The organism is Streptomyces sp. 2-1, assembly GCF_048564895.1.
Classification (GTDB): domain Bacteria; phylum Actinomycetota; class Actinomycetes; order Streptomycetales; family Streptomycetaceae; genus Streptomyces; species Streptomyces phaeochromogenes.
The window spans coordinates 4,974,496-5,205,181 of record NZ_CP183383.1; the positions used below are offsets into that span (position 1 = coordinate 4,974,496).

A 230,686-nucleotide genomic window follows, 5' to 3' on the forward strand; every position below is an offset into this window, starting at 1 on the left:
ACCGGAATGGCCTGCTCGACCTTCGACCGCAGCCGGGAAAGGTCCCCGGGCAGGTCATTGGCCGTCAGGGACGTCCTGACCGCCGACATCCCGCACCCGATGTCGACCCCGACCGCCGCAGGACACACGGCCCCCTGCATGGCGATCACGGAACCGACCGTCGCACCCTTGCCGAAGTGGACGTCCGGCATGACGGCGAGGCCCTTGATCCAGGGGAGCGTCGAGACGTTGCGGAGTTGCTGCATCGCGACGTCCTCGACCGACGCCGGGTCCGCCCACATGCGGATCGGAACCTTCGCGCCCGGCACTTCCACGTACGACATCTCATCCTCATTCCCCCGAAAAACAAACAGAAGTCACAAATCGCAAAACCGGCACCAAGGTCAACGTTTGGGACAACGGACCGGCGTCCACGGCAGTGCGTGCGATACACATTGTCTCCAGGGGCCGCCCCCGCGCGGCAACTGAATAACCAACGCATAACCACAGGACACCCCGGTCGCGCGCCCAGCGCGGCGACCCGTCGAGAGGAGCCCCACCGTGCAGCGGAAGGCGTACGTACCCGGCGTCGCCGCGCTCCTCGCGGTGCTGCTGGCCGGCTGCACCGGTGGATCGGGCAACGACGACGGCACGACCGACCCGAAGCCGGGCGAGTCGGCCACGACGGCGACCGCGGCCCAGCCCGGCAAGTACCGCACGCTCCCCGAGCCGTGCGCCGCGGTGTCGCACGGCACGCTGGACTCGCTGCTGCCCGGCATCAAGCAGGTCACGGACGAGGAGCAGCGCGAGAAGGCGTACGAGGGCACGGCGACGCAGACGTACGACACGGACCGCAAGGTCGGCTGCCGTTGGAAGGCGCAGTCGACCGGGGCGACGGATCACCTGCTGGTGGACTTCGAGCGCGTGGTCTCGTACGACAACGCGGTCAGCGACGACGACCGCGCGACGGACATCTATTTGAAGAGCGAGACGGCGGCGGACCTTCCGGAGCCGGTCGCCTCGTCGGAGTCGTCGGAGTCCTCGGAGTCGCCTGATTCATCCGAGTCGCCCGAATCGTCCTCGGGAGGAAGCGGATCCCCCTCGGACGACTCCGGTTCAGGCTCCGGTTCCGGTGCGAGCTCCAGCGCATCGGAGTCCGGCAGCGGCGACGAGAGCAGCTCCGCCACGCCCTCCGACGACTCCACCCCCACCGCCCTCCAGCCCCGCACGCTCGACGACCTGGGCGACGAGGCGTTCCTGGACGACGCGCTGAGCAGCTCCCGGCAGCGCACGGTGACTGTGGTGTTCCGCACGTCCAACGTGGTCGTGACGATCCAGTACGACGAGCAGCCGGCGACCACGACCGACGTCCCGAGCAGCAAGGACATGCAGGACAGAGCGCGGAAACTGGCTAGTCAGCTCGCCGGGACGTTCAACGACTAGGGGCTCCCGGGAGGGGTTTCGGGCTGGACGGAACCCGAGTCACCCGTGTCCCGTTCGGCGTACCGTTGCCCCTCGGACCCGACCGAGTGCGGCCGGCCGAAGGACGCGGCCGTTCGCACGCACACCCGAGCGTCTACGAGTGAAGGAACCATGCACCGACCCGCACAGCGCCAGCGTCAGCGACTCACCCGCATCCTTGTCGGCGCGGCCGCCGTCCCGATGATGCTCGTCGCCTCCGGCTGCTCCTCGGACTCCGGCGACGGCTCCGGCGACGACGCGAAGAAGGACTCCGGCGCCTCGGCGTCGTCGTCCGCGACGGAGGCCGGTTCGGTGGTGAAGGAGGCCGCGTACGCGAAGCTTCCCGAGCCCTGCAAGGTGTTCTCGTCGAAGACGCTGAAGGAAATGGTCCCGAAGGGCACCAAGTCCAGCAAGGAGGGCAATTCGGGCGACACGGCGACGCGCGGCAGCTGCTCCTGGAACAGCCTGGACAACAACGGCGTGGACGGTTCGCAGTTCCGCTGGCTGAACGTGTCACTGCTGCGTTTCGAGTCGGACGCGACCCGCGGTACGGGCGAGAAGCTGGCCTCTGAGTACTTCACCAAGCACGCCGAGGACGCGCGTTCGGTCGAGGGTGCGAAGGACACCAAGTCGCAGCCGCTGACCGGGATGGGCAACGAGGCGACGCTGGTGACGTACGACCTGAAGAAGAAGGAAGGCACCTTCAAGCAGCAGACGGTCGTGACGCGGGTCGAGAACGTCGTCGTGACGGTCGACTACAACGGCGCGGGTCTGGCGGGCGACAAGGCCCCGAAGGTGGCCGACCTGACGAAGGCGGCGGAGAAGGCCGCCAAGGAGGCCGTGGAGGCGGTCCGGACGGCGAACGGGGTCGGCGGCGGCTCCTCGGCCGGTGGCGGCACGGCGCCGAGCAAGAGCCCCAGCCCGAGCAAGAGCGCGAGCAAGAGCGCCGGCCAGGGTTCGGATCTCGGCAAGGACTCGGGCACGAGCACGAGCAAGAGCCCGAGCAAGTCGGCCACGAAGAAGGACTGACGGCGGACTGACGGCGGTTCCGGAAATCCGGCCGCCGCCCAACTCGCGGCCGGACCAGGACATTTGCACCGGCCCGGCCTCCGTGGGGGCCGGGCCGGTGCCGGACTGCGCACCCGGACCCCGTACACATGTGCCACTCTGTTGCGCGCAACAGGTCGTCATGGGAGGGGAGTACGGGTGTCCGCGCCTATGCAGCTCACGAAGACGCACCGGATTCTCATCGGGGTGGTCGTCTTCGGAGCCGTCGTCATCGCCGGGATCGGCTTCGCCGGTTCGTACGCGGCGGTGCGCGAACTCGCCCTCCAGAAGGGCTTCGGGAAGTTCAGCTACGTCTTCCCGATCGGTATCGACGCGGGAATATGTGTCCTGCTCGCGCTCGATCTGCTCCTGACCTGGATCAGGATCCCGTTCCCGCTGCTGCGCCAGACGGCGTGGCTGCTGACGGCGGCGACGATCGCGTTCAACGGCGCGGCCGCCTGGCCGGACCCGCTGGGTGTCGGGATGCACGGTGTGATCCCGATCCTGTTCGTGGTCTCTGTGGAGGCGGCGCGGCACGCGATCGGCCGGATCGCGGACATCACGGCCGACAAGCACATGGAGGGCGTGCGCCTCACCCGCTGGCTGCTGTCCCCGCTGCCCACGTTCCTGCTGTGGCGCCGGATGAAGCTGTGGGAGCTGCGCTCCTACGAGCAGGTCATCAAGCTGGAGCAGGAGCGGCTCGTCTACCAGGCCCGGCTGCGTTCGCGCTTCGGCCGTTCCTGGCGCCGCAAGGCGCCGGTCGAGTCCCTGATGCCGCTGCGGCTGGCGCGTTACGGCGTGCCCCTGGCGGAGACGGCCCCCTCGGGTCTGGCCGCGGCGGGCATCGAGCCCGCGCTGCTGCCTCCGGCGCCGCAGCCCGCCCTGGAGCCCGTCAACGCGGCTCCGGGCCTTCCCGCCTCCGAGACCGCGCCCGCCGTGCAGAACGACGCGGCCCAAGCCCGGACGCAGCGTCCCGCTCCGGTGGGCGACGAGCCCCCCGAGCAGCCGGAGTACGACGAGCCGCAGAATCAGTGGCTGCACGCCCGGGACCCCCAGGCCATCGCGTACCAGGGCGGCTACGACCCGACGTACGACCCGGACGCCGCGTACACCGAGTGGTACGGGGACCAGCAGCAGGCCGAACAGTTCGAGGACCGGCAGCAGTTCGAGAACCGGCGGCAGTTCGAGGAGCAGCAGCGGTTCCAGGACCCGCGGCAGTTCGAGGAGCAGCAGCGGTTCGAGGACCCGCGGCAGTTCGAGCAGGAGGCGTTCCCGCAGCAGTTCGAGGAGCCGCCGGCTCCCGCCCCGGAGCCCTCTCCGGAGGACACCGGTACCTTCCCGATCCCGGCGGGACCGGGCCGTACCCGTGAGATGGGGGCGGGCGGCGGCACGGAGCCGACCGAGGAGGACTACTACCTGGTCTTCAAGAAGTCGATAGACGGCAGCTACCCGACCTCGGGCCAGTTCAGGGGTGACGTGGAGGCGACGTACGGCACGATGCTCCCGCAGCGCGAGGCCGACCGTATGGTCAACCGCTTCACCAACCGCCACACGGCGGAGCTGCAGGAAGACCACATCGCGTAGAACCCGGTGCGGATACGTGGAGGGGGCGCCCGGAGATCTCCGGGCGCCCCCTCCACGTACAGACACATACGACCGTGCGGCGGCCCGACGGCCGCCGGGCCTCCTACTCCCCGAGCAGCTTCCTCACCCGCTCCTGGCCCACCGCGAGGAGGAGGGTGGGCAGGCGCGGGCCGGTGTCGCGGCCGACCAGCAGGTGGTAGAGCAGGGCGAAGAAGGTGCGCTGGGCGACCTTGATCTCCGCCGGGAGTTCCTTGGGCGTGGCGTCGGCGGAGAAGCCGGCCTGGACCTTCGGGACTCCGTACACAAGGTGTGTGAGTCCGTCGAGCGACCAGTGCGAGTCGAGGCCGTCGAGGAGGAGCCGCAGTGAGGCGCGGCCCTGGTCGTCGAGGGACTTGATGAGCTCGGTGTCGGCTTCCTTGCGGACGACGGTGCGCTGGTCGGCGGGGACCTGGGTGTTGATCCAGGCCTCGGCCCGATCGAGCCGCGGCCGGACCTCGTCGAGGGACGAGAGCGGGTCGGCGGGGTCGAGTTCGCTGAGGATGCGCAGGGTCTGGTCCTCGGCGCCGGCGGTGATGTCGGCGACGGAGGCGAGCGTGCGGTACGGCATCGGGCGGGGCGTCTTCGGGAGCTCGCCGACGGCGGTGCCGACAGCGCGCGAGTGCGCGGCGACGTCCGCCGGAAGCGCGGAGCCGTCGGCGACCTTGCCCTCCAGCTTGTCCCACTCGTCGTAGAGCCGCTGGATCTCCTGGTCGAAGGCGATCTTGAAGGACTGGTTGGGGCGGCGGCGGGCGTAGAGCCAGCGGAGGATCTGCGGCTCCATGATCTTCAGCGCGTCACCGGGGGTGGGCACGCCTCCCTTGGAGGAGGACATCTTCGCCATGCCGGAGATGCCCACGAAGGCGTACATCGGCCCGATGGGCTGCTTGCCGCCGAAGATGCTCCCGACGATCTGTCCACCGACCTGGAAGCTGGACCCGGGCGAGGAGTGGTCGACGCCGGAGGGCTCGAAGACGACGCCCTCGTACGCCCAGCGCATCGGCCAGTCGACCTTCCAGACCAGCTTGCCGCGGTTGAACTCGCTGAGCCGCACGGTCTCCGAGAAGTCGCACGCGGTGCAGGTGTACGTCAGCTCGGTGGTGTCGTCGTCGTAGGCCGTGACGGTGGTGAGGTCCTTGCCGCAGTCGCCGCAGTAGGGCTTGTACGGGAAGTACCCGGCGGAGCCGGTGCCGTCGTCGTCCGCGGCCGCGCCCGAACCCTCGGCGGCTTCGAGCTCGGCCTCGTCGAGGGGCTTCTGCGACTGCTTCTTGGCGGGGGCCTTCTTCGTCCGGTACTGATCAAGAATCGCGTCGATGTCCCCCCGGTGCTTCATCGCGTGCAGGATCTGCTCGCGATACGTGCCGGAGGTGTACTGCTCGGTCTGGCTGATGCCGTCGAACTCGACGCCCAGCTCGCCGAGTGCCTCGACCATGGCGGCCTTGAAGTGCTCGGCCCAGCTCGGGTACGGGGAGCCCTTGGGGGCGGGGACGGCGGTGAGCGGCCTGCCGATGTGCTCACCCCAGGAGTCGTCGACACCGGCAACACCGTTCGGCACCTTCCGGTACCGGTCGTAGTCGTCCCAGGAGATGAGGTGCCTGACCTCGTGGCCCCGGCGGCGGATCTCGTCGGCGACGAGGTGCGGGGTCATGACCTCCCGGAGGTTCCCGAGGTGGATGGGACCGGACGGGGACAGTCCGGACGCGACGACGACCGGTTTGCCCGGGGCCCGACGCTCCGACTCCTCGATGACCTCATCCGCGTAACGGGAGACCCAGTCGGTGGTCTCGGTGCTCTGAGCCACGATCGGCACGTCCTTCTTTCCTCAGGAGGTGTCTTTGGCCGGCGGTACGGTTCGCACGGCTGACCGTCCCATTCTCCCAGCTAGGCCCGCATCCACGAAAACGGCTTTTCATCGCCCCCGCCGCCCCTTCCCGTCCCGTCCTCGGGGGCCAGCCCCCGAACCCCCGCTCCTCAAACGCCGGAGGGGCTGAATACATTGCGGCCCGGGCTTGAAGACTCCGCCTGCCGAGCTCGAAGACTCCGCGGGCCGAGCTCGAAGACTCCGCGGGCCGGGCTTGAAGACTTCGCGGGCCGGGCTGAACTTCTATGGCCCGGCCCAGGCGCATCTCAGCCCGTCCGGCGTTTGAGGACGAGGCCGTTCAGGCCGATTGCCCACCCACCCCGGTCAACCCACCCACCCACGCCAGCCCCCATCCCCCCAGCCTCTCCGGCGTTTGAGGAGCGGGGGTTCGGGGGCGGAGCCCCTGAGTCAGGGATGGGAATGGGTAGGGGCGGCGGGGGCGGAAACTCGCTTTACCCCCATGGGATACTGGACGGATCCACCCGTACCCACGAGGAGAACGGCTCCCACCCCATGGCCTCGGTCACGTCCCTCACCGCCCACGTCCACCAGCGCCTGGCGGACGCGCTCACGGCAGCCCTGCCGGAGACCGCGCCCGCGGACCCGCTGCTGCGACGCAGCGACAGGGCGGACTTCCAGGCCAACGGAATCCTCGCCCTGGCGAAGAAGGCGAAGGCCAACCCCAGGGACCTGGCGACCCAGGTGGTCGACCGGATCGCCAAGGGTGACGTGATCAAGGACATCGAGGTCTCGGGCCCCGGCTTCCTGAACATCACGATCACGGACCGGGCGATCACGGAGACCCTCGCGGCCCGCGCCACGGACCCGGCGGACCGCCTCGGCGTCCCGTTCCTGGAGAACCCGGGCACGACGGTCATCGACTACGCCCAGCCGAACGTGGCGAAGGAGATGCACGTAGGCCACCTCCGCTCCGCGGTGATCGGCGACGCGGTCGTCCAGATCCTGGAGTTCGTCGGCGAGACCGTCGTCAGGCGGCACCACATCGGCGACTGGGGCACCCAGTTCGGCATGCTCATCCAGTACCTGGACGAGCACCCGCACGAGCTGGACCACGCGGCCGCCGAGGACGGCGCCGTGACGGGCGAGGAGGCGATGTCGAACCTCAACCGCCTCTACAAGGCCGCCCGCACGCACTTCGACTCCGACGAGGAGTTCAAGACGCGGGCCCGGCGCAGGGTGGTCGACCTCCAGGCGGGCGATCCGCACACCCTGGCCACCTGGCAGCGGTTCGTGGACGAGTCGAAGATCTACTTCTTCTCGGTCTTCGAGAAGCTGGACATGGAGATCCAGGACGCGGACATCGTCGGCGAGTCGGGCTACAACGACATGCTGGACGAGACGTGCCGCCTCCTCGAAGAGGCCGGCGTGGCGGTGTGGTCCGAGGGCGCGCTCTGCGTGTTCTTCGAGGACGTCAAGGGCCCGGACGGCAACCCGGTCCCGCTGATCGTGAAGAAGTCGGACGGCGGCTACGGCTACGCGGCGACGGACCTCTCGGCGATCAGGGACCGCGTCTTCAACCTGAAGGCGGACAACCTGATCTACGTGGTCGACGCCCGGCAGTCCCTGCACTTCAAGATGGTCTTCGAGACGGCGCGCAGGGCGGGCTGGCTGAACGGCGACGCGAAGGCGGAGCAGCTGGCGTTCGGCACGGTGCTCGGCAAGGACGGCAAGCCGTTCAAGACCCGTGAGGGCGAGACGATCCGGCTGGTCGACCTGCTCGACGAGGCGATCGACCGTGCCACGGCGGTGGTCCGCGAGAAGGCCGTGAAGATCGGCCTGACCGAGGACGAGATCGTCGAGAACGGCCGGTACGTCGGGATCGGCGCCGTGAAGTACGCGGACCTGTCCACGTCGGCCGTCCGGGACTACAAGTTCGACCTGGACCAGATGGTGTCGCTGAACGGCGACACGAGCGTGTACCTCCAGTACGCGTACGCCCGTATCCAGTCGATCCTCCGCAAGGCCGGGGACGCGCGTCCGCTGGCCCACCCGGAGCTCGAACTGGCCCCGGCGGAGCGTGCGCTGGGGCTGCACCTGGACCAGTTCGGCGAGCTGCTCCTGGACGTGGCGTCGGGGTACGAGCCGCACAAGCTGGCCTCGTACCTGTACCAGCTGGCGTCGCACCTGACGACGTTCTACGACCAGTGCCAGGTGCTGAGCGACGCGAACCCGAAGGAGGTCGTCGAGAACAGGCTGTTCCTCGTCGACCTGACGGCCCGCACGCTCCACCAGGGCATGGCCCTGCTCGGCATCAGGACGCCCGACCGCCTCTGACGAGGACGAGGACGAGGGCGACCTCCGAGCGCCACCGCAACCGCCACCGCCACCGCCGGCATCCGCCGCCCGAGACCCGGGCGCGGCCCCTCACCACGGGCCGCGCCCGGGTCTCGGCACATACGACAACCGGCCCGGCCGCTTCCCCCGTTCGGGTGAAGGAAGTTGAAGGCGCACACAACAGCCGGACTCACGCGATAGAGGTGACCCGTGCGGCGACGGAGGCCCGCATATGCCAGTGGCCCCTCCCCGCCCTGACCTGGCAATCCGTACGAGTGAAGGCCAAAGGTTGAGGTGCTCCGGCGCACCCCGGAGTATGCGATGCTGCGGGGCGCAAACCCCCCAACTCCGGGGAATCCAGAGCCCTGTTGGACCGCACTGGGAGCCCAATGAGCACTGCACTGCCCTTCTCCGTCACCCCGGCCGTCTGGATGGTGTTGACCCGTGCTGCCACTCGTTGAGACCGGCGAGGAGCTCGACGACATGGTCCGCGACGAGGCCCTGTTGCGGCCCGCCGTCATGGACCTGTGCGAGCGCCTCGGGGTGACCGTGAAGCCGCTGATCCGCTTCATCGAGGGTTCGCTTCCGGTGTACTCCGTCGGTGCCGCGCACGTCGTCAAGCTGTTCCCCGCCTTCGAGGAGATCGACGCCAGGCGCGAGGAGCGGGTACTGAGCCATGTGTACGGCAGACTGCCGGTTCCGACACCGCAGGTGTACTCGGCGGGGGCGTACAAGAACGGCTGGTCGTTCGTCCTGATGTCCCGGCTGCCCGGCGAGAGCCTCGCCGACGCGTGGCCGCGGATTCCGGCCGCGGAGCAGGACCGTATCGTCACGGAGGCCGGCGAGACCCTCGCGGCGCTGCACGCGCTGAACCCGGCGCCGCTCGCGAGCTCCGTCGGCCCCTCCGACTGGGGCCTGTTCGTCGACTCACAGCGGGCGAACGCGGTGGACCAGCAGCGCGAGGTCGGCCTGTCGAACGCCTGGCTGGAGCAGATCCCGTGGTTCCTGAGCTCGGTGCCGCTCGCCCCTCCGGCACGGCGCGTACTGCTGCACACGGAGTTCATGCGCCAGCATCTGACCGTGGACCCGGACGGCTGGCGCCTGACGGGCCTGTTCGACTTCGAGCCGGCGATGATCGGCGATCCGGCGTACGACTTCGTGAGCGTCGGGCTGTTCATCTCCTGCGGGGACCCTCGGCTGCTGAAGCGGTTCTACGAGGCCTACGGGTGCCCGCCGATCGACCCGCACACGCTCATGGCGTACACGCTGCTGCACGTCTACAGCAACCTCCCCGGCTATATGAGCATGCTGCCCAAGCCGCCGGAGCCGACGCTGGACGCGCTCGCGGAAACCTGGTTCGGCACCGGCTGACGGCCCCCGGCGGCGTTGTCAGTGCCGGGCCCTAAAGTCACCTGCATGGCGACTCTTCCGAACCAGCTGCCGACGCTGGCGGCCGACCCGACCGGCCGCTCGCTCGGTCTCGACCTCCCGCCCGGGACGCTGCTCGACACGACGGTCGAAGGCCCCTGGGACGAACCGCTGCTGTGGCGGGCGGACGCCCCGGCGTCGCCGGGCGACTGGCTGCGCCTGGCGTCCGCGCGGCGCACGGCGGGCCTGCATCCGGTGCTGCTCGGCGCGGACGCGGACAGCGAACCCCACCCGGACAAGTGGGAGTTGGACCCCGACCTCGCGTCGTATCCGGGCGACCACGACGCGGAGGAGGTCCTCGCGGACCTCTGGGAGGACTACGCGGCCGAGGCGGAGGACGCCGACTGGCCGGGCCTCGCCGCGGCGGGCCCGCCGGACGCCGACCCGGACGAGCGGGCGGCCGAGGTCGCCGACTCCCTGACCGGCGGCGGGAGTTGGCTGGAGCGGGCGCACATCGCCCTCGTACCGGCCCGCCGCAGCGCGGACATCCCGGCGGCCGTCGGCTGGTGCGGCCCGGTCAACCACATGGAGGACGTGGCGCCGCTGTGCGCGGTCCTGCGCTCCTGGGAGGACCGCTTCGGGATACGGATCGTGGCGATGACCTACGACCAGCTGGTGGTCTCGGTCGCCGCCCCGCCCCGGACCCGGGCCGAGGCGGAGGCGGTCGCCGCCGAGCACTACGCGTTCTGCCCGGACAACATCGAGCAGAGCGACCACAGCTCCCTGCGGGCGTACGCCGAGCACGAGGTGCTCGACGCACGCTCCTGGACGTTCTGCTGGGACTGAGCGGGACCGCGGGCGGCCCGTAACTCGGAGCGGGCCTCCGGGCTCAGGGCTTGCGGCCGGTGACCGCGTACACGTTGATGTCCGCGTCCGTCACGTCGTTGATGTCGCGGTACCTGACCTTCTCGATGTCGTCGAGGCCCTCGAAGTAGCCGGGCTCGGGCTGCTCGGGGACGGGCGCCGCGTTGTCGGGCCGCCAGTGGTGGGCGGGGACCACGCCGGGCTCGTCGACCTCCAGGCCGTTCTCGGTGAGGAACCGCTCGACCTCCACCTTCGAGCGCAGCACGAACGTGAACCCGCGCTCGGTGTACGTCCGCTGGACCGCGCGGATGTTCTCGGGGTTGAGGTCCTCGGTGAGATGGCTGAGGACGAGCCGGCTGCCCGAGGGCAGGGCGTCGATCAGCTCGCGCACGATCGGGTAGGCCTTGTCGTCCTCGACGAAGTGCAGGATCGCCACGAGCGCGAGGGCGACCGGCCGGTCGAAGTCGAGGGTCTTCGCGGCCGCTTCGAGGATCTGGGCGGGGTTCTCCAGGTCGGCGTCGATGTAGTCGGTCCGGCCCTCGGGCCCGCTGGTGAGCAGGGCACGCGCATGGGCGAGGACGACCGGGTCGTTGTCGACGTACACGACCCGGGAGCCGGGGGCGAGGCGCTGGGCGATCTGGTGGACGTTCTCCTGCGTCGGCAACCCCGTGCCGATGTCCAGGTACTGCCGGATGCCCTCTTCGCCCGTCAGCGTGTTCACGGCCCGGCGCAGGAAGTCGCGGTTGTGCCGGACGTCCAGGTAGCCGCGCGGGTTGGCCGTGAGCGCGGCGGCGGCAGCGGCCCGGTCGACCTCGTAGTTGTCCTTGCCCCCGAGGAAGACGTCATAGACACGTGCCGGGTGTGCCCTGGTGGTGTCGATCCTCCTTCTCAGCTCCGCGGGGTCCTGGCTGAGAGCATCACCGGGCATAGGGCCTCTCCCTGGAGAGTCGCGTCATCGAGCGAGCAACAACCTAACTCTCGGGGTGACTTGATGGTGCCCCGACCGGCAGATCAGCTGTGCGAACCACATCCGCCGGTACTGCCGACCGCACGGCCGGCAACGGAGAGACACTCAGCCCGGAATATCGGGCTCGTACTCGTTCCGCCCCCATTCGGAGTCACCGAGCGGGTAGTTGTACGCGGGCCGCCCCACGTTCCCGCTGGTCCGGAAGGGCTGCCCCTTGTTGTCGACGCGCACGGTGCCCTGCTTGGTCCCGCTGGACCAGTCGAGCTCCAGGTACCAGCTCACGTTGTGCGCCCGGGCGTCCGCGAAGATGTAGAAGACCTCGGGGTCGGACTCGCTCACCTTGTACGGGAAGTCGCGCTGCCCGGCCTTGGGCGAGGTCGCGGGCCGTCCCGCGTCCAGATTCACGGCGAACGACGTGGTCTCCACCCCGCCACCGCACCCGACGCCCATCTCGAAGTCGTTCCAGGCGAGCGGCGCGCTCTTCTCCACCACCCGTACCTGCAGCGACTCCAGGACGACGGTGGCCTTCCCGGTGCCCTGCACGGTCAGCGCGAGCATCTGCTGCCCGGCCGCGACCCCGCCGAGCGCGCTGACCCACCCGCGCGCGTCCGACTCACTCGGCGGCGGAGGCACCTGCTCGGGCTTCCGGTCGACGAGGTAGTGCTGACTGCACGGACTCTCCCACTTGTACGGATTGACGGCGACGGTGGGCGCGGAGGCACTCTCCTCGACCCCGGAGTCCTGCGCGGCCCCGGCCCCCGCCCCGGCGCTCCGGGAGGCGGAGGAGGACGCCGTCGGAGTACCACTGCGCGAAGCGGACGGCGAGGGAGACTTCCCCCTCGCGTCACCGGACGCACTGGCCCCGGGACTGTCGTCGACGGTCTCGGCGGCGGCCCCCAGTGCCTGCTTCCTGCCCTCACCGTCGTCGCCCTTGCCCGGCACGAGATTCACCACGAGGGCGGCCGACACGACCGCGGCGGCCACGGCAGCCCCGGCGAGCAGGACGGTACGCCGCCGACGCGTGGCGGTCGCGCCCGGCGCCCCTTCAAGCTCTGCCCCGGGCCCTGAGCCAAGGACATCGCCCCCGACACCCGCATCCCCAGCCGACTCCGAGCCAGCAGCCGACTCCGAACCAACGGCCGAGTCCGAACCAACGGGCGAGCCCGAAGCGGACGCAACGGACTCAGCGGACGCAGCAGTCGCAGCGGACGCAGCCAAATCCGAACCGGCAGCCGAAACGGACCCGCCAGCTCCCTCTCCCGCCCTCTGCCCCCGCCGCGCATCGGCGAGAACCCACCGCCGATGCAGCTCCACCAGTTCCTCGGGAGAGGCCTTGCAGGCGCGGGCGAACCGCTCCACGGGCGCGTAGTCCGTCGGCACGGCATCCCCGTTGACGTACCGGTGAAGCGTGGACGTACTCGTGTGAAGCCGCTTCCCGAGCACCCCGTAACTGAGCCCGGACCGCTCCTTCAACTGTCCCAAGAGCTCCGAGAACTCGTCCCCCGCCACCGTTCCTCCCTCTCCCACGTCCCGGATCCACGTTCCAGGGGAAGGTCGTTCCCCCAGGTCAGAGCCATTACGGGCGTTCCAGCGTCCCGGAAACCCCGGCAGGTGTGGCGGCCGGGACAGGACGCCGCACAAGCTTGGGCCATCCAAGCACGCCGCTCCCGTCACTCGGTCGAGCGGCCTGCGCCAAGGCCCGTACCGCATCAGGGGGATCAATCATGTCCGCTCGCACCACCCGCACCCGTGTTCTCGCCGCCGCAGCGCTCGCCGTCGCCACGCTGACACTGACGGCCTGCAACAACGGAGAGGGCGTACGCGACGAGGGCGCATCGGCGGGCACCACGTCCCAGCCGTCGTCCACGCCGACGTCCGAGTCGCAGAAGAACAAGGAGACGACCACGGGCGCGGGACAGGCGGCGTCCTCGTCGGACTCGAACTCCAAGCCCAAGGACGGCAAGGGCGCGCAGAACTCGTCGGGCTCGACGGGCTCATCGGACTCGGCGGGCTCATCGGGCTCGCAGGACTCCGGCCCCACCCGCACTTCCTGCACCACCGCCAACACCCGCATGGCGGCCACGGTGGTCTCGCGCCCCCTGAACCACGTTCTCCTCACCGTCACCAACACCGGCTCGAAGAACTGCAACGTGATCGGCTACCCGGCCGTCCGCTTCGGCGAGGCGCAGTCGGTCCCGCCGGTCTTCGAGGACTCCAAGCCGCAGGCGGTGCTCACGCTGGCCCCGGGCGAGTCGGGCTACGCGGGCGTGCTCCTCTCGGCGGCGGACGGCAGCGGCTCCAACGGCTACACGGCGAAGTCGCTCGAGGTCTACCTGAACAAGGACGCGGGAGCCGCGGCCAAGCCGTCGCTGCCCGCCAAGGGCGTGTACGTGGACGACTCGATCTCCGTCACGTACTGGCAGCAGACGATGGCGGACGCCCTCACCTGGTAAGCAGGCGGGCTCAGCGCAGCTTCTGCGCCACCTCGGTCGCCCAGTACGTGAGGATGTTCTGGGCGCCGGCCCGCTTGATCCCGGTGAGCGTCTCGAGGATCGCCTGATCCCGGTCGATCCACCCCTTCTCGGCGGCGGCTTCGACCATCGAGTACTCACCGGAGATCTGGTAGGCCACGACAGGCACATGCACCGCATCCGCGACCCGAGCGACGATGTCGAGGTAGGGCCCGGCCGGCTTCACCATCACCATGTCGGCCCCCTCCTCCAGGTCGAGGGCCAGCTCCCGCAGGGACTCACGCGCATTGGCGGGATCCTGCTGATAGGTCTTCCGGTCGCCCCTCAGCGACGAGCCGACGGCTTCCCGGAAGGGCCCGAAGAAGGCGGAGGAGTACTTGACGGTGTAGGCCAGGATCGCCACGTCCTCGCGCCCGATCTGGTCAAGAGCATCACGCACGACGCCGATCTGGCCGTCCATCATCCCGCTGGGGCCCACCACATGGGCCCCGGCATCGGCCTGCACCTGAGCCATCTCGGCGTACCGCTCCAGGGTCGCGTCATTGTCAACGCGCCCCTGACCATCCAACACCCCGCAATGCCCATGGTCAGTGGTCTCATCGAGACACAGATCGGACATGACCAACAGCTCGTCGCCGACCTCGGCCCGCACATCCCGAAGGGCGACCTGCAGAATCCCGTCAGGATCGGTCCCAGCCGTCCCCACGGCGTCCTTCTTGGACTCCTCCGGAACACCGAACAGCATGATCCCGGAGACCCCCGCCGCCACGGCCTCGGCGGCGGCCTTCTTCAGACTGTCCCGGGTGTGCTGCACGACGCCGGGCATCGCCGCGATGGGCACGGGTTCGGCCACTCCCTCCCGTACGAACGCGGGAAGGATGAAATCGGCGGGATGCAGCCGGGTCTCGGCGACCATGCGCCGCATCACGGGGGTGGTCCGCAGCCGCCGAGGCCGACTGCCCGGAAAGGATCCGTACGTAGTCATGGACCAACGCTACGCCCGCCCCACGCCTCCCTTTGCCGACGCCCAGTCGGCGCCACCGCCCCCTCCGCCCCCGCCCCACATGCGCCTGTGACGCCGCGGGCGCAAGCTGGTGGAAGGACCCCGACGGCCTCTCTGGGCAGGAGGACGCGATGACAACCGCGCACACCCCCAACCTGTTCGCCCTCTCGGAGATCCGAGGCCCGGTCCTGAGACCCGACGACGAGGCGTACATGACAGAGGTCACAGGCTTCAACCTGTCGCCACGCCACACGCCGGACATCGTGATCGGTGCAACGGGAACGGACGACATCGTCGCGGCACTCCGCTGGGCGACGGCGACAGGCACCCCCGTCTCGGTCCAGGCGACGGGCCACGGAGCGAACTTCCCGATCGTCGACGGCCTGCTGATCAACACCAGCCGCATGACCGACGTACGGATAGACCCGGCCGAACGCACCGCCACGGTCTCCGCGGGAGCGAAATGGCGAGACGTCCTGGAGGCGGCCGCGCCCCACGGCCTGGCCGCGCTGAATGGCTCCTCGACCGACGTGGGCGTGATCGGATACACGCTGGGCGGCGGCCTGCCGGTCCTGGGCCGGACCTACGGTTACGCGTCCGACCTGGTCCGCTCCTTCCAGGTGGTGACCCCGGACGGAGTCCTGCACGAAACGGACGCGACCCACGAGCCCGACCTGTTCCGGGCCCTGCGCGGCGGCAAGGGCAACGTCGGCGTCGTGACGTCCCTCGTCACCGAGCTGATCCCACTCACCCGCATCCTCGGCGGCGCGATCTACTACGCGGGCACGGACGCGGAGGCCGTCCTCAACGCCTACGCGAGCTGGACACCCACACTCCCCGAGGAGATGTGCACGGCATTCAGCCTGCTCCGCCTCCCCCCGCTCCCCCAGATCCCGGAACCCCTGCGCGGCGGCTTCTGGTCCCGGATAGCGGTTGCCTGGACAGGCGACCCGACAGAGGGCGAACGCCTCCTGACCCCCATCCGCGAGGCGGCCCCCGCAGTGATCGACACGATCGCCCCCATGGACTACACAGCCGTGGACCAGATCTACGCGGAACCCGAGGACCCTCTGCCCGCAAGAGAATCGTGCGCCCTGCTCAACGACCTCACCCCCGAGGCCATCGATACGTTCCTCAACGAGGTAGGCCCGACAGCCAGGGACTGCCCCCTACTCCTGGTCGAACTGCGCCACATGGGCGGCGCACTGTCCCGCCCGGCCCCCGTACAGGACACGGTCTGCGCCCGCGACGCCACGTACTTCCTGGAATCGGTGGCAATCCTCCCCGACCCAGAAACCGCAAAAGCAGTAGAACAAGCCACAAAAGCCCTACAACAGGCCATGACCCCCTACGGCACAGGCCTCACCATGGTCAACATCCACGGCACCCCCGGCACAGCAGCAGACAGAGCCAGAGCCTGGACCCCAGAGGCCTACGAACACCTCCAAAAAACCAAGGCCACCCACGACCCGTCCAACCTGCTCCGCTACGGCCACACAGTGCCCCCGGCGGCATAACCAAACCGACACCACCCCGCAGGCCGCACCCGCAGGCCGCACCCGACGACGCAAAGGAGCGGGCCGTGCCGGTACGTCGAAAGTCCGCCGCATAGAGCTCCTCCAAAAAACGGAACCCTAAAAACCCACAGCCGTACACCCGGCACGCGGCGGACTCGACGTACCGGCACGGCCCGCGGCCCCAAGAACGAACCGCGGACCAAAAACCAACCAAACGCGCCGCTCCAAACGAGCCGCTACGTGGTACGCCGACGCCGAGACCCAGGCCGCCGCTCACTGGGCCGAGTAACAGGATCCCCGGCCTCAAGAGCCGCAGCCCGCCGCCGCAACCCGAAGTCAGCCAACGCCTCGGCCAACCGATGCACGGACGGCTCCGGAGCCATGACATCGACCCGCAGCCCATGCTCCTCGGCGGTCTTGGCCGTGGCAGGCCCGATACAGGCAATGACGGTCACGTTGTGAGGCTTCCCGGCGATACCGACCAGATTCCGCACGGTCGAGGACGACGTGAAAAGAACAGCGTCGAACCCCCCACCCTTGATGGCCTCCCGAGTCTCCGCAGGCGGAGGCGAAGCACGCACGGTCCGATAGGCCGTAACGTCATCAACCTCCCACCCCAACTCAATGAGCCCAGCCACCAACGTCTCCGTGGCAATATCGGCCCGAGGCAGAAACACCCGATCGATCGGATCAAAAACGGGATCGTAAGGGGGCCAGTCCTCCAAAAGCCCAGCAGCCGACTGCTCCCCACTCGGCACCAGATCAGGCTTCACACCAAAGGCAACCAACGCCTTGGCGGTCTGCTCCCCCACAGCAGCAACCTTGATCCCCGCAAAAGCACGCGCATCGAGCCCGTACTCCTCGAACTTCTCCCGCACGGCCTTGACCGCGTTCACCGAAGTGAAGGCGATCCACTCGTACCGCCCGGTCACGAGCCCCTTCACGGCCCGCTCCATCTGCTGAGGCGTCCGCGGCGGCTCGACGGCGATCGTCGGCACCTCGTGCGGCACGGCCCCGTACGACCGCAGCTGGTCGGAGAGCGAAGCCGCCTGCTCCTTGGTACGCGGCACGAGCACCTTCCAGCCGAACAGCGGCTTGGACTCGAACCACGACAACTGGTCACGCTGGGCGGCGGCGGAACGCTCACCGACCACGGCTATCACCGGCCGCCCGCCATCGGGCGAGGGCAGCACCTTGGCCTGCTTGAGCGTCTGCGCGATGGTCCCGAGCGTCGCGGCCCAGGTCCGCTGACGCGTAGTGGTCCCAGCAACAGTCACAGTCATGGGCGTATCGGGCTTACGCCCGGAGGCGACAAGCTCCCCCGCAGCGGCACCGACAGAATCAAGGGTCGCCGAGACGACAACGGTCCCGTCGGACGCCCCGACCTCCGTCCAGCAACGCCCGGACGCGGTACGGGCGTCCACGAACCGCACGTCCGCCCCCTGCGCGTCCCGCAACGGCACACCCGCGTAAGCAGGCACACCGACGGCGGCGGCGACACCGGGAACGACCTCGAAGGGCACACCCGCGGCAGCGCAGGCGAGCATCTCCTCGGCGGCATAGGCATCAAGTCCGGGGTCGCCGGAGACGGCACGGACGACCCGCCTGCCACCCCTCGCGGCCTCCATGACAATATTGGCCGCGTCCTTCGACGCGGGGACGCCAGAGGTGGTTGACGCGCCGTCAACTACCGTTAGCTGAGGCGTGTCCGGGCTCGGGCCCGAATCGGTGTCGAGCACGGTGACGTTTCGTCTGGCGTGCGTGCGGACGACGTCGATCACTTCGGGTTCGGCGACCAGGACATCCGCGTTCGCCAGCGCCTCGACGGCGCGCAGAGTCAGCAGTCCCGGATCCCCGGGTCCGGCACCGAGAAAGGTGACGTGCCCGTGTTCGAGGCCGGCGGGAAGGGTGGTGGGGCTCAATGTGCTCGCTCCCCCATCAGACCGGCCGCGCCCTTGGCAAGCATCTCGGCGGCGAGTTCACGGCCGAGCGCCATTGCTTGGTCATGTGTCTCGGGCACGGGACCGGTGGTGGACAACTGCACCAGCGTCGAGCCGTCGGTCGTGCCGACGACGCCGCGCAGGCGCATTTCCTTGACAATCTGCCCGTCGGCCAGAAGGTCGGCGAGCGCACCCACAGGTGCACTGCAGCCGGCCTCCAGGGCGGCGAGCAGGGACCGCTCGGCGGTCACGGCGGCCCGGGTGAACGGGTCGTCGAGCTCGCCGAGCGCAGCGACGAGGTCCGCGTTGTCCGCGGCACACTCGATCGCGAGGGCCCCCTGTCCGGGGGCGGGCAAAATTGTGTCGACGGGCAGGAAGTCGGTGACTTCCTCAATCCGTCCGATCCGCTTCATTCCAGCCGCAGCGAGCACCACACCATCCAGCTCGCCACTGCGCACGTACCCGATCCGAGTGTCGACGTTCCCACGGATCGGCACGGTCTCTATCGAGATCCCATGCTCCCGCGCGTACGCGTTCAGCTGGGCCATGCGACGCGGCGAGCCGGTTCCGAGCCGTGCCCCGTCGGGGAGCTGCGCGAAGGTGCGCCCGTCGCGGGCGATCAGTACATCGCGCGGGTCCTCGCGCACCGGCACCGCGGCCAGCACGAGATCGTCGGGCTGCTCGGTCGGCAGGTCCTTGAGGGAGTGGACGGCGAAGTCGACCTCACCGCTCAGGAGCGCGTCGCGCAGGGCGGTCACGAAGACCCCCGTACCGCCGATCTGCGCGAGGTGCTCGCGGGACGTGTCCCCGTAGGTCGTGATCTCCACAAGCTCGACGGATCGCCCTGTCACCTGGCTCACGGCATCCGCCACCTGCCGGGACTGGGCCATGGCGAGTTTGCTCCGCCTGGTCCCCAGTCTCAGTGCTTGCCCATTCATGCTCGCCCTCGGTTCTCGGCGCTCTCGAAATTGTTGCTGTCAAAGTTCTCGCGGCCGAAGTCCAGACCGCCAAGAGCGGCGCTGTTGTGATCCCGGCTGTCGTCATCGGCCCGGGAGACGGCGGCGACCGTCTCGGCATCCAGGTCGAACAGGGTCCGCAGCGCGTCCGCGTACCCGGCACCGCCGGGCTCGGCGGCCAGTTGCTTGACCCGTACGGTCGGCGCGTGCAGGAGCTTGTCCACGACGCGTCGCACGGTCTGGGTGATCTCGCCGCGCTGCTTGTCGTCGAGGCCGGGCAGCCGGCCGTCGAGCCGGGCGATCTCGCTCGCCACGACATCGGCGGCCATGGCGCGCAGCGCCACGACGGTGGGCGTGATGTGCGCGGCCCGCTGAGCGGCGTCGAAGGCGGCGACCTCGTCGGAGACAATTCGTCGCACCTGGTCGACGTCGGCGGCCATGGGGGCGTCCGCGGAGGCCTCGGCGAGGGACTCGATGTCCACCAGCCGCACCCCGAGCAGCCGGTGCACGGCCGCGTCGATGTCGCGGGGCATGGCGAGGTCGAGCAGGGAGAGTACGGGGAGGGGCCGGGGCACCTCGGCGACGGGCTCGGGCCGACGCCGCTCGGGCACCCGCCCGAGGGTGGCCGCGGCGGCGGCGAGGGCGGCGACGGCGTCGGTGTCGATCTCGGGCGTACGACGACCCTCGCGACGGTCGACGGTCCCGTTGTCCACCCAGGCGGCGTGCTGTTCCAGGGTGGCCGCGTCCATACCGGCCACGGCAGCCTCCCCCATGACGGAGAAGCCGCTGGCCCCCTGCACAGCGGACCCCTGCACCGCGGAACCTTGCGCGGCGGAACCCTGCACGGCGGACAGATCGAGCGGACAGCCGTCCTCGCTACCGACGCTGGTGGGCGGAAGCCCAGACCGTACGGAGTCGGAGTCGGAGTCGGAGCCGGAGTCGGCGGCACGCTCCACGGCGGGCGCACCCGTGCGCCCCTCGACGGCCTCGGCCACGAGGTCCGCAGTCAGTACGAGCCCGGTCGCGCCGGTGCAGGACACGACGACATCGGCACGTGTCAGCTCGTCCGGCACCGACTCCATCGGTACCGCGCGGGCCAGCACGTCCACGTCGTCCGGTTCCGCCGGGCGCTGTCCGTACTGCTCGGCGAGCAGGGCCGCGAGGCGCTCCGCCCGGTCGAACGTCCGGTTGGCGACGACCAGCTCGGCCACCCCGGCCCGCGCGAGCGTCGCCGCGGCGAGCGAGGACATGGAGCCCGCGCCGATCACGAGGGCCCGCTTGCCCTTGAGCCAGGCGTCGGCCGGGGCGCCGGACGACAGCTGCTCCAGGCCGAAGGTCACCAGGGACTGCCCGGCCCGGTCGATGCCGGTCTCGGAGTGGGCGCGCTTGCCGACCCGCAGCGCCTGCTGGAAGAGGTCGTTCAGCAGCCGCCCGGCCGTGTGCAGTTCCTGCGCGGTGGCGAGGGCGTCCTTGATCTGGCCGAGGATCTGCCCCTCGCCGACGACCATGGAGTCGAGCCCGCAGGCCACCGAGAAGAAGTGGTGGACGGCCCGGTCCTCGTAGTGCACGTACAGATAAGGGGTGAGCTCTTCGAGACCGACACCGCTGTGCTGCGCGAGCAGCGTGGAGAGCTCGGCGACGCCCGCGTGGAACTTGTCCACGTCGGCGTAGAGCTCGATCCGGTTGCAGGTGGCGAGCACCGCGGCCTCGGCGGCCGGCTCGGCGGCGACCGTGTCCTGGAGCAGCTTGATCTGGGCGTCCGCGGACAGCGCGGCCCGTTCCAGGACGCTGACCGGAGCGCTGCGGTGGCTCAGTCCGACGACAAGAAGACTCATGCCGGCATCACGGCGGGGACATCCCCGTCGGGCCCTTTCCCGGCCTCCTTGGCCGCGGCGGCCGCCTCGGCCTCCGCCTCCATGGCGGCCCCGGCCTGCGCCTCGGCCTCCTCGCCGGCCTTGCGCTGCTCGTGGAAGGCGAGGATCTGCAGCTCGATGGAGAGATCGACCTTGCGTACGTCGACACCGTCGGGGACGGTCAGCACGGTCGGCGCGAAGTTCAGGATGGAGGTCACACCGGCGGCCACGAGCCGGTCGCAGACCTGCTGGGCGGCACCGGCGGGGGTGGCGATGACACCGATCGACACACCGTTGTCGTCGATGATCTTTTCCAGCTCGTCGGTGTGCTGCACGGGGATCCCGGCGACGGGCTTGCCCGCCATCTCGGGATCGGCGTCGATCAGCGCCGCGACACGGAACCCGCGCGAGGCGAACCCGCCGTAGTTGGCCAGGGCCGCGCCGAGGTTACCGATACCGACGATCACGACCGGCCAGTCCTGGGTGAGACCGAGCTCGCGGGAGATCTGGTAGACGAGGTACTCGACGTCGTAGCCCACACCGCGCGTCCCGTACGACCCGAGGTACGAGAAGTCCTTGCGCAGCTTGGCGGAGTTGACCCCCGCCGCGGCCGCGAGCTCCTCGGAGGAGACCGTGGGTACCGAGCGCTCCGACAGAGCGGTGAGGGCTCGGAGGTACAGCGGAAGCCTGGCGACGGTGGCCTCGGGAATCCCTCGGCTGCGGGTCGCCGGTCGGTGAGTTCGGCCAGTTGCCACGGTGCTCCTGCGGGTAGCGCGGGGCTGCAGGCGGTCGCACGTACCTAGACCGCCCCGTCGAATGCAGGCTATGTCTTTGTGAACGCGTGCACAAAGATGGTGTCCGATTTGCCCGGCCAACGTGACCGGGGTCACGCACCCCCGGCGCACCCGTACGGAACCGGCGCACAGGCACCTTCGTTCCTCACATGTTGGGGGCAAAACCGCACACTCTCCTCTACGATCCCCGCCCCCGAGTCCGAACCGCCCTCGATCCTAAGTGACTTTCCGGCCCACTTGGACGCCTCGGTCAGGCCACGGTTCCATTACTCCGCCCCATTGGCTACGCCTTGAGCGCCCTTCGCAGCCGCTCCTCGTCGACCCGCCAGAACGTGTGCTGGGCCCCGTCCACCAGCACCACCGGGATCTGTTCCCAGTACTCGCGGTGCAGTTCCGCGTCCTGGGTGATGTCCTTCTTCTCCCAGCGGACACCGAGATCACCACAGACCTTCTCCACGACTTCCTGTGCGTCTTCGCACAAATGACAGTCGGGCTTCCCGATCAGCGTGACCAGCCGCTCCCTCGACACGCTCTTCTCCGCACGACGCTCACCACGCCGAAAAATGGGGCTCATACGAACCATTCTCCCGCCGCGCGGGCTCGCCCGGCCCTCCACCCGAAGCACGACCACCCCGCGAAGCGCCCCAGAACGATCCCGAAGAGATGAGTTCTTTAACGGCACGGTCGCGGAGAGTTCACAGCCTCCAAACCTCCCGACTCCGGAACCACCGAACAAACTGGCTATGCTCACGCCATGGCCGCTCTCGGATGGCTCACCCCTCGTAGGCGCTCCGCCACCGCGCGGAGCGTGCTGGCAGGCGAGGCCTCGGCTGAGGCAGCGCGCAAGTCCTCCCAGGAACTGGAGGAGCTCGCGCACGAAGCCGCGCCCGAAGGCACCGAACCGGAGTTCCCGGTCATCGGTGACGACAAGGCCGCCGCGTTCTTCGACCTCGACAACACCGTGATGCAGGGCGCCGCGATCTTCCACTTCGGCCGCGGCCTCTACAAGCGGAAGTTCTTCGAGACCCGCGACCTCTACCGGTTCGCCTGGCAGCAGGCCTGGTTCCGGCTGGCCGGCGTCGAGGACCCCGAGCACATGCAGGACGCCCGCGACTCGGCGCTCTCCATCGTGAAGGGCCACCGCGTCTCCGAGCTGATGTCGATCGGCGAGGAGATCTACGACGAGTACATGGCCGAGCGCATCTGGCCCGGCACCCGCGCCCTCGCCGAGGCCCACCTGGACGCGGGCCAGAAGGTGTGGCTGGTCACGGCGGCACCCGTCGAGATCGCCACGGTGATCGCCCGCCGCCTGGGCCTGACCGGCGCGCTCGGCACGGTCGCCGAGTCGGTCGACGGCGTCTACACCGGCAAGCTCGTCGGCGAACCGCTGCACGGCCCGGCGAAGGCGGAGGCGGTACGTGCCCTGGCCGCGGCGGAGGGCCTGGACCTCGGCCGCTGCGCCGCGTACAGCGACTCCCACAACGACATCCCGATGCTCTCGCTGGTCGGGCATCCGTACGCGATCAACCCGGACGCCAAGCTCCGCAAGCACGCCCGCAAGCTCGACTGGCGGCTGCGCGACTACCGCACGGGCCGCAAGGCGGCGAAGGTGGGCATTCCCGCGGCGGCCGGCGTAGGCGCGGTCGCGGGCGGCACGGCAGCGGCGATCGCCCTGCACCGCCGCCGTCGCTGACGACGACACCGACGGCGACGCTGACCCAGCGTCGCCGGCACCCCTCGAACACCCGCTGACCAGCGGCCCCCCGCACGGACATGCGGGCAATCGTGCTGTCCTACCCGCGCAGAGCCCCCGCCAGTCCCGTCAACGGCACCCGGCCACAACACGCCCCGGACTCAGACGGAACACGGAATCATTCGATCAACAACCGGTCACTCTCCGGCACTTGATGAGGCGTCGTTCGGTAACAGAAGCGACGTAATCGATGATTTGAGCAACTGGGTGTAGCACTGCCTGTACGAAGCGTTATTCTCCTCAGACGCATGACGGGCCCCGCTCTTCGCTACGACGGGTGAACGGTCCGGTACTGCACGTGATGGAAGCTCTGCCTCTGGGAGTCCCGTGTACCCACACGTCGGGGTTGACGCCTCGGGCCTGGCTACGCTGCGCGCAACGGTCATCGACCGCCTGCGCGGCTTCGTCCCCACCGCGTACGCCGTCCCCGCCCTCGCTGTCTCCGTCGCGCCCGTCGGCCCGTGCTACGCACTGGCCGACGGCAGCGCGGCGGTCGGCAGACGAGGTCGTTCGAGCGCGTCGGCCACCACCGCACGCCGCCCGGCCGCAGACAGTGACAGCGCCCGGATGATGGACCTCGTGGAGCGCGCACAGGCCGGTGAGGCCGAGGCCTTCGGCCGGCTCTACGACCAGTACAGCGACACTGTGTACCGCTATATCTATTACCGCGTCGGCGGGAAGGCGACCGCGGAAGACCTCACAAGCGAGACGTTCCTGCGCGCCCTGCGCCGCATCGGCACGTTCACCTGGCAGGGCCGTGACTTCGGCGCCTGGCTCGTCACCATCGCCCGCAACCTCGTCGCGGACCACTTCAAGTCGAGCCGCTTCCGGCTCGAAGTGACCACCGGCGAGATGCTCGACGCCAACGAGGTCGAGCGCTCCCCCGAGGACTCCGTCCTGGAGTCCCTCTCTAACGCGGCGCTGCTGGATGCCGTCCGCCGCCTCAACCCGCAGCAGCAGGAGTGCGTGACCCTGCGCTTCCTCCAGGGCCTCTCGGTCGCCGAGACCGCCCGCGTGATGGGCAAGAACGAGGGCGCGATCAAGACCCTCCAGTACCGGGCGGTGCGCACACTGGCCCGGCTCCTCCCGGAAGACGCCCGCTGAGACCCCGTACACGGCGGGCCCTGCCCCGCCCCTTCTTCGTACGACTCCGTATGGCTCCATACGCTCAGCGATGCCCAACTCACCGTCCGTGAAAGTCCGTTGACTTCGCGGTCCGATCATCCGTCGTCCGTAACCCAAGTGCCGAGCCGCTCGTTGTGCGGGATACAGGCTCCCTGTGGTCACACCCTGGCCGACTTCGATCACTCGATCGAGTGGTCGTGGTCGGGGTGTGCAACCCTCAGGACCCCCTGGGGAGTCGACCGTGATGACGAGAGGAGGTGCCGCCAGTGATCGCGAACGTATCGGCGCACCGGCGGGCGAACGCCTTCGCCCAGGCCCTGGAAGAGCAGCCCGACCGGGGCACGGCGGCCGAGCAGTCCGAAGGACCCGCTCCGGCCGTCGTGGACCGGCCCGAGCAGGGCCGGATGCTGTCCCTGACGACCGGCCTCGGCGAACTGCCCAAACCGGAGCTGGACCCCGAGGTCAAGGTCGTCCAGCGGGCCCAGCTGGTGGCCGCGATGGAGGCCATGCTCCAGGAGGGCACGGCCGCGGGAGGCAGGGCGGCGGACCCTTCGGTGCCCGAGCAGCGGTCCCACCGGGGCCGGGGCGCGCACCGGGCGACCGGGCTGGGGAAGTTGCGACCGCGTTCCCGGCTGTCGAAGGGGCTCGCCGCGGGCGGGCTCACCGTCGGTGTGGCCGCCGGAGCCTTCAGCGGTGTCGCCGCTGCCAGTTCCGACGCCCTGCCCGGTGACTCGCTCTACGGGCTCAAGCGCGGCATGGAGGACCTCAAGCTGGGCATGGCCGACGGCGAGGGCGACCGCGGCCGGCTCTACCTCGACCAGGCCTCCACCCGGCTGAGCGAGGCGCGCCGCCTGATGGAGCGCGGCCGCTCGGGGCCCCTCGACCACGAGTCCCTGGGCGAGATCCGGCGTGCGCTGTCCGGCATGCAGCACGACGCCTCCGAGGGCCACCGCCTGCTGCACGAGGCCTATGAGCGGGACCCGGAGTCCCTGGGCCCCATCCAGGCCCTCTCCGCCTTCTCCCAGTCGCACCGCGAGGCCTGGGGCGCCCTGCGCGACCGGCTGCCCGTGCAGCTCGGCGACGTCAGCCGCCAGGTCAGCTCGGTCTTCGACGCCATAGACGAAGAGGTCGAGCCGCTGCGCTCGCTGCTCCCGCAGCCGCCCTCCCCGGAGGGCACCGGCCGCCACCGCGGCGCGAGCTCGGACGCCACCGACTCGTCCCGTACGGACCGTCCGGCCGCCCCCAGCTCCACCGGCGGCGACTCGTCGGACGGCACCGGCTCCAGCAGCGGCAACCCCAAGCCGTCCACCTCCAAGACCCAGGACGACGGCCTGCTCGGCGGCAACACGGGCGGCCTCCTGGACCCGCCCGAGGACGAGACCAGCGCCTCCCCGTCCGGCAAGGACACTCCACCGGCAGAGCCGGACGTGACCCTGCCGCCCCTCCTCCCGGGCCTGCTCCCGGGCCTGGGAATCGACAGCGAGGACGCGAACTAGCTTCTACGGATACGTCGGTGGGGGCGCCCCTTGTGAAAAGGGGCGCCCCCACCGACGTATCCAGAAGCCCTGGACGTATCCAGGACCCTCAGAAGAACACTGACCGCCGCTGCACCAGAAGCTTGTAGAGGGTGTGCTGGATCTGTTCCCTCACCTGGTCCGTGAGGTTGAACATCAGCATCGGGTCCTCTGCCGCCTCCGGCGGGTAGCCGTCGGTCAGGATCGGCTCGCCGAACTGGATCGTCCACTTCGTGGGGAGCGGAACGCCGCCGAGCGGGCCCAGCCACGGGAAGGTGGGCGTGATCGGGAAGTACGGGAAGCCGAGGAGACGGGCCAGCGTCTTGGAATTGCCGATCATCGGGTAGATCTCCTCCGCGCCCACGATGGAGCACGGAATGATCGGAGTGCCCTGACGCAGGGCCGTCGAGACGAAGCCGCCGCGGCCGAAGCGCTGGAGCTTGTAGCGCTCGCTGAACGGCTTGCCGATGCCCTTGAAGCCCTCCGGCATCACGCCCACCAGTTCGCCGCGCTCCAGGAGCCGTTCGGCGTCCTCCGCGCAGGCGAGCGTGTGACCGGCCTTGCGGGCCAGCTCGTTGACCACCGGCAGCATGAAGACCAGGTCGGCCGCGAGAAGCCGCAGATGACGGCCGTCGGGGTGGTTGTCGTGGACGGCGACCTGCATCATCAGGCCGTCCAGCGGCAGCGTCCCGGAGTGGTTGGCGACGATCAGCGCCCCGCCCTCCGACGGGATGTTCTCGATGCCCTTCACCTCGACGCGGAAGTACTTCTCGTAGAGGGGCCGCAGCATCGACATCAGGACCTGGTCGGTGAGCTCCTGGTCGTAACCGAAGTCGTCGACCTCGTACTCACCCGTCAGTCGCCGCCGCAGGAAGGCCAGACCGCCGGCGATGCGCCGGTCCCAGCCATTCTCCTGCGGCTTCTCCACAGCAGCCGGTTCCTCACGCGTCACGGGAACATCATCCTGCGGAATCGTTCGTGCGGGCAGGGGCTGGACCTCACGAACCACCACGGGCTCGCCCTTGCGCCTGTTCCCCGCGCCCCGGCGCCGCGGAGGCCGCTGTACGGCACTCCCGCGGGACCGGTCGTCGTCGAACGGAATGACCTTGGCGTCCGCCATCGTTGATGCGCTCCTCAGTTGGCGCTCTGCGTCGGGAGGTGGCCACCGCCGAGTACAGGCAGTGCCGCGATCCGGTCGACGGCCCCCGCAAGGGCCTCGGGGGGCAGGAGTCCGGGCCCTCGGCTGCGTGCGAAGTCCGCGAAGGTCTCCGCGGTCGTGTACCTGGGACCGTAGCCGAGCGTCTCGCGCATCTGCCGGGTCGCCACGACCCGGCCGTGCGTGAGCAGCCGCAGCTGCTCGGGCGAGAAGTCCGTCATGCCCAGCGTACGCAGCGCCGAGCCCACCCAGCTCACCGCGGGCATCAGCACGGGAACCGTGGGCCTGCCCAGCCGCCGCGCGCACTGCGAGAGCAGCAGGACACCGTCGCCGGCGATGTTGAACGTGCCGCTGTTGAGCGTGCCGCGCCGCGGCTCGTGCGAGGCGATCCGCAGCACCTCGATCACGTCGTCCTCGTGCACGAACTGCAGCCGCGGGTCGTAGCCGAGCACGGTCGGCAGCACGGGCAGCGAGAAGTACGCGGCGAGCGGCGAGTCCGCGCTCGGCCCGAGGATGTTCGCGAACCGCAGCACACACACGGCGACGTCGGGCCGGCGCCGGGCGAACCCGCGCACATAGCCCTCGACCTCGACCGTGTCCTTCGCGAAGCCGCCGCTGGGCAGCGACTTGGGCGGGGTGGTCTCGGTGAAGACGGCCGGATCGCGCGGCGCGGACCCGTACACGTTGGTACTGGACTTCACGACGAGCCGCTTGACCGTCGGCGACTTCTGACAGGCACCCAGCAGCTGCATGGTGCCGATGACGTTGGTCTCCTTGACCGTGGTCCGGCTGCCACCGCCCAGCGGGGTCGCCGTCACGTCCAGGTGCACCACCGTGTCCACGGAGTGCTCCGCGAGCACCCTGGCGATGGCGGGCTGCCTTATGTCGGCCCGTACGAAGTCGGCGCCGCCCAGGTGGTGCTCCGGCGGGACCGCGTCCACGGCGACCACCCTGTCCACCTCGGGGTCACGCTGGATCCGTCGTACGAACCGGCCCCCCAGCTGGCGGGCCACTCCGGTCACGAGCACGACCTTCCCCAAGATCAGCGCCTTCCTTCCAGCCGTCGACGACATGCTGCTCGTACTGTGCCGTTCGTACTCTGCCGTGTTCCCCGTGACGGCCACGTTAGCGGGTCGGTGTTGCGCTGTGATGACCGCCCGATGCACGAAGTGACGGCATCCCCGGACGTACGATCAGACCAAGCCATTCGCCGCACAGTCGTAGGCCCGGACGTACGCACGGCGTTCGTCGGGCCGGACACCGCGGCAGGGGATCGGGGGGCAACAATCGGGGGGGGGAACAGAGGATACGACTGTGGCCCCCCACCAGCCGGTGGGGGGCCACAGAGCGCACTGTCACAGCGTCGTCGCCCACCGTCTGCCCTGCTTGTGGCGGGTGACCGCTGTCCGTCGCGACTTACTTCTTGTTGCGACGCTGAACGCGAGTGCGCTTGAGCAGCTTGCGGTGCTTCTTCTTGGCCATCCGCTTGCGCCGCTTCTTGATAACAGAGCCCACGACTACCCTCGCTCACTTCTCTTTACTCGTTGCTGGGCTGCATGGGCCCACACGACTTATGAGGGGCCAGCCTACCCGCCTGAGCGCCGAGGTCGTAATCGAGGAGTTCCGGGTGAGACCCCGGGGACGCGATGGAGCCGTCCCGGGACCTCTCCGGACCGCCGTCAGGCTGTCTCCACCCCCACGTAGGACTCGCGAAGGTACTCGTGAACCGCTTGCTCCGGGACGCGGAATGACCTCCCGACCCGGATCGCGGGCAGATGACCGCTGTGCACCAAGCGGTACACGGTCATCTTCGACACTCGCATCACCGAGGCGACTTCCGCCACGGTAAGGAACTGAACCTCGTTCAGAGGCCTCTCGCCAGCAGCCATGACACACCTGAACCTTCCGCACTCGACGGTCACCGGCTTCCCCTTCCGGTGACACTTCGTCGTTGCGTGCTCACTCCCCAGAGTAGGGGCGTGTGATGCGAGTGGGGAAGAGGAGGGGCCATCGGCGGCCTACTGTGACAGACACGCTCGATTGAGTACATAGCGAGTAAGCGGTCGGTAGTAATCAGACCGCACAGCGTCATCAAGTGGAACGACGACGGACACCCGCCCCTCTGCCTCTCCGACGAACAGCGCGGGATCGTCGGTGTCACCCAGGCCGATGGCCTCGAACCCCAGCTGACCTGCTCCGCAGACCCATCCGTGGTCTCCCACCACGAGTTCCGGGAGGGGCCCGCCGGCCTCCGCCGCGGCGGCCAGCGCGGTACGAACCGGGAGGGGAGAGTGCGTGTGCGCGCCGGTCTCGCGACCGGGGTCGCACGCCCCGGGTTCGCGCACCAGCGCGACTCCTCGTACGTAGTCAAGGTTGTACGTGCGTAGACCGAACCGGGTCGTTATGTCGACACAGTAACCATGCGCGGGAGTGAGGACGGTACACCCCGCCGCCGACAGAGCGTCCGCGAGCGCGGCGTAGAAACCGATCAGTCGGTGCGGGTGTCCGGTGCCGAGCAGCACCGGGGAACGGTTCCGCGCGGCTTCCGCAAGCCGGGCGGCGAAGGCGTCAAGAGCCGCCAGTGTCCGCTCAGGATCGATCACATCAGGACCAGAGACGTGCCGCGGATCGGGCGACACTCCACACTTGTCCGCCATCAAAGCGATCAAATCCGGTTGTTCCCATGTCCATTCGGGGTCAAGCCCGATCGTCACCCGCGGATCCCGCGCGGCGAACAACCGATAGCTCCTGAGACTCGCCTCCCGCGAGGTGGCCACCGTCCCCGCCAGCCGCGCCGCCAGCAAGTGCGCCCGCAAAGCTCCACTACTCAACACACCCCGATGCTGACGCACCCACCCACCCTCGACCCCCAAAACCCCTGAAACACCGCACAGTTGGCGTAACGGGGACCAGGGCGGCGGGCGAGGCTGATTTTCAGCCCGTCCGGCGTTTGAGGACAAGGCCGTTCAGGCCGATCTCCCACCCACCCCCATCAGCCCCGCCCACCCACCCAGCCCGTCCGGCGTTTGAGGACGAGCGCGTTCAGCGCGATACGGGGGTTCGGGGGCGGAGCCCCTGAGTGCGGGATGGGAATGGGTAAGGGCGGCGGGGGCGAGAAAAGGCTCGGCACCCCGGCGGAGCCCTACGCCAGCAACCCCCGCAACGGAAACACGGCCCGCCGCGCAGCAAGCACAGCCTGGTCAAGACGGTCGGCGGGGTCGTACCCCGACTCCCACCCCTTCCACTCCACAGGCCACCGCCCATCAGTCATCCGCGCAGGCGCCAACTGCCGCGTACGAGCGAAGACCTCCTGCCGCCACCCCTCAGGAACCACCGTCTCCGGCGCGATCTCCCGCCCCGCAGCGACAGCGACAAGATGCGTCCACGACCGAGGCACGACATCCACCACGGCGTACCCGCCCCCACCAAGAGCGACCCACCGCCCCTCGGCGTACTCGTGCGCCAGCTCATGACAGGCCACCTGCACAGCCCGCTGCGCGTCCAACGACACGGCAAGATGAGCGAGCGGATCCTCGAAGTGCGTATCGGCCCCGTGCTGAGTGACCAGCACCTGCGGCCGAAAGTCCGCGACCAACTCCGGCACGACGGAGTGAAAGGCCCGCAACCACCCCGCGTCCCCGGTCCCGGCCGGCAACGCCACGTTCACGGCAGACCCCTCCGCGGACGCGGCCCCGGTCTCCTCCGGCCACCCCGTCTGCGGAAACAGCGTCCGAGGATGCTCGTGCAACGACACGGTCAGCACCCGCGGATCCTCCCAGAACGCGGCCTGCACCCCGTCCCCGTGATGCACGTCCACATCCACGTACACGACCCGCTCGGCCCCGAGCTCCAGCAGCCGGGCGATGGCCAGCGAGGCGTCGTTGTAGATGCAGAACCCCGACGCGCCCCCGGGCATCGCATGGTGCAGCCCACCCGCGAAGTTCACCGCGTGCAGCGCCTCACCCCGCCACACGGCCTCGGCGGCCCCCACCGACTGCCCGGCGATCAGCGCGGACACCTCGTGCATCCCGGCGAAGGCGGGATCGTCCATGGTCCCCAGCCCGTACGCCCCGTCCGCACTCCTCGGATCCACGGAAGCGGCCTTGACCGCCTCGATGTAGTCCTCCCGGTGCACAAGCCGCAGAGTCGAGTCCCCGGCCGGCTTGGCCGAGACGACCTCCACCTCCCGGTCGAGCCCGAAGGCATCGACCAGTCGCCGGGTCAGCGCCAACCGGACCGGATCCATCGGATGATCCGGGCCGAAGTCATAGCCCGTTACTGCCTCGTCCCACATCAGCTGTGCGCGGCCGCTCATGCCCGTCACCGTATCGGGAAGGTTCAGAAGCGAACGACTTGGCGTACACCAACGTCACCAGCACCAACACCATCGGCACGAGCATGGCCCCCCGATAACTCCACGCATCGCCCAGAGCTCCCACCAAGGGCGAACCGATCAAGAACCCCACATAGTTGAAGATATTCAGTCGGGCGACAGCCGCATCCGCAGCTCCGGGGAAGAGCCGCCCGGCCGCCGCGAAGGTCTGCGGCACGATCACGCACAACCCGAACCCCAGCAGCGTGAAGCCGAGCATCCCGACCCAGGCCCCCGGCGCCCCGGCCACCACCGCGAACCCCACAGCCGCGACCACCGCTCCGGCCCGCACCACCATCACGGCCCCGAACCGCCGCACCCCGAAGTCCCCGACGGCCCGCCCGATCAGCGTGGTGACCATATAGACGTTGTACGGAACGGTCGCGAGCTGCTCCGAACTGCCGAGCACATCCTGCAGATACTTGGCGCTCCAGTTGGAGACGGTCGAATCCCCGATGTACGCGACGGCCATCACCAGACACAGAGGCAGCAGCAACTTGAACCCGACGCCACCACTACCGCTACCGCTGCTGCTTCCGTCCTCGCCCTGCGCCTTCACCTCGGCCTCGGGCCCGCTCCCGTCGACGTACCACCGGCTCCCCACGAACGCCGCGGGCAACAGCACCACGACCACCGGCAGATACGACACGAACAACGCCAGATCCCAGTGCGCCCCCACCCACGCGAGCGACGCCCCGACGATCCCGCCCAGACTGAACGCCGCGTGGAACCCGAGCATGATGCTGCGCCCGTACCTGTGCTGAAGGCTCACCCCGAGCATGTTCATGGAGGCGTCGAGCGATCCGACGGCCAGTCCGAAGGCGGCGAGCGACAGCGCGATCGCCCACAGCCCGTCGCCGGCCCCCACCCCGAGCAGCGCCAGCAGCACCACCGGCTGCGACCAACGCAGTACGTGGCTGGGCGGCACCCTCTTCACCAGCTGCTCGGTGCAGACGCTGCCGACCCCGGCCAGGATCGGCACGGCCGCGAGGAACGCGGGCAGCAGCGCGTCGGATATCCCGTACCGGTCCTGGATCGCGGGTATTCGCGTCACGAGCAGCGCGAAGGCGACGCCCTGGGCGAAGAAACTGAATGCCAAAGAAGCCCGGCCACGCCGCAGCACATCTGTCATGGCGGCTCAGCGTAGGGCTCAGGCTTACCCGTGGGTAGACGGTTCAAAGATGAATTTTGTTCAACTCTGGCGCTGGTCTGGCGTTGGAAGATCAACTTGAGACCAACTCGGCGGCCGTACGGACGCCAAAGTCAGCCCTGAAGCAGGCCGATCAGCTCGCCCATGTCCCCGAAGAGCCGGTCCGCCCCCGCCAACCGCTCGGCCGGCGTCATCGCCGTGAACCCGTACACATCCATCCCGGCCGCGACGGCCGCCCGCACCCCGAGCGGACTGTCCTCGACGACAAGGCACTTCTCCGGCGGCACCCCCATGCGCTCGGCCGCGTGAAGGAACAGGTCCGGCGCCGGCTTCCCCCGCCCCACATCCTGCGAACTGAAGATCCGCCCGTCGTCGAACCACCGGTCAAGACCGGTCTTCCGATGCCCGACCCGGATCCGCTCATGACTCCCCGACGACGCCACACAGTACGGAACCCCGTCCGCGGCCAGCTTCTCCAGGACCTCCACGGCCCCCGCCACCGGCTCCAACTCCCACTCGAAGGCAGCGAACACCCGCGCATGAAAGACATCGTCGAAGTCGGCGGGCAGCCGCTCCCCGGTCCGCTCCTCGACGATGTCGTGTACGCGGTGCATAGCGGCGCCCATGTAGTCGCGCAGGGACTCCTCGTACGAGGTGGGGTGCCCCAGCTCGGTGAGATAGGCGGCCAGCAGCGTGTTGGAGATCGGCTCACTGTCCACAAGGACGCCGTCGTTGTCGAAGATCACCAGTTCGTAGCGCATAACAAAGACCCTAAACGCAAGAAAGCCCCCGCACCGAAGTGCGGGGGCTTTCCCATAATATTTGTTCGGCGGTGTCCTACTCTCCCACAGGGTCCCCCCTGCAGTACCATCGGCGCTGTGAGGCTTAGCTTCCGGGTTCGGAATGTAACCGGGCGTTTCCCTCACGCTATGACCACCGAAACACTATGAAACTGTGAATACCGCACCACACCCCGTGGCCACACGGGTGTGGGGTTGTTCGTGGTTTCAGAACCAACACAGTGGACGCGAGCAACTGAGGACAAGCCCTCGGCCTATTAGTACCAGTCAGCTTCACCCCTTACGAGGCTTCCACATCCGGCCTATCAACCCAGTCGTCTACTGGGAGCCTTAACCAATCTAGTTGGTGGGAATACTCATCTCGAAGCAGGCTTCCCGCTTAGATGCTTTCAGCGGTTATCCCTCCCGAACGTAGCCAACCAGCCATGCCCTTGGCAGGACAACTGGCACACCAGAGGTTCGTCCGTCCCGGTCCTCTCGTACTAGGGACAGCCCTTCTCAATATTCCTACGCGCACAGCGGATAGGGACCGAACTGTCTCACGACGTTCTAAACCCAGCTCGCGTACCGCTTTAATGGGCGAACAGCCCAACCCTTGGGACCGACTCCAGCCCCAGGATGCGACGAGCCGACATCGAGGTGCCAAACCATCCCGTCGATATGGACTCTTGGGGAAGATCAGCCTGTTATCCCCGGGGTACCTTTTATCCGTTGAGCGACGGCGCTTCCACAAGCCACCGCCGGATCACTAGTCCCGACTTTCGTCCCTGCTCGACCCGTCGGTCTCACAGTCAAGCTCCCTTGTGCACTTACACTCAACACCTGATTGCCAACCAGGCTGAGGGAACCTTTGGGCGCCTCCGTTACTCTTTAGGAGGCAACCGCCCCAGTTAAACTACCCATCAGACACTGTCCCTGATCCGGATCACGGACCCAGGTTAGACATCCAGCACGACCAGACTGGTATTTCAACGACGACTCCACAGACACTGGCGTGCCCGCTTCAAAGTCTCCCAGCTATCCTACACAAGCCGAACCGAACACCAATATCAAACTGTAGTAAAGGTCCCGGGGTCTTTCCGTCCTGCTGCGCGAAACGAGCATCTTTACTCGTAGTGCAATTTCACCGGGCCTATGGTTGAGACAGTCGAGAAGTCGTTACGCCATTCGTGCAGGTCGGAACTTACCCGACAAGGAATTTCGCTACCTTAGGATGGTTATAGTTACCACCGCCGTTTACTGGCGCTTAAGTTCTCAGCTTCGCACACCCGAAAGTGCACTAACCGGTCCCCTTAACGTTCCAGCACCGGGCAGGCGTCAGTCCGTATACATCGCCTTACGGCTTCGCACGGACCTGTGTTTTTAGTAAACAGTCGCTTCTCGCTGGTCTCTGCGGCCACCCCCAGCTCAAGCAGCAAGTGCTATCACCGGTGATGGCCCCCCTTCTCCCGAAGTTACGGGGGCATTTTGCCGAGTTCCTTAACCATAGTTCACCCGAACGCCTCGGTATTCTCTACCTGACCACCTGAGTCGGTTTAGGGTACGGGCCGCCATGAAACTCGCTAGAGGCTTTTCTCGACAGCATAGGATCATCCACTTCACCACAATCGGCTCGGCATCAGGTCTCAGCCTTAATGTGCGACGGATTTACCTATCACACGGCCTACACCCTTACCCCGGGACAACCACCGCCCGGGCTGGACTACCTTCCTGCGTCACCCCATCACTCACCTACTACAGGTCTGGTCCGTCGGCTCCACCACTCCCCTTTGCCCGAAGGCTCCAGGGCGGCTTCACGGACTTAGCATCGCCTGGTTCAATGTTTGACGCTTCACAGCGGGTACCGGAATATCAACCGGTTATCCATCGACTACGCCTGTCGGCCTCGCCTTAGGTCCCGACTTACCCTGGGCAGATCAGCTTGACCCAGGAACCCTTAGTCAATCGGCGCACACGTTTCTCACGTGTGTATCGCTACTCATGCCTGCATTCTCACTCGTGAACCGTCCACCACTAGCTTCCGCTGCGGCTTCACCCGGCACACGACGCTCCCCTACCCATCCGTACTCCCGTTGGGGATATGTGTACGAATGACACGACTTCGGCGGTACGCTTGAGCCCCGCTACATTGTCGGCGCGGAATCACTAGACCAGTGAGCTATTACGCACTCTTTCAAGGGTGGCTGCTTCTAAGCCAACCTCCTGGTTGTCTCTGCGACTCCACATCCTTTCCCACTTAGCGTACGCTTAGGGGCCTTAGTCGATGCTCTGGGCTGTTTCCCTCTCGACCATGGAGCTTATCCCCCACAGTCTCACTGCCGTGCTCTCACTTACCGGCATTCGGAGTTTGGCTAAGGTCAGTAACCCGGTAGGGCCCATCGCCTATCCAGTGCTCTACCTCCGGCAAGAAACACACGACGCTGCACCTAAATGCATTTCGGGGAGAACCAGCTATCACGGAGTTTGATTGGCCTTTCACCCCTAACCACAGGTCATCCCCCAGGTTTTCAACCCTGGTGGGTTCGGTCCTCCACGACCTCTTACAGCCGCTTCAACCTGCCCATGGCTAGATCACTCCGCTTCGGGTCTTGAGCGCGCTACTAAATCGCCCTATTCGGACTCGCTTTCGCTACGGCTTCCCCACACGGGTTAACCTCGCAACACACCGCAAACTCGCAGGCTCATTCTTCAAAAGGCACGCAGTCACGACGCAAGGAACAAGTTCCTTGCGCGACGCTCCCACGGCTTGTAGGCACACGGTTTCAGGTACTATTTCACTCCGCTCCCGCGGTACTTTTCACCATTCCCTCACGGTACTATCCGCTATCGGTCACCAGGGAATATTTAGGCTTAGCGGGTGGTCCCGCCAGATTCACACGGGATTTCTCGGGCCCCGTGCTACTTGGGTGTCTCTCAAACGAGCCGTTGATGTTTCGACTACGGGGGTCTTACCCTCTACGCCGGACCTTTCGCATGTCCTTCGCCTACACCAACGGTTTCTGACTCGTCTCACAGCCGGCAGACTGTGAAAGAGAGATCCCACAACCCCGTACACGCAACCCCTGCCGGGTCTCACACGTATACGGTTTGGCCTCATCCGGTTTCGCTCGCCACTACTCCCGGAATCACGGTTGTTTTCTCTTCCTGCGGGTACTGAGATGTTTCACTTCCCCGCGTTCCCTCCACACACCCTATGTGTTCAGATGTGGGTGACAGCCCATGACGACTGCCGGGTTTCCCCATTCGGAAACCCCCGGATCAAAGCCTGGTTGACGGCTCCCCGGGGACTATCGTGGCCTCCCACGTCCTTCATCGGTTCCTGGTACCAAGGCATCCACCGTGCGCCCTTAAAAACTTGGCCACAGATGCTCGCGTCCACTGTGCAGTTCTCAAACAACGACCAACCACCCATCACCCCGAACCAGTAGTCCGAGTGCACTGGGGCCGGCACTGAAGATCCAGACACAAGGTCCGTACCCTCAGACACCCAACAGCGTGCCCGGCACCCTCGCCACTCATGATCAGCTTTCCACGCCCCAAAGGGACAGTACTTGCAGCCCGAGATGACTGAGAGTGCCGAATAATCAACGTTCCACCCATGAGCAACCAGCACCGGACATTCGCCGATGTACTGGCCTCTGACCAAGTCCCCGAAGGTTCTTGGTAAGAAGTGCTCCTTAGAAAGGAGGTGATCCAGCCGCACCTTCCGGTACGGCTACCTTGTTACGACTTCGTCCCAATCGCCAGTCCCACCTTCGACAGCTCCCTCCCCACAAGGGGGTTGGGCCACCGGCTTCGGGTGTTACCGACTTTCGTGACGTGACGGGCGGTGTGTACAAGGCCCGGGAACGTATTCACCGCAGCAATGCTGATCTGCGATTACTAGCAACTCCGACTTCATGGGGTCGAGTTGCAGACCCCAATCCGAACTGAGACAGGCTTTTTGAGATTCGCTCCGCCTTGCGACATCGCAGCTCATTGTACCTGCCATTGTAGCACGTGTGCAGCCCAAGGCATAAGGGGCATGATGACTTGACGTCGTCCCCACCTTCCTCCGAGTTGACCCCGGCAGTCTCCTGTGAGTCCCCATCACCCCGAAGGGCATGCTGGCAACACAGAACAAGGGTTGCGCTCGTTGCGGGACTTAACCCAACATCTCACGACACGAGCTGACGACAGCCATGCACCACCTGTCACCCGACCACAAGGGGGGCACCATCTCTGATGCTTTCCGGGCGATGTCAAGCCTTGGTAAGGTTCTTCGCGTTGCGTCGAATTAAGCCACATGCTCCGCTGCTTGTGCGGGCCCCCGTCAATTCCTTTGAGTTTTAGCCTTGCGGCCGTACTCCCCAGGCGGGGAACTTAATGCGTTAGCTGCGGCACCGACGACGTGGAATGTCGCCAACACCTAGTTCCCACCGTTTACGGCGTGGACTACCAGGGTATCTAATCCTGTTCGCTCCCCACGCTTTCGCTCCTCAGCGTCAGTAATGGCCCAGAGATCCGCCTTCGCCACCGGTGTTCCTCCTGATATCTGCGCATTTCACCGCTACACCAGGAATTCCGATCTCCCCTACCACACTCTAGTCTGCCCGTATCGAATGCAGACCCGGGGTTAAGCCCCGGGCTTTCACATCCGACGTGACAGACCGCCTACGAGCTCTTTACGCCCAATAATTCCGGACAACGCTTGCGCCCTACGTATTACCGCGGCTGCTGGCACGTAGTTAGCCGGCGCTTCTTCTGCAGGTACCGTCACTTTCGCTTCTTCCCTGCTGAAAGAGGTTTACAACCCGAAGGCCGTCATCCCTCACGCGGCGTCGCTGCATCAGGCTTTCGCCCATTGTGCAATATTCCCCACTGCTGCCTCCCGTAGGAGTCTGGGCCGTGTCTCAGTCCCAGTGTGGCCGGTCGCCCTCTCAGGCCGGCTACCCGTCGTCGCCTTGGTGAGCTTCTACCTCACCAACAAGCTGATAGGCCGCGGGCTCATCCTTCACCGCCGGAGCTTTCAACCCCCACCCATGCGGGCAGGAGTGTTATCCGGTATTAGACCCCGTTTCCAGGGCTTGTCCCAGAGTGAAGGGCAGATTGCCCACGTGTTACTCACCCGTTCGCCACTAATCCACCCCGAAGGGCTTCATCGTTCGACTTGCATGTGTTAAGCACGCCGCCAGCGTTCGTCCTGAGCCAGGATCAAACTCTCCGTGAATGTCTGCCGGTAATCCGGCGTAACACCACGAGAGCGGAACAACCAGGCGGAATAAGCCCGATCATTCACAGCGTCCTCGCTGATGCGCCTGCCGGAACAATGCCCGGCAGGACTTTTTCAAAGGAACCTCGTCCCAGCCGTGATGGCCGGAGACGGGGTATCAACATATCTGGCGTTGATTTTTGGCACGCTGTTGAGTTCTCAAGGAACGGACGCTTCCTTTGTACTCACCCTCTCGGGCTTTCCTCCGGGCTTCCCTTCGGTCTTGCGTTTCCGACTCTATCAGACCGTTTTCCGATCCGATTTCCTCGGTGCTTTCCAGGTTTTCGCTTTCGCGTTTCCCTTTCCGGCGGTTCCGACTCTATCAGATCCTTTCGGGCCTGATTCCCGGTCAGAGCGGGTTGTCTTCGCGGCTGTTGGGCCGTTCCGACGAGTGAGACTTTAGCGGAATCCTGGCCCCCGAGCTAATCGGGGTCGCGCTCTTTCGAACGCTGATTCCTCATTTCGCAAACGCGCATGAAAACGGTCCGACGACGGATCGTCGATCGCTGTGTGCTTGTTGCGGAATGGCTGTCCGGGGACCAACCGAAGTCGGCGCTCACGTCGGACAACTCGGAGAACACTACGTAGGGGCCCAGGGCGTGTCAACTTGACGCCTGGAGCCGCTCTGGAGGCGTACCCTCGGGGCCATGACTACGCACGCGTGCACCCAGCTGTGGTGGGCCGCCTGACGGCGGCCGTACATACGCGTGTACTCAACGGCCGCCGCCTCGGCGGCCGTTCTTGTTTCTCCCTCCTGGAGCGCCGGCCGGCGGTGGTGGCGGCCTCGACCAGGAGGTAGCGGAATGAAGCGGGTCTTCAGCGGGGTCAAGCCGACCGGGCATCTGACGTTGGGGAACTACCTGGGGGCGATGCGGCGGTGGAGTGCGGTCGATCAGCACGAGGCCGACGCGCTGTTCTGCATCGTCGACCTGCACGCGCTGACCGTGGACCACGATCCAGGCCGGGTGCGCAGGCTCAGTAGGCAGGCGGCCACGCTGCTGCTGGCCGCGGGGCTCGATCCGAAGCTGTGCACCGTCTTCGCCCAGAGCCATGTGGATGAGCACGCGCGGCTGTCGTACCTGCTGGAGTGTGTGGCCACGGACGGCGAGATGCGGCGGATGATCCAGTACAAGGAGAAGGCCGCGGTCGAGCGGGCCCGGGGCGGGAGTGTGCGGCTGTCGCTGCTGACGTATCCCGTGCTGATGGCGGCGGACATCCTGGCGTACGGGACCGACGAGGTGCCGGTGGGCGACGACCAGGCGCAGCACGTGGAGCTGGCGCGGGATCTGGCGGTGCGGTTCAACCAGCGGTACGGGCACACGTTCGTGGTGCCGCGGGCCACGCTTCCGAAGGTGGCGACTCGGGTCATGAACCTGCAGGAGCCGACGTCGAAGATGGGGAAGTCCGACGACGTGGGGCCCGGGATCGTCTATCTGCTCGATGAGCCCGAGGTGATCCGGAAGAAGGTCATGCGGGCCGTGACCGACAGCGGGCGGGATGTGGCGTACGACCGGGAGGCCCGGCCTGGGGTCTCGAATCTGCTGGAGATCCTCGCGGCGTGCGGAAGTGGGAACCCGGAAGCCCTGGCCGGTGTATATGAGTCGTACGGATCTTTGAAGAAGGACACCGCCGAGGCCGTGGTGGAGCTCCTCAGGCCCGTACAGCAGAGGCACAAGGAGTTGTGCGCGGATCCTGCGTACGTGGAAGGGGTGTTGCGGGAGGGTGCGGCGAAGGCCAGGGAGATGGCGAGGCCGAGGGTGGACGCGGCGTACCGGGCGATCGGGCTGCTGCCGGCGATGTAGATGAGGAGCGGTGGGGCCGGAGGTGGGCCCGGCCCCGGGGCTCCTAGCTGTTGCCGGAGGCCAGTTCGCGACTGCGGTCGCGGGCCGCTTCGAGGGCGGCGATGAGGGCTGCTCGTACGCCGTGGTTCTCGAGTTCGCGGATGGCGTTGATCGTGGTGCCCGCGGGGGACGTGACGTTCTCGCGGAGCTTCACGGGGTGCTCGCCACTGTCGCGGAGCATCACGGCGGCGCCGATCGCGGACTGGACGATGAGGTCGTGGGCCTTGTCGCGGGGCAGGCCGAGCAGGATGCCGGCGTCGGTCATGGCCTCGACCAGGTAGAAGAAGTACGCCGGGCCCGAGCCGGAGAGGGCGGTGCAGGCGTCCTGCTGGGACTCGGGGACGCGGAGGGTCTTGCCGACCGCGCCGAAGATCTCCTCGGCGTGGGCGAGGTGCTCGGCGGTGGCGTGGCTGCCTGCGGAGATGACGGACATGGCCTCGTCGACGAGGGCGGGGGTGTTCGTCATGACACGGACGACGGGGGTGCCCTGGGTGAGGCGCTCCTCGAAGAAGGAGGTGGGGATGCCCGCGGCGCCGCTGATGACCAGGCGGTCGGTGGGAACGTGCGGGGCGAGTTCGTCGAGGAGGGTGCCCATGTCCTGGGGCTTGACCGTGAGGATCAGGGTGTCGGCGCTCTTGGCCGCCTCGGCGTTGGTGACCGGGGTGACGCCGTGGCGCTCCTGGAGTTCCTTGGCGCGTTCGGGGCGGCGGGCCGTGACCAGGAGGTCGGCGGGGTCCCAGCCGGCTCGGATCATTCCGCTGAGCAGGGCCTCGCCGATCTTGCCGGTGCCGAGCACTGCGACTTTCTGGGTCATGTTCGGTTGCCCTCCGGGGGTGCGTCGTCCGAGGCCCATCCTCGCACCGGGGGCGTGGGGGTGGGCCGCGTTGTCCGGTGGGCGGGACGCGGCCGTCCCGGGGGCGGGGTGGTGCTCGGTGTCATGCGGTGCGGCGGCGGAGGGTTGCCGCGCCGAGGCTCAGGACGAGGAGGGCGCAGGCCGCGACGATCAGGGCGTCGCGGATGAAGTTGGTGGTGACGTCGGTGTGCTTGAGGACTTCGTTCATGCCGTCGACGGCATAGGACATGGGGAGGACGTTGGAGATGCCTTCGAGTACGGGGTGCATGTCGGGGCGTGGGGTGAACAGGCCGCAGAGGAGGAGCTGGGGGAAGATCACGGCCGGCATGAACTGGACGGCCTGGAACTCCGAGGACGCGAAGGCCGAGACGAAGAGGCCGAGGGCCGTGCCGAGCAGGGCGTCGAGAAGAGCCACCAGAAGGAGGAGCCAGGTCGAGCCCGTGACGTCGAGACCGAGGGCCCAGACGGCGAGACCGGTGGCGAGGGCGGACTGGATGACGGCGAGCGCGCCGAAGGCGAGGGCGTAGCCGACGATCAGGTCGGCCTTGCCGAGGGGCATGGCGAGGAGGCGTTCCAGGGTGCCGGAGGTGCGTTCGCGGAGGGTGGCGATGGAGGTCACCAGGAACATCGTGATGAGGGGGAAGATGCCGAGCAGTGAGGCGCCGATGGAGTCGAAGGTGCGCGGGCTGCCGTCGAAGACGTAGCGGAGCAGCAGGAGCATCACGCACGGGATGAGGATCATCAGCGCGATCGAGCGCGGGTCGTGGCGGAGTTGGCGCAGGACCCTGGCCGCGGTGGCGGTGGTGCGGGAGTAGCTGATCGCGCTCTGCCTCGGGAGTGTGGTCGTGCCCGTACGGGTCGTCGTGGTCCGGGTCGGGGTCGGGGTGCTCATCGGACGGACTCCTTGCTGCGCTGGTTGCCGGCCGCGATCGCCTCGTCGACCAGGTGGAGGAAGGCGGCCTCGACGGTGTCGGTGCCGGTCTGGGTGCGCAGGGCGTCCGGGGTGTCGTCGGCGAGGATCTCGCCCTCGCGCATCAGGAGGAGGCGGTGGCAGCGCTCGGCCTCGTCCATGACGTGGGAGGAGACGAGGAGGGTGGCGCCCCGGTCGGCGGCGATGGTGTGGAAGAGCTGCCACAGGTCGCGGCGGAGTACGGGGTCGAGGCCGACCGTGGGTTCGTCCAGGACGAGGAGTTCGGGGGTGCCGAGGAGGGCGACTGCGAGGGAGACGCGGCTGCGCTGGCCGCCGGAGAGGTTGCCCGCGAGGGCGTCGGTGTGGGAGGTGAGGTCCACGTCGGCGATGGCGTGGGTGACGTTCTCGTGGCGGCGCTCTGCGGCGGCGCGGCCGGGGTCAAGGATCGCGGCGAAGTAGTCCAGGTTCTGGCGGACGGTCAGGTCGTCGTAGACGGAGGGGGCTTGGGTGACGTAACCGATGCGGGAGCGGAGTGCGGCGTGGCCCGCGGGGAGGCCGAGGACGTCCAGGGTCCCGGTGACCTTGGCCTGGGTACCGACGATCGACCTCATCAGGGTGGACTTGCCGCATCCCGAGGGGCCCAGCAGGCCGGTGATCTGGCCGCGGGAGACCTCGAAGTCGAGTCCGCGGAGGACCTGGCGGGTGCCTCGGACAACGGTGAGCTCGGCGGCGTGGACCGCTGGGGCCGTGGGGTGGATTTGCGGGGTCGTGGGTGGACCGGGCGAGTAATTCATCATGTGATGAATAATGCTCCTGCAGGGTGGAGGCGTCAAGCCTGGGCGGGGGCGTGGCTGGGCGGGGCATGGCGGGCTGAGGCGCGGGGTGGAGGCTCGTGCGGTGCGTGGGGCGCTGGGGGCCTGATGGCCTGGCGCCGGGAGCTCGGTGGCGGGCACCCGGTGGTGGGTGGTGGGCGCCCGCGGGTGAGTCGCGGGCGTTCGGTGCTGGGTGTCGGGCGTTCAGTGGTGGGTCGTGGGTGTTCGGTGGGGGGTGGTGGGGTCAGGGGCGGAGTGCGACCAGGAGGTCTACGTCGTACGTCTCCTCGACGATGCCGTCCGGGAACACCTCCAGGAGGTGCTCGCGCTCCTCGGCCAGGAAGGAGGCCGTGCCCTCCTCGCCGAGGACGAGGAAGATCGAGTGGCTGCCGATGTTGGCGAGGTGCGTGTCGAGGGGGACGCTGCGGGTCCAGCGGACCTGGTGATGTGTGATGTCCGGGACGGTGATCGCGCCGGCGAAGGCCCGCTCGGCGCGGGCGGAGGTGCCGCCCTTCTTGCCGACGGCGTCGCCGCCGAAGTACCGCGCGACGCGTTGCTCCTGAGCCGCGATCCACGGGATGTCCAGGGCGTCCATGTTCCACCAGAGGGCGAGGGCGCCGCCCGGGCGCAGGACGCGCATCGCCTCCGGGGCGGCGCGGGCCGGTTCCGTCCAGTGCCAGGCCTGGGCGTAGGTCACGTAGTCGGCGGAGGCGTCGGTGAAGGGGAGGGCGTTGCCGTCGCCTCGTACGAGGGGGATGTCCGGGAGGGTGCGGCGGAACTGGCGTGCCATGCCGGCGCCGGGTTCGACCGCTACGACGTTCGCTCCGCGGGCGTGCAGGAGGGTGGTTGCGATGCCTGTGCCTGCGCCTACGTCGATGGCTCGGGCGCCTGCCAGGGGGTGGCCTGCGGCGTGCTCCATCGTGTCGAAGAGGGCGGGTGGGTAGGAGGGGCGGTTTGCGGCGTACTGGGCTGCGGCGGCGTTGAAGGAGTGGGCTCGGGTGTGGTGGTGGGCGCGGGAGGAGGCGGTCATGCCGCCATGGTGGCCTTGGGTGGGGGTGGGGGACAGTGGGCCTCGGTAAGAGGTTGGGGTGAGGGTGGGGAGGTTTTCGCCCCCGCCGCCCCTACCCGATCCCGTCCCTTACTCAGGGGCTCCGCCCCCGAACCCCCGTATCGCGCTGAACGCGCTCGTCCTCAAACGCCGGACGGGCTGAGTGGGGCGGGGCTGACGGGGTGGGTGGGGAAATCGGCCTGGCGGCCTCGTCCTCAAACGCCGGACGGGCTGAAAATCAGCCCCTCCTGCGCTTGCGGGACGGGTTTCCCGTGCGGCGGGCGGCTCGGCGGGTGTGTTCGGTGCGTGCCGTTTCGTACTCCTGGCGGTGGAGTTTTTCGCCGGGGGCCTCGGTGAGGGAGCGGAAGAAGTAGGCCAGGAGGGCGCCTACGAAACCGATGGCCAGGAGGCCGCGGAGGGATGCCTGGGTGTCGGGGTCGGGGCGCTCGGTGAAGGCCTCCCAGGTGCGGCGGAAGGCGATCGCGCTGCAGATCGCGAACATCACGACGACGAGGAGGGTGACGAAGCTGCCCACGGCCGCGATCGCCAGGCCCTCGTAGGCGAAGCGGAGGATCAGGCAGCTCGCCACGGCAGCCGCCAGCGAGCCGGCGGCCACGGCCGCGCGGCGGCCGGCGTAGCCGCCGTCGTGGTCCACCCAGGTCGTTCCGAAGAAGCGGATCGGTTCGGGGCGCGGGCCTGTGGGGGTGCCGGTTTCGTCGCTCACGGGTCGATTATCGCCCTGGGCGGGGGACTGCCGAAGTGTCGAGGCGCTGCTGAGTGCGTCGGAGCGCCGACGGGTGGGTGGTGCAGGTGAGTGAAGGGGCGGCTCGGCTTGCCGGCTCGTGGCCTGCGAGCCGGGCCGCCCCGACGCGGTCAGCTGCAGCGCGGTGCCACGTAGCCGTCGCTGCCCGTCTTCACGAAGGCGTCGGAGACGTACTCCCCGACCTTGATGTTGTCCCAGATGTTCGTCGTGCCGTAGGGACCGCTGATCGACTCGCCCGGGCGCTGGCAGAAGATCGGCACCTTGGAGCCCACCGCCAGGGTGCGGACCAGGCGGTACTGGGTGCCGGGGCCGCTGCGGACGTTCACGGTGTAGCCGGGTGCGATCGAGTAGAGCTTCTGGGCCGCGGTGACAGTCGCCTCCGCCCTCGCGCCCGAACTCTCCTCCGCGCTCTCCATCTCTTCAACAGCCATATGGGCCTCCCCCGTTGGATGCGTTCGGACGCACCTGTCTTGATCGTCGCGAACGCGTTGGCTTGAAACACTTTCTTTTCTTTGTGCACGCGGAGGCTAGCAAGCCGCGTGGGTCTCGTACGAACCATCGACTAGGCTCCGTGCGTCGCGCGTGCGTACGTAATTCACGGGGGTGGACCATGCCGCCACGACGCAGCGCCGGATCCGGTGCCGAAGCGGAACTTCCCGAATACGCCGGGCAGTACCGCCTTGAGTCACGCCTCGGCTCGGGCGGTATGGGTGTCGTCCATCTGGCGCGATCGACCTCGGGGCTACGGCTCGCGGTGAAGGTCGTCCATGCCGAGTTCGCCAAGGACCCCGAGTTCAGGGGACGGTTCCGGCAGGAGGTCGCGGCCGCGCGGCGGGTCAGCGGTGCCTTCACCGCACCGGTCGTGGACGCCGACCCCGAGGCCGAGCGGCCCTGGATGGCCACCCTGTTCATACCGGGGCTGACCCTGGCCGAGCACGTGAAGCGGAACGGCTCGTTGTCGTCCGCGCAGCTGCGTCAGGTCATGGCCGGCCTCGCCGAGGGTCTGCGCGACATCCACCGTGCCGGTGTCGTGCACCGCGATCTCAAGCCGAGCAACGTCCTGCTCGCCGAGGACGGTCCCAAGGTCATCGACTTCGGCATCTCCCGGCCATCGGACAGTGAACTGCGCACGGAGACCGGCAAGCTGATCGGTACCCCGCCGTTCATGGCCCCCGAGCAGTTCCGCCGCCCGCGCGAGGTGGGCCCGGCCGCCGACATCTTCGCCCTCGGGTCGGTCCTGGTGCACGCGGCCACCGGGCGCGGGCCCTTCGACTCCGACAGCCCCTACATCGTCGCGTATCAAGTGGTGCACGACGAGCCGGACTTGACGGGTGTCCCCGATGATCTGGCCCAGCTCGTCGGCCGCTGCCTCGCCAAGGAGCCGGACGAACGGCCCACGCCCGACGAGCTCATGGCGGAACTGCGGCTCGTCTCCTCTCTCTACGACACCCAGGCGTTCATCCCCGCGCAGCGCACATCGGAGCCGGGGGCCGAGACCGAAGCCCGGGCCGAAGCCGAAGCCGTCTCCGGGCACAAGCCCGCTCCCCCGCCCGGGGACGATCCGACTCACGTGCGCGGCAAGGGACGTACAGCAGCCGGGGCTTCCGGGCCGGACCCGGACTCAGCCCCAGACCCAGACCCAGATCCGTCAGTCGGTTCCAGTGACCTCTCGTCGCGCAACCGTCGTCGCCACCGTGTCCGTCTTTCCGTCGCCGCCGGTGTCGTATCCGTACTGGCGGTGTGGGGTGCGCTTCTCTTCGGGGTGCAGAGCGTCGACGGTGACTCCGGCAGTAGTCCGGACTCGGGCACCGAACGCCGTGCCGCCGCCGACACGTTCCGCCCGTGGGTCACGAAGGTGGGCACCGGGAAGAGCGGCATGTCCCAGTGCACCTACGGAGCCGGGGCTCTGCGATGCGCTGCTCCCGGTGTGCTCGCCGCCTCCGTCGACCCGCTGAACGGCAAGGTGCGGTGGACGCGGAAGACCGGAGCCGCCGGAGCCGACGGCGTGGTCGCGCCCGTCCTGTCGGGTGGACTGGTGCACGCCGTCACCCCGGACCAGAAGCAGCTCGTCGCGCTCGACCCCGACACGGGCAGGACCCGCTGGACGCTGGGCATCGCGGAGGACGAGGGCAGTGTGCAGCAGAGCGCGGGCGATACGGTTCTGCTGAGTTCACCCGACGGCATGGTCACCGGTGTCGACGGCAGGACCGGGGACCGGCTGTGGCGCCATCGCGTGGCCGGCCGGGCCCAGCCCTCCTTCGCGTACTTCGGCGGTGAGGTCGCGTACGCGACGACACTGGGCGCCGACAGCACGAGCACTCAGGTGATCGCGGTGGATCTGCGGACCGGGGACGTGCGGTGGCGCCACAGCCTCGACGGACTGCTCGTCCCCGTCGGGGCCGCGAAGGGCACCCTCTGGCTGACCGGGGAGAACTCGTACCAGGAGACCGTGAGCGTCGTCGGCTACACGCACGACTCGGGCCGCGTACGGCGGATCCCTCTCGGGCTTCCGCTCCCGTCCGCCACGGCCGCCCTGCACGATGGAACGGCCTATTTCCTGGCCACGGGTGGGGCGCTGGTGGCGGTGGACCTCGAAGCGGGCAAGCAGCGGTGGCGGCTGGAGACGTCGGTCAGCAGGGGGTCGGTGCCGACCGTCGACGACCGGCATGTGTACGTCGCCTCCCCCGACGGTCGGCTGCTCGCGGCCGACGCGCGTACCGGAAAGCTGCTGGGCCAGACCCGTCCACGGCTCAGCGGCGACAGGACCCAGGGGGTCGTCTCTGAATTGCCCGTGCCTCTGGTCGTGGGCAACCGGGTCTACGGAAGCGCGCCCGACGGAAGCGTCTTCGCGGTGGACGCCCGCAAGCCCGCCGGCTGGTAGTTCCCGGAAACGGCGAACCCGCCCGGTGGTGAGGACCGGGCGGGTTCACGTGGTGGGGGTGGGGCGGGGTCAGCCGAGTTTGGAGACGTCTCGGACTGCGCCCTTGTCGGCGCTGGTCGCCATCGCCGCGTACGCGCGGAGGGCGGCGGAGACCTTTCGCTCGCGGGCGGCCGGGGCGTAGACGCCGTTCAGGGCCTCGCGGCGGGTGGCCAGCTCCTCGTCGGAGACCAGGAGCTCGATGCCGCGGTTCGGGATGTCGATGCGGATGCGGTCGCCGTCCTTGACGAGGGCGATCGTGCCGCCGGAGGCCGCCTCCGGGGAGGCGTGGCCGATGGACAGGCCGGACGTGCCGCCGGAGAAACGTCCGTCGGTGATCAGGGCGCAGGTCTTGCCGAGGCCGCGGCCCTTCAGGAAGGACGTCGGGTAGAGCATCTCCTGCATGCCGGGGCCGCCCTTGGGGCCCTCGTAGCGGATGACGACGACGTCGCCGTGCGTGATCTCCTTCTTGAGGATCTTGTCGACGGCCTCCTCCTGCGACTCGCAGACGACCGCCGGGCCCTCGAAGGTCCAGATCGACTCGTCCACGCCCGCCGTCTTCACGACACAGCCGTCGACGGCGAGGTTGCCCTTCAGGACCGCCAGGCCGCCGTCCTTGGAGTACGCGTGCTCCGCCGAGCGGATGCAGCCGCCCTCCGCGTCCTCGTCGAGGGCCTCCCAGCGCTCGGACTGGGAGAAGGCCTCGGCGGAACGGACACAGCCGGGTGCCGCGTGCCACAGCTCCAGCGCCTCGGGGGACGGGGAGCCGGCGCGGACGTCCCAGGTCTTCAGCCAGTCGGAGAGGGACGGGCTGTGGACCGAGTGCACGTCCTCGTTCAGGTGACCGCCGCGGTGCAGTTCGCCGAGCAGAGCGGGGATACCTCCGGCCCGATGCACGTCCTCCATGTAGTACGTCCGGTCCTTGGCCACGTTCGGGGCGACCTTGGCGAGGCAGGGCACGCGGCGCGAGACGGCGTTGATCTCGTCCAGGCCGAAGGGGACCTCGGCCTCCTGGGCCGCGGCCAGCAGGTGCAGGATCGTGTTGGTCGAGCCGCCCATGGCGATGTCGAGCGCCATGGCGTTCTCGAAGGCCGCGATCGTGGCGATGTTGCGCGGCAGGACCGTCTCGTCGTCCTGCTCGTAGTAGCGGCGGGTGATGTCCATCACCGTGCGCCCCGCGTCCTGGTACAGCGCCTTGCGGGCGGTGTGCGTGGCGAGGACCGAGCCGTTGCCGGGGAGGGAGAGGCCGATGGCCTCCGTCAGGCAGTTCATGGAGTTGGCCGTGAACATGCCGGAACAGGAGCCGCAGGTCGGACAGGCGTTCTCCTCGATACGGAGGATGTCCTCGTCCGAGATCTTGTCGTTCACGGCGTCGGAGATCGCGTCGACCAGGTCGAGCGTACGGACCGTGCCGTCGACCAGGGTCGCGCGGCCGGACTCCATGGGGCCGCCGGAGACGAAGACCGTCGGGATGTTCAGGCGCAGGGCCGCCATCAGCATGCCGGGCGTGATCTTGTCGCAGTTCGAGATGCAGATCAGGGCGTCGGCGCAGTGGGCCTCCACCATGTACTCGACGCTGTCCGCGATCAGGTCGCGGGAGGGCAGGCTGTAGAGCATGCCTCCGTGGCCCATCGCGATGCCGTCGTCGACCGCGATCGTGTTGAACTCGCGCGGGATGCCGCCCGCGGCCGTGATGGCCTCGCTCACGATCCGGCCGACCGGCTGGAGGTGGGTGTGGCCGGGCACGAACTCGGTGAAACTGTTGGCGACCGCGATGATCGGCTTGCGGCCGATGTCCGCGCCCGGTACACCGGAGGCGCGCATAAGGGCGCGTGCGCCCGCCATGTTGCGGCCGTGGGTGACTGTGCGGGACCTCAGCTCGGGCATCGCAGCTCGCTCCTTCGGGAGAGTAATGACTCACGTCGAGCGTACGCCCGTCATCCAGGGGTTGGACACGGCGTCCGGAATGCGGGATGGCTGTCTCGGTGGTCGGCTGCGGGGCGGGGCCTTTATGTGGCCGGTCCCGCCCACGCGCCGGAGCCGTACGTGTCACGGTCCCGCCCCTTGAAAGGCTCAGGGGTTCGTCAGGTGGGCCTGAATCACCGGGGCCACCCTTGCGATGATCTGTTCCGGGTTCGCCGAGGCCAGGGGTTCGACCTTGATCACGTACCGCAGCATCGCGATGCCCACGAGCTGAGCGGCGGCCAGCTCGGCGCGCAGTTCGGCGTCCGGCGTGTCCAGCTGGGCGGCGACGCGGCGAAGCAGCTGGGCCGAGATGAGGCGACGGAAGACCGAGGCCGCGACCTCGTTGTTCACGGCTGAGCGGATGATCGCGAGCAGCGCCTTGCGGGTCGCCGGGTTCTCCCAGACCCCGAAGAAGAAGCGGGCCAGTCGCTCGCCGACGCCGTCCAGGGGGCCTTCCGCGATCGAGCCCGGGGCGCTCAGGAGGGGCCCGAAGGCGACCTCGATGGACGCCTCGAAGACCTGCTCCTTGGTGCCGAAGTAGTGGTGCACGAGGGCCGAGTCCACGCCCGCGGCCTTGGCGATGCCGCGTACGGACGTCTTCTCGTAGCCCCGCTCGGAGAACTCCTCGCGGGCCGCCGCGAGGATGCGGTCGCGGGCGGCGGGGGCGTCCGCGGAGTCCGCGTGGGAGGGGCGTCCGCGGCGGCGCGGGGCGGCGCTGGTCACGTGCGCGGGACCCGTACGGCCGAGGCCAGGTGGAGCCGGGTGAAGGCGAGGGCCTCCGCGAGGTCGGCCTCACGTTCGGCGCTGGACATGGCGCGGCGGGTGTTGACCTCGATGACGACGTGACCGTCGAAGCCGGACAGGGCGAGGCGTTCCAGCAGCTCGGCGCAGGGCTGTGTGCCGCGGCCGGGGACGAGGTGCTCGTCCTTGTTGGAGCCGTTGCCGTCGGCGAGGTGGACGTGGCCGAGGCGGTCGCTCATGCGGTCGATCATCTGGAGCGCGTCCGTGCGGGCGGTCGCCGTGTGGCTGAGATCGATCGTGAAGTGGCGGTAGTCGTCCTTCGTGACGTCCCAGTCGGGGGCGTAGGCGAGCATCTCGCGGTCGCGGTAGCGCCAGGGGTACATGTTTTCGACGGCGAACCGGACGTCCGTCTCGTTCGCCATGCGCCAGATTCCGGTGACGAAGTCGCGTGCGTACTGGCGCTGCCAGCGGAACGGGGGGTGTACGACGACCGTGCTCGCGCCGAGTTTCTCGGCTGCCGACTGGGCGCGCTGGAGTTTGGTCCACGGGTCGGTGGACCAGACGCGCTGGGTGATGAGCAGGCAGGGGGCGTGGATCGCGAGGATCGGGACCTGGTGGTAGTCGCTCAGGCGGCGGAGGGCCTCGATGTCCTGGCTGACGGGGTCGGTCCAGACCATGACCTCTACGCCGTCGTAGCCGAGGCGTGCGGCGATCTCGAAGGCCGTTGCCGTCGACTCCGGGTATACGGAGGCCGTGGACAGGGCGACCTTCGCATCCGGGATGCGCACGACTGGTTCTGCCACGGGGACAGGTTACGGGGTGGCTCTGGTGGTTGTGTTCGGGTGGGGGGCTTTGGCCGGGGGGTGACGGGTCGGGGTTGGGGATTCGGTCGTGGGTGAGTTGGGTGGGTGGGTGCGGGTTGGGTGTGGCTTGGTGCGCAGTTCCCCGCGCCCCTGGGTGGGTGGGGGTGAGGGTGTGTTTCGCGTGGCCGTCGGATTGGGTTGCCCGCGCAGTTCCTCGCGCCCCTAAAAGATTGCGCCGTTCCCCGCGCCCCTGGGTGGGTGGGGGTGAAGGTGTGTGTCGCGTGACGGTCGGATCCGGTTGCCCGCGCAGTTCCTCGCGCCCCTAAAAGATTGCGCCGTTCCCCGCGCCCCTAAAGGCCCCTCATGGGCGTGGGGTGGGGGGTTCTGGGGTCGCCATCTGGTCCAGGGTTCGGAGGATTACGCCCTCTCTCAGGGCCCAGGGGCAGATTTCGAGGGTTTCTACGCCGAAGAGGTCCATGGCGCCGGCGGCGACGATGGCGCCGGCAAGGAGTTGGTTGGCGCGGCCTTCGGAGACGCCGGGGAGTTCGGCGCGTTCGGCGGTGGTCATGGCGGCGAGGCGGGGGACCCAGTCCTCCAGGGAGCGGCGCTTGAGTTCGCGCTGGACGTACAGGCCGTCGGCCGAGCGGGCGGCCCCCGCGATACGGGCCAGCTGCCGGAAGGTCTTGGAGGTCGCGACCACGTGGTCGGGCGCGCCGAAGCGGCTGAATTCCCCGACCGTACGGGCGATCTGGGCCCGCACATGGCGGCGCAGGGCCCTGATGTCCCCCGGGTCCGCGGGATCGTTCGGCAGCCAGCCCGCGGTCAGCCGGCCCGCGCCCAGCGGCAGCGAGGCCGCCGCGTCCGGCTCCTCGTCGATGCCGTACGCGATCTCCAGGGAGCCGCCGCCGATGTCGAGGACGAGCAGCTTCCCCGCCGACCAGCCGAACCAGCGGCGGGCCGCCAGGAACGTGAGCCGCGCCTCCTCGGCCCCGGTGAGGACCTGGAGCTCGACGCCGGTCTCGGCACGCACCCGGGCCAGTACGTCGTCGGCGTTGCTGGCCTCGCGCACCGCGGAGGTCGCGAACGGCAGCAGGTCCTCCACGCCCTTGTCCTCGGCGGCCTCCAGCGCCTCCTGGACAACGGCGATCAGTTTGTCGACTCCTACAGAATCGATCGCGCCGCTCTCGTCGAGGAGTTGGGCGAGCCGCAGCTCCGCCTTGTGCGAATGCGCGGGCAGCGGGCGCGCGCCGGGGTGTGCATCCACCACCAGCAGATGCACCGTGTTCGAACCCACGTCGAGGACACCGAGTCTCATGTACGGAACGCTACTGCGCGCGGAACGCCCAGCAGTCCCCGGATGGCTTCCCGGCCACTTACCCTGGACCTGTGCCAAAGACGAAAAAGGCAAAGGCCGACAAGTCGGCAGTGTCCGCCAAGTCCGCCAAGGGTTCGCCCAAGTCCAAGAAGTCCCCGGCCGTCCCGGAGCAGGGTGACGAGAAGGGGCTCGACTTCGCGCGTGCGTGGGTGGAGTTCCCGGATCCGGCCGACGACGAGCAGCTCTTCCGCTGCGATCTGACATGGCTGACCTCTCGCTGGAACTGCATCTTCGGAAGCGGCTGCCAGGGCATCCAGGCGGGCCGCGCGGACGACGGGTGCTGCACGCTGGGCGCCCACTTCTCGGACGAGGACGACGAGAAGCGCGTCGCCGGACATGTGGCGAGACTCACGCCGGAGATGTGGCAGAACCACGAGGTGGGGACGGAGACGGGCTGGGTCTCGAAGGACGAGGACGGCGACCGGCAGACCCGGCCGTACCAGGGCTCGTGCATCTTCCAGAACCGGCCGGGCTTCGCGGGCGGCGCGGGCTGCTCGCTGCACATCCTGGCCGTCAAGGAGGGCCGCGAGCCCCTGGAGACCAAGCCGGACGTCTGCTGGCAGCTCCCGGTCCGGCGTACGTACGAGTGGATCGACCGGCCCGACGACACCCGGGTGCTCCAGGTCTCGATCGGCGAGTACGACCGCCGCGGGTGGGGTCCAGGCGGCCACGACCTGCACTGGTGGTGCACCTCGGCGACCTCCGCGCACGGCGCGGGCGACCCGGTCTACGTCTCCTACCGGCCCGAACTGATCGAACTGATGGGCAAGGCCGGCTACGACCGCCTGGTGGAGCTCTGCGAGGAGCGCCTGGCGTCCCAGCTGCCGTTGGTGGCTCCGCATCCGGCGGACCCGGCCCGCAGCACCCCGTAACAAGCGCGGGGCTGCGACATCGTGCGGCTCCGCCGCGCTTCCGCGACCGGCCCACGACGACCGGCGGACGCCGACCCACCGCCGACGACCCCGCCCGCGGAAGCGTTCACCCCTCCGACGGGCTCGGGTCGCCACTGTCACTGGGACTGCCGCTGTCACTGGGCGGCGGCGTAGAACCTCCGGAGGACTCCGGCGGGGGTTCCGGCTCCGGGTCCGACGGAGCCGTGTCGGTGGGCGTGGGCTCGGGATCGGGGCTGGACGGGGACGGATCGCTCGGTGTGGGCTCCGGGTCGGGGCCCGGGCCGGTCGGACCGGGATGGGTCGGTGTCGGCGTGGGCGGGTCCGGGCGGGGTCCTGGATGCGTCGGGCTCGGGCCCGCCGTCCCGTAGCCGTCGATCGTGACCACGGCGCCCGCTGGCGCGACCGACACGCTGGCGCTCCAGGGGCCGATCGGCTCGCGCAGATGGTCGACGTACACCTTGATCGTCAACGACTCGCCCGGCTCCAGCGTTCCGGACGACTGGCTGAGGTAGAGCCAGGACGCCCCGGTGTGCGCGGACCAGCGGACCGGTGAACTCCCGGTCGCCGTGAGGGTGATCAGTGTCGTGTCGCCGCTGGAACCGGCCTCTACGGAGAGGCCGGTTTTCTGTTGTCCCGAGGCCACGCCGATGACTTCCACGGAGACGTCGGGCGAGTCGCGGCCCGGCGTGAAGCGGGGATCGGGCCTGGTGCTGGCGTTGCCGGCGTTCTCGTAGCCGGGTGACTCGCCGCCGAGCCCGTCGGAGTCCTGCGCCTCGTTCGCGGTGACCGGGCGGCCGTCCGCTCCCTCGCCGGTGAGGGGTGCGCCACGGTAGGCCGCCCACAGGGCGAGCACCGGGGCCGCCACGACCGTGGCGACGACGGTGGTGGTGACGGCACGCGCGCGGAGGCGGTCACGGCGGGCCGCGCGGTCCTTGGGGTCCATCGGGAACCCGCGCCGGTCGAAGCGCGGACCGCCGCCCCGCGCGCGTGGGACGTGCGTCATCGCCCGGTGGAGGGCCGCGCGCGGGGCTTCGAGTACGGGCAGCGCGGCGGGTGTGACGCTGGTGCCGGGCCAGGAGCCGGGGACCGCGCGCTCGGCCGTACGGCGACAGCGCGGGCAGTCGTCGACGTGCCGGACCAGTTCGCGGCGCAGGGCCGTGCTGAGGACGAGGTGGTTGTCGCCGGTGAGCCGGGTGACTCCCGGACAGGTGCCGGTCTCGACGACGGCGAGGGCCGCGCGCGTGCGCTCGACCTCGCAGGCGGCCGTCGCGAGGAGTTCGCGGGCGGCGGCCAGGTCCATGCCGAGGACGGCGGCGACCTCGTGCGCGGCGAGCTGGTGCCGTACGGCCAGTTCGAGCGCCTCACGCTGTTCGGGCGTCGTACCGGCGGCCTCCGGCCAGGCCAGCAGCGCAAGTTCACGACGGCGACGGTCCTCCTCGGCGGCGGAGAGGAGGTCGGCGGTCGGGTCCGCGGTTCGTTCGGAGGCGGGGTCGGCCGCCCGGTCGGCCGTCTGGCCGCCGGGACGGTCCGCGACCGCGGCGGCGGCGCGGTGGACTCCGGCGTACGCGCCTTGGGGACGGCCCTCGGCGTACGCGCCCTGGGAGCGGCCGGAGGCGTGCGCGCCCTCGGATCGTCCCAGCGCATGGGCGCCATGACGTTTCTGCTTGGCCTCGGCGAGCTTGCGCAGGCAGGACCAGCGGGCGAGGGCGTACAGCCAGGCCCTGCGGTCGTCGGGCGCCTCCGGGCCGCGTTGGCCGCGGCGCTCGGCGAGCGCGAGTACGTCGCCGAGGGCGGCGGTCGCCGTGTCGTGGTCGCACAGCACGGACAGGCAGTAGGTGAACAGACCGTCCAGGTACGGCTCGTAGCGCGGAGGCGGGCACTGTGCCAGCGTGCGCGCCGCCGCCCGGTCGCGCGCCTCGCGGTGCGCCCGGTGTGCGCTGGTGGTGCGGGTCGAGGTCTCGGGACTGCGGCTCATCACCCGTGCGACCGTAGGGGCCGCGCGGTGGCCCCTTCTTGCTGCTTGCGCACATTTAATCCGTACGGGTGAAACGATCCCTCATAAGGGGACAGGAACCCTGAATTCCATGGCGTGTTCCTGACGAGTCGTGGCCGGTTTGTGAAGGGTGCCCGGTTATCGGCATCGGGCGCGGAACGGACCGGGACCGCGCTGTCAGTGGGGGCGGTTACGGTTCGTGTCATGGCTGCCCGTACGAAGACCGCGAAGGACCGGCCGTCCTACCGCTGCACCGAGTGCGGCTGGCAGGCGGCCAAGTGGCTCGGCCGCTGCCCCGAGTGCCAGGCGTGGGGGACGATCGACGAGTACGGCACGCCCGCGGTACGGACGACGGCCCCCGGCCGGGTCACCACGTCCGCGCTGCCCATCGGCGAGGTCGACGGCCGGCAGGCGACCGCCCGCTCGACCGGCGTGCCCGAGCTGGACCGGGTGCTCGGCGGCGGTCTCGTACCGGGCGCGGTCGTGCTCGTGGCGGGCGAACCGGGCGTCGGCAAGTCCACGCTGCTGCTGGACGTGGCGGCGAAGGCGGCCAGTGACGAGCACCGCACGCTCTACATCACGGGTGAGGAGTCGGCGAGCCAGGTCCGGCTGCGCGCCGACCGCATCAAGGCGATCGACGACCACCTGTATCTGGCGGCGGAGACCGATCTGGCCGCGGTCCTCGGCCACTTGGACGCGGTGAAGCCGTCCCTGCTCATCGTCGACTCCGTGCAGACGGTGGCCTCTCCGGAGATCGACGGCGCCCCCGGAGGCATGTCCCAGGTCCGTGAGGTGGCCGGCGCCCTGATCCGCGCCTCCAAGGAGCGCGGCATGGCCACGCTGCTGGTGGGCCATGTCACCAAGGACGGCGCCATCGCGGGACCGCGCCTCCTGGAGCACCTCGTGGACGTCGTCCTCAGCTTCGAGGGCGACCGGCACGCGCGCCTTCGGCTCGTACGGGGCGTCAAGAACCGTTACGGGACGACGGACGAGGTCGGCTGCTTCGAACTGCACGACGAGGGCATCACGGGCCTGACCGACCCGAGCGGTCTGTTCCTGACCCGCCGTGCCGAGCCGGTGCCCGGCACCTGTCTGACCGTCACCCTGGAAGGCCGCCGCCCCCTCGTGGCCGAGGTCCAGGCGCTCACCGTGGACACCCAGATCCCCACGCCGAGGCGTACGACCTCCGGTCTGGAGACCTCCCGGGTCCAGATGATGCTCGCCGTTCTGGAGCAGCGCGGCCGGATCAGTGCCATCGGGAAGCGGGACATCTACACCGCGACGGTCGGCGGTGTGAAGCTCACCGAGCCCGCCGCGGACCTCGCGATCGCGCTCGCGCTGGCCAGCGCCGCGAGCGACACCCCGCTGCCCAAGAACCTCGTCGCGATCGGGGAAGTGGGCCTCGCAGGCGAGGTCAGACGGGTCACGGGCGTCCAGCGCAGACTCGCCGAAGCCCATCGTCTGGGCTTCACCCACGCCCTCGTTCCGGGCGATCCGGGCAAGATCCCTGCGGGCATGAAGGTCCTGGAAGTCGCCGACATGGGAGACGCGCTGAGGGTCCTCCCGAGGTCGCGTCGGCGAGAGGCCCCACGGGACGAGGAAGAGCGCCGGTAGACTTTGCCCAGGTCTCGCCCGTCCGTACGAACTCAGGGCGCCCCCAGACACCTGCGACCGGAGGAGTGCAGTGGCAGCCAACGACCGGGCAGCAGTTCCCGGCAAGTCCGCCGGGAGTTCCGGTGCCGATGGCCTGATGCGCACCTCACTCAGCGCCGTGGCACCCGGCACAGGGCTCCGTGACGGCCTGGAGCGCATTCTCCGCGGCAACACCGGCGGGCTCATCGTGCTCGGCTGGGACAAGACCGTCGAGGCGATGTGCAGCGGCGGTTTCGTGCTGGACGTCGAGTTCACGGCGACCCGGCTGCGCGAGCTGTGCAAGCTCGACGGCGGCATCATCGTCGACAAGGACATCACCAAGATCCTGCGGGCCGGTGTGCAGCTGGTGCCCGACCCCACCATCCCCACGGAGGAGACGGGCACCCGTCACCGCACGGCGGACCGGGTGAGCAAGCAGGTCGGCTTCCCCGTCGTCTCCGTCTCCCAGTCCATGCGGCTGATCGCGCTCTACGTGGACGGGCAGCGGCGGGTCCTGGAGGACTCGGCCGCGATCCTCTCCCGCGCGAACCAGGCGCTGGCCACGCTGGAGCGGTACAAGCTCCGCCTCGACGAGGTCGCCGGCACGTTGTCCGCCCTCGAGATCGAGGACCTCGTCACCGTCCGGGACGTCTCGGCCGTCGCCCAGCGGCTGGAGATGGTGCGCCGGATCGCGACCGAGATCGCCGAGTACGTGGTCGAGTTGGGCACGGACGGGCGGCTGCTCGCGCTTCAACTGGACGAGTTGATCGCCGGGGTCGAGCCCGAGCGGGAGCTTGTCGTGCGGGACTACGTGCCCGAGCCGACCGCCAAGCGGTCGCGGACCGTCGACGAGGCGTTGTTCGAGCTCGACGCGCTCACCCATGCGGAGCTTCTCGAACTGCCTACGGTGGCTCGGGCGTTGGGGTACACGGGGTCGCCCGAGGCGCTCGACTCCGCGGTTTCGCCCCGCGGGTTCCGGTTGTTGGCCAAGGTGCCGCGACTGCCGGGGGCCATTATCGACCGGCTTGTTGAGCACTTCGGTGGGTTGCAGAAGCTGCTCGCTGCGAGTGTGGATGATCTGCAGACCGTGGATGGGGTGGGGGAGGCTCGGGCTCGTAGTGTGCGGGAGGGGCTTTCTCGGTTGGCTGAGTCTTCGATTCTTGAGCGGTACGTGTAGCCGCCGGCGGTTTGGCGGGGGGTGCGGGTTGGTGGGGCTGGTCGCGCAGTTCCTCGCGCCCCTGGGTGGGTGGGGTGAGGGTGTGTGTTGTGTGGCCGTCGGATTCGGTTGCCCGCGCAGTTCCTCGCGCCCCTAAAAGATTGCGCCGTTCCCCGCGCCCCTGAGGGCTGCGGCGGTCCCCGTGGGCCCAAAGGCTGCGGCGGTTCTCGTGGCGCTAAAAGATTGCGCCGTTCCCCGCGCCCCTAGAGACTGCGCCGGTCCCCCCGTGGCCCCAGAAAGACTGTGCCGGCCGTCCCCCTTGCCCCCGTGGAGCGCGTCTCTGCTGAGGCCGTTGCCCTCCGCTAGTCCTTCTTCAGGACGAAGGATGTCTGGGTTTTTGTGAAGGATGGGGCCTTGGCTTCTACCAAGTAGGTGCCGGGGGTTGCTGTGATGGCGGGTGGGGTGGCGCATTCGGGGGCGCTGGACTTGCGGTTCCACTGGATGGTGTGGGTTACGCGGTCGTTGGCGGGGATGCGGAAGAGGATGGAGGCGGCGCCTGTCGGGCAGTCGGCCGAGGACCAGATCTCGTCGTCGCTGTCCGCCTGGGTGATGGTCAGGACCGCGCTCTTGGGGCCCAGATCGAGCTTGCAGTCGCTGGACGAGGAGTTCTTGGCGATCAGTTCGAAGGTGGGCTTCTCGCCGGGCGCGTACGCGTTGTTGACGCTCCGCAGGGTCAACTTCACGGCACCGGCGGTGCAGTTGGGCAGGCTGGAGCCGGCCGGGAGCGTGTCGCCGGAGCCTCCGCCGCCCGCGCCGTCGTCCACTCCGCCACCGCCCGAGGTGGATCCGCCGGATCCTCCGGACCCCCCGGAGGTGGAACCGTCCGAGTCCCCGGAGCCCGCCGAGCCGCCGGAGCCGGTGTCGCTTCCGTCGTCCGACTCGTCGCGCCCGCCCGGGGCTTGGCTGATCGCGGGGTCGGAGCCGGAGGGGCCCGGGGTGATCGAGGCGGTGGGGTTCTTGTCGTTGGACCCGTCGGCGTCGTTCTTGCCGCCGCCCCCGCCGTCAGAGGTCACCACCCACGTGACCAGCAGCGCCAACACCGCGACCACGGACACGAGAACGGCCCTCCGTCGCCAGTAGATGGAGGAGGGAAGCGGCCCGACCGGATTGCGCATAGATCCCACGGCGCAAACTGTACGAGAGATCCGGGACTTCACTGTCCCCACCCGCCGCCCAGACCATCATCTTTTACAGATCATCGCCCCGGAGACGCCCTGTAAGGGGCGCGGGGAACTGCGCAGTCCTTTAGGGGCGCGGGGAACGGCGCGCTCAGCCACGGATCACCCGCACGCACATCACATCCCCAGCCCTCACCCACCCAGGGGCGCGGGGAACTGCGCGCTCAGCCCCCACCCACCCGCACCCAAAACCCAACGCGCACCCCCAGCCAAACCGTCGGAGACGCCCCCGCATGGGAGGATCGGGGTGCCATGACTGCGCCCACGAAACCCACATCCCACGCCCAGGCCGACGCGCAAGAGACCGTCGGCGACGACCTGCACGCCCCTGTCATCGACTGGTTCGAGGACAACGCGCGCGACCTGCCATGGCGGCGGGCCGACGCGGGACCGTGGGGAGTGATGGTCAGCGAGTTCATGCTGCAGCAGACGCCGGTGAGCCGGGTGCTGCCGGTGTACGAGCAGTGGCTCGCCCGCTGGCCGCGCCCCGCCGACCTCGCCGAGGACGCGCCGGGCGAGGCCGTCCGCGCCTGGGGCCGCCTCGGCTATCCGCGCCGCGCGCTGCGACTGCACGGCGCCGCGGTCGCCATAACGGAGCGCCACGGCGGCGACGTACCCACGGAGCACGCCCAGTTGCTCGCGCTGCCCGGCATCGGTGAGTACACGGCGGCCGCGGTGGCCTCCTTCGCGTACGGGCAGCGGCACGCCGTGCTCGACACGAACGTGCGGCGCGTGTTCGCGCGGGCCGTCACCGGTGTCCAGTACCCGCCGAACGCCACGACCGCCGCCGAACGCAAGCTGGCCCGCGCCCTGTTGCCCGACGACGAGCGCACGGCCTCGCTCTGGGCCGCCGCGTCCATGGAGCTCGGCGCGCTCGTCTGCACGGCGAAGAACGAGAGTTGTGTGCGGTGCCCGATCGCGGCCCAGTGCGCGTGGCGGCTCGGCGGCAAGCCCGCGCACGAGGGGCCGCCGCGGCGCGGACAGACGTACGCGGGTACGGACCGGCAGGTGCGCGGCCGGCTGCTCGCCGTGCTGCGCGAGGCGGTCGCGCCGGTTCCGCAGTCGGTCCTGGACCGGGTGTGGGACGAGCCGGTCCAACGCGCCCGGTCCTTGGACGGGCTGGTAGCCGACGGACTCGTCGAGCCCCTCGCGGGCGGTCTGTACCGGCTCCCACTGAGCTGACTCACAGGTTCCACCGGGGTCAGTGACAGTTCGTCTTGACAACTCCCGGTGGGCAAAACGCCCCATACCCGCCCCAGTCGTCACCTCGCTTTACCCATCCCCTACTTCCGTTACACAACCGACGGACAGCCGAGCGCTTCCCGCAGGCTCGTTCGGACAGCCCCGTGACAACCGCTCCGTAACTTCATTGCCGTACCGCGGACCAGCGGTACGGCAGGCAACGGACAACCGGCAGCACACAGGCCGGAACACGGGGACGGAGGCGGTTGGAATGGCGCATGGCGAGGTGCTCGAGTTCGAAGAGTACGTACGCACCCGGCAGGACGCGCTGCTGCGCAGCGCACGCCGCCTGGTCCCCGACCCTGTCGACGCCCAGGACCTCCTGCAGACCGCGCTGGTCCGCACGTACGGCCGCTGGGACGGCATCGCCGACAAGCGTCTCGCCGACGCCTATCTGCGCCGCGTCATGATCAACACGCGTACGGAGTGGTGGCGGGCCCGCAAGCTGGAGGAGGTCCCCACCGAGCAGCTGCCGGACGCGAGCGTGGACGACTCCACCGAGCAGCACGCCGACCGCGCGCTCCTGATGGACATCATGAAGGTGCTCGCTCCGAAACAACGCAGTGTCGTCGTGCTGCGACACTGGGAGCAGATGTCCACGGAGGAGACCGCCGCCGCCCTCGGCATGTCGGCCGGCACGGTCAAGAGCACACTGCACCGGGCGCTCGCCCGGCTCCGCGAGGAGCTGGAGCGCCGGGCGTCCGACGAACACGACGGATTCGGCGCGGGTGTGCCGGAGCGTGAGGAGCGGGAGCGTTGCGCGGCGTAGGCACTACGGTTCCACGGCCCGGCGGGCCCTTGAAGGCGGTGATCGCGGCGGTGGCCGTGCTCGCCGCCCTCGGCCTTTTGGTGTCCGCCTGCGGCACGGGCGGCACCGGCGCCCGCGACGAGGGCCCCGCCTCGGACTCCGTGTCCGCGGGCGCCGTGGAAGCCGGCACCCCCTCCGCCTCGCCGACCAGGGCACGCGCGGACGCGATCAGGCTCGTCCGGGCCGACCCGGGTGTCAGCGCGGCGGTCAAGCGCGACCTGAAGCCCTGCTTCGGCGACGAGTACCCGGTCGACGTGTCGTACGGAAAACTCACCGGCGGGACCGCCGACGACGTCCTGGTCAACGTGATGACCTGCGGTGACGCGGTCGGCGTCGGCTCGTACGTGTATCGCGAGGACGGTGACGCGTACAAGAATGTCTTCCGGGCCGAGGAGCCTCCGGTCTACGCGGAGATCGACCGGGGTGATCTGGTGGTCACCCAGCAGGTGTACGGGAAGGGCGATTCGCTGGAGTATCCGTCCGGCGAGGAGGTCATCACGTACCGCTGGACGGCGAACCGCTTCGCGGAGCGGGCCCGGACGACGAACGACTACAGCAAAGTGGTGGGCGGCGAGACGCCGGTCCCGACCGAGAACTAGACCGGCCACCTCCGCGGCCGACCCGACCGACCGAGAAACTGAGAGCACCGGATGGCAGAGCAGACCCACGTCCTGTTCGTCGAGGACGACGACGTCATCCGCGAGGCCACCCAACTCGCGCTGGAGCGCGACGGCTTCGTGGTCACCGCGATGCCCGACGGCCTGTCGGGTCTGGAGGCGTTCCGCGCCGACCGGCCCGACATCGCGCTCCTCGACGTGATGGTGCCGGGGCTCGACGGGGTGTCGCTGTGCCGTCGGATCCGGGACGAGTCGACCGTGCCCGTGATCATGCTCTCCGCCCGCGCCGACTCGATCGACGTCGTCCTGGGCCTTGAGGCGGGCGCCGACGACTATGTGACGAAGCCCTTCGACGGGGCCGTCCTGGTCGCCCGGATCCGTGCCGTGCTGCGGCGCTTCGGGCACGCGAGCGGGCCGCAATCGGCCGCCGAGTCCGAGGGCGGTTCGTCCGTCCCCGCCGGTGGCGTGCTGTCCTTCGGCGACGGTGACGGCGTGCTGGAGATCGACACCGTGGGCATGGAGGTGCGCAGGGGCGGTACGCCGGTGGCGCTGACGCCCACCGAGATGCGGCTGCTCCTGGAGTTCTCGTCGGCGCCGGGTACGGTCCTGTCGCGCGACAAGCTGCTGGAGCGGGTGTGGGACTACGGCTGGGGCGGCGACACCCGCGTCGTCGACGTCCATGTGCAGCGGCTGCGTACGAAGGTCGGCCAGGACCGGATCGAGACGGTCCGCGGCTTCGGCTACAAGCTCAAGGGATGAGGATCCCGGTGCTGCCCAGAGGGCTGCGGATCGGGCTGCGCTGGAAGCTGAGTGCGGCGATCGCGCTGGTCAGCGCACTGGTGGCGCTGGTGCTCAGCATCGTCGTGCACAACGCCGCCTGGGTCACCATGCTGGACAACGCCCGCGATGTGCAGGACGAGCGGCTGCAGATCGCGGCACGGTACTACGACACCTCCAGCGGGGCGGCCCGGCTGGGCACCAGGGTGGACGATCCGGACCTGCCTCAGGAGCTGCTGCGCAAGGTCAAGGCCGGGCGGCGGGCCACCTTCGTGCAGGACAACGACGACGGGGTGCCCGACATCTGGGCGGCCATGCCGATGCGGGACGGCCGGACCCTGTCGCTGCACACCCGTTTCACGGACCGCAGCGCCAATGTCATGGCGGACCTCGACCAGGCCCTGCTCATCGGCTCGATCGCGGTCATCTTCGGCGGCTGCGCCCTCGGCGTGCTGGTCGGCGGCCAGCTCTCGGGGCGCCTGCGCAAGGCGGCGAGCGCCGCGAACCTGGTCGCGCAGCGGCAGAGCGATGTGCGGGTGCGGGACGCCATCGGCGGTGTCGTACGGGACGAGACCGACGACCTCGCGCACGCGGTGGACGCCATGGCGGACGCGCTGAAGCAGCGGTACGAGGCCGAGCGGCGGGTCACCGCGGACATCGCGCACGAGTTGCGCACGCCGGTGACCGGGCTGCTCACCGCGGCCGAACTGCTGCCGCCTGGGCGGCCGTCCGAGCTGGTCAGGGACCGGGCCCAGGCGATGCGCACGCTCGTCGAGGACGTGCTGGAGGTGGCTCGGCTCGACGGGGCGTCCGAGCGGGCCGAGTTGCAGGACATCAACCTCGGTGAGTTCATCAGCCGGCGGGTCGCCTCCACTCATCCGGACATCGAAGTGCGGGTGGTGCACGAGTCGTTGGTCACCACGGATCCGCGTCGTCTGGAGCGGGTTGTGGGCAACCTCATCGCCAATGCCGGCAAGCACGGCAAGCCGCCCATCGAGATCTCCGTCGAGGGGCGGGTCATCCGGGTCCGCGACCACGGGCCCGGCTTCCCTGCCGATCTCCTCGCGGAGGGCCCGAGCCGCTTCCGCACGGGCAGCAGCGACCGGGCGGGGCACGGCCACGGGCTCGGCCTCACCATCGCGGCGGGCCAGGCGCGGGTCCTCGGTGCGCGGTTGACCTTCCGCAACGTGGGGCTCGGCGTCGGCTCGGGGCCGGTCGAGGGGGCGGTCGCCGTGCTGTGGCTGCCGGAACATGCGCCGACGAATACGGGGAGTTTTCCTATGCTTCCTTAGCGGTCTGCGGGGGTGTGGGGGCCCGGGGGGTAGGTGCGGGTGGGTGTTGGGTGCGGGTAAGTGGGGGTTGAGCGCGCAGTTCCCCGCGCCCCTTGGTGGGTCTGGGTGGGCGTGGGCTGTTGGGGCGGGTGAGTTTCGGCTGAGTGCGCGGTTCCTCGCGCCCCTGGGTGAGTTGGGGTGGGCGTGGGGTGTTGGGGCGGGTGAGTTTCCGCTGAGTGCGCGGTTCCTCGCGCCCCCGGGTGAGTTGGGGTTCAGGTTGGGCGTTGGCTGCGGGTCGCACTGGGCCGAGTGCGCGGTTCCTCGCGCCCCTAAAGGCAAAGGCCGGGCTGTGCTGTCAGGGGCGCGGGGAACTGCGCGAACGCCCTCACCGGCCCACGCCGAACCCACGACACCAGCCACCCACCCCACCCAGGGGCGCGGGGAACTGCGCAAACGCCCCCACCGCCCCGCAGCCACCACTCAACGCAAGCCCCGCAACAACAGACGGCCCGCAGCCGTAATCGCTGCGGGCCGTCCGGGTTCGGGCCGTCTCAGACCGTCTCGGTCGGCTTCGGTGTCGGGCCGCCCCTCAGTGGGACCTCCTTGACGAACACGGCCGCGACGAGGGCGACGACCGCGACCACGGCTCCGAGGAGGAACGCCGAGTGCGTACCGGCGGACACCGCGTGCTGGTACGCCTCCCTCGCGGCGACCGGCAGCTTCGCGAGGCTGGCCGCGTCCAGTTGGGCGGACTGTTCGGTGACCTTGGAGCCCAGGGCCCCGGCCCGCTCGGCCATCACGTCCTGGACGCGGTTGTTGAAGAGCGCGCCCATGATGGCGACCCCGAAGGACGACCCGAGCGTACGGAACAGGGTGGTCGTGGAGGACGCGACGCCCATGTCCTTCATCTCGACGCTGTTCTGCGAGACCAGCATGGTGATCTGCATCAGGCAGCCCATCCCGGCACCGACCACGGCCATGTAGACCCCGGACGTCAGTCGCGACGTATCCGTGTCCATGAGCGACAGCAGGTACAGCCCGACCGCCATCAGCGCACTGCCCACGATCGGGAAGGCCTTGTAGTGCCCGGTGCTGGTGGTGACCCGCCCGGCGACCATCGAGGTGACGAGCATCGCGCCGAGCATCGGCAGCAGCAGCAACCCGGAGTTGGTCGCGGACGCGCCCTGCACGGACTGCTGGTAGAGCGGCAGGAACAGCACCGCGCCGAACATCACGAACCCGGCGATGAAGCCGATGACGGACATCAGCGAGAAGTTGCCGCTCCGGAAGATGTGCAGCGGCACGACCGGCGCGGCGGCCTTGGTCTGCCAGAACAGGAACCCGACGAGCGCCGCGACCCCGATCCCGATCAGCTCCATGATCATGGCGGAGCCCCAGGCGTACTCGGACCCTCCCCAGGTGGTGACCAGCACGATCGAGGTGATGCCCACGGTGAGCAGCCCGGCCCCGAGGTAGTCGATCCGCGCCTGGGCCCGCTTCCTGGGCAGATGCAGTACGGCACTGATGGCTATCAGCGCGACGACACCGAGCGGCAGGTTGATGTAGAAGGACCAGCGCCAGCCCCAGTGGTCGGTGATGGTGCCGCCGACCAGCGGTCCGCCGATCATGGCGAGGGCCATCACGCCGGCCATCATGCCCTGGTACTTGCCGCGTTCCCGCGGCGGAATCAGGTCCCCGATGATCGCCATGACGCCGACCATCAGACCACCGGCACCGAGTCCCTGGATCGCCCGGAACCCGATGAGCTGCCCCATGTCCTGGGCCATTCCGCTCAGCGCCGACCCGATCAGGAAGAGCACGATCGAGGTCATGAAGACGCCCTTGCGCCCGTACATGTCGCCGAGCTTGCCCCAGATCGGGGTGGAGGCGGCGGTCGCGAGCGTGTAGGCCGTGACGACCCACGACAGGTGTTCGAGCCCGCCCAGTTCTCCCACGATGGTCGGCATGGCAGTGCCGACGATCATGTTGTCGAGCATCGCGAGGAGCATCGCGATCATCAGCGCGAGCAGGACGACCCGTACGCTCCTGGGCTGCTTGCCCTCGACCTCGGCCGTCCCCTGTTCCGCTGCTGGTTCCGCCCCCGCTTCCGCTACTGCCTCGGCTGCGTCAGCCGCCTTGGTGTCCGCCACTGTCCCCACTCCCCTGGGTACCGCACTGCTGCTTGCTTGCACTTACCTGCACTTACTTGCCGACCGGCAAGTTGACTACACTGGGGAAAAGTAGACCCGTAACTAGCCGGGCGTCAAGTAAGTTTTTCTTTACCTTACGGCGAGCACCTACGACACGTAGGGACGACAAGGACGAGGAGCAGCCACGATGGACGGCAGCAGGCAGCGGCGGCGCGGAGACACCCGTCAGCGCATCCAGGACGTGGCCATCGAACTCTTCGCCGAGCAGGGTTACGAGAAGACGTCACTGCGGGAGATCGCCGAACGACTGGACGTCACGAAGGCGGCGCTCTACTACCACTTCAAGACCAAGGAAGACATCCTCATCAGCCTCTTCCAGGACCTGACGAGGCCGATGGACGAGCTGATCGAGTGGGGCAAGGGGCAGCCGCACACCCTCGACACCAAGCGGGAGCTGCTGCGCCGCTACAGCGAGGCGCTCACCAACGCCGCCCCCCTCTTCCGCTTCATGCAGGAGAACCAGGCGACGATCCGTGAGCTGAGCATCGGCGAGTCCTTCAAGGACCGGATGCTCGGGATGCTGGACATCATCAGGGAGCCGGACGCCGCGCTGACGGACCAGGTCCGGTGTGTGAGCGCGCTCTTCACGATGCACGCCGGGATGTTCGCCCTCAAGGACATGGAAGGCGACCCCGAGGACAAGCGGAAGGCCGTCCTGGAGGTCGCCATCGATCTGGTCACGCGGGCGCACGCGGGCGCCACCGAGTCACTCTGAGCCCTGGGCCCCGAGGCCTCTTAGAGGGTCACGCCCTTCGAGCGCAGGAAGGCGACCGGGTCGACCGCCGAGCCGTAACCGGCCTTCGTGCGGATCTCGAAGTGCAGGTGCGGCCCGCTGGAGTTGCCGGTGTTGCCGGACAGGGCGATGCGCTGACCGGTCTTCACTATCTGGCCGGGCTTCACGTCCACGCGGGACAGGTGCGCGTACTGCGAGTACGTACCGTTGCTGTGCTTGATCACGACGGCGTTGCCGTACGCGGGTCCGTCACCGGCGCCGTTGCCGCCGGCCTTGACCACGGTGCCGCCGTGCGCGGCGACGACCTGCGTGCCGGAGGCGACGGCGAAGTCCTGGCCGGAGTGGGTGGACGACCAGAGGTTGCCGGCCTGGGCGAACTTCGCGGAGAGCTTGTACTTCTTGACGGGGTCGACCCAGGAGGCGGCCTTCTTGGCCGCGACGGGCTTGGCGGCGGCCTTCTTGGCGGCCGTCTTGCTCTTGGCCTTCGTCTGGGCGGCGGCCTTGGCCTGCGCGGCGGCCTGCTGCTGCACCGAGACGGCGGCGGAACCCGGCAGCGCGACGGCGCTCGCCTTGGTGTCGGCGGCGACCGCGACCCCGGCTCCGAGCGCGGCCGAGGCGCCCAGGCCGAGAGCCATGGCGGCGGCCCGGACGCGGAGCTTGGGCGTGCCGGGAAGGTGGGACGTGATGCGCTGCGACATGGGGACTACCTCCAGGGGGACGGACATCAACACACCCGGCGCGCTGTCGGCGCACCGGGCGAGGCATCCCTTGGTAACCCGCACCCCCGCCATCCCACAAAGGCCCCATCTACGACCTCAAGTCGTACTTGACACCGAAACTTCCGACTCCTTGACAAGAGAAAGGTCTGGGACGAAATCCTCCGCGTTTTATACGAGAAGTCGCGTTTACGCCCACTTCAGAGCCGTCCACTCCGGCCCGGGAGCCTTGGGGCCGGGCCCGCACCGCACGGCCTCCGACCCCGTCACCACCCCAGGGCCAAAGGTCCTTTTTGCCCGTTTCCACTCCACCACTACTCGCCCTAGTACCGGACAAATCGCCTGTGCGTCATGTCACCGGAGGGCATGATCCAGGGGCCTGCGAATGTGGCGGGGGCTACACAAGGGCCCAGGTGGTTCGCCTACGCTCGGTGCATGGTCGACGCCGGAGTGCTCGGGGCCCGTATCGCGTCCAGCGCGGTCGCACCGCTCGTGAAGAAGCTCTTCGTGAAGGACCAGCCGGGGGCCGGGCTGGTGAGCAGCCCGGTACGGATATCGGCGCTGGTGTCGTTCGGCCGGGAGAAGCGGAGCGTCACGCCCAAGGACGTCGAGAAGGTCGCGGCGGAGCTGGTCCGCAGGGCCCTGAAGACCGCCGGACCGGGGGAACAGCCGGTGACGGCCGAGGAGGCCACCGCGGTCGCCCACGCCCTCGGCCATTCACTCGCCTCGCTCGGGACCCTCACGATCGAGGACTACGAGGCCGTCGACCTCGGACCCGAGGAGTTCGCGCGCACACTCCGCTCCCACGCGGCCGTCATCTCGTACGGACTCAGCGGCGACGGCGAACTCTTCTACGAGCAGCTGCTGCACACGGCCGCGCTGCACATCCTGAACTTCTTCACCCAGCGCTCCACCTACATCGCCCGGCAGCAGACCGCGCAGAGCCGGCAGCTGGCCCGGCTGGTGCGGGCCGTGGACGTCCTGCTGGGGCGCCTGCCCTCGCAGTCGGCCGAGGACGCGGGGTTCGAGGCGCGGTACGCGGAGCACATCACCGGGCGGTACGGAACGCTGACGATCTACGGCCTGGACACCGGGACGAGCGAGTGGTCGCTCGACACCGCGTACCTCAGCCTGGAGGCGACCCGGGAGCGCGACGGGCAGGACGGTGGCCTCCAGATCCCCGCCGAGCAGGTCCTGGCGCAGCACGACCAGGTGCTCCTGCGCGGGGTCGCGGGCTCCGGGAAGACGACCCTCGTCCAGTGGCTCGCGGTGACGACGGCGAGCCGTACGTACGACCACGGCCTGACGCACCTCATCGGACGGGTGCCGTTCGTCCTGCCGATGCGCAGGATCGTGCGCCCGGGGACGGATTTCCCCATCCCGGGGGACTTCCTGAAGGCCGTCGGCTGCCCGGTCGCCGGGGAGCAGCCGGCCGGCTGGGCGGAGCGGGTGCTCCGGGCCGGGCGGGGTGTGCTGCTGGTCGACGGGATAGACGAGATCGCCGGTGACCGCCGCGACGCGGCCCGGCGCTGGCTGCGCGAACTGACCCGGACCTTCCCGGGAAACCTGTGGCTCGTCACCTCCCGCCCGTCCGCCGTCCCCGAACGTTGGCTGGAGGCGGCGGACTTCCACGAACTCACGCTCTCGCCGATGGCACGCGACGACGTCGCCACGTTCGTACGACGCTGGCATCGCGCCGCCGGAGCGGACGAGGCCGAGGGGATGTCACTGCTCCAGGCCGTGCGCACCACGTCCGAGCTGAACCGGCTGGCCACCAACCCGCTGATGTGCGGCATGCTCTGTGCACTCCACCGCGACCGGCGCGGCTTCCTCCCCCAGGACAGGAAGTCCCTGTACGAGGCCGCCCTCACCATGCTCCTCGAACGTCGGGACCGGGAACGGGAGTTGGACCACCCCGACGGACTGCGCATCCCGTACGCGACACAGGTCCAGCTGCTCCAGAAGCTGGCGTGGTGGCTGATCCGCAACAGCCGCGCGGAGATGGACCGTTCGGACGCGCTGCACATCATCGGGCAGGCGGTCCCCGCGGTGAACCTCGACGGGACCGCCGAGGACGTCTACCGGTCCCTGTTACTGCGGTCGGGGCTGCTGCGGGAGCCGGCGGAGGGGCGGGTGGACTTCCTCCACCGGACCTTCCAGGACTATCTGGGGTCCCGACTGGCTGTGCAGGAGCTGGACTTCGACCTTCTCGTGAACAACGCGGAGAAGGACGACTGGGAGGACGTCATCCTTCTCGCCGTCGCGCACGCCCGGCCGAAGGAGGCCGAGCAGATGCTGCGGCGGCTGGTGGGGCAGGACACCTCGCGCGGGAAGCTGCTGGCCGCGGCGGGGTTGCGGTACGTGGCGGAGGTGGAGCCTGCGGTGAGGCAGCTGGTGGAGGAGGGCGTGGGGTCGCTGGTGCCTCCGCGCGGGGTCTCGGAGGCCGAGCAACTGACACGCGCCGGTGGCGATCTGGTGCTGGCCCTTCTGCCGGGTCCGGAGAGACTCGACAACAAGACCGCATACCTGGTGGCATGGTCGGCCGCCCAACTGGGCAGTGACGCCGCGCTGCACTTCCTGACCGGCTTCCGGGCCCACCGGGACTCACAGGTCCAGCACGTCCTGGCCAACTCCTGGCACCACTTCGACCAGGAGCTCTACGCGCGCGAGATCCTCGCGCACATGGTCCGGCAGAGCACAGTGACCGTCCGCAGCACCAAGGACCTCCGCCTGCTCCGCTCCATCGGCGGCTGGGCACACATCAAGGTCGCCGGCGCCTACCGGGTCGAGGAGCTCACGGAACTCATCGTGCCCGAACAACTGACCGTTCTCCTGGTGGAGGCACCCCATCCGGTCGAAGGGCTGGCCTGGCTCTCGGCCTTCCCCAACCTGGAGGACGTGCACGTGGGCACAGAGGTGAGCGAGACCGTGGCGCAGCAGGTGCCCGCCCGGACCACACTCATCACCCCCTGATCCAGCCCGAACGGTGACCGTTCAGTGACACGCGGCGACAGAACGGTGACAAAAGAGGCCACAACCAACCCCCGGGTCGCCTGGTCTCACCTGGTGTGGGGCGGACGGCAGTTGACCAGCTGGACGCATCGCCCGACACGGATTCGCAGACTCACGGATTCACCAAACTGGGGGAACAGAAATGAAGCTCGTCCGTCACGCCGCCACCGTCGCCGTCGTCGTCACCGGCGGGGCACTCGCCCTCGCGGCGCCCGCCTCCGCGTCGGCATCCGCGTCCGCGCCCACGGCGGCCAGGTCGGCGGCCGTCGCGGCCCCGTCGGAGGCCCCGGTCGCGAAGTACAACGGCGCCTGCGGTGCCGGTCACAAGGTGATCGACTCCGCCAACATGGAGAACCTCGGCACCACCTTCCTCACCTACAACAAGACGACCGGCGAGAACTGCGTGGTCACCGTCCGCACCAAGCCCGGGGCGCCGGTGAAGATGTTCGCCCGGCTCAGCTCGAAGACGGGCGGAACCGCCACCGACAGCGGCCAGTTCACGACGTACGCGGGGCCCGTCTACATCGAGGCCCCCGGCGAGTGCGTCACGTGGGAGGGCGGCATCACCACCTACTCCACGAAGGGCACCGGCCACTGCGGCTGATCCACGACCGGGCATCCGGCCGACGAGCCCCGGCCGGGCATCACCCGACAAGGAGCCGCACGCTTCGGTGTGCGGCTCCTTCGTCGTGCCCCACCGGGAAACGCGTCCTGGTCGGCAAACTCCCTAACCGCACAGCGGCAGCGCACCGAAGACGTGCTCGCGCCAGAGCTGACGCGACGCCTCCTCCGGGTACGGGGCCACCGAGGGCTTCGCGTCGAAGAGCCGCGCCGACCGCCGCTCGACGTCGTACGCGGGCCACCCCGGGTCCTCCCCCGCCGCGAACCCCGTCCAGGAGGCCCGGACCAGCCGCGACAACTCCTCGGCCTCGGCGGGCGGTTCCTCCCCGAGGAGCAGCGCAGGCAGCCCCTCGCCGAGGTTGCCGAAGACCAGCGGTACGTCGAGCCCGTGGCAGGCGCCCAGCATTCCGCCCATGCCCGGCGCCTCCCAGACCAGCTCGTAGACGTGCGCGCGACCGCCGCCCGCGATCTGCGCCTCGGCCAGTTGGAGCGAGGGCATGCGGAACAGCCAGTCGGAATGGACGAGTTCGAAGAGCTCCTCGGCGCTCGCGGCCGGGAACGCGGCCCGGTAGGCGTCACCGCCCGACGCCCCGCCGGCGGCACCGCCCGGCCCGAACGTCCTTAGTGCGACGGCGGCCTGATCCTCCGTCACTTCTCCCGTCAGCCCGCGGAGCAGCATCATCAGCCGGAACTCGTCACGGGTATGGCCGACCACGAGCTCGACGTCCCGTCCCGCGCCGGAGGCGAGCGCCTCCCAGGGGGCGGCGGGCAGCACCTCGCCGTCGACGACGGGCGCGACCGGGATCAGCGCATGGGCCGTCGGTCCCCACCGATCCGCGAACGCCCCGCCCTTCGCGCCGACCGCGTCCGCCACCGCGGGCAGCCGTCGCGGCGCCACCGCCCCCATCTCCTCCACCGTCGGACGCACGCCCAGCTCCGCGGCGAACTCCTGGGCGATATCGGCGGCCAGCTCGGGCGAGAAGAACGTACCGGGCACGCTCTGCGCGACCGCCCGGCCGAAGAGCCCTGCCGCGCGTGGCATCGTGAGCAGCGCGGCCACCGAACCCGCGCCCGCCGACTGGCCGACGACCGTGACGCGGCCCGGATCGCCGCCGAAGGCGCGGATGTTGTCCCGCACCCACTCCAGAGCGGCGACCTGGTCGAGCAGGCCCCGGTTGGCGGGCGCTCCCTCGATGTGCGCGAACCCCTCGATGCCGACCCGGTAGTTGAGCGTCACCACGACGACGGCACCCTCCCGGGCCAGCCGGCCGCCGTCGTACTCGGGCAGGCCCGACATCCCGATGACGTACGCGCCGCCGTGCATCCACACGATGACCGGCAGCCCCGCGCCGGGGCCGGGGTCGGGCGTCCAGACGTTGAGGGTCAGCCAGTCCCCCTCGTCCACCGCGTCGCCGGACACCAGCGCGTCCATGCCGAACGCGGCGGACTGCGGAGGCGGCGTCCCGTACTCGACCGTCTTCCGTACGCCGTCCCAGCTCCGCACGGGCACCGGCGCCCCGAACCGCAGTGCGCCGACGGGCGGTTCGGCGAACGGGACCCCCTTGAACACCGCCGATCCCGACGCCTCTCCGGCCCCCCGCACCACACCCGCTGTCGTACGGACCTCGGGTTCGTCGACGCCCATCACGGCTCCCTCTGCAGACAGTTCGGTCATCGCGGATCATCCCGTCGAACCGGACGCCGGGGCCACCGGTTTTCGGGTGTCTCAAGATCCACGGACAGGGCGCACCCCGGCGACTAGGCTGAGTGGACCGACCACCATGCCCTCGGGGGAGCGCAATGGAACCAGCGACCGTCGGAGTCCGGCTGGCATCCAGCGTGGCCACACCGCTGATCAGGAAGCTCTTCACGCCGGAGGGGCCGGGCGCGGGACTGGTCGACAGGCCCGTACGCATCTCGTCCCGCGTCTCCTTCAAGGGCGAGCAGCGCACACTCGGCGAGAAGGACGTCACCCGGCTCGCCTCCGAGCTGGTCAGGCGGGCCCTGAAGGACGCCGACGAACGCCCCATCGCCCCCGACGAGGCACAACCCGTCGTCCACGCCCTCGCCGACACCCTCCGCGCCCTCGGCGACATCACCATGACCGACGCCCAGGCGGTGGCGCTCGGCCACGCGGGCCTCGCGCTCCATCTCCGCCACGCCGCCGGGAGCCCCGACCGGGACCTCGAATTCGACGCGACCCTCTTCTACGAGCGGCTGCTCGACACGGCCTGTCTGCACATCCTGCACTTCTTCACCCAGCGCTCGACGTTCGTCGCCCGAACCCTCGTCGAGCAGACCCGCCGCCAGTCCGAACTCATCGCCAAGGTCGACGAGTTGATCGCCCGCACCCCACGACCGGGCGACGGGGACGGGGCGTTCGAGCGGCGGTATCTCGCGTACGCGGCGACCAAGCACAGCCAACTCACCATCTACGGCATCGACCTGGCCAACACCCCGGACCGCTGGCCCCTGGACGCCGCCTACCTCACCCTTCAGGCCCTGCGCCCCGCCACGAGCGACGAGGACGGCCGGTACATCGCCTCACCCGGCACCCCGCTCCCCGCCGACGAGGCGCTGGCCGAACAGGATCTGGTGCTGCTGCGGGGCGTGGCCGGCTCGGGCAAGACGACGCTGGTGCAGTGGCTCGCCGTGACGGCGGCGCGGGGCGAGCGAGGGGACCGCATCCCGTTCGTACTGCCGCTGCGGACGCTCGTACGCCGTCCCGAAGGACTGCCGGCGCCCGCCGGTTTCCTCGCCGCCGTCCGCGTCCCGTTCCACGACGCCGCCCCGGACGCCTGGCCGGACCGGGTGCTCACAGCGGGCCGCGGTCTGCTGCTCGTCGACGGCATCGACGAGATCCCGGAGTCCGACCGCGAGCGCACCCGCCGCTGGCTGCGCGACCTGATCGACGCCTACCCGGGCAACCAGTGGCTGGTCACCTCCCGCCCCTCGGCCGTACGCGAGGACTGGCTCGCCGCGGACGGCTTCACCGAGCTGGCGCTCTCGCCGATGAGCCGCGAGGACGTCACCGCGTTCGTCGAGCGCTGGCACAGGGCGGCCCGGATCGGCGCCCCGGACACGGAACGCCTCACCGCGTACGAGACATCGCTCCTCGACGCCGTCCGCACCAAGCCCGATCTCGGCCGCCTCGCCACCAACCCCCTGATGTGCGGCCTCATCTGCGCCCTGCACCGCGACCGGCGCGGCTATCTCCCGCACGGACGGCAGGAGTTGTACGACGCCGCCCTCTCCATGCTCCTCTCGCGGCGCGACCAGGAGCGGGACATGCTCCCGCACGACGACATCCGGCTCACGGAACTCCCGCAGATCCAGCTGCTCCAGCGCCTGGCCTACTGGCTGATCCGCAACAACCAGGCGGAGATGGACCGCGAGCGGGCCGAGCGGCTCATCGCCGACGCGCTGCCGTCCCTGCCCGCCGCCGCGAGCCAGGGCGACGCGACCGCCATCCACCGCCATCTCCTCGTACGCAGCGGACTGCTGCGCGAGCCCACCCTGGGAACCGTGGAGTTCGTGCACCGCACCTTCCAGGACTACCTGGGCGCGAAGGCGGCTGTGGAGGACGGCGACTTCGGGCTGCTCGTCCGCAACGCCGCCGACCACCAGTGGTCCGACGTGATCCGGATGGCCGTCGCCCACGCCCGCCCGCGCGAACGGGCCGGTTTCCTCCGCGACCTGCTCGCCGCCGCCTCCGCCGAACGCACCGACCCCGCCGCGAGCACCCGTATCCGCCTCCTCGCCCTGGCCGGCCTGGAACACGCCACGGAGCTCGACCCGAAGGTCCGGGCGGACGTGGAGGAGCAGGCGGCGACGCTCATTCCGCCGCGCACGGTGGAGGAGGCCAAGGAACTGGCCTCGGTCGGCCCGCTCGTCCTGGAGTTGCTGCCTGGTCCTGAGGGCCTGTCCGACGCGGAGGCGAGGGCTGTTGTCGTCACCGCGTCCCTCGTCGGCACCGACGAGTCCGTTCCGGTCCTGGCCCGCTTCCGCGGCCACCCCGCCATGTCGGTCCGCACTCAGCTCACCTGGACCTGGCACCGCTTCGACACCGAGCGGTACGCGGCCGAGGTCATCGCCCACCTGCCCCAGGAAGACCTCTACTTCGCCGCCCACTCGGCGGCCCATCTGCGCGCACTGCACTCACTCGGCGGACGCCCACAGCTCCAGCTCGTCGGGGACATCGAGGCCGCGGCGCTGCGGGACCACCTCCCGCCCGACACGACCCGCCTGCTCGTCATGCGGAACAACCACTCACTGCGCGATCTGGACTGTCTTTCGCCGCTCCACCGGCTCTGGCATCTGGACCTCAGCGACGGTCCGCACGTCGAAGACCTCACGCCCTTGGCCGCGCTGCCGTTGAAATGGCTGTCCCTGGACCAGATGAAGGGTCTTGAAAAGCCGCACGCCCTGGCGCCGCTCTCGGCCTCGGTAACCCTGCACGAACTCGACACCGGTGTACCGCTTCAGGCCGATTCCCTCGATGCCGCACTCCCTCGGGGCCTAGCACTGACGTATCTGCGATTCACCAGGAATGCCCTCCGATTCACCGGGCTGCGCGGCTTGCGCCATATGCGCTCGGTGAAGACGCTGAGTCTGGCGAACCTCCTCGAACCGCTCACCCCCGAGGACTACGAAGAGGTCGCCCTCCTCCCCGAACTCCGGGAATTGCGCCTCAACTGGACCGCCGTTCCCTGGACCGCGGGCCCTGTCCTGCCGGGCATCGAGCGACTCCACTTCAACAAATTCACCGGAAACGAAGACCTGTCGGCGGTACCGGCTCTGTTTCCCGGGTTGAGGTCGGTGACATTCGCACTCGACCCGGACGCGACCGAGGTACCCGCAGAGGTCCTCGAACTCTTCCCCGGCACGCACGCCGTCATGAAGACGCACACGGTTCTCTAGGTCCGAGGTCTGTTCCAACCCCACCCAGGCACCCTACAGTTACCGACCAGTAATCCCTTCGCTTCCCTGTGGCCTCACACGCACATGAGCATGCACCACGACCCATGTCCGCAGCGCTCCGACGCGAGAGGAACCCCCCACCCCATGACAGGAAGAAGCTGGCAGCGCCTCATAGGCCTGACCGCCGCCGCCACCGCCGTCACCGCGGCCCTGGCGATCCCTGCCACCGCCGCGACCCCGGCCGCCGCCCCCGCCGCGGCCACCACCGTCGCGACCGCCGCCTCTGCCGCCGCCGCGGCGGACGTGGACTACGACACCTGGCAGAAGGACTGCCGGGCCGTCATGGCCGACGCGCTGCCCTACCTGAAGGAACGGATCGCCGACGCATCCTCCGGCGAGAAGCAGGCCATCGTCTTCGACATCGACAACACCACGCTGGAGACCGACTTCGGTTTCAGCTACCCGTCGCCGGCCAACGCGCCCGTCCTGGACGTCGCCAAGTACGCCCAGGACCACGGCGTCGCCCTGTTCTTCGTGACGGCCCGCCCGGACATCATCAAGTCGGTGACGGAGTACAACCTCAAGCACGTCGGCTACAAGGTCTCGGGCCTGTACGTACGCAACTTCATCGACCTGTTCAGGGACGTGGCCGAGTACAAGACGGCCCAGCGCACGGCCATCGAGGCCAAGGGCTACACGATCATCGCGAACATCGGCAACAGCGCCACCGACCTGTCGGGCGGGCACGCCGAGAAGACGTACAAGCTGCCGGACTACGACGGCCAGCTTTCGTAACCACGGCCGGGCGCGACGACACCGCCGGGCACGACGAAGGGGCCGGTGCCTTGTCGGCACCGGCCCCTTCGGGCGTTCTCAGACGGAACCCCGGGGGGTCACGCCTCCTTGCTCAGGTTGGGACCGGCGCCGCCGGCCGCCTGCTCGATCGGCGGGACGTCCGGCAGCGCGGACTTCTCCTCGCCGCGGAAGGTGAAGGTCTTGGCCTCACCCTCGCCCTCCGTGTCGACGACCACGATGTGGCCGGGACGCAGCTCGCCGAAGAGGATCTTCTCCGACAGGGTGTCCTCGATCTCGCGCTGGATCGTGCGGCGCAGCGGTCGCGCACCCAGCACCTGGTCGTACCCCTTGGTGGACAGCAGCTCCTTGGCGGACTGGGAGAGCTCGATGCCCATGTCCCGGTCCTTGAGGCGCTCGTCGACCTTGCCGATCATCAGGTCGACGATCTGGAGGATGTCGTCCTGCGTGAGCTGCGGGAAGACGACCACGTCGTCGACGCGGTTGAGGAACTCGGGCCGGAAGTGCTGCTTGAGCTCGTCCGAGACCTTGTTCTTCATGCGCTCGTAGTTGGTCTTCTTGTCGCCCGAGGCCGCGAAGCCCAGGTTGAAGCCCTTGGAGATGTCCCGGGTGCCGAGGTTGGTCGTCATGATGATGACCGTGTTCTTGAAGTCCACGACCCGGCCCTGGGAGTCGGTCAGGCGACCGTCCTCCAGGATCTGCAGCAGCGAGTTGAAGATGTCCGGGTGGGCCTTCTCGACCTCGTCGAAGAGGACCACGGAGAACGGCTTGCGGCGGACCTTCTCGGTCAGCTGGCCGCCCTCTTCGTAGCCCACGTAACCGGGAGGCGAGCCGAAGAGCCGCGAGACCGTGTGCTTCTCGCTGAACTCCGACATGTCGAGGGAGATCAGCGCGTCCTCGTCACCGAAGAGGAACTCCGCGAGCGCCTTGGACAGCTCGGTCTTACCGACGCCGGACGGACCGGCGAAGATGAACGAACCACCCGGACGCTTCGGGTCCTTCAGACCGGCGCGCGTACGACGGATCGCCTTCGACAGCGCCTTGACGGCGTCGACCTGGCCGATGACCCGCTTGTGGAGCTCGTCCTCCATGCGCAGCAGGCGCGAGGACTCCTCCTCGGTCAGCTTGAAGACCGGGATGCCGGTGGCGGTCGCGAGGACCTCGGCGATCAGCTCGCCGTCGACCTCGGCCACAACGTCCATGTCGCCGGCCTTCCACTCCTTCTCCCGCTTGGCCTTCGCGGCGAGGAGCTGCTTCTCCTTGTCGCGCAGAGAGGCGGCCTTCTCGAAGTCCTGCGAGTCGATCGCGGACTCCTTGTCGCGGCGGACGCCGGCGATCTTCTCGTCGAACTCGCGGAGGTCCGGCGGCGCGGTCATCCGGCGGATGCGCATCCTGGAGCCGGCCTCGTCGATCAGGTCGATCGCCTTGTCCGGCAGGAAGCGGTCCGAGATGTACCGGTCGGCGAGCGTCGCCGCCTGCACCAGGGCCTCGTCCGTGATGGACACGCGGTGGTGCGCCTCGTAGCGGTCGCGCAGACCCTTGAGGATCTCGATGGTGTGCGGCAGCGACGGCTCCGCGACCTGGATGGGCTGGAAGCGGCGCTCGAGCGCGGCGTCCTTCTCCAGGTGCTTGCGGTACTCGTCGAGCGTGGTGGCTCCGATGGTCTGGAGCTCGCCGCGCGCCAGCATGGGCTTCAGGATCGAAGCCGCGTCGATGGCGCCTTCCGCGGCACCCGCACCCACGAGCGTGTGCAGCTCGTCGATGAACAGGATGATGTCGCCGCGGGTGCGGATCTCCTTGAGGACCTTCTTCAGGCGCTCCTCGAAGTCACCGCGGTAGCGGGAGCCGGCGACCAGGGCGCCGAGGTCCAGGGTGTAGAGGTGCTTGTCCTTGAGGGTCTCGGGCACCTCGCCCTTGACGATGGCCTGCGCGAGACCTTCGACGACGGCGGTCTTGCCGACGCCGGGCTCACCGATCAGGACCGGGTTGTTCTTCGTACGACGGGACAGCACCTGCATGACCCGCTCGATCTCCTTCTCGCGCCCGATGACCGGGTCGAGCTTGGACTCACGAGCGGCCTGGGTGAGGTTCCGGCCGAACTGGTCGAGGACCAGGGACGTCGAGGGGGTGCCCTCGGCAGGACCGCCACTGGCGCCGGCGGTCTCCTTGCCCTGGTAACCGGAGAGCAGCTGGATGACCTGCTGCCGCACCCGGTTGAGATCTGCGCCCAGCTTGACCAGGACCTGGGCGGCGACGCCCTCGCCCTCGCGGATCAGGCCGAGCAGGATGTGCTCCGTGCCGATGTAGTTGTGGCCCAGCTGAAGGGCCTCGCGGAGCGACAGCTCCAGGACCTTCTTGGCACGGGGGGTGAAGGGGATGTGCCCGGACGGGGCCTGCTGGCCCTGCCCGATGATCTCCTCCACCTGCTGGCGGACCGCCTCGAGCGAAATCCCGAGGCTCTCCAGGGCCTTAGCGGCGACACCCTCACCCTCGTGGATCAGGCCCAGGAGGATGTGCTCGGTGCCGATGTAGTTGTGGTTGAGCATCCGGGCTTCTTCCTGAGCCAGGACGACAACCCGCCGCGCGCGGTCGGTGAACCTCTCGAACATCGTTAATCGCTCCTCAGAGCGGTCAGGCAGTAAGGGGACGCTCCCCTCCCTGTCCTTCCGCAGCTTAGTCCCGCAAGCGGGGACCGCTCATTCCAACTGCCGACACCGTCCTTGGCCTCCTGACCCCGAACGCCGACATCTGCTCCAACCTGATGGTGCGAGACGATGTTCCCGCAGGCCAGGCAGATACCCCCACCATCTGTACGCCGATGGCGAACGTGAGATGCCCGAGCCTTGCGTGTCGCCCCTCCCACTAGGGATGTCTTACCCGTACGCACTGACACTCCATGCCGAACGCACCGGTTCCCTCCGCTATGGGCGAACATCCTTGCGTCGCGGGCCGCTTCGGAGCGCCCACTTTTCGGACACTCTGCGCACGCGCGAAGCCACCCAGCGTAACTCGAACGTCGCTGTGACGGTTGGCCTTGCATGGTCCCCACGGTCCCTTCTCCCCGCCGGCCCCTCGACACGAGCCACCCGAGCCACTCGGGTCACCCGAGCCACGCGAGTCGCGCGGTCCGGCATTGGTACGAGAACGAACTGGGCTGGCCGACCGTGCCCGGCACTCCCGTGGACCTGCCGACGGGGCTGCGTTTCGACGTACTGGACGCACCGGTGGAGGCGGGGTACGCGGCGCTGCGGCATCTGGTGCCGGGCTCTCCGGTGGCCGTGCGGGCGGACCGGATGCGGTTTCTGGTGGCGGCGGGAAGCGCGGACGAACTGCCCGGGCTGCTCGACTGGCTGGAGTGGGGCGCTCTCGCGCTGGACCTCAGGGCGATCGGCGAGGGCGGGCGCATCGAGGCGCCACTGCCGCCCGGCACTCCGGCGACCGGCATTTCGGCACCCGGCACTCCGCGCCCCGCAGGGCCCCCCGTACACATCCCCGCGCATACGTCGCGCGCACCGCACACATCTGTGGAAACCGCTGTGGATACCACCCTGGACAGCTCGCAGGGGGCCGCCGTCTGGCTGCGACCCCCTGAGCCTGGCTGCGAGGTGGAGCCGTCGCTGCCGACACTGTCGGCGCTCGGTGGGGGCGTTGGGGGCGCCCCCGATCTCGTACGACTCGTGGACACGATGGCGACTGAATGCCATCGCATCCGGCTGCGCCGTTCCTGTGCTCAGCCTTTGGCCATGTCGTAGGCCTCTGCTCAGCCGTTGGCCTTCTCGTAAGCCTCACGAATGGACGCCGGAACGCGACCGCGGTCATTGACCTCGTAGCCGTTCTCCTTCGCCCACGCGCGGATCTGCGCGGTGTCCTGGCTGCCACCGGAAGCGGCGCGCGCCTTTCCACGGCTCCCCGAGGCGCGGCCTCCGGTACGACGACCGCCCTTGACGTACGGCTCGAGAAGTCCACGGAGCTTGTCCGCATTGGCAGTCGTGAGATCGATCTCGTACGTCTTGCCGTCCAACGCGAACGTCACGGTCTCGTCCGCCTCGCCGCCGTCGAGGTCGTCGACAAGAAGGACCTGAACCTTCTGTGCCACCGGATTTCCTTTCATCGATATCTTCAGGGACGGGGTCCGCGGCGTCCGCCGCTGTTTCACGTCCCTGTTATATGCACTACTGCAGTACGTCGGAAAGCAAACCGCTTTTGCTGGAAAAACACAAACCCCTGGCAGAGACCGACGGACCCGGGAAGACCGGAAACGTACGCGTTTCGGACATAGGGCCCGCGGGCAAGGGGCTGCGGGCTAGTGGCAGGGGTATGCCACGGGTATTACGGGGTGGCGATCACAGATGCAGAAGCATCCGGCTGTTGCCCAAGGTGTTCGGTTTCACTCGTTCGAGACCGAGGAACTCGGCCACGCCCTCGTCATAGGAACGCAACAGCTCGGCGTAGACATCGGTGTCTACAGGTGTCTCACCGATCTCCACGAAGCCGTGCTTCGCGAAGAAGTCGACTTCGAAGGTCAGGCAGAATACGCGGCGAACACCGAGCCAGCGGGCGGTCTCCAGCAACTTCCCCAGCAACTGATGTCCGACGCCGGCGCCCTTCATCGAGCCGTCCACGGCGAGAGTGCGGACTTCCGCGAGGTCTTCCCACATGACGTGCAGAGCGCCGCAGCCCACGACCTCAGTGGTTGAACCGGTGTCGCGTTCCGCGACCCAGAACTCCTGGATGTCCTCGTAAAGCGTCACCGTCGCTTTGTCGAGCAGGATGCCGCCACGGACGTAGGCGTCGAGGAGACGGCGAACCGCCGGGACATCGCTGGTCCTGGCCCGGCGGACGATGAGGGCTTTAGTGGCGGCTTCGGGCTGCTCTGCTGGCATGAGCGGACGTTATCGCCCGGTCTCGCCCCCAGCGGCGGCGGGGTTCTCGCCGACGGGGTTCTCGACTGCCGGGTTCTCTGCAGCAGGCATCTCGACCGCCGTGTTCTCGGCTGCCGGGTTCTCGACCGCCGCGTTCTCCGCCGTTGCGTTCTCCGCCGTTGCGTTCTCCGCCGTCGGGTTCTGTGGCGCGGGGGTTTCCTCCGGGCCTTGGACCATACGCACGGCATCGCGCAGTGCTTCGCGCTGTTCCGGGGACATCATGCCGAAGAAGGCGACGAGAGCGGCGGCCGGGTTGTCACTCTGGGTCCAGGCTTCGTTCATGAGTGCCGCGGAGTAGGCGGCCCGGGTGGAGACCGCCTCATATCGATAGGCCCGGCCTTCCGCCTCACGACGTACCCAGCCCTTCTGATGGAGATTGTCCAAAACGGTCATCACCGTCGTGTACGCGATGGACCGCTCCTGCTGAAGGTCTTCCAGGACTTCCCGAACGGTCACCGGGCGGTTCCACTTCCACACCCGCGTCATGACCGCGTCTTCGAGTTCTCCCAATGGGCGAGGCACAGCTCAGAACAATAGGGGGAGATGTCGCCAATCACGTGGTGGACGTGGCTTTGGATGACAAACAGCAACAAAAAGGGCGTACGACTCGAAAAGCTGATGAGTCGTACGCCACGGGGTGGACGTCGTTCGGTGCCCGGTGAAGCTCGGTCGGTGAGGCTCAGGCGCCGGTGTCGCGGGAGGCCTGGCGGGTGCTCTCCGCGCGGGCGAGGGCCGCGTCGACGACCGCGTCCTCCTTGGCCTTGTTGGCGCCGCCCTGGGTCTTCACGATCGTCACGATCAGACCGGTGAAGAACACGGCCATCACTACCGGGGGCACGAGCGCGGAGACGTAGTCCATGCCGTCCAGAGTAGCCAGGGGCCGCGGGGCGGGTGAGGGGTGGGGGTGGCGCGGGCCGCCCCCACGGTGCGACTAGACCGCGGCCAGCTGCTGCGGTGCGTTCGCGGGCGGGGCGGCCGGTTTGCGCCTCGGGGGGAAGACCTCGCCGGGGGTGGGGATGGGGCGGTCGCGGCGCGGGGACTGCGGCCTGGGCCGGGGGGCGGCCGGCTTCTCGGCGGGCTTCTCCGCGGGCTTCCTGCCGGGTTCCTCCGTGGCGGCGGCGAGGCCGCCCGGGAGAGCCGTCAGACGGGTGCGCGCACGGCTGCGGGAGGCCGGGACCGCACGGAGGGCGAGACGCAGGCGTACGTCCTGCTCCGCGAGGTCGTGGCAACGGTCGAGCAGGGTCGCCGCGACGGGGTTGCCGCGCAGGGCGCGCAGCGCGGCGAGGTCGTCCGGGACCGGGCGGTAGCCGACCACGAGGGCCTCCTCAAGGAGCGTCAGATAGCCGGCCGCCGTGCCGGGGAGCGCGGCGCGGTAGCGGGCGAGGTCGGCCAGCAGGAAGGCGCGCAGCCGGGCGCCCTCGCGGGCCGCCTCGTCGACTGCCTCCGCCAGGCGGAGGCAGTCCTGCACGTCCTCGGCCGAGGCGGGGCGGGGGTGGAGGGCGAGAGCGAGCGCACGTCGGAGCACTCGCAGCTCCTCCGCACCGAACGCCATGCCGCCGCGGGATCCATAGGGCGTGGGCATGCTCGCGACGATACGCGCTAATCAGACAAAATCCGTAGATCGGGTGCCGTGTGGCGTGGCTTCGCCACGCTGACTTGTCTGAGTGGCTCCGCCGGTCCGGTTGTTGTCCGCGGGTGAGTGGGGGCTTGTCGCGCCCACGGTGGGGGTCCCCCCGCTCGAGCGAAGCCGAGAGTGGGGGAGGAGCCGCACATCGCCACGGCCCCGCGCCCCTTTGGGGCGCCTAGGTGCGGGAGACGTTTCTTTCGTAGACCAGGCGGAGGCCGATCAGCGTCAGCCAGGGTTCGTGTTCGTCGATGACCGAGGACTCTCCCAGGACCATGGGGGCGAGGCCGCCCGTCGCGATCACGGTGACGTCCTCGGGGTCATCGGCGAGTTCGCGGGCCATGCGGTTGACGACGCCGTCGACCTGGCCGGCGAAGCCGTAGATGATGCCCGACTGCATGGCCTCGACGGTGTTCTTGCCGATGACCGTGCGCGGGCGGGCGATCTCGATCTTGCGGAGCTGGGCGCCACGGACACCGAGTGCCTCGACGGAGATCTCGATGCCGGGGGCGATGACACCGCCGGCGTACTCCCCGCGCGCGGAGACCGCGTCGAACGTCGTCGCCGTGCCGAAGTCGACGACGATGGCCGGTCCGCCGTAGAGCTCGACGGCCGCGACCGCGTTGATGATGCGGTCGGCGCCGACCTCCTTGGGGTTGTCCATCAGGATCGGGACGCCCGTCTTGATGCCCGGCTCGACGAGGACGGCGGGTACGTCGCCGTAGTAGCGGCGGGTCACCTCTCGCAGCTCGTGCAGGACCGAGGGGACGGTCGAGCAGATCGCGATGCCGTCGATGCCGTCGCCCAGCTCGTCGCCGAGGAGCGGGTGCATGCCCATCAGGCCCTGGAGGAGTACGGCCAGCTCGTCCGCGGTGCGGCGGGCGTCCGTGGAGATGCGCCAGTGCTCGACGATGTCCTCGCCGTCGAAGAGGCCGAGGACGGTGTGCGTGTTGCCTACGTCGATCGTGAGCAGCATACCTACTCAGCCTCGCTCGTCGTGGACGCGTCGAAGGCCTCGGACGTCTCGGCTGTCTCGGTGTCTTCTCGCAGGTCGAGGCCGATGTCCAGGATGGGCGAGGAGTGCGTGAGTGCGCCCACCGCGAGGAAGTCGACGCCCGTCTTCGCGTACGTCGGGGCGGTGTCCAGGGTGAGGCGGCCCGAGGCCTCCAGGAGCGCACGGCCGCCGACGACGGCCACGGCCTCCTCGCACTCGCCGGGCGTGAAGTTGTCCAGGAGGATCAGGTCGGCGCCCGCGTCCACGACCTCGCGGAGCTGGTCCAGGGTGTCGACCTCGACCTCGATCGGCACGTCCGGGAAGGTCTCCCGTACGGCCTTGAATGCCTGGGAGACGCCGCCCGCGGCGACCACGTGGTTGTCCTTGACGAGGGCCGCGTCCGAGAGGGACATGCGGTGGTTGACGCCGCCGCCCATGCGGACGGCGAACTTCTCCAGGGACCGCAGTCCCGGTGTCGTCTTGCGGGTGTCGCGCACGCGCGTGCCGGTGCCCTCCAGAACGTCCGCCCACGCGCGCGTGGCCGTCGCGATGCCGGACAGACGGCACAGGAGGTTCAGGGCGCTGCGCTCGGCCGTCAGCAGGTCGCGGGTGCGGGTCGTGACGCTCAGGAGCTTCTGGCCGGCCTCGACGCGGTCGCCGTCGTCGACGTGCCGCTCGACCTCGAACTCGTCCGTGCAGACCACGGAGACGACCGCCTCGGCGACCCTGAGGCCCGCGACGACACCGGCCTCGCGGGCGGTGAAGTCGGCGGTGGAGACGGCCTCTTCGGGGATGGTCGCGACGGTGGTCACGTCCACGCCGTGGTCGAGGTCCTCCTCGATGGCCAGATGGGCGATGTCCTCGATCTCTACGGGGTCGAGCCCGGCGTCGGCGAGGAGCTGCGCGAGGGCGGGGTCGAGCCCGCACTCGGCGTACTCCAGGGGATCGACGTCGTACTCCCCTGCGGCGCCGCAGCCGCAGCCGTCGCCGCAGCCACCGCCGGTGAGGAGGGGAAGGTCGGGGGTGCTCACTTCTGTCACTGCTCCTGGGGACGGGACTGCTGTGTCGGGGGGAAGTCTGGGGTGTCGGTGGTGTGTACGGCGAGTGTCCGGTCGGGATTCAGCCGCACGACGATGTGGCGCCGCCAGTTCGTGTCGTCCCGTTCACCTTTGTCCTCGCGCCAGTGGCAGCCGCGGGTCTCCTCGCGGAGCCGGGCGGCGGAGACGAGGACGCGGGCCACGCACAGGAGGTTGGTGGCCTCCCAGGTGTCGACACCGGGCTCGGCCGTCTTGCCGTTCTCGTCGAGGGCGTCGCGGGCGTCGGTGTGCAGTTGCTGGATGCGCTCGGCCGCGGTCTCCAGGGAGGCGGCCGAGCGCAGGACGCCGGCGCCGTCGGTCATGATCCGCTGGATCGCGAAGCGTGCCTCGGGGGCGAGCAGCGGATGGGCGGGCTTCTCCGTCCTCTCCGGCCTCTCCTGGTGGGCGACCGGGGCGGGCACGCGCGCGTGGAGGCTGTTCTCCTCGTGGCCGCCCACGATGTCGGCGGCGATGCGCTCGGCGTAGACCAGGCCCTCCAGGAGGGAGTTGGAGGCGAGCCGGTTGGCGCCGTGGACGCCGGTGCAGGCGACCTCGCCACACGCGTACAGCCCGGGGACGGTCGTACGGCCCCGGGAGTCCGTGCGGACGCCTCCGGAGGCGTAGTGGGCGGCCGGGGCGACGGGGATGGGCTCGTGGACCGGGTCGATGCCGTGGGCGCGGCAGGCGGCGAGGATCGTCGGGAAGCGGTGCTCCCACATGTGGGCGCCGAAGTGCCGGGCGTCCAGGTACATGTGCTCGGCGTCCTGCTCCTGCATGCGCCGCATGATGCCCTTGGCGACGATGTCGCGGGGGGCTAGCTCGGCCAGTTCGTGCTGGCCCAGCATGAAGCGCACGCCGCCCGCGTCGACCAGGTGGGCGCCCTCGCCGCGGACCGCCTCGGAGACCAGCGGCTGCTGGCCCTCGGCGTCCGCGCCGAGGAACAGCACGGTCGGGTGGAACTGCACGAATTCGAGGTCGCTGACCTCGGCGCCGGCGCGCAGCGCGAGCGCCACGCCGTCGCCGGTGGAGACGGAGGGGTTGGTGGTCGCCGAGAAGACCTGGCCCATGCCGCCGGTCGCGAGGACCACGGCGGGCGCGTGGACGGCTCCGACGCCGTCGTGCTGACCCTCTCCCATGACGTGCAGGGTCACGCCCGCGGTGCGTCCCTCGGTGTCCGTGAGGAGGTCCAGGACGAGCGCGTTCTCGACGGTACGCAGGCCACGCGCGCGTACCGCCTCGACGAGGGCGCGGGAGATCTCGGCGCCGGTGGCGTCGCCGCCCGCGTGGGCGATGCGGCGGCGGTGGTGGCCGCCCTCGCGGGTCAGCTCCAGGCCGCCCTCTTCGGACTCGTCGAAGTGGGCGCCGGTCTCGATGAGCCGGCGTACGGCGTCGGGGCCCTCGGTGACGAGGATGCGCACGGCGTCCTCGTCGCACAGGCCCGCGCCCGCCACCAGCGTGTCGTCGAGGTGCTGCTCGGGGGTGTCGCCCTCGCCCAGGGCCGCGGCTATGCCGCCCTGGGCCCAGCGGGTGGAGCCGTCGTCGAGGCGGGCCTTGGTGACGACGACGGTGCGCAGGCCGGCGGCGTCGCAGCGCAGGGCCGCGGTGAGTCCGGCGACTCCGGAGCCGACGACCACGACGTCGGCGGTGAGGGACCAGCCGGGTGCGGGCGCGTGCAGACGTATGCCTGTGCTGGTGCCTGTGCTGGTCACGAGGCGGCTCCGAAGGTCAGAGGAATGTTGTCGATCAGCCGGGTCGTCCCGACCCGGGCGGCGACGGCGAGGACCGCCTCGCCGGTGTGGTCGTCCGGGATCTCGGTGAAGTCGGACGGATCGACCAGTGCGAGGTAGTCGAGCGCGAGCGGCGGGTTGAGGCGGGCCGCGTCGTCGAGGACGAGTCGGGCGGCGGCGCGGACCGCGGCGGGGCCGCCGGGGGCCGCCTTGGCTACGGCGTGCGTGTCGGCCGCGGCGCGGGACTCGCCGATGGCGCTGAGGGCCTCGGCACGCGCGTGCGTGGCGGGCACTTCACGGGCACGCGCGCGCAGCGCCTCCTGGGCGGCGTGCCGGTCGCTGCCCGCGAACAGGGCCTGGGAGAGGGCGAGCGCGGTACGGCGCTCGGTGGCCGACAGATAGCGGTTGCGGCTGGACAGGGCCAGGCCGTCCGCCTCGCGCACCGTCGGGACGCCGACGATCTCCATGCCGAAGTTCAGGTCGCGCACCATGCGGCGGATCAGGGCGAGCTGCTGGGCGTCCTTCTGCCCGAACAGCGCCACGTCGGGGCGGGTGAGGTGCAGCAGCTTGGCGACGACGGTGAGCATGCCGTCGAAGTGCCCGGGTCGCGTCGAGCCCTCCAGGCGCCCGCCCATGGGGCCGGCGCTGATGCGGACCTGGGGTTCGCCGCCGGGGTAGACCTCGTCCACGGAGGGGGCGAACACGACGTCCGCGCCCGCCAGTCCGGCGATCTTGACGTCCGCGTCCAGGGTGCGCGGGTAGCGGTCCAGGTCCTCGCCCGCGCCGAACTGGAGGGGGTTCACGAAGACGGTGACGACGACCTCGCCGTCGCCCGCGATCGCACGGGCGGTGCGGACCAGCGTCGCGTGACCCTCGTGCAGGGCGCCCATGGTCATCACGACGGCACGGCGGCCGGTGCGCACGCGCGCGTGGAGCTCGTCGGCGGTGCGCAGCACGGTGGCGGTCATCGGGTGGCTCCGTTCTCGGCACCTGCGCGCGTCATCGGGCGTCTCCTTCGGGCCCGCCGGGTCCGTTCGCTCCGTCGGGTCCGGTCGGTCCGCCCGGCCCGGCGGTCCCGGACGTCCCGTTGGCGAGTACTCCGAGGAGGTCCTCGGCGAGCTCCGGCTTGAGGAGGCCGTGGGCCAGGGCCCGGTCGGCGGTCGCGCGGGCCATCGCCAGATAGCCGGCGACGGTCTGGGGCGCGTGCTTGCGCAACTCGGCGACGTGCGCGGCGACCGTGCCCGCGTCACCGCGCGCCACCGGTCCCGTGAGGGCCGCGTCGCCCGACCTCAGCGCGTTGTCCAGGGCGGCGCCCAGCAGCGGGCCCAGCATCCGGTCCGGGGCCTCGACGCCCGCCGCGCGCAGCAGCTCCATGGACTCGGCGACCAGCGTCACCAGGTGGTTGGCGCCGAGCGCGAGGGCCGCGTGGTAGAGCGGCCGGGAGGCCTCGGCGATCCACTCGGGCTCGCCGCCCATCTCGATGACCAGGGCCTCGGCAGCCAGGCGCAGCTCCTCGGGCGCGGTGACCCCGAAGGAGCACCCGGCGAGGCGCTGCACGTCCACGGGGGTGCCGGTGAACGTCATCGCGGGGTGCAGCGCGAGCGGCAGCGCACCGGCGCGCAGCATGGGGTCCAGGACCCTGGTGCCGTACCGCCCGGAAGTGTGCACGATGAGCTGTCCCGGCCGTACGGCACCGGTCTCGGCGAGGCCCTCCGCCAGTCCCGGCAGGGCGTCGTCCGGGACGGTCAGGAGCACCAGGTCGGACCGCCCCAGGACCTGCTCGGGGGTCACCAGCGGCACATCGGGCAGCAGCTGTGCCGCGCGTCGCCGGGAGGCGTCGGAGACCCCGGAGGCGGCCACCGGGCGGTGTCCGGCGAGCTGAAGCGACGCGGCCAGGGCGGGGCCCACGCGACCGGTGCCGACCACACCGACGGTGAGCCGCGCGGGGCGGTCCTTGGGGTCTGGCTGGGGGAATGTACTCACTCGACGGCGGCCTTCCGTTCCAGTCCGCTCCGGGTACCGGACGATTTCTCGTCATGTTAACGCGATTGGTCCGAGGGCCGTTTTTTTGTCCACAGGCTGTGGGGAATTCATATGACCGGTCGCCGTGCTGTCCTGCATGATCCGGGCATGGGCGATACGGCGGAGCAAGCGGTGGAACAGGCGGCGGACCAGGCGACTGAGCGAGCGGCGGATCGGGCAGCTGAGCGGGCGGCGGACGGTTCGGCGGAGCCGGCCGCGGAAGAGGCGGAAGAGACGGCCGAGCAGCGGCGCGAGCGGCGCAGGGTCGCCTGGCGAGGGGCGCGGCGGGTGCTGTGGCGGCCCGGTTTCCGCGCCACGGTCGGCGAGCTGCTGGCCCGGCTGACGGACGCGGCGCCGGACGTGTACGACCTGGACAAGCCGGTGGACATGTACGGCGACGGGATCGTCGAGACCCTGGAGGAGCGGGTCGCGGCTCTGCTCGGCAAGGAGGCCGCCGCCTTCTTCCCCTCGGGCACCATGGCCCAGCAGGTCGCACTGCGCTGCTGGGCGGGCCGTACGGGCAATACGACGGTGGCGATGCATCCCCTCTCCCACCCGGAGGTCCACGAACGGCATTCCCTCAGCACGGTCAGCGAACTGCGGACCGTCCATCCGACACGCGAGCCGCGCATGCCCTCCGCCGAGGAGGTGCGCGACCTGGACGAGCCCTTCGGGACGCTCTTCCTCGAACTGCCCCTCCGGGAGGCCGGTTTCGTCCTGCCCTCCTGGGAGGAACTGGTCGCCGTCACGGACGCGGCACGCGAACGCGACGCCGTGGTGCACCTCGACGGGGCCCGCCTGTGGGAGTGCACCACCCGCCTCGGCCACTCCCTGGACGAGATCGCGGACCTCGCGGACAGCGTCTACGTGTCCTTCTACAAGTCGCTCGACGGATTCGGCGGCGCCGCCCTCGCGGGCCCGAAGACGCTCGTCGACGAGGCGAAGGCCTGGCGCCACCGCTACGGAGGGCAGATCCTCCAGCAGTTCCCCACCGCCCTGTCCGCGCTGATCGGCCTGGAGAAGGAGCTGCCCCGGCTCCCGGAGTACGTGGCCCACGCGCGCGTGGTCGCCGCGGCGCTGCGCGAGGGGTTCGCCGGGGCCGGGGTGCCGTGGGCCCGGGTCCACCCCGAGGAACCGCACACCCATCAGTTCCAGGTCTGGCTGCCGTACGACGCCGACGTACTCACCGACGCGGGGACGCTGCAGGCCGAGGAGACGAAGACCGGCCTGTTCCCGCAGGTCTGGGAGCGGGGTGGACCCGGTCTGGCGTTCACCGAGGTCACGGTCGCCGCGCCGGGGCTGGAGTGGACCGCTGAGGACGTCCGCGCGGCGGTCGCCGACTTCGTGGGGCGGCTGCCGCGCTGAGGGACCGGACCGGTGCCTGAAAGGCCGGCGCCTCAGTGCCCGAGCAGCCGCGCCAGCGCCGCCCGTATCCGGCCCCGACCCCGGCCCCGGGCCGGGCGGCCGGTCAGGGCCGCGCGGAACCGGCGGTGGTCGGCCAGTTCGCGCATGGCCTGCCAGTCGTGGGTGCCGGGGGCCGGCGGGGTCGGGTCGCCGTGCTGCCGGGCGCGGTAGGTGTCCAGGAGGTACTGCTGGGTGATGCTCATGGCGGATCGCCTCTTCGGGACTGGGTACGGACGTGGACTCCGTGGGCCCCGCGGTTGCCCCGGTCAGTGACCCCAGCTTGCGCGCGCCCTGCCGGGGCGTCGCGTCGATTGACCGGCGTCGTCAATCGACGGCCGCGTTGTCGGTGGCGGGGTGCACCATGAGGTCATGAGCGTGACCATCGACATTTCCGGGCTCCGCAGGGAGCGGGTGGCCGTCGTGCCCTCGCCCCTCGCCGAGCTCTGCATGGCGCTGCACGCGCTGGCCGAGCCGGGCCACCATCCCGGGCTGCAGGGCTGGGCGACCGGAGTGACCGCGCGCCTCGACCCGCATCTGGCGGACCGGATGTGCGAGGCCGACTTCCTGTGGCGGACGACGTTCTCGGACCTGTTCCTGCCGTATGCGGGGGTGGGCGGCGGCACCGCGCTCCCCGGCGCCACCCTGGCCGAGGACCTGGACCTGCTCGACAAACTGACGGACGACCAGTTCGTGGACGCGGCCCTCGAATTCACCTGCGCGCTGCCGTACGACGCGCAGGGCGCGGGCGCGCTCACCAATGCCGGGGCCCGTCGGCGCGCGCTGGAGCTGGCCGCCGCGCGCGGACCCCGTCCGGCGGAGTTCACCGCTCGGCTGCTGGAGGACCCGCCCAGGATCCGCGCCTGGCTGCGCCAGTTCCTGGAGGACTGCGACGAGGCCTTCTTCGCCGAGACCTGGTCCCGGCTGCGCCACCAGCTCGCCGCGGACGCCCGCCACAAGACGGACCTGCTCAGACGCAAGGGCCTGACCGAGGCGCTGGCCTCGGTGTCGCCCGCGGTGACGCTGGACGAGGCGGCCGGCCGCGTCACCGTCGACAAGCTGGGCAACGGCCACACCACGGTCCGGGACAGCAGTCTGCTGCTGGTGCCGACGAGCCTCGGCTGGCCCCACCTCATGGTGCTGCACCGGTACGGCTGGCAGCCGGTGCTGCACTACCCGGTCGGCTCCCCCGAGCCGGCGGCCCCGCCCTCCGTCGAGCAGCTCACCCTGCGGATGACGGCCCTGTCCCACCCGGTGCGGATGCGCCTGTGCCGCAGTCTGGCCCGCAGCGCCTTCACCACGAGCGAGCTGGCCCAGACGCACGGCATGACGGCGCCCGAGATATCCCGACACCTGAGCGTCCTGAAGAGGGCGGGCCTGCTCACCACCCGCCGCCGCGGACGGTACGTCCTGCACCAGCTGGACGTCACGATGGTGGCCCGCCTGGGCAGCGACTTCCTGGAGGGCATCCTGCGCTGAACCGCCTTTTCCATTGGCGGCCCAGTTGGCGGCTCAGTTGGCGGCTCAGCTGGCGGCTCAGTCGAAGCGGATGTGCCTGGCGCTCGTCCAGGACCGCCGCAGCCAACCCCTCATCGCCCCGTCCTTGTTCGGCGTGAGGGTCAGGCCCGCGAGGACGGCGATGCGGTCCGCCGTCCTGGCGACCGTCGTGTGGTCGGTCCACAGGTGCTCAGCGAACTCCGGTTCGCGCAGCCGCTCCAGGCAGTGGTCGAGCTGCTCGACGGCCCAACTCTCCCTGCGCAACGGGGCGTCCTTGCCGACGACGTACCGAAGGAGATGGCCGAACCCGCGCTCGCGCAGCCGCTTCAGGACGGTCTCGCGCTCGGCGAGGAGCGTGAAGTGGCGTACGTCGTGGCCCTTTTCGCGCAGCAGACCCACGGTCTCGTCGAAGTAGCCGAGGTCGGTGACCGTCATGGGCGCGATGACGACTCCGTCGTGCTTGGTGAGGGCGAGGTCGAGCACCTCGACCACGCCCTGCCTCCAGGACGCCAAGTCCTGGAAGTTGCCGCGCAGTTCGGGCGGCAGCATGCGGCGCAGACCGAAGCCGGCGTGCTCGGGATCGCAGACGACACTGCCGGGCAGCCGCCGCCGGATCTCGTACGCCGTCTGTGTCTTGCCGCCCCCGAAAGGGCCGTTGATCCACAGAAGCATGCGCAGACCCTAGTGGCCGCCGATCACGCCCCGGTCACGCGCGCCCCAGCCCGGCCCGGACGGTGGTCAGCCCTGTCCCCCGCTCCCGCCCCCGGCCCGCACCAGACCGGTCTCGTACGCGAGGACAACGACCTGGACGCGGTCGCGCAGGCCCAGCTTCGTGAGGATGCGGCCCACATGGGTCTTGACCGTCGCCTCGGAGAGGACGAGCCGGGCCGCGATCTCGCCGTTCGACAGGCCCTGCGCGACCAGGATCATCACCTCGCGCTCGCGCCCGGTGAGCCGCTCCAGCTCCTTGTGCTGGGGCTCCTTGCCGGCGTTCGGCAGCATCGGCGCGAACCGGTCGAGCAGACGCCGGGTGGTGGAGGGCGCGACCACCGCGTCCCCGCTGTGCACGGAGCGGATCGCGGCGAGGAGTTCGCCCGGCGGCACGTCCTTGAGCATGAAGCCGGAGGCGCCGGCCTTGAGCCCGGAGAAGGCGTACTCGTCGAGGTCGAAGGTGGTCAGGATCAGCACCTTCGGCGGATTCTCGTCCTGACAGATGCGGCGGGTGGTCTCCACGCCGTCCAGCTTCGGCATACGTACGTCCATGAGCACCACGTCGACCTCGGTCGCGCGCAGCACCTGGAGGGCCTCGACGCCGTCGCCCGCCTCCGCCACGACCTCCATGTCCGGCTGGGCGGCGAGCACCATCCGGAACCCGGTGCGCAGCAGCACCTGGTCGTCGACGAGCATCACGCGGATCGGCATGGGAAGGTCCTCCGGTCGGTTCGTGGAGCTGAAGCGTGCACGTGTCAGTGGGCCGGCTTGAGGGGAAGCAGGGCGCTGATGCGAAAACCGCCGCCGGGCCGCGGTCCGGCGTCCAGGGTGCCGCCGACCATACCGACGCGCTCGCGCATCCCGATCAGGCCGTGGCCCCGGCCGTCGGCGCCGCCCTCCTCGTACAGCTCGTGCGGGGCGCCCTTGCCGTCGTCCTCGACGAGCAGGCCGAGGCCGTCGTCGAAGTAGACCAGGCGCACGCTCGCCCCCGTGTTCGGCCCCCCGTGCTTACGGGTGTTGGTGAGGGCCTCCTGCACGATGCGGTACGCCGTGAGCTCGACGCCGCTGGGCAGGGGGCGCGGGGTCCCCTCGATCTTGAAGTCGACGGGGAGGCCGGAGCTGCGGCACTGCTCCACGAGGTCGTCGAGCTGCTCCACGTCCGGCTGCGGCACGTACTCGCCGGACTCCTGGTGTTCGCCGGTGCGCAGTACGCCGAGGAGGCGGCGCATCTCGGCGAGGGCCTGGCGGCCCGTTCCGGAGATGGTCTCCAGGGCCTTCTTGGCCTGGTCGGGAGCGGAGTCGAGGACGTACGCCGCGCCGTCGGCCTGGACCACCATCACCGAGACGTTGTGCGCGACCACGTCGTGCAGCTCGCGGGCGATCCGGGCGCGCTCGGCGGCGACGGCGACCTTGGCCTGCGCCTCGCGCTCCTTCTCCAGACGGGCGGCCCGCTCCTCCAGCTGCGCGAAGTAGGCGCGGCGGGTGCGCAGCGAATCGCCGAGCACCCACGCGAGCGCGAACGGGACCATCTGGAAGACGACTATCGCCACATGGCCCGCGCCGCTCGTGTTCCCGTCCGGCCAGCGCAGCTGCGAGAGGGGCGCCGCCAGCAGACCGGCGGTCAGGGCGAGCCGGGAGGCCCAGCGCGTGCCGTTCGACGCGACGGTGTAGGTGATCACCAGCAGCGCGAAGTCGGCCGGCACCACCGACACGTCCAGTGCCAGCTGTGCCACGCCCACGGCGACGGCCAGCAGCAGCATCTTCTCGGGCAGGCGCCTGCGCAGCGCGATCACCAGGCAGAGGAGCAGGGTGACCGGGATGACGACGGCCGGGAGGTCGGTCCCGGCAGCCTCCTGGTTCGCGGTTCCGCCCACGACAGAGATCCCGAGGAGGAAGACGGCCCAGAAGCCGTCGACCCACATCGGGTGCCTGCGGAGAAAGTCATAGAGGCGCTGCACGTAACCCAGCGTAGGGAAGCGTGCTGTGTGCAGGGGTCAACCGGAGGGTCGATCCGTAACCGGTGCTCGTACTCCCCAAGGTGGAGGTCCCACTCGACTCGGCGCTTAACCTGACGCGGTGGAAGCGGTCGGGAGCAGTGGTGAGCGCAGTGAAGCGTGAGAGCGCGGGCGGGGTGCGCGGGTGGCGCCCGGCTACCGAGGAGGCGCTGTACGGGCCCTCCGGTTTCTATCGCCGCCCCGAGGGTCCCGCAGGCCATTTCCGCACCTCGGTGCACGCGTCACCGCTGTTCGCGGGGGCCGTGGCCCGGCTCCTGTGCCTCGTCGACGAGGCACTGGCCCACCCCGCCGAACTCGCCTTCGTCGACATGGGCGCGGGCCGCGGCGAGCTGGTGACCGGCGTCCTGAAGGCCCTCCCCGCCGAAGTGGCCTCCCGCGCGCGTGGGTACGCCGTGGAACGGGCCGCCCGCCCCGCCGGACTCGATCACCGGATCGAGTGGCTCCCGGCGCCCCCGCCCGACGTCACGGGCCTCCTGTTCGCCAACGAGTTGCTCGACAACGTGCCCCTGGACGTGGCCGAGGTGGACGCGGAGGGCACGGCACGGCTCGTTCTCGTACGGGAGGACGGGACGGAGTCCCTCGGGGAACCGGTCGCCGGGGCGGAGGCGGAGTGGCTGGCGAGGTGGTGGCCGCTCACCGGGGCTCCAGGCGGCCCGCTGCCGCTCCCCGAAGCTCCGGACGGCCCGCTCCCGCCCGAGGACGTCCGCCCGTCCGCAGCGGGCCTTCAGGGCCCTGCTCAAGGCCTTCACAGCCAGGCCGCCGAGGGTCTCCGCGCCGAGATCGGGCTCCCCAGGGACGCCGCCTGGGCCGCTGCCGTGGCCTCCCTCGGCCGGGGTCTCGCCGTGGCCGTGGACTACGCGCACTTCGCCGGCGCACGCCCGCCCTTCGGAACGCTGACCGGGTTCAGGGACGGCAGGGAGACCGCACCCGTGCCCGACGGCTCCTGTGACATCACCGCGCATGTGGCGCTGGACGCGTGCGCCCTGCCCGGGGCACGGCTGCTGAGCCAGCGGGAGGCACTGGGCGCGCTCGGGGTGAGCGGGGAGCGGCCGTCCCTGAGCCTGGCCTCCACGGACCCGACGGCGTACGTTCGGGCCCTCGCGGGCGCGGGCGAGGCCGCCGAGCTGACCGCCCGGGGCGGACTCGGCGACTTCGGGTGGCTGCTCCAGCCGGTTGGAATTCCGGACCCGCTCCCCGGCGGAAAATCGCCGTCTACGTAGAGCGCGGTTTGCCGGGAGGCCCGGCCGCGATCCGGCCGCCGTACACCGGCCTACTTGTCGATGTCCCCGACCACGAAGAACAGCGACCCCAGGATCGCCACCATGTCCGCGACCAGCGTGCCCGGGAGCAGCTCGGCCAGCGCCTGGATGTTGTTGTACGAGGCCGAGCGGAGCTTCAGCCGGTACGGGGTCTTCTCGCCCTTGCTGACGAGGTAGTAGCCGTTGATGCCGAGGGGGTTCTCGGTCCAGGCGTACGTGTGGCCCTCGGGGGCCTTCAGGACCTTCGGGAGCCGCTGGTTGATGGGGCCGGGGGGCAGCTCCGCGAGCCGGTCCAGACAGGCGTCGGCGAGGTCGAGCGCGACATGGGTCTGCTCCAGGAGGCACTCGAAGCGGGCCAGACAGTCGCCCTCCTGGCGCGTGACGACCTTCAGGGTGTCCTGGAGCTCCCCGTACGCGAGGTACGGCTCGTCCCGGCGCAGGTCGAAGTCGACTCCGGAGGCGCGGGCGATGGGACCGCTCACTCCGTAGGCGTGCACGGCCTCCGGGGAGAGGACGCCCACATCCCTCGTACGCCCGCGGAAGATCTCGTTGCCGAGCACCAGGTCGTCGAAGCGGTCCATGCGGGAGCGCACTCCGGAGACGGACGCACGCGCACGCGTGGTCCATCCGGCGGGCATGTCCTCCTTGAGGCCGCCGACCCGGTTGAACATGTAGTGCATGCGCCCGCCGGAGATCTCCTCCATGACGTGCTGGAGTTCCTCGCGCTCGGTGAAGGCGTAGAAGATCGGCGTGATCCCGCCCAGCTCCAGGGGGTACGACCCCAGGAACATCAGGTGGTTCAGGACCCGGTTCAGCTCCGCGAGCAGCGTGCGCGTCCACACCGCGCGCTCGGGGACCTCCATGCCGAGCATGCGCTCCACGCCGAGGACCACCCCCAGCTCGTTGGAGAAGGCGGAGAGCCAGTCGTGGCGGTTGGCGAGCATGATGATCTGGCGGTAGTCGCGCGCCTCGAAGAGCTTCTCCGCGCCGCGGTGCATATAGCCGATCACCGGCTCCGCGTGCTGGATCCGCTCGCCGTCGAGGACGAGTCGCAGCCGCAGCACCCCATGGGTGGACGGGTGCTGGGGCCCGATGTTGAGCACCATGTCGGTGCTCTCCGCGGCGCCGCCGATGCCGACCATGGTCTCCGTGGGACCCGTCGTAGGAGTCATGGGAACAGTGTCGCGTACGTACGCTTGCGGCATGGAGACGGGGACCTCGGAAAACGCGGGGCAGACAGCGGGGCAGGCGGCGGGCGAGCCGGTGTGGATCGGCCTCCCGCCGGGGCTGCTGAGAATGCGACGGCTGTTGCTGGTGGTGTGGCTGGGGCTGCTGACCATCGGTACGGGCCTGCTGCTCGGTCTGCTCGCCGGACCGGGCTGGGCGGCCTTCGCCCTGCTGCCGCTCGCGGTGCTGCTGTGGGGCTGGCCGATGCTGGGCCGCAACTGGCGGTCCTGGCGGTACGCCGAGCGCGCGGACGACCTGCTGATCAGCCGGGGTGTGCTGTGGCAGGAGGAGACCGTCGTGCCGTACGGGCGCATGCAGTTGGTCGAGGTCACCTCCGGCCCCGTCGAGCGGCACTTCGGGCTGGCGAGCGTGCAGCTGCACACGGCCGCCGCGGCGACGGACGCCCGCATTCCCGGACTGGATCCGGCCGAGGCGGAACGACTGCGCGACCGGCTCACCGAGCTGGGCGAAGCCCGATCGGCGGGGCTGTGACGACGCCGGGCGCCTCCAAGGACGTACGGGACGAGCCCCGGCCCGTACCGGAGGAGGCATCCGTGCCGGAGGCTGCGCCCGTACCGGGCGAAGTGTCCGAGGACGCGGCCGGGCCGCCCGAGCGGCGGCTGCACCCCGTGACGCCGCTGCGGCGCGCGTGGGCTCCGGTCGCCGTGATCGCCGGCTGGGCCGTGCACGACCCCGACCAGGCGCAGCGACAGCTGACCCGGCTCACCACGATGACGCTGCTGGCCGTCCTGGTCGCGGCCGTCCTGGGGGCCGCCCTCTACGGCTTTCTGAGCTGGTGGTTCACCCACTTCGCGGTGACCGACACCGAACTGCGCATCCGTACGGGCCTGGTGTTCCGGCGCACCGCGCACATCCGGCTCGAACGGCTCCAGGCGGTCGACGTCACGCAGCCGCTGCTGGCCCGCGTGGCCGGAGTCGCCAAACTCAAACTCGACGTCGTCGGGACCGACAAGAAGGACGAGCTGGCCTATCTCGGCCAGGAGGAGGCCCGGGTACTGCGGGCCGAACTGCTCGCCCGGGCCGCCGGTTTCGCGCCCGAGACCGCGCACGAGGTGGGCGAGGCGCCGGTCCAGCGGCTGCTCCACGTGCCCGCCGGCGTCCTCGCCGTGTCGCTCGTCCTGACCGGCGCCACCTGGGGAACGCTGGCCGCCGCACTCGTCGTACCGCCGCTGCTGTGGTTCGCCACCCACAGCGTGTGGACGGTCCTCGCGACGGCCCTTCCGCTGCTCGGCGCGGCGGGCGCGAGCAGCGTGGGACGGTTCGTCGGCGAGTACGACTGGACCGTGGGCGAGTCCCCCGACGGGCTCCGCATCGACCACGGCCTCCTCGACCGTACGCACGAGACGGTGCCGCCCGGGCGCGTCCAGACCGTACGCATCGTCGAGCCGCTGCTCTGGCGGCGGCGCGGGTGGGTCCGGGTCGAGCTGGACGTGGCGGGCTCTTCCAACTCCGTGCTCGTGCCGGTCGCTCCGCGCGAGGTCGCCGACGCGGTCGTCGCGCGCGTGCTGCCGGGGGTCACCGTGCCCACCTCACTGGCGCGTCCGCCGCGCCGGGCGGGCTGGTGCGTGCCGTTCTGGTGGCGGGGCTACGGGCTCGCCGTGACCGACACCGTCTTCGTGGCCCGGCACGGGCTGCTGCGCCGCAGCATCGCGCTCGTGCCGCACGCCAAGGTGCAGAGCGTGCGCCTGGAGCAGGGGCCGTGGCAGCGCCACAAGGGGCTCGCCGACGTCCGCGTCGACACCGGCGCCAACAAGACCGTGACGGCCCGGCTGAGGGACGCCGCCGAGGCGTCGGAGCTGCTGTACGGACAGGCGGACCGCTCGCGCACGGGGCGGCGGGAGGCCCGGCCGGACCGGTGGATGGCCTGAGGGCCTCGACCGGCTCGGACGATGCGAACGGCGTGAGGGCAGTGGCGGGTTGCCACTGCCCTCATCACGTACGCGATCCGTTGGGCCCGAGCGGCCCATCGGGGTCTACGAAACCGCGCTGCGCAGTTCCACGAGGTCGATCTGCTCCGTCTCGTCGTGCGCGGTCAGGTCGATGACCTGGCCGACACCGCGGGACTCCTCGCTCACAGGCTTGAACGCGGACTCCGACTCGGCCTTGTGGAGCGCGAGCGCCTCCTGGCCCACCACGTCGGCGAGGTCCTCGTTCTGTACGGCCTCCAGCGCCTCCTCGCCCTTCTGCGTACCGAAGAAGTCGAACCCGCCCTCCACGGAGGGGCGTCGCGCGGGCGAGGCCGGCGCGACCGCGACGGCCGTGGGCACGGTGAAGTGTCCGGAGGGCCGCGCTGCGGGGGTGAGGGCCGCCGCGCTCGTCGGGGAGTGGGTCGTCGCCCCGGTCTCGGGCCGCCGCTGCACACGCGCCACTTCGGACGGCGTGGGCCGCGCGAGGGCGGTGCCCGTCGACGGCTCGGGGGCGGGTGAGGGCTCGGGGGCGGGCGCGGTGCGGGTCGCCGTGGACTGGAGGGGCGTCACGTCGATCGCCGCGGACCGCTTGGGGGCCGTGGTCGTGTCGGTCGCCGTGGACCGCTGGGGGCTCACGTCGGTCGCGGTGGCCCGCGCGTGCGGCCGTACGGTCTCCGCGGGTTGCGTGGCCTTCACGGGCCTCGCGGATATCGGTGCGGTCGCGGCGGCCGTGCGCTCATGGCCGCCGACCGCCTCGGGCTTCCCCCGCGTCTCGCCCTCCTGCCCGGCGTCACCCTTGGGGGCACCCGTCACGGTGCTGCCTGCCGCGGACGCGCCCTTGGCGGAGCCGTTCGGGGAGCCGTTCGGCCGGGGCGCCCGCTTGCCGGGGCCTCCCGGCGAGGGCGAGCCCTTGGGGCCGCCGCCCTTCGTGGTGGTCCGCTTGACCGGTCCGGCCTTCACGGAGGGGCTCGGGGCCGGGGCGTCCTGACCGGAGCCGTCCGCGGCCGTGCCGTCCTGAGCCGAACCGTCCTCGGCGGAGGCGGAATCGGAGACCGAGTCGGCCGCCTCGGGGGCGGTGTCCTCGGTCTCGGCCTCGGCCGTGGTCCCGGCCTCGGTCGCAGAGGAGTCGCCCGTCGCCGAATCCGTCGTGGAGTCGGTCGTCGCCGAACCGTCCTCAGCCGTCACGTCCTCAGCAGGCGCGCCGTCCTCGGGCACGTCCTCCGCGGAGTCGCCCGCCGAACCGGCAACCTCGGTGGCATCGGCCGTACCGACGACTGCGCCCTTCGCGAGCCGGTCCAGCGCCGCGTTGGCCTTCACGTAGAGGACCGAGGCCGCCGCGGACGCCGCGAGGGCGGCCTGGACCGTCGCCGCGGTCGCCTCCGGAACCGCGTCCTGGGCGGAGACGGAGGCCGTCTCGTCCGTATCCGGCGGTATCGAGGCCGCGGCGGGCAACGCCCGGGCCGGAGCCGTCGCTTCTATCTCAAGGAGCCGGCGGCCCTCCAGCGCGGTGGCACGCTCGGTCTCCGCCGTGGCGTATCGCCGCAGCAGCGCGGCGTGTTCGTTGCGCAGCCCCTGCAACTCGGCGCGCTTCGCGCGGAGCCGCTGCTCCAGCTTCGTACGCAGCTCGCGCGACTCGTCGAGGTCGGTCTCGAGTTCGGCGGCCCGCTCCTCGTGACGCCACTCGTCGCTCGCCCGCGCGCGCGTGAGGTCCGCGACCCGTTTGCCCGCCGCCGCGTCCCAGCGGCGCATGACGACCGCGCCCGCGACAGCCGTCGCCGCGGCACCCGCGGCGAGCCCTCGGAGCACCAGCGTTTCGGAGAACAGCCATGGCCCCGCGGCGCAGACGGCGGAGACGCCTGCGATCGCCGAGGGGGGCAACAGCCGGTGCAGAGGTGGGGAATGGCGATGACGTCCTCGTGGCATGGCCAGAAACTTACCGCGCGTAGGCGAATCGTGGTGCCCCGCGGGGCAAAAACACAGCCACACCGAGACCTTCTCACCGCACCATCACCGGGCAATCTCCGCACCGGCCACTCGACAACCACGACTTCGGTCCCTCTTCGGCCGCCCCAACTGCCACTGCGCAGGCCGCTGTTTCTTGATCGCGCCTTCTCCCGAATCAACCCTTCTCCTGCGGATTGCGGAATTCCGAGTGGGGTTCTCGAGGCTTTCTCCCGGCGTCCGGGAAAGACCGTCGGCCATCGCTCATCGATCACTCATCGGTCGCTCAGCCGTCCGCTGATCCACTGCAGGGTCGCCGGGATCTCGCGCCGCCAGGTGTTGAAGTTGTGCCCTCCGCTGTCGAGGATGATCGACGAGATCCGGGTCGGCTTCTTCGCCTGCACCAGGTCGATGAAACGCATCGTCTCCTGGTAGTTGCTCTCGCCGTTCCTGCTGCTGCTGACGAGCAGTGAGGTGTCGGGCGCGGGCCTGTGCTTCAGGTACCACATCAGGTCGGCGCGGTTCTTCAACTCCTCGTTCCCATGGAAGAGATCGCCCGTCGTGGGATCGCTCGGCGCCCTGTAGTAGGGGGAAAGGCCCGCCCCGGCCGCGTATGTCTCCGGGTGGTGGATCGCGAGCTTCAGCGCGCAGTATCCGCCCGTCGAATCGCCGACGATTCCCCAGCTCCCGGGCTTTTTGCCCACCCTGTAGTGGTGCGACACCGCGTCGGGCAGGTCCTTGGCGAAGAACGACTCGGTCTTCGGGCCGCCGGGAACGTCCACGCATTCCGTGTCGCGCGGCGGTGCGACGGTCGGCCGCATCATGACCAGGATCATCGGCTGCATCGTGCCGTTCTTCGCCAGCCGGTGGGCGGTCTGCGGATAGTGCAGGCCCTTGATGAGCGCCTCGGCGGTGCCCGGATAGCCGGTCAGTACGACAGTCGCCGGGAACGTACGGGTGCGGTACTGCGGTTGGAAGTACTCCGGCGGCAGATAGACGTACGCGGGAGACGCGATATGGGTCCGCCGGCCCACGATGTCGACCTTCTGGATCTGCCCGCCGATCTGCGGTCGCGTCCCGCCGGAGACGTTCACCTGTCGTGTGTCGACCACTTGGAGAGGGCCGTTCGTGCCTGAGGCGTCATGGTCGACCACGATGCCCTGGCCCGACTCCTGACCGAACAGGTCGGCCCAGCTGGCGTAGAACCCGAAAGCCTGGTTGGCACCGAGGCCGATCGACGCGAAGATCGCGACCTGAGTGGCCAGCAGGAGGCCGATCCGCCCCGACACGGCACGCCAGTTGCGACGTGCGAGCCGCGGCCACCACCACACCGTGCCGACGAACAGCAGCACCGCGAAGAGGACCGCGAATGCCAGCACTTTGTTGCTCGTGAGACCCATGGGCTGTTCCTGCCTGCGCTTTCCGGCCGGTGACGGGCGCCGCTTCCTTCACGGCGCCTTGCCCCGGTCTTTCCTTGCCCTTTGAAACGGTTTTCCGATGGGGAGTGAACCTGTCTCCCCAAGACACCGTCCTAGAGGGCGCAATGTCGCCGGATGCCGGATTGGCACCGGATTCAAGGTCTCTCGCAGAACTACGGGATGCGATGTCTGTCAGGATAGATGGGGAAATGTCGGGCGAGGTTCCGGCTCGAACGGGCCGACTGCGGGGCGTACTCCGCGGTCCGCGCCCCGAGGCCGTTCCCGCCCTGGTCGCCAGGGCCTGCACGCTCGTAGGGCTTCTGGACATCGCCGCGGGTGTCTTCCCGCGCTTCCGCAACAGCCGTATGCACACGCTCGCCGAGGTACTGCCGGGCGCGTTCGGCCCGTTCGCCGCCGCCCTGTCCCTCAGCGCGGGCGTCCTGCTGCTGCTCCTCGCCCACGGTCTGCGCCGGCGCAAGCGGCGGGCGTGGCGGGCCGCCGTGATCCTGCTCCCGCTGGGCGCCCTCGCCCAGTTCACCTACCGGCACTCGCTCATCGGGGTCCTCATCTCGCTGGCGCTGCTCGCCCCGTTGCTGCGCCACCGGAGTGAGTTCAAGGCGCTGCCCGACCCGCGCAGCCGCTGGCGCGCCCTCGCCAACTTCGTCCTCATGGGGGCGGGTTCACTCCTGCTGGGCCTGGTCATCGTCAGCGTCCATCCCCACCGGATGGTCGGCAATCCGAGCCTCGCGGACCGCATCAGCCATGTGCTGTACGGCCTGTTCGGCTTCGAGGGGCCGGTCGACTACCAGGGCACCACGTCCTGGACGGTGGCCTTCTCCCTCGGCGCGCTCGGCCTGCTGACCGCGGTGACCACCATCTACCTGGCCTTCCGCCCCGAACACCCGGCCGCACGCCTGACGGAGGACGACGAGACCCGGCTGCGCGCCCTCCTGGACAAGCACGGCGGCCGCGACTCACTCGGCCACTTCGCGCTCCGCCGCGACAAGGCGGTCGTCTTCTCGCCGAGCGGCAAGGCGGCGGTGACGTACCGCGTCGTCTCCGGGGTGATGCTCGCCAGCGGCGACCCGATCGGCGACGTCGAGGCCTGGCCCGGCGCGATCGAACGCTTCATGGACGAGGCGAAGGCCCACTCCTGGACCCCCGCCGTCATGGGCTGCTCCGAGACGGGCGGCGAGGTCTGGACCCGCGAGACCGGCCTCGACGCCCTCGAACTGGGCGACGAGGCGGTGGTGAAGGTCGCGGATTTCTCCTTGGCCGGACGCGCGATGCGGAACGTACGCCAGATGGTGAAGCGCATCGAGCGAGCCGGTTACGAGACCCGCGTACGGCGCATCCGTGACCTCAGCGAGGGCGAGCTGGACCGGATCCGGCGCGCCGCGGAGGCCTGGCGCGGCACGGACACCGAACGCGGCTTCTCCATGGCACTCGGCCGCATCGGCGACCCGGAGGACGGCGACTGTCTCATCGCGACGGCCCACAAGGAAGACACCGTTCCCGGCCCGTACCGGGACCTGAAGGCCGTACTGCACTTCGTCCCCTGGGGCACCGACGGGGTCTCCCTGGACCTCATGCGCCGCGACCGCTCGGCGGACCCGGGCATGAACGAGCTCCTCATCGTGGCGGCCCTCCAGGCGGCCCCCCGTCTGGGCGTCGCCCGTGTGTCCCTGAACTTCGCGATGTTCCGCTCGGCCCTGGCCCGCGGCGAGAAGATCGGCGCGGGCCCCGTCCTGCGGGCCTGGCGCGGGCTGCTGGTGTTCCTCTCCCGCTGGTTCCAGATCGAGTCGCTGTACAAGTTCAACGCGAAGTTCCGCCCCTACTGGGAGCCCCGTTTCGTCGTCTACCGCTCCTCCCGCGACCTCCCCCGCATCGGCTTCGCCGCCATGCAGGCCGAGGGCTTCGTGAACCTCGCCCTCCCCCGCCTCCTGCGCCGCCGCGCCCCGGCCCCGCGCCCCTGCGCCCACGCGGTGACGGAACGGGACGTACGAGCGGCGTAACCGCCTCCGCACCCCCGTCCCCGCCCCGCCCCGCAGACCCCGACCGCCACGCGACGCCCACCCCCGCGCCGCGCGGCGGTCGGTTCGCTGTGCCCCTTCAGGGGTGCGGGGCTGTGACATGTGCGGCTCCGCCGCGTGGGCGCGACCAGCCCGACACAACCCGCGCCCCAAAACGGAACCTGCGGGAGCACCCCCACCCGGTCAGGGCGACCAACCGCTCACCTCCGGGGGCCTAGGCTTGAGGTCATGAGCAAAAGGAGCGGGCGCAGCCAAGTCGCGGGACTCCCGGAGTGGGACCGCTGCGCGGTCATGGGCGTCGTGAACGTGACCCCCGATTCCTTCTCGGACGGCGGCCACTGGTTCGACACGACCGCCGCCGTCAAGCACGGCCTCGACCTGGTCGCGGAGGGCGCGGACCTGGTCGACGTGGGCGGCGAGTCCACCCGCCCCGGCGCCGCCCGCGTCGACGAGGCGGAGGAGCTCAAGCGCGTCATCCCGGTGGTCCGGGGCCTCGCCTCGGAGGGGGTCACCGTCTCGGTCGACACGATGCGCGCCTCCGTGGCCGAGCGCTCGCTCGCCGCGGGCGCCGTCCTCGTCAACGACGTCAGCGGCGGCCTCGCCGACCCGGCGATGATCCCGGCCGTCGCCGCCGCGGGCGCCCCCTTCGTGGTCATGCACTGGCGCGGCTTCCTCCAGGGCAGCACCGTACGAGGGTCGTACGTGGACGTCGTCTCCGAAGTCGTCGCCGAGCTCCACACACGCGTGGAGGCCGTTCTGGCGGGCGGTGTCGCCGCGGACCGCATAGTCGTCGACCCGGGCCTCGGCTTCTCCAAGGAGGCCGAGCACGACCTGATCCTGCTCGCCCACCTCGACCGTCTCAGGGAGCTCGGGCACCCCGTGCTGGTGGCCGCCTCCCGCAAGCGGTTCCTGGGCCGCGTACTGGCGGGCCCCGAGGGCGCCCCGCCGCCCGCCCGGGAGCGGGACGCCGCCACCGCGGCCGTCTCCGCGCTCGCCGCCCACCAGGGCGCGTGGGCCGTCCGCGTCCACGAGGTACGGGCCACCGCCGACGCCGTCCGGGTCGCCCGGGCCGTGGAGGGCGCCCGGACCGCAGAGGGAGACCGGTGAGCGCCCCCCAGACGGACGTCGAGCAGGTCGAACTCGCCAACACCGCCTTCTACGAGGCGATGGAGCGGGGCGACTTCGAGGAGCTGTCGTCGATCTGGCTGACCCCGTCCGACCTGGGCCACGACGAGGAGTACCACGACCCCGCCCAGGCCGGCGAGGTCTCCTGCGTCCACCCCGGCTGGCCCGTGCTCAACGGCCGGGGCGAGGTCCTGAGGTCGTACGCGCTGATCATGGCGAACACCGAGTACATCCAGTTCTTCCTGACCGACGTGCACGTTTCGGTCACCGGCGACACCGCCCTGGTGACCTGTACGGAGAACATCCTCAGCGGCGGCCCGGCGCCCGAGGACAGTGACGAACTCGGCCCGCTCGTGGGCCAGCTCGTCGTCGCCACGAATGTGTTCCGCCGCACACCCGAGGGCTGGAAACTCTGGTCCCACCACGCCTCACCCGTACTGGCCGAATCCGGCGAGGAAGAAGAGGACGAGTCGCCCGCTTGAGTGGGTAAGGGCCAAGCAGAGGTTGAGATCACCAGGCCCGGGGTATGCGCGGCTACCAGCCCGTTAGCCGTCGCGTTCCCCCAGGAGAACACTCGATGAACCCTCCTCGCCCCCGCCCGGGGCGAGCCCCCTGCGGGCGAGCACTGTCAGTGCTCGCAGGTAGATTCGAATGAGGCTGGTGTTGCCGACCGCACTCGGGAGAGCCCGCCGTTACCGACGACTGCAGGAGTGATTCGCGTGGATCGTGTCGCGCTGCGCGGCCTCAGGGCCCGTGGGCACCACGGTGTCTTTCCCGAGGAACGCGAAGAGGGCCAGACCTTCGTCGTGGACCTCACGCTGGGCCTGGACACCCGGCCCGCCGCGGCCGACGACGACCTCACGAAAACCGTGCACTACGGCATCGTGGCGGAGGAGGTCGTGGCCGTCGTCGAGGGCGAGCCGGTGAACCTCATCGAGACGCTCGCCGAGCGCATCGCGCAGACGTGCCTCAAGCACGAGGGGGTCCAGGAGGTCGAGGTGTGCGTCCACAAGCCGGGCGCCCCGATCACGGTTCCCTTCGACGACGTGACCGTCACCATCACCCGGAGCCGAGTATGACCGCGTTCACCGAGGGCCACAGCGACCCGACCGTACAGCCGGTGCCCGCCTCCGTGGTGGAGCGTGTGGACGCCGCCGACACGACCCTGCAGAACCCCAGGCGCGCCGTGCTCTCCCTCGGCTCGAACCTCGGCAACCGTCTGGAGACCCTCCAGGGCGCCATCGACGCCCTGGAGGACACCCCGGGCGTCCGCATCAAGGCGGTCTCTCCGGTGTACGAGACGGAGCCGTGGGGCGTGGATCCGGGCAGCCAGCCGACGTACTTCAACGCGGTGATCGTGCTGAAGACGACCCTCCCGCCCTCCTCGCTCCTGGAGCGCGCCCACGCGGTCGAGGAGGCCTTCCACCGCGTCCGGGACGAGCGCTGGGGGCCCCGCACGATCGACGTGGACATCGTGGCGTACGCGGACGTGGTCTCGGACGACCCGGTGCTGACCCTCCCGCACCCCCGGGCCCACGAGCGCGCCTTCGTCCTGGCGCCCTGGTACGACGTGGAGCCCGAGGCCCAGCTCCCCGGCCGCGGCCCCGTGGCGCACCTCCTCGCCGACGTCCCCAGGGAAGGTGTCGCGCCCCGCGCCGACCTGGAACTCCAGCTGCCCGAGTAGTCGTTAAGGTCGAGACGCACACAGGCGGGTCGATCGAAGGGGCAATGTGAAAGAGCTGCGCATCAGGACGCTGGCCGCGGTGTTCATCGTCGCCGGGTTGCTGTCCTGGGCGGGTGCCCGCCTGTGGAACTCGGTCGGGACACTCCCCCGGGTCCCGCTGGCCGCCCCCATCGTCCTCGCTCTGATCGCCGTCGTGCTCCTGGCCACGGCGCTCTCCCTGCGGGCCCGTCTCAAGGCCCAGCGCGAGCGCCGCCCGGACGCGAAGGGCGTCGACCCCATGATGGCGGCCCGATCGGTCGTTTTCGGCCAGGCCAGCGCCCTCGTGGCCGCCCTCGTCGCCGGTATGTACGGCGGCACGGGCGTCTTCCTCCTGGAGTCCCTCGACATCCCCGCCCGCCGGGACCAGGCCATCTACGCCGGCTTCTCGGTCCTCGCCGGCATCGCCGTCATAGCGGCCGCCTTCTTCCTGGAGCGCGTCTGCAAACTCCCGGAGGACGACGACACGAACGGCGGCACGGCCCGCGCGACGTAGCGGGGCGCAGCCCCGTAGTCCCAGGGGCGCGGGGAACCGCGCACCCAGCGACAACCAACCCGCACGCACCTCGAAGCGCTCCCACGAGGGAAAACGCACCCCGCGAAGGGCCCCCGCGCTCAGCGAGCCATGATCAGACTCATGGCCTCATTACGCGTCGCGGCATCCCGCAGCTGCCCCCGAACGGCCGACGTTATGGTCTTGGCCCCCGGCTTGCGAATCCCCCGCATGGACATGCACATGTGCTCGCACTCGACGACCACGATCACGCCACGCGGCTCCAGGATCTCCATCAGGGATTCGGCGATCTGCGTGGTGAGCCGTTCCTGCACCTGTGGCCGCCGGGCGTAGACGTCCACGAGCCGCGCCAGCTTCGACAGCCCCGTGATCTTTCCGTTCGTGCTCGGGATGTACCCGACGTGGGCGACGCCCCTGAACGGCACCAGATGGTGCTCGCAGGTCGAGAACACCTCGATGTCCTTCACCAGGATCATCTCGTCGTGGCCGAGATCGAACGTCGTCGTCAGAACGTCCTCGGGCGTCTGCCACAACCCCGCGAAGATCTCCTTGTACGCCCGGGCCACCCGCCCCGGCGTCTCCCGCAGCCCCTCACGGTCCGGGTCCTCACCGACCGCGATCAGCAGCTCTCGTACGGCGTTCTCGGCGCGCTTCTCGTCGAATTCGCCGATCGTGCCCTCGCCGTCCAGCGTCACGGGATCGGTCATCTCGTGCCTCGTTCCTGAGCCTGTGACGCGTACGGATCACGCGTCTCATGTTCGGGCATACAACGATGCCGCGCCCCCCAGGCTAAGACCTGGGGGGCGCGGCATTTCGTTCCGGACCTGGTGAGGTGTATCGCACCCGAGCCTGGATCAGCTCTCGGAACGGTCCTCCGGGGCCGACTCGGTCACCGGGAGCGCCTCGGTGGAGGCCTTGGTGCTCGCGGTGATCGCGGGGCTGGCGCCGTTCGTCCCGTTCGTCAGTGACAGCTCCCTGGGGGAGAGCACCGGCGGGCGGGTGGACGGCGTGCGCCGGGAGGAACCGGTCCACGCGGGGCGGGCCGGACGCTTGATGAGGGGAGCGAAGACCTCAGCGATCTGCTCCTTGCTCAGCGTCTCCTTCTCCAGCAGCTGGAGGACCAGCGCATCGAGCACGTCGCGGTTCTCGACCAGGATCTCCCAGGCCTCGTTGTGCGCGTTCTCGATGAGCTTCTTGACCTCTTCGTCGACGAGCGCGGCGACCTCTTCCGAGTAGTCGCGCGGGTGCGACATCTCCCGGCCCAGGAAGGGCTCGGTGTTGTCGCCGCCGAACTTGATCGCGCCGAGACGCTCGGTCATGCCGTACTGCGTGACCATCGCGCGGGCCGTGGCGGTGGCCTTCTCGATGTCGTTCGCGGCACCCGTGGTCGGGTCGTGGAAGACGAGCTCCTCGGCCGCGCGCCCGCCCAGCATGTATGCCAGCTGGTCGAGCATCTCGTTGCGGGTCGTGGAGTACTTGTCCTCGTCGGGCAGGACCATCGTGTAGCCGAGAGCACGGCCTCTGGAGAGGATCGTGATCTTGTGGACCGGGTCGGAGTTCGGAGACGCCGCCGCGACCAGGGCGTGTCCGCCCTCGTGGTACGCGGTGATCTTCTTCTCCTTGTCCGACATGATCCGGGTCCGCTTCTGCGGGCCCGCGACCACACGGTCGATCGCCTCGTCGAGCATGTTGTTGTCGATGAGCTTCAGGTTGCTGCGTGCGGTGAGCAGCGCGGCTTCGTTCAGCACGTTCGACAGGTCGGCGCCCGTGAAGCCGGGCGTACGCCGGGCAACCGCGCCCAGGTCGACGTCCGGAGCGACCGGCTTGCCCTTCTGGTGGACCTTGAGGATCTCCAGACGGCCCTGCATGTCCGGGCGGTCGACCGCGATCTGGCGGTCGAAGCGGCCGGGGCGCAGGAGGGCCGGGTCGAGGATGTCCGGACGGTTCGTGGCGGCGATGAGAATCACACCGCCCTTGACGTCGAAGCCGTCCATCTCGACGAGCAGCTGGTTCAGCGTCTGCTCGCGCTCGTCGTGACCACCGCCGAGGCCGGCGCCGCGATGGCGGCCGACCGCGTCGATCTCGTCGACGAAGACGATCGCCGGGGCGTTCGCCTTGGCCTGCTCGAAGAGGTCACGGACTCGGGATGCACCGACACCGACGAACATCTCGACGAAGTCGGAACCGGAGATCGAGTAGAACGGGACGCCCGCCTCACCCGCGACAGCACGCGCGAGCAGCGTCTTGCCCGTACCGGGAGGCCCGTACAGGAGCACGCCCTTGGGGATCTTCGCGCCGACGGCCTGGAACTTCGCCGGCTCCTGGAGGAACTCCTTGATCTCGTGGAGCTCCTCGACCGCCTCGTCCGAGCCCGCCACATCGGCGAACGTCGTCTTCGGGGTGTCCTTGGTGATGAGCTTCGCCTTGGACTTCCCGAAGTTCATGACCCGGGAGCCGCCGCCCTGCATCTGATTCATCAGGAACAGGAAGACAACGACGATGAGGACGAAGGGGAGCAGGGACAGCAGGATGCCGACGAAAGCGTTCTGCTTGGTCGGCGAGACCGTGTAGCCGTCCGGAATCTGCTTGTTCTGGTACTTGTCCTGGAGGGTGGTGGCCAGGGCTACGCCCTGGTCGCCGATGTAGCTCGCCTGGATCTTCGAGCTGCCCTCGACCTTTGTACCGTCCTTGAGCTCGATCTTGATGACCTGCTCGTCGCCGGTGGTGAGCTTGGCCTGCTGGACCTTGTTGTCATTGATCGCCTGGACGACCTGGCCTGTGTCCACCGTCTTGTAGCCACCGGACGAGCCGACGACCTGCATCAACACGACCACGGCAAGGACGGCCAGCACGATCCACATGACCGGCCCACGGAAGTATCGCTTCACGTCCATCCATACGGAGCGGTGCCGCCCCGTCCCTCCTGCCATAGTGAGTTTGATAAGACTGTTCTTCGGACGGTACCTCAGCATTGTCACCCGAAGCTGCGCGGTCCGGCTGACAAACCCGTCTACGCATGCTCCAACGGCGCGAAACCCGCTGGGGTTCCCGGACGTCCTACAGGGGTTGGACCCCTGTCAGTGGGACGCCGTCCCACCAGGGTGCCTCAACCGCCGTAGACGTGAGGCGCGAGCGTACCGACGAACGGCAGGTTCCGGTACTTCTCCGCGTAGTCGAGGCCGTACCCGATGACGAACTCGTTGGGAATGTCGAAGCCGACCCACTCCACGTCGATCGCGACCTTCGCGGCCTCCGGCTTGCGCAGCAGCGTGCACACCTTGAGCGACGCGGGCTCGCGGGAGCCGAGGTTGGAGATGAGCCAGGAGAGTGTGAGCCCGGAGTCGATGATGTCCTCGACGATCAGGACGTGCTTGCCCTTGATGTCGGTGTCGAGGTCCTTGAGGATCCGCACCACTCCGGAGGACTGGGTGCCCGCCCCGTACGAGGACACCGCCATCCAGTCCATGGTGACGGGGGTGGACAGGGCCCGGGCCAGGTCCGCCATGACCATCACGGCGCCCTTGAGGACACCGACGATCAGCAGGTCCTTGCCCGCGTACTCCGCGTCGATCTTCGCAGCCAGCTCGCCCAGCTTCGCGTCGATCTCTTCCTTGGTGATGAGCACCGACTGGAGGTCGGTGCCCAGGTCTTTCGCGTCCACCCGCATCACTTTCGGTCGTCCCACCGGCTGCTTCCCGGCCCTCCCCGAAGAGGAGCCGCTCCCCGAAGGGGTTGCCCTCCGGGGCGGGTCGCTCCCCGAAGGGGAACCCTTTTTCAGCCTTGCCGAATCACCAGTCTGCCACCCTGCCGCTGGGCGACGACTTTGCCCGGGAGGTTGATGGCTCCCTGACCGCGCCATCCGGTGATCAGCCGGTCGACCTCTTCGATGTGCCGGGCGAACAGCGAACCGGCGGGCGCCCCGGCCTCGATGGCGGCGCGGCGCAGGATGCGGCGGCGCACGGCGGGCGGCAGGGCGTACAGCTTGGCGCACTCCAGGAGGCCCGTGGCGTCGCGCACGGACGCCTCGGCCTGACCCGCCCACGCGTCGAGCGCGTCGGCGTCGTCACGGGACAACTGGGCCGTACGGGCGAGTGCCTCGACGACGCCCTTGCCGAGCGCCTTCTCCAGGGCGGGCAGTCCCTCGTGGCGCAGCCGGGAACGGGTGTACGCCGGATCCGCGTTGTGCGGGTCGTCCCACACGGGCAGGGACTGGACCATGCAGGCCTTGCGGGCGGTCTGCCGGTCGAGGTGCAGGAAGGGGCGGCGGTAGCGGCGGGCGGCTCCCGGCCCTCCGGAGACGGCGGCCATTCCGGACAGGGAACGGATGCCGGAGCCGCGGGCCAGGCCGAGCAGGACGGTTTCGGCTTGGTCGTCGCGGGTGTGGCCGAGCAGGACCGCGGCGGCGCCGTGGCGCTCGGCGGCGGCGTCCAGGGCGCCGTAGCGGGCGTCGCGGGCGGCGGCCTCGGGCCCGCCGTCCCGGCCGACGGTGACGGCCACGGACTCGACCGGGGCCAGGCCGAGTTCGTTCAGGCGCAGCACGACCTCCGCGGCACGCAGGTCGGAGCCGGGCTGCAGACCGTGGTCCACGGTGACACCGCCGGCGCGGATGCCGAGTTTGGGGGCTTCGAAGGCGAGGGCGGAGGCGAGCGCCATGGAGTCGGCGCCGCCGGAGCACGCGACGAGCACGAGCGGCGGGGGCGGCTGCTCGTGCGAGGTGCCCGGGGAGGCGGAGGTGGCGGAGGTGGCGTCTGGGGAGGGCGTGTGGTCGGTGAGGACGTCATGGAGCACGCGGCGGACCGCCAGGCGTATCGCCGCGACCGCAGGATGGGGACCCATGTCCGGTTCCCTTCATGAAATTGTCGGGGGGTGAGCCCGAGATTCGGTCACTCAGAGTGTGTAGATGGTGACAGAACCGGGCCGTTCCCCGAGCATTGCACGCCTACCCATCGCTCACGGTCCCTCGGACGGGTGATTGGAGGGGCGTTCACCTGCCGTCGGCCGGATTCAATTCACGACTCTGCCTTACGGTGCACCCGCGCGACCCAGTCCGCCGGTTTGGCGATCTCCGACTTGGTGGGGAGCGTGTTCGGTGAGGTCCACACCCGGTTGAAGCCGTCCATGCCGACCTCGTCCACGACCGCGCGTACGAATCGCTCCCCGTCGCGGTACTGGCGCAGTTTGGCGTCGAGGCCGAGGAGCTTGCGCAGGGCCAGGTCCAGGCGGGAGGCGCCGCGGGCGCGTCGCTGCTGGAACTTCTCGCGGATCTCGGCGACGGACGGGACGACGGCGGGGCCGACGCCGTCCATCACGAAGTCGGCGTGGCCCTCCAGGAGGGACATCACGGCGGTCAGCCGGCCGAGGATCTCGCGCTGGGCCGGGGTCTGCACGATCTCGACGATGGAGCGCTGGTCGTCGCCCTCCTCGCCCTCGGGCCGGCCGCCCGCGAGGGACTGGGCGGCCTCACGGACGCGCTCCAGGACCGTCATGGGGTCGACCTCGGTCTCTCCCAAGAACGACTGGATTTCGCCCTCGAGGTGGTCACGCAGCCAGGGCACGGCCGTGAACTGCGTGCGGTGGGTCTCCTCGTGGAGGCAGACCCAGAGCCGGAAGTCGTGGGGCTGTACGTCGAGTTCGCGCTCCACGTGCACGATGTTCGGCGCCACCAGGAGGAGGCGTCCGCCGCCGTTCTCACCGGCCGGGAGTTCTCGGGTGGCCGGGGCGAACGTCTCGTACTGGCCGAGGACCCGGGAGGAGAGGAAGGACAGCAGCATGCCCAGCTCGACGCCGGTGACCTTGCCGCCGACGGCGCCCAGGACGGCTCCGCCGGGGGTGCTGCCGCGACGTTCCTGCATCTTGTCGAGCAGCGGTTTGAGCAGCTCCCGGAACCCGGCGACGTTGGCCCGGACCCAGCCCGGGCGGTCGACGACGAGGATGGGAGTGTCGTGGAGGTCGTCGCCGCCCATCCGCGTGAAGCCGCGGACGTGCTCCTCCGAGGCCTTCGCGTGCCGGCGCAGCTCCGCGACGACGGCCCTGGCCTCGTCGCGGCTCACTTCTGGGCCCGGCCTTACGAGCCGGGTCGCGGTCGCCACCGCGAGATTCCAGTCGACCATCTCCGCACCACCGATGCTCGTCATGCAGTCAACCGTACGTGAGCGCTGCCGCTTGGGGCAGGGAGTGGACCGCAGGGGTGCCTCTTGTGGAAACCGTAGGGGTACCCCTTGTGGAAAACGTGCGGGTCCACTGCGGCTGGGCGCGCCCACGCGGCGGAGCCGCATATCGACACGGCCCCGCGCCCCTTTCGGGGCGCCCTCGGCATGCTCAGTTGCAGCCGCACGTGGCCAGCGTCGACGCCAGGGCGTCCAGGCCCTTCTGGGTGGCCGTGGGCTCGGTGGGTGGGTCGGAGGCGGTCAGGAAGGCGAAGGCCAGGAGGTGGCCGTCCGTGTCCACGACCGTGCCCGCCAGAGTGTGTACGCCGGTCAGGGTGCCCGTCTTGGCGCGTACGAGGCCGGTGCCGGGCTGGCCGGCGTAGCGCCCGCTGAGGGTGCCGGTGAAACCGGCCACCGGAAGGCCCGTGAGGGCGGGGCGGAGCTCGGGGTGGGCCGGGTCGGCGGCCTTGGCCAGCAGGGCGGTGAGCAGGTCCGCGGTGAGCTTGTCGGCGCGGTCCAGGCCGCTGCCGTCGGCGAACTCCGCGCCCTTGAGAGGCAGTCCGAGCTTCTTCAGCTGCTTGCGGATGGCGGTGCCGCCGCCCTTGAAGCTCGCCGGTTCGCCCGCGGCGACTGCCGTCTGGCGGGCCAGGGCCTCGGCGATGTCGTTGTCGCTGTTGGTCAGCATGCGTTCGACCAGGGCGGACAGGGGCGGGGACTTCACCGTGGCGAGGGCCTTGGCGCGGTCGGTCGCCTCGGCGGGGACGGGGTCCGCGGTCTTGATGCCGCGGTCCTTCAGCAGCTCCGCGAACTTCTTCGCCGCGTCGGCAGCCGGTTGCTCGGTGCGCTTGGCGGTGCCGCTGGAGGTGTCGTCGAGACGGCCCTCGTCGGCCATCAGGGCGGTCACCCGGGCGACGTTGGTGTTGTCGAGCCCGATCGGGTGCACGTCGGGGCCCTCGTACAGCGAGGTGTCGTACGAGAGGGTCACCTCGTCGGTCTTGCGGTCCTTCAGGGCGCGGGCGGTCTCGTCGGCGAGGGTGCGCAGGCTCGCGTTGCCCTCCGCGTCCTTGCGGGCGGTCAGTGTGGGGTCGCCGCCGCCGACGAGGACGACCTTCTCGGAGTCGGGTTCGAGGACCGTACGGGTCGCGATGCGGTGGTCGGCGCCCGCCGCGGTGAGGGCCGCGACGGCCGTGGCGATCTTCGTGGTGGACGCCGGGCTCAGCGCGTCGCCCGCGCCCTTGCCGTACAGGCGCTTCCCGGTGGCCAGGTCGACGACTGCGGCCGTACGTTCGGTGCCGAGCGCGGCGTTGTCGAGGAGCGGGCCGAGGACGTCGGCCAGGGCCTTCTCCGTGGGGGACGGCCCGGCGCCGACGGAGCCGCTGAGTCCGGTGAGCACGGACGCGGCGCTGGGGGCGGGCGCCGGCGCCTTTCCGGACGTACCGGACACATGACCGTGATCTGCGCCACCTGCGCGCCCCTGCGATGCGGCCCAGTCACGCTCCGCCGTACGCTGACCGGTGGAGTCCCAGGGCCCGGCCGCAGTGACCACGGTGGCCGCCACGACGAGTCCGAGGGTGGCGGCGCCCGCCGTGAACTGCACGGTCGACGGCTGCGTGACCAGCGGCTTCACGGCTCCTGCGGCCCGGACGAGCGGTGGCTTCACTGCTTCCACGGCCCGTACGAGTTGCGGTCTCACGGACCGCGCGACCCGCACCACATGCGGTCTCGCGGCCCGCCAAGCCTTCAGCTCTGGCACGACCACCAGCCCCTTTCGCGATCACACACCTGCGTGAGGGACACTTAACCACCAGAACTATGTGCTGATCATGGAGGAGCCACCGGTGGAGTTCGACGTCACGATCGAGATTCCGAAGGGTTCACGGAACAAGTACGAGGTGGACCACGAGACCGGTCGGATCCGTCTGGACCGTCGCCTCTTCACCTCGACCAGTTACCCGGCCGACTACGGATTCGTCGAGAACACCCTCGGCGAGGACGGCGACCCGCTGGACGCGCTGGTCATCCTGGACGAGCCGACCTTCCCCGGCTGCCTCATCCAGTGCCGCACGATCGGCATGTTCCGTATGACGGACGAGGCCGGCGGCGACGACAAGCTGCTGTGCGTGCCCGCGCACGACCCCCGTGTGGAGCACCTGCGGGACATCCACCACGTGTCGGAGTTCGACCGTCTGGAGATCCAGCACTTCTTCGAGGTCTACAAGGACCTGGAGCCGGGCAAGTCCGTCGAGGGCGCCAACTGGGTGGGCCGTACGGACGCCGAGGCCGAGATCGAGCGGTCCTACAAGCGGTTCAAGGAGACGGGCGGTCACTGACCCCTGTGGCCTGAGGGCCGCGTGACCCCCACGGGGTCGCGCGGCCCCTTTGTCTGTCAGTGCGCATACTGAGGCGTACTGGAATGTGCGATTCAGGAGTCGTGGGTGACCGAGCCGGAGGCGGAAGACCGTAAGCCGCAGTCGGACGAGGCGAGGAGCGCGTTCGTCCCGCCCGCCGGTGTGGTGGCGCAGGCCGCGCCGGTCGAGGAGGAGTCCTCGACGACGTCGGAGTTCGCGCTACCCAAGGGGCTCGACGTCCCGGCGGTGCCCGCCACCGATTCGGAGGGGTCGGCGTTCAGCACGCCGCGGACGTACAGCGCGAAGCACGCGCTTGCCGCCTTCACCCCGCCCGCCGGCATACCGCGCGTCGATCTCACCAAGGACGTCCCCTGGCAGGACCGCATGCGCACGATGCTGCGCATGCCGGTCGCCGAGCGGCCCGTCCCCGAGACCGTGCAGAAGACGGAGGACGAGGGTCCGGCCGTCCCGCGCGTGCTCGACCTGACCCTGCGTATCGGCGAGTTGCTGCTCGCGGGCGGCGAGGGCGCCGAGGACGTGGAGGCGGCGATGTTCGCCGTCTGCCGCTCGTACGGCCTCGACCGCTGCGAGCCGGGCGTCACCTTCACGCTGCTGTCCATCTCGTACCAGCCGTCGCTGGTCGAGGATCCGGTGACCGCGTCGCGGACCGTGCGGCGCCGGGGCACCGACTACACGCGTCTGGCGGCCGTCTACCAGCTCGTCGACGACATCAGCGACGACCAGACCGAGGTCTCCCTGGAGGAGTCCTACCGGCGGCTCGCGGAGATCCGGCGCAACCGGCACCCGTACAGCGGCTGGCTGCTGACCATGGCCACCGGGGGCCTCGCGGGCGCGGCCTCCGTGCTCGTCGGCGGTGACGCGATCGTGTTCGTCGCGGCCGCCATCGGCGCGATGCTCGGCGACCGGCTGGCGTGGCTGTGCGCGGGGCGCGGGCTGCCGGAGTTCTACCAGTTCACGGTGGCCGCGATGCCGGCCGCCGCGATGGGTGCCGCTCTGACGATCGCGCACGTCGACGTGCGGGCGTCCGCGGTGATCACCGGTGGGCTGTTCGCGCTGCTGCCCGGACGGGCGCTGGTGGCGGGCGTGCAGGACGGGCTGACCGGCTACTACATCACCGCGGCGGCCCGGCTCCTGGAAGTCATGTACTTCTACGTCGGCATCGTCATCGGCGTCCTCGTGATCCTGTACTTCGGTGTGAAGCTGGGCGCCGAGCTCAATCCGGACGCGGCCCTGCAGTCCTCCAACCGGCCGGGGTGGCAGATCGCCGCGTCGATGCTCCTGACGCTCTGCTTCGCGGTGCTGCTCCAGCAGGAACGTTCCACCGTGCTGATCGTGACGCTCAACGGGGGCGTGGCGTGGAGCGTGTACGGGGCCATGCACTACGTGGGCGAGATCTCGCCCGTCGCCTCCACGGCCGCGGCGGCCGGGCTCGTGGGGCTGTTCGGGCAGCTGCTGTCGCGGTATCGGTTCGCTTCGGCGTTGCCCTACACCACCGCGGCGATCGGGCCCCTGTTGCCAGGGTCGGCCACGTATTTCGGGCTGCTGGCGATCGCTCAGAACGATGTCGATGAGGGGCTGGTGTCGCTCACCAAGGCGGCCGCCCTTGCGATGGCCATCGCCATCGGGGTGAATCTGGGGTCCGAGATCTCTCGGTTGTTCATGCGGTTGCCTGGTGCTTCCGCAGGGGCGCGGAGGGCTGCGAAGCGCACCCGCGGGTTCTGAGGTGCGGGTTGGACGTGGCTCGGTGCGCAGTTCCCCGCGCCCCTATAGGGGCGCGTTTCAGGTGGCCTCAGTCAGTCAGTTCTGTGGGTAGTTCTGGCCGTACGGGTAGCCCTGGTTCTGGTCCTGGGGGTACGGGTCCTGCGGGTACTGCTGCTGGTTCTGGGGCGGGTAGTTCTGGGGGTACTGCTGGGCGTACTGGTCCTGGCCCTGGGGGTAGCCGCCGTAGCCCTGGTCCTGGGGGTAGGGCTGCTGCTGGTACTGCTGGTTCTGGCCGTTGTCGTGGCCGTTGCCGTAGTAGTCGTCCTGGCCGTTCTGGTGGGCCGGGGGGATGCGGCGGAGCTGGGTCGTCTGGTCGTCCATGACGTGGGGCGCCGGGGGCATGTGGGCCGCCGGGGGCTGCTGCTGCGGGTTCTTCTTGGACTTACTGCGGGCCCGCATGAACTCGATGATGATCGGGACCACCGAGATGAAGACGATCAGGAGCAGGATCGGCTCGATGTTCTTCTTCACGAAGTCGATCTGGCCGAGCCAGGAGCCGAGCAGTGTGACGCCCGCGCCCCAGAGGATGCCGCCGACCACGTTGAAGATCAGGAACGAGCGGTACTTCATGCCGCTGACGCCGGCGATGATCGGCGTGAACGTACGAACGATGGGCACGAAGCGGGCCAGGACCAGGGACTTGGGGCCGTACTTCTCGAAGAACTCGTGGGCCTTGAACACGTTCTCCTGTTTGAAGAGGCGCGAGTCCGGCCGGGTGAAGAGCGAAGGCCCCACCTTCTTGCCGAACATGTAGCCCACCTGGTCGCCGACGATCGCGGCGATGCAGATCAGCACGATGGCGGCCCACAGCGGGAAGTCCAGCTGGTTCGACGTGATCAGCAGACCCGCCGTGAACAGCAGGGAGTCACCCGGCAGAAAGAAGCCGATGAGCAGGCCGGACTCGGCGAAGACGATCAGGAGCAGGCCCCAGATGCCGAACGAGTCGAGAAGGTAGTCCGGATCCAACCAGCTTGGGCCGAGGGCAAGCGTCGTCGTCACGATTCCGGACTCCTGAAGGGTGGTGGATGCGGCAGGCGAGGGTGTGGCCGACCAAAGTTATCAACGCAGCATGAAGGGTCCAGGTTCCACCGACTCCTACAGGATGCACTGTGCCCCGACTGGGACAAAGCTGTGAGCCATGGGAATCGAAGAATACGGCGGCGGTCAGGGACCCCAGCCCGACGTACTGGTCGTGACGACGAACGACGTGCCCGGCTACCGGGTCGAGCAGGTCGTCGGTGAGGTCTTCGGGCTGACCGTGCGCTCCAGGCATCTGGGCAGCCAGATCGGTGCGGGCCTGAAGTCGATGATCGGCGGCGAGCTCAAGGGGCTCACCAAGACGCTCGTGGAGACCCGCAACCAGGCGATGGAACGGCTCGTCGAGCAGGCACGCGCGCGGGGCGCCAACGGTGTGCTGGCGTTCCGCTTCGACGTGACCGAGGCGTCGGACGTCGGGACGGAGGTGTGCGCCTACGGCACGGCCGTGGTGATGGTGAAGGAGTAGGGCGGGCGGCGGCGGTAGGGGTAAGGGGCGCCCGCCACTGCGAACGCCCCTTACCTCCCGGCCGTCATCAGGCCTCGTGCCGTGCCGCGTTCGCCGTGATCGCGTCCCTCAGGTGTTCGGCGAGCCCCGGGCGCATGGAGTCGTAGAACTCCTTGAACCGCTCGTCCGACACGTACATCTCGCCGAGGCCCCGGTGGATCTCGTACGAGCAGTCGTAGAACCACTGGCTGATGTGCTGCCGGTGCTCCTCGGCCATGTCCATGGCCCGCTCCCCCGTGGCGGGCTCGCCGGCCTCCATGAGGGTGTCGTAGCGCTCGCCCCAGGAGGCGACCTCGGCCTGCATGCGCTTCCAGTCGTCCTTCGTGTAGCGGGCGGCGCGGCGCTGCGACTCCGCGTACGCCTCCGTGCCGCCCCAGCGGCGCTCGGCCTCCTCCGCGTGTTCCTCGGGGTCCTTGTCGCCGAAGACCTCGAACTTCTCCTCGGGGGTCAGGTTGATGCCCATCGTGCGTGCCTCCATGGCGTGCTCCACGGCTGCGGCCATCTTCTGCAGCTTCTCGATCCGGGCGGTCAGCAGTTCGTGCTGGCGGCGCAGATGCGCGCGCGGGTCCGTCTCCGGGTCGTCGAGCAGGGCCGCGACCTCGTCGAGCGGAAAGCCCAGCTCCCGGTAGAACAGGATCTGCTGCAGCCGGTCGAGGTCCTCGTCGCCGTAGCGCCGGTGACCCGCGTGGCTGCGCTCGCTCGGTACGAGCAGCCCGATCTCGTCGTAGTGGTGCAGCGTCCGCACCGTCACCCCGGCGAAACCGGCGACCTGTCCCACGGAGTAGCTCATCGTCTCCGCTCCCTCCTTTTCGGTACGCACCTCAGGCTGAGGCCTCACGTCACGTGAGGTGCAAGCCGGAATCCGCACGCGGATCCGCCGGATCCACCGGATGCGAATCCACCGGGTGCCATGCCGGTTTTACCCGCTTATGACGGAGTGGTGGCCCACCATGGAGGCCCGACCCCACCGACCGGAGGACCCATGCCGCTGCACAAAGGCCCCGAGCAGCCCGACAAGCGTCCCGCGACCGTCAACCCCTTCTACGGGGAGGCGAACCCGGTCAGCGGCATGACCGAGGCCCCGCCCCAGCACCGGCTGCCGGACGGGCCGCTGCCGCCCTCCACCGCGTATCAGCTGGTGCACGACGAGCTGATGCTGGACGGCAACTCCCGCCTCAACCTCGCCACCTTCGTCACCACCTGGATGGAACCCCAGGCCGGCGTGCTGATGGCCGAGTGCAGCGACAAGAACATGATCGACAAGGACGAGTACCCGCGTACGGCCGAGCTGGAGCGGCGGTGCGTGGCGATGCTCGCCGATCTGTGGAACGCGCCGGATCCGTCCGCAGCCGTGGGCTGTTCGACGACGGGGTCCAGCGAGGCGTGCATGCTCGCGGGCATGGCGCTCAAGCGCCGCTGGGCCAAGCGCAACGCCGACCGGTATCCGGGGGCCCGTCCCAATCTCGTCATGGGCGTCAACGTCCAGGTCTGCTGGGACAAGTTCTGCAACTTCTGGGAGGTCGAGCCGCGCCTGGTGCCCATGGAGGGCGACCGCTTCCACCTGGACCCGCAGGCCGCCGCCGAACTGTGCGACGAGAACACCATCGGCGTCGTCGGCATCCTCGGCTCCACCTTCGACGGGTCGTACGAGCCGATCGCCGAACTCTGCGCCGCCCTGGACGAGTTGCAGTCGCGCACGGGTCTGGACATCCCCGTCCACGTCGACGGCGCGTCCGGCGCGATGGTCGCTCCCTTCCTCGACGAGGACCTGGTCTGGGACTTCCGGCTGCCGCGGGTCTCCTCCATCAACACCTCGGGGCACAAGTACGGCCTGGTCTACCCGGGTGTCGGCTGGGCGCTGTGGCGCTCGGCCGTCGAGCTGCCGGAGGAGCTGGTCTTCCGGGTGAACTACCTGGGCGGTGACATGCCGACCTTCGCGCTCAACTTCTCCCGGCCGGGGGCGCAGGTCGTGGCCCAGTACTACACGTTTCTGCGGCTGGGCCGCGAGGGCTACCGGGCCGTTCAGCAGACGACACGGGACGTCGCCATGGGGCTCGCCGAGCGGGTCGAGGCGCTCGGCGACTTCCGTCTCCTCACCCGGGGCGACCAGTTGCCGGTGTTCGCCTTCACAACGGCTCCGGACATCACCGCGTACGACGTCTTCGACGTGTCCCGGCGTATGCGGGAGCGTGGCTGGCTGCTGCCGGCGTACACCTTCCCCGAGAACCGGGAGGACCTGTCCGTGCTGCGGGTGGTGTGCCGCAACGGGTTCTCGTCCGACCTCGCCGAGCTGTTCGTGGAGGACCTGGGCAGCCTGCTGCCCGAACTGCGCGAGCAGCAGCATCCGATGGCCCGGGACAAGGGGGCGGCGACCGGCTTCCACCACTGAGCCGGCCGCCTCCTCCCCCGCTACTTGCTCAGCGCCCCGAACCTCCGTACCGCCAGCGGGAAGAACACCGCGACCAGGGCGAGTGGCCAGAGCACCGCCAGCAGTTGGGCGTGTTCCGCCGCCCAGGAGGTGCTCACGGCCCCGCCCTCGTTGCCGAACAGGTCACGGACCGCGGTGGCCGTCGCGGACATGGGGTTCCACTCGACGGTCGCCCCCAGCCAGCCCGGCATGGACTCGGGGGTGGCGAAGGCGTTGGACAGGAAGCTCACCGGCCAGACCAGGATCTGCACGGTGACCACCAGTTCCGGCTTTCCCGCGACCATGGCCAGGTGGATGCCGATCCACAGCATCGCGAACCGGAGCAGGAGCAGGAGGCCGAGCGCGCCCAGGAAGGCCGCGAACGAGCCGTGCCAGGTCCAGCCGACGGCGAGCCCGACGCCGACGAGGACGATCAGGGAGAGGGCCGACTGCAGCATGTCCGCGACCGAACGGCCCACGAGGACGGCGCCGCCCGTCATCGGCATCGACCGGAACCGGTCGATCACCCCCTTGTTGAGGTCCTGGGTGACCGCGACCATCGTGGCGTCCAGGCCGAAGGCCATGGTCAGCGCGAACATGCCCGGCACCAGGTACTCGCGGTAGTCGCCCGAGATGCCGGTGCCGCCGCCCATCAGATAGCCGAACATCAGCAGCAGCATCACGGGGAACGCCAGCCCCACGAAGATCTGCACGGGCTGCCGTGCCCAGTGGGCGAGTTCGCGCCGGGTCATGGTCCAGGAGTCGGTGACGGCCCAGCTCAGCGACGTACTCACGCGGCCTCCTCGGTCTTGCCGGTCAGGTGCAGGAAGACCTCGTCCAGCGTCGGCCGGCGCAGGGCGATGTCCTCGGCCTCTATCCCGGCGTCCTCCAGGGCGCGTACGGCTCCGGCGAGGGCCGTCATGCGGTCGGTGACCGGGGCGCTGAGGAGGCGGCGGTCGGTGTCCACGGAGAGGGTGGCCTTGTCGAACGGCAACAGGGCCACGGCGGCGCCCAGTTGGCCCGCGTCGTGCAGGACGACGTCGATCCGGTCGCCGCCCGTCTTCGCCTTCAGCTCGTCCGCCGTGCCGTCCGCGATGACCTGGCCCCGGTCGACGACCGAGATGCGGTCGGCGAGCTGGTCCGCCTCCTCCAGGTACTGCGTGGTGAGCAGCACGGTCGTGCCGCCGCCGACCAGGGAGCGCACCGCGTCCCACACCTCCGCGCGTCCGCGCGGGTCGAGGCCCGTCGTCGGCTCGTCCAGGAAGAGCACCTCCGGTTCGGTGATGAGCGAGGCCGCGAGGTCGAGCCGGCGCCGCATGCCGCCGCTGTACTGCTTGACCGCCTTGCGGCCCGTGTCCGCGAGGCCGAAGCGCTCCAGGAGGGCGTCGGCCCGCACGTGCGCCTGCCGCGCGCCCAGGTGGTAGAGGCGGCCGAACATCTCCAGGTTCTGCCGTCCGCCGAGCTCCTCGTCGAGCGCCGCGTGCTGGCCGAGCAGGCCGATGCGGAAGCGCACCTCGCGCGCGTGGGTCCTCACGTCGTGCCCCGCCACCTCGACGCGGCCCTCGTCCGGCCGCAGCAAAGTGGCCAGGATGCGGACCAGGGTCGTCTTGCCCGCGCCGTTCGGCCCGAGCACTCCGTGCACCGTGCCGCGCCCGACGCTCAGGTCGAGCCCGTCCAGCGCGTGCTTGTCTCCGTACCTCTTCCGTACGCCCTCGACGACGATCACGTCGGTCATCGGGCTCCCTTCACTTCAGGGTAATCAAACTTGACTACTCGTGCGCCGGTGAACCGTATGCCCGTCCCGGCGCTTAGTCAAACTTGATTAGCGAAATCTCTCCGAGCCCGCTCAGCCCGCGTCCCCCGGATGGGACTCCCCCGTCGCGTACGGGTTCTCGTCGTCGTCCGCCAGCACGCCCACGAACGGATCGCCCTCGCCGGAGAAGACGTACGCGCCGCCCCTGATCCGTTCGATCAGGCCGCGGGTCCACTGGGCGCCGGTGTCCGCGGAGGTGACCCAGAAGTTCATGATCTCGCCGATGTGGCCCAGCTGTTCGGGGCCTTCCTCGGGCGTGTAGTACTCGGTGACGCCCTTGCGCCACTCCTCGATGGCCCGCACCCGCTCCTCGAGCAGTTCGAGGACCTCCTCGCGGTCCAGGTCGACCATGAACCCGAGCGCGGCGGTGAGCACGTCCGGCTTCTGGTCGTACGCGGTGAGGTAGTGGCGCAGCAGCGTGAGGTACTCCCCGGTGCCCGCCTCCGTGATCTCGTACTCGGTGCGCGGCGGGCCGCCGGCCGTGGAGGGCGCGATCTCGTGGGCGAGCAGCAGTCCCTGCTTCGCCATCTGCTTGAGCGCGTGGTAGATCGAGCCCGGCTTGGCGTTGGACCACTCGTGCGCGCCCCAGTACTCCAGGTCGTTGCGCACCTGGTAGCCGTGGGCCCGGCCGTGCTGGCGCACGGCACCGAGCACGAGGAGACGGATCGCTGACATGGAGCCAGCGTATGGCCCGCCTCCCCGGGGCCGGGTGGCGCCTCACCCCCAGCGCCCACCCTCAGGACTCCCCGGGGCCGGGGGGGGCGCCTCACCCCCAGGAGGCTCCCTGCTGCTGCGCGACCAGTTCGAAGGCGGTCTTGCCGTCCAGGGACTCGCGGATGACGTCGGCGTGGCCGGCGTGCCGGGCCATCTCCGCGATCAGGCGGAGCATCACCCAGCGCATGGACACGGCCTCGTCGTCCGGGAACCAGGGCTCGTCGGGCAGCGGGAAGGTGTCGTTCAGGCTGGGCACGGTCCGGATGAAGTCCTCGGTCTGCCGGGCGATCTTGTCCCAGTGGGCGAGCATCGACTCGACGGTCTCGTCGCCGACGAGCCGGAAGCTGTCGCCCCAGTTCTCCTCGGAGCGCTGGATGTCGGGCGCCATCTGCCGGGCCCGCGACAGCCAGCCCTGCTCGGTCTCGGCAACGTGCTTGAGCAGCCCGGAGAGCGAGAGCTCGCTGGCGCTCGGCCGGGTCGCGGCCTGCTCGTCGGTCAGGCCGAGCAACGTCCGGCGGATGCCCCCGCGCTGCTCGTCCAGGAAGGCGAGCAGCGCCCCGCGCTCGTCGCCGTGAGCCTCAGCGTGCACGTGCATGACCATGGGTGGCCGCCTCTCATCGGGTCCTCTTGCCTGCTGACACCGACCAAGTTACGGACCCTTGCGGACAGCTTCTGTCCTCAACAGGAGCCGACTCCGGGCGGAATTCCGGGACTTCAGACCCTCGTCCCCTCCACGACCGGCGCGGCCCCGTGCCGTCGCCTGCGCTGTGTGTACGTGCTGACCGCCCGCCACAGATCGCGGCGGTCGACCTCGGGCCACAGCGTGTCGGTGAAGTGGAGTTCGCTGTAACTGAGGTGCCAGGGAAGGAAGTTGGAGATCCGGTGCTCCCCGCCGGTGCGCCACAGCAGGTCGACCTCCGGGAGGTGGGGGTGCGGCAGATGGGCGGCGAGGAGGCGTTCGTCGATGTGGTCCGGGTCCAGCTCGCCCGCCGCGGCCGCGCGGGCCAGTCCCGCCGCGGCCTGGACGAGTTCGGCGCGGCCCCCGTAGTTGACGCACAGCGTGAGCGTCAGCCCCGTCCGGTGGCGGCTGTCGCGCGCGCTCTGCCGGAGCGCGTCGACCAGGTCCACCGGGAGGCCCTCGGGGCTGCCGGCCCAGCGCAGTCGGACGTCGAGGGAGCGCAGGTCCGAGTCGCGCAGGGTGTCGTGCATGGTGCGGAACAGCCGGGCGACCTCGCTCGCGTCGCGCCGCCAGTTCTCGGTGGAGAACGCGTAGAGCGTCAGATGGCTCAGGCCGAGCTCCAGCGCCCCGTGGACGACATCGCGGGTGGCGTCCGAGCCGACGCGGTGGCCCTCGCTGCGGGGCAGCCCCTGCTGGGCGGCCCAGCGGCCGTTGCCGTCCATGATGACGCCCACGTGCCGGGGCAGCCGCTCGGCGGGGATGTCCGGCGCGCACTCCCCGCTCGGGTGGGGCCGGGGCGGTACCGGCGGGAGGAACGCCGGGTCGGCCTCACGCCTGGGCTCGGGCAGGACCACCACGGGCTCGGCCGGCTGCACGAGCGCGGCGCGGCGCCAGGCCCGTACGGCACGGACGCGGGCGGGGGCGAGCAGCCGGAGCCGTACGGCCGGGGAGAGTTCGGCGGTGCGGTGCAGCAGTGCGGGGCCGAGCCTGCGGGCGGTGCGGACGCGGGCCCGGAAGAGGTCGGTGGAGGTGCGGAGCAGGACGGCCATCCCCGGGTGCACGCCCCGCTGCAGCGCGGGCTGTTCCAGCCATTCGTCGGCCTGGTCCGTCAGGCCGGCGATCAGTGCCTCTACGGGCGGTGTCCAGCGGCGGGCGAGGAGGTCGGCCTCGGGGACCCCGTGGGCCGCGAGGGCCTCCTCAGGGAGCGTCAGGATGCCGCGGCCGAGGTCGGACGCCAGATCGGTGAGGGTGTCGGTGAGGTAGAGGCCGTCGAGGAAGGCGGGCATGGCCTCCAGGTGTTCCTGGCGGACCGTGGTGGGAACTCCCGCCCGGGTCAGGAGAGTCAGGCACCACATCGCCCACGGGGTGTTCTCCGCCTGGGTGCGCAGGCTCCATTCGCGCCAGGTCTGGGGGCGGCGGCCCGAGGCGTCCTCGCGCAGGGCGGTGAAGACGGGCGTCAACGTCTCGACGTCGAGTTGCCACGTTCGGATGGTGTCCGCGAGCGCGCGGCGGACCGGATCCCCGCGGTCCGGGCCGTCACCCCCGGGTCCGTGGGACCGCCCCGCGCGCGAGGGCCCGTCGGCCGACGGTCCTGCGGGCGAGAACCCCGTCTCCGAGAGCTCCGAGAGCTCCGCGCGCAGGGCGTCCACCCAGGCCTGCAGCCTCGCGGCGCGCTCGGCCGGGCTGCCCTCCTCGTCGTCGACGAGGGCGTCGGTCGTCACGGCGGCGGCGTACATGGCCCAGCACGCGGGGCGCAGCGCGGCCGGCATCAGCTGCATGACGGAGTACTCGACGGAGCGGGAGGACCTCACCAGCCGTCGGCAGGACGCGTAGGCGGCGGCGATGTCGGGGGCGGAGGCAGGGTCGGGGGTGGCTGGCTGAGGGAGAACGGGGGACAAGGAGCCCTTCTTTCACAGCCGTCACGTCGTACGTCACGCCTGGCGATAGGTCGGAAAAGCGGTCGCCGTCGGCCCCGGAGCGGCCCACGGACCGGCCTGGTGCGGCACTCTCTCAACGACCCTGCACGGCCCTCGGAACGGCCTGGTGCGCCACCCGACGGTGCCCCCTTCCTACCGGTCCCGTCGACGCGCCGCGCGGGCTCGGCGACCTTCTCGCCCGATCGTGGTACGCCGCCGGGGCGGAGATCGGACATGGGTTAGGTTCCGTAGGCGATCGGTCACGAACAGTGACGCACCGTCAACACAGGGCGCCAGCCCGGGATGTGAGCCAGGCATGAGCGATTCCGTGGACGCGATCGTCGTGGGGGCCGGCCCGGTCGGCTGCGCCGCCGCGCACGCGTTGGCCGACCGCGGTGCCCGGGTCGTGGTGGTCGAGCGCATGGAGCGGGGCCCCGCCTCGCCGTTCGCCGTGGAATGGCTGCATCCGACCGCGGCCGACGTGCTGCTGCGCTGGGGCCTCGCGCTCCCGGAGGGCGGTCACGTCCGGGGTACGGGCGTCAGCATGCACCTGGCCGACGAGGGGCACGAGCCGGTCGTGGTGCCGTACCGGCGGGGCATGCGAGCCGTGTCCATGCCCCACGCGGAGCTGGTGGACGCGCTGCGGGACAGTGTCGTGAAACGGCCCGAGGTCGAGGTGCTCACCTGCGCCCGGGTCACGGCGGCCACACCGGACGGCACGGTCCGGCTGACCCGCGACGGGCAGGAGACGCGGCTGCGCGCCGATCTCGTGGTGGCGGCGGACGGCCGCTCCTCCGGGATCCGCCGCGCGCTGTTCGGGCACACCCCGCAGACCGTCGTGTCGCACTCGGCCGGTGTCGTGCTCGAAGGCCCCGGGCTGCCGGTCTACGAGTCGTTCCAGGTCGCGAGCGAGGTGCCCGGGCACGGTGTGGCCATCTACTCCATCGCTCCGGACGCGATCCGGGTGGTCCTCGACGTGCCCCCGACGCATCCGCGACCGCCCGCGCTGCACGCGTATCTGCACCGTCATTTCGTGCCGCTGATGCCGGAGGTGCTGCGGCGGCCGCTGGCCGACGCCCTCGCGGCGGGCCGGCTGACGTGGTCCGCGACCGGATTTCGCCCCCGCGTGCACTACGGAGAGGGCCGGCTCGCGCTGGTCGGCGACGCGGTCGGGCACATCCACCCGATCCTCGCGGCCGGTACGACCCTCGGTATTCAGGACGCCCTGAGCCTCGCCGCGCACGGCTCCGCCGAGGCGTACGCCCGGGAGCACGCGGGAGCGGGAGCGGCGACCGGGCGGGTGGCGATGGCGCTCTACCGTCTGCTGAGCCGTCAGGAGCCGGGCACCGCGCAGACCGCCAGAATGGCCGTCGACCAGCTGCGCCTCAGCCCCGCGCTCCGCGACGCGGTCGGGGACCTCCTCACCGGTGACGAGCCCGGCGCGGCCCATCTGCCGGTCGTGACGGCGTTCTCCACGATGCTCGGCATCCCGGCGCAGGACATCGCCGCCGCGTACGGGCCGGACGCCTATCTGCTCAGCCGCCGCTGAAGCCACACCGCGCGCGCCCTGCACGCCCCGTGTCTCCGGAACGCGGCACGGGGCGCCCTCGCCGAAGCCGGCAGGGGCGCCCCGTCAAGGAGTTGGCAGGTCAGAACGGGAAGAAGCTGCGTCCGTGCTGCACCGAGATCCACTTCTGGGTGGTGAAGGCGCCGACCGTCGACTCGCCGTTCAGGCGGCCGATGCCCGAGGCCTTCTCGCCGCCGAAATCGACCAGCGGCTCGTCGTGCACGGTGCCGTCGTTCACGTGGAACATGCCCGTGTCGATCTGCCGGGCGAAGGCGACACCGCGCTCGACGTCGGCGGTGTGCACGGCGCCGCTCAGCCCGTACGGGGTGTCGTTGACGATCCGCACGGCCTCCTCCTCGCCGTCGAACGGGACGAGGAGCGCCACGGGGCCGAAGATCTCCTGGCGGAGGATGTCGGAGTCGGCGGGCAGGCCGGTCAGCACGGACGGCTCGACGAGGTTGTCGGTGACGGTGCCGTGCACGAGGGCGGTGGCGCCCTCGGCGATCGCCTGGGTCACGACGCCCGAAACGGAGTCCGCCTGCGAGGAGTTGATGAGCGGACCGATGACGGTCTGCGGGTCGCTCGGGTCGCCGACCTTGAGCGTCTTCACCTTGGCGACGAACTTCTCGGTGAACTCGGCCTCGATGGAGCGGTCCACGAGGACACGGTTCGCGGCCATGCAGACCTGGCCCTGGTGCACGTACCGGCTGAAGACCGCGGCGTCCACGGCGTAGTCGATGTCCGCGTCGTCCAGGACCACCAGCGCGCTGTTGCCGCCGAGTTCGAGGACGGAGCGCTTGAAGTTCGCGGCGCAGACGGTGGCGACGTGGCGGCCGACCTTGTCGGAGCCGGTGAAGGAGATGACCTTCGGTACGGGGTGCTCGATGAAGGCGTCGCCTATCTCCGCTATGTCGGTGATCACGACATTGAGCAGACCGGCCGGCAGGCCCGCGTCCTCGAAGATCTTCGCGACCAGGGAACCGCCAACGATCGGGGTGTTCTGGTGCGGCTTGAGGACTACGCCGTTGCCGAGGGCCAGGGCGGGCGCGACGGACTTCAGCGACAGCAGGAACGGGAAGTTGAAGGGGCTGATCACACCGACGACGCCGACCGGCACGAGGTAGAGGCGGTTCTCCTTGCCGTCGACCGGCGAGGGGATGATCCGGCCCTCGGGACGCAGCGCCAGGTTGATCGACTCGCGCAGGAACTCCTTGACGAGGTGCAGTTCGAAGCCGGCCTTCAGATGCGTGCCGCCGAGCTCCGCGATGATCACCTCGGCGATCTCCTGCTCGCGCTCCTCGATGATCCGCAGGGCCTTCTCGAACACCGTACGACGCGCGTACGGGTTCGTCGCGGCCCATTCCTTCTGGGCGCGGGCGGCGGCCTGGTAGGCCTGATCCACCTCGTCGACCGTGGCTATCGTGATCGACGCGAGCTTCTCGCCGTCGTACGGGTTGAAGTCGATGATGTCCCAGGAGCCGGTACCGGGACGCCACTCGCCGTCGATGTACTGCTGAGCCAGGTCGGTGAAGTAGGACGACATGTGATCCCTCAATCCCTTGCTGCCGTAGCAGACACCCGAACGATCATCTTCACGGTCTGATCACACGTCATCGTACTGGTGTCTCAAGGGAGTTGGAGAGCGGATTCAGGAGAGCTGCAGGAGGCCCCTGAGCAAGTCACGGCTCTCGTCGGGACCGGGGCTGTCCTGCTGGAGCTCCTTCATCGCCTTCTCGTACTGGGTGACGTCCTCGCGCTTGTCCAGATACAGCGCACTGGTGAGCTGCTCCAGGTACACGACGTCGGACAGATCGGACTCGGGGAAGCTGAGCACCGTGAAGGCCCCACTCTCGCCCGCGTGCCCGCCGAAGCTGAACGGCATGACCTGAAGCCGCACGTTGGGACGCTGGGAGATGTCGATGAGGTGCTGGAGCTGGCCCCGCATCACCTCCCGGTCGCCGTACGGGCGTCGCAGCGCGGCCTCGTCGAGTACGACGTGGAAGTCCGGGGCGCTCTCCGACACCAGGTACTTCTGGCGCTCCAGGCGCAGCGCCACGCGCCGCTCGATGTCCGCCTCGCTCGCGCCCTTCATGCCCCGGGCCACGACCGCGTGCGCGTACGCCTCGGTCTGCAGCAGGCCGTGCACGAACTGGACCTCGTAGCTGCGGATCAGGGACGCGGCGCCCTCCAGGCCGACATAGGTCGGGAACCAGCTGGGCAGGACGTCCGAGTAACTGTGCCACCAGCCCGCGACGTTGGCCTCCTTGGCGAGGGAGAGCAGGGAGGTGCGCTCCGCCTCGTCGGCGATCCCGTAGAGCGTCAGCAGATCCTCGACGTCTCTCGTCTTGAAGCTCACCCGGCCCAACTCCATACGGCTGATCTTCGATTCGGAGGCGCGGATCGAGTAGCCGGCCTTTTCCCTGGTGATGCCGCGCGACTCGCGCAGCCGCCTCAGATGTGAGCCGAGCAGCATGCGCCGTACCACCGATCCCGACTCCTGCGCGCTCACGTTCGTCCGCCTCCCCAACCCGTCTTCAAGGGCCGCAGTCTGCCACTAAAACACTCCAAGCAGTACTCGTTCGATTACAGAAACGGCAAGGTTTCAGCGGGGACACACAGGAATCGACAAGGAGAAGACAAGCCAGACACAAAAAAGCGGCGAGAAGGTCGCGGAAAAAATGACCAAGAAGCGGTATGGGAAGGTCCAATTCGGGCACGTGCACGTGCATCTGCCCTTGCATCTGCCGAACGCATTCGGAACGATGGTCTCGCGCCACCGCTGCATCGCAACGACCGCGAACCCCGGGAGTGCCTCGCATGGGGACGAATGGATCGACCATGCTCGAGCCGTTACGGCAGGGGCTTCCACCACTGGACCCCGCGTCCGTGTCCAACGCCGCCTCCTGCGCCCTGCCGCCCCGCTACGAAGCGGTGCGCGACGCGCGGCAGTTCACCCGCCGCACGCTGGACCAGTGGGACATCGGCAACCGCTTCGACGACGTCTGTCTGGTGGTCTCGGAACTCGTCACCAACGCGCTCCGGCACGCCCTGCCCGCGGACACCCCGCGTCCCGGCGACCATGACGCGCCCGTGCGGCTGCACTTGATGCGGTGGACCGAGAGACTCGTGTGCGCGGTGCGCGACCCCAGTCACGACAGCCCGGTCGCGGGCGACTCCGAGGACTTCTCGGCGGAGTCGGGCCGCGGGCTGTTCCTGGTCGACTCGTTCGCCGACGGCTGGGGCTGGCACCCGCTCGCCGGCACGCTCAACGGCAAGGTCGTCTGGGCGCTGTTCCGGCTGGGCCCTTCCGCATGAGGAACCGCGGCGCTTTTTCGCGCCGCGGTTCTACGCGCGTTACCGACCGCCTACGGTCCGTGAACATCCCTGAATAGGGCGAGTTGCCCGTATCGGCCGACTGTCCGCCCGGACCGGCCGACCTGCCTGACCGCCGTCAGCCCGCGATCAGGTGGTCGAACTCGCCGTCCTTGATGCCCAGAAGCATGGCCTCGATCTCGGCAGGCGTGTAGATGAGGGCGGGGCCGTCGGGGAAGCGCGAGTTGCGCACCGCCACCTCGCCGCCCGGCAGCCGGGCGAACTCCACGCAGGAGCCCTGCGAGTTGCTGTGCATGCTCTTCTGCCAGGCCGCTCCGCGCAGCTCCGTGGCAGCCATGCCGTTGTACACGTCGTGGTCCACAGGTCGCTCCCCGGTGGTGCATTGGCGTCTGTTGCCAGTGATGCAGTGTTGGTCAACTGCCCGGATCATAGCCGCTCTTCACATGCAGTTGCATGAGCAGATGCACGTGCACGGGGGGTGGTCCTGCGGTTACACGTTTGACGGTCCCGCGGGCCGAATCGTTCCAACGCGAGCCCCCGCATGAGTAAGGGACGCGTACCGGGCCCTTTGTGTTCCGAAACGGCCCGTCCCGCCCACGGATTGAATGGGCGGGACGGGCCGCATCCCCGCCCCGTCAGGGGCGCGGGGACTGCGCGACCGGCCACGACCGGCCCGCAGTCGACGTACTTCGCTCGCCGCGGAGCGCTATCGCGAAGAGTACGGAAGCAAAGCCATCTCCCGAGCGTTCTTGATCGCCCGGGCCAGCAGCCGCTGCTGCTGGGCACTCACACGCGTGACCCGACGGCTGCGGATCTTGCCCCGGTCGGAGATGAACCTCCGCAGCAGATCGGTGTCCTTGTAGTCGATGTACGTGATCTTCGCCGTGCCCAGCGGATTGGGGCGGGGCGCCGGCTTGCGGTCGGGCTTGCGGGGCATGGTCAGACCTCCAGGAGGGAGTCGAAGGCGGGCGGGAGCTGTTTCCAGGCGGTGCGGCCGGCCGCGTACTCCGCGTCCGTCAACAGGCAGGACTCCAGGAGCAGTTCGAGCCCGTCGCGGTCCAGGCCCGGTGATGTGAAGACCAGGTGCTGGCAGCAGTCGCCGTGCTCCGGATGCCAGTCGAGGGCCGCGGCGGCACGGCGTACCGGCGGCACCAGCTCCCAGGCCGCGTCGGGCAGGGAGGCCAGCCAGGGCCCGGCGTTCTCCACGCACAGGGCGCCTCCCGCGGCGTCCCAGTGGAGCAGCGTGTCGGGCCGGTCCGCGAGCCAGAACCGCCCCCGGCTGCGCGCCGCCGCGCAGCACAGATCCTCCAGCGCCGCGTACAGCCGCTCCGGGTGGAACGGCCGCCGCCGGTGCCATACGAGCGTGGCGACCCCGCACTCGTCCGCCTCGGCCGGCAGCAACGCGCAGGCCGGATGCTGGGCGGCGGCAGCGGCCTCCACGTCGAACCCGCCGAAGGCGGCCTCCGCGAGCGGGTGCCGCCCGGGCTCGGAGTCCGCCGAGGCGAGTCCCGCCTGTCCCGCGGGACCCGGCCCTTCGGCCGGTCGCCTCTCGAACCACGACTCCCAGTCGCGGTCCCCTCGGCCCGACAAGTCACCGTCGCCTATCGGAACTTGGCGGGCCGTCGGATGGAGCTGGGCCAGGAGGGCGCGGTCCTCGTCGTCGGCGTCCTGCGAGGTGGCGAGGGCCAGGACGGGCGCGTACTCCAGCTGGCGGGCGAAGGTGTCGGCGACCGTGCGCTGGTCGGTGGCGGCAGCGGCGAGGCCCGCCTCGGCGAGGTCGTCGCCGTTGCCGAGGTAGGGCAGCACCAGGGCGGGGTCGACCGCCGTGATGACGCCGGTCAGACGGAGATCCGCGCTCACCACCACCTCCGCCATGGCCTTCGGCTCGACCGAGTCCCAGAGCTCGACGACGGCGAGCCTGGTCAGCCCGTCGGCCGCGAGGCGCTCCAGCTCGGGGACCAGGTCCTCGCGCAGGGCGCAGCACGCACAGTCGTTGACCAGGGATGCCTCACCGGCGGAGACGATCCCGGTGCGGTCGCGAACCGTACGAACCACCGTGCCCTGTACGGCCGTTGCCAGGTCGTGATGGAGCGCCACCGACCCCGGCACCTCGGCGAGCAGCCGGTCCACGGCCGCCCGGCGGGCATCGGCGTGCAGCCCGCCCACGATGGCGACGGACAGCATCACCGCTCCTCGCGCCGGTCGCCGGGCCGATCGTCGCGCTCACCGGTGCGCCGGCCGTCGCGGCTGCCGAACCGGCGCTCGAAGCGCTCCACGCGCCCGGCCGTGTCCATGACGCGGGCCGTCCCCGTATAGAAGGGGTGGCTCACGTTCGAGATCTCGACGTCGACGACCGGGTAGGTGTTGCCGTCCTCCCACTCGATCGTCTTCCCGCTCCCCCCGGCGACGAGGGTCGAGCGGGTCAGGAAGGCGTGGTTCGCGGCCCGGTCCCGGAAGACGACGGGACCGTACGCCGGATGGATCTCCTCGCGCATGAGGCTCAGCGCTCCTCTCGGAAGTCGACGTGCCGGCCGGCGACGGGGTCGTACTTGCGCAGGGTCATCCGGTCGGGGTCGTTACGGCGGTTCTTGCGGGTGACGTACGTGTAGCCGGTCCCGGCCGTGGACCGGAGCTTGACGACCGGACGGAGTTCGTTGCGTGCCATGTGGCTAGTATATGAAAACGGATCCCATTATCGATAACGAGAAGACAGAGAGGTGCGTCACTCACATGTCCGCGCACTGCATGCTGACCGGAGCCCGACCGGGCTTCGGGAACTCCATCTCCCACTCGCACCGGCGCACGTCACGGCGCTTCGACCCCAACATCCAGAGCAAGCGCTACTGGCTGCCGGGCGAGGGCCGGTACGTACGGCTGAGGCTGAGCACGAAGGGCATCAAGACGGTCGACGTCATCGGTGTCGAGGCCGCCGTGGCCCGGATCCGGGCCCGCGGGGTGAGGGTCTGATGGCCAAGAAGAGCAAGATCGCGAAGAACGAGAAGCGGCAGGAGATCGTCGCCCGGTACGCCGAGCGGCGGGCCGAGCTGAAGGAGATCGCCCGCAGGCCGACCTCGACGGACGCCGAACGGGCCGCCGCCCGGCGCGAGTTGGAGCGGCAGCCGCGTGACGCTAGCGCCACGCGCGTACGCAACCGGGACAGCGTGGACGGCCGGCCGCGCGGCTACCTGCGGACGTTCGGGCTCTCACGGGTGAACCTGCGGGACCAGGCGCACAAGGGGTTCCTGCCGGGGGTCCGGAAGTCCTCCTGGTAGCGGACTCCGGCGGAGGCGCCGGCGCTCCCCCGATGTCGGGCGGGCGTGCTTCCCGGTGCGCCGGAAGAGGGGCCTGGTAGCTTGCTGGCGGTCGTTCCCGGTTGCATCGGCGCCACCGGCGGTACCCGGCGGGTACCGGCGACTCGTCCGGCCAGACCCTTGGGGGCTTCAGTGACTTCGGCGACCATCTCGCGCGGGCAGGCGCGGATCGCGGCCGCGGCGGCGGGGCTGGCTGCCGCGCTCGTCCTGACGACCGGTTGCAGCAGCGACGACGGTGGCGGGAGCGACGACTCGCCCTCCTCCACCGGCTCGGCACCGACCGCGTCGGCCGACACCGGCGGCGGTACGGGCGGCTCCGGTGGTTCCGGCGGGAGCAAGAGCAAGGTCGGGGCGCTGGAGGGCAGCTGGCTGGCCACCAAGAGCGGCAAGGCCGTGGCGCTGGTGATCACCGGCGACGAGGCCGGGCTGTTCTCGACCGGCGGGTCCGTGTGCAGCGGCACCGCCGGGGAGACCTCGGGCATGCGCATGATCGAGCTGGAGTGCTCCGACGGGAACAAGGACCGGACCGAGGGCATGGTCGACTCGGTCGACTCCAAGACCCTGAAGGTCACGTGGGAGGGCTTCGGCGAGGAAACGTATACGAAGGCGGAGGGCGGCAAGATGCCGTCCGGGCTGCCTACGGCGAGCCTGGGGTCCTGAGGCCCCGGTTCACGTCGGGCCCGGCGCGCGTCAGGCCCAGCGCGCGTCACGTCACGCCGGTTCACGTCATCACGCCGGTTCACGTCAGCGGGTCGCGGAATCCTTCGGGTCTCGCGGCCCGTCCGGCTTTTCGGGGGCCGTTCCGTCGAGCGTCATGGGCGGTACGGCCGTGTCGAGGGCCTCGGAGAGCTCGGTCAGGGTGTCGAGGACGAGGGTCGCGGTGTTGCGTACGACCTTGTCGGTGTCCTCCGTCTCCCAGGCTTCCAGGGCCTCGCGTACCGCGTCCCAGGTGGGGACCCGGCGCTCGCGGATGGCCTTCGCGCCCTTGTGGGTCGACTCGCGCAGGGCGTCGGCGAAGCGGGCGGCGGGCGGTACGGGGGTCGCCCCGCGTTCCGGGAGGTGGGCCTCCAGGAGCATGGCCACGCGGCCCAGCTGGGCGAGCGCGTCCTCGGCGTCGTCGGCGGCGGTGCGGGAGAGGCCTCGGTGGCGGACCGGTTCGGCGGTGGCGCGGGCCACCGCCGCGTGCCAGGCCGCGCGGGCGGTACGGGCGGTGAGCAGGGCCCCGCGGACGTCCGGGGCGTCGCGCACGGACGGGTCCGCGTAGGAGCCGAAGACGGCGGCCACGTACGGGCCCTGGGCTGCCAGCCAGTCCGCGAGGCGGGTGCGCAGACGCGGGGTCTCCCAGGCCGGGTAGACGGCGTACGCCAGCATCGCGAGGAGTCCGCCCATGAGGGTGAGCAGGACGCGTTCGGGCACGGTCTGGGTCCACTCCTCGCCGCCCATGCCGAGCAGGAACACGACGTACGCGGCGATGCAGGCCTGGGTCGCGAACTGGCCCGTGCGCATGAGGAGGTACATGAGCGCGGCGCTCGCGACGGCGAGTGTGCCGGACTGGAGCGTGCCGGGGGTCGCCGCCTGTACGACGCCGGTGGCCACGGCCACGCCGATAACCGTGCCGGCCAGGCGGGCCACGGCCCGGCTGTACGTCTGGGAGAAGTCCGGGCGCATGACCATGACCGAGGTCAGCGGGGCCCAGTAGCCGTGTCCGAGGGGGAGCCAGGTGCCGAGGATGTAGCCGGTGGCGGCCACCGCGGACACGCGGGTGGCGTGGCGGGTGATGGGGGAACCCCGGTGGAGTTCGCCGCGCATGGCTTTGAGGGCCTTGGGGATGAGGGCGAGGAAGGTGGGGCGAGTGCGGGTTGTGGGGCGGGTGCGGGTTGTGGGGGCTGGTCGCGCAGTTCCTCGCGCCCCTAGGTGGGTGGGGGCTCGGCCGGGTGTCGACGGACCGTCGTTCTCGGCTGAGTGCGCGGTTCCTCGCGCCCCTGGGTCGGTCGGGGCTGGCCTCGGTGTCGACGGACCGTCGTTCTCGGCTGAGTGCGCGGTTCCCCGCGCCCCTGATGGGGCGCCTTCGTGCGGGGTGTCCTCCTGTGGGGTGCCGCCCGCTGTTTCCACCACGTCCTGGAGGAGGGTGTTGAGGCGGGTCATCGCCCGGTAGGGGGCTCCGGTGAGGATGCTGCCGGTGTCCGGGGTGCGGAAGGTGGCGAGGGCCGCGGGCGGGGCGGCGACGGGCTCGCCGTGGCGGATGGCGTGAGCCGCCGCGTCCAGGAGTGCGGCGGCGGAGGCGAGGAGTTCGCGGACCCGGTCGCGGGCGTGGCCCTCGGCCGGGACGCCCATCGCGGGGTCGGCGAGGGAGGCGAGGACCGGGCGGATGCGTTCGGCGATGCCCCGGGCGCCGTGGAGTTCGGCGGGGCGGCGGCGGGCCTGGCGCGGGGTGACGGCCGCCGCGTTGCGGGCCTCCATCAGGGGCTGCGGGTCGAAGGACGCGACCGGGTCATGGCGCAGCCGGCGCGCGTAGTCGGCCTCGGCGGCCAGGGCGTCGGCGAGCGCGTCGCGGTGGGCGCCCCAGCGTCGTACGGGGAAGAGGACGATCAGCGCCGCCTGCACCAGGCCGCCCACGATCATCATCGCGGCGTGGCCCGCCGCCTGGGCGACGGAGGTCGGCAGGGTGACCGTCACCAGCATGATCGCCACGTTCGAGGAGGCGATCAGGCCGATGGTCGGGCCCGCGGCCCAGCTCATCCCGGCGGCGAAGGTCCACACCACGAGCAGCGCGAGGAAGAGCGGTTCCTTGGAGATGGTGAGGTAGCCGAGGAACGTGGACACGGCGAGGCTCGTACCGGAGGCGATGGCCAGTTCGGGGCGGGGGCGCCAGCTGCGCTGGAACGTCGCGATGGCCGCCTGGAACGCGCCGAACGCCGAACTCGCCGCGGCCGCGGGGCCGAAGAGCCACAGGCTCAGCGCGATCACGATCGCGAGTCCCGCCGCTCCGCGCACCGCGATGAGCGGTTCGAGCCGCTTCTTCTCGACGGCGATGCCGGAGCGCGCCGTGTCCTTCAGCGCCCGTCGCCAGCTCACCGCGCCAGCGTACGCCGCGCGATGACCGATACCGGTGACTGATAGCGATGACAGTGACCGATACAGATGGAGGATGGCCGAAGCCGGATGACGGATGATCTACGAGCACCGCCACGCACCGGAAGTCCCCGCAAGCCGGACCCAGAAGCAGGTCCCGGAAGTCAGAGGTAAGCCATGCGCGCCCGACCGATAGCCGTCTCCGCACTCACCGCCCTCGTGGCGACCCTCGCCCTGACCGCCTGCGACGACGAGGGCAGCGGCGCCAAGGCGAACAAGGGGAACAAGAAGGCCGACAGCTCGTCATCCGCCGCCCGCTCCACCGCGTGCGAGGCGGACCAGGTCGGACAGGAGGTCGCCGCGAGCGAGGCCCCGGCCGCCGGCGACACCGGGAGCGTCTCGGTCACCCTCACCAACCGCTCCGACGGCGACTGCACCCTGGAGGGCTTCCCCCGCGTCGACCTGGCCGCGGGCGGCACCACCTGGTCCCTCGCCCACGAGGAGTCCGCGAAGCCGGAGAAGCTGACCCTCAAGCCGGACGAGACGACCGCCTTCACGATCACGTACGTACGAGGGCCCGCGGGCGACGCGACCAAGGGTGCCGCCGTGAAGACCGTGAAGTTCGGCCTGCCCGGTGCGGGCGCCGATCTGTCCTTCCCCTGGAAGTACGGCGAGGTCGCACTGCGGAGCGAGAGCGAGCCGGACGCCTCGGTGGGCCCGCTCCAGCGCGCCGGAGACTGAGCCACCGCCCCCCCGATCGCCGGGGTCACCGCAGTGGCGGCCGTGCCCTCACCTGGGCGCGGTCCGCCGCGGCGGCTCCTTCCTCCCAGCCGGCCGCGTCGTTCACCCCGCGCAGCCTGGTGGTGACGGTCGCCGGGAACATCCGCTCCGCCTCGTCCGCGACCGCCACGTCCCGGGCCGCGAGAACCGGCAGCAACTCCCCCTCCGTCGCCGTCACCTGTCCCTCGGCCACATCCGCCAGCCGGTCGCCGATGCGATGGGCGTACGCGGCGAGGAAGGACTGCCGGAAGGACTTCGTACGCTTCCTGCCGCCCGCCCGCTGTGCCGCCTCCGCCTTCGTCATCGCGGCGGTGGCCTGCACGAGGAGCGAGGTGTAGAGGAGTTCGACGGCCTCCAGGTCGGGGTCGAAGCCGACGACGGTCGAGAAGCCGAGGGCCTCGTTCCAGACCGCCCGGCAGCGGTTGGCCCCGGACACCGCAGAGAGGAGTACCGCCTTGGCCGTCTCGTAGGGCGGGTCGACGCCGATGCGGCAGGCGCCGGGCGCGTCCTTGGCGTGCGTACGGGCCGCGAGCAGCGCCTCGTCGATGCTGTGCCGCGCCATCAGCTCCTGCGCCTTGGCGCTCAACGCCTCCGCCTCCTCCGGGAACCCGGTCGCCTCGGCCTTGGCCAGCAGCGCGCGGATACGGGTGAGCATGCGGGAGCCCTTCGGGGCGCCGGCCGCCGCCCTGGGCGCGTCCACGTCCAGGGGCTCGATGGAGGGCAGGCGGAGCAGCAGCCGGTACAGGCCCAGTACGGCGGTGGCGTACGAGAAGCGGTCGGTGCGGGGTTCGGGGCGGGGCCGGGCCTTCGTCCCGGAGACCCCGGAGGCCCTGGCGGCATCGGCGGCCCCGGCGGTCAGCTCTTCGAGCTGTGCCGTCCAGCGCGGGCCGCGGGGCTGCTCGTTGCGGCGGCTCTCGTCGAGTATCAGCGCCGACACCAGGCGTACGTGCGTGTCGTCCAGCTCGCGGCGCACGATCCGTACGACATCGGCGGGCTGCCAGCCGCGCCGCCAGGCTCCCTCGACGAACTCCTCGCCGCGGCGGGCCAGTTCGGCGTCGGACGCGGGGTCGGAGGCGAGGAGCGAGGCACCGGTGTCGAGGGCCGCGTCGGAATCGGCGTAGAGGGCGGCTTCGAAGGCGCGCTCCACGGTGCTGGGCGTACTGCTCATTCCTCGATCGTGTCACGCGCCGGGGTGGGGGCGGCCCGGCAGGTGTCAACTCGGGGTTGACACCCCTTCACTGTCAACCTACGGTTGACACATGACCACGAATCCACGTGCCACCACCTCCGTACGCCTCGACGATCTGATCGAGGCCATCAAGAAGGTTCACGAAGACGCTCTCGACCAGCTCCAGGACGCGGTGATCGCGGCGGACCACCTCGGCGACGTGGCCGACCATCTGATCGGTCACTTCGTGGACCAGGCCCGCCGTTCGGGCGCGTCCTGGACGGACATCGGCAAGAGCATGGGGGTCACCCGGCAGGCGGCCCAGAAGCGGTTCGTGCCGAAGGCGGAGTCGGACCTCGATCCCAGCCAGGGCTTCAGCCGCTACACGCCACGGGCCAGGAACGTGGTGATCGTCTCCCAGAACGAGGCCAAGAACGCGGGCAACGACCTGATCCGCACCGAGCACCTGGTCCTCGGCCTGATCACCGAGGCGGAGGGCCTCGGGGCGAAGGCCATCACCGCGCAGGGCGTCACCCTGGACACCGTGCGCGAGGCCGCGACCGCCGCCCTGCCGCCGAGCGCCGCGGACGTACCCGCGCTCATCCCCTTCGACAGCAACGCCAAGAAGGCCCTCGAACTCACCTTCCGCGAGGCCCTCCGGCTCGGCCACAACTACATCGGCACGGAGCACATCCTGCTCGCGCTGCTGGAGCAGGAGGCCGGCACGGGCGCGGGCCTCCTCGGCGGACTCGGCGTCGACAAGGCTGCGGCCGAGGCGAACGTCGCGGAGGCGCTGGAGAAGGTGCGGCAGTCCCTCCAGGAGGACTGACCGGCCGACGGGTGCATCGTGTGCCCGGCACCGGACACGGCCCTGAACTGCGCGACTCGCGGTTCAGGGCCGTTGTCAGACCTGCCTGCGAGACTCGCAGTCATGACCGACCGGTGGGCTCTCGCGCCGGCCGAGGACGGCGGCGCCGAGCTCGCCCCCCTCGGCCCCGACGGGCTGCCCGCCGGACCGGTCCTGAGGGAACCGGATCTCGCCGAGTCCGTACGGTCCCGGCCGGACGTCGTCCGCTGGGTGTGGCGGGCGACGGCCGAGGTCTATCCGCGGCTGCGCGAGGCGGGCGTCCGCGTGGAGCGGTGTTACGACATGGAGGCCGCCGAGACCCTCCTCCTCGGCCACGAGGGACGGCTCGGCGAGCCCCGCTCGGCGGCAGCCGCCCTGGCGAGGCTGCGCGGCGGTCCCGTACCGCCCGACCCCCCGCAGCGCTCCGCCGAGCCCGGCTCGCAGTCCTCCCTCTTCGAGCCCCGCCCCGTCCACGTACCGCTGGAACGGCTCATCGATGTGTACGGGGACCAGCAGCGAAGACATGACGCGGCCGAGCACCCCGGGCGGATGCGGCTGCTGACGGCCGCCGAGTCGGCGGGCATGCTCGTGGCGACCGAGATGAACGCGTCCGGGATGCCGTGGAGCGCGGACGTGCACCGGGACGTGCTGCACGAACTGCTCGGCGAGCGGTACACGGGCGGGGGCGAGCCACGCCGCCTCGCCGAGCTCACGGACGAGGTGTCGGCCGCGTTCGGGAGACGGGTGCGGCCCGATCTGCCCGCGGACGTCATCAAGGCCTTCGGGCAGGCCGGGATCAAGATCAAATCAACCCGCCGCTGGGAGATCGAGACGATCGACCACCCGGCCGTGAAGCCGCTCGTCGAGTACAAGAAGCTGTACCGCATCTGGGTCGCGCACGGCTGGTCGTGGCTCCAGGACTGGGTACGGGACGGGCGGTTCAGACCGGAGTACCTGCCGGGCGGGACGGTCACCGGACGCTGGGTGACCAACGGCGGGGGCGCGCTGCAGATCCCCAAGGTCATCCGGCGCGCCGCGGTCGCCGACCCCGGCTGGCGGCTCGTCGTCGCGGACGCCGACCAGATGGAGCCGCGGGTGCTGGCCGCGATCTCCCGCGACCCCGGCCTGATGGAGGTCGCCGGGCGGGAGACCGACCTCTACCAGTCCGTGTCCGACCGCGCCTTCTCCGGCGACCGCGCACAGGCCAAGCTCGCCGTGCTCGGCGCGGTCTACGGCCAGACCTCCGGCGACGGCCTCAAGAACCTCGCGCTGCTGCGCCGCCGCTTCCCCAGGGCGGTGGCGTACGTGGACGACGCGGCGCGGGCCGGCGAGGAGGGGCGGCTCGTGCGGACCTGGCTGGGGCGGACGTGCCCTCCGGCGGCGGGGTCGGACTCCTCGGGAGAGGAGGCCGGGATCCCGGAGAGCGAGCAGGCCGGCGTCGTACCGGGCGAGGGCGGCGAGCCCGGGGACGCCCAGGACTGGGTGCCGGGGTACGCATCCACCAACTCCCGTGCCAGGGGCCGCTTCGCGCGCAACTTCGTCGTCCAGGGCAGCGCCGCCGACTGGACCCTCCTCGTGCTCGCCGCGCTCCGCCGCACCTGCCGGGACATGGCGGCCGAGCTGGTCTTCTTCCAGCACGACGAGGTGATGGTGCACTGTCCGGCGGCGGAGGCCGACACGGTCGTCGAGGCCATCCGGGAGGCCGCTGAGCTGGCGGGACGGCTGACGTTCGGGGAGACGCCGGTGCGGTTTCCGTTCACGACGGCGGTGGTGGAGTGCTACGCGGACGCGAAGTGAGCGCGGCGCGAAGTGAGTGGGGCGCGCGCTGTCCGGCCCCCGCCGAGCTCCCGCTCAACCCCCTTGTGTCAAAGGTTAGTTGAGCCGGACCAGCAACAGCTCCCGCAGTTCGTCGGTCACCGTGCTGTCGGTGCCGTCCAGGTCGTCGAGGGCCAGTTCCCACTGCTCGTACGCCTCGTCGGCGCGGCCCGCCGACCGGTGCAGCAGGCCCTGCTGGTGCCGGGCGAGACCGGCGGTGTAGCGGTCGGCGCGCAGTTCGGCGCGGGCCAGCAGCAGGGCGCACTCGCGGGCGGCCCGCTCGGTGCGGTCGAGGCCGCGCAGCGCACGGACGAGACCGAGGCGGGTCTGCGAGCCGCTCTGCCAGTCGACCCCGTCCGAGACGCTCAGGGCACGGTCGAAGTGCTCCAGCGCACGGGCCGGTTCGCCGAGCGTGAGGTGGGCGAACCCGATGTTGCAGTGCCCTGATTCGCGGACCCGGGAGTCGCCCATGGTCTCGCCGAGCGCGAGGCTCCGCTCGTGCCACTCGATGGCGGCGCGCGGGTCGGAGTGCTCGTAGAGGTTGCCGAGGTTGCTGTAGGCGACGGCCTCGCCGTCCAGGTCGCCCAGCTCCCGGGCCAGCTCCAGGCTTTCCCGCAGGGCGAGTTCGCACTCGACGTACCGGCCCAGGCTCTCCAGCAGCAGCCCGCGGTTGTTCAGGCAGCGCTGGATGCGCGGGACGACGCCGAGGCCGCGCCAGCGCGAGAGGGCCTGGTCGGTCAGGACGAGCGCCTTGCCCGCCTGTCCCTGCATGAAGTGGAGGCCCGCCAGGTCGGACAGCGCGATCGCCTCGGCGGCGTCGTCCCCGAGCCGCCGCGCCACCGTCAGCGCCCGCCGCCCCAGCACCGCCAGCTCGCGCAGCCGGCCGCGGCGCTGCAGATACGGGAAGAGGGCGCGTACGAGGACGGGGACCAGCGGGGACTCGGCGGCGCGGCCCTCGACGAGCGCGACGACGTTCGCCACCTCGCGGTCCCCCCAGGCGACGGCCTCGGCGGCCGACGCGAACGGCACGGTCTCACCGCCCGTGGCGCCCGCACGCTCCGACTCGGCCGCCGAGGCCGTCGCGCCGAGCCGGTTGTCGCGGTCGACACCGGAGGGGATCAGGGCCGGTACGCACCGACGGGCGGAGGCGATGTACCAGTGGAGGGCGATGTCGGTGGGGTCGGGGCTGGTGGGGCTGGGGTCCTCCTCCGCCGTCTCCCGGGCGACCTCGCGGGCGAAGTCGCGTACGAGGTCGTGCGGGGCGTAGCGGCCGTACGTCGTCTCGTCGAGGAGGGCGACGTCGACGAGGCGGTCGAGGGCGGCCTCGGTGCGGCGTTCGCCGGCGCCCAAAAGCCGGGCGAGGAGCGGGACCCCGTACGTCGGCAGGTCGAGCGCGCCGATCCGGCGCAGGGCGAGGGCGGCGTCCCGGTCGGCCTCGCGGTCGGAGGCCCGCAGCGCGTCGAGGGCGACCGCGAGCGAGCGGCGCACGCTGAGGTCGTCGTACTCCAGGTGGTGCAACCGGCCCTCGCTGGCGGCCAGTTGACCGGCGAGCGCGTCCGGTGTGAGGACCTGGCGGGCGGCGAGCCGGGCAGCGACGATCCGCAGGGCGAGCGGCAGCCGTCCGGTGAGGCCGACCAGAGGGTGCGTACCGTCGAGGCCGTCCCGTCCGGAGACGGCCCGCAGCAGTTCGGCGCTCTCCTCGTCGGAGAGGGGGGCGAGCGGGAAGCGGGTCACGCCGTCCAGCGCGGTGAGGGGCGAGCGGCTGGTGACGATCACCGCGCAGCCGGGGCCGGCCGGCAGCAGGGGGCGGACCTGGGCGGCGTTCACGGCGTCGTCGAGTACGAGCAGGGTGCGGGTGGGCGCCAGCATCGAGCGGAGCAACGCGCTTGCCGCGTCCGGGTGTTCGGGGACGCCCCGCGGTTCCACGCCCAGGTCGCGGAGCAGCGCGGCGAGGGCCTGCCCGACGGTGAGCGGCGGCACGCCGGGCGTGGCTCCGTGCAGCCGTACGTACAGCTGACCATCCGGGAACTCGGCCCGCAGCCCGTGCGCCACCTGCACGCCCAGCGCGCTCTTCCCGACGCCTGCCATGCCGCTGACCACGGCCACTCGGGGGTGCCCGGCCGCGGCCGCGGCCCCGGCGCCCCTCGACACGAGTGTGGCGCGCAGCCTGCCGATGGTCTCGGCGCGACCCGTGAAACAGAGGGGAGCGGGAGGGAGTTGGGCGGGGCGGGGGACGGGGACGAGGGAGGGCACCTTCGGAGCGGCTGGGGAGTCTGGATCAGCTGGATCGGCTGGGGTGAGTGGGGCCGCCTGGTCCGCCGGGGAGATCCGGGCGGCTTCCGCCGAGGGCAGGTGGTCGGCTCCGCGCCGATCGGTACGGCTGGGGGCCGACTCGGCGGACAGCGGGCCGGAGACACCGTCGCCTCCGGCGGACACATCAGCACCCGATCCAGATCCCGGCCCCAGGCCCGGACCCAGGCCCGGACCCGGACCCGGACCCGGACCCGGACCCGGACCCGACTCTGCTCCAGTCCCCGAACCCTCGTCCCGCAGAATCTCCAGGTGGGCCTCGCGGACCGTGAGGCCCGGTTCCACGCCGAGTTCGTGGATGAGGGTGCGGCGCAGGTCGCGGTGGACGGCGAGGGCCTCGGCGCGGCGGCCCGTCCGGTGGAGGACCATCATCAACTGGCGGTGGAAGGCCTCACGGAGGGGGAACTCCGCGACCAGCGCGGCCAGTTCGGGTGCGAGACCGGAGAGCCGTACGTCCCCGTCGGACACCCCGCGGCCCAGCTCCAGTTCTGCGTCGTACCGGCACTCCAGGGCGAACAGCCGTGCCTCCTCCAGCCGTTGGACGAGGGAGAGTCCGCCGAGGCCGGGAGGCATGCCGGTCAGTGGGGTGCCGCGCCACAGCCCGAGTGCCGCAACGGCCTCGGTCACGGCCTGCTCCCAGTCCCGCCGCGCGTGTGCCGCCCGGGCGGCACCGATCCGGGTCTCGAAGAGGCGTACGTCCAACTCGCCCTCGGCGACGCGTAGTTGGTAGCCGGGCGGGGCCGACCGCAGCCGGTCCGGGTCGTCCAGGAGGCGGCGCAGGCGGGTCACGTGGTTCTGCAGCGACGCATGCGCGGAGGCGGGCGGCGTCCCGCCCCACAGCGCGTCCTTGAGCACGTCGACGGAGACGACCCGGCCCGGTTCCAGCAGCAAAGCGGTGAGCAGTACCCGCCCCTTCGCGCTGCTCACCGGCCGCGGCACACCGTCGGCGTCGTACACGACGGTCGGACCGAGAAGCCCGAAGCGCAGCGCGGAGGACAGTCCGGAGGGCAGCCCGGAGGGCTCTGCGGAACCCGGCTCGGGCGAGGACGCGGGTATCGCCCCAGGTGACGGCCCGCCCGGGCGGCCGGGCGATCGGTCGCGGCGCAGCCCGGCGCCCCGCTCCGACCGCTGTCCGCCGCCCACCTGTCCGCCTCTTCCCATCGGCGGCCGTCAACGGCCTGAATCCGCCGCTCCCGCCACCTCCCAGGCGAAACTCTGTGCCTCGCCACACCGTTCGCCCCATGTTAGCGATCGGTTGGCGTGGCCTGATTTGATCACCGTTCGGACCCGGTCGTTCCGGTACGCGGTTGGCGTCGTAGGTCGCCGTGGCTCGGGGGAGTGTCGCCGTAGCGACCGGGTCCGAGAACCCGTGGGTGGGACTGGGTTCGAGAACCCGTGGGTGGGGGCCGGCTCAGATGACCGGTGGCCGCCCGAGGCGCGTGAGCCGCCAGACAGTCCCCCAGCGCATCGGCCGCCGTTCCCCCGCCGAGACCCGGAGCCCCTCCACGAAGCCGCCGAACCATGCCCGCAGCCCGCCAACTGAGCGTGTCCGCAGGAGAGTCAGCGCGATCCAGACCGCCAGGTGGACAGGGATGAGCGGGAGCGGCAGCCGGCGCCGGACGAGCCAGACGCGGTTGCGGGCGGTGACGCGGTAGTAGATGGCGTGCCGTGCGGGCGAGGTCTTGGGGTGCTGGAGCAGCAGCTCGGGCTCGTACCGGATGGTCCACCCGGCATCGGCGGCCCGCCACGCCAGGTCGGTCTCCTCGTGCGCGAAGAAGAACTCGGCCGGCCAGTCCCCGGTCTGCGCGAGCATCTCCATGGAGAGGGCGTGTCCGCCGCCGAGGAAGCCGGTGACCTCCCCGCCCCGCATCGGGTCCTTGGCGCCGAGCCGGGGCACGTGCCGCCGCTGGGTCTCGCCGTGCTCGTCGGCGATACGGAATCCGACGATGCCCAGGCGCGGATCGGCGGCGTACAGATCCCGTACGTGCCGCAGGACGTCGGGGTCGACGAGGAGCCCGTCGTCGTCCAGGTCGACGACTACGTCCACGTCCCCGAACTCCCGCAGCCGGCTCAGCGCGACGTTCCGGCCGCCCGGGCAGCCGAGGTTCTCGTCGACCTCGATGGCGGTGACCTCGCCGGGCAGCCCCAGCCGGTCGGCGAACTCGGGCAGCGGACAGCCGTTCCCGACGATCACGATCCGCGTGGGTGCGACGTCCTGCTTGGCCACCGACGCGAGCAGCGCGTCGACCTCCTGGGGCCGGGTGCCCATCGTCACCACGGCCACCGCGATCCGCGGCTCCATCGGCACGGCGCCCACCCCCACCACTCGACCTCGTACGACAACCTCGTACGACAACAAGGGGCGATGCTAGCCGTTCACGGTAAGGACTCTTCAAATACGCCGATTCTCCTTGCGTCGTACGAACTTCAGCCCCGACCAGTCGTCCCCGAGCGCGGCGACCTTCACATCCACGACACCCAGGGGCAGGAACAGCTCCCGCAGCGCGTTCTCGGTGATGTCGCTGACGTGGCCCGCCGCCTTCCGTGGCCAGGCGATCCAGAGCATCGCGGAGTCGGCGAGCGCCTCGACGAGCCCGGGTCCCTCGGCGGCCAGTACGGCCGCCTCCCGGTAGAAGGCCACGGTGACGTCCGCCCCCGTCGGCCCTCCTTCGGCGACCTCGCAGTCCTCGGGCAGCCCGGGGATCGCCCACCCCTCCCCCGGCGCGTGCAGCAACCGCACCCGCTGCCCGGCCTTGATCCCGATCTTCTTGGCCAGCGGCGTACCGGAGTACCCGCCGCCCGCCCCGCGCCCAGCACTCGCCCCGCTCACCGCGCCACCACCGTCCATGCGCTCATGCACGCACTCGTGCGCTCATGAACTCGTGCGTCCATGCATTCGTGCGTCCGTGTACTCGTGTCCATGAACTCGTGTGTCCATGGTTACTCGCGGTTCGCCGTCGTGCCGCTCATTGCCGTCCTGGCCCCGGTGGCAGGTAGCGTGTCCACGGCCGCTTCCCGAAGGAGCCCGCGACATGACCGTATCGATCTCCCTCCTCCTGATGGCGGTCGTCGCATTGGCGGCGGCGGTCGCGGCGCCCCGTGTCCTGACCCGGGCGGTCTGGCCCGACCGGGAGCCCGTGCTCGCGCTGTGGGTGTGGCAGTGCCTGGTCGCGACCGTGCTGCTCTGCTGCCTTACGTCGCTCGTGCTGAGCGCCTCGGCGGTCTTCCACACCGTCCGTGTCCATGTCTTCGCGCCCGCGCCGCCCAGGGTCACCGCGGCGTACGACCTGGCCGCCGCCCCGCCCTGGACCACCGCGCTGACGCTGCTGCTGGCCGGCGGTGCCGCCTGGACCACGGCCATGCTGGCGCGGGAGGTGACCGAGGCCCGCAGGCGCGGGCGGCTGCGCCGCGAGCACCTGCGCGAACGCGCCCCCGAGCTGCCGGCCGGGCTCAGCGACTCCCGCGGCCCGCTCCTCGTGCTGGAGGACGAGTACCCGGACGCCTGGTGGATGCCGGGCAGCCCGCCCCAGCTCGTCGTCACCACGGGCGCGCTGGGGCGCCTCACCGACCACCAGCTGGACGCCATCCAGGCCCATGAGCTGGGTCACGCCCGGGCCCGCCACGACTGGCTCCTGCACCTCTCCCAGGCGCTGGCCTCCGGTTTCCCGGGCATCCCTCTGTTCACCCACTTCCGCGACCAGACCCACCGCCTGGTCGAGCTCTCCGCCGACGACACGGCCTCCCGCAGCTGCGGCCACCTCACCACGGCCCTCGCGCTGATCGAGCTGAACCAGCACCGGGGCGTCCTGTCCTGCGCCACTCCCCGCCCCCTGCTCCACCAGCGGGTGGAGCGCCTCCTGGACCCGCCGCCCCGGCTGCCCCGGACCCACCGCCGCGGTACGACGACGGCCGCGGCCCTGGCCCCGCTCATCCCGCTCCTCATCGCCTTCGGCCCGGCCCTGGCGACGCTGGGCTCCTAGCGCTGGGCTCCTAGGGCCTGTCCGGCGATTCCCTCCCAGACTCTCCCCTGCCCCTCCCCCGGCCCGTCGGCGGCCCCGCACCGGGCTCACCGGGCCAACTCCGCTTCTCCAGGCTCCACTTGAGGCACCCCCTTGCCTCGGCCCGACCTCAACTCCGAGCAACCCCGTGGCCCCGATTCTCATCTTCTTCTCAGGGACGAGAGGGACGAGAGGGACGAGAGAGATGCCCGGGGCATCTGGGGCAACCGAGGTGCCCGGGCGCAGGAGCCAACAGGAGGAGAAGGACGTTGAGCCATGCCCGGCGCACATTGGTCGCCGCTGCGGCGTTGTTGGCGGTGGTGGTGGGGTCGCAAGGAGTCGCGCAGGCCCGCCCGGCCGCCGAACCCGCACCGCCCGCGGCCTCGGCCGACCCCGACGGCAGACTGCCGGCGGGCTGGCAGATCACCGAGACGAGATCCGGTCAGCACCTGAGCTGGCGCTCGGCCACACCGGTGCCCATGGGAGACGCCGCCGTCGAGTTCTACTCCGGCGACCGGCTCCTGGGCCGGCCGCTCGCCGCCAAGGACGGGCACACGTTCAGGCTCGCCCTCCAGGGCGTGGAGCTCGGACCGGCGAAGGACCTGCAGGTGCGGGCCGCCGGTCGCCGCCTCGACGAGGCCGGCATCGAGGCGGACTCACGGCGGCGTGCCTCCAAGGCGCCGGTGAAGCCGTCGGCCCTGCCGCCGGTCAACCCCGTGGACCCGGGCGTCCCCGGCCCGTACCGCACGGTCAGCGGCGAGTACGAGCTGAAGTCCGTGAAGCTGCCCGACTTCCCCGAACCGGTCGAGATGCGCGCGGCCGTGGTCGCACCGGCCGGGGCCCAGGGCAAGCGCCCGCTGGCCCTCTTCCTGCACGGCCGCCACCCCACCTGCTACACCGGGGGCCCGGACGGCGAGTTCGTCGGCGACTGGCCCTGCCCCACCGGTTCGAAGGCGATACCGAGCCACCGCGGCTATCTCCACGACCAGAAACTGCTGGCGTCCCAGGGCTATGTGACGGTGTCCATATCCGCCAACGGCGTCAACGGCCAGGACTTCGCGGCGGAGGACGGCGGAGCACAGGCCCGCTCGTCCCTCGTACGCCAGCACCTCGCCCGCTGGGCCAACTGGTCGGGCGCCGGACGGACTTCGGCACCGGAGGTCGTACGGAAGGCGGCGCGGGCGGACCTGTCGCGCGTACTCCTGGTCGGTCACTCGCGGGGCGGCGAGGGCGTGAACCGGGCCGCGATGGACAGCCTCTCCAAGCCTCCCGCCGACCGGGACGGCTACCGGGGTCCGGTGCGCTGGAAGATCCGGGGGACCGTCCTCATCGGCCCCACGATCTTCGGGCAGAACCCCGCTCCCGAGGTGCCGTCGATGACGATCCTGCCCGGCTGCGACGGCGATGTGTCCGATCTGCAGGGTGAGATCTACGTGGACGGGACCCGCGGTGTCAGCCGTGGTGCCGCCCTGCACAGCGCGGTCTACATGGTCGGCGCCAACCACAACTTCTTCAACACCGAGTGGACGCCGGGCCAGGCCCAGGCGCCCGCCAACGACGACTTCTGGGACGACGAGGGGTCGCCGGACGCGGTGTGCACGCCGGGCACCGCGACGCGCCTGACCGCCAAGAAGCAGCAGGCCGCGGGCTCCACCTACATAGCCGCCGCGGCCCGAGTGTTCGTCGCGGGCGACGACCGGGTCCGGCCGCTGCTGGACGGGTCCGGCGTACGCGCGAAGTCCGCGGGTTCCGCGCGCGTCCTCACTCACGCCGTCGGCGCCCGTCGTGGCGGCGCGTTCGTGCCGGACCCCTCGGTGAAGGTGGACGGCGGCCGGCTGTGCGAGCAGGTCGATCCCGACCCGGCCGCGGCCTGCCTCAACCCCGACGAGCCCGGCGCGTCACCGCACTTCGCCGGCTGGGAGACGGACCGGGAAGCGGGCCGCAACGCCGTGGCGCTCGACTGGTCGGCGGCGGGTTCCGCGGTACGGGTGCGGCCCGAGCGGCCGGTCTCGGTGACCGGAGCCAAGTCGCTGGCCCTGCGCGTGATCGTGCCCCCGAACACCACCGGCACCCGCCTGGACGTGTCCCTCACGGACACCGCGGGCCGACGGGCGAAGCTCGGCGACATCCGCCTCGACGGACTGCCGGGCACCGAGCGGACGACCTCGTACTGGGGCCAGGAGGTACGCGTACCGCTGACCGCCGCGACCGCCGCCGGGCTGGACCTCAAGCAGGTGAAGTCCCTCGAACTGACCCCCCGCAGCGGATCGGGGAAGGCATGGCTGATCGACGCCTGGGGCTGGCGCCCCGGCATGGCGGACGTACGGCCGGTCTCGCCGCCGCGCGTCGACATCGGCCGGCTGACCGCCGACGAGGGCGACTCCGGAGTGAAGACCTACCAGGTGCCGATACAGCTCTCCGGGCAGGGCAGTGGACAGATCCGGCTCTTCGTCGCGGACCCCGAGACGCGTGAGACCACGTCCCGGGTGGTGACCGTGCGACCCGGCACCGAGAGCATCGACGTGCCGGTCGACGTGCCCGGCAACACCCGCTACAGCTACGGCACGGCGTACAACGTGTTCGCCAAGGCCGTCCACGACACGGTGGTCGGCAACCACCTCGGCGGCGTGACCGTGAAGGACGACGACCCGATGCCCACGTTCAGTGTCGCGCCGGTTCCGAGCCGGGTCACCGAGGGCCAGAGTCTGACGTGGCGGATCACCCAGTCCGCGGTCGCCGACACGGAGATCTGGATCGACTCCGCGTTCGCGCGTGTCGACGGCGCCGAACTGTCCACCACCGACGTCGACCCGGCCTGGCTGGAGGAGACCACCGGTGAGTCACCGGCCCCCTCCCGGCCGCTGACCGAGCTGGAAGGGCTCTATCTGCCCCTCAGCGTCCCCCAGGGCGAGCTGAGCACCGACGTGACCATTCCTGTCGTCGCGGACGGTGTGAGCGAGCCGGAGGAGTCGCTGCGGATCCAGCTGTTCATCTGGCCGGGGGACGGCGAGCAGGTGGAGGGGCCGGTGCTCGACGGCACGGTGACGGACGCGTCGTAGTAGGGCTTTACGAAACCAGACGCGGGGGCCCGAAGTTCCGGGCCCCCGTTTCGCGCTCCTGATTCCTTGAAGCTCCCGGGTTCAGTTCAGTCCGTGGGCCCGTGCGCCATGATGCGGCGCAGTTCCTCGCTGAAGTCGGCCGCCGTCGGCTCCAGCAGCAGCGCCGCGAGGGGGATGTCCGCCCGCAGCCGCTCCCGGAGGGTCTCTACGACGCGCAGCACCTTGAAGGAGTCCCCGCCCAGGTCGAAGAAGTCGTCGTCCCGCCCGACCTCGGAGACCTGGAGGACCTCGCACCACACCTCGGACACGACGCTCTCCACGTCAACGGACTCGCCGACGGGGGCGCGCTGGACGGGCCGCGCGGGCGCGGATTCCGCCGACCGTTTCGCCGCCCAGGTCTCCAGGAGACGCCGGTCCAGCTTGCCGTTCGGCGTCAGCGGCAGTTCGTCCGCCACCTCGATGGCCGACGGCACCATGTACGGCGGGAGCCAGGTCAGCAGAGCCTCGCGTACGGACGACGGCAGGCTGCCCGGTGCCACACCCTCCTCGGGCACCACGAACGCGGCGAGCCGCTTCTCGGCACCCGAACCGTGCGCGACGACCGCCGCCTGCCCGACCCCCGTACAGCGTTTGGCGGTCTCCTCGATCTCGCCGGGCTCGATACGGATGCCCCGGATCTTCACCTGCCGGTCGGCCCGGCCCAGGAACTCCAACGCTCCGTCGGGGCGCGCCCTGACCAGGTCGCCGGAACGGTAGAGGCGGCAATGCGGGCTCACCGAGGGGACGTTGGAAAGACGCTCCGCGTCGAGAAAGCGCTCGGCGGTGAGTTCGGGTCGGTTCAGATAGCCGAGGGCGACACCGGCACCGCCGATGTACAGCTCGCCGGATTCCCCGTCGGCGACCGGCGTGCCCTTCTCGTCGAGGATCCACAGTTCGGTGTCCTGGATGGCGGGACCGATGAGCACGGTGTCCAGGTCGGGATCGCGCGGCAGCACCCAGGCCGTGCAGTAGATCGTGCACTCACTGGGCCCGTAGATGTTGGTGAGCGACGCGGTGGAGCGCGCGTGGAAGCGCTTGACCAGCTCGGGACCGAGCACTTCGCCGCCGGTGAGCACCTGCCTCAGACCGTCGTACCGCTCTGCGGGATCGCGGGTCAGCAGGAAGAGTTCGAGCTGGGACACGCCGAAGTAGACCGTCGTGATCCCCTGGTCGCGGATGAGTTCCGCGAGATGGTCCGCGTCGCGATGGCGGCCCGGGGCCGCGATGACGACGGTGGCACCCGCGAGCAACGGCCAGTACAGCTCGCCGAGATGCATGTCGAACGTGCACACCGTGTGGTGCAGCATCCGGTCGCGCTCGTCCATGCGGTGCGTGGTCTGCAGGGCCTTGATCCGTGAGACGAGAGCGCGGTGGCTGATCAGCGAGGCCTTGGGGCGGCCGGTGGATCCCGAGGTGTGGATGACGGCGACGGGGTCGTCCGCCGACGGGTCCGAGGCGTACGAGGCGTCCCGCACGGGTTCGAGTGTCGGCGGGTACGTGGCGCACTCCTCGTCCGTCAGGACGACCAGGTCCGGTACGTCCGAGAAGCGGTCGCGCAGCGCCGAGTTGGTGAGCACGGCCCGGGGTGCGCAGTCCTGGACGGCTCGCAGGGTCCGCTGTGGTGGGTCGTCCACGCCGAGTGCCACGTGGGCGGCGCCCGCGAACATGGCGCCCAGCACGGCCACCACGAACTCGACGGAACGGTCGTGGTGGATCACGACGCGGTCACCGGCCCGTACGCCGTGCGCGCGAAGGGCCGTGGCGGTCCGCAGGACCCGTTCCCTCAACTCGCCCACGGTGAGGACGGTTTGACCGGAGACGATCGCGGGGAGCGCCGGATCGCGCTCCCACCGTTCGAGCAGGAGTGCGTCGAGCCGGTGGTCCGCATCGGTCGACGGGCGGTCGGCGGAGGCCTGGACGGTCGTCATGGAGGTCAACCTCGGTCGGTCCGGGTGCGGAAGGCTAGGGCTGTGCTGCCGCGAACTGGTCGAGATTGCCGACGACGGCGTCCACCACCAGGGCGGGGGTGTCCGTCAGCAACATGTGTCCGCCCGGCAGCCAGACACTGCGGGTGTTCTCACTGAACAGGGCCCAGTCGGCGGTCCGTTCCTCGGGACACAGCGGATCCTCGTCCCCGAACACGGTGAGGAGCGGGCACCAGAGAAGGGGGTCGGGGCCCGACGAGTAGTCCTCGACGGCACGGATGTCCGCCACGATCGTCGGCAGCACCAGTTCGAGCATCTGCTCGTTGGCGGCGAGCCGTTCCGGGACCCCGCCGAACCCGTCGAGGATCCTCAGTACGCCGTCGGTGTCGTCCGTGTCGCGCAGCAACCGGCGCTCGGGGTCGGGCTTCTCGGTCACCGCCCACTGCGAGACGGCCACCATGCCGGCGACGCGGACGCCGTCGTCCCGCTGCAGTGCGCGTACGGCTTCCAGGCCGACGATCGCGCCGAAGCACACCCCGACCACGAGCAAGGGGGCGGTGCCGGGCAGCGCACGGGCCGTGGCCACGACGTCGTCGACCAGACCGGGCAGCTCCGGAACGCTCTCCCGGATACGCGTCTCCCTGCCGGGCAGCCGGGCCGTGGCCACCAGCCAGTCGGCCGGAGCGTGCTCCGCGAAGCCCTGGCCGCTCGCCGCCCCCGCGCCGGCGTGCGGAACGATCAGCACGCGTATCGAGGCGTCCTGCGGGTCGGCGCCCTTGAGCGCGAAGGTCTTTGCCGACAACGTTCTGTCACTCTCCATGGTTGGTGTCCGGTGCCTGGTGCCTGATATTTGATGCCTGGTGCCTGGTGTCAGCTCGTCGTGACGAACTCGGCGAGTGCCTGCGCCAGATAGCCGGGGTCCCTGGCCCCGACGAGTTCCCGGGCGGAGTGCATGGACAGGCCGGGCACGCCCACGTCGACCGTCGTCACGCCCAGGCGTGCCGCGGTGATCGGCCCGATCGAAGTGCCGCAGGGCATGGCGTTGTTGGACACGAACCGCTGCAACGGCACCCCGGCCCGCTCGCAGGCGGCGGCGAACGCGGCGAGGCCGGTGCCGTCGGTGGCGTACCGCTGGTTGACGTTGACCTTCACCACGGGGCCGCCGTTGGGCAGCGGGTGGTTGTCCGGGTCGTGCCGCTCGCTGTAGTTGGGGTGGACCGCGTGGGACATGTCGGCCGAGACGCAGAGCGCGCCCGCGAGAGCCCGCGACCAGTCCTCGCCGCTGCCGCCGCGGGAGGCCACCGAGCGGTTCAGGACGCGTTCCAGGAGCGGGCTCTGGGCACCGGTCTCCGAGCCGCTGCCGACCTCTTCGTGGTCGAAGGCGGCGAGCACCGGAACCCGGAACGACTCGGCACCGGCGTCCTTCGACCAGGCCTCGGTGGCCGCCGTCAGCGCGGTGACCCCCGCGTGCACGGACACCAGGTTGTCCAGGCGCGACGACACCAGGAACTCGCGCTCCGCGCCCAGGTGTCCGGGTGCCTGGATGTCGTGCAGCATCAGGTCCCAGCCGAGGATCTCGGTGGGTTCCAGATCGGCCTCGTACGCGATCCGGCGCAGCAGGGCGCCCTGTTCGGGTCTGCCGAGGGACCAGATCGGCTGGGTCTGGCGCTGGCGGTCAAGGGCCATGGACTCGTTGACCGAGCGGTCGAGATGGATGGCCAACTGTGGTACGCGGAACAGCGGTTCGTCCACCTTGACGAGGGTGGAGGTGCCGTCGCGCAGCGTGAGACGCCCCGAGATTCCCAGGTCGCGGTCGAGCCAGGTGTTGAGCGGAACGCCTCCGTAGATCTCCACTGCGACCTGCCGCCACCCCGCGGAACCGGTGTCGGGCCTCGGCTTGACCCGCAGGTTGGGCGAGTCGGTGTGGGCGCCGACGATCCGGAAGGGGGTGTGGGCGGGCGCGTCGTCGGGGACGTACCAGGCGATGAGCGCACCGCCGCGGGCGACGAAACAGCCGCCGCTGCGCCCCGTCCACTCCTCGGTCTCGCTCAGTTCCGTGAAGCCCGCCTTCTCCAGGCGGCGCGCGGCCTGTGACACGGCGTGGTAGGGCGAGGAGCTGCCCTGGAGGAAGGCGAGCAGGTCCTCGGTGTGGCTGGGGTCGGTGGCCAGGGTCATTCGGCGTCCGCCTTCCGGGGCGTTGTGTGCGGGTCGAGCAGTGCGGCGACCGGGCGGTCGGGCTGCGCGCACAAGTCTCCGATCATCGAGACGTACTCGGCGAGCAGGTCTTCGGCCGATTCCCGATCCCAGAGATCGGCCGAATACTCGAGGAAGGTCCGGTAGCCGAGGCCCGGATCACGACGCGGCGCGAGACCGAAGACGAGTTCCGCCCGGGCGACCGGCGGGGCCACGTCCTCCACTTCGACGTCGAGGCCGGGGATCTCGATGTCGGAGTCGGCGTAGTTCTGGAAGGCGAGGCCGTTCGGCACCCGGTCGGGGACCTCGGTCGCGCCCGCGTCACGCATCGCCTGGAGGATGCGGGCGGTGGGCAGCACGTTCGCCATGATTCCGAGGGCGCCCGCGCCGGTACGGGACACCAGCTCGGCGACGGTCTCGGCCGGGTCGATCCGCACCCGGACCAGGACGGCCGTGGAGACCACCGACACGAGCGACTCGCAGTCCAGGTCCTCGCGGTTGGCGTACGGGACGCTGAGCAGGACGTCCCGCTCCCCGGAGAGCCGGGCGAGGTGGATGCCGAGCGCGGCTGCCGCCACCGCGAACGGCGTCACGTGCCGGTCGGCCGCCAACTTCTCCATCGCCGCCCGGAGTTCACCGGAGGCGGCCCCGCGTACCGTGCCGCCGTCGCCGCTCAGCCGCTCGGGCCTCGGGCGGTCGGTCGGAGTGTCGAGCCGGCACGGCACCCCCTCCAGATAGTCGGCGCAGTGTGCGGCCCGCCGGTCCTCGGCCGCCGGGTCCTTCGACTCCAGCTGACGGCGGGCGTAGTGCGTGGCCTGGACGGGCGGTGCGTCGAGTGTGTGCGCGGTACCGGCCGCCGCGGCCGTGTAGAGCTCGGCCAGCTCCGCCAGGAGCACGGAGTGGGCCCAGCCGTCGGCACAGATGTGGTGCATGACGAACATCAGCACCCACTCGTCGTGCTCGACCCGCAGCAGCCTCAGTCGGGGCAGCGTCGGACGGGTGAGGTCGACGGGCGCGGCGGCCATCGCACGGCACACCTTGTCGACGCGGTCGGCACGCTTCCCGGGTTCGAGCCGGGTGAGGTCGTCGATCTGCAGCCGCAGCGGCGGGGCGGCGACCACCTCCTGCCACCAGACTCCTTCGCCGATCCCGGCCCCGGTTTCGGCCTCCCGCATGAAGCGGGTACGCAACGAGTGGTGGCGCTCGATCAGTTCGGCGAGGGCCGAGCGCAGGGCGTCCGGGTCCAGGGCGCCCCGGAAGCGGATCCTGGTCGGCACGTTCCAGACCTGCGCCTGGGGAACGGCGTAGTGGCCGGCGATCATCCGGTGCTGCTGGGCGCTCGCGGGGGCGCGGTCCACGACCTGGGCGACCTCGGCGTTGCCGGAGGGGGGCAGGTCGGGGGTGGGGGTGGACTCCCGGAGGCCGGCGCCGCCGAGTTGACGTGCCATCGCGCCCAGGGTCGCGTCCGCGAAGAAGTCCGCGAGGGCGATGTCCACGTGCAGCACGTCGCGTACACGGTTGACGAGCCTGATCGCCGCGATCGAATTGCCGCTGAGATCGAAGAAGTTGGCGTCGTCGGCCACGTCGTCGACGCCGAGGACCGACTTCCAGACGGTACGGAGAGTCTCCAGGACGGAGGGGGTCGACGGGACAGCCCCGGCCGTGGGAATCGGTGGGGCAGGCCGCGTCACGGCCAGGACCTCCGGCCGCACGGCGGTGTCCCGTACGAGCACCGCACCGCCCGACACCATGGCCCCCAGGATCCGGTCGAGGTCGCCCAGACAGTCCCGTACCGTCGACGCGTCGAAGAGATCGGCGTCGTAGCGGATGCGCAGCCGCAGCCCCGAACCCGTGCGGACGGCCATCAACCCCATCTCCAGCGGGGCCGATTCGGAACCGCCGTCGACGGCTTCGGCGTACAGCCCGGGCAGCCGGATCCCGGCCAGTGGAGCGGTGTCCAGGTCCGCCGAGACGGTGATCAGCGGGCGCGGGTTGCCGGGGTCGGGGTTGACGGCGGCCAGGAGCGCGTCCAGGTCGACGTGTTGATGGGCGTCGGCCGCGAACAGCGCGTCCCGGGTGGCCCGTACGGCGCCGGTCAGCGGTGTCGACTCCGTGAGCGTGGCCCTCAGCGGAAGGAGCGCGACGTGGAATCCCACCGTGCCGGTGGTCTCCGGGGTGCGCCGCCCGAAGGTCGAGCCCACGACGAACTCGTCCTGGCCCGACCGCTCGCGCAGCACCAGTTGCCAGGCGGTGAGGAGCGTGGCGAAGAGCGTGACGCCCTGTCGGCCGCTCCACTCCTGCACTTGCGCCGTACGGACAGCATCGAGACGGATCTCGGCGGCGGCCCCGCCGCCCGCCACCCGCCGGCCGCGCGGGCGCCGGGTGGGCAGCGCGGGCACCGGCGGCAGCGGGTCGAGATATCGCCGCCACCACTCCAGGTCGGCCGGGTCCCGGTCGGGTTCGGCGGCGCCGACCGTGCTGCCCGCGGGCGCCACGAACCGCGCGGGGCGGCCCTCGACCGCGGCCTTGTAGAGCTCCTCCAGGTCGGCCGCGAGGATGCCGGCCGAGTGGGCGTCGGTGATGATGTGGTGCAGCCCGAGTACGAGCACATGGTCGTCGTCGGCGAGCGTCAGCAGCCGTGGGGTGAACAGCGGGCCCTCGGCGAGGTCGTACGGCCGTGTGCTCTCTTCGCGCAGCACCTCCGAGACGGCCGCCTCGGGCTCCGGCCCACGGGACTCCGTCAACGGCCCCCGGCAGTCGGTCACTTGGAGCGGAATGCGCCGCCCGTGCCGTACGACCTGCAGCACCGTCTCGTCGCCACCGCCCGGGCGGAACACGGTCCGCAGGCCCGCGTGCCGCTCGACCAGCCCGTCGACCGCGGCGGCCAGCGCCTCCGCGTCCAGCGGGCCGCGCAGCCGCACCGCCTGGATCTCGTTGTACGCGGCCGGGTCGCCGATCAGTTGGGAGGCGAGCCAGATCCGGCGCTGGGCGTCGGTCGCGGGCGCGGAGTCGTCGGCGCCGGGCCCCACATCCGCACGGGGTGCCACGGGGCCTGCGTCCTGGTGGCGCTCACGCAGCGCGTCGAGGTGTTCGAGCCCGGTACGCATCAGGTCGGCGGGCATGCCGAAGTCGACGAGGGCGGCGATCTCGTCGACGCCCGCCTCGTACAGCGCGTCCACCACGGGCGCGCAGGTCTCCGGCGTACCGATCAGGGCCCGCTCGTCGCAGTACCCGTCGTACGCCCGGCGGAAGAGGTACTCCAGGTCCTCCTCGCTCGCCGTGGCCAGGTCCCGCGGATCGCCGCCCGGCGTGCCCTGCGTGCTCGCCGCGGAGCGCATCTGCAGCGAGGAGCGCAGATAGCGGGTCATCGGCTCCAGCGCCTGGGCACGCGCCGTCGCGTGGTCGTCGCCGAGGTAGGTGTGCAGGAGCACGGTCACCCGGCCGGTGTCGGGGTCGAGGCCGTGCTGCTCGCGGGCCTTGCGGTAGTGGCCGATGTTCTCGGCGAGTTCGGCGACCGTCTGGTTCATCAGGTTGGTGACGATGCCCAGACCGCGCCGCGCGGCCTCCTCGTACGACTCGGGCCGTCCCGAGGTCGCGAGGAACATGGGCGGCATGTCCTGCACCGGGCGCGGGTGGATGCGTACGGCGGTCTCCCCGCCGTCTCCCGTACGCCGGGGCAAGGTGCCGCCGCTCCACAGCGTCCGTACGTCGTCGAGGTGGGCGAGGCCGATCTCCTTGCGGCGGGCGAAGCGGTCCGGGTGGAGGGCGAAGTCCTGCGCGTGCCAGCCGGTGGCGCAGCCGATGCCGACCCGGCCGCCGGAGAGGTTGTCGACGACCGACCACTCCTCGGCGATCCGGACGGGGTCGTGCAGCGGCAGTACGACGGAACCCGCGTTCAGCCGGATCCGGCTGGTCTCCCGGGCCAGCGCGGCGGCGAGCACGGACGGGTTGGGGAAGAGACCGCCGAAGGAGTGGAAGTGCCGCTCCGGCACCCAGAGGGAACTGAATCCGCGCTCGTCTGCGAAGCGGGCCGTTTCCATGATCTGGTCGTAGGCGTCGGAGGGGTGGGGTGTGCTCGGTCGGCCGTCTGCCTCTCCACCCTCGTCCGGGTAGTCGCCGAAGAAGTACAGGCCGAAATCGGCGGACGGGCGGGGACGCGTGGCCTTCGACTGCGGGCGGGAGCGAGGGCGGGGTCGGGGGCTCGTGGGGAAGAAGCCGCCCTCGCGCAGGGCGCGCAGGGAGTCCTTCACGGCGTCCGAGACGCGCTCGACGTCCGTGTCGGTGTGGGCGGTGGACAGATAGAAGCTGCGCCACTCCCACACGTGGATGCCGCGCAACAGCAGGTGCTGGTAGAGGAGTTCCATGTCGGCGCGGTGCCTGAACCGGAACATGGAGCCGAAGTGGCTGAGCTCCAGGGGAAATTCCTCGTCCCTGAAGAACTCGTTCAGGCCTTCGGCCAGCAAGTCGGTGCGGGCGTTGAGCCGTTCCTGGAGGGCGGGGCCCTCGGTGGTGAGGTGGGTGAGGACCGCCTTGGCCGCCGCCATGGACAGCGGGTGCTGCATGTACGTACCGCCGAAGAACGTGGTCTCGGTCTCCGGGCGGCTGTCGTCGCCGTACCGCCAGAAGCCGCCGTCGACCCCGTCCAGGATGTCGGCGCGGCCCGCGATCGCGCCGATCGGGAAGCCGCTGCCGAGCGCCTTGCCGTAGGTGGCGAGGTCCGGGACGACGCCGAAGTGGTGCTGGGCGCCGCGCGGATGGGGGCGCAGGCCGGTGAGCATCTCGTCGAAGAGGAGCACGATGCCGCGGCGCCGCGTGAGGTCACGCAGTTCCCGCAGGAACGCGACGGGGCGCAGGGCGGGGTTGCGGCACTGGACCGGCTCGACGAGGACCGCCGCGATGGTGTCGCCGAGCGCGTCGACGGTGTCGAGGGCCTCCTGGCTGCCGTATTCGAGGACGATCAGCTCGGATACGGCGCTGTGCGGGATGCCGTGCGAGACGGGTACGGCGTGCGTCCCGTCCGGTCCCGGGCGGCCGAGCACCGAGTCGATGTGACCGTGGTACGAGCCGCGGAACATGACGACGCGGTCGCGTCCGGTGGCGGCGCGGGCCAGCCTGATGGCGGCGGAGTTGGCCTCGGTGCCCGAGCCCGCGAACGCCACGCGTTCCATGCCCGTCAAGTCGGCCAGCAGCTGGGCGACTTCACCGGCCTCGGCCGGCCGGGGGCCGAAGCGCAGACCGTGCGCGAGGTGCTCGCGTACGGCCTCGGTGACGATCTCCGGCTCATGGCCGAGCAGCAGGGCGCCGAAGCCCATGGTGATGTCGGTGTACTCGTTCCCGTCCACGTCGGTCAGGCGCGCGCCCCGGGCCGAGCGGGCCGCGAGCGGGTACAGCGTCTCCTTCGTCGAACGACGGAACCCGACGACGGCCCGGCTGTCGGCGAGCACGGCACGCTGCCGCTGGGCCAACTCCTTGGACGTACGGGTCCGTTCGGCCAGCGTCCGGCTCAGCTCGGCGGCATGAGCTCGCTGCCCGGCATTCGCGTCGGCGCCATCGCCGATCATGCCTGAGCCTTCGGGGAGGGTTACTCGGGGGCCGTGGAGGGTGGGGAGTGCGGGGAGTGTGGTGGGCATCGGGGCCGGGGCCTGAGGGGGCGGCGAGGCCGGTTCGGGTGGGGGCCCCGCCGCCGAGTGCCGCTTGGCCGCCGCGAGTTGTGCCGTGAGCTTCCGGGAGAGTTCCGCGGCCCGGTCCACCGCCGTCGTACTCATCGGGCACGCTCGGCACCGAGCAGGGCTATCGCCTCGGAGAGCTGGGTCAGCATGGCCGCCTGCGTCTCGGCGAGCAGATCGATCTGCCGCCGGAGCTCGGCTACTTCGGAGCGGAGTGCGTACTCCGGGTCCGCGGGCGCCGGGCCCACGGGCGCTGGGCCCACGGGAGCCGGTCCCACGGGCGCCGGAGCGGTGGCCGCGCCCGGCGCTGCGGTAGGCACGGCCGCTGGGGCAGGCACAGCCGCAGGCGCGAGCGCGGACCCTGCGGCAAGGGCGGACGCTGAGGCAAACGCAGGAGCGGGAGCAGGATCAGGAGCAGGGTTCGCGACAGGAGCAGGAGCAGACGCAGGAGCGGGAGCAGGCGCCGGGGCAGAGGCAGGAGCGGGAGCTGAGGCGGCGGAAGCAGCGGCAGGCGCAGGCAGAGCCGCAGGCCCCGTGCCAACGTCGGCCGGCCCACCCTCCTCCCGCGAAGCCGCCCGCCCCGCGCGCGCGGCGATCAGACGGGCCGTGAGTTCAGGAGTGCCCGCCTCCTCGAGGACCTCCCGGACGGACGTCCGCACGCCGAACTCGCTCTCCAACTGCCGCAGCAACCCGATGAGTTGCAGCGAATCCGCACCGAGGCCGACGAAGGACTGCCCGGCGCCGAGTTCGTCGGCGCGGTAGCCGAGATGCCGGGCCGTGAGCTCCCGTACGCGTTCGAGTACTGCCTGTTCGGTCATGCCGTCCTCCACTGAACCTTCCTTTGCAGGTAATCGGTCCACTGACGGACCGGGATGCGGTGGCGGGCCGGTCCAGTACGACCGGTGCTGGAACGGGTAGACGGGCAGCGGAATCCGGCGTCCCCCGCAGCCGTCCAGGAGCGCCGCCCAGTCGAGGTCCACCCCGGCACAGTGCAGACGGGCCGCCGCCGTCCACAGGCCGTCGGTGTCGGCGCCGCGGCCCTGCGTCGGCACGCAGAGGGTCTCCGGGACGGCACGGCGGGCCATGCCGGTCAGCGGCGCACCGGGCCCCAGTTCGACCAGGACGGCCCTGGACGCGAGCGTGCGCAGCACGGCGTGAAAGTCCGCGGTGTGCCGCGCCTGCCGTACGAGGTAGTCGGCGTCGGGCAGCCAGCCCACGGGATACGCCGTGCCGTCCAGGCCACTCACGAACTCCACCTGTACGGACCGGAGTTCGGCCTTGCCGACGGCGGCGTGCAGCTCGTCGAGCACCGGGTCGAGCAGCGCCGTGTGGAAGGCCCGGTCGACGGGGAGCTGCTCGCCCGCCACATCGTGCTCGGCCAGCCAGGCCCGGGCCGCCTCGACCGCGTCCGGCGGACCGGCGACGACGTGGTGGGCAGGACCGTTGGACACCGCCAGTTCGAGACGCCCGTACCGCGTCTCGTCGATGTCCCCGAGCAGCCGTCGTACGTGTTCCGGCGGGGCGAACACGGCCAGCATCGCGCCGGGTTCGGTGTCCTGCATGAGCCGGCCCCTGCGGCAGACGAGCCGCATACCGTCCTCCGGCGTCAGTGCTCCCGCGACGCACAGAGCCGCGTACTCCCCGACGCTGTGCCCGGCGACGGCCGACGGTCGCACACCGAACCCCTGCCAGAGCCGTGCCTGCGCCACTTGCAGCGCGAACAGCGCCGGCTGGGCGAAGTCGGTGTCCCACCGCTCCGGGCCCTCGCCACCGACGATCCGGTCGAGGAAGTCCGCCTCCCCGGTCTCCTCCTGATGGATACGGGCACACCGCTCCAGGACATCGGCCACCACGGGGAAGCGGCCGGCAAGCGCTGCGGCCATTCCGGGTCGGCCGCCGCCCTGACCGCTGAAGACGTACGCGGGTGTGACCGAGGCCGGGGCCGGAGTCGGGGCCGGGGCTGGGGTGTCCACGGTTCCGGTGTAGTAGGAGGCGTGGGCAGGCGCGGGGCTCCCCGGATCCGCCAGGAAGGCGTCGAGGCCGCGGACGAGCCCACTGACAAGGTTGTCAGCCGGGCCATCGGCGGGCGGGCCTTCGACCGGTGGGCCTTCGAAAGGTGCGGTGACGGCGGGTGCGGTGACGACCAGCCGGTGGCGCAGGTGCCGGCGCCCGAGCGCGGCCGTCGTGAGGAGATCGGCCGGTGCCATGTCCGGACGCCGCACCAGGGCGTCGCGGAAGGAACGGGCGTACTCCTCCAGGGCTTTGGGGCTGTGCGCGGAGAGCGGCAGGAGAGCGGGCACGGGGGCAGCTTCGGCCCGGGCCGCGCCAACCGAGGCAGCCGTGCCGACCGGGACAGCCGGGGCCTCTTCCAGAATCACATGGGCATTGGTGCCGCCCATCCCGATGGAGTGCACGCCCGCCCGCCGGGGCCGGCCGTCCGCCAGCGGCCACGGCATGGCGCGCTGCGGGAGCATGAACGGGCTTTCCTCGACCCCGAGTTGAGGGTTGGGCCGGGTCAGGTTCACCAGCGGCGGAACAACACCGTGCCGCAGCACCAGGATCGCCTTGACCAGCCCCGCGAGACCGGCCGCGCTGTCCAGGTGCCCGATGGCGGGCTTGGTGGACCCGAGCGCGCAGAAGCCCTTGCGGTCCGTGTGCCGCCGGAACGCCTCGCTGAGCGCGGCGAATTCGATCGGATCGCCCTTGTAGGTGCCGGTGCCGTGCGCCTCCAGGTAGCCGATCGTCTCGGCCCCGACACCGGCGCGGTCCAACGCGCCGAGCACGGCGTCCCGCTGGCCCGCAACACCCGGAGCGGCGAAACCCGCCTTGTCCGCACCGTCGTTGGTGACGGCGGAGCCCAGGATGACGGCGTGCACGGTGTCGCCGTCGGCGAGCGCGTTCGCCAGCGGCTTGAGTAGTACGGCGGCCACCCCGTTGCCGCCGACCGTGCCGTCGGCCGCGGCGTCGAAGGCCCGTACCGCACCGGACTTGGAGATCGTCGAGCCCTTCACATGGCGGTGCCCGGTGACCTGCGGCAGATGCAGGGCGGCCGATCCCACCACCATGAGGTCCGCGTCACCCGCGAGCAGCGCCTGACAGGCCAGGTGGACCGAGACGAGCCCGCTGGAACAGGCCGTCGCGACATTCACCGCCGGACCATCCAGTCCGAGCCGGAACGCGGCCCGATTGGCGGTGAAGTCCGGGTAGTTGCCGACCTGGATCTGCTTCACCGTGGTCCAGTCGTCGGCGCGACTCGACTCGCCGATGTTGGAGGCCAGGTAGCTGTGCAGGGAGTAGAGCCGATAGCCGATGCTCGCGTAGACCCCGATCCGTACGCTCCCGATCCGTACGCTCCCGGACCGGCCGCTTCCACTCCTGCCGGCGTAGCCACCGTCCTCCAGCGCATGGTGAGCGCACTCCAGGAACAACCGCTGCTGGGGATCGGTCAGGGTGGCCTCCCGGCCGCTCATCCCGAAGAACCCGGCGTCGAAGCCGTCGACGCCGTGCAGCAGCGCGCTCGCTCCGGTGAAGTCCGGGTCGCGGTAGAGCTCCTCGGGCAGGCCCGCGGCGGCGAACTCGGAGTCGGTGAAGGGCCGTACGTGGGACACGCCGGACCGGATGTCGTGCCAGTACTGCTCGGGTGTGTCAGCCCCCGGAAACCTCAGCGCCATCCCGATGACCGCCACGCGCGGGTCCCGCACCGCTCTCCCCCTTCCCCTGCTCTCCCTGCTCCACCTGCTTCCCCTCCCGCGCCTCGCTCGCCGGCACGGCTTCCTGCGCCTCATGTGCCTCGTGCGTCTCCTGTGCTTCGCCCGCTTCCTGCGCTCCGCGCCCCCGCAGCACCCGGGCCACGTACACCAGCGCGAGGACGATGGCGGCACCGTGCGCGACGCCGACGACCGACAGCGGCGTGAAGACGTCGAGGGCGGCGGCGACCACGATCATCCCGACGCCGAACCCGAGGTTCTCCACCGTGGCGGAGAGCCCGAAGGCGTGGGTGCGCAGAGGGCTCGGCAGGGTCTGCAGATGCGAGGTGTACGACACCTCGGTCAGGCCGTCGGCCGCGCCGGCCAGCAGCGCGACCAGCACGGTCGCGGCCCAGGGGAGCCCGGCGAAGGCCAGGATGAAGGTCCCCGACATGGCGATGGTGCCGAGCCCGAAGCCCAGGGCGCCGACCGAGCGTCCCGTCCGCTTGGTGTACCTCTGCAGCACCTGCTGGACGAGAACGTTGCCGAGCGCCCAGACGCACCAGAAGACGCTGACGAACACGGCCGGGTTGTCGGCGTCGAGTTCGGTGGAGTACACGGGCAGCGCCGCGTTGTGCGAGGAGGACCCGAGCGCGTCGATACCGCGCAGCGCCACCATGAGCCCGAGCACCGGAACCGCACCGAGCGCCACGAGCGCGGCGGGCACCTGCCGCCGACGGTCCCGCCGACGCCCCTGCCGGTCGGCCCCCTCTTCTTCCTGACCGCCCTGGCTGTCTTGGCCGTCCCCTACGTCCTTGCCTTGGCTGTCTTTCTCCTCATTGCCGCGCGCCGGGCCCATGGGCATCGGGAGGAGCAGGACGGTCAGGGCGCAGACGAGGAAGGTGGCCATGTCCACGAGGAAGGCCGCGGTGTAGCCGAGCAGTGACACCACCACGCCCGACGAGGCGAACCCGGCCACCATGGCCATCGAACGCCCGCTGACCATCAGGGAGTTGGCCCAGGTGTGCCGCCCCTCGCCGACCATGTCCGGGATGGAGCTGCGCAAGGTGACCATGAACAGGGTGCCGGAGGCCCCGACCACCGCGGAGACGGCGAACAGCGTGCTCGTACGGAATCCGTCGGGGGCCAGCACCAGCAGGAGCAGAGCCGCCGCCTGGGCCACGTTGGCCCAGAACATGACGCCCTTCGGGGACCAGCGGGCCAGGACCGCAGCCGCGGCGAGCCCCGCGACGAACCCCGCGGCGAGTCGTACGGCCATGAACACACCGACGGCCAGCGCCCGGTCCGTGACCGCGTAGACGTACAGGCTGAGCGCCACGACGTTGAGGAAGGTGCCGTACGAGGAGATCGCGTAGCCGGTGACCAGGATCCGGTACCGGCGTTCCTGAAGCGCTGCCGTACCGGACGTCACGAACGAACCTGCGCCAGGTCGTCCTCGTGTCGTACAGAGTCAGACATGGCGGCATCCTTTGCGAACACATGGGCGAAGGGGCTCCGCGCACCATAGGCAACGGGGCCCGCCGTTCGCAGGCAGAAGCCTGAACTCATGATTGTTATGCGGCAGTTGCGAAACATGACGACTTCCACGCCGCACGACAACAGTCGTGCGGCAGCGCCACAACAGTGCCCTGCAGCCCGACAACAGTGTTCTCAGGACAACGCCGACCGCCTGCCCGGCGAGGGTGGCAGCTGCTGAAGCAGCTCCCAGAGGGGCCGTGCCCCAGCCGCCCACTCCCCCAATGTCCCGCGGTCGACGAGATGCAGCTTCTGGGACCTCGCGAGCGGCTCGCACCCCGCGGTGAAGCGCCCGTTCGTCACGAGAACGACGACGTCCCCGCCGTGCAACTGCCGCCCGGTGCCGTTGAGTACATGCAGATCCGGGGTACCCACCGCCGATCCCAGGGCCCCGTCCTGCCGGTGCTTGCACTGGATCACCCAGCGCCTGCCGAGCGGATCGGTCGCCGTCACGTCGGCGCCGTTGTCCCCGGCCCCGCCCACCTGTACGGCATCGGCGCATCCGTCACGGCGCATCAGATCCCGTACCGCGAACTCGAAGTCCTCGTGGTGAAGCGCGTCGAGCTGAGGCAGCTCATACCGCAGCCGCCGCACATGCGCCCGCTCCCACCAGGCCTTCGCAACCCACTGAGCAAGCCAAAGACAACCGGCCGTACCCAGGACGGCGGCCAGCAGAGCGATCAACCACCAGTTCCCCAACAGCCACTGCCCCACGGCAACGCAGAGCCCGCCCCCCGCGGCAGCCGCGACACCGAGCACCAACGGCCGGGGCCCGCTGGGCTGGACCGGACTGGAGACCCGCTTCACGGACACCCGCTTCACAGACTTCGAACCCGCCGCCCGCTTCACGGATTTCGAGGTCACCACACGCTTCACAGGCGTACGCCGAGCCCGCCGCACCGGCGCCCGGCGGCTCACCGCCGCCCCCGGACGTGCACACCGTCATTCCTCACGCAAGGATCGGTCCAAGCCACCGTGTCCCCCTATGCGCACCCGCCCACGGCCACCTCGACCGCCCAACAGGCTTCTGCGCAGGCATTGTTGACACTAGGTCAGATCCTGCCGCCCACCAGGGACGGGACCCCTTTCGGGCCACCCCGAACACCCGCCGGCTCCAGCGGCGTGCCACGGACGAGAGCCCGCCCAGCACTCCCGCCCCTCACCCACAGCCCAGAATCACGCCCCCGCACTCCGGGGCGCCACCCCAGGCGCGCCCCGCCCGCCGCACGCCCCCACGCCGCACACGCATCTGCCCTCCAGGAGACCGAAGTCGGCCGAGAACCGCGTGCGCCCGCGCGTTCGGTCGCTCCCAGGTCGGAGGCGTGTGGCCCTACCGTCCCGTCACCGCCCCGTCCGCTGCCGGAGTTCGTCGAGGATCGCGGGGATCGTGTCCGGGTCCTGTGCCGTCACGACCACCACGACCTCACCCTCCGGGGAGGGCCACTCGGCGGCGATCCGTACGGCCGGGTGACCCGCGAGGCGGGACAGCAGCGCGGGGAGGTCGCTGTCGGCGGGAACCGGCAGCAAGTGCATCGCCGCGGTGGTCACGAAGGGCGCGGAGCGCGGCAGTTCACCGTCGGCGAGGGTCTCGACGAGAGAGCGGTACGGCTGCGTGGCGCCGTCCGTGGCGAGGGGCACGAGATGGGAGTTGATCAGGTCGCCGCCCAGCCGTGCGCCGACCTCCAGGACGACGGGGCCTTCGGAGGAGTAGCGCAGGTCCACGTGAAACCCGCCGGACTCGATACCCACGGCGCGCACCGCGCGCTCGGCCGCCTCGTGCACCCGGGCGAGCCGCTCCGGGGTGAGCCCGGAGGGGACGACCGTGGTGGTGGTACGGAGTTCGCCGGGCGCCAGATACTTGTCGGACACGGCGAGGATCACCACCTCGCCACCGTGGACAAGCCCGGAGACCGAGTGCTCGCTGCCCTCGACGAGTTCCTCGACCAGGAAGGCGGCGGAGTCCTCGTAGTTGAGGGACGTCAGCTTCATCAGCTCGTCCGGTTCCGTGTCCGCGTCGATCACGACGGACCCGCGGCCCCCCGAGGAGTGGGCGAGCTTGAAGATCAGCGGAAGGCCCAGCTCCCCCACCGCGGCCTTCAACTCGTCGGCCGTGGTCCCGCTGCGCCAGCGGGGGTTGAGGCCGTGCGGTTCGAGAGCCCGGCGCTGCGCGGACTTGTCGAGGCACACGGCGGCCGCGACGACCGAGGGCCCACGCAGGCCGAGCGCCTCGGCGACCCTGGCCGCGACGTCCACGTACCGGTCACCCCAGCACAGCACCGCCGCGGGCTCGTGCCCGCCGTCCCGCGCCTGCCGCAGGGCGCGAGCCGCCACATCCTCGGCGGACTCCGCCCTGGTAAAGGCAGCGACCCGGTCATCAGGCAGCCCGATATGACCGAGCCCGGAGTCGGAGTAGACGTACACGGCGTGGCCCAGCTCCGCCGCGGCATCGATCTCGGACCGCCACTCCAAGGGGGAGCGGCGCAGGCCGAGATGGAGCACTGAACGGTCGGAGGACATGCGTGGGCCTTCCTGAAGCTGCGCACCGGCGGAAGTCGGAAGGGTACGGGAGCGCGGGTCACAGGGGTGCGCGCAGGTCACAGAGGGCGCGGGCCACAGGAGCGCGGGTCACGCCACGGCCGCGGCGGACACGTGGCGCCGCTGATACCAGCTAACAACTCCGGGATACGGTGTTCGCCCCCGTTCACGCTCTCCGGCGCGCAGTTGCCCGGCGCGCGCGGCACCCACCCAGCGCCACAGACCACACCCCCCAAAAGCAAAAGCCCCAGGTCACGGCGAGTGAGTCCTGAGGCTTCCACAGAGCCGCCTTCGGGATTCGAACCCGAGACCTACGCATTACGAGTGCGTTGCTCTGGCCATCTGAGCTAAGGCGGCGTGCTGCCAGAACTATGGTGCGATCGGCAACGTGCGTAAGTCTACACAGTTTCGGGGGGTGCTCCGCACAGGCCTCGGGAGCACCCCCGGTGGACCGCGTGATCACGCCCCTGAGCAGCGCTTTCCGCTCTTCGGAGGGGTGCCTTCGAGGAGGTATTCGTTGATCGCGGAGTCGATGCAGGCGCTGCCCCGCCCGTAGGCCGTGTGGCCGTCGCCGTCGTAGGTGAGGAGGGTGCCGGAGGAGAGCTGGGCGGCGAGGGCCTGGGCCCAGCGGTAGGGGGTCGCGGGGTCACGGACGGTGCCGACGACCACGATGGGGGCGGCGCCCTTCGCCTCGATGCTGTGGGCTTCGCCGGTCGCCTTCACGGGCCAGTACGCGCAGTTCAGGGAGGCCCAGGCGAGGCTCTCACCGAAGACCGGGGAGGCCTGCTCGAAGGAGGGGAGCGCCTCCTTCACCTCCTCGGGGGTGGAGAAGGCGGCCGGCAGGTCCAGGCAGTTGACCGCCGCGTTGGCGAACATCAGGTTCTCGTACTTGCCGTCGGAGTCACGCTCGTAATAGCTGTCGGAGAGGGCGAGCAGGCCCGCGCCGTCCTTGTCCTTCATGGCCATGTCGAGGGCGTCGCGCAGTTGGGGCCAGGACCCCTCGTCGTACATCGCGGCGATGACGCCCGTCGTGGCCAGCGCCTCGCCCAGCTTGCGGCCGTCCGCGTCGCCCGTCTCGATGGGGGCGCCGTCCAGCTGCCGGAAGAAGGCCTTCAGGTTCTTGCCGACCTGCTCCGTCGTCGTGCCCGCGCCGCCCAGCGGACAGTCCGACTCGTGCACGCAGTCCTTGGCGAAGGACTGGAACGCCGTCTCGAAGCCCGCCGTCTGGTCCTGGTTCGTCTTCCGCGCGGGCAGCGACGGGTCCAGCGCGCCGTCCAGGACGAGCCGACCGACCCGCTCCGGATACAGGCCCGCGTACGTCGCCCCGAGAAACGTGCCGTACGAAGCACCCACGTACGTCAGCTTCTCGTCGCCCAGCGCCGCGCGCACGATGTCCATGTCACGGGCCGCCTCGACCGTGGACACATGCCGCAGCAGGCTCCCCGCGCGCTGCCCGCAGCCCTCCGCGAACTCCTTGAAGGCATCGACCAGTTCACCGGTCTCACGCACGTTGTCGGGGGTCGTGTCCGTCTGCGTGTACGTGTCCATCTCGCGCCCGGTGAGGCACTCGACGGGCTCGCTCCGGGCGACGCCGCGCGGGTCGACCGCGACCATGTCGTAGCGGGCACGGACCTTCGCCGGATACCCGATTCCGGCGTACGCCTGGAGGTAACCGACCGCCGAACCGCCCGGCCCGCCCGGGTTGACCAGCAGCGAACCGAGCCGCTTGCCCGGACCCGTGGCCTTCTTGCGGGAGACGGCCAGCCGGACGTCGCCCTTGGTCGGTTCGGCGTAGTCGAGCGGGGCCTTCAGCGTCGCGCACTCGAAGCCGGGGACACCACAGGCGCGCCAGGCCGGCCGCTGACCGTAGTACGAGGCCAGCGCCGACGGGGTGGCCTCGGGCAGCGCGCGCAGCGCCGCCGTCCCGGCCGGGCTCGCGGAGCTCGTCGAACTCCCCGCGGAGCAGGCGGAGACGAGCAGTCCGGCGACGGCGAACAACGTGCCGTACGCCCGAAGGGATCGGTTGGCCCGAGGTGACCTGGGCCGGCGCCTGGTGTACATCGAGCGAGCGTAACCCTGCGCGATGAATCGGTCGCTCAGGGTCGTCAACCCGACCTCGTACGAGTGACGCCGTCAACTCCGGACGTCACGCACGGCGGGCGGCGCACGGCAGGCAGCGCACGCCGGGCGGCAGGCGGCAGGCGGCAGGCGGCAGGCGGCAGGCGGCAGGCGGCAGGCGGCAGGCGGCACGACAGGATGCCGCGGCGGGATGTGAGACGCGCCGCGTCAACCAGCCCGCAGCGCCATCGTCATCGCCTCCACCGCCAGCAGCGGTGCCACATTCCGGTCGAGGGCCTCGCGGCAGGCGGCGATCGCCTCTATCCGGCGCAGGGTGGTCTCGGGGGACGAGCCGCGCGCCAGCCGGTCCAGGGTGTCCCGCATCTCCGTGTTGGCGAGGGCGAGGCTGGTGCCGAACTGGAGGGCCAGTACGTCGCGGTAGAAGGCCGTGAGGTCGATCAGGGCCAGGTCCAGGCTGTCGCGCTGCGTACGCGTCTTGCGGCGCTTCTGCTTGTCCTCCAGCTCCTTCATCACGCCCGCGGTGCCGCGCGGCATCCGGCCGCCCTGGGACGCGCCGAGCGCCGCCTTCATGTCCTCGGTCTCCTTGACGTCGGTCTCCTCGGCGACCTGCTTGGCGTCCTCGGAGGCCGCGTCGATCAGCTCCTGGGCCGCCTTGAGGCAGGCGCCCACGTCGTCGACACGGAGGGGCAGTTTGAGGACGGCGGCGCGCCGCGCGCGGGCGCGCTCGTCCGTGGCGAGGCGGCGGGCCCGCCCGATGTGCCCCTGGGTGGCGCGGGCCACGGCAGCCGCCACGTCCGGCTCGATGCCGTCGCGGCGTACGAGGACGTCGGCGACCGCGTCCACGGGAGGCGTCCGGAGCGTGAGGTGACGGCAGCGGGAGCGGATGGTGGGCAGTACGTCCTCGATGGAAGGTGCGCAGAGGAGCCAGACCGTGCGGGGGGCGGGCTCCTCGATGGCCTTCAGAAGGACGTTGCCCGCGCCCTCCGTGAGGCGGTCGGCGTCCTCCACGATGATGACCTGCCAGCGGCGGCCCGCCGGGGACATCTGTGCCCGGCGTACGAGATCGCGGGTCTCCTTCACGCCGATGGAGAGGAGGTCGGTGCGGATGATCTGCACGTCGGCGTGTGTGCCGATCAGGCTCGTGTGACAGCCGTCGCAGAACCCGCAGCCTGGGGATGCGCCGAGGGCCCGGTCGGGGCTCACGCACTGGAGGGCCGCGGCGAAGGCCCTCGCGGCGGTGGAGCGGCCCGAGCCCGGCGGTCCCGTGAAGAGCCACGCGTGCGTCATCTTCGACGCCTCGGCGACCGGGGTGTGGTCCGCCACCGCCGTGACCTGGGCGTCGGCGTCCCGGGCGGCGGCGTCGAGTTGCACGCTCACCTTCTCCTGGCCCACCAGGTCGTCCCACACGGTCATGGGATGCCGCCCTTCCGTCGCACCGGTCCTTGCGCATCCCATTGTGCGGGAGGGCACTGACAACGCGGTCCACACGGCGCACGCGCTCACCACCGGTGCCCATCATCGGCACCCGCCGCACAGGCCGCACCACCGCCGACACGGGCCACATCACCGCCAGCACTGCCCCGGCCACAAACCAGACAGACAGGCCTCGATCCACCCGTCAGCGCCGCCGACGCCCCCGCCCTTCGTCCGGCTCGTCCTCGTCACGCGGACCCAGCAGTTCGTCCGCCAACGTCGGGAGGTCGTCCAGCGGAGTCTCCTCCGCCCAGTCCGAACGGGGACGTCGCCGAGGGGCGCCCTCCTCGTCGACCTGAGGCAGCTCGCGCGTACGGGCGTCGGTGCCCTCGCTCCCCGGCCGCTCGTCACGGAAGTACCCCGGGGGCACCCGGTCCGCCGGACCGCTCCCCTGCTCACCGCCGCCACGGTCGTCCCGTACGGGAGGAAGCACAGCCGTCTCGTCCGCGGCGGAACCCGGCCTCACCGGAGGCAACACAGCCGTCTCGTCGGCAGCCGACCCCGGCCTCACCGGGGGCAACACGGCAGTCTCATCGGCAGCCGACCCCGGCCTCACCGGAGGCAGCACAGCGGTCTCGTCGGCCGCTCCCTGCGGCGCCGGAGGCTGCGGCAGCACGGTCGTCTCGGCGTCGTCGGGCCCGGCGTCGCGAGGCGGCACGGGACGAAGCACCGCCGTCTCGTCGGCCGGTCCGCCGGACGCGTTCGTGGGTGTCACGACGGGCGTCGGCACCGTCTCGGGGTCACGGCCGCCTGCCGAACCACCGGAACCAGCCCCTCCGGAAGCACCGGAAGCGCCCGAACCACCGGAAGCTCCGGAATCCGCCGCACTCGAAGCCGCCGCAGCGGCAGCGGCAGCCGCAGCCGCGCTGGAAGCCTCCGCCTCCCTCTGCGCCTCCCGCTGCGCCTCCGCCGCCCGTCGAGCCTGCTCGGCCCGGACCAGCGCCTCCTCGGCCTTCCGCTGCTTCTCCAGCCGCCGCTCCTCGGCCTCGGCCCGGAGCCGCGCCTCCTCCTCGGCCTGCTTGCGCCGGCGTGCCTCCTCGGCCGCGAGGGCCTGCTCCTCGGCGAGCCGCCGTGCCCGTTCCTCCTCGGCACGCACGCGTGCCGCCTCGGCGCGCTGCCGGGCCTCCTCGGCCTGGCGCTCGGCCTCGCGCCGCTGGGCCTCCTCCAGCTCGCGCTGCTTGCGCTCCTCTTCCTCCGCGCGCAGCCGGGCGAGCTGCTCCTGGCGCTCGCGCTCCAGCCGCTCCTCCTCGGCCTTGCGGGCGGCCTCTTCCTCGGCGCGCCGACGCGCCTCCTCCTCGGCGGCCTTGCGGGCCTCCTCCTTGGCCTTGATCTCGGCCTCGGAGAGCGGGAGCACCACATCGAGCCGATGCCGGATCACGGTCGTGACGGCTTCGGGCTCCTGCCCGGCGTCGACGACCAGATAGCGCGCGGGATCCGCGGCGGCGAGCGTCAGGAAACCGGACCGCACGCGCGCGTGGAACTCGGCGGGCTCCGACTCCAGCCGGTCCGGCGCCTCCGTGAACCGCTCACGGGCGGTCTCCGGCGCCACGTCCAGCAGCACCGTCAGATGAGGCACCAACCCGTCGGTCGCCCACCGGTTGATACGGGCGATCTCGGTCGGGGACAGGTCACGCCCGGCCCCCTGGTACGCCACGGAGGAGTCGATGTAGCGGTCGGAGACGACCACCGCGCCCCGCTCCAGGGCGGGCCGCACGACGGTGTCGACGTGCTCGGCGCGGTCGGCGGCGTACAGCAGCGCCTCCGCGCGGTGCGAGAGACCGGCCGACGACACGTCGAGCAGGATCGACCGCAGCCGCTTCCCGACGGGCGTGGCACCTGGCTCGCGTGTCACCACGACCTCGTGGCCCTTGGCGCGGATCCACTCGGCGAGCGCCTCGGCCTGGGTCGACTTCCCGGCCCCGTCACCGCCCTCCAGGGCGATGAAGAAGCCCTTCACGGCAGCCGCCTGCAGGGGGTCGTCCCCGCCGCGCAGCGCGTCCAGCAGGTCGTGCCGCAGCGGCACGCCAGAGCGGTCGTCGGCCTTGGCCAGCACCAGCGCGGCCACCGGCAGCAGCAGCGCGCCGACCAGCATCAGCGTGAACGCGGCACCGCCGTGCGCGAACACGAACTTGCCGTTCTCCACGCGGTGCGGGCCGATGGCGGCGGCCACCAGGGGGGCCACCAGCGCACCCAGAGCCACGAACACCCGTACGACCGCGTGCAGGTGTTCCGTCGTACGCGTCCGGCGGTACTCCTCGGCCTCCTGGTCGAGCAGGGCGTGCCCGGTGTTGGCGGCGACGCCCGCCCCGATGCCCGCCAGCCCGACGATCAGGATCACCGTCGTGACGTCCGGGACGAGGCCCGCGGCGAGCAGCGCGATCCCCGTGAAGGCGATCGCCAGCGCGAGCAGCCGGCGCCGGGACAGGGATGGCAGCAGCTTGGCGGCCGTACGGATGCCGATCACGACACCGCCGGTCAGCGCGAGCACCAGCAGCCCGTACGTCACCGGCCCGCCGCCCAGGTCCTTGGCGTGCAGCACGGAGACGGCGACGGCCGCCGCGATCGCCCCGGCGACGGCCGCGCAGGCGAGCACCAGGAGCGGGATGGCTCCGGTGCGGCCCTTGTCGATGCCGGTGCCCGTCTTGGGGCGGCGCAGCCCTTCGAGCGGCGACCGCGCGCGCGGGGTGCGCGCATCGGGCAGTTCGAGGAAGGTCAGCACCGAAAGGGACGCGGCGAACAGGCCCGCGGAGACGTACGAGGCGAGCGCGGCCTGGTGCTGCGCGAACCACTCCAGCCCGGTGCCCAGCAGATTGTTGACGAGCCCGGCGACGACGAGCGTGGCCCCGGCGAGGGGCACCGCCACGAATCCCGTACGCAGTGACAGGCGCCGCAGCGCCTCCATGTGGTCCGGCAGCGGGCGTACCGTCGCGCCCTCCAGCGGCGGCGCGGGCAGCAACGCGGGCGCCGCGCTCTCGCGGCACACCATCCAGAAGCGCTCGGCGACCCCGATGACGAAGGCCGTCACCAGGAGCACTGCCAGCGCGTTCTCCGGCGTCCAGTCGATCCACAGGGGCGCGATGATCAGCAGCGCGGCCCGCACACCGTCCGCGCCGACCATGGTCCAGCGGCGGTCGAGCGGCCCCTCCTGGGAGGTGAGGGACGTGAGCGGGCCCAGCAGGACCGCCCCGAAGAGGAGGGTGGCGAGAATCCGTGCCCCGAAGACCGCCGACACGGCGAGGGCCACTCCGCGGTAGCCGCCTCCGAAGGAACCGTCGGCGACCGCCGCCTGGAGGGCGAGCAGGACCAGCACGAGCAGCGCCAGGGCATCACCGATACCGCCCACCAGCTGGGCGCTCCACAGGCGCCTCAGTTGCGGCACACGCAGCAGCGCCCGGACGGCGCGCTCCCGTGAATCTGCGACCAGGGCGTCGTCGGGGGCCGGGTTGTGGGCCGTTGGCTGCTCGGCTCGCGTCATCCTGCCAGCCTATCGGGAGGGACTGACTCCCCGAATAGGCCCCCGAACATGCGAACGCCCCCGACACCAAGTGGTGCGGGAGCGTTCGTTTTACGAACCAAAGGTGAAGAACTCGATCCCGAGCGGGAGACGGGACCCGAAGGCCCTCACCGGAGGCGGTGCCCTGAGGCCCCGGCCCTCGTCGGCCTCTGCAGCCTTGTGGGCCTCAGTCCTCGGTCGTCGCCTGGGAAGCCGTCGCCTTCTTTGCGGTCGTCTTCTTGGCAGTGGTCTTCTTTGCCGCCGTTTTCGTGGCCGCGGTCTTCTTGGCGGCGGTTTTCTTCGCCGGCGCCTTCTTGGCCGGGGCCTTCTTGGCGGCCGTCTTCTTCGCCGTCTTCTTGGCGGGCGCCTTCGCGCGCTTCTCCGCGAGCAGTTCGAAGCCGCGCTCCGGGGTGATCTCCTCGACGCTGTCGCCGGACCGCAGGGTGGCGTTGGTCTCGCCGTCGGTGACGTACGGACCGAAGCGGCCGTCCTTGACGACGACGGGCTGCCCGCTGACCGGGTCCGCGCCGAGCTCCTTCAGCGGCGGCTTGGCCGCGGCCCGCCCGCGCTGCTTGGGCTGCGCGTAGATCGCCAGGGCCTCGTCGAGGGTGATCGTGAAGAGCTGGTCCTCGGCCTGGAGGGAGCGCGAGTCGGTGCCCTTCTTCAGGTACGGCCCGTAGCGCCCGTTCTGTGCGGTGATCTCCACGCCCTCGGCGTCCTTGCCGACGACGCGCGGCAGCGACATCAGCTTGAGGGCGTCGGCCAGCGTCACCGTGTCGAGGGACATCGACTTGAACAGCGAGGCCGTACGCGGCTTCACGGCGTTCTTGCCGGTCTTCGGGGTGCCCTCGGGGAGCACCTCGGTGACGTACGGGCCGTAGCGGCCGTCCCTGGCGATGATCTGGTGGCCCGACTGGGGGTCGGCGCCGAGCTCGAAGTCACCGCTCGGCTTGGCGAGCAGTTCCTCAGCGAGCTCGACGGTCAGCTCGTCGGGTGCCAGGTCCTCGGGCACGTCGGCGCGCTGGTGGTTCTCGGAGTCCTTCTCGCCGCGCTCGACGTAGGGGCCGTAGCGGCCGACGCGCAGCATGATGTCGCTGCCGTCCACGCGGAACGACGACACCTCGCGGGCGTCGATGGCACCGAGGTCGGTGACGAGCTCCTTGAGACCGCCGAGGTGGTCCCCGTCGCCGTTGCCCGCCTCCGCGGCGCCGGTCGCGTCGCCCTCGCCGAAGTAGAAGCGCCTGAGCCACGGAATGGCCTGGGCCTCGCCCCGCGCGATGCGGTCGAGGTCGTCCTCCATCTTGGCGGTGAAGTCGTAGTCGACGAGCCGCCCGAAGTGCTTCTCCAGGAGGTTGACCACGGCGAAGGACAGGAAGGACGGCACGAGAGCCGTGCCCTTCTTGAACACATAGCCGCGGTCGAGGATCGTGCCGATGATCGACGCGTACGTCGACGGGCGGCCGATCTCGCGCTCTTCGAGCTCCTTGACCAGGCTGGCCTCGGTGTAGCGGGCCGGGGGCTTGGTCGCGTGGCCGTCGACCGAGATCTCCTCGGCGGACAGCGGGTCGCCCTCGTTGACCTGCGGAAGCCTGCGCTCGCGGTCGTCCAGCTCGGCGTTCGGGTCGTCGGCGCCCTCGACATAGGCCTTGAGGAAGCCGTGGAAGGTGATGGTCTTGCCGGACGCGCTGAACTCGGCGTCGCGGCCGTCGGAGGCCGTGCCCGCGATCTTCACGGTGACGGAGTTCCCGACCGCGTCCTTCATCTGGGAGGCGACGGTCCGCTTCCAGATCAGCTCGTACAGCTTGAACTGGTCACCGGTCAGACCCGTCTCGGCCGGCGTGCGGAAACGATCACCCGAGGGGCGGATCGCCTCGTGCGCCTCCTGCGCGTTCTTGACCTTCCCGGCGTACGTACGCGGCTTGTCCGGCAGATAGCTCGCGCCGTAGAGCTGCGTGACCTGGGCCCGGGCCGCGGTGATCGCGGTGTCCGAGAGGGTCGTGGAGTCCGTACGCATGTAGGTGATGAAGCCGTTCTCGTACAGCTTCTGCGCCACCTGCATGGTGGCCTTCGCGCCGAAACCGAGCTTGCGGCTGGCCTCCTGCTGGAGCGTCGTCGTACGGAAAGGCGCGTACGGCGAACGGCGGTACGGCTTCGACTCGACGGACCGTACGGAGAAGTTCGTGTTCTCCAGGGCGGCGGCCAGCGCGCGGGCATTGGCCTCGTCGAGGTGGAGCGTGTTCGCGCCCTTGATCTGGCCGAGCGAGTCGAAGTCGCGGCCCTGGGCGACGCGCTTGCCGTCGACCGTGGTCAGGCGGGCGACCAGGGAGGCCGGGTCGCTCGCGTCACCGGCGCGGCCGGTGCCGAAGGTGCCGGTGAGGTCCCAGTACTCGGCGGAGCGGAAGGCGATGCGCTCGCGTTCCCGCTCGACGACGAGTCGGGTCGCCACGGACTGGACGCGGCCCGCCGACAGACGCGGCATGACCTTCTTCCAGAGGACCGGCGAGACCTCGTAGCCGTAGAGGCGGTCGAGGATGCGGCGGGTCTCCTGGGCGTCTACCAGCTTCTGGTTGAGCTCGCGCGGGTTGGCGACGGCGGCCTGGATCGCGGCCTTGGTGATCTCGTGGAAGACCATCCGCTTGACCGGGACCTTGGGCTTGAGCACCTCCTGGAGGTGCCAGGCGATGGCCTCGCCCTCGCGGTCCTCATCGGTTGCGAGGAAAAGCTCGTCGGAGTCCTTGAGCAGGTCCTTGAGCTTCTTGACCTGGGCCCGCTTGTCGGCGTTGACCACGTAGATCGGCTCGAAGTCGTTGTCGACGTCCACACCGAGGCGGCGCACCTCGCCGGTGTACTTCTCGGGCACCTCCGCGGCGCCGTTGGGGAGGTCGCGGATGTGCCCGACGCTCGCTTCGACGACGTAGCCGGGGCCGAGATAGCCCTTGATCGTCTTCGCCTTGGCGGGCGACTCGACGATGACGAGTCGGCGGCCGCCGTGTGCGGTCTCGCTGGTCGGGGACAACTTCGCTCTTCTCTCCGGTCGACGCAGGGGGTCTCGCCCCAGGCCTGGAACCCGGGGGTCGGGTCATGCTGACGCTGCGGAGTGTGACGGTACATCCCGCCCCCGTGTCAAACGGGAAAAGCCCGCAACGGCCACTCGAACGGTAACCCGACTCCCGCCATTCCTGCCGCCCGGAGTGCCGACCTGCCGTTTCGGACCTATCCGGAGGGTGACCTCTCAGTTACTGGAGGTCTGCGTTTCGAAGGGCCCCGGACCTGGTCCACCACGGCCGACGGCCGTCGATTCCCGGACACCGAAGGTGACCGTTCCCGGCCAGCCCGGCCGGCTCGGCCGAGGGGACTCCGGGGGTGTCGCCGGAAGGAGCGACGCTCAGGTACGAGTGAAACACCACACCGCGAGGAGCAGCGCGGACGTGCCGGCGAAGGCCGCGACCGCCGCGGAGGCCACGGGATGCGTCCCGTGGGCGACAGGGGCGCGCTGCCGCAGCCGGACGGCCGTCCACAGCAGGAGACCGCCCCCGAACAGGGCGAACACCGATCCCGTGAAGATCGCAGGTCCGCTCTCCATGGTTCGTCTCCTCCGGCCTTCGGTACCCAGCACCGGGACGCTGACACCTCCGGGCAGCCGGAACACCAACCCCGGGTGAACGCGGGGCGGACAGCTCCCTGCACCCACATGCGGAATCCGTCACACCGCCTTCTGGTGGCCGGTTTCACGTCCCGGTGCGGGATCCCGGTCCGGGAGTCCTCGGTGGGAGACCGGCCGAGCGTCGGACCGGGGCGCTCTTCCGCCGGCCCCGGGAAGACTCACCGGGAGGACTCACCGGGCAGGTTCGAGGAACCCCTGCTCGACCAGCAGCCGGATCTGGGACGGGGTCCGGTCCCGCAGCAGGACCGGGTCCTCTCCGACGAGTTGGGCGATGGCGTCCAGGATCCGGCCGGCGCTCAGCGTGCCGTCGCAGACGCCCGCGAAGCCCGCGCCGACCGTGTCCACCTTCGTGGCCCGCCGCATGCCGCGGTGCTGGCGCAGCACGACGTGCTCGGGGTCCTCGGCGCCGGGCAGTCCGACCTGCTCCTGCACGACCTCGCCCGCGAGCACGAAGTGCCCGGCGAGCAGCGCCGCGTCGTCGTGCGCCCGCAGATAGTCCACGCGGTCGAAGTGGGCGCGCACGGTGTCGCCGAGCGGCTGTTCGACGGGGTGCGGCCACTCCTCCACGACGACCGAGGGCTGTGCGGCCGCCGACTTGCGCAGGGTGATCCAGCCGAAGCCGACGGACTTCACCTTCCGCGCCTCGAACTCGTCCAGCCACGCGTCGTACCGCGCCTGGTACTCCACCGGGTCGGAGCGGTGGTCGCCCGCGTCCCGCAGCCACAGTTCGGCGTACTGCGTGACGTCCTGGACCTCGCGCTGCACGATCCACGCGTCGCAGCCGCGCGGCACCCAGGACCGCAGCCGGTCCTGCCACTCCTCGCCCTCCACGTGCTGCCAGTTGGCGAGGAACTGCGCGTACCCCCCGTCGTTCAGCCGGTCGCCCGCCTCCTGAACGAGCGTGCGGCACAGATCGTCCCCGCCCATCCCGCCGTCGCGGTAGGTGAGCCGGGCTCCGGGAGAGATCACGAAGGGCGGATTGGAGACGATCAGGTCGTACGTCTCGTCGTCGGCGACCGGTTCGAAGAGGGAGCCCTCGCGCAGGTCCGCCGCCGGGGCACCGGACAGGGCGAGCGTGAGCGCGGTGATGTGCAGCGCACGGGGGTTGAGGTCGGTCGCGGTCACGCGCGTGGCGTGCTGCGCGGCGTGCAGGGCCTGGATCCCGGAGCCGGTGCCGAGATCGAGGGCCGAGCCCACCGGCGTACGCACCGTGATGCCCGCGAGGGTCGTGGACGCACCGCCCACGCCGAGTACGACTCCTTCGTCGAGGCTGCCGATGCCGCCGGCCCCGCCGACCGCGCAGCCGAGGTCGGAGACGATGAACCAGTCCTCGCCGCCCGGGCCGCCGTACGGCCGTACGTCGACGGTCGCCGCGAGCTCGTCGCCGCCGGTCCGGGTCAGCCAGCCGCTCTCCAGGCAGTCCGCCACCGGCAGGACGTCCGCCACGCGCGTGTGCGGCACGGGCTGCTGCAGCAGGAAGAGCCGGACGAGCGCCTCCAGCGGTGAGTCGCCCCGGGTGGCCCTCAGCGCGGGCACGGTCTCGCTGCGGGCCAGCGCCGCGTACGCGGGGGCGCCGAGCAGGTCGAGCAGCCCGTCGGCGCTGAAGGAGGCGCCCAGGAGGGCCTCCCGCAGGCGCGCTGTGACGTCGGTGCGGTCGGACGAGGGCAACGGTGCCAGGCTGCTGTTACTCACGCCTCCATTGTGTCCGCTCCCGCCGCCGCGGCGCGCGCCCTGTGGACAGCCGGATCGGCTGGACCGATGGATCGGCCGGGTCAACTGGGCAGTCCGAGTCGGCGTCTGTGAGCGGAGTCCGTGGAGACAGGCCGAGGGCCCGGTACGCGCGCGCGTACCGGGCCCTCTTTCGGTTGACGAACGATCGCTGCCCCGGGGGGCAGGTCTCGTTTCCAAGGCCTTGTCTCAGGCGTTGTCTCAGGCCTTGCTCGCCGACGGCGACGTGGAGGCGGACTTGCAGCTCTCCTGCTTGGCCATCGCCTTGCCCACGTCGCCCTCCTCCAGCTTCTTGAGGGCGTCGTTGCCGCTCTGGCTGAGCTTGTCGAGCTGGGTGGCGATCCCCTTGAGACCGTCGGCGAACTTCGCCTGGTCCTTCGTGTCGAGGTCGTCGACCTGCTTCTTGAGGCCGGCGTACGAGGAGGAGATGGTGTTGAGCTCCTTGACGGCGTCCTTCTGCTTCTTCTCGCCGTCGTCGACGTCGGGCGCCCCGGCCTTGTCCACGGCGGCACCGATCGCCTTGTAGGCGTCGGACATGTCCTGGAAGGCCTTGGAGTCGGTCTTCTGGACGTCCGCCGGAGTGCTGTTGTCCGAGGTCTGCTTCTGGATCGCGGTATTGGCGGCCTCGATCTTCACCGCCTGCGGCTGCACCGCGTCACACACCTGCTTGGCCCAGGAGTTCAGCTTGTCGCTGCTGTCGTCACTGCTGCATCCCGACAGCGCCAGTACCAGTACCGCACCGCCGGACAGTGCGGCCGCGAGCTTCTTGTTCACCGGATTGGTCCCTTCCATGGCTCTCGGCCCCGGAACATACACGCCAAGTGGGCGACACCAGCGTGACGAAGGTCCACTTCATGCGTTATTGAAGCCATTTGCACCAAGCGAGATAAGGCTCACGAACAGGGCGTGGACACACACGGGCGGGCGGACGGCACGTCAATACGCGCCGTCCGCCCGCCCGTTGAGCGGAGCCCGACCGGGCGCTGACCCGGCCGGTCATCCAGTGGCTACGAAACCACCGCCGGATCCACCGACTTGGCCACCCGCTCGGAGTTGCCTTCATCACTCACGGCGATGCCTCGCCGCTTGGACACGTACACCGCGCCCACGATGACGGCGAGCGAGAGCACCGCGATGAGAACCCGCATGCCCACGCTCTTGTCCTCGCCGTAGCTGAATTTGACCACCGCGGGCGCGATGAGCAGCGCCACCAGGTTCATCACCTTCAGGAGAGGGTTGATCGCCGGCCCCGCGGTGTCCTTGAAGGGGTCGCCGATCGTGTCACCGATCACCGTCGCGGCATGGGCCTCGCTGCCCTTGCCGCCGTGGTGGCCGTCCTCGACGAGTTTCTTCGCGTTGTCCCACGCGCCACCGGAGTTGGCGAGGAACACCGCCATCAGCGTGCCGGTGCCGATGGCTCCCGCGAGGAACGAGCCGAGCGCGCCGACCCCGAGCGTGAAGCCGATCGCGATCGGCGTCAGTACGGCGAGCAGACCTGGTGTGGTCAGCTCGCGCAGCGCGTCCTTGGTGCAGATGTCGACGACTCGCCCGTACTCGGGCTTCTCGGTGTAGTCCATGATCCCGGGGTGCTCGCGGAACTGCCGCCGCACCTCGTAGACCACGGCCCCGGCGGACCGCGAGACCGCGTTGATCGCCAGCCCCGAGAAGAGGAAGACGACCGCGGCGCCCGCGATGAGCCCGACCAGGTTGTTGGGCTGCGAGATGTCCATCATCAGGTTCATCGGCGCGCCCGGACCCGAGACCTTCTCGCCCACTTCGTTCGCGGCCGTGAGGATCGCGTCGCGGTACGAGCCGAAGAGCGCCGCCGCCGCCAGTACCGCGGTAGCGATGGCGATGCCCTTGGTGATGGCCTTGGTGGTGTTGCCGACGGCGTCCAGGTCGGTGAGCACCTGCGCGCCCGCGCCCTCGACGTCACCGGACATCTCGGCGATGCCCTGCGCGTTGTCGGAGACCGGACCGAAGGTGTCCATGGCGACGATGACGCCGACCGTGGTGAGCAGACCGGTACCGGCCAGCGCCACCGCGAAGAGCGCCAGCATGATGGACGTACCGCCGAGCAGGAAGGCCCCGTACACGCCGAGGCCGATCAACAAGGCGGTGTAGACGGCCGATTCGAGACCGAGCGAGATACCGGCGAGGACGACGGTGGCCGGGCCGGTCAGCGAGGTCTTGCCGATGTCCCGTACGGGACGCCGGGTGGTCTCGGTGAAGTAGCCGGTCAGCTGCTGGATCAGCGCGGCCAGGACGATGCCGATGGCGACCGCGATGAGCGCGAGGATCCGCGGGTCACCGGCGTGGCCGAGGATGGCCTCGTCCGTGACGCCGTCCAGATCGGCGTACGAGGACGGCAGATAGGCGTAGACCGCCGCCGCCACGAGCGCCAGCGAGATCACCGCGGAGATGAAGAACCCGCGGTTGATGGCGCTCATCCCGCTGCGGTCCGATCGGCGCGGAGCCACGGCGAAGATGCCGATCATGGCGGTGAGTACGCCGATCGCGGGCACGATCAGCGGGAAGGCGAGCCCGGAGTCGCCGAACGCCGCCTTGCCGAGGATCAGCGCGGCGACGAGCGTGACGGCGTACGACTCGAAGAGGTCGGCGGCCATGCCCGCGCAGTCGCCGACGTTGTCGCCCACGTTGTCCGCGATGGTCGCGGCATTGCGCGGGTCGTCCTCCGGAATGCCCTGCTCGACCTTGCCGACCAGGTCGGCGCCGACGTCGGCGGCCTTGGTGAAGATGCCACCGCCGACACGCATGAACATGGCGATCAGCGCGGCACCGAGCCCGAAGCCCTCCAGGACCTTGGGCGCGTCGGCCGCGTAGACGAGAACCACACAGGACGCACCAAGGAGTCCTAGCCCCACGGTGAACATGCCGACGACGCCGCCCGTGCGGAAAGCGATCTTCATGGCTTTGTGCGAGACGGCGGTGAGATCCTTTTCGGGCTCACCCTCTGCCGGAGTCGCTTCCCGGGCCGCGGCGGCCACACGGACATTGCTGCGCACGGCGAGCCACATGCCGATATAGCCGGTGGTCGCCGAGAACGCCGCGCCGATCAAGAAGAAGACCGATCGTCCGGCGCGCTGATTCCAGTCGTCCGCGGGCAGCAGCATGAGCAGGAAGAACACCACGACGGCGAAAACACCGAGCGTGCGCATCTGCCGGCCCAGGTAGGCATTCGCGCCCTCCTGGATCGCCACCGCGATCTTCTTCATGCTCTCGGTGCCCTCGCCCGCCGCGAGTACCTGGCGTACCAGGACCCCGGCGACGACAAGCGCCGCAAGGGCGACGGCCGCGATGACCATCACGATCAGACGGTTGTCGTCTGTCAGTACTGCGGCTGCGAGGGTAGTGGGCTGGTCAAACTGATGAGGGGTAGAAAGCCCCGCCATTCGTCCTCCTTGACGCTTGGACCGAGCTCAAGATGTGGACGGATTGTAGGTACCGGAACCTGATCAAAACAGTGTGCGGTAAGTGGAATCAGCCTTCACGTGCTCTTCAGCAAATGATCCAAGGACCATCACGGAACCCGAAAGCGGTAACGCCTTAAAAGCATTGACGCGTGATCAATTGGCGCCCGGCCTGGCTTAAAGACGATCGTATTGTTGATCGTAATCCGGATAGTGAATTAATTCACGAAAACACGGAGCCCGATCCGGAGATGATCGCGCATGGGATCCGGGCATGGCGTCGAGCCGGTCCGGACATGCGAAAGGGCCCTGCGGAGCAGGGCCCTTTCGCACATGTGGGGCAGTACCAGGGGGTGGATCAGGGAACGAGCGCAGCCGGCGGCGTGGTGGGCCAGCTCATCCTGATCAGGCCGCCGTTCTCACCGGCGGTCACTTCGACGTCGTCGACGAGGCCGCTGATGACCGCGAGGCCCATCTCGTCCTCTTCGGTCTCGACGTCCGCGTCACTGGCTCCACCATGGGCGCCCGACGTCTTGTCGCCGGGAACCGTGTGCGGGGCCTCGTCGCCGACCTCGATGGAGAACTGCTTCTCCTCCTCGATCAGCGACACCCGCACCGGCGCCGAGATTCCGCCACTCTGGTGCAGGCCGACGGCCCGGGTGCAGGCCTCGCCGACGGCGAGCCTGACCTCATCGAGAACGGCCTCGTCCACTCCGGCCCTGCGCGCCACCGCTGCCGCCACCAGTCGGGCGGTCCTGACGTGCTCGGGCAGCGCGCTGAAGCGGAGTTCAACGGTGGCCATGCATCCCCCTCGGAACTACGGGCGTGCGGTCGGGGGCCGGGTCGCCGAGACCCGGCCCCCTCCATTGACTTCTGCCTCCCGGACACGGTCCGGGATCCGGCTGTCGGCCGCTGACCGGCCAGTCAGGGACGGGCCGGTCCACGGCCGGTCAGTCGGTGGCCGCCACCGCTTCCTCGACCGAGGTGTGGATCGGGAACACCTTGGTGAGGCCGGTGATGCGGAAGATCTTCAGAATGCGCTCCTGATTGCAGACGAGCCGGAGCGAACCCTCATGGGCACGCACCCGCTTCAGGCCGCCGACCAGAACGCCGAGCCCGGTGGAGTCGAGGAAGTCCACGCCCTCCATGTCTACGACGAGGTGAAAACTGCCGTCGTTCACCAGCTCGACCAACTGCTCGCGCAGCTTGGGCGCGGTATATACATCGATTTCGCCACCGACCTCGACGACCGTACGATCGCCGACGGTACGGGTCGACAGGGACAGGTCCACGGATCCTCCAGCACCTTGCTATCGAGCGGTCATCCCAAGGGACACCTCGGCAGAGCCCCCAGGATGGTTCGCCAGCCGCGATGGCATTCAATCACTTACCGGCAGGCGTGCACGACGCCTTGGGTCCATTGTCCGTCACGCCAGTGACACACTCGATGCCGATGGCCAAGAATCACCGATCCGATCGAACCTCGACGGACACCGCATCCCGCCCCTCGCCGGGCGAGATCCTGGACCGGCTCGCCTCGGGGCCGAGCCGGGCTTCGCGCATCACTCATACGGAGCACTTGCCCCCACGTGAGGGTCGTCATGCCGTGTGGCCCGACCGGATCCGCGCGGAGGTCATCGCCGCGGTGCAGTCCGCGGGAATCGAACACCCCTGGGCCCACCAGGCACTCGCCGCGGAGCACGCCCTCGACGGCGACTCGGTGATCGTCTCCACGGGCACGGCCTCCGGGAAGTCCCTGGCCTATCTCGTCCCGGTCCTGTCGACGCTCCTCGACGGCTCCGAGGCACCCAACGGCCGTGGCACGACCGCGCTGTACCTCGCCCCGACGAAGGCGCTGGCAGCCGACCAGCGCAGATCCGTGAAGGAACTTTCACAACCCCTGGGCAATGCCGTACGTTCCGCGGTCTACGACGGGGACACGCCCGTCGAGGAGCGCGAATGGGTACGCCAGTACGCCAACTACGTGCTCACGAACCCGGACATGCTGCACCGCGGGATACTTCCGTCACACCCCCGCTGGTCCTCCTTCCTGCGCGCCCTGCGCTATGTCGTCATCGACGAATGTCACACCTACCGGGGCGTCTTCGGGTCCCATGTCGCCCAAGTGCTGCGCCGGCTGCGCCGCCTGTGCGCCCGTTACGGCTCGTCTCCCGTCTTCCTCATGGCCTCGGCCACCGCCGCCGAGCCCTCGGTCGCCGCCTCCCGCCTCACCGGCCTGCCCGTGCTGGAGGTCGCCGACGACGCCTCACCCCGCGGTGAACTGGTGTTCGCCCTCTGGGAACCGCCCCTCACCGAACTCCACGGCGAGAAGGGCGCTCCCGTCCGCCGTACCGCCACCGCCGAGACCGCCGACCTCCTCACCGACCTGACCGTGCAGGGCGTCCGCTCGGTCGCCTTCGTACGGTCCCGCCGCGGCGCCGAGCTGATCTCGGTGATCGCCCAGGAACGCCTCTCCGAGATCGACCGCTCCCTGGCCCGCCGCGTGGCCGCCTACCGCGGCGGCTACCTCCCCGAGGAACGCCGCGCCCTGGAACAGGCCCTCCACTCCGGCGAACTCCTCGGCCTCGCCGCCACCACCGCCCTCGAACTCGGCATCGACGTCTCCGGACTGGACGCCGTCGTCATCGCCGGCTACCCGGGCACCCGGGCCTCCCTGTGGCAGCAGGCGGGCCGCGCCGGCCGCTCCGGGCAGGGGGCGCTGGCGATCCTGGTCGCCCGCGACGACCCGCTGGACACGTTCCTCGTCCACCACCCCGAGGCCCTGTTCGACCAGCCGGTGGAATCGACCGTCCTCGACCCCGACAACCCGTACGTCCTCGCACCCCACTTGTGCGCAGCCGCCGCCGAACTTCCGCTGACCGACGACGACTTGCCCCTCTTCGGCCCCGCCACCGCCGAACTGCTGCCGCAGTTGGAGGCCGCGAAACTGCTGCGCCGCCGTACGAAGGCATGGCACTGGACCCGCCGGGAACGGGCCGCCGACCTGGCCGACATCCGCGGCGGGGGCGGCAGTCCGGTACAGATCGTGGAGGCCGGTTCCGGGCGCCTGCTGGGCACGGTCGACGCGGCGGCCGCGCACGCCTCCGTCCACGAAGGCGCCGTCCACCTCCACCAGGGCCGTACGTACCTGGTGAAGGAGCTGCACCTGGACGACTCCGTCGCCCTGGTCGAGGAGGCCAACCCCCCGTATTCGACGGTCGCCCGCGACACCACCGCCATCTCCGTCCTGGAGACGGACGTCGAAGTCCCCTGGGGCGACGGCCGGTTGTGCTACGGCTCCGTCGAGGTCACCAACCAGGTCGTCTCCTTCCTTCGTCGTCGTGTCATCACCGGCGAGGTGCTCGGCGAGACCAAGCTCGACCTCCCGCCCCGCACCCTCCGCACCCGAGCCGTGTGGTGGACGGTCACCGAGGACCAGCTCGACGCCGCCCGCGTGAACCCCGAGATCCTCGGCGGCGCCCTGCACGCCGCCGAACACGCGTCGATCGGCATGCTGCCGCTCTTCGCGACCTGCGACCGCTGGGACATCGGCGGCGTCTCCGTCCCGCTGCACCCGGACACCCTCCTGCCCACCGTCTTCGTGTACGACGGCCACCCCGGCGGCGCCGGCTTCGCGGAACGCGCCTTCCACACGGCCCGCGAGTGGCTCACCGCCACCCACCAGGCCATCGCCTCCTGCGAGTGCGACGCCGGCTGTCCGTCCTGCATCCAGTCCCCCAAGTGCGGCAACGGCAACGAGCCGTTGCACAAACGGGGAGCGGTGCGGTTGCTTACGGTGCTGCTGAAGGGGGCGCCGGAGAAGCCAGTCGGGGAGAACTGAGGGCTGAGGGTTATGGCCCCACCTCCTCGACGGCTCGGTCGAGCGCTCCCGTCGGCGCCGGAGGTGTGCCAGGACCAGCTGATCCCGCCGGGCCCGCCGATCTGAGAGGGCCAGCCAGAACCACGGGCCCTACAGGCCCCGCCGGGCCCGCCCTGGCCCGCACCTCCGCCGTCAACGGTCCCCGTCCCGCCGCGACGGTGACGTCCGAGATCTCGCCCTGGACGGCACACCACACGACCCGGGTGCCCTGGGCCCGTGCCACCCGCTCCGCCTGCCCGCAGGCTGCCGTCCCACCCTCCATCCAGCGGTCGGCCGCCGCGAGAGCCGCCAAGTCGGCTGCTCCACCTGCCCGGTGGCGGATCACCACCGCCTGGCCCATGGCGAGGACGGCACCGAACACGACGCACAGCACGGCGATCGCACCCACGGTCCAAACGGTCGCCGACCCTCGGTCCGACGCGAAGACCTTGGCGGGGGTCCGCGCGAAAGTCCTCGTACGCGACCGGAGCCCTGCTCTCCTCATCCGCCCGCCCCCACCGTCTCCTCGGCCAGGGCCGCGGCCTCGTGCGTCAGGTCGAGGGTCAGCGCGTCGGGCCCCGGCGCCTTCGCCTCGACCCGTACGCGCACCAGGTCGCCCTCTCTCCGTACGGTGACCCGCGCGCCGCTCGGCGCCGTGTCACGGGCCGCCGCCAGCACCGCGCCCGGCGGGTCCTGCCGGGCCGCCGCGCGGGCCCCCGCCCGGGCCGCGTCCACGCACTGGATCAGCGAGGCCGCCGCCATCAACGCCCAGACCAGCGCCATCGTGAACGCGACCAGCACGGGCAGCACCACGGCCGCCTCCGCCGTGACGAAACCCCGGTCCCGGCACATCCCCAGACCGGACGGCCCAACCCCCGCATCCGCGCCGGCCTCAGAACTGCCCATTGAGCGCCCGCCCCACGATGTCCTGCAGAGCGCCCTGCACCTGCCCACTGGTCAGCACCTCATAGAGCACCACGGCGAACCCCACCGCCGTGATCAACCCCATCGCGTACTCGGAGGTGACCATTCCTGCATCCCTCCGCACCTTCCAGTCCCGGCCCACCAGGACCCACGCCCGCACCGGCCCCAGCACTCGTACCCGTACTCGCCGCATTGCCTTGCTCATCCGAACCCCCGTACAGCTCTGTTCCGTTGACCTCTGAAAATGGACCCCGGCCCTTCGGCACTTGGCCGTTGGCCGACCCTGATCGCTCGTCGTTCACCCCGTCCCGTACGTCACCCACCACCCCCACCCAGCACCCCGCCCGCGAGCCCGATCACCACAGGCAGCACGCCGATGGCGATGAACGCGGGCAGGAAGCAGAGCCCCACCGGCGCGGTGACCAGGACACCCGCCCGGCGGGCACGGGCCGTGGCGGTACGCCCCCACTCCGCGCGGGCCTCCGCGGCGATGCGTGCGACGGGCCCCGCCGCCGGTACCCCGGATTCGCCCGCCCGCTCCAGCAACCGGGCCAGCGCCCGAGCCCCTGGCAGGGCGGCCAACCCCCGCCACGCCTCGGCCGGTTCACCCCCGAGCCTCACCTCGGCCGCACCCCGCGCCAGCCGCTGTCCCACAGGCCCGTCCAGCGCCTCCCCCACCGCCTGGGCGGCCACCGCCGGACTGGCACCCGCCGCGATACAGGCGGCCAGCAGATCGGCGGCGAGGGGCAGTTGCCGCGTGGCCAGACCCACGTCGAACTCCTCCACCGGAGCCGGTCTCCGCTGCCACCGCCACACCCCGAAGCCGGCCACGAGCCCGACCACGACCCCGGTCGCACCTCCGACGACGGCCCAACAGACGCTCAGGGCGCCGAAGACCGGCAGCCACCGCCTCAACTCAGCGCGCAACACCGGGCGCCACCCGCCGGAAGCCGACTCCACCCCCGACCCCGCGCCCACGGCCTTCAACCGCCTTCGCGTCCTCCGCTCCCGCCGCGCCGAACCCAGGGCCCGGGCGAACGCCCACACCGCCACCACGACACACAGCGCCACCCCCAGCCTGTGGACAACTTCCGTGCTCATCCCGCCTCCGCTCCCCGTACGATCCGCAGCACCCACCACAGCCCGACGCCCTCCAGGACCCCGCCGACGAGCAGACAGCCCAGCCCCGCACCGGTGTGCAGCACGACATGCAGCGGGTCGGCGCCGAGTGCGGTGCCGAGGAGCAGTCCGAGCACCGGCAGTCCCGCCAGCAGCACCGCTGTCGACCGTGCCCCGGCCAACTGGGCACGCAGGTCGGCCCGTTGGTCCCGCTCCGCGCGCAACGCGCCCTCCAGTCGGTCGAGCCCGGCCGCGAGTCCGGCGCCCCTGTCCACGGCGACCCGCCAGCAGGCGGCGAGGCCCAGCAGTCCTTCGGCTCCCGGTCGTCGTGCCGCGTCGGTGAGCGCGCCGGGCACGTCCCCGCCGAACCGGGCCGCCGCCAGCACCACCGCCTGCGCGCGGCCGAGCCCGCCCGAGTCATGGGATGCGCCGAGCAGGGCCTCACCCGGCTGACGCCCGGCGCGCACCTCCCCCGCGAGCGCCCCGCACAGCGCGATCACCGCGTCGGCCCGCCGCTCCCGCGCCCGCCGTGCCGCCCCGGCCCGCCTGGCCCGTCGGACCAGCGGCACCCCAAGCGCCCCCGCGACGAGCGGCACCACGGACGCCCCGAGCAGACCGACCACCGCCCCGGCGACCAGGACCCACCACTCGCCCCGCATCCGGTGCCACCGCCGCAGCCGCTCGCCGACCCGCACGGCCTGCTCCCACGCCGGCGGCCCGGCTCCCACCGCCCCGCCGCCCGCACACACCAACCGCGCCCGCCGCGCCCCCGGCCCCTGCCCGCCCATCAGCCAGGCCGCCGCCCCGGCACACGCCATCGCGGCACTCACGGACACCGGCACCTCACCGACCCCCGTCACAGCCCCTCACCCCTCTCGCCGACTCCACCGAATTCACCGGCTCCACCGAATTCACTGATGCCGAGCAACCCCCGCAGCCGCTCCCACCCCCGCTCGTACGTGAAGGCCTCCGCGCCCCACCGCAGTGCAGGCACCGTCACCACCAGCCCCGCCGGATCCCGCTCCAGCACATGCACCTCGGCGATCCGCCGCCGCCCGGCCCGGTCGCGTACGAGATGGAGGACCACCGAGAGCGCAGCCGCCACCTGGCTGTGGAGAGCTGCCCGGTCGAGCCCCGCGGCCGTGCCCAGCGCCTCCAGCCGGGCCGGTACTCCCGAGGCGGCGTTGGCGTGGACGGTCCCGCAGCCGCCTTCATGGCCAGTGTTCAAAGCTGCTAGCAAGGCGACTACTTCGGGCCCGCGAACCTCGCCGACGACCAACCGGTCCGGCCGCATGCGCAGGGCCTGGCGCACCAGGTCCTGGAGTGTGACGAGTCCGGCGCCCTCCTGGTTGGCGGGTCTGGACTCCAGCCGTACGACGTGGGGATGGTCGGGGCGCAGCTCCGCCGAGTCCTCGGCGAGCACGATCCGCTCGCCCGGCCCGACGAGGCCCAGCAGGGCGCTCAGAAGCGTCGTCTTGCCACTGCCCGTGCCGCCGCTGATCAGGAAGGACAGCCTCGCGTCGAGCAGCGCCCGCAGCAGCCGGTCCCCGCCCGGCGGTACCGTCCCCGCCGCCACCAGCTCGGGGAGCGTGAAGGCCCGTGGCCGTACGACCCGTAGCGACAGGCATGTCGAGCCGACGGCGACCGGTGGCAGTACCGCGTGCAGCCGGGTGCCGTCCGGGAGCCGGGCGTCCACCCAGGGGTGCGCGTCGTCGAGCCGTCGCCCGGCCACGGCTGCCAGGCGCTGCGCGAGGCGTCGTACGGCCGCCGGGTCCGGGAAGGAGACGGCCGTCAGTTCCAGGCCGCCGCCCCGGTCCACCCACACCCGGTCGGGTGCCGAGACCAGCACGTCGGTGACCGAGGGATCGCCGAGCAGCGGTTCCAGCGGCCCGCTGCCGACCAGCTCCGACCTCAACCGCTCGGCCGCCCCGAGGACTTCGGCGTCCCCGAGCACCCGCCCCTGTTCCCGCAGGGCCTGCGCCACGCGCGCGGGAGTCGGCTCGGCCCCACTCTCGGCAAGCCACTGCCGAACCCCGTCCAACAGCCCCGTGTCCGAAGCCACGTTCCCGCCCGCACGCCGACTCATGAAGCTCGCGTCCGCAGGCCCGCTCAGGCCCGCACGCCGCCCTACCGGCCCCGCAGTCGCAGGCGGACCCCCGCTCATACGCCCCCTCCCGCGACAGCCGTCCGCTCCCAGAACGCCGAGCAGAAGCGGGCCAGCGGCCCCCGACCGTCCGCGCCGGGCGGAGCCCCTCGCTCCTGGGCCGCCAACAGACCCGTCTCCACCGGCACTTCGCCGGCCAGGGGCAGCCCGAGCAGTCGGGCGACCTCCCGGTCGTCCAGGCCGGGCGCGTACGGGCCGCGCACCACGACGCGCAGGTCCTTCAGGACCATGCCGACCGCGGACGCCACCCGCCCGGCCGCCGCGACGGCGCGCAGTTCGGCGGGGACCACGAGCAGGCCAAGGTCCACCTGGGCGAGGGCTTCCGCGACGCCTTCGTCGATTCGGCGCGGCAGGTCCACGACCACCGCCCCGCCCCGCCGCCGGGCGGCGGCCAGCACGGCCCGGACGGCCTCGGGTGCGATGGTGACGCAGTCGCCGCGGTCCCAGCTGAGGATCCGGAGGGCGTGCAGTGAGGGCAGCGACTCCTCCAGGGCGCCGCCGCCGACCCGGCCGTGCGACGCGGCGAAGTCCGGCCAGCGCAGGCCCTCGGCGGCCTCTCCGCCGAGGAGTACATCGAGTCCGCCGCCCAGCGGATCCGCGTCGACAAGGAGCGTGCGCCTTCCCTGGCGCGCCGAGATGACCGCGAGCGCGCAGGCGAGCGTGGAGGATCCGGCGCCGCCGCGACCGCCGATCACGCCGACGGTGAGGGCCGGCGGACCGACTCCTTCGGCCACGTCGGCGATCCGGTCGACCAACCATTGTTCGCCATCCGGCAGCAGCAGAACATGGTCGGCGCCGATCTCCACAGCCCTCCGCCAGACCCCGGAATCGTCCTGATCCCGCCCCACCAGGACCACTCCGCGTCTGCGCGCGGCTCCACGCACCCGCCGCGCGGCATCGTCGCCGACGAGCACCAGGGGTGCCGTCTCCCAGCCTCCGCCGCGCTCCGGCACCCCGTGGTGGACCTCGGGCCGGGCGCCGGCCGCGGCGCACAGCCGCAGCAGGTCGTCCAGCAGATCCGCGTCCTCCGTGACGATCAACGGTCCGCCCTGCCGCCCCTCGGCGGCCGACAGCCGGTCGTGTGTGATGGCTCCCGCCACGATCTCCAGCCCCCTTCGCTGCTTCCTCGCGGCGCCCCTGCGGCCCCGCGATTTCCGCCCGCGCGAAGAACCGGCAACCGGCCCTCCATATGAACCGCCGATACGAACCGGCCATAGCCGCCGGACAATCGGAACCGGCCATGAACTGCCGCGAGCGGTGCGCGTTGGAATCACGGTGCAGCGATCCAGGAAATCGTGTGGATCTTGGTCAATAACTGTGGACAACTCAACGGTTGTGAATATCGCCTTCACCCAAACCGGTGACCGATGAGTGACTGTTGTACGACTTCCTCAGAGCAGCGCCCCGACTACCCACAGTGACGAATCCTGTGCAGACACAGAGGAACGCCGCAGCCCGCACAACAGGGCCCGGCGTTCGAAGAAGAGAAGTTGAAAACCCACCCGGACATGCGACGACCCCCGCCGGGGGGGGAGAGCGGGGGTCGTCCCCACGGTCTGACTCGGGGGGGGAGGAGCCGGACCGGGTTAGCACGGTCGCGAACGATCCGTGACTTCCATGGTGTACCCGAGAGCCCTCTCAGGCAAACCCACGCGCCCCACACTAGCCCGAATGGCGGGCGCATATGCTCGACCCCGTGGAAAACCACTCCTTGCCCCGCACAGCGGCGTTCTTTGACCTGGACAAGACGGTCATTGCGAAGTCGAGCACGCTCACCTTCAGCAAGTCGTTCTACCAAGGCGGTCTGATCAACCGCCGGGCCGTGCTGCGCACCGCGTACGCCCAGTTCGTCTTCCTCGCGGGCGGTGCCGACCACGACCAGATGGAGCGGATGCGCGAGTACCTGTCATCGCTGTGTCGCGGCTGGAACGTCCAACAAGTGAAGGAAATCGTCGCCGAGACCCTTCACGACCTGATCGACCCGATCATCTACGACGAGGCCGCCTCCCTCATCGAGGAGCACCACATCGCCGGGCGGGACGTCGTGATCGTCTCCACGTCGGGGGCCGAGGTCGTCGAACCGATCGGCGAACTGCTCGGCGCGGACCGGGTGGTGGCGACCCGGATGATCGTGGGCGACGACGGCTGCTTCACGGGCGAGGTGGAGTACTACGCGTACGGCCCGACGAAGGCCGAGGCCGTCAAGGAACTGGCCGCGTCCGAGGGGTACGACCTCTCGCGCTGCTACGCCTACAGCGACTCGGCGACCGACATCCCGATGCTCGAGGCGGTCGGTCATCCGCACGCCGTGAACCCCGATCGCGCGCTGCGCCGCGAGGCCACCGCGCGCGCGTGGCCCATCCTCGACTTCCACCACCCGGTCCGGCTGAAGCAGCGGCTGTCGGTGCCGCCGCGGCCGGCCCTCGTCGCCGCCGCGGCGATAGGAGCGGCGGCGGCCACGGCGGGTCTGGTCTGGTACGCGAGCCGTCGGCGCGCGACAACCGTGTGATCCACGGGCCGCGAGGGTGCCCGATTCATTCCCTATGGGCCCAAAAGTAAAGAAGTACAGCGAGGGGTTCCGCTTCCTCCGGACCTGGAGTACAAAGGGGTTAACGGCCCGCGAGACCAAGGACATCCGAGAGGATCACCTTCAAACGCAACCGAGGCCCCACGGACCGCGCATGAACACCGGGCACCCACGCGACGTCGACCCGTCGATTACGGGCCAGCCGCACCAGGCGACGGGCAACAGTTCCCGACCTGATGGGCAATATCTCGAGGACGCTTGGTAACCGGGTGGACATGCCAGCGGCGGTACGGATCCCGTACCGCCGCAACCCTGTTCAGGGACAGGCACATTCAGAGCCCCGCAGACCCACGCGGCCCTTGTTGAAGCGATCGCGGGTCTACGCAGCCCCTCGTTGAAGCGCCTCGCACACCGCCGTCGACTCCCTGGCACCGAGTTCGATCGCCCTGCCGCAGTGGGCGATCCAGGTCGCCATACCCTCCGGAGTGCCCGAGACATAGCCTTCGAGGGCCGAGGCGTAGGCCGCGCGGCCCAGTTCCCCGTGACCGACCTCCGCCGGGCAGACGGACTTGGGGTCGAGGCCGCTGCCGACCAGGACGATGCGTTCGGCCGCGCGCGCGACCAGGCCGTTGTGGGAACCGAAGGGGCGCAGCGCGAGGAGTTCGCCGTGCACGATCGCGGCGGTCACCAGGGCGGGTGCGGAACCCCCCGCGATGACCAGCCGCGCCAGTCCGTCGAGACGGCCCTCGACCTCGGCCGCGCTCGGCAGCGGAAGCCCGATCAACGGCGGTCCCGCGGCGGCGGACGCGGCGCTCTCCGTGACGGATTCACCGTCCCGTCGCGGGCGCCCGACCGCGTCCCCCTCGTCGGCGGCGGCCACCAGATGCAGCCGCGCCAGTACCCGAAGGGGCGACTGCCGCCAGATGGACAGGAGTTGGCCCGCCTCGGCGGTCAGCCTGAGCGCGGAGCCCACCACGCGGGCCTCGTCGTCGCCACTGAAGTCGGCCCGCCGGCGCACCTCTTCGAGCGCCCAGTCGGCACCGGACAGCGCCGCGGAACCGCGCGCGCCGCGCAGCGCCGCCTCCGAGGTGATCGCGTTGCTGCGGCGGCGCATGATGCGGTGCCCGTAGACCCGGTCCACGGCCTTGCGCACGGACTCCACGGATTCGGCCACGCCTGGCAGCGTCCCCAGCGCCGCGAGCGGGTCGGCGTTCCCACCTGTCGTACTCATGAGTACGACCCTACGCACACCAGGCCCGCGCCCCACTAATGAGTGGTCTTCTTCACGTGTGGCGGCCCCCGGACGCCGTCGCGCCGGTACCTTAATGAACATGAAAATTGCTTTCGTTGGGAAGGGTGGCAGCGGCAAGACCACCCTGTCCTCGCTCTTCGTGCGCCACCTCGCGTCCACCGGATCGCCCGTCGTCGCGGTGGACGCCGACATCAACCAGCACCTCGGGCCCGCGCTCGGCCTCACCGACGAGGAGGCCGGGCGGCTGCCCGCCATGGGCGACCGGCTCGCGCTGATCAAGGACTACCTGCGCGGTTCCAACCCCCGCATCACGTCCACCGAGACGATGATCAAGACGACCCCGCCCGGCGAGGGCTCCCGTCTGCTGCGGGTGTGCGAGGACAACCCGGTGTACGAGGCCTGTGCGCGGCCGGTGGAACTCGACGGCGGGGCCGTCCGTTTGATGGTTACCGGCCCGTTCACCGAGGCCGACCTGGGAGTGTCCTGCTACCACTCCAAGACCGGTGCAGTGGAGCTCTGCCTGAACCATCTCGTCGACGGCCAGAGCGAGTACATCGTCGTCGACATGACGGCGGGCTCGGACTCCTTCGCGTCCGGCATGTTCACCCGCTTCGACATCACGTTCCTCGTCGCCGAGCCGACCCGGAAGGGAGTCTCCGTCTACCGCCAGTACAAGGAGTACGCGCGCGACTTCGGCGTCACCCTGAAGGTCGTCGGCAACAAGGTGCAGGGGCAGGACGACATCGACTTCCTGAGGAGCGAGGTCGGCGACGACCTGCTGCTGACGGTCGGCCACTCGGACTGGGTGCGCGCCATGGAGAAGGGCCGCCCGCCCAGGTTCGAGCAGCTGGAGGACGGCAACCGCCGTGCGCTGCGCGCCCTCCAGGCCGCCGCCGACGCCACGTACGAGCAGCGCGACTGGGAGCGCTACACGCGCCAGATGGTCCACTTCCACCTGAAGAACGCCCAGTCCTGGGGCAACGAACGAACGGGCGCCGACCTGGCGGCCCAGGTCGACCCGGAGTTCGTCCTGCGCGAGGCCGAGACCGCCACGGCCTGACGTTCCGCGTGAGGCCAGGCCGCCAGGGCCTGAGCCTCACGCCGTACGGCAGTCGCCGGTCCGCCGCGCCCGCCTGCCCGCCCAACCGCTCAGGGGGCTACCGCGTGACCGCCGGTGCCCCCGGGACGCCCTTCGGGGCCGGGGCGGGCTGCTCGGCGAGGGGGGCCGAAGGCGGCTGCTCGGCGAGGGGGGCCGAGGGCTGCTGCTCGGAGACGGGTGGCGGGGCAGGCTGCTCGGAGAGGAACGACGTCCAGCCGGCCTTCGGGTCCTCGCCCACCTTGAGGGTGCGGAGCCTGGCCAGCGTCTGCGGGTCCTGGACGTCGAGCCAGTCGGCGAGTTGGCGGAAGGAGACGCAGCGCACCTCGGGCTTGGTGCAGACGCGCTCGATGGTCTCCTGGACGGCGCGCATGTACGTGCCGCCGTTCCAGGACTCGAAGTGGTTGCCGATGATCAGGGGCGCGCGGTTGCCCTCGTAGGCGCGGGAGAAGCCCTTGAGCAGGCCGTCCCGCATCTGGTCGCCCCAGTACGCGTGCTTGGCCGGGTTGCCCCGGGTGGTGCCCGACTGGTTGACCAGGAAGTTGTAGTCCATGGTCAGCGTCTCGAAGGCGCGCCCCGGGACGGGGACGAGCTGCATCGACAGGTCCCACAGGCCCTTCTCCTTCTTGGGCCAGACCTGGTTGTTGACGCCACTGGTGTCGTACCGGAAGCCCAGCTCCCGGGCGGCGCGCATGAAGTTCTTCCGCCCCTCCAGGCAGGGCGTGCGGGCGCCGATGAGTTCCTTCTCGTAGTCGAAGGGCAGCGGGGAGGCCTTCGACGTACCCGTGGTGCTCTTCCAGGACTTGACGAAGAGCTTGGCCTGGGCGATCTCGTCCTTCCAGTCCTCGACCGACCACTGGCCCACGCCGCCCCCGCCGCCGCAGAAGTGGCCGTTGAAGTGCGTGCCGATCTCGTTGCCCTCGAGCCAGGCGCCGCGCAGTTGCCGCACGGTGTCCTTGATGCCCTGCTCGTCATTGAAGCCGATGTCGGAGCGGCCCGGTGAGTGCTGCGGCGGCCGGTACAGCCGGCGCTTCGCCTCCGGAAGCATGTACACACCGCTCAGGAAGTACGTCATCGTCGCGTTGTTGGCCTTGGCCACCTTGCGGAAGTGCGAGAACAGCCGCTGGCTGTCCTCGCCGGCCCCGTCCCAGGAGAAGACCACGAACTGGGGCGGTTTCTGACCGGGCTTCAGCCGCTCGGGGCGCGGCAGGTGCGGCTGAGCGCCGGTGAAGGCGGTGGAGCCGTCGCCGATCAGACGGACCGCGGTCCTGGGTGCCGGGGCGCCCGCGGCCTTCGTCGCGGCGCGAGCGCCGTCACCGTGCGCGCCCTTCTCGGCGCCGGTGTCACCGATACCGCAGCCGGCGAGCGCGGCGGCGCAGGCCGCGGCGGCCGTGACGCCCGCGGCGATCCTCTGAGTGGTGGCCATGTTCCGCCCACCTTCTTCCTTCAGTCGGGCCAAAGCGGAAGGGATTCCGTGCGGTGAAATCCCGGATAACCCCGAGAAAACGGACAGAAACCGACAGCTCACCCAAGATCGCAGGGGCCCCGGAAGGAATTAGTACGACAAGCCGATCAAAATGATTAATCACCCCCTGGAGTGAATTACTGACCCATTTGCGCTACTTTTTCGCACACGTCCTTTACTCTCCATTACGATTCATTTACCGAGAGTTGAGAAATCCCGCCGCTGTACGCCGTGACCCACGGCCGCGCCCCAAGCGACCGCGTAGCCCCGGAGGAAGACGGGAACCATGCCTGCCTGCGTCCCCACCCGCACCGACGACTCATCGCACATGCCGGACGAGGGGCGGCCGCACAGCCCGCCCGAGCCCCGCCGCCGGACCCCCCGGCTCCCCCGTGTCCCTCGCATCGCCGGCGCCGATCTGTCCGCCTCGATCGCCGTCTTCCTGATCGCCCTTCCGCTGTCCCTGGGCATCGCCCTCGCCACCGGGGCCCCGCTGCAGGCGGGGCTCGTCGCCGCCGCCGCGGGCGGACTGGTGGCCGGCCGTCTCGGCGGCGCCCCGCTCCAGGTGAGCGGCCCCGCCGCCGGGCTCACGGTGGTCACCGCCGATCTCATCCAGAAGTTCGGCTGGCGCACGACCTGCGCCATCACCGTCCTCGCCGGTCTCGCCCAACTCGGCCTGGGCTTCCTGCGAGTGGCCCGCTCCGCCCTCGCCGTCAGCCCCGCGATCGTGCACGGCATGCTCGCCGGTATCGGCATCACCATCGCCGTCGCCCAGCTGCACATCGTGCTCGGCGGCTCCCCGCGCAGCTCGGTCGTCGCCAACATGCGGGAGCTACCGGGGCAGTTGGCCCACCCCCAGGTGGCGGCGCTGTCGATGAGCGCCCTGACGCTGGCCGTCCTGCTGGCCTGGACCCGGATTCCCGGACGCGTGGGCCGGGCCCTTCGCAAGGTGCCCGCCGCGCTCGTCGCCGTCACCGCGGCCACCACGACGGCGGCGCTCGCCGGGCTCACCCTGCCCAAGGTCGACCTGCCGTCCTGGCGGAGCCACGCGCTGGCCGGGCTGCCCGAGGGCCCGGCGCTCGGGATCACCGCCGCCGTGCTCACCGTCACGCTGGTGTGCAGCGTCCAGTCGCTGCTCGGCGCCGTCGCCGTGGACAAACTCACGGCCGGGCGGCCGACCCAGCAGAAGCGCTCCGACCTCGACCGCGAGCTGCTCGGACAGGGCGCCGCCAACATCGTCTCCGGATCGCTCGGCGGGCTCCCCGTCGCGGGCGTGGCCGTGCGCAGCTCGGCGAACGTGCAGGCGGGAGCGGTCAGCCGGAACTCCACGATGCTGCACGGCGTCTGGGTGGTGATCGCCGCCCTGCTGATGGTCCCGGTGCTGGAGCTGATCCCCCTCGCGGCGCTCGCCGCCCTGGTGATGGCCGTCGGCATCCAGATGGTGTCCCTGCACCACATCCGCACGGTCACCCGCCACCGAGAGGTGCTGGTGTACGCGGTCACGACCCTCGCCGTCGTCGTCCTCGGCGTACTGGAAGGCGTCCTGCTGGGGATCGCCGTGGCCGTCGGAGTCGCCCTGCACCGGCTCACCCGCACCCGGATCATCCACGAGGAGGACTCGGCGGGTGTCCACCACGTACGCGTACGCGGGCAGTTGACGTTCCTCGCCGTGCCGCGCCTCAGCCGGACGCTGCATCTCGTGCCCCAGGGCGCCGATGCCGTGGTCGAGCTGGACGGTTCCTTCATGGACCACGCGGCGTACGAATCGCTGCACGACTGGCAGAGCACGCACCTCGCGCAGGGCGGCTCCGTCGAGCTGACCGGACGCACCGGAGCCCGGCTGGCCGCGCCCCACGTCCAGGGGGGCACCGGAGAGACCTCGCACTGCCACTGCCGGCCCTGGACACCCTGGCGCAACCACCACTGCGAGCGCCCCGAGAGCGCCCCGCAGGGCGGGCGTCGGAGCGGGCATCAACTGGCCAGCGGCATCAGCTCGTTTCAGCGCAACACCGCGCCCCTGGTGCGCGGCGAACTGGCCAGGCTCGCGCGGGAGGGGCAGCAGCCTTCCCAGCTCTTCCTGACCTGCGCCGACTCCCGGCTGGTCACGTCGATGATCACCTCCAGCGGCCCGGGCGACCTCTTCGTCGTACGGAACGTCGGCAATCTCGTACCGCCCCCCGGCGAGGAGAGCGCCGACGACTCGGTCGCGGCCGCCATCGAGTACGCGGTGGAGGTGCTGCAGGTGCGGTCCATCACCGTGTGCGGGCACTCCGGCTGCGGGGCGATGCAGGCGCTGATGAACACCGAACCGGGCGGCGCGCAGACGCCGTTGAAGCGGTGGCTGCGGCACGGGCTGCCGAGTCTGGAGCGGATGGCCGCCAAGGACCGGCCCTGGACGCGCATCGCCGGACGGGCCCCCGCCGACGCCGTGGAGCAGCTCTGTCTGACCAACGTGGTGCAGCAGTTGGAGCATCTGCGGGCGCACGACTCCGTGGCCCGCGCGCTGCAGGAGGGCGCGCTCGAACTGCACGGGATGTACTTCCACGTGGGCGAGGCCCAGGCCTATCTCCTCACGGAGCGCGCTCACCACGAGGAGCCGGACGGCGAGGTCTTCGACCGGGTCGCTGCGACGGCCCTGCACGACACACCCGCCTGAACCGCGTCCCTCTCCCGTCCGTGAGAACGTGTGGCCCCCCGTGTCCGCGGGAGGCCGCACGCACACATGATCCTGCCCACAGGTCTAAACCAATTCCCGGACGGCCCTTGTCACCAGGGGGCCGCGTCTGATGAGCTGTGGCCTGGGACACAACGGACACCCTGGGAAAGGGAGATGTCGTGAGCAACGAAAGCCTGGCCAACCTGCTGAAGGAAGAGCGCAGGTTCGCGCCGCCCGCCGACCTGGCCGCGAACGCCAACGTCACCGCGGAGGCGTATGAGCAGGCCAAGGCTGACAGGCTCGGCTTCTGGGCCGAGCAGGCCCGCCGGCTGACCTGGGCCACCGAGCCGACCGAGACCCTGGACTGGTCGAACCCGCCGTTCGCCAAGTGGTTCAAGGACGGCAGGCTCAACGTCGCGTACAACTGCGTGGACCGCCACGTCGAGGCGGGGAACGGCGACCGGGTCGCCATCCACTTCGAGGGCGAGCCGGGTGACGGCCGCGCCATCACGTACGCCGAGCTGAAGGACGAGGTCTCCCGGGCGGCGAACGCCCTCACCGAGCTCGGGGTGGAGAAGGGCGACCGGGTCGCCATCTACCTGCCGATGATTCCCGAGGCCGTCGTCTCGATGCTGGCCTGCGCCCGCATCGGCGCCGCGCACTCCGTGGTCTTCGGCGGCTTCTCGGCCGACGCGATCGCCACCCGCATCCAGGACGCCGACGCCAAGCTGGTCATCACCTCGGACGGCGGCTACCGCCGCGGCAAGCCCTCCGCGCTCAAGCCGGCCGTGGACGAGGCGGTCTCCCGGGTCGAGGGCGTGGACAAGGTCCTCGTCGTGCGGCGTACGGGCCAGGACGTCGCGTGGACCGAGGGCCGTGACGTCTGGTGGCACGAGATCACGGCGAAGCAGTCCGCCGAGCACACCCCCGAGGCGTTCGACGCCGAGCACCCGCTGTTCATCCTCTACACCTCGGGGACGACGGGTAAGCCGAAGGGCATCCTGCACACCTCCGGCGGCTACCTCACCCAGGCCGCGTACACCCACCACGCCGTCTTCGACCTCAAGCCGGAGACCGACGTCTACTGGTGCACGGCCGACATCGGCTGGGTCACCGGCCACTCGTACATCACGTACGGGCCGCTGGCGAACGGCGCGACGCAGGTGATGTACGAGGGCACGCCGGACACCCCGCACCAGGGGCGCTTCTGGGAGATCGTCCAGAAGTACGGCGTGACGATCCTCTACACGGCGCCGACGGCCATTCGTACGTTCATGAAGTGGGGCGACGACATCCCCGCGAAGTTCGATCTCAGCAGCCTGCGGGTGCTGGGCTCGGTGGGTGAGCCGATCAACCCCGAGGCGTGGATCTGGTACCGCAAGCACATCGGCGGCGACCGCACCCCGATCGTGGACACCTGGTGGCAGACCGAGACCGGCGCGATGATGATCTCGCCGCTGCCGGGTGTCACCGAGACCAAGCCCGGCTCCGCGCAGCGGGCGCTGCCCGGGATCGCCGCGACCGTCGTCGACGACGAGGCGCGGGAGGTGCCGGACGGCGGCGGCGGTTACCTCGTGCTCACCGAGCCGTGGCCGTCGATGCTGCGCACCATCTGGGGCGACGACCAGCGGTTCCTCGACACGTACTGGTCGCGCTTCGAGGGCAAGTACTTCGCGGGCGACGGTGCCAAGAAGGACGACGACGGCGACATCTGGCTGCTCGGCCGGGTCGACGACGTGATGCTCGTGTCCGGGCACAACATCTCGACCACCGAGGTCGAGTCCGCGCTCGTCTCGCACCCGTCGGTCGCCGAGGCGGCGGTCGTGGGCGCGGCCGACGAGACGACCGGCCAGGCGATCGTGGCGTTCGTGATCCTGCGCGGTACGGCGTCTGAGACCGAGAGCCTCGTGGGCGACCTGCGCGACCACGTCTCGAAGGCGCTGGGCCCGATCGCCAAGCCCAAGCGGATCCTGCCGGTGGCCGAGCTGCCCAAGACCCGTTCGGGCAAGATCATGCGCCGGCTGCTCCGCGATGTCGCGGAGAACCGTCAGCTCGGTGACGTCACCACGCTCACCGACTCCACGGTGATGGACCTCATCCAGTCGAAGCTCCCGGCTGCGGCCAGCGAGGACTGACGTACGACGCGAGAGGGGCACCCGGCGCAGGACGCGCCGGGTGCCCCTCTCGCGTCTAGCCTGGTGATCACCGGATGGGTCCGGCCGCATCTTGGGTAGGCTGAGAAGCGCGTAAACAACGCGACAAGAGAAACGCGACAGAGAGAACCCCGAGATCCCAGAGATCTCAAAAGGTGCGCCGGGAAGTCTGGTCGGCAAGTGCTCAGCGATGCCTACCGACCGGAGGTCGATCTCGTGCCCGCGCCCGGCAAGAACCACAAGGTCCTCGGACGGCTCTCCCTGCCCGAGCGGACCTTCGTCGCGGACGCGCTGCGCACCGAGACGGTAGGCGGCGTCCTCCTGCTCGCCGCCGCGATCGCCGCGCTGATCTGGGCGAACACCCCGATCCGGGAGAGCTACGAGTCGGTCAGGGACTTCCACGTAGGACCCGCCTCGCTCGGCCTGGACCTCTCCATCGAGCACTGGGCCGCCGACGGCCTCCTCGCCGTCTTCTTCTTCGTCGCGGGCATCGAGCTCAAACGCGAGCTGGTCGCCGGTGACCTCAGGGACCCGCGGGCCGCCGCACTCCCGGTCGTCGCCGCGCTGTGCGGCATGGCCGTGCCCGCGCTCGTCTACACGCTGGTCAACGTCACCGGCGGCGGCTCGTTCGACGGCTGGGCCGTACCGACCGCGACCGACATCGCCTTCGCGCTCGCCGTCCTCGCCGTCATCGGTACGTCGCTGCCGAGCGCCCTGCGCGCCTTCCTGCTCACGCTCGCCGTCGTCGACGACCTCTTCGCGATCCTGATCATCGCGGTGTTCTTCACCGAGAACCTGAACTTCGCGGCGCTCGGCGGCGCCGTCCTCGGCCTCGCCGTCTTCTGGCTGCTGCTGCACAAGGGCGTACGCGGCTGGTACGTGTACGTGCCGCTCGCCCTGGTGATCTGGGGGCTGATGTACAACAGCGGCGTCCACGCCACCATCGCCGGGGTCGCGATGGGTCTGATGCTGCGCTGCACCACCCGCAAGGACGAAGGCGAGCAACGTTCACCCGGCGAGCGCATCGAGCATCTCGTCCGCCCCCTGTCGGCGGGCCTCGCCGTGCCGCTGTTCGCGCTGTTCAGCGCCGGGGTCGCGGTGTCCGGCGGCGCGCTCGGCGAGGTGTTCACCCGGCCGGAGACCCTCGGTGTCGTGCTCGGTCTGGTCGTCGGCAAGGCGGTCGGCATCTTCGGCGGCACCTGGCTGACGGCCCGCTTCACAAGAGCGTCACTCTCCGACGACCTGGCCTGGCCCGACGTCTTCGCGGTGTCCTCGCTCGCCGGCATCGGCTTCACCGTCTCGCTGCTCATCGGGGAGCTCGCCTTCGACGGCGACCAGGCGCTCACCGACGAGGTCAAGGCCGCCGTCCTGATGGGCTCCCTGATCGCGGCCGTCCTGTCGGGCGTCCTGCTGAAGATACGGAACGCCAAGTACCGCAGGCTGTGGGAGGACGAGGAGCGCGACGAGGACCTCGACGGCATCCCCGACATCTACGAACAGGACAATCCCGCCTACCACCTGCGGATGGCCGAGATCCACGAGCGCAAGGCCGCCGAGCACCGAAGGCTTGCCGAAGTGGCGGGCGGGGCAAGCGAGGAGAACGACGGTCCGGCATGATCTGACACGCACGGTCCGTTACGCACGTTCCGATACACCCGGTCCGGCACGTACGGTCCACACGTACCCAAAACGCTCGCAGCTCCATGACGACAGACGACGCAAGACAACGGCGACAAGACAACCGACAAGACAACAGGGAGAACGCGATGAGCGCACCCGACGGCAGCCCGGTCGGCGCCGAACGCAGCATCGGCCAGCTGTTCGCCTCGGCGACGACCGAGATGTCCGCGCTGGTGCACGACGAGATCGCACTGGCGAAGGCGCAGCTCAAGCGGGACGTCAAGCGCGGAGCGGTCGGTGGCGGCGCGTTCGCGGCGGCCGGTGCGGTACTGATCTTCTCCCTGCCCATGCTGAGCTTCGCCCTGGCGTACGGCATCCGCACCTGGAGCGACTGGAACCTGGCGGTCTGCTTCCTGCTGTCGTTCGCCGGGAACGTGGTGGTCGCGGGCGTCCTCGCGCTGATCGGCGTGATCTTCGCGAAGAAGGCCAAGAAGGGCCAGGGCCCGCAGAAGACGGCCGCCTCGGTCAAGGAATCGGCGGCCGTACTGCAGAACGTGAAGCCGCACCCCCGTGAGGTGACCGCGGCCGACCCGGTCGGTGACACCGTCAAGGCTGTGGCACGCTCGTCCTCATGACGGATCCCGCCTCATCCTCGGCGCAACCCACCTCGGTCGTACGGCTCGACGTGCCCGGCGGGAAACAGGTGACCCACCGGGACGTCGCGGCCAACGGCGCGCGCTTCCACATCGCCGAGATGGGCGACGGACCGCTGGTCCTGCTGCTGCACGGTTTCCCGCAGTTCTGGTGGACGTGGCGGCATCAGCTGGTGGCGCTCTCCGACGCGGGCTTCCGCGCGGTCGCGATGGATCTGCGGGGCATCGGCGGCAGCGACCGCACCCCGCGCGGCTACGACCCCGCGAACCTCGCCCTCGACATCACCGGCGTCGTACGGTCCCTCGGCGAGCCCGACGCGGCGCTGGTCGGCCACGACCTGGGCGGCTATCTGGCGTGGACCGCTGCCGTGATGCGGCCCAAGCTGGTCCGCCGGCTCGTGGTCTCCTCGATGCCGCACCCCCGGCGCTGGCGCTCCGCGATGCTCTCGGACATGAAGCAGACCGCGGCCGGCTCGTACATCTGGGGCTTCCAGCGGCCGTGGATCCCCGAGCGTCAACTGCTGGCCGACGAGGGGGCCTTGGTCGGCGAGCTCATCCGGGACTGGTCCGGGCCGCGGCTGCCGGACGACGAGGCCGTGGAGGCGTACCGGCGGGCGATGCTGATCCCGTCGACGGCGCACTGCTCGCTGGAGCCGTACCGGTGGATGGTCCGCTCGATGGCCCGTCCGGACGGTATTCAGTTCAACCGCCGTATGAAGCGGCCCGTTCGGGTGCCGACGCTGCATCTGCACGGCTCGCTCGATCCGGTGATGCGCACGCGGAGTGCCGCGGGGTCCGGGGAGTACGTCGAAGCGCCGTACCGCTGGCGCCTGTTCGACGGGCTCGGGCACTTTCCCCACGAGGAGGATCCGGTGGCCTTCTCGACCGAACTGGTGAACTGGCTGAAGGACCCCGAGCCGGACCGCTGAGGGCATCGCGCCGCAGGTCAGGGGCCGTTCGACGAAGCTGTCGCATCACACGCCCCACACGTCTCGGGAACGCCTGTTCTACGAACGGCCAATTGCCCGACGCATAGGCCGATTGGGGGGCGTGGGGGCGGTTATCGACCTTGGGGCAGGGGCAGACGTCGGGGTATGGGCTGGACGCACGACTACAGTGACGCAGCACGAAACCGCCGCTCGGCCAGTGGCCTGAGCTCCCATCAGAGGGGAGCCCCGCAGCTGCAGGGCACGGATCCTCGGCTGGGAATTCCGCACATTCTGAAGCGCCGTGCCCGCTGGGTCTCGGCGCGTCTGCGTCACCCTCGCGACTGAGGACCCGCGCGGCCGGATCGTTCGGACCTTCGCCCGTTCGACTCCGTCGGCCGAGCCCTCCGCGCCCCCGGACTACAGCGCGCAGCTGTCGCTGCCCACCTGCTGGTTGGCGGTACGGCCCTTGGTGATGTCCTCCTGGACCTCTTCCACGGTCAGCGCGTACCCCGTGTCGGCGTCGTCGAGGGACTTCGCGAACACCACGCCGTACACCTCGCCGGTCGCGGTGAGCAGCGGGCCGCCGGAGTTGCCCTGGCGCACGGTCGCGAAGACGGAGTAGACCTTCCGCTGCACGGTGCCGCGGTGGTAGATGTCCGGGCCGTTGGCCGTGATGGGCCCGCGCACGCGCGCCGGGTTGACCGTGTACGAGCCGTTCTCCGGGAAGCCCGCGACGATCGCGTCGTCCCCCCTGGTCGCTTCCTCGGTGGTGAACTTCAGGGCGGGCGCGTCCAGATCGGGTACGTCGAGTACGGCGATGTCGCGCTCCCAGTCGTAGAGCACGACCTTCGCGGCGTACCGCTTGCCCTCGCCGCCTATCTGGACGTACGGCTCGTCCACGCCGCCCACCACATGGGCGTTGGTCATCACGCGGCGCGGGCCGAAGACGAAGCCGGTGCCTTCGAGGACCTTGCCGCAGCTCTGGGCGGTGCCGGTGACCTTGACGATGGAGCGCTGGGCGCGGGCGGCGACCGGGCTGCTCGCGAGGGCCGGGTCGGGCGGATCCACCTCGTTGATCGGCTCGTTCGAGAACGGGCTGAAGACCTGCGGGAAGCCGTTCTGCGCGAGGACCGAGGAGAAGTCGGCGAACCAGGTGTCGGCCTGGTTGGGCAGCGCCCGGTCCACGCCGAGCATCACCTTGGAGCCGCGGACCTCCTTGCCGAGCGTCGGCAGCGTCGTGCCGGCCAGGGCCGAGCCGATCAGCCAGGCGACGAGGAGCATCGCCACGACGTTGACGAGGGCGCCGCCCGTGGCGTCCAGGGCGCGGGCCGGGGACCAGGTGATGTACCGGCGCAGTTTGTTGCCGAGATGGGTGGTGAGGGCCTGGCCCACCGAGGCGCAGACGATCACGACGACCACGGCGACGACGGCTGCGGTCGTGCCGACCTCCGCGTCGTCCGTCACCGCTCCCCAGACGACCGGCAGGAGGTAGACCGCGACGAGACCGCCGCCCAGGAATCCGATCACCGACAGGATGCCTACGACGAACCCCTGGCGATAGCCCACGATCGCGAACCACACGGCGGCGACCAGCAACAGGATGTCCAGCACGTTCACTGCTTCAAGCCTCGCCTCATCACTTTGCGGTGGCCGTGCCTCGGCCGGGGGTCCGGGGACACCCGGCGCAGCCGCTCATGTCGCGGCCCCCGGAGAGACACAGCACGGGTGCCACCCTGTCATGCGCGCCAGTCGAGCGGGACCTGCTTGTCCCGGTCCCAGGGCCGCTCCCAGCCCGCGTAGTGCAGGAGGCGGTCGATGATTCCGGCCGTGAAGCCCCAGACCAGGGCGGATTCGACCAGGAATGCCGGACCTGCGTGGCCGCGCGGGTGCACGGCCGTCGCGCGGTTGCCGGGGTCCGTGAGATCCGCCACGGGGACCGTGAAGACGCGGGCCGTCTCCGCCGGGTCGACCACGCCGACCGGTGTCGGCTCGCGCCACCAGCCCAGCACCGGGGTGACCACGAAGCCGCTCACCGGGATGTAGAGCTTGGGGAGCACGCCGAAGAGCTGGACACCGCGGGGGTCGAGCCCGGTCTCCTCCTCGGCCTCGCGGAGGGCGGCCCGCAACGGCCCGTCGGCCTTCGGGTCGCCGTCCTCGGGGTCGAGGGCGCCACCGGGGAACGACGGCTGCCCGGCATGCGACCTGAGCGAACTCGCCCGCTCCATGAGCAGCAGCTCGGGGCCCAGCTCGCCCTCGCCGAACAGGATCAGTACGGCCGACTGACGCCCGCCGCCGTCCTCCGGGGGCAGGAAGCGGCTCAGCTGGAGCGGCTCCACCGTCTCCACGGCATGCACCACCGGGTCCAGCCAGCCCGGCAGGCCGTCCTTGGTCAGGACCAGATCGCCGTCCTGCATGTCGTGCGTGTGACTCGCGCGCGTCATCGCCACCCCCGTTCTGCTGCTCTCAACGCCCGCGGGTCCACAGATCGTTCCGTCATCCGGCCTCCCGCGCGGGTGAACCGGGCGCGGGGCCGGCGGAGGCGGGTACGGGTGCGCCGGGGGCGGATGCGCCGGGCACGACGGCGCCGGGGGCGGGCGCCCCCAGCGGGGGTGCGGGGATGCCTCCCGCGTCGAGGTAGGACTGCGGAGGGTTGAGGCGCTGGCCCGGGAAGCCGCCCTTCTCGTACTTCAGGAGCTTCTGGGCCTTCTCCGGGTCCGTCTCGCCCTCCCCGTAGGCCGGGCAGAGCGGGGCGATCGGGCAGGCGCCGCAGGCGGGCTTGCGGGCGTGGCAGATACGGCGGCCGTGGAAGATCACGTGGTGCGAGAGCATCGTCCACTCGCTCTTCGGGAAGAGCCCGCCGATGGCCGCCTCGATCTTGTCGGGCTCCGTCTGGTCGGTCCACTGCCAGCGTCGTACGAGCCGCTGGAAGTGGGTGTCCACGGTGATGCCGGGGCGGCCGAAGGCGTTGCCGAGCACGACGAAGGCGGTCTTGCGGCCCACGCCGGGCAGCTTGACGAGGTCTTCGAGGCGGCCGGGGACCTCGCCCCCGAAGTCGTCCCGCAGGGCCTTGGAGAGCCCTATCACCGACTTGGTCTTGGCCCGGAAGAACCCGGTCGGCCGGAGGATCTCCTCGACCTCCTCCGGGTTCGCCGCGGCCAGGTCCTCGGGCGTGGGGTACTTCCCGAAGAGGGCCGGAGTCGTCTGGTTCACCCTCAGGTCGGTCGTCTGCGCCGACAGAACCGTGGCCACCACCAGCTGGAAGGGGTTCTCGAAGTCCAGCTCCGGGTGCGCGTACGGGTACACCTCGCCGAGCTCACGGTTGATACGGCGCGCCCGCCGGACGAGAGCGGTGTGCGACTCGTTCCGGGGTGGCTTGGCGGGGGTGATTTTGGTGGGGGCGGCTTTGCTGGGGGTGGCTTTGGCGGAGGCTGCCTTGGCGGGCGCCGCTTTGGCTGGGGCTGCTTTGGAGGGAGTGGCTTTGGCTGGGGTGGGTTTGGCGGGGGTCACTGCGGCGGGTGCGGCTTTCTTCGCGGGGGCGGACTTTTTGGCAGGCGTGGGCGTGGCGGGAGTGGGCTTCCTGGCGGTCGCCTTCGCGGGCGCGCTCGATGCCGAGGTCTTCGTGGCGGTCGCCTTCGCCGGCGTGCCCGACGCCGAGGTCTTCTTGGCAGTCGACTTCACCGGCGTGCCCGACGCCGAGGCCGCCTTCCCGGCGACGGCCTTCGCCGGTGTGCTCTTCTTGGCGGCCTTCTTCGGAGCGGCGGCCTTCTTCGAGGCGGCCACCTTCTTGGTCGCGGCAGCGGCCTTCCTGCTCGCGGCAGCCACCTTCTTGCTCGGGGCGGCGGCCCTCACGCTCGGGGCGGGAGACTTCTTGCCAATGGCGGCCGCCTCCCCACTCGGGGCCGCCACCTTCCTGCCTGCGGCAGCAGCCGTCTTGCTCGCGGCAGCCTTCTTCGAGACGGCCACCTTCTTCGCGGCGGCAGCCTTCTTGGTCGCGGCAGCAACCTTCCTGCTCGGGGCGGCAGCCTTCCTCGCGGACGCGGCTCTCTTGACGGCGGCGGCCTTCTTCGCGGTCGCGGCCATCTCCGAGGCCGCGACCCCCGCGGCCTTCCCGGCGGCTCCGGCCGACCTCTTGGCCGGCCCGCCCCCTGCCGCTTTTGTCGTTTTCTTCGCTCCGTCGGGGTCCTGTTCGCCCACAGCGGAATCGCGACGTGCAACCACCCGTCCAGCCCCCTTGGCCTGTGCTCTCACCGGCGATTTGGACACCCGGCCAGCCTAAAGCCCACCAGTGACATCCGCCCCGGCCCTCGGAGATCGGCCCCCAATTGGCCCCCTGCCGCACTGCGGGACACACCTGTACGGCAGACTTGTGACTGATCACACTGTTTGGACCGTCCGGCAAAATGGGGAACACGGTCCCCGGCACACGGGGGAGCAAGATCCCCTGAGCAGGTCGACAAGGAGAGAACTCGTGGACGACGTTCTGCGGCGCGCCCCGCTCTTCGCGGCGCTCGATGACGAGCAGGCCGCGGAGCTCCGCGCCTCCATGAGTGAGGTGACCCTCGCGCGCGGAGACGCGCTCTTTCACGAGGGCGACCCCGGAGACCGCCTGTACGTGGTCACCGAGGGCAAGGTGAAGCTCCACCGCACATCCCCCGACGGCCGCGAGAACATGCTGGCGGTCCTCGGCCCCGGCGAGCTCATCGGCGAGCTGTCGCTGTTCGACCCGGGCCCGCGCACGGCGACCGCCTCCGCGCTGACCGAGGTCAAGCTGCTCGGTCTCGGCCACGGCGACCTCCAGCCCTGGCTGAACGCGCGGCCCGAGGTGGCCGCCGCCCTGCTGCGCGCCGTCGCCCGGCGTCTGCGCAAGACCAACGACCAGATGTCCGACCTGGTCTTCTCCGACGTGCCGGGCCGCGTGGCCCGCGCGCTCCTGGACCTCTCGCGCCGGTTCGGCGTGCAGTCCGAGGAGGGCATCCACGTCGTGCACGACCTGACCCAGGAGGAGCTGGCCCAGCTCGTCGGCGCCTCCCGCGAGACGGTCAACAAGGCGCTCGCCGACTTCGCGGGCCGCGGCTGGCTCCGCCTGGAGGCCCGCGCGGTCATCCTGCTGGACGTGGAGCGCCTCGCGAAGCGCTCGCGCTAGCCGTTACATCACGTCTTCTTTAAAGAAGGGCCCCGCCGCACGGTGGGGCCCTTCTTGTCGTCGCCGGGGCCGGCTCAAGGCGTCCGGACACCGACCCAAGGGGTGGGGATGCACGAGGACGCGTGGACGTACGAGGACGCAGGAGCGTACGAGGACAGGGCGCCGGAGTCGGTCTGGGGCGGCACGAAGGGCCCTTGGTGGCGCCGGGGCCCCGCATCGGCGCCGAGGCTGTGGAAGTACCCGCGGGAGAAGGGAAGCCCCGGCGCACCGCTGAGCACCTGGGCGGTCGACGGAACCCTCGCCATGGCGCGCTCCGACCGGGTGGAGGCGTACGGCCTGACGACCGGTGACCCCCTGTGGACGTGGCAGCCGCCCGACGGCGAGGTGCTGGCCCACGCCTCCGCGGACGCACCGGACGGCGTGGGCGTCGTACTGCATCACGACCACGCCGACGGGGACGGCGGCGCGGAGCACGTCCGTCTCACGGGGCTCGACGTCGGCTCGGGCAGGGTCCTCTGGTCGCGCGAGCAGCGTGCCGACGCGCTCGGATCCGTCGGCGGGCACGCGCGCGGGGTGGCCCTCGGCGGCGGTCGTCTCGCGACCGTCCGTCCCCGTCACGGGGACACGCCACCCGTGCTGCGGACGATCGACGCCCAAACCGGAGCCCTCCTGTGGGAGCGGCCGGTCCCCGAGCGGTGGGGGCACGTCTCCGTCGTACGGGCCCACCCTGTCGTCGTGTCCACCGCGGGACCCGGCGAGGACGCTCGCCGACGGCTCGTAGTGGTGGGCGGAGGGGAGAGGGAGTGGGAGATCGAACTGCCTCGCTGGGCCGAGGAGTTCGGAGGTGACGTGGCCGTGGTCGGCGATCTGCTGGCCGTCGAGTGCGTCGGCCCGCCGACTCCCGACGGCGAGGAGGACACCGGAAGCACGCTCAACGCGTTCGACGTCACCACGGGGGTCCTCCGCTGGACCTGGAGCAGCACGTACGGTGCCACGCTCTCCCCGCTGGCCCACCGAGGTCACCTCGTGGTCCTGAACGGCTACGGCGACCGCGCGACCGTGCTCGATCCCGCCGACGGCCGGGTCGTGGCCGAGCGCGTCCTGCCCGGCCACAGCTACCGGGCCCGCCTGTCCGCGGCCGGGGACTGCCTCGCCGTGGTCTGTACGGCGGAGCGCTCCGTCCACCGGCTGCGCGTGTTCCGCTGGAAATGACATGAACCCGCGGCCCGGCCCGTGCAGAGTGTTCCCATGCCGAACAAGGGGCTCGACTCCCGGGGATACATCGAACGCGAGGGATCCCTGGGGCTGATCCCGCGCGCGTTCCGGCCCGTGGTGGCCACGGCCCGCGACCGGGTGCTGGACGTCTTCGGGGCGCGGCTGCACAGCGCGTACCTGTACGGGTCGATCCCGCGCGGCACCGCGCGCGTGGGGTGCTCCGACCTCGATCTGCTGCTGGCCCTGCGCGAGGAGCCCACGGAGGCGGACCGTTCGGACGCCCGCTCGCTCGACGAGGCGCTGGACAAGGAGTTCCCGCAGATCGACGGGGCGGGGACGCTGCTGGTCGGCCGGGAGCAGGTGCTGAGCGACCTGGAGAGGCACGATCTCGGCTGGTTCGTGGCCTGCCTCTGTACGCCGCTGCTGGGCGAGGACCTCGCCGAGGACCTGCCGCGCTACCGGCCCGACACGCTCCTCGCCCGCGAGACGAACGGCGACCTCGCGCTGTTCCTCCCCCGGTGGCGCGAGCGGATCGCGGAGGCGGGCGCCTCGGAGGAGGCCCTGCGGCCCCTCGTGCGCTTCATGTCACGTCATCTCGTCCGCACGGCCTTCACCCTCGTCATGCCCCGCTGGAACGGCTGGACGAGCGATCTGACGGAGATGGCCGAGGCGTTCGGCACGTACTACCCGGAACGGGCCGCGCAACTGCGGGAGGCGGCCGTCCTCGGGCACGAGCCGAGGGGTGATGCCGCCGTCCTGCGGTCGTACGTCGACGATCTCGGGCCGTGGCTCGCCGAGGAGTACGCGCGCGTGCACGGCATCAAGAAACCGCGCCCCTAGGGAGGGCGTTTTCGAAACCGTGCCCCCAGGAGGGCCGTTTTCCCGCTTCTCAGGCCTCCCCGATGAGCCCGTGCTCCCGGAGATAGTCCATCTGAGCCAGCACCGACAGCTCCGCCGCCGGCCACAGGGAGCGGTCGACGTCGGCGTAGACGTGGGCGACGACCTGGGACGAGGTCGTGTAGCCGTCCTCGACCGCCGTCTCGACCTGGGCGAGGCGGTGGGCGCGGTGGGCGAGGTAGAACTCGACGGCGCCCTGGGCGTCCTCCAGGACCGGCCCGTGGCCCGGCAGGACCATGTGCACGCCGTCGTCGACCGTGAGGGACCTGAGGCGCCTCAGGGAGTCCAGGTAGTCGCCCAGGCGCCCGTCGGGGTGCGCGACGACCGTGGTGCCCCGGCCCAGGATCGTGTCGCCGGTCAGGACGGCCCGGTCGGCGGGCAGATGGAAGCAGAGCGAGTCCGCGGTGTGGCCGGGGGTGGACACGACGCGCAGCTCCAGGCCGCCCGTGGTGACGACGTTCCCGGCCGCCAGGCCCTCGTCGCCGAGCCGCAGCGCCGGGTCGAGCGCCCGCACCTTCGTCCCGGTCAGTTCCGCGAACCGTCCGGCGCCCTCCGCGTGGTCCGGGTGCCCGTGCGTCAGCAGGGTCAGTGCGACGCGCTTGCCGGCCTTCTCGGCGATGTCGACGACGTTCCGCAGGTGTACGTCGTCCAGGGGCCCCGGGTCGATCACCACCGCCAGCTCGGAGTCCGGCTCGGCCACGATCCAGGTGTTCGTGCCGTCCAGGGTCATCGCGGAGGGGTTGGGCGCCAGGACGTTGACGGCACGCGCGGTGGCGGGGCCCGAGAGCACCCCACCCCGTGGCTGGCCGGGAAGGGCGGCGGCGTCGGTCATGCGGAGGCTCCACCGGTCGGGATGTGCTTGGTGAACTCGTCGTGGCCGGGCCAGCTGAGCACCAGCTCGCCGCCTTCCAGGCGGGCCTGGGCCAGGACGGGCGTCATGTCGCGCCCCGGTGCCGCGGCGAGGGCCTCGGCGGCGGTGGCGTACGCGCCGAGCTGGCGCAGGGTCGCGATGGTGGGCGGCATCATCAGCAGGTCGCCCTTGTCGTAGCCGTCCCTCGCGTCGGCGGGGCGGATCCAGACGGTGCGGTCGGCCTCCGTGGAGGCGTTGCGGGTGCGCTGGCCCTCCGGGAGCGCGGCCACGAAGAACCAGGTGTCGTAGCGGCGGGGCTCGAACTCGGGGGTGATCCAGCGGGTCCAGGCGCCGAGGAGGTCGGAGCGCAGGACGAGCCCCCGGCGCTCCAGGAACTCCGCGAAGGAGAGATCACGGGCGACCAGGGCCGCGCGGTCCGCCTCCCACTCCTCGCCGGTGGTGTCGCCGACCACGGTGTCCTCGGTGGGCCCGGCGAGCAGGACGCCCGCCTCCTCGTACGTCTCGCGCACCGCCGCGCAGACGATCGCCTGGGCGGTGGTCTCGTCGACGCCGAGCCGGGACGCCCACCACGCGCGCGTGGGGCCCGCCCAGCGGATCTGCCGGTCGTCGTCCCGGGGGTCCACACCGCCGCCCGGATACGCGTACGCGCCTCCGGCGAAGGCCATGGAGGCGCGTCTGCGCAGCATGTGCACGACGGGGGTGGAGTCGGTGTCCTTGAGCAGCATGACGGTGGCCGCCCGCCTGGGGGCGACCGGTGTCAGCGTGCCCTCCGCGAGCGCGCGGATTCTCTCGGGCCACTCAGGGGGATACCACTGCCCATTCGCCATGGGCGGAGGCTATCCCGGAGTGGGCTGATGTTCGAGAGGCAACGATCGCCTCCCCCAGGAGGCACGCCTACGCCATAGGAGCAGGCCCACGCCCCGGAATCCGCTCACGCCACCGAGCCATACCCATGCAACGGCGGACCGACTTACGCGTGCGTCAGCTCCACCAGGACCTCGACCTCGACGGGGGCGTCCAGCGGCAGCACCGCCACGCCGACCGCGCTGCGCGCGTGCACGCCCTTCTCGCCGAGGACCTCGCCGAGCAGCTCGCTCGCGCCGTTCAGCACGGCGGGCTGGCCCGTGAAGTCGGAGGCCGAGGCGACGAAGCCGACGACCTTCACCACGCGCGCGATGCGGTCGAGGTCACCCACGACCGACTTGACCGCCGCGAGGGCGTTCAGCGCACAGGTGCGGGCCAGGTCCTTGGCCTCCTCCGCAGTGACCTCCGCGCCCACCTTGCCGGTGACCGGAAGCTTTCCGTCCACCATCGGGAGCTGGCCGGCCGTGTACACGTACACACCCGACTGCACCGCGGGCTGGTACGCGGCCAGCGGCGGCACGACGTCCGGCAGGGTCAGTCCGAGCTCGGCCAGCTTCGCCTCGACGGCGCTCATGCGGCCTTCTCGCGCTTCAGATAGGCGACGAGCTGCTCGGGGTTGTTCGGCCCGGGCACGACCTGGACGAGCTCCCAGCCGTCCTCGCCCCAGGTGTCCAGAATCTGCTTCGTGGCGTGGACGAGCAGCGGCACGGTTGAGTATTCCCACTTGGTCATGAGGGCGACTGTATCCGCTGCCGCGCACGCCCTTCCGCGGACCTCGTCGAGGGCCTCGCCCGGGACCTCTCGCACAGCTTGTCCACAGCCTCCTGCGTACTTCCGCGGCCGACTGGTTAGGCTCGAAGACGTGAGCAGGCTCCAGGTCGTCAGCGGCAAGGGCGGTACCGGCAAGACCACGGTCGCCGCAGCACTCGCGCTCGCCCTAGCGACCGAGGGCAAGCGTGCCCTTCTGGTCGAGGTCGAGGGCAGGCAGGGCATCGCGCAGCTATTCGAAGCGCAGGCCCTGCCCTACGAGGAGCGGAAGATCGCCGTCGCTCCAGGGGGCGGGGAGGTGTTCGCCCTCGCCATAGACCCCGAACTGGCCCTTCTGGACTACCTCCAGATGTTCTACAAACTCGGCAGCGCCGGTCGCGCGCTGAAGAAACTCGGCGCCATCGACTTCGCGACCACCGTCGCGCCGGGCCTCAGGGACGTACTCCTGACGGGCAAGGCCTGCGAGGCGGTGCGCCGCAAGGACAAGCGCGGGCGCTTCGCGTACGACTACGTGGTGATGGACGCGCCGCCGACCGGCCGGATCACCCGCTTCCTGAACGTGAACGACGAGGTGGCGGGACTCGCCAAGATCGGCCCGATACACAATCAGGCGCAGGCCGTCATGCGGGTGCTCAAGTCGCCCGAGACCGCCGTGCACATGGTGACGCTGCTTGAGGAGATGCCCGTCCAGGAGACCGCGGACGGCATCGCCGAGCTGCGTGCCGCGCGGCTGCCGGTGGGGCGGATCATCGTGAACATGGTGCGGCCCTCGATCCTCGACGAGACCGATCTGGAGCTCACCCGCGAGGCGCCGCGCACGGCCATCGCCAAGTCGCTGTCCGCCGCCGGACTCGGTGGCGCGCGTCGCGGCGGGGTCGCCGAGCGGCTGGTGGAACCGCTGCTGACCCAGGCCGACGAGTACGCCGAGCGGCACGCGTTGGAGCGCGACCAGCGGGCCGTGCTCCAGGGCCTGGACCTGCCCCTGCACGAACTCCCGCTGCTCGCCGAGGGAATGGACCTCGGGGGCCTGTACGAACTCGCCAAGGAACTGCGTCAGCAAGGGATCTCATGAGCCAGGACCCGGCCCGCGCACACGACACGACCCACTCGCACGAGCCCGCCCGCGGCATAGACGCCGCCGCCGTCCTGGACGTCGATCCGCTGATCGACGACCCGAAGACCCGCATCGTGGTCTGCTGCGGCTCGGGCGGTGTCGGCAAGACCACCACGGCGGCGGCCCTCGGGCTGCGCGCGGCCGAGCGCGGCCGCAAGGTGGTCGTCCTCACCATCGACCCGGCGCGCAGGCTCGCCCAGTCCATGGGCATCGACGCGCTGGACAACACCCCTCGCCGGGTGAAGGGCGTCGACGACTCCGCGGACGGCGAACTGCACGCGATGATGCTCGACATGAAGCGCACCTTCGACGAGATCGTCGAGGCGCACGCGGACCCCGAGCGGGCGGCCGCGATCCTCAACAACCCCTTCTACCAGTCGCTTTCGGCGGGCTTCGCGGGCACGCAGGAGTACATGGCGATGGAGAAGCTGGGCCAGCTGCGGGCCCGCGAGGAGTGGGACCTCATCGTCGTCGACACCCCGCCCTCGCGCTCGGCGCTCGACTTCCTGGACGCCCCGAAGCGGCTCGGGTCGTTCCTGGACGGCAAGTTGATCCGGCTGCTGACGGCTCCGGCGAAGCTGGGCGGCCGGGCCGGGATGAAGTTCCTGAACGTCGGGATGTCGATGATGACCGGCACCCTCGGCAAACTACTGGGCGGCCAGCTCCTCAAGGACGTCCAGACGTTCGTGGCCGCGATGGACACCACCTTCGGTGGCTTCCGCACCCGCGCGGACGCCACGTACAAGCTGCTCCAGGCGCCCGGGACGGCTTTCCTGGTCGTCGCGGCCCCGGAGCGGGACGCGCTGCGCGAGGCGGCGTACTTCGTGGAGCGGCTGGCCGCCGAGGACATGCCGCTCGCGGGGCTCGTGCTGAACCGCGTCCACGGCAGCGGCGCGGCCCAGCTGTCGGCGGAGCGGGCGCTGGCCGCCGCGGAGACCCTCGACCTCGCCGCCGGTCCGGTCGAACACCCCGCGGCCGGTCCGGCCGAACCCGGTGCCGATCCGGCCGTCGCGGAAAATCTTGACGAGGCCCGCATTGTGGATCAGTCGGGCGGGAAAGCTGGACTTCGTAACTCTCCCGACACGTACGGCAGTTCAGAATCACCCGCTACCCAGACCACCGTTCCCCAGGCTCCCGCGCCCGACGCAGGCTCCCCCGCCGCGGACCGGACCACCGCCGAAGGAGCCGGGACGGACGAGCCCACGGACGACCGAACCGTCGAACAACTCACGGCAGGCCTGTTGAGGCTGCACGCCGAGCGCATGCAGCTGCTCCACCGCGAGCAGCGCACACGCGACCGCTTCGCCGCACGCCACCCCGAAGTGGCGGTGGCCGAAGTTGCCGCGCTGCCCGGCGATGTGCACGACCTCGCAGGGCTGCGGAACATCGGGGAGCGGCTCGCGGCCGGTACCTCGCCGGCCGGAGCTGCGTAGCCTCTCGGGGCCACAGTGGCCCCAGTTGCGTGCGGACGCCGTATACGACGCCGTGCGGGGTCGCGTGTACGTCACGTGGCCCCCTGACGCATACGGGGCCGATGGGACCCCGGTTGCGTGCGGAGAGGCTGTCAGCCCACCGCCGCGTAGTTCTCGTACACCTCTTCCTCGTCGAGAGGCAGAATGCCCGCCCCTCGCTCGTACTCGGTACGCGCGGTTTCGAGCAGCCTGCGCCAAGAGGTGACGGTGGGCCGCCTGCGCAGCAGTGCGCGGCGCTCCCGCTCCGTCATTCCTCCCCACACGCCGAACTCGACGCGGTTGTCCAGCGCGTCGGCCAGGCACTCCGTGCGTACCGGACACCCGGTGCACACTGCCTTGGCCCTGTTCTGCGCTGCTCCTTGAACGAACAGTTCATCCGGATCGGTAGTGCGGCAGGCCGCCTGCGCACTCCAGTCGGTTACCCAGCCCATACCGGCGCCGTCCTCTCCCGAATCGAGGCTCCCCCACGGCGGCAGCGGCATATTCACCGCCGCCAGTTGAGGACGTTACGGAAGGTGGGCACAGTCAACCAGCCCCTTCGGGCCCAATCTTGAATGGCCCGAATGGACTATGGGTACGCGACAGATCACCCAACGGAGTGACCCGGCGACATCCGTGACCTTCCCGGCAAACCGGGACAGTTGAGTTGCGTCACATCGGACACCAACTGACACATGAGGCGGATTCGGGCACGTGCTCAACAAAAAAGTTGAGTGCCGACCGAAACGATTCGGGGTCGCCGGACGTATTGATACGTAGCCCTACTGCTGTGACAGTTGAGAGCAGCTTAGGCCAAGGCCTATACGTGTGTCCGGCGAATGAGAACGTAGGCTGCCCTCATGCCAAAGAAGCGCTCGGGCGGTGGTCTGTCGCCAACGCAGCAGGCCGCCAAGTTCCTCGGTGTCAGTGTGCTCGCGGGAGCCGTCATGGCCGGAATCGCCGTGCCGGCGTTCGGCGCGCTCGGTCTCGCGGCCAAGGGTTCGGTCGAGGGGTTCGACGAGATCCCCACCAACCTGAAGCGGCCACCGCTGAGCCAGCGCACGACGATCCTGGACAGCAAGGGCGGCCAGATCGCCACGGTCTACTCCCGTGACCGCACGGTGGTCGACCTCAAGGACATCTCGCCGTACATGCAGAAGGCGATCGTCGCGATCGAGGACGCGCGGTTCTACGAGCACGGCGCGGTCGACCTCAAGGGCGTCCTGCGGGCGCTCAACAAGAACGCGCAGAGCGGTGGCGTCTCCGAGGGCGCCTCCACGCTCACGCAGCAGTACGTGAAGAACGTCTTCGTGGAGGAGGCCGGCAACGACGCGGATCTCGTCGCCCAGGCCACCCAGCAGACCCTCGGCCGGAAGGTCCGCGAGCTGAAGTTCGCGATCCAGGTCGAGGAGGAGCTCGGCAAGAAGAAGATCCTCGAGAACTACCTGAACATCACGTTCTTCGGTCAGCAGGCGTACGGGGTCGAGGCCGCGGCCCAGCGGTACTTCTCCAAGTCCGCCAAGGACCTGAAGGTGGAGGAGGCCGCGCTGCTCGCCGGCATCGTCCAGTCGCCGAGCCGGTACGACCCGGTCAACGACGAGGAGGAGGCCGTCAAGCGGCGCAACACCGTGCTGCAGCGGATGGCCGACGTCCACGACATCTCCCAGGCGGAGGCCGACAAGGCCAAGAAGAAGCCGCTCGGCCTGAAGGTCAGCAAGCCCAAGAACGGCTGCATCACCGCGGTCAAGGGCGCCGGCTTCTTCTGTGACTACGTCCGCGAGGTCTTCCTGAACGACCCGGTCTTCGGCAAGACCCAGAAGGCCCGGGCCAAGATCTGGAACCAGGGCGGCCTGACGATCAGGACGACGCTCGACCCGCAGTCCCAGGAGTCGGCGCAGGCCTCGATCAAGGACCACGTCTACAAGAGCGACGACGTGGCGACCGCCGCCACCATCGTCGAGCCCGGCACCGGCAAGATCCTCGCGATGGGCCAGTCGCGTCCGTACGGCTTCGGCAAGAACGAGACGCAGATGAACCTGTCCGTGGACGCGAACATGGGCGGCGGCGCGGGCTACCAGCCCGGTTCGACGTTCAAGCCGATCGTGGCCGCGGCGGCCATCGAGGGCGGCAAGCCGGCGAACCAGGTGTACTCGTCGCCGTACGAGATGGACTACCCGAGCCCGGTCTCGGCCTGTGACGGCAAGAGCTGGAACGAGAAGGGCGTCCCGGTCGCCAACGAGAACGAGACCGAGGTCGGCCCGTACGACATGCAGGACGCGACCGCGAAGTCGGTCAACACGTACTACATCCAGCTGATCAGCGACATCGGCATCTGCCCCGTGACCGACATGGCGGGCAAGATGGGCGTCGAGCGCGCCGACGGCAAGAAGATGAACCAGGCCCCGTCGATCGCGCTCGGCACGCAGGAGATGTCCCCGCTGACGATGGCGAGCGCGTACGCGACCTTCGCCACGCGGGGCACGTACTGCTCACCGATCGCCATCGAGTCGATCCGCCAGACCGTCGGCGGCCAGAAGAAGTCCCTGCCGGTGCCGAAGTCGACGTGCTCACGCGCGATGTCCGAGAACACCGCCGACACGATCAACACGCTCCTCAAGGGCGTGGTCGAGGACGGTACGGGTTCCGAGGCGGGCCTCGACAGCCGGGCGAGCGCGGGCAAGACCGGTACGACGGACGAGCGCTACGCGGCCTGGTTCGTGGGCTACACCCCGAACATGGCCGGCGCGGTCTGGGTCGGCGACCCGGCCCACAAGCGGCGGATGACCAACATCACCATCGGCGGCGTCCCGTACGAGAAGGTCTTCGGCGGCAAGGTCCCCGGACCGATCTGGCGCGACATGATGGCCGGGGCCCTGGAGGGCAAGGACGCACCCCAGTTCAACCTCGTCAACATCCCGCGCGGCGACACCGGCAAGGACGACGGCCGCGGCGACGAGGACGACGACGGTGACGAGGACGGCAACAACGGGGGCAACGGCGGGAACGACGGTGACAACGGTGACGGCAACAACGGCGGAAACGGCAACCCGCAGTTCCCCAATCCGACCATCTCGATCCCCGAGGAGTGGACGATCAACGGGAACGACAATGGCGGCGGGAACGGGAATGGTGGGAACTTCCCGTAGGCCGTAGTTCGTAGTCCGTAGTTACGTGGATGGGGGCGCCCCTTGTGACAAGGGGCGCCCCCATCCACGTACCGGCGTGCGGCGTGCGGGGATGGTCGGGGCCGTCTCGGCGGCCCCGACTCAGCAGCCCGTCAGCAGTTGCTCAGCCCGCGAGCAGCTTCTTGACCACCCCGGCGACACGGCCGCCCTCGGCCAGGCCCGCCACCTTCGGGTTCACGATCTTCATGACCTGGCCCATGGCGCGCGGACCCTCGGCACCGGCGGCCTTCGCCTCCTCGACCGCCTGCGCGACGATCTGCTGGAGCTCGTCGTCGGAGAGCTGCTTGGGCAGGTACTCGGCGAGGACCACGCCCTCCGCCTTCTCGCGCTCGGCCGACTCCGCGCGGCCACCCTGCGCGAAGGCCTCGGCCGCCTCGCGGCGCTTCTTCGCCTCCTTGGCGATCACCTTCTGCACCTCGTCGTCGGAGAGCTCGCGCTTCGACGTGCCCGCGACCTCCTCCTTCTGGATGGCGGCGAGGGTCAGCCGGAGCGTCGAGGAGCGGAGCTCGTCGCGCTCCTTGATCGCGGCGTTGAGGTCTGCCTGCAGCTTCGACTTGAGCGTGGTCATGGGGTGATTGTCGCAGGTGTGGTGCGACCGCTGCCCATGGATTTCCGGCGCTCCCCTCGACGCGCCTCCGATGCTTCTCCGGCGCCCCTTCGATGCCGCTCCGCCGGTCCTCCGATGGTCTTACGAGTGTGTGGGGTCTGACACGATGGGCTCATGCGCGCGCGATACGGAGTACCTCTGGGAATCGCGGCGGCTGGCGCCGCCGGTCTGCTCTACTCGGCGGGTTTCGAAGCCCGCTCCTTCCGTCTGCGACGGGTGACGGTCCCGGTGCTGCCGCCCGGGATGCGACCGCTGCGCGTGCTCCAGGTCTCCGACATCCACATGGTGAGCGGCCAGCGCAAGAAGCAGCGCTGGCTGCGGTCGCTGGCCGGGCTGCGTCCCGACTTCGTCATCAACACCGGGGACAACCTGTCGGACCCGGAGGGCGTGCCCGAGGTGATGGACGCCCTCGGTCCGCTGATGGAGTTCCCGGGCGCGTACGTCTTCGGCTCGAACGACTACTACGGGCCCAAACCCCGCAACCCCGCCCGCTACTTGCTCGAGAAGGCGCAGGGCAGGCACGGGCTGAACGGCAACGCGCCCGTCGTCGGCGTGATCCACAACCCGTGGGAGCCGCTGCGCGACGGCTTCGACGCGGCGGGCTGGCTGAACCTGACGAACGCCCGGGGTTCGCTGAAGATCGACGGCTTCGAGGTCGAGCTGACCGGGCTCGACGACCCGCACATCAAGCGCGACCGCTACGCGCGTGTGGCCGGCGGCCCGTCCGACTCGGCCGACCTCTCGCTGGGCATCGTGCACGCCCCGTACCTGCGCACGCTGGACGCCTTCACCGCGGACGGCTACCCCCTGATCCTGGCGGGCCACACCCACGGCGGCCAGCTGTGCATCCCGTTCTACGGCGCCCTCATCACCAACTGCGACCTGGACACGGAACGGGTGAAGGGCCTGTCCACACACACGGAGACGGAGTCCGGGCGGACGGCGTACATGCACGTGTCGGCGGGCTGCGGCACGAACCGCTACACGCCCGTACGGTTCGCGTGCCCGCCGGAGGCTACGTTGCTCACGTTGGTGGGGCGGGGCTGAGGGCTCCGGCCCGGGGCCCAAGGCCGTGGGAGCTGCGGGGCCGAGGGGGTCCCGGGGCGGTTGGAGTTGCGGGGCCGAAGGGGCTTCGGGGGTTGTGGTTGGGCGGCGGGGCGAGCGCTGACGCGCAGGGGATGGCGGGGGCGAGCGCTGACGCGTGGAGTGCGTGGTGGCGAGTGAGGCACGCAGGGGCATGTAGCGGCATGGAAAGCGGCACCGCCCGACCGGTTCAACCCATCTCGCCCCTTTTGCTCAACCCGCTTAACGTGAGGGAATGACCGCCCCTCTGCCCGCAGATATCCCGGACATACCCGTCCTCCCAGGCGTGGCCGCCAACGCCGCCGCCATCGTCCCCGTCGTCCCGGCGGACGCGGTGGTCCCCCGCGTCCGCCGCCCCCTGGTCGCCGTCTTCCGCCTCCTCGTCGCGCTGACGGCGGCCGCGGGTGTGACGCTCGCGCTGGTCCTGGGCACCCCGTCCCGGGTCATGAGCCACTTCACGATCCTGAGCAGCGTCGTGGTGGCCGCGGTGTTCACCGCCTCGGCGTGGCGGGCATGGACGGCCCGCCGCCCGCTACCGCCGTCGGTCACCGCCGGCGCGATGCTGTACGCGGTCGGCGCGGGCCTGGTCCAGCACGTGATCCTGGCGAACGGTTCGAGCGCTCTCTCCATCACGGGCGACACCGGGACGCTCACCGGCTGGCCGGCCCTCACGAACCAGCTCCTGCACACGGCGGTCCCGGTCATGGCCGTAGTGGACTGGTTCCTGCTGACCCGCCCGGGCCCGCTGCGTCTCCACAGCGCGGCCACGTGGCTGGTGCTGCCCGCCGCGTACCTGGCCTTCACCCTGGCCCGGGGCGCGCTGCTGCCTGCCGGCACCCAGGCCCGCTACCCGTACCCCTTCCTGGACGTCTCCCGACACGGCTACGTAGAGGTCCTCGGCAACGCCACCGTCCTGGGCCTCGCCTGCTACGCACTGGCCCTCCTCCTCGTCGCCCTCGACCACATCCGCCCCGTCCCACGCCGCCACCGACCCCCCGAAAACCGGATTTCGTCTCCGGCCACCGGTGGGCTAAAGTAAACGACGTCGCCACGGACATGGCTCACGCAAGTAGCCTGCTCGAAGCGACATCGGGGTGTAGCGCAGCTTGGCAGCGCGCTTCGTTCGGGACGAAGAGGTCGTGGGTTCAAATCCCGCCACCCCGACAGTGAAGTACCAGGTCAGGGGCCTGATCCGCAGTGCGGGTCGGGCCCCTGAGTGGTTCCTGGAGATCGCTTGGGAGAAATCTGGGAGAAGGTCTTGGTCGGCTTCTCCCAGGAGCAGTCTCCAGTGCCGCAGGAAGAGCGGTGCTCGCGCGCCCTCGGACCTGCGCGTTCGCCAATCCAGGGCTCGTAATTGACCAGGAGCACCCGTGCGGGCCACCCCAACGGTCGTTAGGAACACCGCACATGGCAGGTCCTCGCTCAGCGCCTCCCCACGCCCGCGCGCTCGCTCAGCGGGTTCGTGCATTACGGGAGAACCGCGGGTGGACGCGGGACCGGCTGGCCAAGGAGGCGGGCATCGCCGTCGGGACGCTGGGCCGCTTGGAAAGCGGGGGAGCGATCCAGCCAGGTTTCTTCACCGTTGGCGCGGTCGCCGAGGCTCTTACGGTCTCCCTCGATGACCTGTTCCGGGCAGTCCCGGACTCTCCCGGCCTCTGGTCCGCGGGGTACGAAGGCCGGGACATCGACTCGTTCGTAGCCTCGCTCCTCGACAGCCGTATCGATGTCGTGGCGGACGTACGGCTCACCCCGATCAGCCGCAAGAGGGGCTTCAGCAAGACCCGGCTCGGGGAGGCCCTGGCCGAGGCCGACATCGAGTACATCCACCTGCGTGGCCTGGGGAATCCCAAGGACAACCGGGAGCCCTTCTGGGACGGCCGCGTCGACTTGGGTCGGACGCGTTTCCGTGGCCTGCTGCAGTCTGCAGAGGCCCAGTCCGATCTCGATCGCCTCGCCGAGCGCGCCCTGCAATCCCGGGTCGCGGTGCTGTGCTTCGAGAAGGACGAGAGCCGCTGCCACCGCCAGGTCGTTCTAGAGACGGTCAGCAAACAGGCAGCCTTGCCTGTAATTCCCCTGGCCTGACTTCATCTCTCGCTCCTGCACGCGCTCTTGCCGGTGGCCCATGCCTCTCCTCCTATCAGATCGGGAGATCAGTCGAGGGGGCAATCATGGGATCGAGGAGTCGGCAGCGCGCGCGGATCATGATCACGGTGAAGACGTATCCGGAACTGTCCACGAAGTACCACGAGACAAGCTGCGTGGCCGGCATACGGCTCGACCAGGGAGCGCCAGAGCACGTGCGGCTCTTCCCGGTCCCTTTCCGGTTGCTGCATGAAGAGAGCCAGTTCGCCAAGTACTCAATCATTGAGGTCGACGTGCACCGGCACCACGGCGACCGTCGCCCCGAGAGCTTGCGCCCCAACATGGAGACTCTCAAGGTTGTCGAGCGCCTTGGGTCAGCGGACGGCTGGCGCGAACGCTTCTCGCATATCCGGCCCCTCGTGGCGCCGTCCCTATGCGCCATTAAGCGAGATCAACAGATGCGGGGTACGTCGCTCGGCATCTTCCGCCCAGCGGAATTCACTGGCTTCCGCTTCGCCCCTGCCGAACCCTGGCCCGCTTCGAAGGCCGCCCTGGCTGATCAGTTGGATCTCCTCGCTCAGGACCTTCGCCAACTGGAGTGGGTGCCAATTGAGTTCCGGTACAGCTTCCGATGCGCGGACAAGGAGTGCGGCGGTCACAACATGGGGCTAAGGGACTGGGAGGCGGGCGAGTCGTACCGCAAGTTCCTTCGCCAGTACGGGAAGGAAGACGTGGAGGAGAAGCTCCGCGAGCGCTGGTTCGACCGGATGGTCACTCCGGAGAAGGCCGTGCACTGCTTCGTGGGCAACGTCGCAGCCCGCCCCAAGACTTTCCTGCTGCTAGGCCTGTTCTACCCGCGACGGGATGTCGTCGAGAACTTCCAGGAGAGCCTGTTCGACCTGTGAGGGTGCGCGCCTACTACGTCGACATCGCCCACTTCATGGCCGGCCTTCCGCTTCCCGAGCACACCGCGCGAGCACGGTGGATCGACGGAGAACAACGGACCCGCGAACGATGGCGCCACCTGGTTGCGACACGTCGCAATCACCTCGCCACGACTCGTTAGGCTTTCCACATGCGCAGATCGCTGGTCGACGAGGCGCGACTACGATCGCCGGTCATGGACTGGCTGGAGCGCACCGCAAAGCTGAGGCAGTGGAGCAGAAGCGGGACCCGCGCTCCGCACAAGCCGTTGCTGTTGCTCTACGCCCTCGGTCGGTTCCAGCAGGATGCCGCCGGCGAAGTGCGGTACAGCGCGGTGGAGGAGGATCTGCAGCGGCTGCTGACCGAGTACGGTCCGCCGAACAGGACGACTCCGGCCTACCCGTTCCACCACCTGGTGAGCGACGGCGTGTGGGAGGTGCGCACCGATCGCGGACCGGGCAGCCCCGGCAGCGGGGTGCGGGAGTTGCGGGGTGCGGGGGCCACTGGACGGCTGGCGCCGGAACTGAGGGCAGCGCTGCGGCGTGAGCCGGCGCTGCTCGGCCGGATGGCACGGGTCCTCCTCGACCTGCACTTCCCGCCTTCGCTCCACGGCGATCTGTGCGAAGCCGTCGGCCTGGAGCTGGAGCCGGCGGAGACCGGACAGCTCTCGGCCACCGCACGGAGGCGGCGGGATCCGCGGATGCGGGAGCGGGTCCTGACGGCCTACGAGTATCAGTGCGCCTTCTGCGGCTACGACGGCAGAATCGGCGCGGTGCCGGTCGGGCTGGAGGCCGCACACGTGCGCTGGTGGGCGTTCGACGGACCGGACGACGTCGACAACGGACTGTGCCTGTGCTCGCTGCACCACAAGCTCTTCGACAAGGGCGTCCTCGGTGCCGGCGAGGGCCACCGCATCCTGGTCTCCCAGCGCTTTATCGGCCACAGCTCCGCCGCCCGCGAGCACGTCATCGCGCTCGCCGACCGACCAATCATCGGACCTCAACCGGGCGCCCACCCCGTCGCCACGATCCACCGCTCTTGGCACACCAGCCAGGTCT

General features: G+C 70.4%; 185 protein-coding genes, 2 tRNA genes and 3 rRNA genes (2 of these 190 running past the window's edge). 74 read left to right on the plus strand and 116 right to left on the minus strand.

The annotated features are described in order from the left end of the window. Positions 1–323, minus strand: partial view of an RtcB family protein gene (locus tag ACN20J_RS21900; protein ID WP_189844906.1) — the beginning only. Its footprint begins 871 nt before the window's first position; the window shows 323 of its 1,194 coding nt (coding positions 1–323); the start codon lies at positions 321–323; its stop codon lies off the left edge, out of view. A gap of 217 nt (positions 324–540) precedes the next feature. Here ACN20J_RS21900 and ACN20J_RS21905 point away from each other — a divergent pair, with 217 nt between their 5' ends. From ACN20J_RS21905 to ACN20J_RS21915, 3 genes are all read left to right on the plus strand, one after another. Next, positions 541–1,422 carry a DUF3558 domain-containing protein gene (locus ACN20J_RS21905; protein ID WP_419666581.1) on the plus strand — a complete coding sequence of 294 codons (882 nt, stop codon included), beginning with the start codon at positions 541–543 and terminating at the stop codon, positions 1,420–1,422. 150 nt (positions 1,423–1,572) lie between these two features. Further along, positions 1,573–2,469: a DUF3558 family protein gene (locus tag ACN20J_RS21910; RefSeq protein WP_189844908.1), complete on the plus strand. Its 897-nt coding sequence runs from the start codon at positions 1,573–1,575 to the stop codon at positions 2,467–2,469. Between the two features lie 189 nt (positions 2,470–2,658). Then, a complete protein-coding gene (locus tag ACN20J_RS21915) occupies positions 2,659–4,071 on the plus strand; it encodes a DUF2637 domain-containing protein (protein ID WP_419666582.1) in 1,413 nt (470 codons plus the stop codon). Positions 4,072–4,174: 103 nt separating this feature from the next. On the opposite strand, the gene lysS is transcribed toward ACN20J_RS21915, so the two are convergent. Further along, the gene (gene lysS, locus ACN20J_RS21920) at positions 4,175–5,917 is read right to left on the minus strand and encodes a lysine--tRNA ligase (RefSeq protein WP_362309271.1); all 1,743 of its coding nucleotides are present in this window, start codon (positions 5,915–5,917) and stop codon (positions 4,175–4,177) included. 564 nt (positions 5,918–6,481) lie between these two features. Here lysS and argS point away from each other — a divergent pair. From argS to ACN20J_RS21935, 3 genes are all read left to right on the plus strand, one after another. Beyond that, the gene (argS, locus tag ACN20J_RS21925; RefSeq protein WP_419666583.1) at positions 6,482–8,263 is read left to right on the plus strand and encodes an arginine--tRNA ligase; all 1,782 of its coding nucleotides are present in this window, start codon (positions 6,482–6,484) and stop codon (positions 8,261–8,263) included. Between the two features lie 444 nt (positions 8,264–8,707). Continuing rightward, entirely contained in the window at positions 8,708–9,634 is a 927-nt protein-coding gene (locus ACN20J_RS21930; RefSeq protein WP_361904778.1) for a phosphotransferase family protein, read from the plus strand. A gap of 45 nt (positions 9,635–9,679) precedes the next feature. Continuing rightward, the gene (locus ACN20J_RS21935; protein WP_419666584.1) at positions 9,680–10,477 is read left to right on the plus strand and encodes a DUF4253 domain-containing protein; all 798 of its coding nucleotides are present in this window, start codon (positions 9,680–9,682) and stop codon (positions 10,475–10,477) included. Positions 10,478–10,520: 43 nt separating this feature from the next. Here the strand turns inward: ACN20J_RS21935 and ACN20J_RS21940 are convergent, their stop codons facing one another. Together ACN20J_RS21940 and ACN20J_RS21945 are read right to left on the minus strand one after the other, a co-directional pair. Next, positions 10,521–11,423 carry an SAM-dependent methyltransferase gene (locus ACN20J_RS21940; RefSeq protein WP_419666585.1) on the minus strand — a complete coding sequence of 301 codons (903 nt, stop codon included), beginning with the start codon at positions 11,421–11,423 and terminating at the stop codon, positions 10,521–10,523. 144 nt (positions 11,424–11,567) lie between these two features. After that, positions 11,568–12,971 (minus strand): helix-turn-helix domain-containing protein, encoded by a 1,404-nt coding sequence (locus ACN20J_RS21945; RefSeq protein ID WP_419666586.1) that lies wholly within the window; start codon positions 12,969–12,971, stop codon positions 11,568–11,570. Positions 12,972–13,186: 215 nt separating this feature from the next. Between ACN20J_RS21945 and ACN20J_RS21950 the strand changes: the two genes are divergently transcribed. Next, entirely contained in the window at positions 13,187–13,915 is a 729-nt protein-coding gene (locus tag ACN20J_RS21950) for a DUF4232 domain-containing protein (protein WP_189844916.1), read from the plus strand. A gap of 10 nt (positions 13,916–13,925) precedes the next feature. Here ACN20J_RS21950 and hemB read toward each other — a convergent pair whose 3' ends face one another. Continuing rightward, complete coding sequence (gene hemB / locus ACN20J_RS21955) at positions 13,926–14,918, minus strand: porphobilinogen synthase (protein ID WP_189844917.1); 993 nt, start codon at positions 14,916–14,918, stop codon at positions 13,926–13,928. A 149-nt stretch (positions 14,919–15,067) separates the two neighbouring features. On the opposite strand from hemB, the gene ACN20J_RS21960 reads away from it, so the two are divergent. Further along, positions 15,068–16,453, plus strand: coding sequence for an FAD-binding oxidoreductase (locus ACN20J_RS21960; protein ID WP_419666587.1), 1,386 nt, complete (start codon positions 15,068–15,070; stop codon positions 16,451–16,453). A gap of 236 nt (positions 16,454–16,689) precedes the next feature. On the opposite strand, the gene ACN20J_RS21965 is transcribed toward ACN20J_RS21960, so the two are convergent. The 5 genes from ACN20J_RS21965 to ACN20J_RS21985 all read right to left on the minus strand — a co-directional run bounded on the left by ACN20J_RS21965 (position 16,690) and on the right by ACN20J_RS21985 (position 22,579). Further along, a complete protein-coding gene (locus ACN20J_RS21965) occupies positions 16,690–18,375 on the minus strand; it encodes a uroporphyrinogen-III synthase (RefSeq protein WP_189844919.1) in 1,686 nt (561 codons plus the stop codon). Continuing rightward, positions 18,372–19,331, minus strand: a complete 960-nt coding sequence (gene hemC, locus ACN20J_RS21970) for a hydroxymethylbilane synthase (RefSeq protein WP_419666588.1) — start codon at positions 19,329–19,331, stop codon at positions 18,372–18,374. Before hemC ends, ACN20J_RS21965 begins: the two co-directional genes overlap by 4 nt. Further along, positions 19,328–21,184, minus strand: coding sequence for a glutamyl-tRNA reductase (locus tag ACN20J_RS21975; RefSeq protein WP_419666589.1), 1,857 nt, complete (start codon positions 21,182–21,184; stop codon positions 19,328–19,330). Before ACN20J_RS21975 ends, hemC begins: the two co-directional genes overlap by 4 nt. After that, entirely contained in the window at positions 21,181–21,957 is a 777-nt protein-coding gene (locus tag ACN20J_RS21980) for a redox-sensing transcriptional repressor Rex (protein ID WP_189844922.1), read from the minus strand. Before ACN20J_RS21980 ends, ACN20J_RS21975 begins: the two co-directional genes overlap by 4 nt. A 322-nt stretch (positions 21,958–22,279) precedes the next feature. After that, positions 22,280–22,579: a glutaredoxin family protein gene (locus ACN20J_RS21985; RefSeq protein ID WP_189844923.1), complete on the minus strand. Its 300-nt coding sequence runs from the start codon at positions 22,577–22,579 to the stop codon at positions 22,280–22,282. 171 nt (positions 22,580–22,750) lie between these two features. Here ACN20J_RS21985 and ACN20J_RS21990 point away from each other — a divergent pair, with 171 nt between their 5' ends. The 3 genes from ACN20J_RS21990 to ACN20J_RS22000 all read left to right on the plus strand — a co-directional run bounded on the left by ACN20J_RS21990 (position 22,751) and on the right by ACN20J_RS22000 (position 26,370). Beyond that, positions 22,751–23,689 (plus strand): HAD family hydrolase, encoded by a 939-nt coding sequence (locus tag ACN20J_RS21990; RefSeq protein ID WP_189844924.1) that lies wholly within the window; start codon positions 22,751–22,753, stop codon positions 23,687–23,689. A 387-nt stretch (positions 23,690–24,076) separates the two neighbouring features. After that, on the plus strand, positions 24,077–24,853 hold the full coding sequence (locus ACN20J_RS21995; protein WP_361063681.1) for an ECF subfamily RNA polymerase sigma factor, BldN family: 777 nt from the start codon (positions 24,077–24,079) through the stop codon (positions 24,851–24,853). Positions 24,854–25,140: 287 nt separating this feature from the next. Further along, positions 25,141–26,370 (plus strand): DUF5667 domain-containing protein, encoded by a 1,230-nt coding sequence (locus tag ACN20J_RS22000; protein ID WP_419666590.1) that lies wholly within the window; start codon positions 25,141–25,143, stop codon positions 26,368–26,370. Between the two features lie 88 nt (positions 26,371–26,458). On the opposite strand, the gene ACN20J_RS22005 is transcribed toward ACN20J_RS22000, so the two are convergent. From ACN20J_RS22005 to ACN20J_RS22055, 11 genes are all read right to left on the minus strand, one after another. Then, the gene (locus tag ACN20J_RS22005) at positions 26,459–27,508 is read right to left on the minus strand and encodes a lysophospholipid acyltransferase family protein (RefSeq protein ID WP_142940580.1); all 1,050 of its coding nucleotides are present in this window, start codon (positions 27,506–27,508) and stop codon (positions 26,459–26,461) included. A gap of 14 nt (positions 27,509–27,522) precedes the next feature. Next, complete coding sequence (locus ACN20J_RS22010) at positions 27,523–28,584, minus strand: NAD-dependent epimerase/dehydratase family protein (protein WP_143644173.1); 1,062 nt, start codon at positions 28,582–28,584, stop codon at positions 27,523–27,525. A gap of 376 nt (positions 28,585–28,960) precedes the next feature. Continuing rightward, positions 28,961–29,059 (minus strand): 30S ribosomal protein bS22, encoded by a 99-nt coding sequence (locus ACN20J_RS22015; RefSeq protein WP_003948845.1) that lies wholly within the window; start codon positions 29,057–29,059, stop codon positions 28,961–28,963. A gap of 164 nt (positions 29,060–29,223) precedes the next feature. After that, positions 29,224–29,433, minus strand: a complete 210-nt coding sequence (locus ACN20J_RS22020; protein WP_093781815.1) for a helix-turn-helix domain-containing protein — start codon at positions 29,431–29,433, stop codon at positions 29,224–29,226. Positions 29,434–29,562: 129 nt separating this feature from the next. Continuing rightward, positions 29,563–30,378, minus strand: coding sequence for a phosphatase (locus tag ACN20J_RS22025; protein ID WP_419668925.1), 816 nt, complete (start codon positions 30,376–30,378; stop codon positions 29,563–29,565). A gap of 308 nt (positions 30,379–30,686) precedes the next feature. Next, positions 30,687–31,859, minus strand: a complete 1,173-nt coding sequence (locus tag ACN20J_RS22030; RefSeq protein ID WP_269653490.1) for an acetoin utilization protein AcuC — start codon at positions 31,857–31,859, stop codon at positions 30,687–30,689. Beyond that, entirely contained in the window at positions 31,810–33,048 is a 1,239-nt protein-coding gene (locus tag ACN20J_RS22035) for an MFS transporter (protein ID WP_419666591.1), read from the minus strand. The genes ACN20J_RS22030 and ACN20J_RS22035 overlap by 50 nt, the downstream gene beginning before the upstream one ends. 131 nt (positions 33,049–33,179) lie before the next feature. Further along, the gene (locus ACN20J_RS22040; RefSeq protein ID WP_419666592.1) at positions 33,180–33,827 is read right to left on the minus strand and encodes an HAD family hydrolase; all 648 of its coding nucleotides are present in this window, start codon (positions 33,825–33,827) and stop codon (positions 33,180–33,182) included. 63 nt (positions 33,828–33,890) lie between these two features. Next, a 5S ribosomal RNA gene (rrf, locus tag ACN20J_RS22045) occupies positions 33,891–34,007 on the minus strand. A 96-nt stretch (positions 34,008–34,103) separates the two neighbouring features. Continuing rightward, positions 34,104–37,227 (minus strand): 23S ribosomal RNA (locus ACN20J_RS22050). A 320-nt stretch (positions 37,228–37,547) separates the two neighbouring features. Beyond that, positions 37,548–39,075 (minus strand): 16S ribosomal RNA (locus tag ACN20J_RS22055). Together the 16S, 23S and 5S rRNA genes form the textbook arrangement of a ribosomal RNA operon. Before the next feature lie 845 nt (positions 39,076–39,920). On the opposite strand from ACN20J_RS22055, the gene trpS reads away from it, so the two are divergent. Next, entirely contained in the window at positions 39,921–40,919 is a 999-nt protein-coding gene (gene trpS, locus ACN20J_RS22060) for a tryptophan--tRNA ligase (RefSeq protein ID WP_189843120.1), read from the plus strand. A 43-nt stretch (positions 40,920–40,962) separates the two neighbouring features. On the opposite strand, the gene proC is transcribed toward trpS, so the two are convergent. The 6 genes from proC to ACN20J_RS22090 all read right to left on the minus strand — a co-directional run bounded on the left by proC (position 40,963) and on the right by ACN20J_RS22090 (position 45,775). Then, complete coding sequence (gene proC, locus ACN20J_RS22065) at positions 40,963–41,772, minus strand: pyrroline-5-carboxylate reductase (protein WP_189843121.1); 810 nt, start codon at positions 41,770–41,772, stop codon at positions 40,963–40,965. Between the two features lie 121 nt (positions 41,773–41,893). Continuing rightward, a complete protein-coding gene (locus ACN20J_RS22070) occupies positions 41,894–42,703 on the minus strand; it encodes an ABC transporter permease (RefSeq protein WP_246575432.1) in 810 nt (269 codons plus the stop codon). After that, entirely contained in the window at positions 42,700–43,518 is an 819-nt protein-coding gene (locus tag ACN20J_RS22075) for an ABC transporter ATP-binding protein (protein ID WP_361910258.1), read from the minus strand. Before ACN20J_RS22075 ends, ACN20J_RS22070 begins: the two co-directional genes overlap by 4 nt. A gap of 259 nt (positions 43,519–43,777) precedes the next feature. After that, positions 43,778–44,563, minus strand: coding sequence for a class I SAM-dependent methyltransferase (locus ACN20J_RS22080; protein ID WP_419666593.1), 786 nt, complete (start codon positions 44,561–44,563; stop codon positions 43,778–43,780). 256 nt (positions 44,564–44,819) lie between these two features. Beyond that, positions 44,820–45,305 (minus strand): EamA/RhaT family transporter, encoded by a 486-nt coding sequence (locus ACN20J_RS22085; RefSeq protein ID WP_189843124.1) that lies wholly within the window; start codon positions 45,303–45,305, stop codon positions 44,820–44,822. Positions 45,306–45,454: 149 nt separating this feature from the next. Continuing rightward, entirely contained in the window at positions 45,455–45,775 is a 321-nt protein-coding gene (locus tag ACN20J_RS22090) for an SH3 domain-containing protein (RefSeq protein WP_190230661.1), read from the minus strand. A gap of 179 nt (positions 45,776–45,954) precedes the next feature. Here ACN20J_RS22090 and ACN20J_RS22095 point away from each other — a divergent pair, with 179 nt between their 5' ends. After that, on the plus strand, positions 45,955–48,225 hold the full coding sequence (locus ACN20J_RS22095) for a serine/threonine-protein kinase (RefSeq protein WP_419666594.1): 2,271 nt from the start codon (positions 45,955–45,957) through the stop codon (positions 48,223–48,225). Between the two features lie 69 nt (positions 48,226–48,294). Here the strand turns inward: ACN20J_RS22095 and ilvD are convergent, their stop codons facing one another. The 4 genes from ilvD to ACN20J_RS22115 all read right to left on the minus strand — a co-directional run bounded on the left by ilvD (position 48,295) and on the right by ACN20J_RS22115 (position 53,085). Continuing rightward, on the minus strand, positions 48,295–50,148 hold the full coding sequence (gene ilvD / locus ACN20J_RS22100) for a dihydroxy-acid dehydratase (RefSeq protein WP_189843127.1): 1,854 nt from the start codon (positions 50,146–50,148) through the stop codon (positions 48,295–48,297). Positions 50,149–50,334: 186 nt separating this feature from the next. Next, positions 50,335–50,949 (minus strand): TetR/AcrR family transcriptional regulator, encoded by a 615-nt coding sequence (locus ACN20J_RS22105; RefSeq protein WP_189843128.1) that lies wholly within the window; start codon positions 50,947–50,949, stop codon positions 50,335–50,337. Further along, positions 50,946–51,770: a sugar phosphate isomerase/epimerase family protein gene (locus ACN20J_RS22110; RefSeq protein ID WP_190230659.1), complete on the minus strand. Its 825-nt coding sequence runs from the start codon at positions 51,768–51,770 to the stop codon at positions 50,946–50,948. Before ACN20J_RS22110 ends, ACN20J_RS22105 begins: the two co-directional genes overlap by 4 nt. Before the next feature lie 361 nt (positions 51,771–52,131). After that, positions 52,132–53,085 carry a Ppx/GppA phosphatase family protein gene (locus ACN20J_RS22115; RefSeq protein WP_189843130.1) on the minus strand — a complete coding sequence of 318 codons (954 nt, stop codon included), beginning with the start codon at positions 53,083–53,085 and terminating at the stop codon, positions 52,132–52,134. Between the two features lie 71 nt (positions 53,086–53,156). Between ACN20J_RS22115 and ACN20J_RS22120 the strand changes: the two genes are divergently transcribed. Further along, a complete protein-coding gene (locus ACN20J_RS22120) occupies positions 53,157–54,017 on the plus strand; it encodes a hypothetical protein (protein ID WP_307523572.1) in 861 nt (286 codons plus the stop codon). A gap of 106 nt (positions 54,018–54,123) precedes the next feature. Here the strand turns inward: ACN20J_RS22120 and ACN20J_RS22125 are convergent, their stop codons facing one another. Next, on the minus strand, positions 54,124–56,016 hold the full coding sequence (locus ACN20J_RS22125; protein WP_419666595.1) for a BACON domain-containing protein: 1,893 nt from the start codon (positions 56,014–56,016) through the stop codon (positions 54,124–54,126). 219 nt (positions 56,017–56,235) lie between these two features. Between ACN20J_RS22125 and radA the strand changes: the two genes are divergently transcribed. Beyond that, complete coding sequence (gene radA, locus ACN20J_RS22130; RefSeq protein ID WP_419666596.1) at positions 56,236–57,645, plus strand: DNA repair protein RadA; 1,410 nt, start codon at positions 56,236–56,238, stop codon at positions 57,643–57,645. A gap of 70 nt (positions 57,646–57,715) precedes the next feature. Next, entirely contained in the window at positions 57,716–58,840 is a 1,125-nt protein-coding gene (gene disA, locus ACN20J_RS22135) for a DNA integrity scanning diadenylate cyclase DisA (RefSeq protein WP_055618634.1), read from the plus strand. A 341-nt stretch (positions 58,841–59,181) separates the two neighbouring features. Here the strand turns inward: disA and ACN20J_RS22140 are convergent, their stop codons facing one another. Continuing rightward, positions 59,182–60,003: a hypothetical protein gene (locus ACN20J_RS22140; protein WP_361910239.1), complete on the minus strand. Its 822-nt coding sequence runs from the start codon at positions 60,001–60,003 to the stop codon at positions 59,182–59,184. A gap of 306 nt (positions 60,004–60,309) precedes the next feature. Between ACN20J_RS22140 and ACN20J_RS22145 the strand changes: the two genes are divergently transcribed. The 5 genes from ACN20J_RS22145 (at position 60,310) to cseC (ending at position 64,793) form a co-directional block, all read left to right on the plus strand. After that, a complete protein-coding gene (locus tag ACN20J_RS22145) occupies positions 60,310–61,239 on the plus strand; it encodes an A/G-specific adenine glycosylase (protein ID WP_419666597.1) in 930 nt (309 codons plus the stop codon). A 271-nt stretch (positions 61,240–61,510) separates the two neighbouring features. Continuing rightward, entirely contained in the window at positions 61,511–62,068 is a 558-nt protein-coding gene (locus ACN20J_RS22150; protein WP_055618595.1) for a SigE family RNA polymerase sigma factor, read from the plus strand. Between the two features lie 29 nt (positions 62,069–62,097). Then, complete coding sequence (locus ACN20J_RS22155; protein ID WP_246575431.1) at positions 62,098–62,706, plus strand: hypothetical protein; 609 nt, start codon at positions 62,098–62,100, stop codon at positions 62,704–62,706. 51 nt (positions 62,707–62,757) lie between these two features. After that, positions 62,758–63,483, plus strand: coding sequence for a two-component system response regulator CseB (gene cseB, locus ACN20J_RS22160; protein ID WP_189843137.1), 726 nt, complete (start codon positions 62,758–62,760; stop codon positions 63,481–63,483). Further along, entirely contained in the window at positions 63,480–64,793 is a 1,314-nt protein-coding gene (cseC, locus tag ACN20J_RS22165; RefSeq protein WP_189843138.1) for a two-component system sensor histidine kinase CseC, read from the plus strand. The genes cseB and cseC overlap by 4 nt, the downstream gene beginning before the upstream one ends. Positions 64,794–65,323: 530 nt before the next feature. On the opposite strand, the gene ACN20J_RS22170 is transcribed toward cseC, so the two are convergent. Next, positions 65,324–66,922, minus strand: a complete 1,599-nt coding sequence (locus ACN20J_RS22170; RefSeq protein WP_419666598.1) for an MDR family MFS transporter — start codon at positions 66,920–66,922, stop codon at positions 65,324–65,326. Between the two features lie 187 nt (positions 66,923–67,109). On the opposite strand from ACN20J_RS22170, the gene ACN20J_RS22175 reads away from it, so the two are divergent. Next, positions 67,110–67,697, plus strand: a complete 588-nt coding sequence (locus ACN20J_RS22175; protein WP_055613806.1) for a TetR/AcrR family transcriptional regulator — start codon at positions 67,110–67,112, stop codon at positions 67,695–67,697. Positions 67,698–67,717: 20 nt separating this feature from the next. On the opposite strand, the gene ACN20J_RS22180 is transcribed toward ACN20J_RS22175, so the two are convergent. Next, a complete protein-coding gene (locus ACN20J_RS22180; RefSeq protein WP_419666599.1) occupies positions 67,718–68,413 on the minus strand; it encodes a M23 family metallopeptidase in 696 nt (231 codons plus the stop codon). A 453-nt stretch (positions 68,414–68,866) separates the two neighbouring features. On the opposite strand from ACN20J_RS22180, the gene ACN20J_RS22185 reads away from it, so the two are divergent. Both ACN20J_RS22185 and ACN20J_RS22190 read left to right on the plus strand, forming a co-directional pair. After that, positions 68,867–71,404 (plus strand): NACHT domain-containing protein, encoded by a 2,538-nt coding sequence (locus tag ACN20J_RS22185; protein ID WP_419666600.1) that lies wholly within the window; start codon positions 68,867–68,869, stop codon positions 71,402–71,404. Positions 71,405–71,585: 181 nt separating this feature from the next. Continuing rightward, a complete protein-coding gene (locus ACN20J_RS22190) occupies positions 71,586–72,047 on the plus strand; it encodes a spore-associated protein A (protein ID WP_419666601.1) in 462 nt (153 codons plus the stop codon). A gap of 123 nt (positions 72,048–72,170) precedes the next feature. On the opposite strand, the gene ACN20J_RS22195 is transcribed toward ACN20J_RS22190, so the two are convergent. After that, a complete protein-coding gene (locus ACN20J_RS22195; protein ID WP_419666602.1) occupies positions 72,171–73,739 on the minus strand; it encodes a carboxylesterase/lipase family protein in 1,569 nt (522 codons plus the stop codon). Positions 73,740–73,864: 125 nt separating this feature from the next. Here ACN20J_RS22195 and ACN20J_RS22200 point away from each other — a divergent pair, with 125 nt between their 5' ends. Both ACN20J_RS22200 and ACN20J_RS22205 read left to right on the plus strand, forming a co-directional pair. Continuing rightward, positions 73,865–76,984 (plus strand): NACHT domain-containing protein, encoded by a 3,120-nt coding sequence (locus ACN20J_RS22200; protein WP_419666603.1) that lies wholly within the window; start codon positions 73,865–73,867, stop codon positions 76,982–76,984. Between the two features lie 144 nt (positions 76,985–77,128). Continuing rightward, positions 77,129–77,779, plus strand: a complete 651-nt coding sequence (locus ACN20J_RS22205) for an HAD family acid phosphatase (protein WP_189843143.1) — start codon at positions 77,129–77,131, stop codon at positions 77,777–77,779. A 98-nt stretch (positions 77,780–77,877) separates the two neighbouring features. On the opposite strand, the gene ACN20J_RS22210 is transcribed toward ACN20J_RS22205, so the two are convergent. Next, positions 77,878–80,406, minus strand: coding sequence for an ATP-dependent Clp protease ATP-binding subunit (locus ACN20J_RS22210; RefSeq protein WP_189843144.1), 2,529 nt, complete (start codon positions 80,404–80,406; stop codon positions 77,878–77,880). Between the two features lie 429 nt (positions 80,407–80,835). Between ACN20J_RS22210 and ACN20J_RS22215 the strand changes: the two genes are divergently transcribed. Continuing rightward, positions 80,836–81,549 (plus strand): SCO3374 family protein, encoded by a 714-nt coding sequence (locus tag ACN20J_RS22215; protein ID WP_419666604.1) that lies wholly within the window; start codon positions 80,836–80,838, stop codon positions 81,547–81,549. 8 nt (positions 81,550–81,557) lie between these two features. Here ACN20J_RS22215 and ACN20J_RS22220 read toward each other — a convergent pair whose 3' ends face one another. The 10 genes from ACN20J_RS22220 to ACN20J_RS22265 form a co-directional block, all read right to left on the minus strand. Then, positions 81,558–81,893, minus strand: coding sequence for a histone-like nucleoid-structuring protein Lsr2 (locus tag ACN20J_RS22220; protein ID WP_055618215.1), 336 nt, complete (start codon positions 81,891–81,893; stop codon positions 81,558–81,560). A 247-nt stretch (positions 81,894–82,140) separates the two neighbouring features. Then, positions 82,141–82,680 carry an amino-acid N-acetyltransferase gene (locus ACN20J_RS22225; protein WP_419666605.1) on the minus strand — a complete coding sequence of 180 codons (540 nt, stop codon included), beginning with the start codon at positions 82,678–82,680 and terminating at the stop codon, positions 82,141–82,143. A gap of 9 nt (positions 82,681–82,689) precedes the next feature. Then, positions 82,690–83,205: a BlaI/MecI/CopY family transcriptional regulator gene (locus tag ACN20J_RS22230; RefSeq protein WP_419668926.1), complete on the minus strand. Its 516-nt coding sequence runs from the start codon at positions 83,203–83,205 to the stop codon at positions 82,690–82,692. A gap of 193 nt (positions 83,206–83,398) precedes the next feature. Further along, on the minus strand, positions 83,399–83,578 hold the full coding sequence (locus ACN20J_RS22235) for a hypothetical protein (RefSeq protein WP_189843148.1): 180 nt from the start codon (positions 83,576–83,578) through the stop codon (positions 83,399–83,401). 72 nt (positions 83,579–83,650) lie between these two features. Further along, positions 83,651–84,271: a hypothetical protein gene (locus ACN20J_RS22240; protein ID WP_189843312.1), complete on the minus strand. Its 621-nt coding sequence runs from the start codon at positions 84,269–84,271 to the stop codon at positions 83,651–83,653. 250 nt (positions 84,272–84,521) lie between these two features. Then, positions 84,522–85,319 (minus strand): type III pantothenate kinase, encoded by a 798-nt coding sequence (locus ACN20J_RS22245; protein ID WP_189843149.1) that lies wholly within the window; start codon positions 85,317–85,319, stop codon positions 84,522–84,524. A gap of 2 nt (positions 85,320–85,321) precedes the next feature. Further along, a complete protein-coding gene (gene nadC / locus ACN20J_RS22250; protein WP_419666606.1) occupies positions 85,322–86,368 on the minus strand; it encodes a carboxylating nicotinate-nucleotide diphosphorylase in 1,047 nt (348 codons plus the stop codon). A 5-nt stretch (positions 86,369–86,373) separates the two neighbouring features. Then, positions 86,374–88,122 (minus strand): L-aspartate oxidase, encoded by a 1,749-nt coding sequence (locus ACN20J_RS22255; RefSeq protein ID WP_419666607.1) that lies wholly within the window; start codon positions 88,120–88,122, stop codon positions 86,374–86,376. Continuing rightward, positions 88,119–89,108, minus strand: a complete 990-nt coding sequence (gene panC, locus ACN20J_RS22260; protein WP_190230644.1) for a pantoate--beta-alanine ligase — start codon at positions 89,106–89,108, stop codon at positions 88,119–88,121. The genes ACN20J_RS22255 and panC overlap by 4 nt, the downstream gene beginning before the upstream one ends. Before the next feature lie 31 nt (positions 89,109–89,139). Beyond that, the gene (locus ACN20J_RS22265; protein ID WP_189843153.1) at positions 89,140–90,123 is read right to left on the minus strand and encodes a Rossmann-like and DUF2520 domain-containing protein; all 984 of its coding nucleotides are present in this window, start codon (positions 90,121–90,123) and stop codon (positions 89,140–89,142) included. Positions 90,124–90,270: 147 nt separating this feature from the next. On the opposite strand from ACN20J_RS22265, the gene ACN20J_RS22270 reads away from it, so the two are divergent. Further along, positions 90,271–91,527, plus strand: coding sequence for a threonine aldolase family protein (locus ACN20J_RS22270; RefSeq protein WP_419666608.1), 1,257 nt, complete (start codon positions 90,271–90,273; stop codon positions 91,525–91,527). Positions 91,528–91,559: 32 nt separating this feature from the next. Here the strand turns inward: ACN20J_RS22270 and ACN20J_RS22275 are convergent, their stop codons facing one another. Then, complete coding sequence (locus ACN20J_RS22275) at positions 91,560–91,769, minus strand: hypothetical protein (RefSeq protein ID WP_419666609.1); 210 nt, start codon at positions 91,767–91,769, stop codon at positions 91,560–91,562. A 166-nt stretch (positions 91,770–91,935) separates the two neighbouring features. Here ACN20J_RS22275 and ACN20J_RS22280 point away from each other — a divergent pair, with 166 nt between their 5' ends. After that, positions 91,936–93,042 (plus strand): DUF5937 family protein, encoded by a 1,107-nt coding sequence (locus tag ACN20J_RS22280; RefSeq protein WP_419666610.1) that lies wholly within the window; start codon positions 91,936–91,938, stop codon positions 93,040–93,042. Between the two features lie 57 nt (positions 93,043–93,099). Here ACN20J_RS22280 and ACN20J_RS22285 read toward each other — a convergent pair whose 3' ends face one another. The 3 genes from ACN20J_RS22285 to ACN20J_RS22295 form a co-directional block, all read right to left on the minus strand. After that, positions 93,100–93,732, minus strand: coding sequence for an AAA family ATPase (locus tag ACN20J_RS22285; RefSeq protein ID WP_419666611.1), 633 nt, complete (start codon positions 93,730–93,732; stop codon positions 93,100–93,102). 66 nt (positions 93,733–93,798) lie between these two features. Next, positions 93,799–94,482, minus strand: coding sequence for a response regulator transcription factor (locus ACN20J_RS22290; RefSeq protein ID WP_359852902.1), 684 nt, complete (start codon positions 94,480–94,482; stop codon positions 93,799–93,801). Between the two features lie 44 nt (positions 94,483–94,526). Then, on the minus strand, positions 94,527–95,729 hold the full coding sequence (locus ACN20J_RS22295) for a sensor histidine kinase (protein ID WP_362299706.1): 1,203 nt from the start codon (positions 95,727–95,729) through the stop codon (positions 94,527–94,529). 149 nt (positions 95,730–95,878) lie between these two features. Here ACN20J_RS22295 and ACN20J_RS22300 point away from each other — a divergent pair, with 149 nt between their 5' ends. Next, positions 95,879–97,006, plus strand: coding sequence for an SAM-dependent methyltransferase (locus ACN20J_RS22300; protein ID WP_419668927.1), 1,128 nt, complete (start codon positions 95,879–95,881; stop codon positions 97,004–97,006). A 50-nt stretch (positions 97,007–97,056) separates the two neighbouring features. Here the strand turns inward: ACN20J_RS22300 and ACN20J_RS22305 are convergent, their stop codons facing one another. Beyond that, positions 97,057–98,217, minus strand: coding sequence for an NADH-quinone oxidoreductase subunit D (locus ACN20J_RS22305; RefSeq protein WP_359716708.1), 1,161 nt, complete (start codon positions 98,215–98,217; stop codon positions 97,057–97,059). A 31-nt stretch (positions 98,218–98,248) separates the two neighbouring features. On the opposite strand from ACN20J_RS22305, the gene ACN20J_RS22310 reads away from it, so the two are divergent. Together ACN20J_RS22310 and ACN20J_RS22315 are read left to right on the plus strand one after the other, a co-directional pair. Next, a complete protein-coding gene (locus tag ACN20J_RS22310) occupies positions 98,249–98,764 on the plus strand; it encodes a PH domain-containing protein (RefSeq protein WP_189843160.1) in 516 nt (171 codons plus the stop codon). Beyond that, entirely contained in the window at positions 98,761–100,161 is a 1,401-nt protein-coding gene (locus ACN20J_RS22315) for a PH domain-containing protein (protein ID WP_419666612.1), read from the plus strand. The genes ACN20J_RS22310 and ACN20J_RS22315 overlap by 4 nt, the downstream gene beginning before the upstream one ends. 105 nt (positions 100,162–100,266) lie before the next feature. Here ACN20J_RS22315 and ACN20J_RS22320 read toward each other — a convergent pair whose 3' ends face one another. Next, the gene (locus tag ACN20J_RS22320; RefSeq protein ID WP_419666613.1) at positions 100,267–102,123 is read right to left on the minus strand and encodes a hypothetical protein; all 1,857 of its coding nucleotides are present in this window, start codon (positions 102,121–102,123) and stop codon (positions 100,267–100,269) included. Between the two features lie 293 nt (positions 102,124–102,416). Beyond that, a complete protein-coding gene (locus ACN20J_RS22325; protein ID WP_190230635.1) occupies positions 102,417–103,541 on the minus strand; it encodes an alpha/beta hydrolase in 1,125 nt (374 codons plus the stop codon). 227 nt (positions 103,542–103,768) lie between these two features. On the opposite strand from ACN20J_RS22325, the gene ACN20J_RS22330 reads away from it, so the two are divergent. The 6 genes from ACN20J_RS22330 to ACN20J_RS22355 all read left to right on the plus strand — a co-directional run bounded on the left by ACN20J_RS22330 (position 103,769) and on the right by ACN20J_RS22355 (position 108,933). Then, positions 103,769–105,574: a phosphatidylglycerol lysyltransferase domain-containing protein gene (locus ACN20J_RS22330; protein WP_419666614.1), complete on the plus strand. Its 1,806-nt coding sequence runs from the start codon at positions 103,769–103,771 to the stop codon at positions 105,572–105,574. A 246-nt stretch (positions 105,575–105,820) separates the two neighbouring features. Then, positions 105,821–106,699 carry a dihydropteroate synthase gene (folP, locus tag ACN20J_RS22335; protein WP_419666615.1) on the plus strand — a complete coding sequence of 293 codons (879 nt, stop codon included), beginning with the start codon at positions 105,821–105,823 and terminating at the stop codon, positions 106,697–106,699. Beyond that, the gene (locus ACN20J_RS22340; RefSeq protein ID WP_189843166.1) at positions 106,696–107,199 is read left to right on the plus strand and encodes a nuclear transport factor 2 family protein; all 504 of its coding nucleotides are present in this window, start codon (positions 106,696–106,698) and stop codon (positions 107,197–107,199) included. Before folP ends, ACN20J_RS22340 begins: the two co-directional genes overlap by 4 nt. Before the next feature lie 237 nt (positions 107,200–107,436). Continuing rightward, positions 107,437–107,796 (plus strand): dihydroneopterin aldolase, encoded by a 360-nt coding sequence (gene folB, locus ACN20J_RS22345; protein WP_190230633.1) that lies wholly within the window; start codon positions 107,437–107,439, stop codon positions 107,794–107,796. Next, positions 107,793–108,401, plus strand: a complete 609-nt coding sequence (gene folK / locus ACN20J_RS22350) for a 2-amino-4-hydroxy-6-hydroxymethyldihydropteridine diphosphokinase (protein ID WP_361893568.1) — start codon at positions 107,793–107,795, stop codon at positions 108,399–108,401. Before folB ends, folK begins: the two co-directional genes overlap by 4 nt. A gap of 46 nt (positions 108,402–108,447) precedes the next feature. Further along, on the plus strand, positions 108,448–108,933 hold the full coding sequence (locus tag ACN20J_RS22355; RefSeq protein WP_189843168.1) for a DUF3180 domain-containing protein: 486 nt from the start codon (positions 108,448–108,450) through the stop codon (positions 108,931–108,933). Between the two features lie 119 nt (positions 108,934–109,052). Here ACN20J_RS22355 and folE read toward each other — a convergent pair whose 3' ends face one another. The 6 genes from folE to dacB all read right to left on the minus strand — a co-directional run bounded on the left by folE (position 109,053) and on the right by dacB (position 116,856). Then, positions 109,053–109,658, minus strand: coding sequence for a GTP cyclohydrolase I FolE (gene folE / locus ACN20J_RS22360; protein WP_055610774.1), 606 nt, complete (start codon positions 109,656–109,658; stop codon positions 109,053–109,055). Between the two features lie 147 nt (positions 109,659–109,805). After that, positions 109,806–111,845, minus strand: a complete 2,040-nt coding sequence (ftsH, locus tag ACN20J_RS22365) for an ATP-dependent zinc metalloprotease FtsH (protein ID WP_055610773.1) — start codon at positions 111,843–111,845, stop codon at positions 109,806–109,808. Positions 111,846–112,057: 212 nt separating this feature from the next. Then, positions 112,058–112,618, minus strand: coding sequence for a hypoxanthine phosphoribosyltransferase (hpt, locus tag ACN20J_RS22370; RefSeq protein ID WP_055610772.1), 561 nt, complete (start codon positions 112,616–112,618; stop codon positions 112,058–112,060). A gap of 107 nt (positions 112,619–112,725) precedes the next feature. Then, positions 112,726–113,787, minus strand: a complete 1,062-nt coding sequence (tilS, locus tag ACN20J_RS22375) for a tRNA lysidine(34) synthetase TilS (protein ID WP_361893564.1) — start codon at positions 113,785–113,787, stop codon at positions 112,726–112,728. 173 nt (positions 113,788–113,960) lie between these two features. Further along, positions 113,961–115,085 (minus strand): zinc-dependent metalloprotease, encoded by a 1,125-nt coding sequence (locus ACN20J_RS22380; RefSeq protein ID WP_189843170.1) that lies wholly within the window; start codon positions 115,083–115,085, stop codon positions 113,961–113,963. A 184-nt stretch (positions 115,086–115,269) separates the two neighbouring features. Beyond that, the gene (gene dacB / locus ACN20J_RS22385) at positions 115,270–116,856 is read right to left on the minus strand and encodes a D-alanyl-D-alanine carboxypeptidase/D-alanyl-D-alanine-endopeptidase (RefSeq protein ID WP_419666616.1); all 1,587 of its coding nucleotides are present in this window, start codon (positions 116,854–116,856) and stop codon (positions 115,270–115,272) included. Between the two features lie 79 nt (positions 116,857–116,935). Between dacB and ACN20J_RS22390 the strand changes: the two genes are divergently transcribed. Both ACN20J_RS22390 and ACN20J_RS22395 read left to right on the plus strand, forming a co-directional pair. After that, positions 116,936–117,427: an inorganic diphosphatase gene (locus tag ACN20J_RS22390; protein ID WP_033321679.1), complete on the plus strand. Its 492-nt coding sequence runs from the start codon at positions 116,936–116,938 to the stop codon at positions 117,425–117,427. A 105-nt stretch (positions 117,428–117,532) separates the two neighbouring features. Continuing rightward, positions 117,533–119,188, plus strand: a complete 1,656-nt coding sequence (locus ACN20J_RS22395) for a threonine/serine ThrE exporter family protein (protein WP_246575427.1) — start codon at positions 117,533–117,535, stop codon at positions 119,186–119,188. A gap of 75 nt (positions 119,189–119,263) precedes the next feature. Here ACN20J_RS22395 and ACN20J_RS22400 read toward each other — a convergent pair whose 3' ends face one another. Continuing rightward, positions 119,264–120,226 carry a DedA family protein gene (locus ACN20J_RS22400; RefSeq protein WP_419666617.1) on the minus strand — a complete coding sequence of 321 codons (963 nt, stop codon included), beginning with the start codon at positions 120,224–120,226 and terminating at the stop codon, positions 119,264–119,266. 139 nt (positions 120,227–120,365) lie between these two features. Between ACN20J_RS22400 and ACN20J_RS22405 the strand changes: the two genes are divergently transcribed. Further along, positions 120,366–120,731 carry a YbjQ family protein gene (locus ACN20J_RS22405; protein ID WP_055610766.1) on the plus strand — a complete coding sequence of 122 codons (366 nt, stop codon included), beginning with the start codon at positions 120,366–120,368 and terminating at the stop codon, positions 120,729–120,731. A 67-nt stretch (positions 120,732–120,798) separates the two neighbouring features. On the opposite strand, the gene ACN20J_RS22410 is transcribed toward ACN20J_RS22405, so the two are convergent. After that, positions 120,799–121,560, minus strand: coding sequence for a MerR family transcriptional regulator (locus ACN20J_RS22410; protein ID WP_189843174.1), 762 nt, complete (start codon positions 121,558–121,560; stop codon positions 120,799–120,801). A 192-nt stretch (positions 121,561–121,752) separates the two neighbouring features. Here ACN20J_RS22410 and ACN20J_RS22415 point away from each other — a divergent pair, with 192 nt between their 5' ends. Then, entirely contained in the window at positions 121,753–123,159 is a 1,407-nt protein-coding gene (locus ACN20J_RS22415) for a glutamate decarboxylase (protein WP_189843175.1), read from the plus strand. 20 nt (positions 123,160–123,179) lie between these two features. On the opposite strand, the gene ACN20J_RS22420 is transcribed toward ACN20J_RS22415, so the two are convergent. The 5 genes from ACN20J_RS22420 to uppS form a co-directional block, all read right to left on the minus strand. After that, positions 123,180–123,929 (minus strand): ABC transporter permease, encoded by a 750-nt coding sequence (locus tag ACN20J_RS22420; RefSeq protein ID WP_189843315.1) that lies wholly within the window; start codon positions 123,927–123,929, stop codon positions 123,180–123,182. A gap of 38 nt (positions 123,930–123,967) precedes the next feature. Next, positions 123,968–124,912, minus strand: a complete 945-nt coding sequence (locus ACN20J_RS22425) for an ATP-binding cassette domain-containing protein (RefSeq protein ID WP_419666618.1) — start codon at positions 124,910–124,912, stop codon at positions 123,968–123,970. A 111-nt stretch (positions 124,913–125,023) separates the two neighbouring features. Further along, the gene (locus ACN20J_RS22430) at positions 125,024–125,665 is read right to left on the minus strand and encodes a PadR family transcriptional regulator (RefSeq protein WP_189843177.1); all 642 of its coding nucleotides are present in this window, start codon (positions 125,663–125,665) and stop codon (positions 125,024–125,026) included. Positions 125,666–125,756: 91 nt separating this feature from the next. Continuing rightward, entirely contained in the window at positions 125,757–126,305 is a 549-nt protein-coding gene (locus tag ACN20J_RS22435; protein WP_189843178.1) for a DinB family protein, read from the minus strand. A 113-nt stretch (positions 126,306–126,418) separates the two neighbouring features. Continuing rightward, positions 126,419–128,281, minus strand: coding sequence for a polyprenyl diphosphate synthase (uppS, locus tag ACN20J_RS22440; RefSeq protein WP_419666619.1), 1,863 nt, complete (start codon positions 128,279–128,281; stop codon positions 126,419–126,421). 334 nt (positions 128,282–128,615) lie between these two features. Between uppS and ACN20J_RS22445 the strand changes: the two genes are divergently transcribed. Then, positions 128,616–129,848, plus strand: a complete 1,233-nt coding sequence (locus ACN20J_RS22445) for an FAD-dependent oxidoreductase (protein ID WP_189843179.1) — start codon at positions 128,616–128,618, stop codon at positions 129,846–129,848. Between the two features lie 100 nt (positions 129,849–129,948). Here the strand turns inward: ACN20J_RS22445 and ACN20J_RS22450 are convergent, their stop codons facing one another. Both ACN20J_RS22450 and ACN20J_RS22455 read right to left on the minus strand, forming a co-directional pair. Next, positions 129,949–131,409 (minus strand): aldehyde dehydrogenase family protein, encoded by a 1,461-nt coding sequence (locus ACN20J_RS22450; protein ID WP_364190417.1) that lies wholly within the window; start codon positions 131,407–131,409, stop codon positions 129,949–129,951. A gap of 105 nt (positions 131,410–131,514) precedes the next feature. Further along, on the minus strand, positions 131,515–132,339 hold the full coding sequence (locus ACN20J_RS22455) for a helix-turn-helix domain-containing protein (protein WP_189843317.1): 825 nt from the start codon (positions 132,337–132,339) through the stop codon (positions 131,515–131,517). 365 nt (positions 132,340–132,704) lie between these two features. Here ACN20J_RS22455 and ACN20J_RS22460 point away from each other — a divergent pair, with 365 nt between their 5' ends. After that, positions 132,705–133,181, plus strand: coding sequence for an ATP-binding protein (locus ACN20J_RS22460; protein ID WP_143640373.1), 477 nt, complete (start codon positions 132,705–132,707; stop codon positions 133,179–133,181). A 136-nt stretch (positions 133,182–133,317) separates the two neighbouring features. Here the strand turns inward: ACN20J_RS22460 and ACN20J_RS22465 are convergent, their stop codons facing one another. From ACN20J_RS22465 to rpmG, 5 genes are all read right to left on the minus strand, one after another. Further along, the gene (locus tag ACN20J_RS22465; protein WP_055610780.1) at positions 133,318–133,536 is read right to left on the minus strand and encodes a DUF397 domain-containing protein; all 219 of its coding nucleotides are present in this window, start codon (positions 133,534–133,536) and stop codon (positions 133,318–133,320) included. A gap of 369 nt (positions 133,537–133,905) precedes the next feature. Then, positions 133,906–134,136: a 30S ribosomal protein S18 gene (rpsR, locus tag ACN20J_RS22470; RefSeq protein ID WP_189843181.1), complete on the minus strand. Its 231-nt coding sequence runs from the start codon at positions 134,134–134,136 to the stop codon at positions 133,906–133,908. A gap of 2 nt (positions 134,137–134,138) precedes the next feature. Beyond that, the gene (locus tag ACN20J_RS22475) at positions 134,139–135,383 is read right to left on the minus strand and encodes a GTP-binding protein (protein WP_419666620.1); all 1,245 of its coding nucleotides are present in this window, start codon (positions 135,381–135,383) and stop codon (positions 134,139–134,141) included. Then, entirely contained in the window at positions 135,383–135,694 is a 312-nt protein-coding gene (locus tag ACN20J_RS22480) for a type B 50S ribosomal protein L31 (RefSeq protein ID WP_361910134.1), read from the minus strand. Before ACN20J_RS22480 ends, ACN20J_RS22475 begins: the two co-directional genes overlap by 1 nt. 5 nt (positions 135,695–135,699) lie before the next feature. After that, on the minus strand, positions 135,700–135,864 hold the full coding sequence (rpmG, locus tag ACN20J_RS22485; RefSeq protein ID WP_055610751.1) for a 50S ribosomal protein L33: 165 nt from the start codon (positions 135,862–135,864) through the stop codon (positions 135,700–135,702). A 65-nt stretch (positions 135,865–135,929) separates the two neighbouring features. Between rpmG and rpmB the strand changes: the two genes are divergently transcribed. The 3 genes from rpmB (at position 135,930) to ACN20J_RS22500 (ending at position 137,170) form a co-directional block, all read left to right on the plus strand. After that, the gene (gene rpmB / locus ACN20J_RS22490) at positions 135,930–136,166 is read left to right on the plus strand and encodes a 50S ribosomal protein L28 (protein ID WP_189843184.1); all 237 of its coding nucleotides are present in this window, start codon (positions 135,930–135,932) and stop codon (positions 136,164–136,166) included. Beyond that, positions 136,166–136,471 carry a 30S ribosomal protein S14 gene (gene rpsN / locus ACN20J_RS22495; RefSeq protein WP_419666621.1) on the plus strand — a complete coding sequence of 102 codons (306 nt, stop codon included), beginning with the start codon at positions 136,166–136,168 and terminating at the stop codon, positions 136,469–136,471. Before rpmB ends, rpsN begins: the two co-directional genes overlap by 1 nt. A 171-nt stretch (positions 136,472–136,642) precedes the next feature. Further along, positions 136,643–137,170 carry a hypothetical protein gene (locus ACN20J_RS22500; protein WP_362299742.1) on the plus strand — a complete coding sequence of 176 codons (528 nt, stop codon included), beginning with the start codon at positions 136,643–136,645 and terminating at the stop codon, positions 137,168–137,170. An 84-nt stretch (positions 137,171–137,254) separates the two neighbouring features. Here the strand turns inward: ACN20J_RS22500 and ACN20J_RS22505 are convergent, their stop codons facing one another. Continuing rightward, a complete protein-coding gene (locus ACN20J_RS22505; protein WP_419666622.1) occupies positions 137,255–139,585 on the minus strand; it encodes an FUSC family protein in 2,331 nt (776 codons plus the stop codon). 174 nt (positions 139,586–139,759) lie between these two features. On the opposite strand from ACN20J_RS22505, the gene ACN20J_RS22510 reads away from it, so the two are divergent. After that, entirely contained in the window at positions 139,760–140,323 is a 564-nt protein-coding gene (locus tag ACN20J_RS22510) for a DUF4232 domain-containing protein (RefSeq protein WP_419666623.1), read from the plus strand. Positions 140,324–140,348: 25 nt separating this feature from the next. Here ACN20J_RS22510 and ACN20J_RS22515 read toward each other — a convergent pair whose 3' ends face one another. Then, positions 140,349–141,530, minus strand: a complete 1,182-nt coding sequence (locus ACN20J_RS22515; protein ID WP_419666624.1) for a DUF2786 domain-containing protein — start codon at positions 141,528–141,530, stop codon at positions 140,349–140,351. Between the two features lie 91 nt (positions 141,531–141,621). On the opposite strand from ACN20J_RS22515, the gene ACN20J_RS22520 reads away from it, so the two are divergent. Then, complete coding sequence (locus ACN20J_RS22520; protein ID WP_361893516.1) at positions 141,622–142,359, plus strand: Clp protease N-terminal domain-containing protein; 738 nt, start codon at positions 141,622–141,624, stop codon at positions 142,357–142,359. A 102-nt stretch (positions 142,360–142,461) separates the two neighbouring features. After that, positions 142,462–144,174, plus strand: coding sequence for a bifunctional 3'-5' exonuclease/DNA polymerase (locus ACN20J_RS22525; protein ID WP_419666625.1), 1,713 nt, complete (start codon positions 142,462–142,464; stop codon positions 144,172–144,174). A 75-nt stretch (positions 144,175–144,249) separates the two neighbouring features. Here the strand turns inward: ACN20J_RS22525 and ACN20J_RS22530 are convergent, their stop codons facing one another. The 3 genes from ACN20J_RS22530 to ACN20J_RS22540 all read right to left on the minus strand — a co-directional run bounded on the left by ACN20J_RS22530 (position 144,250) and on the right by ACN20J_RS22540 (position 149,362). After that, on the minus strand, positions 144,250–147,501 hold the full coding sequence (locus tag ACN20J_RS22530) for a BTAD domain-containing putative transcriptional regulator (RefSeq protein WP_419668928.1): 3,252 nt from the start codon (positions 147,499–147,501) through the stop codon (positions 144,250–144,252). A gap of 412 nt (positions 147,502–147,913) precedes the next feature. Then, complete coding sequence (locus tag ACN20J_RS22535; protein WP_189843318.1) at positions 147,914–148,804, minus strand: glycosyltransferase family 2 protein; 891 nt, start codon at positions 148,802–148,804, stop codon at positions 147,914–147,916. 90 nt (positions 148,805–148,894) lie between these two features. Then, positions 148,895–149,362: a DUF3052 domain-containing protein gene (locus tag ACN20J_RS22540; RefSeq protein WP_419666626.1), complete on the minus strand. Its 468-nt coding sequence runs from the start codon at positions 149,360–149,362 to the stop codon at positions 148,895–148,897. A gap of 172 nt (positions 149,363–149,534) precedes the next feature. On the opposite strand from ACN20J_RS22540, the gene ACN20J_RS22545 reads away from it, so the two are divergent. After that, positions 149,535–150,482: a M56 family metallopeptidase gene (locus tag ACN20J_RS22545; RefSeq protein WP_189843195.1), complete on the plus strand. Its 948-nt coding sequence runs from the start codon at positions 149,535–149,537 to the stop codon at positions 150,480–150,482. 287 nt (positions 150,483–150,769) lie between these two features. Continuing rightward, positions 150,770–153,559 (plus strand): hypothetical protein, encoded by a 2,790-nt coding sequence (locus tag ACN20J_RS22550; RefSeq protein WP_419666627.1) that lies wholly within the window; start codon positions 150,770–150,772, stop codon positions 153,557–153,559. Between the two features lie 86 nt (positions 153,560–153,645). Here the strand turns inward: ACN20J_RS22550 and ACN20J_RS22555 are convergent, their stop codons facing one another. From ACN20J_RS22555 to bldG, 19 genes are all read right to left on the minus strand, one after another. Then, positions 153,646–155,526, minus strand: coding sequence for an amino acid adenylation domain-containing protein (locus ACN20J_RS22555; protein ID WP_419666628.1), 1,881 nt, complete (start codon positions 155,524–155,526; stop codon positions 153,646–153,648). Positions 155,527–155,560: 34 nt separating this feature from the next. After that, positions 155,561–156,343: a thioesterase II family protein gene (locus ACN20J_RS22560; RefSeq protein ID WP_419666629.1), complete on the minus strand. Its 783-nt coding sequence runs from the start codon at positions 156,341–156,343 to the stop codon at positions 155,561–155,563. 50 nt (positions 156,344–156,393) lie between these two features. Continuing rightward, positions 156,394–157,698: a M18 family aminopeptidase gene (locus tag ACN20J_RS22565; protein ID WP_419666630.1), complete on the minus strand. Its 1,305-nt coding sequence runs from the start codon at positions 157,696–157,698 to the stop codon at positions 156,394–156,396. Continuing rightward, the gene (locus tag ACN20J_RS22570) at positions 157,695–163,481 is read right to left on the minus strand and encodes a MupA/Atu3671 family FMN-dependent luciferase-like monooxygenase (RefSeq protein ID WP_419666631.1); all 5,787 of its coding nucleotides are present in this window, start codon (positions 163,479–163,481) and stop codon (positions 157,695–157,697) included. The genes ACN20J_RS22565 and ACN20J_RS22570 overlap by 4 nt, the downstream gene beginning before the upstream one ends. Further along, positions 163,478–167,083, minus strand: a complete 3,606-nt coding sequence (locus ACN20J_RS22575) for a type I polyketide synthase (RefSeq protein WP_419666632.1) — start codon at positions 167,081–167,083, stop codon at positions 163,478–163,480. The genes ACN20J_RS22570 and ACN20J_RS22575 overlap by 4 nt, the downstream gene beginning before the upstream one ends. Next, on the minus strand, positions 167,028–168,500 hold the full coding sequence (locus ACN20J_RS22580) for an MFS transporter (RefSeq protein WP_419666633.1): 1,473 nt from the start codon (positions 168,498–168,500) through the stop codon (positions 167,028–167,030). Before ACN20J_RS22580 ends, ACN20J_RS22575 begins: the two co-directional genes overlap by 56 nt. Before the next feature lie 239 nt (positions 168,501–168,739). After that, positions 168,740–169,468, minus strand: a complete 729-nt coding sequence (locus ACN20J_RS22585; protein WP_419666634.1) for a restriction endonuclease — start codon at positions 169,466–169,468, stop codon at positions 168,740–168,742. A gap of 477 nt (positions 169,469–169,945) precedes the next feature. Next, positions 169,946–171,121 carry an ATP-grasp domain-containing protein gene (locus ACN20J_RS22590; RefSeq protein WP_361996078.1) on the minus strand — a complete coding sequence of 392 codons (1,176 nt, stop codon included), beginning with the start codon at positions 171,119–171,121 and terminating at the stop codon, positions 169,946–169,948. Positions 171,122–171,422: 301 nt separating this feature from the next. Then, positions 171,423–171,496: transfer RNA gene (locus ACN20J_RS22595), tRNA-Thr, on the minus strand. Between the two features lie 102 nt (positions 171,497–171,598). Further along, positions 171,599–173,200 carry an alpha/beta hydrolase gene (locus tag ACN20J_RS22600; RefSeq protein ID WP_419666635.1) on the minus strand — a complete coding sequence of 534 codons (1,602 nt, stop codon included), beginning with the start codon at positions 173,198–173,200 and terminating at the stop codon, positions 171,599–171,601. Between the two features lie 225 nt (positions 173,201–173,425). Continuing rightward, on the minus strand, positions 173,426–174,631 hold the full coding sequence (locus tag ACN20J_RS22605) for a DNA polymerase III subunit delta' (protein WP_189843205.1): 1,206 nt from the start codon (positions 174,629–174,631) through the stop codon (positions 173,426–173,428). Positions 174,632–174,836: 205 nt separating this feature from the next. Continuing rightward, on the minus strand, positions 174,837–178,166 hold the full coding sequence (tmk, locus tag ACN20J_RS22610; protein WP_419666636.1) for a dTMP kinase: 3,330 nt from the start codon (positions 178,164–178,166) through the stop codon (positions 174,837–174,839). A gap of 205 nt (positions 178,167–178,371) precedes the next feature. Then, a complete protein-coding gene (topA, locus tag ACN20J_RS22615) occupies positions 178,372–181,200 on the minus strand; it encodes a type I DNA topoisomerase (RefSeq protein ID WP_419666637.1) in 2,829 nt (942 codons plus the stop codon). Positions 181,201–181,569: 369 nt separating this feature from the next. Beyond that, positions 181,570–181,767, minus strand: a complete 198-nt coding sequence (locus ACN20J_RS22620) for a hypothetical protein (protein ID WP_189843208.1) — start codon at positions 181,765–181,767, stop codon at positions 181,570–181,572. Between the two features lie 252 nt (positions 181,768–182,019). Beyond that, the gene (locus ACN20J_RS22625) at positions 182,020–183,540 is read right to left on the minus strand and encodes a DUF7059 domain-containing protein (RefSeq protein ID WP_419666638.1); all 1,521 of its coding nucleotides are present in this window, start codon (positions 183,538–183,540) and stop codon (positions 182,020–182,022) included. Positions 183,541–183,777: 237 nt separating this feature from the next. Further along, positions 183,778–184,368 (minus strand): small secreted protein, encoded by a 591-nt coding sequence (locus ACN20J_RS22630; protein ID WP_189843210.1) that lies wholly within the window; start codon positions 184,366–184,368, stop codon positions 183,778–183,780. Positions 184,369–184,583: 215 nt separating this feature from the next. Further along, positions 184,584–186,989: a sodium-translocating pyrophosphatase gene (locus ACN20J_RS22635; protein ID WP_143640320.1), complete on the minus strand. Its 2,406-nt coding sequence runs from the start codon at positions 186,987–186,989 to the stop codon at positions 184,584–184,586. 376 nt (positions 186,990–187,365) lie between these two features. Then, complete coding sequence (locus ACN20J_RS22640) at positions 187,366–187,809, minus strand: ATP-binding protein (protein WP_189843212.1); 444 nt, start codon at positions 187,807–187,809, stop codon at positions 187,366–187,368. A gap of 148 nt (positions 187,810–187,957) precedes the next feature. Further along, positions 187,958–188,299 (minus strand): anti-sigma factor antagonist BldG, encoded by a 342-nt coding sequence (gene bldG, locus ACN20J_RS22645; RefSeq protein ID WP_003975386.1) that lies wholly within the window; start codon positions 188,297–188,299, stop codon positions 187,958–187,960. An 80-nt stretch (positions 188,300–188,379) separates the two neighbouring features. Between bldG and ACN20J_RS22650 the strand changes: the two genes are divergently transcribed. Next, the gene (locus ACN20J_RS22650) at positions 188,380–190,848 is read left to right on the plus strand and encodes a DEAD/DEAH box helicase (RefSeq protein ID WP_419666639.1); all 2,469 of its coding nucleotides are present in this window, start codon (positions 188,380–188,382) and stop codon (positions 190,846–190,848) included. A 10-nt stretch (positions 190,849–190,858) separates the two neighbouring features. On the opposite strand, the gene ACN20J_RS22655 is transcribed toward ACN20J_RS22650, so the two are convergent. The 7 genes from ACN20J_RS22655 to ssd all read right to left on the minus strand — a co-directional run bounded on the left by ACN20J_RS22655 (position 190,859) and on the right by ssd (position 196,173). Further along, complete coding sequence (locus ACN20J_RS22655; protein ID WP_419666640.1) at positions 190,859–191,371, minus strand: Rv3654c family TadE-like protein; 513 nt, start codon at positions 191,369–191,371, stop codon at positions 190,859–190,861. Beyond that, a complete protein-coding gene (locus ACN20J_RS22660; RefSeq protein WP_419666641.1) occupies positions 191,368–191,772 on the minus strand; it encodes a TadE family type IV pilus minor pilin in 405 nt (134 codons plus the stop codon). The genes ACN20J_RS22655 and ACN20J_RS22660 overlap by 4 nt, the downstream gene beginning before the upstream one ends. Then, on the minus strand, positions 191,759–191,995 hold the full coding sequence (locus ACN20J_RS22665) for a DUF4244 domain-containing protein (RefSeq protein WP_361910068.1): 237 nt from the start codon (positions 191,993–191,995) through the stop codon (positions 191,759–191,761). Before ACN20J_RS22665 ends, ACN20J_RS22660 begins: the two co-directional genes overlap by 14 nt. A 110-nt stretch (positions 191,996–192,105) precedes the next feature. Further along, a complete protein-coding gene (locus ACN20J_RS22670; RefSeq protein ID WP_419666642.1) occupies positions 192,106–192,891 on the minus strand; it encodes a type II secretion system F family protein in 786 nt (261 codons plus the stop codon). After that, positions 192,888–193,727: a type II secretion system F family protein gene (locus ACN20J_RS22675; protein ID WP_361893695.1), complete on the minus strand. Its 840-nt coding sequence runs from the start codon at positions 193,725–193,727 to the stop codon at positions 192,888–192,890. The genes ACN20J_RS22670 and ACN20J_RS22675 overlap by 4 nt, the downstream gene beginning before the upstream one ends. Positions 193,728–193,765: 38 nt before the next feature. Beyond that, positions 193,766–194,995, minus strand: coding sequence for a TadA family conjugal transfer-associated ATPase (locus ACN20J_RS22680; RefSeq protein WP_362001202.1), 1,230 nt, complete (start codon positions 194,993–194,995; stop codon positions 193,766–193,768). A 74-nt stretch (positions 194,996–195,069) separates the two neighbouring features. Next, entirely contained in the window at positions 195,070–196,173 is a 1,104-nt protein-coding gene (ssd, locus tag ACN20J_RS22685) for a septum site-determining protein Ssd (RefSeq protein ID WP_189843218.1), read from the minus strand. Positions 196,174–196,757: 584 nt separating this feature from the next. On the opposite strand from ssd, the gene ACN20J_RS22690 reads away from it, so the two are divergent. Further along, positions 196,758–197,582, plus strand: coding sequence for an HAD family hydrolase (locus tag ACN20J_RS22690; RefSeq protein ID WP_190230598.1), 825 nt, complete (start codon positions 196,758–196,760; stop codon positions 197,580–197,582). Positions 197,583–197,979: 397 nt separating this feature from the next. On the opposite strand, the gene ACN20J_RS22695 is transcribed toward ACN20J_RS22690, so the two are convergent. Then, positions 197,980–198,831: an oxidoreductase gene (locus ACN20J_RS22695; RefSeq protein ID WP_419666643.1), complete on the minus strand. Its 852-nt coding sequence runs from the start codon at positions 198,829–198,831 to the stop codon at positions 197,980–197,982. Between the two features lie 94 nt (positions 198,832–198,925). Between ACN20J_RS22695 and ACN20J_RS22700 the strand changes: the two genes are divergently transcribed. Continuing rightward, entirely contained in the window at positions 198,926–199,912 is a 987-nt protein-coding gene (locus ACN20J_RS22700; RefSeq protein ID WP_361893444.1) for an ATP-binding protein, read from the plus strand. Positions 199,913–200,009: 97 nt separating this feature from the next. Here ACN20J_RS22700 and ACN20J_RS22705 read toward each other — a convergent pair whose 3' ends face one another. After that, a complete protein-coding gene (locus ACN20J_RS22705) occupies positions 200,010–201,374 on the minus strand; it encodes a hypothetical protein (RefSeq protein ID WP_419666644.1) in 1,365 nt (454 codons plus the stop codon). A 325-nt stretch (positions 201,375–201,699) separates the two neighbouring features. On the opposite strand from ACN20J_RS22705, the gene ACN20J_RS22710 reads away from it, so the two are divergent. The 6 genes from ACN20J_RS22710 to ACN20J_RS22735 all read left to right on the plus strand — a co-directional run bounded on the left by ACN20J_RS22710 (position 201,700) and on the right by ACN20J_RS22735 (position 209,769). Further along, entirely contained in the window at positions 201,700–204,069 is a 2,370-nt protein-coding gene (locus tag ACN20J_RS22710; protein ID WP_190230595.1) for a bifunctional SulP family inorganic anion transporter/carbonic anhydrase, read from the plus strand. A 137-nt stretch (positions 204,070–204,206) separates the two neighbouring features. Beyond that, positions 204,207–206,204: an acetate--CoA ligase gene (gene acs, locus ACN20J_RS22715; RefSeq protein ID WP_419666645.1), complete on the plus strand. Its 1,998-nt coding sequence runs from the start codon at positions 204,207–204,209 to the stop codon at positions 206,202–206,204. Positions 206,205–206,402: 198 nt separating this feature from the next. Further along, positions 206,403–207,839 (plus strand): Na+/H+ antiporter NhaA, encoded by a 1,437-nt coding sequence (nhaA, locus tag ACN20J_RS22720; protein WP_419666646.1) that lies wholly within the window; start codon positions 206,403–206,405, stop codon positions 207,837–207,839. A gap of 149 nt (positions 207,840–207,988) precedes the next feature. Further along, positions 207,989–208,477, plus strand: coding sequence for a phage holin family protein (locus ACN20J_RS22725; RefSeq protein WP_055617057.1), 489 nt, complete (start codon positions 207,989–207,991; stop codon positions 208,475–208,477). Beyond that, the gene (locus ACN20J_RS22730; protein ID WP_189843225.1) at positions 208,474–209,424 is read left to right on the plus strand and encodes an alpha/beta fold hydrolase; all 951 of its coding nucleotides are present in this window, start codon (positions 208,474–208,476) and stop codon (positions 209,422–209,424) included. Before ACN20J_RS22725 ends, ACN20J_RS22730 begins: the two co-directional genes overlap by 4 nt. Before the next feature lie 165 nt (positions 209,425–209,589). Further along, complete coding sequence (locus ACN20J_RS22735; protein ID WP_079053496.1) at positions 209,590–209,769, plus strand: hypothetical protein; 180 nt, start codon at positions 209,590–209,592, stop codon at positions 209,767–209,769. Between the two features lie 72 nt (positions 209,770–209,841). Here ACN20J_RS22735 and ACN20J_RS22740 read toward each other — a convergent pair whose 3' ends face one another. From ACN20J_RS22740 to nth, 3 genes are all read right to left on the minus strand, one after another. After that, complete coding sequence (locus tag ACN20J_RS22740) at positions 209,842–211,041, minus strand: MarP family serine protease (RefSeq protein ID WP_189843226.1); 1,200 nt, start codon at positions 211,039–211,041, stop codon at positions 209,842–209,844. A gap of 119 nt (positions 211,042–211,160) precedes the next feature. Beyond that, positions 211,161–211,865, minus strand: coding sequence for an NUDIX hydrolase (locus ACN20J_RS22745; RefSeq protein ID WP_190230593.1), 705 nt, complete (start codon positions 211,863–211,865; stop codon positions 211,161–211,163). A 52-nt stretch (positions 211,866–211,917) separates the two neighbouring features. Next, positions 211,918–213,102: an endonuclease III gene (gene nth, locus ACN20J_RS22750; RefSeq protein WP_189843323.1), complete on the minus strand. Its 1,185-nt coding sequence runs from the start codon at positions 213,100–213,102 to the stop codon at positions 211,918–211,920. Here nth and ACN20J_RS22755 point away from each other — a divergent pair. The 4 genes from ACN20J_RS22755 (at position 212,984) to ACN20J_RS22770 (ending at position 216,622) form a co-directional block, all read left to right on the plus strand. Further along, positions 212,984–213,700 (plus strand): hypothetical protein, encoded by a 717-nt coding sequence (locus tag ACN20J_RS22755; protein WP_189843337.1) that lies wholly within the window; start codon positions 212,984–212,986, stop codon positions 213,698–213,700. The genes nth and ACN20J_RS22755 overlap by 119 nt on opposite strands. Positions 213,701–213,892: 192 nt before the next feature. Continuing rightward, positions 213,893–214,567, plus strand: a complete 675-nt coding sequence (locus ACN20J_RS22760; protein WP_016642758.1) for a Crp/Fnr family transcriptional regulator — start codon at positions 213,893–213,895, stop codon at positions 214,565–214,567. A 108-nt stretch (positions 214,568–214,675) separates the two neighbouring features. After that, positions 214,676–215,779: a PQQ-binding-like beta-propeller repeat protein gene (locus ACN20J_RS22765; protein WP_189843228.1), complete on the plus strand. Its 1,104-nt coding sequence runs from the start codon at positions 214,676–214,678 to the stop codon at positions 215,777–215,779. Between the two features lie 36 nt (positions 215,780–215,815). Next, on the plus strand, positions 215,816–216,622 hold the full coding sequence (locus tag ACN20J_RS22770) for a nucleotidyltransferase (RefSeq protein ID WP_419666647.1): 807 nt from the start codon (positions 215,816–215,818) through the stop codon (positions 216,620–216,622). 49 nt (positions 216,623–216,671) lie between these two features. On the opposite strand, the gene ACN20J_RS22775 is transcribed toward ACN20J_RS22770, so the two are convergent. The 4 genes from ACN20J_RS22775 to ACN20J_RS22790 form a co-directional block, all read right to left on the minus strand. Continuing rightward, positions 216,672–217,511 carry an MBL fold metallo-hydrolase gene (locus ACN20J_RS22775; RefSeq protein WP_189843230.1) on the minus strand — a complete coding sequence of 280 codons (840 nt, stop codon included), beginning with the start codon at positions 217,509–217,511 and terminating at the stop codon, positions 216,672–216,674. After that, positions 217,508–218,377, minus strand: a complete 870-nt coding sequence (locus ACN20J_RS22780; RefSeq protein WP_055612643.1) for an NUDIX hydrolase — start codon at positions 218,375–218,377, stop codon at positions 217,508–217,510. The genes ACN20J_RS22775 and ACN20J_RS22780 overlap by 4 nt, the downstream gene beginning before the upstream one ends. 143 nt (positions 218,378–218,520) lie before the next feature. Then, positions 218,521–218,988, minus strand: coding sequence for a RidA family protein (locus ACN20J_RS22785; RefSeq protein ID WP_362001187.1), 468 nt, complete (start codon positions 218,986–218,988; stop codon positions 218,521–218,523). Then, a complete protein-coding gene (locus tag ACN20J_RS22790; protein WP_107099910.1) occupies positions 218,985–219,146 on the minus strand; it encodes a DUF4177 domain-containing protein in 162 nt (53 codons plus the stop codon). Before ACN20J_RS22790 ends, ACN20J_RS22785 begins: the two co-directional genes overlap by 4 nt. A gap of 130 nt (positions 219,147–219,276) precedes the next feature. On the opposite strand from ACN20J_RS22790, the gene ACN20J_RS22795 reads away from it, so the two are divergent. Both ACN20J_RS22795 and ACN20J_RS22800 read left to right on the plus strand, forming a co-directional pair. After that, a complete protein-coding gene (locus ACN20J_RS22795; RefSeq protein WP_055612640.1) occupies positions 219,277–220,254 on the plus strand; it encodes an ArsA-related P-loop ATPase in 978 nt (325 codons plus the stop codon). Beyond that, complete coding sequence (locus ACN20J_RS22800) at positions 220,251–221,729, plus strand: ArsA family ATPase (RefSeq protein WP_361910025.1); 1,479 nt, start codon at positions 220,251–220,253, stop codon at positions 221,727–221,729. Before ACN20J_RS22795 ends, ACN20J_RS22800 begins: the two co-directional genes overlap by 4 nt. Positions 221,730–221,860: 131 nt before the next feature. On the opposite strand, the gene wblA is transcribed toward ACN20J_RS22800, so the two are convergent. Beyond that, positions 221,861–222,199, minus strand: coding sequence for a transcriptional regulator WblA (gene wblA, locus ACN20J_RS22805; protein WP_055515737.1), 339 nt, complete (start codon positions 222,197–222,199; stop codon positions 221,861–221,863). 408 nt (positions 222,200–222,607) lie between these two features. Between wblA and ACN20J_RS22810 the strand changes: the two genes are divergently transcribed. Beyond that, on the plus strand, positions 222,608–224,893 hold the full coding sequence (locus ACN20J_RS22810; protein ID WP_419666648.1) for a transglycosylase domain-containing protein: 2,286 nt from the start codon (positions 222,608–222,610) through the stop codon (positions 224,891–224,893). A 142-nt stretch (positions 224,894–225,035) separates the two neighbouring features. Here ACN20J_RS22810 and ACN20J_RS22815 read toward each other — a convergent pair whose 3' ends face one another. Continuing rightward, the gene (locus tag ACN20J_RS22815; RefSeq protein WP_055617054.1) at positions 225,036–225,500 is read right to left on the minus strand and encodes a GatB/YqeY domain-containing protein; all 465 of its coding nucleotides are present in this window, start codon (positions 225,498–225,500) and stop codon (positions 225,036–225,038) included. 153 nt (positions 225,501–225,653) lie between these two features. On the opposite strand from ACN20J_RS22815, the gene ACN20J_RS22820 reads away from it, so the two are divergent. The 6 genes from ACN20J_RS22820 to ACN20J_RS22845 all read left to right on the plus strand — a co-directional run. Then, positions 225,654–226,586: a metallophosphoesterase gene (locus ACN20J_RS22820; protein ID WP_055617053.1), complete on the plus strand. Its 933-nt coding sequence runs from the start codon at positions 225,654–225,656 to the stop codon at positions 226,584–226,586. Between the two features lie 271 nt (positions 226,587–226,857). Continuing rightward, positions 226,858–227,661 carry a Pr6Pr family membrane protein gene (locus ACN20J_RS22825; protein WP_419666649.1) on the plus strand — a complete coding sequence of 268 codons (804 nt, stop codon included), beginning with the start codon at positions 226,858–226,860 and terminating at the stop codon, positions 227,659–227,661. A 51-nt stretch (positions 227,662–227,712) separates the two neighbouring features. Then, positions 227,713–227,786: transfer RNA gene (locus ACN20J_RS22830), tRNA-Pro, on the plus strand. A 243-nt stretch (positions 227,787–228,029) separates the two neighbouring features. After that, on the plus strand, positions 228,030–228,704 hold the full coding sequence (locus ACN20J_RS22835) for a DUF488 family protein (RefSeq protein WP_189843236.1): 675 nt from the start codon (positions 228,030–228,032) through the stop codon (positions 228,702–228,704). A gap of 119 nt (positions 228,705–228,823) precedes the next feature. Continuing rightward, positions 228,824–229,609 (plus strand): hypothetical protein, encoded by a 786-nt coding sequence (locus tag ACN20J_RS22840; RefSeq protein WP_419668929.1) that lies wholly within the window; start codon positions 228,824–228,826, stop codon positions 229,607–229,609. A gap of 215 nt (positions 229,610–229,824) precedes the next feature. After that, positions 229,825–230,686: the 5' portion of a phosphorothioated DNA-binding restriction endonuclease gene (locus tag ACN20J_RS22845; protein WP_419668930.1), read on the plus strand. 35 nt of this gene lie beyond the right edge of the window; only the first 862 of its 897 coding nucleotides appear in the window; it begins with the start codon at positions 229,825–229,827; the stop codon falls past the right edge of the window.

Excerpts from the sequence above, each read along its gene's own strand:
- ACN20J_RS22310 (WP_189843160.1), top strand. The coding sequence starts at position 98,249 with ATGGAGACGGGGACCTCGGAAAACGCGGGGCAGACAGCGGGGCAGGCG.
- ACN20J_RS21960 (WP_419666587.1), top strand. The coding sequence starts at position 15,068 with ATGACAACCGCGCACACCCCCAACCTGTTCGCCCTCTCGGAGATCCGA.
- ACN20J_RS22270 (WP_419666608.1), top strand. The coding sequence starts at position 90,271 with ATGGGCGATACGGCGGAGCAAGCGGTGGAACAGGCGGCGGACCAGGCG.
- hpt (WP_055610772.1), bottom strand. The coding sequence starts at position 112,618 with ATGCGGGTGGACGCGAAAGACCTGGGCACCGACCTCCAGTCGGTGCTC.
- folP (WP_419666615.1), top strand. The coding sequence starts at position 105,821 with ATGAGCAAAAGGAGCGGGCGCAGCCAAGTCGCGGGACTCCCGGAGTGG.
- ACN20J_RS22480 (WP_361910134.1), bottom strand. The coding sequence starts at position 135,694 with ATGCGCGAGGAGATCCATCCGGCGTACGGTCCCGTCGTCTTCCGGGAC.
- ACN20J_RS22660 (WP_419666641.1), bottom strand. The coding sequence starts at position 191,772 with ATGGGCAGTTCTGAGGCCGGCGCGGATGCGGGGGTTGGGCCGTCCGGT.
- ACN20J_RS22190 (WP_419666601.1), top strand. The coding sequence starts at position 71,586 with ATGAAGCTCGTCCGTCACGCCGCCACCGTCGCCGTCGTCGTCACCGGC.
- ACN20J_RS22290 (WP_359852902.1), bottom strand. The coding sequence starts at position 94,482 with ATGCCGATCCGCGTGATGCTCGTCGACGACCAGGTGCTGCTGCGCACC.
- ACN20J_RS22215 (WP_419666604.1), top strand. The coding sequence starts at position 80,836 with ATGGTCCCCACGGTCCCTTCTCCCCGCCGGCCCCTCGACACGAGCCAC.
- ACN20J_RS22445 (WP_189843179.1), top strand. The coding sequence starts at position 128,616 with ATGAGCGATTCCGTGGACGCGATCGTCGTGGGGGCCGGCCCGGTCGGC.
- ACN20J_RS22665 (WP_361910068.1), bottom strand. The coding sequence starts at position 191,995 with ATGAGCAAGGCAATGCGGCGAGTACGGGTACGAGTGCTGGGGCCGGTG.
- hemB (WP_189844917.1), bottom strand. The coding sequence starts at position 14,918 with ATGACTACGTACGGATCCTTTCCGGGCAGTCGGCCTCGGCGGCTGCGG.
- ACN20J_RS22230 (WP_419668926.1), bottom strand. The coding sequence starts at position 83,205 with ATGACGCGGGTGTGGAAGTGGAACCGCCCGGTGACCGTTCGGGAAGTC.
- ACN20J_RS22745 (WP_190230593.1), bottom strand. The coding sequence starts at position 211,865 with ATGACGCGCGCGAGTCACACGCACGACATGCAGGACGGCGATCTGGTC.
- ACN20J_RS22790 (WP_107099910.1), bottom strand. The coding sequence starts at position 219,146 with ATGACCAAGTGGGAATACTCAACCGTGCCGCTGCTCGTCCACGCCACG.
- ACN20J_RS22185 (WP_419666600.1), top strand. The coding sequence starts at position 68,867 with ATGGTCGACGCCGGAGTGCTCGGGGCCCGTATCGCGTCCAGCGCGGTC.
- ACN20J_RS22095 (WP_419666594.1), top strand. The coding sequence starts at position 45,955 with ATGCCGCCACGACGCAGCGCCGGATCCGGTGCCGAAGCGGAACTTCCC.
- ACN20J_RS22180 (WP_419666599.1), bottom strand. The coding sequence starts at position 68,413 with ATGTCGCAGCGCATCACGTCCCACCTTCCCGGCACGCCCAAGCTCCGC.
- tmk (WP_419666636.1), bottom strand. The coding sequence starts at position 178,166 with ATGACGCGAGCCGAGCAGCCAACGGCCCACAACCCGGCCCCCGACGAC.
- ACN20J_RS22635 (WP_143640320.1), bottom strand. The coding sequence starts at position 186,989 with ATGGCGGGGCTTTCTACCCCTCATCAGTTTGACCAGCCCACTACCCTC.
- ACN20J_RS22420 (WP_189843315.1), bottom strand. The coding sequence starts at position 123,929 with ATGACCCGGCGCGAACTCGCCCACTGGGCACGGCAGCCCGTGCAGATC.
- ACN20J_RS21940 (WP_419666585.1), bottom strand. The coding sequence starts at position 11,423 with ATGCCCGGTGATGCTCTCAGCCAGGACCCCGCGGAGCTGAGAAGGAGG.
- ACN20J_RS22650 (WP_419666639.1), top strand. The coding sequence starts at position 188,380 with ATGGCATTCAATCACTTACCGGCAGGCGTGCACGACGCCTTGGGTCCA.
- ACN20J_RS22700 (WP_361893444.1), top strand. The coding sequence starts at position 198,926 with ATGAACATGAAAATTGCTTTCGTTGGGAAGGGTGGCAGCGGCAAGACC.
- ACN20J_RS22320 (WP_419666613.1), bottom strand. The coding sequence starts at position 102,123 with ATGCCACGAGGACGTCATCGCCATTCCCCACCTCTGCACCGGCTGTTG.
- wblA (WP_055515737.1), bottom strand. The coding sequence starts at position 222,199 with ATGGGCTGGGTAACCGACTGGAGTGCGCAGGCGGCCTGCCGCACTACC.
- ACN20J_RS22325 (WP_190230635.1), bottom strand. The coding sequence starts at position 103,541 with ATGGGTCTCACGAGCAACAAAGTGCTGGCATTCGCGGTCCTCTTCGCG.
- ACN20J_RS22090 (WP_190230661.1), bottom strand. The coding sequence starts at position 45,775 with ATGGCTGTTGAAGAGATGGAGAGCGCGGAGGAGAGTTCGGGCGCGAGG.
- ACN20J_RS22200 (WP_419666603.1), top strand. The coding sequence starts at position 73,865 with ATGGAACCAGCGACCGTCGGAGTCCGGCTGGCATCCAGCGTGGCCACA.
- ACN20J_RS21950 (WP_189844916.1), top strand. The coding sequence starts at position 13,187 with ATGTCCGCTCGCACCACCCGCACCCGTGTTCTCGCCGCCGCAGCGCTC.
- ACN20J_RS22005 (WP_142940580.1), bottom strand. The coding sequence starts at position 27,508 with ATGGCGGACGCCAAGGTCATTCCGTTCGACGACGACCGGTCCCGCGGG.
- ACN20J_RS22510 (WP_419666623.1), top strand. The coding sequence starts at position 139,760 with ATGCGCGCCCGACCGATAGCCGTCTCCGCACTCACCGCCCTCGTGGCG.
- ACN20J_RS22380 (WP_189843170.1), bottom strand. The coding sequence starts at position 115,085 with ATGACGAGCATCGGTGGTGCGGAGATGGTCGACTGGAATCTCGCGGTG.
- ACN20J_RS22810 (WP_419666648.1), top strand. The coding sequence starts at position 222,608 with ATGCCAAAGAAGCGCTCGGGCGGTGGTCTGTCGCCAACGCAGCAGGCC.
- ACN20J_RS22175 (WP_055613806.1), top strand. The coding sequence starts at position 67,110 with ATGGACGGCAGCAGGCAGCGGCGGCGCGGAGACACCCGTCAGCGCATC.
- ACN20J_RS22435 (WP_189843178.1), bottom strand. The coding sequence starts at position 126,305 with ATGGTCATGCACGTGCACGCTGAGGCTCACGGCGACGAGCGCGGGGCG.
- tilS (WP_361893564.1), bottom strand. The coding sequence starts at position 113,787 with ATGGGTCCCCATCCTGCGGTCGCGGCGATACGCCTGGCGGTCCGCCGC.
- ACN20J_RS22590 (WP_361996078.1), bottom strand. The coding sequence starts at position 171,121 with ATGTCCTCCGACCGTTCAGTGCTCCATCTCGGCCTGCGCCGCTCCCCC.
- ACN20J_RS22070 (WP_246575432.1), bottom strand. The coding sequence starts at position 42,703 with ATGAGCACCCCGACCCCGACCCGGACCACGACGACCCGTACGGGCACG.
- ACN20J_RS22330 (WP_419666614.1), top strand. The coding sequence starts at position 103,769 with ATGTCGGGCGAGGTTCCGGCTCGAACGGGCCGACTGCGGGGCGTACTC.
- ACN20J_RS22640 (WP_189843212.1), bottom strand. The coding sequence starts at position 187,809 with ATGGCCACCGTTGAACTCCGCTTCAGCGCGCTGCCCGAGCACGTCAGG.
- ACN20J_RS22520 (WP_361893516.1), top strand. The coding sequence starts at position 141,622 with ATGACCACGAATCCACGTGCCACCACCTCCGTACGCCTCGACGATCTG.
- panC (WP_190230644.1), bottom strand. The coding sequence starts at position 89,108 with ATGACCGCCACCGTGCTGCGCACCGCCGACGAGCTCCACGCGCGCGTG.
- ACN20J_RS22800 (WP_361910025.1), top strand. The coding sequence starts at position 220,251 with ATGAGCCAGGACCCGGCCCGCGCACACGACACGACCCACTCGCACGAG.
- ACN20J_RS22730 (WP_189843225.1), top strand. The coding sequence starts at position 208,474 with ATGACGGATCCCGCCTCATCCTCGGCGCAACCCACCTCGGTCGTACGG.
- ACN20J_RS22735 (WP_079053496.1), top strand. The coding sequence starts at position 209,590 with ATGGGCTGGACGCACGACTACAGTGACGCAGCACGAAACCGCCGCTCG.
- ACN20J_RS22605 (WP_189843205.1), bottom strand. The coding sequence starts at position 174,631 with ATGACCGTGTGGGACGACCTGGTGGGCCAGGAGAAGGTGAGCGTGCAA.
- ACN20J_RS22780 (WP_055612643.1), bottom strand. The coding sequence starts at position 218,377 with ATGGCGAATGGGCAGTGGTATCCCCCTGAGTGGCCCGAGAGAATCCGC.
- ACN20J_RS22600 (WP_419666635.1), bottom strand. The coding sequence starts at position 173,200 with ATGTACACCAGGCGCCGGCCCAGGTCACCTCGGGCCAACCGATCCCTT.
- ACN20J_RS22525 (WP_419666625.1), top strand. The coding sequence starts at position 142,462 with ATGACCGACCGGTGGGCTCTCGCGCCGGCCGAGGACGGCGGCGCCGAG.
- folE (WP_055610774.1), bottom strand. The coding sequence starts at position 109,658 with ATGACCGATCCCGTGACGCTGGACGGCGAGGGCACGATCGGCGAATTC.
- ACN20J_RS22620 (WP_189843208.1), bottom strand. The coding sequence starts at position 181,767 with ATGGAGAGCGGACCTGCGATCTTCACGGGATCGGTGTTCGCCCTGTTC.
- ACN20J_RS22030 (WP_269653490.1), bottom strand. The coding sequence starts at position 31,859 with ATGAGCGGCCGCGCACAGCTGATGTGGGACGAGGCAGTAACGGGCTAT.
- ACN20J_RS21935 (WP_419666584.1), top strand. The coding sequence starts at position 9,680 with ATGGCGACTCTTCCGAACCAGCTGCCGACGCTGGCGGCCGACCCGACC.
- ACN20J_RS22690 (WP_190230598.1), top strand. The coding sequence starts at position 196,758 with ATGCTCGACCCCGTGGAAAACCACTCCTTGCCCCGCACAGCGGCGTTC.
- ACN20J_RS22115 (WP_189843130.1), bottom strand. The coding sequence starts at position 53,085 with ATGAGACTCGGTGTCCTCGACGTGGGTTCGAACACGGTGCATCTGCTG.
- rpmG (WP_055610751.1), bottom strand. The coding sequence starts at position 135,864 with ATGGCACGCAACGAACTCCGTCCGGTCGTCAAGCTCCGGTCCACGGCC.
- hemC (WP_419666588.1), bottom strand. The coding sequence starts at position 19,331 with ATGAATGGGCAAGCACTGAGACTGGGGACCAGGCGGAGCAAACTCGCC.
- ACN20J_RS22765 (WP_189843228.1), top strand. The coding sequence starts at position 214,676 with ATGCACGAGGACGCGTGGACGTACGAGGACGCAGGAGCGTACGAGGAC.
- ACN20J_RS22770 (WP_419666647.1), top strand. The coding sequence starts at position 215,816 with ATGCCGAACAAGGGGCTCGACTCCCGGGGATACATCGAACGCGAGGGA.
- ACN20J_RS22225 (WP_419666605.1), bottom strand. The coding sequence starts at position 82,680 with ATGCCAGCAGAGCAGCCCGAAGCCGCCACTAAAGCCCTCATCGTCCGC.
- ACN20J_RS22835 (WP_189843236.1), top strand. The coding sequence starts at position 228,030 with ATGGCAGGTCCTCGCTCAGCGCCTCCCCACGCCCGCGCGCTCGCTCAG.
- ACN20J_RS22675 (WP_361893695.1), bottom strand. The coding sequence starts at position 193,727 with ATGGCGTGTGCCGGGGCGGCGGCCTGGCTGATGGGCGGGCAGGGGCCG.
- cseC (WP_189843138.1), top strand. The coding sequence starts at position 63,480 with ATGAGGATCCCGGTGCTGCCCAGAGGGCTGCGGATCGGGCTGCGCTGG.
- ACN20J_RS22725 (WP_055617057.1), top strand. The coding sequence starts at position 207,989 with ATGAGCGCACCCGACGGCAGCCCGGTCGGCGCCGAACGCAGCATCGGC.
- trpS (WP_189843120.1), top strand. The coding sequence starts at position 39,921 with ATGAAGCGGGTCTTCAGCGGGGTCAAGCCGACCGGGCATCTGACGTTG.
- ftsH (WP_055610773.1), bottom strand. The coding sequence starts at position 111,845 with ATGGACGTGAAGCGATACTTCCGTGGGCCGGTCATGTGGATCGTGCTG.
- ACN20J_RS22460 (WP_143640373.1), top strand. The coding sequence starts at position 132,705 with ATGCTCGAGCCGTTACGGCAGGGGCTTCCACCACTGGACCCCGCGTCC.
- ACN20J_RS22405 (WP_055610766.1), top strand. The coding sequence starts at position 120,366 with ATGGGAATCGAAGAATACGGCGGCGGTCAGGGACCCCAGCCCGACGTA.
- ACN20J_RS22430 (WP_189843177.1), bottom strand. The coding sequence starts at position 125,665 with ATGTCAGCGATCCGTCTCCTCGTGCTCGGTGCCGTGCGCCAGCACGGC.
- rpmB (WP_189843184.1), top strand. The coding sequence starts at position 135,930 with ATGTCCGCGCACTGCATGCTGACCGGAGCCCGACCGGGCTTCGGGAAC.
- ACN20J_RS22555 (WP_419666628.1), bottom strand. The coding sequence starts at position 155,526 with ATGACGACCGTCCAGGCCTCCGCCGACCGCCCGTCGACCGATGCGGAC.
- ACN20J_RS22775 (WP_189843230.1), bottom strand. The coding sequence starts at position 217,511 with ATGACCGACGCCGCCGCCCTTCCCGGCCAGCCACGGGGTGGGGTGCTC.
- ACN20J_RS22150 (WP_055618595.1), top strand. The coding sequence starts at position 61,511 with ATGGCGCATGGCGAGGTGCTCGAGTTCGAAGAGTACGTACGCACCCGG.
- ACN20J_RS22410 (WP_189843174.1), bottom strand. The coding sequence starts at position 121,560 with ATGAGCTACTCCGTGGGACAGGTCGCCGGTTTCGCCGGGGTGACGGTG.
- ACN20J_RS22695 (WP_419666643.1), bottom strand. The coding sequence starts at position 198,831 with ATGAGTACGACAGGTGGGAACGCCGACCCGCTCGCGGCGCTGGGGACG.
- ACN20J_RS21910 (WP_189844908.1), top strand. The coding sequence starts at position 1,573 with ATGCACCGACCCGCACAGCGCCAGCGTCAGCGACTCACCCGCATCCTT.
- ACN20J_RS22145 (WP_419666597.1), top strand. The coding sequence starts at position 60,310 with ATGACTGCGCCCACGAAACCCACATCCCACGCCCAGGCCGACGCGCAA.
- ACN20J_RS22565 (WP_419666630.1), bottom strand. The coding sequence starts at position 157,698 with ATGACCCTGGCCACCGACCCCAGCCACACCGAGGACCTGCTCGCCTTC.
- ACN20J_RS22305 (WP_359716708.1), bottom strand. The coding sequence starts at position 98,217 with ATGACTCCTACGACGGGTCCCACGGAGACCATGGTCGGCATCGGCGGC.
- ACN20J_RS22280 (WP_419666610.1), top strand. The coding sequence starts at position 91,936 with ATGAGCGTGACCATCGACATTTCCGGGCTCCGCAGGGAGCGGGTGGCC.
- radA (WP_419666596.1), top strand. The coding sequence starts at position 56,236 with ATGGCTGCCCGTACGAAGACCGCGAAGGACCGGCCGTCCTACCGCTGC.
- ACN20J_RS22210 (WP_189843144.1), bottom strand. The coding sequence starts at position 80,406 with ATGTTCGAGAGGTTCACCGACCGCGCGCGGCGGGTTGTCGTCCTGGCT.
- ACN20J_RS22040 (WP_419666592.1), bottom strand. The coding sequence starts at position 33,827 with ATGCGCTACGAACTGGTGATCTTCGACAACGACGGCGTCCTTGTGGAC.
- ACN20J_RS21915 (WP_419666582.1), top strand. The coding sequence starts at position 2,659 with ATGCAGCTCACGAAGACGCACCGGATTCTCATCGGGGTGGTCGTCTTC.
- ACN20J_RS22235 (WP_189843148.1), bottom strand. The coding sequence starts at position 83,578 with ATGGACTACGTCTCCGCGCTCGTGCCCCCGGTAGTGATGGCCGTGTTC.
- ACN20J_RS22205 (WP_189843143.1), top strand. The coding sequence starts at position 77,129 with ATGACAGGAAGAAGCTGGCAGCGCCTCATAGGCCTGACCGCCGCCGCC.
- ACN20J_RS22840 (WP_419668929.1), top strand. The coding sequence starts at position 228,824 with ATGATCACGGTGAAGACGTATCCGGAACTGTCCACGAAGTACCACGAG.
- ACN20J_RS22820 (WP_055617053.1), top strand. The coding sequence starts at position 225,654 with ATGCGCGCGCGATACGGAGTACCTCTGGGAATCGCGGCGGCTGGCGCC.
- ACN20J_RS22415 (WP_189843175.1), top strand. The coding sequence starts at position 121,753 with ATGCCGCTGCACAAAGGCCCCGAGCAGCCCGACAAGCGTCCCGCGACC.
- ACN20J_RS21985 (WP_189844923.1), bottom strand. The coding sequence starts at position 22,579 with ATGGTTCGTATGAGCCCCATTTTTCGGCGTGGTGAGCGTCGTGCGGAG.
- ACN20J_RS21990 (WP_189844924.1), top strand. The coding sequence starts at position 22,751 with ATGGCCGCTCTCGGATGGCTCACCCCTCGTAGGCGCTCCGCCACCGCG.
- ACN20J_RS22080 (WP_419666593.1), bottom strand. The coding sequence starts at position 44,563 with ATGACCGCCTCCTCCCGCGCCCACCACCACACCCGAGCCCACTCCTTC.
- cseB (WP_189843137.1), top strand. The coding sequence starts at position 62,758 with ATGGCAGAGCAGACCCACGTCCTGTTCGTCGAGGACGACGACGTCATC.
- ACN20J_RS22455 (WP_189843317.1), bottom strand. The coding sequence starts at position 132,339 with ATGCTGCTCGGCTCACATCTGAGGCGGCTGCGCGAGTCGCGCGGCATC.
- ACN20J_RS22570 (WP_419666631.1), bottom strand. The coding sequence starts at position 163,481 with ATGAGTACGACGGCGGTGGACCGGGCCGCGGAACTCTCCCGGAAGCTC.
- ACN20J_RS22285 (WP_419666611.1), bottom strand. The coding sequence starts at position 93,732 with ATGCTTCTGTGGATCAACGGCCCTTTCGGGGGCGGCAAGACACAGACG.
- ACN20J_RS22815 (WP_055617054.1), bottom strand. The coding sequence starts at position 225,500 with ATGACCACGCTCAAGTCGAAGCTGCAGGCAGACCTCAACGCCGCGATC.
- ACN20J_RS22560 (WP_419666629.1), bottom strand. The coding sequence starts at position 156,343 with ATGGAGAGTGACAGAACGTTGTCGGCAAAGACCTTCGCGCTCAAGGGC.
- ACN20J_RS22465 (WP_055610780.1), bottom strand. The coding sequence starts at position 133,536 with ATGGCTGCCACGGAGCTGCGCGGAGCGGCCTGGCAGAAGAGCATGCAC.
- ACN20J_RS22450 (WP_364190417.1), bottom strand. The coding sequence starts at position 131,409 with ATGTCGTCCTACTTCACCGACCTGGCTCAGCAGTACATCGACGGCGAG.
- ACN20J_RS22710 (WP_190230595.1), top strand. The coding sequence starts at position 201,700 with ATGCCTGCCTGCGTCCCCACCCGCACCGACGACTCATCGCACATGCCG.
- ACN20J_RS22545 (WP_189843195.1), top strand. The coding sequence starts at position 149,535 with ATGACCGTATCGATCTCCCTCCTCCTGATGGCGGTCGTCGCATTGGCG.
- ACN20J_RS22785 (WP_362001187.1), bottom strand. The coding sequence starts at position 218,988 with ATGAGCGCCGTCGAGGCGAAGCTGGCCGAGCTCGGACTGACCCTGCCG.
- ACN20J_RS22075 (WP_361910258.1), bottom strand. The coding sequence starts at position 43,518 with ATGATGAATTACTCGCCCGGTCCACCCACGACCCCGCAAATCCACCCC.
- ACN20J_RS22535 (WP_189843318.1), bottom strand. The coding sequence starts at position 148,804 with ATGGAGCCGCGGATCGCGGTGGCCGTGGTGACGATGGGCACCCGGCCC.
- ACN20J_RS22195 (WP_419666602.1), bottom strand. The coding sequence starts at position 73,739 with ATGACCGAACTGTCTGCAGAGGGAGCCGTGATGGGCGTCGACGAACCC.
- ACN20J_RS22680 (WP_362001202.1), bottom strand. The coding sequence starts at position 194,995 with ATGAGTCGGCGTGCGGGCGGGAACGTGGCTTCGGACACGGGGCTGTTG.
- rpsR (WP_189843181.1), bottom strand. The coding sequence starts at position 134,136 with ATGCCCCGCAAGCCCGACCGCAAGCCGGCGCCCCGCCCCAATCCGCTG.
- ACN20J_RS22425 (WP_419666618.1), bottom strand. The coding sequence starts at position 124,912 with ATGACCGACGTGATCGTCGTCGAGGGCGTACGGAAGAGGTACGGAGAC.
- folK (WP_361893568.1), top strand. The coding sequence starts at position 107,793 with ATGACCGCGTTCACCGAGGGCCACAGCGACCCGACCGTACAGCCGGTG.
- ACN20J_RS22705 (WP_419666644.1), bottom strand. The coding sequence starts at position 201,374 with ATGGCCACCACTCAGAGGATCGCCGCGGGCGTCACGGCCGCCGCGGCC.
- ACN20J_RS21975 (WP_419666589.1), bottom strand. The coding sequence starts at position 21,184 with ATGAGTCTTCTTGTCGTCGGACTGAGCCACCGCAGCGCTCCGGTCAGC.
- ACN20J_RS22825 (WP_419666649.1), top strand. The coding sequence starts at position 226,858 with ATGACCGCCCCTCTGCCCGCAGATATCCCGGACATACCCGTCCTCCCA.
- ACN20J_RS22035 (WP_419666591.1), bottom strand. The coding sequence starts at position 33,048 with ATGACAGATGTGCTGCGGCGTGGCCGGGCTTCTTTGGCATTCAGTTTC.
- ACN20J_RS22630 (WP_189843210.1), bottom strand. The coding sequence starts at position 184,368 with ATGGAAGGGACCAATCCGGTGAACAAGAAGCTCGCGGCCGCACTGTCC.
- ACN20J_RS22475 (WP_419666620.1), bottom strand. The coding sequence starts at position 135,383 with ATGCTGTCCGTCGCCATCGTGGGCGGGCTGCACGCCGATGCCCGCCGG.
- ACN20J_RS22655 (WP_419666640.1), bottom strand. The coding sequence starts at position 191,371 with ATGAGGAGAGCAGGGCTCCGGTCGCGTACGAGGACTTTCGCGCGGACC.
- argS (WP_419666583.1), top strand. The coding sequence starts at position 6,482 with ATGGCCTCGGTCACGTCCCTCACCGCCCACGTCCACCAGCGCCTGGCG.
- proC (WP_189843121.1), bottom strand. The coding sequence starts at position 41,772 with ATGACCCAGAAAGTCGCAGTGCTCGGCACCGGCAAGATCGGCGAGGCC.
- ilvD (WP_189843127.1), bottom strand. The coding sequence starts at position 50,148 with ATGCCCGAGCTGAGGTCCCGCACAGTCACCCACGGCCGCAACATGGCG.
- ACN20J_RS22670 (WP_419666642.1), bottom strand. The coding sequence starts at position 192,891 with ATGAGCACGGAAGTTGTCCACAGGCTGGGGGTGGCGCTGTGTGTCGTG.
- ACN20J_RS22245 (WP_189843149.1), bottom strand. The coding sequence starts at position 85,319 with ATGCTGCTCACGATCGACGTAGGCAACACGCACACCGTCCTCGGCCTC.
- ACN20J_RS22275 (WP_419666609.1), bottom strand. The coding sequence starts at position 91,769 with ATGAGCATCACCCAGCAGTACCTCCTGGACACCTACCGCGCCCGGCAG.
- ACN20J_RS22240 (WP_189843312.1), bottom strand. The coding sequence starts at position 84,271 with ATGGCGTTCGGTGCGGAGGAGCTGCGAGTGCTCCGACGTGCGCTCGCT.
- ACN20J_RS22515 (WP_419666624.1), bottom strand. The coding sequence starts at position 141,530 with ATGAGCAGTACGCCCAGCACCGTGGAGCGCGCCTTCGAAGCCGCCCTC.
- rpsN (WP_419666621.1), top strand. The coding sequence starts at position 136,166 with ATGGCCAAGAAGAGCAAGATCGCGAAGAACGAGAAGCGGCAGGAGATC.
- ACN20J_RS22020 (WP_093781815.1), bottom strand. The coding sequence starts at position 29,433 with ATGGCTGCTGGCGAGAGGCCTCTGAACGAGGTTCAGTTCCTTACCGTG.